194 protein-coding genes, 32 tRNA genes and 4 pseudogenes (2 of these 230 running past the window's edge) are annotated in these 230,686 nt (G+C 40.1%); 112 read left to right on the forward strand and 118 right to left on the reverse strand.

Going from position 1 to position 230,686, the window contains the following annotated elements; all coding sequences use genetic code 11:
* A protein-coding gene (locus tag KG708_RS01270; RefSeq protein ID WP_213607763.1) for a translocation/assembly module TamB domain-containing protein crosses the window boundary here: on the forward strand, positions 1–3,036 show its 3' portion. It extends 651 nt beyond the left edge of the window; only the last 3,036 of its 3,687 coding nucleotides appear in the window; its start codon lies off the left edge, out of view; the stop codon is at positions 3,034–3,036.
* A 25-nt stretch (positions 3,037–3,061) separates the two neighbouring features.
* Entirely contained in the window at positions 3,062–3,946 is an 885-nt protein-coding gene (locus tag KG708_RS01275) for a peptidylprolyl isomerase (protein WP_213607764.1), read from the forward strand.
* A gap of 43 nt (positions 3,947–3,989) precedes the next feature.
* Here the strand turns inward: KG708_RS01275 and queF are convergent, their stop codons facing one another.
* The gene (queF, locus tag KG708_RS01280) at positions 3,990–4,835 is read right to left on the reverse strand and encodes an NADPH-dependent 7-cyano-7-deazaguanine reductase QueF (RefSeq protein ID WP_213607765.1); all 846 of its coding nucleotides are present in this window, start codon (positions 4,833–4,835) and stop codon (positions 3,990–3,992) included.
* Positions 4,836–4,894: 59 nt separating this feature from the next.
* On the opposite strand from queF, the gene syd reads away from it, so the two are divergent.
* Positions 4,895–5,434: a SecY-interacting protein gene (gene syd / locus KG708_RS01285; protein WP_213607766.1), complete on the forward strand. Its 540-nt coding sequence runs from the start codon at positions 4,895–4,897 to the stop codon at positions 5,432–5,434.
* 56 nt (positions 5,435–5,490) lie between these two features.
* Here syd and KG708_RS01290 read toward each other — a convergent pair whose 3' ends face one another.
* The 3 genes from KG708_RS01290 to KG708_RS01300 form a co-directional block, all read right to left on the reverse strand.
* Positions 5,491–6,264 (reverse strand): Zn-ribbon-containing protein, encoded by a 774-nt coding sequence (locus KG708_RS01290; protein WP_213607767.1) that lies wholly within the window; start codon positions 6,262–6,264, stop codon positions 5,491–5,493.
* Positions 6,265–6,277: 13 nt separating this feature from the next.
* Entirely contained in the window at positions 6,278–6,544 is a 267-nt protein-coding gene (locus KG708_RS01295) for a hypothetical protein (RefSeq protein ID WP_213607768.1), read from the reverse strand.
* A 97-nt stretch (positions 6,545–6,641) separates the two neighbouring features.
* Complete coding sequence (locus tag KG708_RS01300; protein WP_013465367.1) at positions 6,642–6,878, reverse strand: DUF2789 domain-containing protein; 237 nt, start codon at positions 6,876–6,878, stop codon at positions 6,642–6,644.
* A gap of 295 nt (positions 6,879–7,173) precedes the next feature.
* On the opposite strand from KG708_RS01300, the gene KG708_RS01305 reads away from it, so the two are divergent.
* Positions 7,174–7,824, forward strand: coding sequence for a GNAT family N-acetyltransferase (locus KG708_RS01305; RefSeq protein WP_213607769.1), 651 nt, complete (start codon positions 7,174–7,176; stop codon positions 7,822–7,824).
* A 576-nt stretch (positions 7,825–8,400) separates the two neighbouring features.
* On the opposite strand, the gene KG708_RS01310 is transcribed toward KG708_RS01305, so the two are convergent.
* Together KG708_RS01310 and KG708_RS01315 are read right to left on the reverse strand one after the other, a co-directional pair.
* Entirely contained in the window at positions 8,401–8,700 is a 300-nt protein-coding gene (locus tag KG708_RS01310) for a DUF3301 domain-containing protein (protein ID WP_213607770.1), read from the reverse strand.
* Positions 8,701–9,729: a DUF3549 family protein gene (locus KG708_RS01315; protein ID WP_213607771.1), complete on the reverse strand. Its 1,029-nt coding sequence runs from the start codon at positions 9,727–9,729 to the stop codon at positions 8,701–8,703.
* A 102-nt stretch (positions 9,730–9,831) separates the two neighbouring features.
* On the opposite strand from KG708_RS01315, the gene KG708_RS01320 reads away from it, so the two are divergent.
* The 5 genes from KG708_RS01320 to KG708_RS01340 all read left to right on the forward strand — a co-directional run bounded on the left by KG708_RS01320 (position 9,832) and on the right by KG708_RS01340 (position 13,519).
* A complete protein-coding gene (locus KG708_RS01320) occupies positions 9,832–10,152 on the forward strand; it encodes a YqcC family protein (protein ID WP_213607772.1) in 321 nt (106 codons plus the stop codon).
* Complete coding sequence (gene truC, locus KG708_RS01325; RefSeq protein WP_213607773.1) at positions 10,145–10,909, forward strand: tRNA pseudouridine(65) synthase TruC; 765 nt, start codon at positions 10,145–10,147, stop codon at positions 10,907–10,909. Before KG708_RS01320 ends, truC begins: the two co-directional genes overlap by 8 nt.
* Complete coding sequence (locus KG708_RS01330) at positions 10,910–11,359, forward strand: flavodoxin (protein ID WP_213607774.1); 450 nt, start codon at positions 10,910–10,912, stop codon at positions 11,357–11,359.
* 15 nt (positions 11,360–11,374) lie between these two features.
* Positions 11,375–12,250, forward strand: a complete 876-nt coding sequence (locus KG708_RS01335) for a hypothetical protein (RefSeq protein ID WP_213607775.1) — start codon at positions 11,375–11,377, stop codon at positions 12,248–12,250.
* 195 nt (positions 12,251–12,445) lie between these two features.
* Positions 12,446–13,519, forward strand: coding sequence for an aminoglycoside phosphotransferase family protein (locus KG708_RS01340; protein ID WP_128583216.1), 1,074 nt, complete (start codon positions 12,446–12,448; stop codon positions 13,517–13,519).
* Positions 13,520–13,624: 105 nt separating this feature from the next.
* Here the strand turns inward: KG708_RS01340 and KG708_RS01345 are convergent, their stop codons facing one another.
* The 14 genes from KG708_RS01345 to leuS form a co-directional block, all read right to left on the reverse strand.
* Complete coding sequence (locus KG708_RS01345) at positions 13,625–13,864, reverse strand: hypothetical protein (protein ID WP_008109433.1); 240 nt, start codon at positions 13,862–13,864, stop codon at positions 13,625–13,627.
* 139 nt (positions 13,865–14,003) lie between these two features.
* Positions 14,004–14,969, reverse strand: coding sequence for a lipoyl synthase (gene lipA, locus KG708_RS01350; protein WP_013465357.1), 966 nt, complete (start codon positions 14,967–14,969; stop codon positions 14,004–14,006).
* A complete protein-coding gene (gene lipB, locus KG708_RS01355; RefSeq protein WP_213607776.1) occupies positions 14,966–15,619 on the reverse strand; it encodes a lipoyl(octanoyl) transferase LipB in 654 nt (217 codons plus the stop codon). Before lipB ends, lipA begins: the two co-directional genes overlap by 4 nt.
* A gap of 19 nt (positions 15,620–15,638) precedes the next feature.
* On the reverse strand, positions 15,639–15,917 hold the full coding sequence (gene ybeD / locus KG708_RS01360; protein WP_016898950.1) for a DUF493 family protein YbeD: 279 nt from the start codon (positions 15,915–15,917) through the stop codon (positions 15,639–15,641).
* A 209-nt stretch (positions 15,918–16,126) separates the two neighbouring features.
* Entirely contained in the window at positions 16,127–17,287 is a 1,161-nt protein-coding gene (locus KG708_RS01365) for a serine hydrolase (protein WP_213607777.1), read from the reverse strand.
* A 53-nt stretch (positions 17,288–17,340) separates the two neighbouring features.
* Positions 17,341–18,102, reverse strand: a complete 762-nt coding sequence (locus KG708_RS01370; RefSeq protein WP_213607778.1) for a septal ring lytic transglycosylase RlpA family protein — start codon at positions 18,100–18,102, stop codon at positions 17,341–17,343.
* On the reverse strand, positions 18,102–19,208 hold the full coding sequence (gene rodA / locus KG708_RS01375) for a rod shape-determining protein RodA (RefSeq protein WP_213607779.1): 1,107 nt from the start codon (positions 19,206–19,208) through the stop codon (positions 18,102–18,104). Before rodA ends, KG708_RS01370 begins: the two co-directional genes overlap by 1 nt.
* A complete protein-coding gene (gene mrdA / locus KG708_RS01380; RefSeq protein ID WP_213607780.1) occupies positions 19,205–21,085 on the reverse strand; it encodes a penicillin-binding protein 2 in 1,881 nt (626 codons plus the stop codon). The genes rodA and mrdA overlap by 4 nt, the downstream gene beginning before the upstream one ends.
* 9 nt (positions 21,086–21,094) lie before the next feature.
* Positions 21,095–21,565 (reverse strand): 23S rRNA (pseudouridine(1915)-N(3))-methyltransferase RlmH, encoded by a 471-nt coding sequence (gene rlmH / locus KG708_RS01385; protein WP_213607781.1) that lies wholly within the window; start codon positions 21,563–21,565, stop codon positions 21,095–21,097.
* A 37-nt stretch (positions 21,566–21,602) separates the two neighbouring features.
* Positions 21,603–21,920, reverse strand: a complete 318-nt coding sequence (gene rsfS / locus KG708_RS01390; protein ID WP_013465348.1) for a ribosome silencing factor — start codon at positions 21,918–21,920, stop codon at positions 21,603–21,605.
* A 62-nt stretch (positions 21,921–21,982) separates the two neighbouring features.
* Entirely contained in the window at positions 21,983–22,612 is a 630-nt protein-coding gene (nadD, locus tag KG708_RS01395) for a nicotinate-nucleotide adenylyltransferase (RefSeq protein ID WP_213607782.1), read from the reverse strand.
* An 11-nt stretch (positions 22,613–22,623) separates the two neighbouring features.
* A complete protein-coding gene (gene holA / locus KG708_RS01400) occupies positions 22,624–23,664 on the reverse strand; it encodes a DNA polymerase III subunit delta (protein WP_213607783.1) in 1,041 nt (346 codons plus the stop codon).
* Positions 23,664–24,155: an LPS assembly lipoprotein LptE gene (gene lptE, locus KG708_RS01405; protein ID WP_016898943.1), complete on the reverse strand. Its 492-nt coding sequence runs from the start codon at positions 24,153–24,155 to the stop codon at positions 23,664–23,666. Before lptE ends, holA begins: the two co-directional genes overlap by 1 nt.
* Position 24,156: 1 nt before the next feature.
* A complete protein-coding gene (leuS, locus tag KG708_RS01410) occupies positions 24,157–26,745 on the reverse strand; it encodes a leucine--tRNA ligase (RefSeq protein ID WP_213607784.1) in 2,589 nt (862 codons plus the stop codon).
* Positions 26,746–26,929: 184 nt separating this feature from the next.
* On the opposite strand from leuS, the gene KG708_RS01415 reads away from it, so the two are divergent.
* The 4 genes from KG708_RS01415 to KG708_RS01430 all read left to right on the forward strand — a co-directional run bounded on the left by KG708_RS01415 (position 26,930) and on the right by KG708_RS01430 (position 31,019).
* The gene (locus tag KG708_RS01415) at positions 26,930–27,388 is read left to right on the forward strand and encodes a hypothetical protein (RefSeq protein ID WP_213607785.1); all 459 of its coding nucleotides are present in this window, start codon (positions 26,930–26,932) and stop codon (positions 27,386–27,388) included.
* A 78-nt stretch (positions 27,389–27,466) separates the two neighbouring features.
* On the forward strand, positions 27,467–29,893 hold the full coding sequence (locus tag KG708_RS01420) for an AAA family ATPase (RefSeq protein ID WP_213607786.1): 2,427 nt from the start codon (positions 27,467–27,469) through the stop codon (positions 29,891–29,893).
* Complete coding sequence (locus tag KG708_RS01425) at positions 29,890–30,366, forward strand: FKBP-type peptidyl-prolyl cis-trans isomerase (protein WP_213607787.1); 477 nt, start codon at positions 29,890–29,892, stop codon at positions 30,364–30,366. The genes KG708_RS01420 and KG708_RS01425 overlap by 4 nt, the downstream gene beginning before the upstream one ends.
* A 140-nt stretch (positions 30,367–30,506) precedes the next feature.
* Positions 30,507–31,019 carry a hypothetical protein gene (locus KG708_RS01430; protein WP_213607788.1) on the forward strand — a complete coding sequence of 171 codons (513 nt, stop codon included), beginning with the start codon at positions 30,507–30,509 and terminating at the stop codon, positions 31,017–31,019.
* Between the two features lie 22 nt (positions 31,020–31,041).
* On the opposite strand, the gene KG708_RS01435 is transcribed toward KG708_RS01430, so the two are convergent.
* Complete coding sequence (locus KG708_RS01435; protein WP_213607789.1) at positions 31,042–31,566, reverse strand: CIA30 family protein; 525 nt, start codon at positions 31,564–31,566, stop codon at positions 31,042–31,044.
* A gap of 171 nt (positions 31,567–31,737) precedes the next feature.
* Positions 31,738–32,706 (reverse strand): IS30 family transposase, encoded by a 969-nt coding sequence (locus tag KG708_RS01440; RefSeq protein WP_213607586.1) that lies wholly within the window; start codon positions 32,704–32,706, stop codon positions 31,738–31,740.
* Positions 32,707–32,800: 94 nt separating this feature from the next.
* Here KG708_RS01440 and KG708_RS01445 point away from each other — a divergent pair, with 94 nt between their 5' ends.
* Genes KG708_RS01445 through KG708_RS01455 form a run of 3 tightly spaced genes read left to right on the forward strand, consistent with a single transcriptional unit; the run spans position 32,801 to position 34,225 of the window.
* A complete protein-coding gene (locus tag KG708_RS01445; RefSeq protein ID WP_213607790.1) occupies positions 32,801–33,376 on the forward strand; it encodes a hypothetical protein in 576 nt (191 codons plus the stop codon).
* Between the two features lie 17 nt (positions 33,377–33,393).
* On the forward strand, positions 33,394–33,846 hold the full coding sequence (locus tag KG708_RS01450; protein ID WP_213607791.1) for an ATPase: 453 nt from the start codon (positions 33,394–33,396) through the stop codon (positions 33,844–33,846).
* 34 nt (positions 33,847–33,880) lie between these two features.
* Complete coding sequence (locus tag KG708_RS01455; RefSeq protein ID WP_213607792.1) at positions 33,881–34,225, forward strand: 2OG-Fe(II) oxygenase; 345 nt, start codon at positions 33,881–33,883, stop codon at positions 34,223–34,225.
* A gap of 77 nt (positions 34,226–34,302) precedes the next feature.
* Here KG708_RS01455 and lnt read toward each other — a convergent pair whose 3' ends face one another.
* From lnt to miaB, 5 genes are read right to left on the reverse strand one after another with little or no spacing between them, the layout of a single operon-like run.
* Positions 34,303–35,853: an apolipoprotein N-acyltransferase gene (lnt, locus tag KG708_RS01460; RefSeq protein WP_213607793.1), complete on the reverse strand. Its 1,551-nt coding sequence runs from the start codon at positions 35,851–35,853 to the stop codon at positions 34,303–34,305.
* Positions 35,834–36,718: a CNNM family magnesium/cobalt transport protein CorC gene (gene corC / locus KG708_RS01465; protein WP_213607794.1), complete on the reverse strand. Its 885-nt coding sequence runs from the start codon at positions 36,716–36,718 to the stop codon at positions 35,834–35,836. The genes lnt and corC overlap by 20 nt, the downstream gene beginning before the upstream one ends.
* A gap of 22 nt (positions 36,719–36,740) precedes the next feature.
* Complete coding sequence (ybeY, locus tag KG708_RS01470; protein ID WP_213607795.1) at positions 36,741–37,199, reverse strand: rRNA maturation RNase YbeY; 459 nt, start codon at positions 37,197–37,199, stop codon at positions 36,741–36,743.
* Positions 37,200–37,203: 4 nt separating this feature from the next.
* Positions 37,204–38,262 (reverse strand): PhoH family protein, encoded by a 1,059-nt coding sequence (locus KG708_RS01475; RefSeq protein ID WP_213607796.1) that lies wholly within the window; start codon positions 38,260–38,262, stop codon positions 37,204–37,206.
* Between the two features lie 54 nt (positions 38,263–38,316).
* Positions 38,317–39,762 carry a tRNA (N6-isopentenyl adenosine(37)-C2)-methylthiotransferase MiaB gene (gene miaB / locus KG708_RS01480; protein ID WP_213607797.1) on the reverse strand — a complete coding sequence of 482 codons (1,446 nt, stop codon included), beginning with the start codon at positions 39,760–39,762 and terminating at the stop codon, positions 38,317–38,319.
* A gap of 256 nt (positions 39,763–40,018) precedes the next feature.
* Here miaB and KG708_RS01485 point away from each other — a divergent pair, with 256 nt between their 5' ends.
* A complete protein-coding gene (locus KG708_RS01485) occupies positions 40,019–41,200 on the forward strand; it encodes an FAD-dependent monooxygenase (protein ID WP_213607798.1) in 1,182 nt (393 codons plus the stop codon).
* Positions 41,201–41,341: 141 nt separating this feature from the next.
* Here KG708_RS01485 and KG708_RS01490 read toward each other — a convergent pair.
* From KG708_RS01490 to lolB, 16 genes are all read right to left on the reverse strand, one after another.
* Positions 41,342–41,416: transfer RNA gene (locus KG708_RS01490), tRNA-Gln, on the reverse strand.
* A gap of 39 nt (positions 41,417–41,455) precedes the next feature.
* Positions 41,456–41,540, reverse strand: a tRNA-Leu gene (locus KG708_RS01495).
* 39 nt (positions 41,541–41,579) lie between these two features.
* Positions 41,580–41,654: transfer RNA gene (locus tag KG708_RS01500), tRNA-Gln, on the reverse strand.
* A 41-nt stretch (positions 41,655–41,695) separates the two neighbouring features.
* Positions 41,696–41,780 (reverse strand) — tRNA-Leu (locus KG708_RS01505).
* 146 nt (positions 41,781–41,926) lie between these two features.
* Positions 41,927–42,001: transfer RNA gene (locus KG708_RS01510), tRNA-Gln, on the reverse strand.
* Between the two features lie 41 nt (positions 42,002–42,042).
* Positions 42,043–42,127, reverse strand: a tRNA-Leu gene (locus KG708_RS01515).
* A 176-nt stretch (positions 42,128–42,303) separates the two neighbouring features.
* A tRNA-Met gene (locus tag KG708_RS01520) sits at positions 42,304–42,380 on the reverse strand.
* A 5-nt stretch (positions 42,381–42,385) separates the two neighbouring features.
* A tRNA-Gln gene (locus tag KG708_RS01525) sits at positions 42,386–42,460 on the reverse strand.
* A gap of 39 nt (positions 42,461–42,499) precedes the next feature.
* Positions 42,500–42,584 (reverse strand) — tRNA-Leu (locus tag KG708_RS01530).
* 69 nt (positions 42,585–42,653) lie between these two features.
* Positions 42,654–42,730: transfer RNA gene (locus tag KG708_RS01535), tRNA-Met, on the reverse strand.
* Between the two features lie 319 nt (positions 42,731–43,049).
* A complete protein-coding gene (gene ychF / locus KG708_RS01540; protein WP_008467970.1) occupies positions 43,050–44,141 on the reverse strand; it encodes a redox-regulated ATPase YchF in 1,092 nt (363 codons plus the stop codon).
* Positions 44,142–44,195: 54 nt separating this feature from the next.
* The gene (gene pth, locus KG708_RS01545) at positions 44,196–44,780 is read right to left on the reverse strand and encodes an aminoacyl-tRNA hydrolase (protein ID WP_366513539.1); all 585 of its coding nucleotides are present in this window, start codon (positions 44,778–44,780) and stop codon (positions 44,196–44,198) included.
* 18 nt (positions 44,781–44,798) lie between these two features.
* A complete protein-coding gene (locus KG708_RS01550) occupies positions 44,799–45,413 on the reverse strand; it encodes a 50S ribosomal protein L25/general stress protein Ctc (protein WP_213607799.1) in 615 nt (204 codons plus the stop codon).
* A 150-nt stretch (positions 45,414–45,563) separates the two neighbouring features.
* Positions 45,564–46,511 (reverse strand): ribose-phosphate diphosphokinase, encoded by a 948-nt coding sequence (locus KG708_RS01555; RefSeq protein WP_213607800.1) that lies wholly within the window; start codon positions 46,509–46,511, stop codon positions 45,564–45,566.
* 86 nt (positions 46,512–46,597) lie between these two features.
* Positions 46,598–47,455, reverse strand: coding sequence for a 4-(cytidine 5'-diphospho)-2-C-methyl-D-erythritol kinase (gene ispE, locus KG708_RS01560; RefSeq protein WP_213607801.1), 858 nt, complete (start codon positions 47,453–47,455; stop codon positions 46,598–46,600).
* 2 nt (positions 47,456–47,457) lie between these two features.
* Positions 47,458–48,045: a lipoprotein insertase outer membrane protein LolB gene (lolB, locus tag KG708_RS01565; protein ID WP_213607802.1), complete on the reverse strand. Its 588-nt coding sequence runs from the start codon at positions 48,043–48,045 to the stop codon at positions 47,458–47,460.
* Positions 48,046–48,128: 83 nt separating this feature from the next.
* Here lolB and hemA point away from each other — a divergent pair, with 83 nt between their 5' ends.
* From hemA to rlmM, 12 genes are all read left to right on the forward strand, one after another.
* Positions 48,129–49,385, forward strand: coding sequence for a glutamyl-tRNA reductase (gene hemA / locus KG708_RS01570; RefSeq protein WP_213607803.1), 1,257 nt, complete (start codon positions 48,129–48,131; stop codon positions 49,383–49,385).
* Between the two features lie 7 nt (positions 49,386–49,392).
* Entirely contained in the window at positions 49,393–50,478 is a 1,086-nt protein-coding gene (gene prfA / locus KG708_RS01575) for a peptide chain release factor 1 (protein ID WP_213607804.1), read from the forward strand.
* A 2-nt stretch (positions 50,479–50,480) separates the two neighbouring features.
* On the forward strand, positions 50,481–51,320 hold the full coding sequence (gene prmC / locus KG708_RS01580; protein ID WP_213607805.1) for a peptide chain release factor N(5)-glutamine methyltransferase: 840 nt from the start codon (positions 50,481–50,483) through the stop codon (positions 51,318–51,320).
* Positions 51,321–51,375: 55 nt separating this feature from the next.
* A complete protein-coding gene (locus KG708_RS01585) occupies positions 51,376–52,929 on the forward strand; it encodes a DUF3369 domain-containing protein (RefSeq protein ID WP_213607806.1) in 1,554 nt (517 codons plus the stop codon).
* Positions 52,930–52,947: 18 nt separating this feature from the next.
* Positions 52,948–53,322, forward strand: a complete 375-nt coding sequence (locus KG708_RS01590; protein WP_213607807.1) for a SirB2 family protein — start codon at positions 52,948–52,950, stop codon at positions 53,320–53,322.
* Between the two features lie 131 nt (positions 53,323–53,453).
* Positions 53,454–54,281, forward strand: a complete 828-nt coding sequence (locus KG708_RS01595; RefSeq protein WP_213607808.1) for a tetratricopeptide repeat protein — start codon at positions 53,454–53,456, stop codon at positions 54,279–54,281.
* Between the two features lie 21 nt (positions 54,282–54,302).
* On the forward strand, positions 54,303–55,556 hold the full coding sequence (locus tag KG708_RS01600; protein WP_213607809.1) for a DUF819 family protein: 1,254 nt from the start codon (positions 54,303–54,305) through the stop codon (positions 55,554–55,556).
* Between the two features lie 9 nt (positions 55,557–55,565).
* Entirely contained in the window at positions 55,566–56,420 is an 855-nt protein-coding gene (kdsA, locus tag KG708_RS01605) for a 3-deoxy-8-phosphooctulonate synthase (protein WP_213607810.1), read from the forward strand.
* Between the two features lie 119 nt (positions 56,421–56,539).
* Positions 56,540–57,436 (forward strand): transcriptional regulator GcvA, encoded by an 897-nt coding sequence (locus tag KG708_RS01610; protein ID WP_008115185.1) that lies wholly within the window; start codon positions 56,540–56,542, stop codon positions 57,434–57,436.
* Positions 57,436–58,092, forward strand: coding sequence for an alpha/beta family hydrolase (locus KG708_RS01615; protein ID WP_213607811.1), 657 nt, complete (start codon positions 57,436–57,438; stop codon positions 58,090–58,092). The genes KG708_RS01610 and KG708_RS01615 overlap by 1 nt, the downstream gene beginning before the upstream one ends.
* Entirely contained in the window at positions 58,085–58,453 is a 369-nt protein-coding gene (locus KG708_RS01620; RefSeq protein ID WP_213607812.1) for a DUF423 domain-containing protein, read from the forward strand. The genes KG708_RS01615 and KG708_RS01620 overlap by 8 nt, the downstream gene beginning before the upstream one ends.
* 17 nt (positions 58,454–58,470) lie before the next feature.
* Positions 58,471–59,556 (forward strand): 23S rRNA (cytidine(2498)-2'-O)-methyltransferase RlmM, encoded by a 1,086-nt coding sequence (gene rlmM / locus KG708_RS01625; protein ID WP_213607813.1) that lies wholly within the window; start codon positions 58,471–58,473, stop codon positions 59,554–59,556.
* Between the two features lie 39 nt (positions 59,557–59,595).
* On the opposite strand, the gene cysZ is transcribed toward rlmM, so the two are convergent.
* Entirely contained in the window at positions 59,596–60,324 is a 729-nt protein-coding gene (cysZ, locus tag KG708_RS01630; RefSeq protein ID WP_213607814.1) for a sulfate transporter CysZ, read from the reverse strand.
* A gap of 299 nt (positions 60,325–60,623) precedes the next feature.
* On the opposite strand from cysZ, the gene KG708_RS01635 reads away from it, so the two are divergent.
* Entirely contained in the window at positions 60,624–62,879 is a 2,256-nt protein-coding gene (locus KG708_RS01635; RefSeq protein WP_213607815.1) for an EAL domain-containing protein, read from the forward strand.
* 390 nt (positions 62,880–63,269) lie between these two features.
* Entirely contained in the window at positions 63,270–64,829 is a 1,560-nt protein-coding gene (locus KG708_RS01640; RefSeq protein ID WP_213607816.1) for a BCCT family transporter, read from the forward strand.
* A 179-nt stretch (positions 64,830–65,008) separates the two neighbouring features.
* Here KG708_RS01640 and KG708_RS01645 read toward each other — a convergent pair whose 3' ends face one another.
* On the reverse strand, positions 65,009–66,613 hold the full coding sequence (locus KG708_RS01645) for a methyl-accepting chemotaxis protein (protein WP_213607817.1): 1,605 nt from the start codon (positions 66,611–66,613) through the stop codon (positions 65,009–65,011).
* Between the two features lie 202 nt (positions 66,614–66,815).
* On the opposite strand from KG708_RS01645, the gene KG708_RS01650 reads away from it, so the two are divergent.
* The 3 genes from KG708_RS01650 (at position 66,816) to speB (ending at position 70,258) form a co-directional block, all read left to right on the forward strand.
* Positions 66,816–67,274, forward strand: a complete 459-nt coding sequence (locus tag KG708_RS01650) for a GNAT family N-acetyltransferase (RefSeq protein WP_213607818.1) — start codon at positions 66,816–66,818, stop codon at positions 67,272–67,274.
* Between the two features lie 143 nt (positions 67,275–67,417).
* Entirely contained in the window at positions 67,418–69,331 is a 1,914-nt protein-coding gene (speA, locus tag KG708_RS01655) for a biosynthetic arginine decarboxylase (RefSeq protein WP_036954001.1), read from the forward strand.
* Between the two features lie 3 nt (positions 69,332–69,334).
* The gene (gene speB / locus KG708_RS01660; RefSeq protein WP_213607819.1) at positions 69,335–70,258 is read left to right on the forward strand and encodes an agmatinase; all 924 of its coding nucleotides are present in this window, start codon (positions 69,335–69,337) and stop codon (positions 70,256–70,258) included.
* Positions 70,259–70,321: 63 nt separating this feature from the next.
* On the opposite strand, the gene KG708_RS01665 is transcribed toward speB, so the two are convergent.
* Genes KG708_RS01665 through KG708_RS01675 form a run of 3 tightly spaced genes read right to left on the reverse strand, consistent with a single transcriptional unit; the run spans position 70,322 to position 72,740 of the window.
* Positions 70,322–70,615: a hypothetical protein gene (locus tag KG708_RS01665; protein WP_213607820.1), complete on the reverse strand. Its 294-nt coding sequence runs from the start codon at positions 70,613–70,615 to the stop codon at positions 70,322–70,324.
* Positions 70,612–71,652: a M48 family metallopeptidase gene (locus KG708_RS01670; RefSeq protein ID WP_213607821.1), complete on the reverse strand. Its 1,041-nt coding sequence runs from the start codon at positions 71,650–71,652 to the stop codon at positions 70,612–70,614. The genes KG708_RS01665 and KG708_RS01670 overlap by 4 nt, the downstream gene beginning before the upstream one ends.
* Positions 71,652–72,740 (reverse strand): YjgN family protein, encoded by a 1,089-nt coding sequence (locus KG708_RS01675; RefSeq protein WP_213607822.1) that lies wholly within the window; start codon positions 72,738–72,740, stop codon positions 71,652–71,654. Before KG708_RS01675 ends, KG708_RS01670 begins: the two co-directional genes overlap by 1 nt.
* A gap of 172 nt (positions 72,741–72,912) precedes the next feature.
* Between KG708_RS01675 and KG708_RS01680 the strand changes: the two genes are divergently transcribed.
* From KG708_RS01680 to msrB, 8 genes are all read left to right on the forward strand, one after another.
* Positions 72,913–73,644, forward strand: coding sequence for an RNA methyltransferase (locus KG708_RS01680; protein WP_213607823.1), 732 nt, complete (start codon positions 72,913–72,915; stop codon positions 73,642–73,644).
* A gap of 68 nt (positions 73,645–73,712) precedes the next feature.
* A complete protein-coding gene (locus tag KG708_RS01685; RefSeq protein WP_213607824.1) occupies positions 73,713–77,114 on the forward strand; it encodes an AAA family ATPase in 3,402 nt (1,133 codons plus the stop codon).
* 73 nt (positions 77,115–77,187) lie between these two features.
* Positions 77,188–77,934 (forward strand): cell division protein ZipA, encoded by a 747-nt coding sequence (zipA, locus tag KG708_RS01690; RefSeq protein WP_213607825.1) that lies wholly within the window; start codon positions 77,188–77,190, stop codon positions 77,932–77,934.
* A gap of 78 nt (positions 77,935–78,012) precedes the next feature.
* Complete coding sequence (ligA, locus tag KG708_RS01695) at positions 78,013–80,034, forward strand: NAD-dependent DNA ligase LigA (protein ID WP_213607826.1); 2,022 nt, start codon at positions 78,013–78,015, stop codon at positions 80,032–80,034.
* The gene (locus KG708_RS01700) at positions 80,027–80,371 is read left to right on the forward strand and encodes a DUF3392 domain-containing protein (RefSeq protein ID WP_213607827.1); all 345 of its coding nucleotides are present in this window, start codon (positions 80,027–80,029) and stop codon (positions 80,369–80,371) included. Before ligA ends, KG708_RS01700 begins: the two co-directional genes overlap by 8 nt.
* Complete coding sequence (locus tag KG708_RS01705) at positions 80,368–80,868, forward strand: DUF2919 domain-containing protein (protein ID WP_024602644.1); 501 nt, start codon at positions 80,368–80,370, stop codon at positions 80,866–80,868. The genes KG708_RS01700 and KG708_RS01705 overlap by 4 nt, the downstream gene beginning before the upstream one ends.
* A 6-nt stretch (positions 80,869–80,874) precedes the next feature.
* Complete coding sequence (locus KG708_RS01710) at positions 80,875–81,321, forward strand: hypothetical protein (protein ID WP_213607828.1); 447 nt, start codon at positions 80,875–80,877, stop codon at positions 81,319–81,321.
* Between the two features lie 91 nt (positions 81,322–81,412).
* The gene (gene msrB / locus KG708_RS01715) at positions 81,413–81,853 is read left to right on the forward strand and encodes a peptide-methionine (R)-S-oxide reductase MsrB (protein ID WP_213607829.1); all 441 of its coding nucleotides are present in this window, start codon (positions 81,413–81,415) and stop codon (positions 81,851–81,853) included.
* On the opposite strand, the gene KG708_RS01720 is transcribed toward msrB, so the two are convergent.
* The 8 genes from KG708_RS01720 to KG708_RS01755 all read right to left on the reverse strand — a co-directional run bounded on the left by KG708_RS01720 (position 81,850) and on the right by KG708_RS01755 (position 85,312).
* Positions 81,850–83,478 (reverse strand): tetratricopeptide repeat-containing response regulator, encoded by a 1,629-nt coding sequence (locus tag KG708_RS01720; protein ID WP_213607830.1) that lies wholly within the window; start codon positions 83,476–83,478, stop codon positions 81,850–81,852. The two genes, msrB and KG708_RS01720, sit on opposite strands and share 4 nt — an antisense overlap.
* Positions 83,479–83,818: 340 nt before the next feature.
* A tRNA-Val gene (locus tag KG708_RS01725) sits at positions 83,819–83,894 on the reverse strand.
* Positions 83,895–84,063: 169 nt separating this feature from the next.
* Positions 84,064–84,139, reverse strand: a tRNA-Val gene (locus KG708_RS01730).
* A 143-nt stretch (positions 84,140–84,282) separates the two neighbouring features.
* Positions 84,283–84,358: transfer RNA gene (locus KG708_RS01735), tRNA-Val, on the reverse strand.
* A gap of 168 nt (positions 84,359–84,526) precedes the next feature.
* Positions 84,527–84,602, reverse strand: a tRNA-Val gene (locus tag KG708_RS01740).
* 167 nt (positions 84,603–84,769) lie between these two features.
* A tRNA-Val gene (locus tag KG708_RS01745) sits at positions 84,770–84,845 on the reverse strand.
* A gap of 168 nt (positions 84,846–85,013) precedes the next feature.
* Positions 85,014–85,089, reverse strand: a tRNA-Val gene (locus tag KG708_RS01750).
* A gap of 147 nt (positions 85,090–85,236) precedes the next feature.
* Positions 85,237–85,312 (reverse strand) — tRNA-Val (locus KG708_RS01755).
* Positions 85,313–85,974: 662 nt separating this feature from the next.
* Here KG708_RS01755 and KG708_RS01760 point away from each other — a divergent pair.
* The 9 genes from KG708_RS01760 (at position 85,975) to KG708_RS01800 (ending at position 88,221) form a co-directional block, all read left to right on the forward strand.
* A tRNA-Ala gene (locus KG708_RS01760) sits at positions 85,975–86,050 on the forward strand.
* A gap of 36 nt (positions 86,051–86,086) precedes the next feature.
* A tRNA-Glu gene (locus tag KG708_RS01765) sits at positions 86,087–86,162 on the forward strand.
* Between the two features lie 143 nt (positions 86,163–86,305).
* Positions 86,306–86,381, forward strand: a tRNA-Glu gene (locus KG708_RS01770).
* Positions 86,382–86,560: 179 nt separating this feature from the next.
* Positions 86,561–86,636 (forward strand) — tRNA-Glu (locus tag KG708_RS01775).
* A gap of 90 nt (positions 86,637–86,726) precedes the next feature.
* Positions 86,727–86,802: transfer RNA gene (locus KG708_RS01780), tRNA-Glu, on the forward strand.
* Positions 86,803–86,892: 90 nt separating this feature from the next.
* A tRNA-Glu gene (locus tag KG708_RS01785) sits at positions 86,893–86,968 on the forward strand.
* A gap of 179 nt (positions 86,969–87,147) precedes the next feature.
* Positions 87,148–87,223 (forward strand) — tRNA-Glu (locus KG708_RS01790).
* A gap of 176 nt (positions 87,224–87,399) precedes the next feature.
* Positions 87,400–87,475: transfer RNA gene (locus KG708_RS01795), tRNA-Glu, on the forward strand.
* 479 nt (positions 87,476–87,954) lie between these two features.
* Positions 87,955–88,221: a DksA/TraR family C4-type zinc finger protein gene (locus tag KG708_RS01800; protein ID WP_213607831.1), complete on the forward strand. Its 267-nt coding sequence runs from the start codon at positions 87,955–87,957 to the stop codon at positions 88,219–88,221.
* A gap of 88 nt (positions 88,222–88,309) precedes the next feature.
* Here KG708_RS01800 and gloA read toward each other — a convergent pair whose 3' ends face one another.
* Complete coding sequence (gene gloA, locus KG708_RS01805) at positions 88,310–88,711, reverse strand: lactoylglutathione lyase (protein ID WP_213607832.1); 402 nt, start codon at positions 88,709–88,711, stop codon at positions 88,310–88,312.
* A 170-nt stretch (positions 88,712–88,881) separates the two neighbouring features.
* On the reverse strand, positions 88,882–90,792 hold the full coding sequence (locus tag KG708_RS01810) for an aminotransferase class V-fold PLP-dependent enzyme (RefSeq protein WP_213607833.1): 1,911 nt from the start codon (positions 90,790–90,792) through the stop codon (positions 88,882–88,884).
* A gap of 464 nt (positions 90,793–91,256) precedes the next feature.
* Here KG708_RS01810 and KG708_RS01815 point away from each other — a divergent pair, with 464 nt between their 5' ends.
* Together KG708_RS01815 and KG708_RS01820 are read left to right on the forward strand one after the other, a co-directional pair.
* Positions 91,257–91,430, forward strand: a complete 174-nt coding sequence (locus tag KG708_RS01815; protein WP_213607834.1) for a hypothetical protein — start codon at positions 91,257–91,259, stop codon at positions 91,428–91,430.
* Entirely contained in the window at positions 91,427–91,981 is a 555-nt protein-coding gene (locus KG708_RS01820) for a GNAT family N-acetyltransferase (protein ID WP_213607835.1), read from the forward strand. Before KG708_RS01815 ends, KG708_RS01820 begins: the two co-directional genes overlap by 4 nt.
* 45 nt (positions 91,982–92,026) lie before the next feature.
* Here the strand turns inward: KG708_RS01820 and KG708_RS01825 are convergent.
* The 13 genes and pseudogenes from KG708_RS01825 to KG708_RS01885 form a co-directional block, all read right to left on the reverse strand.
* Positions 92,027–92,996: pseudogene (locus KG708_RS01825) on the reverse strand (IS30 family transposase).
* 182 nt (positions 92,997–93,178) lie between these two features.
* On the reverse strand, positions 93,179–93,811 hold the full coding sequence (gene nth, locus KG708_RS01830) for an endonuclease III (RefSeq protein WP_213607836.1): 633 nt from the start codon (positions 93,809–93,811) through the stop codon (positions 93,179–93,181).
* Positions 93,812–93,856: 45 nt separating this feature from the next.
* Positions 93,857–94,555 carry an electron transport complex subunit E gene (locus KG708_RS01835; protein ID WP_213607837.1) on the reverse strand — a complete coding sequence of 233 codons (699 nt, stop codon included), beginning with the start codon at positions 94,553–94,555 and terminating at the stop codon, positions 93,857–93,859.
* Positions 94,552–95,190 carry an electron transport complex subunit RsxG gene (gene rsxG, locus KG708_RS01840; RefSeq protein ID WP_213607838.1) on the reverse strand — a complete coding sequence of 213 codons (639 nt, stop codon included), beginning with the start codon at positions 95,188–95,190 and terminating at the stop codon, positions 94,552–94,554. The genes KG708_RS01835 and rsxG overlap by 4 nt, the downstream gene beginning before the upstream one ends.
* Positions 95,187–96,245 (reverse strand): electron transport complex subunit RsxD, encoded by a 1,059-nt coding sequence (gene rsxD / locus KG708_RS01845; RefSeq protein ID WP_213607839.1) that lies wholly within the window; start codon positions 96,243–96,245, stop codon positions 95,187–95,189. Before rsxD ends, rsxG begins: the two co-directional genes overlap by 4 nt.
* Complete coding sequence (gene rsxC / locus KG708_RS01850) at positions 96,242–98,635, reverse strand: electron transport complex subunit RsxC (RefSeq protein ID WP_213607840.1); 2,394 nt, start codon at positions 98,633–98,635, stop codon at positions 96,242–96,244. The genes rsxD and rsxC overlap by 4 nt, the downstream gene beginning before the upstream one ends.
* Positions 98,636–98,643: 8 nt before the next feature.
* On the reverse strand, positions 98,644–99,198 hold the full coding sequence (gene rsxB / locus KG708_RS01855) for an electron transport complex subunit RsxB (protein ID WP_036982152.1): 555 nt from the start codon (positions 99,196–99,198) through the stop codon (positions 98,644–98,646).
* Position 99,199: 1 nt separating this feature from the next.
* Positions 99,200–99,781 (reverse strand): electron transport complex subunit RsxA, encoded by a 582-nt coding sequence (rsxA, locus tag KG708_RS01860; RefSeq protein ID WP_008115244.1) that lies wholly within the window; start codon positions 99,779–99,781, stop codon positions 99,200–99,202.
* A gap of 239 nt (positions 99,782–100,020) precedes the next feature.
* Positions 100,021–101,964 carry a GGDEF domain-containing protein gene (locus tag KG708_RS01865; protein ID WP_213607841.1) on the reverse strand — a complete coding sequence of 648 codons (1,944 nt, stop codon included), beginning with the start codon at positions 101,962–101,964 and terminating at the stop codon, positions 100,021–100,023.
* A 169-nt stretch (positions 101,965–102,133) separates the two neighbouring features.
* A tRNA-Asn gene (locus KG708_RS01870) sits at positions 102,134–102,210 on the reverse strand.
* 23 nt (positions 102,211–102,233) lie between these two features.
* Positions 102,234–102,310 (reverse strand) — tRNA-Asn (locus tag KG708_RS01875).
* Positions 102,311–102,331: 21 nt separating this feature from the next.
* A tRNA-Asn gene (locus KG708_RS01880) sits at positions 102,332–102,408 on the reverse strand.
* 21 nt (positions 102,409–102,429) lie between these two features.
* Positions 102,430–102,506 (reverse strand) — tRNA-Asn (locus KG708_RS01885).
* A 1,038-nt stretch (positions 102,507–103,544) separates the two neighbouring features.
* On the opposite strand from KG708_RS01885, the gene KG708_RS01890 reads away from it, so the two are divergent.
* The 5 genes from KG708_RS01890 to KG708_RS01910 all read left to right on the forward strand — a co-directional run bounded on the left by KG708_RS01890 (position 103,545) and on the right by KG708_RS01910 (position 109,627).
* On the forward strand, positions 103,545–104,924 hold the full coding sequence (locus KG708_RS01890; RefSeq protein WP_213607842.1) for an MATE family efflux transporter: 1,380 nt from the start codon (positions 103,545–103,547) through the stop codon (positions 104,922–104,924).
* Positions 104,921–106,915 carry an excinuclease ABC subunit UvrB gene (uvrB, locus tag KG708_RS01895; protein WP_213607843.1) on the forward strand — a complete coding sequence of 665 codons (1,995 nt, stop codon included), beginning with the start codon at positions 104,921–104,923 and terminating at the stop codon, positions 106,913–106,915. Before KG708_RS01890 ends, uvrB begins: the two co-directional genes overlap by 4 nt.
* On the forward strand, positions 106,916–107,845 hold the full coding sequence (locus KG708_RS01900) for a class I SAM-dependent methyltransferase (RefSeq protein ID WP_213607844.1): 930 nt from the start codon (positions 106,916–106,918) through the stop codon (positions 107,843–107,845). It begins immediately after the preceding gene.
* An 8-nt stretch (positions 107,846–107,853) separates the two neighbouring features.
* The gene (locus KG708_RS01905) at positions 107,854–108,519 is read left to right on the forward strand and encodes a tRNA (adenine(22)-N(1))-methyltransferase TrmK (protein ID WP_213607845.1); all 666 of its coding nucleotides are present in this window, start codon (positions 107,854–107,856) and stop codon (positions 108,517–108,519) included.
* A gap of 94 nt (positions 108,520–108,613) precedes the next feature.
* The gene (locus KG708_RS01910; protein WP_213607846.1) at positions 108,614–109,627 is read left to right on the forward strand and encodes a hypothetical protein; all 1,014 of its coding nucleotides are present in this window, start codon (positions 108,614–108,616) and stop codon (positions 109,625–109,627) included.
* Between the two features lie 11 nt (positions 109,628–109,638).
* On the opposite strand, the gene KG708_RS01915 is transcribed toward KG708_RS01910, so the two are convergent.
* The gene (locus KG708_RS01915) at positions 109,639–109,881 is read right to left on the reverse strand and encodes a hypothetical protein (RefSeq protein ID WP_013465274.1); all 243 of its coding nucleotides are present in this window, start codon (positions 109,879–109,881) and stop codon (positions 109,639–109,641) included.
* A gap of 167 nt (positions 109,882–110,048) precedes the next feature.
* Here KG708_RS01915 and KG708_RS01920 point away from each other — a divergent pair, with 167 nt between their 5' ends.
* Entirely contained in the window at positions 110,049–110,498 is a 450-nt protein-coding gene (locus tag KG708_RS01920) for an isoprenylcysteine carboxylmethyltransferase family protein (RefSeq protein WP_013465273.1), read from the forward strand.
* Between the two features lie 59 nt (positions 110,499–110,557).
* Here the strand turns inward: KG708_RS01920 and queC are convergent, their stop codons facing one another.
* Positions 110,558–111,214 carry a 7-cyano-7-deazaguanine synthase QueC gene (gene queC / locus KG708_RS01925; RefSeq protein ID WP_013465272.1) on the reverse strand — a complete coding sequence of 219 codons (657 nt, stop codon included), beginning with the start codon at positions 111,212–111,214 and terminating at the stop codon, positions 110,558–110,560.
* 145 nt (positions 111,215–111,359) lie between these two features.
* On the opposite strand from queC, the gene queE reads away from it, so the two are divergent.
* A complete protein-coding gene (gene queE / locus KG708_RS01930) occupies positions 111,360–112,025 on the forward strand; it encodes a 7-carboxy-7-deazaguanine synthase QueE (RefSeq protein WP_213608462.1) in 666 nt (221 codons plus the stop codon).
* Between the two features lie 108 nt (positions 112,026–112,133).
* On the opposite strand, the gene KG708_RS01935 is transcribed toward queE, so the two are convergent.
* Positions 112,134–112,394: a hypothetical protein gene (locus KG708_RS01935; RefSeq protein ID WP_213607847.1), complete on the reverse strand. Its 261-nt coding sequence runs from the start codon at positions 112,392–112,394 to the stop codon at positions 112,134–112,136.
* Positions 112,395–113,417: 1,023 nt separating this feature from the next.
* On the opposite strand from KG708_RS01935, the gene KG708_RS01940 reads away from it, so the two are divergent.
* Entirely contained in the window at positions 113,418–114,812 is a 1,395-nt protein-coding gene (locus tag KG708_RS01940; protein WP_366513544.1) for a hypothetical protein, read from the forward strand.
* A gap of 133 nt (positions 114,813–114,945) precedes the next feature.
* Here KG708_RS01940 and KG708_RS01945 read toward each other — a convergent pair whose 3' ends face one another.
* From KG708_RS01945 to KG708_RS01955, 3 genes are all read right to left on the reverse strand, one after another.
* Positions 114,946–115,392 (reverse strand): hypothetical protein, encoded by a 447-nt coding sequence (locus KG708_RS01945; protein WP_213607849.1) that lies wholly within the window; start codon positions 115,390–115,392, stop codon positions 114,946–114,948.
* A gap of 115 nt (positions 115,393–115,507) precedes the next feature.
* Positions 115,508–115,966: a DMT family transporter gene (locus KG708_RS01950; RefSeq protein ID WP_213607850.1), complete on the reverse strand. Its 459-nt coding sequence runs from the start codon at positions 115,964–115,966 to the stop codon at positions 115,508–115,510.
* Between the two features lie 7 nt (positions 115,967–115,973).
* Positions 115,974–116,408: a DMT family transporter gene (locus KG708_RS01955; protein WP_213607851.1), complete on the reverse strand. Its 435-nt coding sequence runs from the start codon at positions 116,406–116,408 to the stop codon at positions 115,974–115,976.
* A gap of 96 nt (positions 116,409–116,504) precedes the next feature.
* On the opposite strand from KG708_RS01955, the gene KG708_RS17420 reads away from it, so the two are divergent.
* Positions 116,505–116,744, forward strand: coding sequence for a LysR family transcriptional regulator (locus KG708_RS17420; protein ID WP_301002933.1), 240 nt, complete (start codon positions 116,505–116,507; stop codon positions 116,742–116,744).
* Positions 116,745–117,437 (forward strand): substrate binding domain-containing protein, encoded by a 693-nt coding sequence (locus KG708_RS01960; RefSeq protein ID WP_301002934.1) that lies wholly within the window; start codon positions 116,745–116,747, stop codon positions 117,435–117,437.
* A gap of 140 nt (positions 117,438–117,577) precedes the next feature.
* Here the strand turns inward: KG708_RS01960 and bcp are convergent, their stop codons facing one another.
* A complete protein-coding gene (gene bcp, locus KG708_RS01965) occupies positions 117,578–118,057 on the reverse strand; it encodes a thioredoxin-dependent thiol peroxidase (protein WP_024601114.1) in 480 nt (159 codons plus the stop codon).
* A gap of 10 nt (positions 118,058–118,067) precedes the next feature.
* The gene (locus KG708_RS01970; RefSeq protein WP_013465263.1) at positions 118,068–118,601 is read right to left on the reverse strand and encodes an ACT domain-containing protein; all 534 of its coding nucleotides are present in this window, start codon (positions 118,599–118,601) and stop codon (positions 118,068–118,070) included.
* Between the two features lie 355 nt (positions 118,602–118,956).
* On the opposite strand from KG708_RS01970, the gene bamC reads away from it, so the two are divergent.
* Both bamC and KG708_RS01980 read left to right on the forward strand, forming a co-directional pair.
* Positions 118,957–120,015, forward strand: coding sequence for an outer membrane protein assembly factor BamC (gene bamC, locus KG708_RS01975; RefSeq protein WP_213607852.1), 1,059 nt, complete (start codon positions 118,957–118,959; stop codon positions 120,013–120,015).
* Between the two features lie 65 nt (positions 120,016–120,080).
* Entirely contained in the window at positions 120,081–121,469 is a 1,389-nt protein-coding gene (locus KG708_RS01980) for a YjiH family protein (protein WP_213607853.1), read from the forward strand.
* 23 nt (positions 121,470–121,492) lie between these two features.
* Here the strand turns inward: KG708_RS01980 and KG708_RS01985 are convergent, their stop codons facing one another.
* Together KG708_RS01985 and KG708_RS01990 are read right to left on the reverse strand one after the other, a co-directional pair.
* Positions 121,493–121,645 (reverse strand): DUF2897 family protein, encoded by a 153-nt coding sequence (locus tag KG708_RS01985; protein ID WP_213607854.1) that lies wholly within the window; start codon positions 121,643–121,645, stop codon positions 121,493–121,495.
* Between the two features lie 76 nt (positions 121,646–121,721).
* Positions 121,722–122,259: pseudogene (locus tag KG708_RS01990) on the reverse strand (acyloxyacyl hydrolase).
* Between the two features lie 246 nt (positions 122,260–122,505).
* Between KG708_RS01990 and KG708_RS01995 the strand changes: the two are divergent.
* Together KG708_RS01995 and KG708_RS02000 are read left to right on the forward strand one after the other, a co-directional pair.
* Positions 122,506–123,099 (forward strand): phospholipid-binding protein MlaC, encoded by a 594-nt coding sequence (locus KG708_RS01995; protein ID WP_213607855.1) that lies wholly within the window; start codon positions 122,506–122,508, stop codon positions 123,097–123,099.
* A 210-nt stretch (positions 123,100–123,309) separates the two neighbouring features.
* Positions 123,310–124,647, forward strand: a complete 1,338-nt coding sequence (locus KG708_RS02000; protein WP_213607856.1) for an ankyrin repeat domain-containing protein — start codon at positions 123,310–123,312, stop codon at positions 124,645–124,647.
* Positions 124,648–124,705: 58 nt separating this feature from the next.
* Here KG708_RS02000 and KG708_RS02005 read toward each other — a convergent pair whose 3' ends face one another.
* From KG708_RS02005 to KG708_RS02025, 5 genes are read right to left on the reverse strand one after another with little or no spacing between them, the layout of a single operon-like run.
* On the reverse strand, positions 124,706–125,161 hold the full coding sequence (locus KG708_RS02005; protein WP_213607857.1) for a DUF2069 domain-containing protein: 456 nt from the start codon (positions 125,159–125,161) through the stop codon (positions 124,706–124,708).
* Positions 125,158–125,712 (reverse strand): NAD(P)H:quinone oxidoreductase, encoded by a 555-nt coding sequence (gene wrbA / locus KG708_RS02010; protein ID WP_213607858.1) that lies wholly within the window; start codon positions 125,710–125,712, stop codon positions 125,158–125,160. The genes KG708_RS02005 and wrbA overlap by 4 nt, the downstream gene beginning before the upstream one ends.
* Entirely contained in the window at positions 125,712–126,059 is a 348-nt protein-coding gene (gene arsC / locus KG708_RS02015) for an arsenate reductase (glutaredoxin) (protein ID WP_213608463.1), read from the reverse strand. Before arsC ends, wrbA begins: the two co-directional genes overlap by 1 nt.
* 52 nt (positions 126,060–126,111) lie before the next feature.
* Complete coding sequence (locus KG708_RS02020) at positions 126,112–127,569, reverse strand: M48 family metalloprotease (RefSeq protein ID WP_213607859.1); 1,458 nt, start codon at positions 127,567–127,569, stop codon at positions 126,112–126,114.
* 12 nt (positions 127,570–127,581) lie between these two features.
* Positions 127,582–128,226, reverse strand: a complete 645-nt coding sequence (locus KG708_RS02025; RefSeq protein ID WP_213607860.1) for a hypothetical protein — start codon at positions 128,224–128,226, stop codon at positions 127,582–127,584.
* Positions 128,227–128,368: 142 nt separating this feature from the next.
* Between KG708_RS02025 and KG708_RS02030 the strand changes: the two genes are divergently transcribed.
* From KG708_RS02030 to KG708_RS02065, 8 genes and pseudogenes are all read left to right on the forward strand, one after another.
* Positions 128,369–128,587, forward strand: coding sequence for a hypothetical protein (locus KG708_RS02030; RefSeq protein ID WP_213607861.1), 219 nt, complete (start codon positions 128,369–128,371; stop codon positions 128,585–128,587).
* The gene (locus KG708_RS02035; RefSeq protein ID WP_213607862.1) at positions 128,580–129,656 is read left to right on the forward strand and encodes an AI-2E family transporter; all 1,077 of its coding nucleotides are present in this window, start codon (positions 128,580–128,582) and stop codon (positions 129,654–129,656) included. Before KG708_RS02030 ends, KG708_RS02035 begins: the two co-directional genes overlap by 8 nt.
* A 111-nt stretch (positions 129,657–129,767) precedes the next feature.
* The gene (locus KG708_RS02040; protein WP_213607863.1) at positions 129,768–132,023 is read left to right on the forward strand and encodes an aminotransferase class V-fold PLP-dependent enzyme; all 2,256 of its coding nucleotides are present in this window, start codon (positions 129,768–129,770) and stop codon (positions 132,021–132,023) included.
* A 319-nt stretch (positions 132,024–132,342) separates the two neighbouring features.
* Positions 132,343–133,989, forward strand: a complete 1,647-nt coding sequence (gene pgi / locus KG708_RS02045) for a glucose-6-phosphate isomerase (RefSeq protein ID WP_213607864.1) — start codon at positions 132,343–132,345, stop codon at positions 133,987–133,989.
* Positions 133,990–134,224: 235 nt separating this feature from the next.
* The gene (zwf, locus tag KG708_RS02050) at positions 134,225–135,697 is read left to right on the forward strand and encodes a glucose-6-phosphate dehydrogenase (protein ID WP_213607865.1); all 1,473 of its coding nucleotides are present in this window, start codon (positions 134,225–134,227) and stop codon (positions 135,695–135,697) included.
* Positions 135,698–135,700: 3 nt separating this feature from the next.
* A complete protein-coding gene (gene pgl, locus KG708_RS02055; protein ID WP_213607866.1) occupies positions 135,701–136,411 on the forward strand; it encodes a 6-phosphogluconolactonase in 711 nt (236 codons plus the stop codon).
* 579 nt (positions 136,412–136,990) lie between these two features.
* Positions 136,991–139,588: pseudogene (locus KG708_RS02060) on the forward strand (TonB-dependent receptor).
* 91 nt (positions 139,589–139,679) lie between these two features.
* Positions 139,680–141,182, forward strand: coding sequence for a tryptophan halogenase family protein (locus KG708_RS02065; RefSeq protein WP_366513569.1), 1,503 nt, complete (start codon positions 139,680–139,682; stop codon positions 141,180–141,182).
* Positions 141,183–141,217: 35 nt separating this feature from the next.
* Here the strand turns inward: KG708_RS02065 and KG708_RS02070 are convergent, their stop codons facing one another.
* Positions 141,218–141,928, reverse strand: coding sequence for a DUF6445 family protein (locus tag KG708_RS02070; protein WP_213607867.1), 711 nt, complete (start codon positions 141,926–141,928; stop codon positions 141,218–141,220).
* 229 nt (positions 141,929–142,157) lie between these two features.
* Here KG708_RS02070 and KG708_RS02075 point away from each other — a divergent pair, with 229 nt between their 5' ends.
* The 5 genes and pseudogenes from KG708_RS02075 (at position 142,158) to KG708_RS02095 (ending at position 148,785) form a co-directional block, all read left to right on the forward strand.
* Positions 142,158–142,862, forward strand: a complete 705-nt coding sequence (locus tag KG708_RS02075) for a SapC family protein (RefSeq protein ID WP_013465241.1) — start codon at positions 142,158–142,160, stop codon at positions 142,860–142,862.
* A gap of 124 nt (positions 142,863–142,986) precedes the next feature.
* Positions 142,987–144,021 (forward strand): isoaspartyl peptidase/L-asparaginase family protein, encoded by a 1,035-nt coding sequence (locus tag KG708_RS02080; protein WP_213607868.1) that lies wholly within the window; start codon positions 142,987–142,989, stop codon positions 144,019–144,021.
* Positions 144,022–144,149: 128 nt separating this feature from the next.
* The gene (gene hrpA / locus KG708_RS02085) at positions 144,150–148,037 is read left to right on the forward strand and encodes an ATP-dependent RNA helicase HrpA (RefSeq protein WP_213607869.1); all 3,888 of its coding nucleotides are present in this window, start codon (positions 144,150–144,152) and stop codon (positions 148,035–148,037) included.
* A 64-nt stretch (positions 148,038–148,101) separates the two neighbouring features.
* A pseudogene (locus KG708_RS02090) lies at positions 148,102–148,479 on the forward strand (response regulator); the annotation flags it as partial.
* A 9-nt stretch (positions 148,480–148,488) separates the two neighbouring features.
* Positions 148,489–148,785, forward strand: a complete 297-nt coding sequence (locus KG708_RS02095; protein ID WP_213608465.1) for a PilZ domain-containing protein — start codon at positions 148,489–148,491, stop codon at positions 148,783–148,785.
* 2 nt (positions 148,786–148,787) lie between these two features.
* On the opposite strand, the gene KG708_RS02100 is transcribed toward KG708_RS02095, so the two are convergent.
* On the reverse strand, positions 148,788–149,978 hold the full coding sequence (locus KG708_RS02100; protein ID WP_213607870.1) for a class I SAM-dependent methyltransferase: 1,191 nt from the start codon (positions 149,976–149,978) through the stop codon (positions 148,788–148,790).
* Between the two features lie 139 nt (positions 149,979–150,117).
* Here KG708_RS02100 and KG708_RS02105 point away from each other — a divergent pair, with 139 nt between their 5' ends.
* Positions 150,118–150,774 carry an HD domain-containing protein gene (locus tag KG708_RS02105; protein WP_213607871.1) on the forward strand — a complete coding sequence of 219 codons (657 nt, stop codon included), beginning with the start codon at positions 150,118–150,120 and terminating at the stop codon, positions 150,772–150,774.
* A 4-nt stretch (positions 150,775–150,778) separates the two neighbouring features.
* A complete protein-coding gene (locus tag KG708_RS02110; protein WP_213607872.1) occupies positions 150,779–151,207 on the forward strand; it encodes a VOC family protein in 429 nt (142 codons plus the stop codon).
* A 47-nt stretch (positions 151,208–151,254) separates the two neighbouring features.
* On the opposite strand, the gene KG708_RS02115 is transcribed toward KG708_RS02110, so the two are convergent.
* A complete protein-coding gene (locus KG708_RS02115; RefSeq protein ID WP_213607873.1) occupies positions 151,255–152,250 on the reverse strand; it encodes a two-component system response regulator in 996 nt (331 codons plus the stop codon).
* A 9-nt stretch (positions 152,251–152,259) separates the two neighbouring features.
* A complete protein-coding gene (locus KG708_RS02120) occupies positions 152,260–155,592 on the reverse strand; it encodes a PAS domain S-box protein (protein WP_213607874.1) in 3,333 nt (1,110 codons plus the stop codon).
* A gap of 245 nt (positions 155,593–155,837) precedes the next feature.
* Here KG708_RS02120 and KG708_RS02125 point away from each other — a divergent pair, with 245 nt between their 5' ends.
* Positions 155,838–156,530: a SprT family zinc-dependent metalloprotease gene (locus tag KG708_RS02125; protein ID WP_213608466.1), complete on the forward strand. Its 693-nt coding sequence runs from the start codon at positions 155,838–155,840 to the stop codon at positions 156,528–156,530.
* A 23-nt stretch (positions 156,531–156,553) separates the two neighbouring features.
* On the opposite strand, the gene KG708_RS02130 is transcribed toward KG708_RS02125, so the two are convergent.
* Positions 156,554–156,638, reverse strand: a tRNA-Tyr gene (locus KG708_RS02130).
* A gap of 49 nt (positions 156,639–156,687) precedes the next feature.
* Positions 156,688–156,772: transfer RNA gene (locus KG708_RS02135), tRNA-Tyr, on the reverse strand.
* Between the two features lie 112 nt (positions 156,773–156,884).
* Here KG708_RS02135 and KG708_RS02140 point away from each other — a divergent pair.
* A complete protein-coding gene (locus KG708_RS02140; RefSeq protein ID WP_213607875.1) occupies positions 156,885–157,412 on the forward strand; it encodes a VC2046/SO_2500 family protein in 528 nt (175 codons plus the stop codon).
* Positions 157,413–157,810: 398 nt separating this feature from the next.
* Positions 157,811–158,113 carry a DUF6172 family protein gene (locus tag KG708_RS02145; protein WP_008113037.1) on the forward strand — a complete coding sequence of 101 codons (303 nt, stop codon included), beginning with the start codon at positions 157,811–157,813 and terminating at the stop codon, positions 158,111–158,113.
* 67 nt (positions 158,114–158,180) lie between these two features.
* Here KG708_RS02145 and KG708_RS02150 read toward each other — a convergent pair whose 3' ends face one another.
* The 3 genes from KG708_RS02150 to KG708_RS02160 all read right to left on the reverse strand — a co-directional run bounded on the left by KG708_RS02150 (position 158,181) and on the right by KG708_RS02160 (position 159,917).
* Complete coding sequence (locus tag KG708_RS02150; protein WP_213607876.1) at positions 158,181–158,657, reverse strand: YchJ family protein; 477 nt, start codon at positions 158,655–158,657, stop codon at positions 158,181–158,183.
* A 39-nt stretch (positions 158,658–158,696) separates the two neighbouring features.
* The gene (locus KG708_RS02155) at positions 158,697–159,131 is read right to left on the reverse strand and encodes a SulA-like leucine-rich domain-containing protein (RefSeq protein WP_213607877.1); all 435 of its coding nucleotides are present in this window, start codon (positions 159,129–159,131) and stop codon (positions 158,697–158,699) included.
* Between the two features lie 324 nt (positions 159,132–159,455).
* Complete coding sequence (locus tag KG708_RS02160) at positions 159,456–159,917, reverse strand: SEL1-like repeat protein (protein ID WP_213607878.1); 462 nt, start codon at positions 159,915–159,917, stop codon at positions 159,456–159,458.
* 118 nt (positions 159,918–160,035) lie between these two features.
* Between KG708_RS02160 and KG708_RS02165 the strand changes: the two genes are divergently transcribed.
* Positions 160,036–161,328: an NCS2 family permease gene (locus KG708_RS02165; protein WP_213607879.1), complete on the forward strand. Its 1,293-nt coding sequence runs from the start codon at positions 160,036–160,038 to the stop codon at positions 161,326–161,328.
* Between the two features lie 115 nt (positions 161,329–161,443).
* Here KG708_RS02165 and KG708_RS02170 read toward each other — a convergent pair whose 3' ends face one another.
* Positions 161,444–162,199, reverse strand: coding sequence for a hypothetical protein (locus KG708_RS02170; protein ID WP_213607880.1), 756 nt, complete (start codon positions 162,197–162,199; stop codon positions 161,444–161,446).
* Between the two features lie 298 nt (positions 162,200–162,497).
* Between KG708_RS02170 and cysB the strand changes: the two genes are divergently transcribed.
* Positions 162,498–163,475 carry an HTH-type transcriptional regulator CysB gene (gene cysB, locus KG708_RS02175; protein WP_213607881.1) on the forward strand — a complete coding sequence of 326 codons (978 nt, stop codon included), beginning with the start codon at positions 162,498–162,500 and terminating at the stop codon, positions 163,473–163,475.
* 791 nt (positions 163,476–164,266) lie between these two features.
* Positions 164,267–165,541 carry a group II intron reverse transcriptase/maturase gene (ltrA, locus tag KG708_RS02180; protein ID WP_213607882.1) on the forward strand — a complete coding sequence of 425 codons (1,275 nt, stop codon included), beginning with the start codon at positions 164,267–164,269 and terminating at the stop codon, positions 165,539–165,541.
* Between the two features lie 302 nt (positions 165,542–165,843).
* Here ltrA and KG708_RS02185 read toward each other — a convergent pair whose 3' ends face one another.
* From KG708_RS02185 to pabB, 3 genes are all read right to left on the reverse strand, one after another.
* Entirely contained in the window at positions 165,844–167,220 is a 1,377-nt protein-coding gene (locus KG708_RS02185) for an L-serine ammonia-lyase (protein WP_213607883.1), read from the reverse strand.
* A gap of 101 nt (positions 167,221–167,321) precedes the next feature.
* Positions 167,322–167,897 (reverse strand): CoA pyrophosphatase, encoded by a 576-nt coding sequence (locus KG708_RS02190; RefSeq protein ID WP_213607884.1) that lies wholly within the window; start codon positions 167,895–167,897, stop codon positions 167,322–167,324.
* A complete protein-coding gene (pabB, locus tag KG708_RS02195) occupies positions 167,890–169,248 on the reverse strand; it encodes an aminodeoxychorismate synthase component I (protein WP_213607885.1) in 1,359 nt (452 codons plus the stop codon). The genes KG708_RS02190 and pabB overlap by 8 nt, the downstream gene beginning before the upstream one ends.
* 166 nt (positions 169,249–169,414) lie before the next feature.
* On the opposite strand from pabB, the gene KG708_RS02200 reads away from it, so the two are divergent.
* From KG708_RS02200 to KG708_RS02260, 13 genes are all read left to right on the forward strand, one after another.
* The gene (locus tag KG708_RS02200; RefSeq protein ID WP_213607886.1) at positions 169,415–170,941 is read left to right on the forward strand and encodes a fumarate hydratase; all 1,527 of its coding nucleotides are present in this window, start codon (positions 169,415–169,417) and stop codon (positions 170,939–170,941) included.
* 333 nt (positions 170,942–171,274) lie between these two features.
* Positions 171,275–171,709: an IS200/IS605 family transposase gene (gene tnpA / locus KG708_RS02205; RefSeq protein WP_087532237.1), complete on the forward strand. Its 435-nt coding sequence runs from the start codon at positions 171,275–171,277 to the stop codon at positions 171,707–171,709.
* Between the two features lie 175 nt (positions 171,710–171,884).
* Positions 171,885–171,974 (forward strand) — tRNA-Ser (locus tag KG708_RS02210).
* A gap of 253 nt (positions 171,975–172,227) precedes the next feature.
* Complete coding sequence (gene csm6 / locus KG708_RS02215; protein ID WP_213607888.1) at positions 172,228–173,364, forward strand: CRISPR-associated ring nuclease Csm6; 1,137 nt, start codon at positions 172,228–172,230, stop codon at positions 173,362–173,364.
* A 70-nt stretch (positions 173,365–173,434) separates the two neighbouring features.
* Positions 173,435–176,878 carry a DEAD/DEAH box helicase family protein gene (locus KG708_RS02220; protein WP_213607889.1) on the forward strand — a complete coding sequence of 1,148 codons (3,444 nt, stop codon included), beginning with the start codon at positions 173,435–173,437 and terminating at the stop codon, positions 176,876–176,878.
* Positions 176,879–177,667, forward strand: coding sequence for a virulence protein RhuM/Fic/DOC family protein (locus tag KG708_RS02225; RefSeq protein WP_301002946.1), 789 nt, complete (start codon positions 176,879–176,881; stop codon positions 177,665–177,667). It abuts the gene before it with no gap.
* 334 nt (positions 177,668–178,001) lie between these two features.
* A complete protein-coding gene (locus KG708_RS02230; protein WP_213607891.1) occupies positions 178,002–179,672 on the forward strand; it encodes a class I SAM-dependent DNA methyltransferase in 1,671 nt (556 codons plus the stop codon).
* Positions 179,669–180,763: a restriction endonuclease subunit S gene (locus tag KG708_RS17775; protein ID WP_213607893.1), complete on the forward strand. Its 1,095-nt coding sequence runs from the start codon at positions 179,669–179,671 to the stop codon at positions 180,761–180,763. Before KG708_RS02230 ends, KG708_RS17775 begins: the two co-directional genes overlap by 4 nt.
* 33 nt (positions 180,764–180,796) lie before the next feature.
* Positions 180,797–182,758 (forward strand): hypothetical protein, encoded by a 1,962-nt coding sequence (locus tag KG708_RS02240; protein ID WP_213607895.1) that lies wholly within the window; start codon positions 180,797–180,799, stop codon positions 182,756–182,758.
* On the forward strand, positions 182,751–185,567 hold the full coding sequence (locus KG708_RS02245) for a helicase-related protein (protein ID WP_213607897.1): 2,817 nt from the start codon (positions 182,751–182,753) through the stop codon (positions 185,565–185,567). Before KG708_RS02240 ends, KG708_RS02245 begins: the two co-directional genes overlap by 8 nt.
* A gap of 4 nt (positions 185,568–185,571) precedes the next feature.
* Positions 185,572–185,820, forward strand: coding sequence for a hypothetical protein (locus KG708_RS02250; protein WP_301002947.1), 249 nt, complete (start codon positions 185,572–185,574; stop codon positions 185,818–185,820).
* A gap of 14 nt (positions 185,821–185,834) precedes the next feature.
* Positions 185,835–188,030 carry a hypothetical protein gene (locus KG708_RS02255; protein ID WP_213607898.1) on the forward strand — a complete coding sequence of 732 codons (2,196 nt, stop codon included), beginning with the start codon at positions 185,835–185,837 and terminating at the stop codon, positions 188,028–188,030.
* Complete coding sequence (locus KG708_RS02260) at positions 188,030–189,730, forward strand: LeoA/HP0731 family dynamin-like GTPase (RefSeq protein ID WP_213607900.1); 1,701 nt, start codon at positions 188,030–188,032, stop codon at positions 189,728–189,730. Before KG708_RS02255 ends, KG708_RS02260 begins: the two co-directional genes overlap by 1 nt.
* A 270-nt stretch (positions 189,731–190,000) precedes the next feature.
* Here the strand turns inward: KG708_RS02260 and KG708_RS02265 are convergent, their stop codons facing one another.
* From KG708_RS02265 to KG708_RS02280, 4 genes are all read right to left on the reverse strand, one after another.
* The gene (locus tag KG708_RS02265) at positions 190,001–192,172 is read right to left on the reverse strand and encodes a M3 family metallopeptidase (RefSeq protein WP_213607901.1); all 2,172 of its coding nucleotides are present in this window, start codon (positions 192,170–192,172) and stop codon (positions 190,001–190,003) included.
* Positions 192,173–192,379: 207 nt separating this feature from the next.
* A complete protein-coding gene (locus tag KG708_RS02270; protein WP_213607903.1) occupies positions 192,380–193,483 on the reverse strand; it encodes a methyl-accepting chemotaxis protein in 1,104 nt (367 codons plus the stop codon).
* 274 nt (positions 193,484–193,757) lie between these two features.
* Entirely contained in the window at positions 193,758–194,147 is a 390-nt protein-coding gene (locus KG708_RS02275; RefSeq protein WP_213607905.1) for a DUF2750 domain-containing protein, read from the reverse strand.
* 64 nt (positions 194,148–194,211) lie between these two features.
* Positions 194,212–194,790 (reverse strand): TetR/AcrR family transcriptional regulator, encoded by a 579-nt coding sequence (locus tag KG708_RS02280; RefSeq protein ID WP_213607906.1) that lies wholly within the window; start codon positions 194,788–194,790, stop codon positions 194,212–194,214.
* Between the two features lie 173 nt (positions 194,791–194,963).
* Between KG708_RS02280 and KG708_RS02285 the strand changes: the two genes are divergently transcribed.
* Positions 194,964–196,007, forward strand: a complete 1,044-nt coding sequence (locus KG708_RS02285) for an alkene reductase (protein ID WP_213607908.1) — start codon at positions 194,964–194,966, stop codon at positions 196,005–196,007.
* A gap of 58 nt (positions 196,008–196,065) precedes the next feature.
* Here the strand turns inward: KG708_RS02285 and KG708_RS02290 are convergent, their stop codons facing one another.
* Positions 196,066–197,808, reverse strand: coding sequence for a PAS domain S-box protein (locus KG708_RS02290; RefSeq protein WP_213607909.1), 1,743 nt, complete (start codon positions 197,806–197,808; stop codon positions 196,066–196,068).
* Positions 197,809–198,086: 278 nt separating this feature from the next.
* Between KG708_RS02290 and KG708_RS02295 the strand changes: the two genes are divergently transcribed.
* From KG708_RS02295 to recD, 6 genes are all read left to right on the forward strand, one after another.
* Complete coding sequence (locus KG708_RS02295; RefSeq protein ID WP_213607911.1) at positions 198,087–200,456, forward strand: TonB-dependent receptor; 2,370 nt, start codon at positions 198,087–198,089, stop codon at positions 200,454–200,456.
* Positions 200,457–200,517: 61 nt separating this feature from the next.
* The gene (locus KG708_RS02300; protein ID WP_213607912.1) at positions 200,518–201,645 is read left to right on the forward strand and encodes an alkaline phosphatase family protein; all 1,128 of its coding nucleotides are present in this window, start codon (positions 200,518–200,520) and stop codon (positions 201,643–201,645) included.
* Complete coding sequence (locus KG708_RS02305) at positions 201,642–202,700, forward strand: alkaline phosphatase D family protein (protein ID WP_213607914.1); 1,059 nt, start codon at positions 201,642–201,644, stop codon at positions 202,698–202,700. The genes KG708_RS02300 and KG708_RS02305 overlap by 4 nt, the downstream gene beginning before the upstream one ends.
* Positions 202,701–202,867: 167 nt before the next feature.
* Positions 202,868–206,170 (forward strand): exodeoxyribonuclease V subunit gamma, encoded by a 3,303-nt coding sequence (gene recC, locus KG708_RS02310; protein WP_213607916.1) that lies wholly within the window; start codon positions 202,868–202,870, stop codon positions 206,168–206,170.
* Positions 206,157–209,723: an exodeoxyribonuclease V subunit beta gene (recB, locus tag KG708_RS02315; RefSeq protein ID WP_213607917.1), complete on the forward strand. Its 3,567-nt coding sequence runs from the start codon at positions 206,157–206,159 to the stop codon at positions 209,721–209,723. Before recC ends, recB begins: the two co-directional genes overlap by 14 nt.
* Positions 209,720–211,738 (forward strand): exodeoxyribonuclease V subunit alpha, encoded by a 2,019-nt coding sequence (gene recD / locus KG708_RS02320; protein WP_213607919.1) that lies wholly within the window; start codon positions 209,720–209,722, stop codon positions 211,736–211,738. Before recB ends, recD begins: the two co-directional genes overlap by 4 nt.
* Before the next feature lie 70 nt (positions 211,739–211,808).
* Here recD and KG708_RS02325 read toward each other — a convergent pair whose 3' ends face one another.
* The 3 genes from KG708_RS02325 to KG708_RS02335 all read right to left on the reverse strand — a co-directional run bounded on the left by KG708_RS02325 (position 211,809) and on the right by KG708_RS02335 (position 214,896).
* Positions 211,809–212,777, reverse strand: a complete 969-nt coding sequence (locus KG708_RS02325; RefSeq protein ID WP_213607586.1) for an IS30 family transposase — start codon at positions 212,775–212,777, stop codon at positions 211,809–211,811.
* 73 nt (positions 212,778–212,850) lie between these two features.
* On the reverse strand, positions 212,851–213,471 hold the full coding sequence (locus KG708_RS02330; protein ID WP_213607920.1) for a TRIC cation channel family protein: 621 nt from the start codon (positions 213,469–213,471) through the stop codon (positions 212,851–212,853).
* Between the two features lie 135 nt (positions 213,472–213,606).
* Positions 213,607–214,896 carry an amidohydrolase gene (locus KG708_RS02335; RefSeq protein WP_213607922.1) on the reverse strand — a complete coding sequence of 430 codons (1,290 nt, stop codon included), beginning with the start codon at positions 214,894–214,896 and terminating at the stop codon, positions 213,607–213,609.
* A 324-nt stretch (positions 214,897–215,220) separates the two neighbouring features.
* Between KG708_RS02335 and KG708_RS02340 the strand changes: the two genes are divergently transcribed.
* Both KG708_RS02340 and KG708_RS02345 read left to right on the forward strand, forming a co-directional pair.
* On the forward strand, positions 215,221–216,279 hold the full coding sequence (locus KG708_RS02340; protein WP_213607924.1) for a hypothetical protein: 1,059 nt from the start codon (positions 215,221–215,223) through the stop codon (positions 216,277–216,279).
* 154 nt (positions 216,280–216,433) lie between these two features.
* The gene (locus KG708_RS02345) at positions 216,434–217,498 is read left to right on the forward strand and encodes a hypothetical protein (protein WP_213607925.1); all 1,065 of its coding nucleotides are present in this window, start codon (positions 216,434–216,436) and stop codon (positions 217,496–217,498) included.
* A 48-nt stretch (positions 217,499–217,546) separates the two neighbouring features.
* Here KG708_RS02345 and ttcA read toward each other — a convergent pair whose 3' ends face one another.
* The 11 genes from ttcA to ccoN form a co-directional block, all read right to left on the reverse strand.
* Positions 217,547–218,461: a tRNA 2-thiocytidine(32) synthetase TtcA gene (ttcA, locus tag KG708_RS02350; protein WP_213607927.1), complete on the reverse strand. Its 915-nt coding sequence runs from the start codon at positions 218,459–218,461 to the stop codon at positions 217,547–217,549.
* Between the two features lie 85 nt (positions 218,462–218,546).
* Positions 218,547–219,473, reverse strand: coding sequence for a universal stress protein UspE (gene uspE / locus KG708_RS02355; protein WP_213607929.1), 927 nt, complete (start codon positions 219,471–219,473; stop codon positions 218,547–218,549).
* Between the two features lie 107 nt (positions 219,474–219,580).
* Positions 219,581–220,318 (reverse strand): FNR family transcription factor, encoded by a 738-nt coding sequence (locus KG708_RS02360; RefSeq protein WP_213607931.1) that lies wholly within the window; start codon positions 220,316–220,318, stop codon positions 219,581–219,583.
* 42 nt (positions 220,319–220,360) lie between these two features.
* On the reverse strand, positions 220,361–221,032 hold the full coding sequence (locus tag KG708_RS02365) for a sulfite exporter TauE/SafE family protein (protein WP_213607933.1): 672 nt from the start codon (positions 221,030–221,032) through the stop codon (positions 220,361–220,363).
* Positions 221,025–221,192 carry a cbb3-type cytochrome oxidase assembly protein CcoS gene (gene ccoS / locus KG708_RS02370; RefSeq protein ID WP_213607935.1) on the reverse strand — a complete coding sequence of 56 codons (168 nt, stop codon included), beginning with the start codon at positions 221,190–221,192 and terminating at the stop codon, positions 221,025–221,027. The genes KG708_RS02365 and ccoS overlap by 8 nt, the downstream gene beginning before the upstream one ends.
* Entirely contained in the window at positions 221,189–223,561 is a 2,373-nt protein-coding gene (locus KG708_RS02375; protein ID WP_213607937.1) for a heavy metal translocating P-type ATPase, read from the reverse strand. Before KG708_RS02375 ends, ccoS begins: the two co-directional genes overlap by 4 nt.
* Before the next feature lie 8 nt (positions 223,562–223,569).
* Positions 223,570–224,061: a FixH family protein gene (locus KG708_RS02380; protein WP_213607938.1), complete on the reverse strand. Its 492-nt coding sequence runs from the start codon at positions 224,059–224,061 to the stop codon at positions 223,570–223,572.
* A gap of 150 nt (positions 224,062–224,211) precedes the next feature.
* Positions 224,212–225,246, reverse strand: coding sequence for a cytochrome-c oxidase, cbb3-type subunit III (gene ccoP / locus KG708_RS02385; protein ID WP_213607940.1), 1,035 nt, complete (start codon positions 225,244–225,246; stop codon positions 224,212–224,214).
* Positions 225,243–225,428, reverse strand: coding sequence for a cbb3-type cytochrome c oxidase subunit 3 (locus KG708_RS02390; protein WP_213607942.1), 186 nt, complete (start codon positions 225,426–225,428; stop codon positions 225,243–225,245). The genes ccoP and KG708_RS02390 overlap by 4 nt, the downstream gene beginning before the upstream one ends.
* A 6-nt stretch (positions 225,429–225,434) precedes the next feature.
* The gene (gene ccoO / locus KG708_RS02395; protein ID WP_213607944.1) at positions 225,435–226,109 is read right to left on the reverse strand and encodes a cytochrome-c oxidase, cbb3-type subunit II; all 675 of its coding nucleotides are present in this window, start codon (positions 226,107–226,109) and stop codon (positions 225,435–225,437) included.
* Between the two features lie 12 nt (positions 226,110–226,121).
* Entirely contained in the window at positions 226,122–227,555 is a 1,434-nt protein-coding gene (ccoN, locus tag KG708_RS02400) for a cytochrome-c oxidase, cbb3-type subunit I (protein ID WP_213607946.1), read from the reverse strand.
* A gap of 338 nt (positions 227,556–227,893) precedes the next feature.
* Here ccoN and KG708_RS02405 point away from each other — a divergent pair, with 338 nt between their 5' ends.
* The gene (locus KG708_RS02405; RefSeq protein ID WP_213607947.1) at positions 227,894–228,322 is read left to right on the forward strand and encodes a hypothetical protein; all 429 of its coding nucleotides are present in this window, start codon (positions 227,894–227,896) and stop codon (positions 228,320–228,322) included.
* A gap of 582 nt (positions 228,323–228,904) precedes the next feature.
* Positions 228,905–230,686, forward strand: the 5' portion of a protein-coding gene (locus KG708_RS02410; RefSeq protein ID WP_213607949.1) for a TonB-dependent receptor. 666 nt of this gene lie beyond the right edge of the window; only the first 1,782 of its 2,448 coding nucleotides appear in the window; it begins with the start codon at positions 228,905–228,907; the stop codon falls past the right edge of the window.

The raw sequence follows: 230,686 nt of genomic DNA on the forward strand, positions 1-230,686 counted from the left end.
AATATCACCAACGTAACAATAAATCAGGGCGAGCAACACTATTCAATTGATGATATTGCCCTGCAAATGAGCGTAGAAGATGCCACTGTTAAGGTACAGTCACTATCGGCAGGTTATCAGCAGTGGCAGTTAAAAACTCAGCTTGATGCAACACTTGAAGGGGCTATGCCTATTAACGGCAACATTAGCTTAAAAGGGAATGAACATGGAGCTGCGCTTAATATAAATGGTGATCTAGCCAAGCTTAACATTGCGCTTGATACCACAGGGTTGTTTCCTTTAAATTTAAAAGCAACAGCCAACCTCAAACAGAAAAACTATCCCTTTAGTGTTAATGGCAAAATTAATCAATGGCTTATTAATACACAAAATAAAGAGCTAAAGGTTAAAAACGTCAATTTAAACGCCCAAGGTAATGCAAACGACTATCAACTAAGTTTAATGGGTAATACTCAGTTAGATGCTTACCCAAGTGTAGATTTAAATGCTCAGCTAAAGGGCACACTAACAAAAGCCACACTTGAAACGCTTGCTTTAAAAGCCAACGATAGCGCTGCGAATATTCAGGCACAGCTTGATTGGCAACAGGGAATCAAAGCAGACTTTAGCGGCGTATTATCAAATTTGAAAGCGCAATACTTAACCGATGCACTAACTAGTGATGTTTCAGGGACGTTTAAAGGCGTATTTAACGCCCAAGCCGATACCTGGCAGCTACAAATGAACAAGACTAAGTTAGCCGGCTTATTAAACAACGTCCCCTTAGCGTTTGCTGCAAACTTTAAGTTAGATAATCAATTAAAAGCGGATATCGATAGTTTTTATTTAAGCAGTGGTGCTAACAAGTTAACTTTGAATGGGCAGGTAGATGATACATGGCAAGTTGACGGTGATATTACGCTTAATAGTGATGAGCAGGCTAATCTGCCTTTTATTGCTAACGGTAAAGCGGACTTAAAAGTACGCGGCAACAGATTAACTCCTTCGGTTGACTTAGTTGTTATGCTAGAGCGCTTTATTTTTAATGAGATAAACATTAATAAACTCGCTATAAAATCTCAACTAGATACGGCCGCTGATTGGCAAACTGATCTCAGTGTTAATGTTGCATCTGCACTGGTCGCTGGGCAGCAAATTAATAATATAAACATAGCGGCCACTGGTGATAAAACAGATCATCAACTGAGTGCGTCGATTGATGCCGAAAAAGGCGCGGTAGAACTTGAGCTTACTGGCAAAATGAAAAATGCCATTTGGAATGGTGAGCTAAGTGACATAACCCTTAGTGATAAAAAGCTGAGTTTTAATAATACTAAAAAAATATCCGTTATGGTGAATACACAAAACGGGGATTTTGATGTAAGCGCTCATTGTTGGCAGTCAGCTCAAAGCAAGCTGTGTATAGATACCTTGTCACAAGTAAAAGCACTCGGGAAGTTTAATGCACAGCTTACTAACCTCTCGCTTGCAGAGCTTAACCATTTATTACCTGATAATATTCGCACACGTGGAGAGTTAACCGGTGATTTTGCTGCTAATTGGCAGTCGGGTGCACTTAAAACGCTCAGAGCGAATGTCAATTCTAATGGGCTCAATGCGATACTCACCTCTGAAGAAGCGCGACTTAAACTTCCTATAGAAACACTCAGTATAAGTGCTTTTTCAGATGCGCAGGTTGGTATGATTGAAGCTAACTTAGCATCCAGTGTGCTAGGCAAAATAGCAACCGAAATAAATATTGACGACATTCAAAATACGCAAACGCTCTCTGGTAATGTCACTATAGATAAAATTTTACTCTCAGATATTCAGCCTTTTTTAGACACGCTTGAGCAACTAAAAGGCACAATTAGCGGCCAGATTGCATTAGCTGGAACGCTTGAAGACCCTCAGTTAGACGGAGATCTCAATATTGCAGACATTAATTTAGAGGGCGAGCGATTACCTATTGCACTTAAAAATTCTAATCTTAATGTATTGTTTAATAAAACAACGGCAACAATTAAGGGGGATTTAAACGATCCTCAAGGTGGGCAAATAAAACTTGTCGGCGATATTGATTGGCAAGGCGAGCAACCGTTAATTAATGTTGATGTTGTTGGTAATGACTTTTTTGTTAAAGCACAGCAAGACGTTGTATTTAAAATATCGCCCGAACTCAAAATTGGTTTGTCAGGTAACGTACTTAATGTTGAAGGAGAGGTTGTTGTACCTTATGGGCGTATTGAAGTTGAAGAGTTACCTGAGGGGGCGGTGCAAGTTAGTGATGACGAAATTATTGTTGATCAAAAAACGCAAGCATCCAAAAAAGTCCCTTTTGATTACGACATAAATTTAAAAGTAATAGCAAAAAATGATGTAAAAGTGGAATCGTTTGGGCTTAAGTCTAAAGTAGTTGGTGACTTAGCACTTAAAATGAACTCAGGTACGCCGATAATTGCCACCGGAGAGCTTAATTTAATTGAAGGAACCTATTTAGCCTTCGGGCAAGACTTAATTATTAGAACAGGGCAAATTGGTTTTAGTGGTGCTATAGATAAACCATATTTAAATATTAAAGCTATTCGTAACCCAGAGAATACGGCCGACGGGGTTATTGCAGGGGTTACTTTAACAGGTAATGTTGATCAACCTAAATTAAAAATATTCTCTGAGCCGGCGATGGATCAAGCCCAAGCATTGGCGTATTTATTAAACGGTCAACCACTCGGTGAAGGAGATAGTTCTACCGATGCGATGTTAACGCAACTTTTACTTTCGCAAGGCGTAAGCCGTAGCGAAGGGATTGTGTCTAAGTTAGGTGAAACCTTTGGGTTGTCTGATGTTAGCTTGAGCTCTAAAGGCAGTGGTGATCAAACAAAAGTAGAAATATCAGGTTATTTAGCGCCAAGTTTACAAGTAAAATACAGCGTGGGTGTGTTTAATTCTTTGAGTGAAGTGGCAGTGCGTTATCAGTTACTCTCAAAGTTATACATAGAAATAACCAGTGGTTTGTATCAAAACGTAGATGTACTGTACAAGTTTAATTGGGATTAATTATATCTATTAAAAAAGGAATGGTATGAAAAAGTGCGTGGTTACACTATTAGCGGCAACTTTATTAGGTGGCTGCGCCCAGCAAAGTGCCCAATCACCAGCCGAACTGACAACAGGTTTAACAAGCAGTGAGATTATTGCCGCGGCAAAAGATGAGCAATGGCGGTGGGTAAATCCAGAGAATATTTTAAAGTTAACCCTGCCCACAGGCGCTGCATATATTGAGCTTAACCCACAGCTTGCGCCTGAGCATAGTAAGAATATTAAAAAACTGGCAAGACAAGGCTTTTATCAAGGTACCCACATTTACCGTTTTGTTGAAGGGTTTGTAGCTCAAGGTGGCGATAGTACGGGTAAAAAGTTAGCCAAAACTAAAGATAACACGGTGCCAGCGGAATTTTATTTAACCACCACTGAGCCACTTTCAATAACCGAGATGGGCAGTGATGGTTATGCACCGGTAACGGGATTCTTAAATGGCTTTGCTGTTGCACAAAACCAAGCGCACACACAAACGTGGCAAATTCATTGCCACGGCATATTTGCAATGGCGCGCAATAACGGTATAAACAGTGCTAGCAGTGAGTTTTTTGTCACTATAGGTCAAGGGCCGCGTTATTTAGACAAAAACATTACCGTGTTTGGGCGGGTGCTAACAGGCATGGCACATTTTCATCAGCTAGCGCGAACGCCAACTGAGAACACCGAATTTAACCCCATTACGGATCTACAAGTATTAGCTGATGTAACAGACGATAGTAGTCGATTTAAAGTAATGAAAACAGACTCTGATGCATTCAAACAATTGATTGCTGCTCGGGGGAACCGCAGTGAAGAATGGTTTGTGCATAGCCCCAATTATATTGATGTGTGTGGCATGGCGGTGCCAACTAAGCAACTTAATGACTAAAAAAGGAGCCTCAGGCTCCTTTTTTGTTAAGGTAACGCGACACTTATTGACGGTTTATTTTTACCGAAAATGGGGTTTCGTTATAATGAGTTGAGCGATATGGGTTTATATCTAGCCCGCCACGGCGCGTATAACGCGCATACACTTCAAGCTCTTTCATATTAAGCTGCGTGGTTAAGTCACTATAAATACGCTCCACACACTGCTCATGAAACTCATTATGGGTACGAAACGAAATTAAATAGCGTAATAATGACTCACGACACACCTGCTCACCTGTGTAGCGAATAATAATACTCGCCCAATCCGGTTGCGACGTGATTAAACAATTAGATTTAAGCAGGTGGCTATGCAGAGTTTCGGTGACGAGCTTTTCACTTTGCGATTTTAGCGAGTGCGCATCAAGGTGATAGTTATCAATTTCAATATCTAAATCATCAATACACTCACCTGGAAGCGGTGTGCAAGGAATACAATCGTAGTCATCAGCGTTGTATAAGGTTACCTTTACAGGGCTGTTTACCGCATTGGATAAGTCGTCAATTAAATGTTGTTTAACAATGTCAATACTCCCAAAACGGCTTTGATTAAAGCTGTTTAAATAAAGCTTAAACGACTTTGATTCAATAATATGACTACTTTGACAGTCGAAAGTGAACAACGCCACCGCAACTTGAGGCTTACCTTTAGTATTTAACCAAGACAGTTCGTAACCTGTCCATATATCTTGGCCTTTAAACGGCAGCGCAGTTTCATCAATACTTAATGCATCGCGATTAAGCTTGCGAGCAATAGGAAAAAGCAAGCTGGGCATGTATTGATCGACATACTCAGTAGATTGACCAAGTACGCTGCCTTTAAGATCGGGAGAATTGCTGTAATCTGTCATGTTTGCTCTTAAATAGTTACAATGGGGACATTATATATAAATTAAATGAGTTTCATAGTATGTCTGTTGCAACGCAATTAGCTCAACTTCACGAAAAATTTAGTGAAAAAACCATTGCTAATACACAAAAGCGCCCACTTATTGCTCACGATGAGCAATGGCCAAGCCCATGTGAAATAGGTAGCGCCGATGAACATGGCATGATCCAATGGCAAGCGATAGTTAGAGAGCCTACAGGTTCATTAACCGATCTCGCTAACGCATTGGAGCTTGAGTTTCCAGAGGCGTTGAGTCAATTTTATGGTCATATGTTTGCTGGCAGTGTTGTAGCCAATATTGACGGACACCAAGTGGAATTATTACAAGCATGGAATGAAGATGATTTTGACCTACTGCAACAAAATATCACCGGTCATGTTTTAATGAAACGTAAACTCAAACAAGCGCCAAGTGTATTTATTGGGTTAACCGACCAAGACGATTTGCTTGTTACCGTATTAGTAGAAACAGGTGAGGTGTGCCTAGAGTATGTAGGTAAAAAGCCACATCATGTACTTGCCAAAAACCTCAGTGAATTTATAGCATCGTTGACAGTATAATTATAAGGTAGTTTTAAGGTGTGATGTTTTTAGACATAGCACCTTAAGTGTGGGATTTATTGAAAATCCCACGAAATATTAGAGACTAAACCACACGGTTCACACCTAAAATCAAACAAGCCAAACCAAGGCTCGGGTAATTTCCATTCACTATGGCAACTCGGACATTTGCGTTCAAGTTCAGAGGCTTTATCAACACCCCCTACACGGTATAAATAATAGTAAACAGGCTTTTTAGTTAAAAAACTAATCCGTTTAGTTATATCTTTACCACGGCGGTATAAATCACTTTGCGTGCTGGCTATTTCTTCAAGGGCTGGAAATTCACAGCGAGTTGCACCATTAATTTGAATTTGATCGCACGCTTGCCAATCTTCTTGCCATTTTATTAGTGTTTTATAGTCGCCATTTGCAATTGCTGGAATATTAAATAATGGCACAGGCAAAAAATCATCCCCGCAATACAGCGGGCTACAGGTATGTACATAGGTGGTATATAAAATATAGCTCGAGGGCGCTTTACAGCTATCGGCACCATTAGAATGTATGTCTTGGCCTATTATTTTTACTTTAGGAGCAAGCAAACCAGCATCATGAAGTTTTTCAATACTGTGTTTAACAAACGCACTATTATTAAGTGGGTGCATGGCATCTTCGGTTGGGCACATTACACGAGTAATAAAATAGCCATCTTTTAAAACCGTTGGAAATTCCTCTCCAATGATTTGGCCATTAAAGCGTAATGCATTCACTAAGCGGTTTATTGCTTGCTCAGCTTGCTCTAGGGTTGTGTCTTGGTAGCAATCAAATGTTAAATCAACAACAAACATTTATAGTCTCAAATTATTTTTGCTCTAGCAAAGCAAGTAATCGATCAAGTTTTTGCTCAATTCTATCTAACTGAGTTTTTTTAGGATCTGAGTTACTTGCTTGCTCGGGTGTTTTCATTAAATTATAAATTGAATCGGGATTATTTTTATATTGACTCACTGCTGCAATAATAACCGGCATAGGAAGTGGTTTTACTAAACGGCTTTTAGTTAGTGCAACAGTGGGGACTTTGCCTTCATCAAGAAGGACTTTAATAGCTTCAAATACAGCAGCATTCATTCGATTTATAACTCTTTAATAAAGTAAGCTCGCAACATGGAAGTTGCGAGCAGGTATGGTAACAATAAAGTGGCTCAGACACATTAAAATGCGCGATTTAATTATTTTGACGAAGGCGAGAGTCGAGTTCGTCAATTACCTCACTCCAATCGCCATCAACCGCCAGCGATTCAGCAATAAAGTGTTGTTGGGCTTCATCCCAAAAGGGAGCATCTTGCAATAATGTGGTATCCGAAATGGCATGCGATGCAATAAATGCATCTATTTCTGCTTCTGTATTAGGTAACCCTAATTGTGCGAACAATGTATTTATGTCGTGCTTAGTCGTATCCATAATCGTGCTCCTTAATGAATTAATACTTAATACTTATTAACTCTAGGGGGGAATGATATATCTAGCCAGTTTAACCCTTACTGAATTTACGCTTTATTTATTGTTCGGCAAGTCGTTAAAGCATGATCTGACTCAACGCAGCAGATTAGAGTACTCACTAAAATGTAAATTCGCTTATTTGTTCCACTTAGGTATATAGTTATATGAGCATTTGGTCATCGTTGTAGTTCAAAATTAATCCCAAACAAGTTACGCGGCGTAATGACAAAGGGTATAAAATAATAAAGGAAATAAAATGACAGCCACAGCAGAATCAACAGACACATATAGCGTGCAACATATTGCGCCTGAAGATATCAGCACTGCAGCAAGCTTAATATATCAGGCTTATCAACACGATCCCATTTTACAAAGTTTGCTTGGGTATAAAGAGCAGAACCCTTTGGAGTATGAGAAAAAACTTCGAGCGCTTATTCGCGAAGAGCTCAGTAGCTTTTGGCAAGAAAAACAGCCTTTAATTGGCCTTTATCGTAACGATAAGTTAAAAGCGGTTGCCTGTGTATTTGAGTCAAGTAGTCAATTACACGCTGAGCGTTATTGGCACTGGCGATTAAAGCTGATGTTAAGTGCGGGTTATTTGCAAACCAATCAGTTAATTGAAAAAGAAAAAACTATTCGTGATGCACTAAAGCCGCAAGGCAATTACTACTTTTTAGCGTTTATCGCCGTTGACCCACATTTTCATGGTCAAGGCTTTGGTCGCAAACTACTTAAAGGCTTAGATGGTTTATTACATGACAATCCTGAGTCCTCTGGTATAGCGGTATTTGTGACTCGTGACGAACATACGCAATTTTTTAAATCACAAGGTTTTGAGCATTTTAAGCAGCTCACATTTAACCGAGTTGAAGGTGAAATACTATTTAAAACTGCAACGCCAGAATAAATGTCAGGATTTAGCGAATCACTTTCCCAAGCAAACATTCCAAATAGGGCGTACCTACGTAAGATATATCTTACATTAGCGTGCGCCTTATCAGTTTAAACACTAATTTTATCTCCTTTAAAATATTAAGCGACTGTTATGTATAGCTATTTTTATTTTTCAATTTTATGACAGCCACTTTTTTTGTTTTTCTTACTATCATAGTAACGCGTTTGCTTTAAACTTTACTTTGTCAAGACGACATAGCCCAACGACTGAGCTACTGCCACGGATAAGGAATCAGGCAACTAAGTAGTTACTAGCAGGAAGCACAAAGGACAAGTTAACACGGATGCAGGGATGAAACAGGAAGTACACGGAGTACTAAAATAGCTGGGAGCTATTTAAAGGACACCAAGGATGATGCGCGCAGGATAGCCAAGGAGGCAAGTGGATATTGCAGGCTGCAATGGAGAGTAAACACGGTAGTTTGCTCGTTCAGAGGATGATAAACAGGGAACAGGTAAAGGATACCTTACAGGATGTTTGCAATTGGGGCGTAACTGAGGTTACGCCTTAGTTTTTTGTGCTAAGAAATTATATTTTATGTGGCGGCACAACCACACTTTTTAGTTTTTCATCTTCCATGATCAATACCCCTTGGTAGGCGCTTTCACCATCACTTGAAAATTCAAATATAAATTCGCTTTTCATTCCGGGTTTACCACTTTTTAAAATGCCAAACCGGCGCTTGCTGCAAGCTACGCTCATAAGTTGCACTTGCAATTGCTCGCTTTGGCGTTTGGCATGGACGTTCGCTGCTTCGGCTATTTTGCGATTAAGCCAAAAAAAATAAATAACAACACCAATAAGTATGAACGTCCATAAACTAGCCATTTAAGAGAATAACCTTCCAATTGCGCGAGCCAATGTCTCGCTTCTGTTTTCTTCACGTAATAAAGCTAATAAGTGTGGGCGAATAGTCGCAATTGCAACTAAATCCGCAAAAACGCTAGGAAATAGCTCAGCTATTTTTTCATGATGGGCGCAGTTTTCCATAAATATATGTAAGCGTTTTGGCTCTTCTAACTGTTTAAAGCAGCGACCCGCAATAGTTAATAATACATCGGAATCGTGTTTTAAAGGTGAGTTTAGCGCGCAGTCAACAAGTTGCGCACTTAGCCCTTTAGCTTGTGCTGATGATATTGCCCGCAGTGCAGCTGTCGCCGCTATAGCATCCTTATTATTAAGCGCCGTTTGCCCATAACTTAATAATAGTTCGCTTAAAGTGGGGGGGATCTCAATGTGTTCAAGCATTGCGCTTAATGGTTGTAATACTTCAACAGGTAACTGAGGCCACGCTGCTTGTAGGTGCTTTAAGTTATCAGCACTGTTAAGACGATACGCAAAATCGGCAATGCCTTGTAATGCCACACTTTGCCAATTATCAAAGCCAATTTTGCCACTAAAGTAAAGCTGGGCGTGTTCGTAGTATTGCGATGCGGGTTGTTTTAGCAACACTTTAATTTGTGCATTAAATGCCGCTAATTTATTCGCGTTCGGAGTAAATACATAAGGGTTGTTATCGAGTGTGCCATCGGCTTGCTCGCCGGTAATTTCTGTTCCTAGTGCCTGAATAACCATATCTGCAAAGTGATCACGGCTCGCGCTTACTAATTTACTTTGCTCATCAAGTGGGAATTTTAAGAACCAAACATAAGGTTCTTTACTGGCTTTGCTATCCCAAAACTGAATCGCTAACCATGCATGACCTGCTAATGGGTAAGGGTAAGGAATTTGCGCTTGTTCAACGGCTAAAAATTGTTGTTTATCAAGCTTGGTGATGTGCCTGCCAATATCAAAAGCACGCCATTGAGTGCCTGCACCATCTAAAAGCTGGCCTAACGTAGCTATATGTTCACTCATGGATTTCCAACTGTTTTTACTACAAAATTACCTAATTATACGCCATAGCGACTGTTGTGGGAACAGGGTATAATTGCATAATACAACGATAAAAGGGTGATTATGTACCAGCAAACCCACATATATTTACAGCAATTAGCGGCGCTACTTAAAAAGTATCAACTGTGGCAGGTTGAGCCTATAAACCCCGACTTATTAAGTTCCAGTGTACCATTTTGCCACGATACACTGGCATTTGAGCAATGGTTGCAGTTTGTATTTATTGAAAAGTTACAGCAGTTAATTGACAACAAGCAACCGTTACCGCGCAATTTTGCAGTTGCCCCGATGGCGCAAATGACACTCACTGATAAATCAGGCAGTGAAGAGATTATCGCTTTACTGACCCAATTAGATTCATTGCTAGGAGAGTCAGATGGCTGAACGTCCGGCGCCAATTGAATACGGTGAATTGAACATTCTCTATCAAGATGAGAACTATGTAGCGATTGATAAACCATCGGGCTTACTTGTTCATCGCTCATTTTTAGATAAACACGAAACCCAATTTGCAATGCAAATGCTGCGCGATCAAATCGGTCAGCATGTGTTTCCTGTGCATCGCCTTGATAGGCCAACATCCGGCGTGCTGCTATTTGCGTTAAGTTCAGAAGCGGCCCGAGATATGAACCAATTATTTATTGATGGCACTATTACAAAGCGTTACTTAGCATTGGTACGTGGCTTTGCCCCTGAATCTGTTTTTTTAGATAAACCATTAAAAGAAGAGCTCGACAAAATAGCCGATAAGTTTGCAGATCAAGATAAAGCCGCACAAGAAGCGCAAACTCAGTTTAATTGTTTGTACCAAGCAACGCTGCCTATCCCAATAGGAAAATACCCAACTGTTCGTTATTCTTTGGTAGAGTGTTTTCCTAAAACGGGTCGCAAACATCAAATACGTCGGCATTTAAAGCACTTGTCTTTGCCTATTATTGGTGATGTAAATCATGGCGATAACCAGCATAATCAGTTTTTTAGGGAGCATTTTTCGCTTCGCCGTCTAATGTTGTTTGCATCAGCGCTTAGCTTTGTGCACCCTTATAATAATGAACTCATAACAATTAAAGCGCCGCTGGGTGATGCAATGTTAAACATTTGCAAACAGCTGGGTTGGCCAGAACAAGAAGAGGATTATTAAATGGCACATATTAGTATTTTTGTTGGCAGCGTGTATGGCGGTGCAGAGCGATTAAGTGAGCAGGTTAGCGACACGCTAGATCAAGCTGGCCATCAAGTTAGTGTGTTCGAGCAACCTACTTTAGAAGATATAAAAAATGCTTCGCATATTTTAATTGTTACCTCGACCACTGGGCAAGGCGATATTCCTGATAATTTAGCCGACCTTTATCATCAATTAAATAGTACTTTTCCAATGCTAACAGACAAGCCTTTTGGTATTGTTGCCATGGGTGATAGAAGTTACGGTGATACGTTTTGTGGGGCAGGGCGCAGCTTTGATGAGTTATTGCGCGATTTGCAAGCTAAACCTGTTGGTAACCGACTCGAAATCGATGCCTGTGAAGACTTTGAGCCATGGCCGGTCACTGAGCCTTGGTTGCAAGCTTGGCTTGCTAAATTACCCGCTTAAACGTGTAGATTATAAATGAAAAAACATAAACTGAGTTTGATTGTGCTTGCGGGTGGCTTAGGTAGTCGCTTTGGCGGCAATAAACAAATAGCAGAAATACCTGGGCTAAATTGCACGATTATGGAGTTAAGCATTATTGATGCGTATCGCGCCGGTGTGACACAGGTTGTGTTGATCATTAATCAAGCCGTTCGCAGTGAGATAGAACACACTATTTTACCTCGCTTACCTAAAGCCCTTGACGTGGTATTAGTAGAGCAACATAACGCGCTTGTTCCTGATGCATACAAAGCACCATCACAGCAACGTATAAAACCATGGGGCACAGGGCATGCGTTACTGTGTGCCAAAGCATATATTAACAACCCTGCAATTGTTATTACCGCAGATGACTATTATGGTGCGTCTTCATTTTTATTGCTTAGTGAGCATTTTAAAAATAGCCCCGAATGGGCAATGGTGGGGTACCCGATTATCAACACCCTCTCTGAGCACGGTGGGGTTAATCGCGGAGTATGTAGTATTGCTGATGGAATGCTTGTTGCAGTGACGGAATATTTAAATATTCAAAAAGAGTCTGCACATATTGTTGGAAATAATCCGCAGGGCTTGCGTGAAAAAATTAGCCGAGATGCGCTAGGATCTATGAGTTTTTGGGGGATCACGCCGTGCTTTTTTGATTATTTGCAACAAGGTTTTGAGACGTTTTTACAGCAATATAACGCTAATACTCAGCAAGAATATTACTTACCTGATCAAATCCAGCAAGCGATTAATGACAAAGCTCAGCCTGTATTTGTATACACTGCAAAAGAGCCTTGGTTTGGTGTTACCTATAAATCAGAACTGACAAGCATTGCGGCTACTTTGTGCGCATTGCGTCAAGCGTAAAGGTGTTAATACCAATTTTATTAAAAATATGATCAATCTAGCGTATTAAATAACCCGCTTCCTGCGTTAAAAATTATTTATATAGAACAACTATGTATCATAATTTTCGCCTTGCTATCGCGTTATTTCCTTGTCGCTATTTAATGCAATTGATATAAATTATTGTCGCCTTGGGCGAAAAGAGTGAAGTAGAAAATGAATTCAATTCCTATAGAAGTTTACTTATCTGAGAATTTTGGCCTTGACGATAAGCATGCGAGTATAAAACCCATTGGTAGTGGGCATATCAATACTACCATGTTATTGAGCACACCTAAGCGGTCATTGGTTGTACAAAAGCTCAATACGGTGGTATTCCCAAAACCACAGTTACTTGTTGATAATGCAAGATTAATAGAACGACACTTAAGCAAAAAGCAGCAAGTCGGTGAGTTCAACTTAGCCATTGTGCGGCATGTAGCAACAACTCAGCATGACTATTTAGTAAATAATAATAACGATACTTGGCGAGCCCTTGAGTTTATTGGTGGCAGTTACAGCGAAGATGTGGTTAATACTGTTAGCCAAGCGCAAACCGCGGCTAATGCATTTGGCCAATTTGCTGCAGCATTAGAGGATTTTGACGCTAACAAATTACATGCAGTTATCCCTAACTTTCATAATTTAGCCATGCGTGCAGAGGTTTTTAAGCAAGTTATTAACGCCGATCCTCATAAACGTGTAGCTCATTGTCAGGAGGAGGTTGATTTTTGCTTGTCGCAGTTCTCACTCATTGATGAGCTCAATGCATTAGCTGGAAAAGTCCCTATTCGCGTGTGTCATAACGATACTAAAATAAACAACATGCTATTTTGTTCAGATTCAAATGATGCAAAAGCGGTGATTGATTTAGACACCTGTATGCCAGGTTATTGGCTTAATGACTTTGGCGATATGGTCAGAACATTCTGCTCTGCAGAGCAAGAAGATTCAACAGCGCTTGAAAAAGTAGGTGTTCGTGAAGACATTTTTGCAGCAATTGTTAAAGGTTACGTTGAACCATTAAAGTCAGTATTAACGGCCGCAGAAAAACAAAGCTTTTGGTTAGGTGCTAAAGTAATGCCTTTTATGATTGGCTTACGCTTTTTAACCGACTATATAGACGGCGATAATTACTTTAGTGTTAAATATGAGAGACACAATTTAGATCGCGCAAAAAATCAATTTGCGTTGTACAGGGATATAGTAAGTAAGCAGCAGGTATTAAAGGCGATGTTAACTAAGATATAAGCCCAATCGGTTATATTGCTCAAAGTGTTAAAGTTAAGCTTTGAGCAATATAAAGCGAGGTTAAACGCTGAAAATACGTATAAACTTCCAACCCCTCAATCGTTATTAAGCATCGGCTAGTTTTACACGGATTTTGCTTTTATCAACGGTTGTTTGATTAAGGGCTTTAATAGCGCCTTTAACTTCAATGTCGTTTGGCATTTCTACAAAAGCAAAACCTTTTGATTGGCCAGTTTCTTTATCGAGTACTAAGTTACAGGTGGTCACTTTACCGTGCGCTGTAAATAAAGTACGAAGCTCATGCTCAGTGGTAGCACGAGATAAGTTGCGAACTAATAGTTTCATAATGAACCTAATTAAGGGTATCAGCAGTAATTATCTCAAGTAACCCCGCTTTAGCCTAACTTTATTTTACATTTGCTGAAAATAACGCCCATAAACAAAAAAAGCTGCTCGTTGGCAGCTTTTTGTTTATCAGCAAGGTTTATTTTACTTCTTTACCCGCTGCTTGTTGATCGGCGTGATAGCTTGAGCGTACAAACGGGCCAGAAGCCGCGTGTGTAAAGCCAATTTCATCAGCATACTCTTTTAGTGCATCAAACTCAGCAGGCGGCACGTAGCGTTTTACTGGTAAGTGATGCTTAGAGGGTTGTAGGTATTGGCCTACGGTTAGCATATCAACGTTGTGCTCACGTAAATCACGCAGCACTTCTTCAATTTCGCTAATTTCTTCACCTAAACCAACCATTAACCCCGATTTAGTTTTAACCTCAGGGTGCGCTTCTTTAAAGCGGCGTAATAATTCAAGTGACCATTTGTAATCAGCACCTGGACGCGCCAATTTGTACAAACGGGGGGCTGTTTCTAGGTTGTGGTTAAATACATCAGGCGGCGTTTCAATTAAAATTTCCAACGCTCTGTCCATACGACCACGAAAGTCGGGTACTAATATCTCAATCGTAATTTCTGGATTGTGCTTACGAATTTCACGGATACAATCGGCAAAATGTTGAGCGCCACCGTCACGTAAATCATCACGATCTACCGAAGTGATCACTACATAGCTTAGCTTCATGTCTTTAATGGTCAGTGCAAGCTTTTCAGGCTCTGCTGCATCGGGCTTTAATGGACGGCCATGTGCAACATCACAAAATGGGCAACGACGTGTACAAATAGCCCCTAAAATCATGAAAGTGGCGGTGCCGTGGTTAAAACATTCTGATAAGTTAGGGCACGACGCTTCTTCACATACCGAGTGAAGGCCATGTTTACGCATTGCTTGTTTTATGCCGTCAATCCGCTCAGTTGACTTGGGTAAGCGGATTTTAAGCCACTCTGGCTTACGGAGCATTTCAGTTTTTTCTGTGGGTAAAACTTTAACGGGGATCAACGCCATTTTTTCTGCGTCGCGTAGTTTTACACCTGGTTCCATTTTGACTGGTTTATTCATTCGTTTTCAAACCCTTCAGTATGCTTAACCTGTGTTGCATTAAGCTTTTTGATCATGTGTTTTACCAGCCCTTGGCCTGCAGCTTCAAGGTTTTGAGGGCCATGTAATTCTTTAGTTTGCACCATATTCATGCCCGCATAGCCACAAGGATTAATACGTAAAAATGGACTAAGATCCATATTAACATTTAATGCTAAGCCATGAAATGAGCAGCCACGGCGAACCCTCAAGCCTAAAGAGGCAATTTTGCTGTCGTTCACGTAAACACCGGGTGCATCGGCTTTTGCGTATGCATCAATACCGTACTCAGCAAGGGATTCAATAATACATTCCTCAAGCCATGTTACTAGCTCTCGTACGCCAACTTTTAAACGGCGTAAGTTAAATAATACATACATCATTTGCTGACCAGGGCCGTGGTAAGTGACTTGTCCGCCACGATCCACTTTAATCACTTCAATGTCACCTGGGGCGAGCAAGTGCTCATCTTTACCGGCTTGGCCTTGGGTAAATACACTTTCATGCTCTACCAGCCAAATTTCATCTGGGGTATTTTCATCACGGGTGTCGGTAAAGTCTTGCATTTTTTGCCAAATCGGCATGTAACGCTGACGACCCAGTTGGCGTACGATTAGGGTGTTTTCGCTCACAAAAAATCTCAACTATGGATTAAAGCATATGGCGTACGTCATCGATGTTGCTGATCACGTTGTAAATTTCTTCAATGTGTTTGCCGCTTGTTACAGTAGCTACTAGCGTTACAGACTCGTAATTACCTTTACTGCTTGGTTTTACTTTTGGCGCATAATCACCTGGAGCAATAGGTTGTAATTTAGCTAAAATTTGATCAGTTAAGTTTACGTTAGCTAGACCCATAATTTTAAATGTAAATGGGCAAGGGTACTCTAAGTACTCATCAAATTTAGTGTCTTTAACAGGTTCAACCACGACGGGAACTCCTCAAACAAAAGTGTTGGCTTTGCTAAAACGCGAAGCTTAAAACTGACAGGCTAATGGCAATCTTGAAATGATGCTATTGTTGACCGCAGTCAATGATAGTCATTCAATACGATTGGTATATATGGGGCGCATTCTAGCACTTTTCAAGCAAAAAAAAACGCCTCACAGTGGAGGCGTTCATATTACTTTACTCGCGTTTACATAATCTGTAAGCGTAAGTAGTCATATATTTTACTAAAGAAACTACCTTCTTGTATTTCTTCAAGTGTAACTAGCGGATATTGTGCAATATCTTCGCCTTCAAGCTGTAAAAATAAAGTACCTACTTTAGTGCCTTTAGCTAAAGGTGCCTCAAGGGTATCGTCTAGCTCAAAGTTTGCTTTAAGGTTTTTATGCTGACCACGAGGAATAGTAATAGGTGTATCTTCTAAAATTCCTAAAGAAACGTTCTCTTTATTACCCATCCAAACACGTTGCTCAGCAAAGCTATCGCCGGCTTTATACGGGGTAATTGTTTCAAAAAAGCGAAAACCGTAGTTTAGTAGTTTTTTACTTTCTACTTTACGCGCGCGCTCACTTGAGGTGCCCATTACAACGGCAATTAAACGCATATCATTTTTAGTTGCAGAGGTAACAAGGCTGTATCCTGCTTCTGAGGTATGACCTGTTTTTATCCCATCTACATCTAGGCTTTCATCCCATAATAATGAATTGCGGTTGTACTGTTTAATACCATTAAAAGTAAATGACTTTTGTGCATAAAGTGCATATTCATCAGGGACATCACGGATAAGTGCAGTGCTTAGTGTTGCCATGTCTCGTGGTGTTGTAAATTGATCATCACTGTCTAAACCGTGGCTATTGGCAAAACGCGAATTATCCATACCTAATTTTTTTGCATGCGCGTTCATTAAATCGGTAAAGGCGCTTTCACTGCCTGCAATATGCTCAGCCATGGCGACACACGCATCATTACCTGATTGAATAATAATGCCATGGTTTAAGTCATCAACACTTATTTGTTTGCCAACTTCAATAAACATTTTTGATGATTCAGGGAAGTTTTTTGCCCACGCTTTTTCACTCACAGTCACCATGTCTGTAGGCGCAATATTACCGGATTTAATTTCTGTACCAATAACATAACTGGTCATCATTTTCGTTAAACTTGCAGGGGCTAATTTAGTGTCTGCTTCACCTTGCGCGATGACTTTTCCGGTTGTAAAGTCAACTAAAAAGTACCCTTTTGCGTTAATTTGTGGGGGCTCAGGAATAATTTGGGCAGTAGCTGAAAACACGGCGGCAGAACATAATATGCCGCAAACACCCGTAAGAATTTTATATTTAATAGATTTCATCATACTCATTTATGGTTAAAGTTAAAATTTATGCTGCACACATTCTAAGGTGCTTACTGAGTGTAAAGCAAGAACGCGTTCTGAAATTGATTTTGCTTCAATGTTTTTAATACCTGTTGCGCATGTAAGGCATCTTTTATTGGCCCTAAATGCAACCTATAAATAGCGTCTTTTTCAACGATATTGGTTGGTAAGTTATACTGATCTCGCAATGTGTTTGCTAACGCTTCTATGTTGGCTAAAGTACTGCCTGCGGCAACTTGAACGTAGGTTTTCCGTGCATGGCTGTCGGCAAGCGTAATAGCTTCTAGCTTAACCTCTGCTGTACCGTATTTGTGGTAACCAAGTTTGTATGCAGCAGCATAGGAAAGATCAATAATTCTGTCATCATGAAAGGGGCCACGATCATTAACTCGAACAATGACTGATTTACCATTTTTAATATTTGTAACACGCAAAAAACTAGGTAATGGTAAGGTTTTGTGAGCGGCCGTCATTGCGAACATGTCGTAAATTTCACCGTTAGATGTATGATAACCATGAAACTTTCGGCCATACCATGAGGCAATACCCGTTTCTGAATAACCTGTTTCATCGAGCATCGGGGTATAACGTTTGCCAAGCACTTCGTAGGGGCGCGTAGTACTCGCACTTTTAATAACTTGGATAACAATGGCATCTTGCATTTCTAATTCGGTCGGTGCACGAAGCGGCGCCGCATCATGGCGCATGCTGTAACGACTATTTGAACTGCTGCAAGCACTTAAAAAGAGGCTCACGAGAATAATAATTATAAGTTGTTTGTAAAGGCGCATTATTTTAAGAGCATCCTTTTATCTGTGGCAATCGACATAATAATGCCAAATGCAGCCATCAGGGTCACCATTGAGGTACCGCCATAACTAATTAATGGTAACGGTACACCTACAACAGGCAGCAAACCCGATACCATGCCAATATTTACAAAAATATAAACAAAAAATGTGAGCGTGAGTGAGCCGGCTAATAGTTTACCAAACGCGTCTTGTGCGTTAACCGCAATATACAGTCCACGGCCAATAATAAATAAATATAAACTAAGTAAAACACACACACCAAATAAGCCAAACTCTTCACTCAGTACTGAAAAAATAAAGTCAGTATGTCGTTCAGGTAAAAATTCTAGTTGCGATTGCGTACCTTGCAGCCATCCTTTGCCTTCAATTCCGCCTGAACCAATGGCAATTTTTGATTGAATAATATGATAGCCAGAACCCAGCGGATCGCTCTCAGGATCTAAAAAGGTCAGTACTCTTTGCTTTTGATAATCGTGCATACCGTAGTGCCAAAATGGCCATGCTGCCAAAGCAACAACCGAGCTTAAAAAGCCTATTAAACGCCAACTCAAGCCAGACAAGAACAATACAAACACACCCGAGCTGGCAATTAAAATTGAGGTACCTAAATCGGGCTGTTCTTTAATAAGTAGGGTTGGCAACATAACAACGGCAAAGCCAATAATTAAATGTAGCGGACGCGGTGGTAACTGGTTACGACCAATATACCAAGCGACCATCATAGGTACGGCTAGTTTCATTAATTCTGAGGGTTGAAAGCGGGTAATACCTAAATCTAACCAGCGTTGAGCCCCTTTAGAGCTTACACCAAATAGCAGTACTCCTACCAGCATAAGTAGTCCAAAGCAATACATGGGAATGACTAAGCGTTTTAACGTAGCGGGTGGGATTTGCGCTAACACAAACATGCCGATAATTGCGCCTGCCATACGGGTTACATGGCGGATCACCATAGCAGAGTCTTGGCCAGAGGCACTGTACACTATAGTGATACTGCCGGCCATCATCAGTAATAAAGCAATTAAAAGTGGCAAGTCGATATGCAGGCGCAGCCAAATAGAACGTTTATCATGTAAGGCCGTCATGGTGCTTTATCCCCTGTTGATTGAATGGGATTCGCTGCAAAATAATAATCCATTAATTGGCGCGCGATGGGAGCACCTACTGAGCTGCCCCCACCGGTATTCTCTACTACGATAGAGACGACAATTTGTGGGCTATCAAAAGGAGCAAAACCGACGTAAATTGCGTTATCACGTTGGCGCTCTTTAAGTGCATCGGCGTCGTAACGCTCGCCTTGAGCAATACTTACTACTTGAGCTGTCCCCGTTTTACCTGCTGGGTCGTAAGTCGCTCCTTTAAACGCACGATGTGCTGTACCTGTACTCTTTTTGACTGTGTTATGCATAGCATCAATAGCGATGCGCCAGTTATCCTCATTATTGAGAACAACAGGTGGCTTTTCTTCATTATTGAGTTGGGTGATCTGGTCTTCTTTTTTAGCTACTTGCACTAAGTGAGGAGGGTGATTTATTCCTCGGTTAACTAAAATATTAGTCGCATTAGCTATTTGAATGGGGGTGGCAGTCCAATAACCTTGGCCAATTCCTACAGAAATAGTATCGCCACGCCACCAGTTTTCTTTAAAGCGTGCTTCCTTCCATTCTTTTGAGGGTAAAATAGCGGTTGTTTCTTCATGTATATCAATACCGGATAGTTCACCAAAGCCAAAGCGGGCCATAAAGTTACTTATTTTGGTGATCCCCATGCGATACGCTACATCATAAAAATAGGTATCACATGACTCTTCAATTGCTTTGTAAACATCAACATGACCATGGCCCCAACGTCGCCAATCTCGCCACCTATGCTCTACGTTTGGTATTTGAAAAAAACCTGGATCCCACATGGTGGTTTCTTCTTGCACTATATTTTCCTCTAATGCCAAAATTGCCATATGGGGTTTAATAGTCGAGGCTGGAGCATAGCGTCCTTGAGTGGTACGATTTATAAGCGGGCGATCTGGATTAAGCAGGGCTTTGTAGTCTTTACTACTAATACCGTGCACAAATAAATTTGGGTCATAACTAGGGTTTGAATAAAGCGCTAAAACGCCGCCATCCTTTGCATCCAGAACCACAATAGCGCCGCGCATATCTTTAAGTGCATGTTGAGCTATTTGTTGTAAACCAATGTCGAGAGTAAGCACTAAATCGTCACCCGGTTGCGGTGGAACCATGCTTAAGGTACGAATAATTCGACCACGGTTATTTACTTCAACCCGTTGTGAGCCTACCTTACCATGCAACATAGGCTCGTAATATTTTTCGATACCCAGCTTGCCAATATCATGGGTCGCTCTGTAATTAGTAGCTTCATCTTGTTGCTCAAGCTTGTTTAACTCTTTTCTATTGAGCCTTGCAACATAGCCTAAAGCATGGGTTAAAGTATCACCAAACGGGTAATATCTCGCTAGGCGCGCCTCAATACTAAAGCCTGGGAACTTATGTTGGTTTACTGAAAACATCGCTACTTCGTTTTCATTTAAACGGGCTTTGAGGACTTGGCTTTTAAAACGTCGGGTATGTTTTATATCATCAAGAAAATCAGCTTGTTGTTGCTCGGTTATTTCAATAATTTCGCTGACAGACTTCAAAGAGGCAGTTAAATCATCAACCTCTTCGGGGATCACTTCAAGATTATAAACGGGTTTATTTTCGGCGAGTAAAACACCGTTACGGTCGTAAATTAAACCGCGATTGGGGGCTATGGGTATAACTTTTATACGGTTGTCGTTAGAACGAGTTTGATAATCTTGATGATCATCAACCTGGATTTTATATAAGTTAGACAGCAATATTGCTACAAGGGCTAATATAAAAATAAAACCCACGAATGCACGCCGAGCAAATAAATTAGCTTCTGCTGAGTGGTCGCGAATGGTGGGTCTTCGTTTTAGCATGGCAAGAAACTACTCGCGATGATAAGGGTGGTTGTTATTTAAGCTCCAGCCTCTGTAGAGGCTTTCAGCAACGATAATACGTACTAAAGGGTGCGGAAGCGTTAAATTAGACAACGACCACTTTTGCTCAGAGGCAGCAATGCACTCTGGAGCTAAGCCTTCAGGTCCGCCAATTAATAAACTGACATCGCGACCATCAAGCTGCCACTTTTCCATGTTTTTCGCTAGTTGATGAGTATCCAGTGCTTTACCGGTTACTTCTAGTGTGATAATACGATTGCCCTTAGGTATGGCGGCTAAGGTTTTTTCACCTTCAATGTGCAAAATACGCTTTATATCGGCATTTTTTCCACGTTTACCAGCAGGGATCTCAATGAGTTCCAATGCCATATCTTTGGGAAAGCGGCGTTGATACTCTGCAAAACCTGTCTCTACCCATGCTGGCATTTTTGTACCAACAGCAATCATTTGTATTTTCACGACGTTACTTCCAAGCGTTGTCTAAAATAGGGAGCAATTAGCCCCAAAGCTTTTCTAGATCGTAATAGCTACGTGCTTGATCTTGCATAACGTGAACAATCACATCACCTAAATCAACGAGTGCCCATTCGCCATCGCTTTGGCCTTCATACCCTAATGGCTCTTCACCAGCGTGGCGAGCTTCTTTTGCTAAGTTATCAGCAATTGACAATACATGACGTCTTGATGTGCCTGAACATACAATCATGTAATCGGTTACGTCTGAGCTGCCAGTTACGTCAAGTTGAATCACATCACGTGCTTTCATATCGTCAATTTTGTCTAGTGCAAAAGCGAGTAGTTGTTTCGAATCCAAGGTTTTGTCTCAATTTAAAATTTAATAGCGGTTATTTTAACACGCTGAGGGGTTTATACCAATCACTCTTGATAAAGCTGGTGCTGCTTAATATAGTGACTCACGGGGTCGGGTAATAGTTCACTCTTTTTAGTACTTTTTTTAAGGGTTTGACGGATCTCGCTGGATGCGGCGTCCAGCTGTTCTCCCTCTAAAAAGTAAAGGTGTCCGGCATTTTTTTTGTTGAGCAAAGAAATATCGTTGGTCACAGCCTGCTGTTTGTAGTCTTTAAGTTCCCCCTGTACATGGCAGCTTTGACCTGGGCGTTGATACACCACTATATGGCAAAGGCGAGTTATTGTTTGCCATTGATACCACTTATCAAGATTGTTAAATGAGTCCATGCCAATTAAAAATAAAATAGGGGTATCAGGGTTTTCAGCTTTTAACTCCTGCAAACTTAATAAAGAATACGACGGGCCGCTACGTTGCAGTTCTCGTAAATCAAGCTTGAACTGCGCATAAGGTGTAATTGCGGCTTTAAGCATTGCTATACGATGCTCGGTGCTGATCCCCGGTGCCGCTTTGTGTGCGGGTATTGCACAGGGCATAAAATAGAGTGAGTGTAATTTAAAGGTCGCAACGCATTGCTGTGCCATATTAAGGTGCCCCAAATGAACGGGGTCAAAAGTACCACCAAAAATTGCAATCATGTATTTTCCCTTTACTGACGGTTAGTATGGCACGGCAGTGGAATATCGAGCGGTTGGCAAAACTTAATACAAATATGTGCCAATGCTTGATAAGGGGCAATCAATGCGCCTTGTTTGTAGCTTACATCAAACAATGCCAGTTCACTGCTAATATTCTCTAGGGTATGAATGTTTAGCCTGTTAATGGCTGTTTGTACTGGCGCTTGTTGATTTTTCCAAATCGCTTTTTGCTTAAATAAGGCCGCTAATGACTCACCTTGCAATAACCCCTTCTGCACACTCAATAATGTATTTAGGTCTTTATTGATGGCCCATAAAATACTCACAATCTCAGTGTTATCACTGGCAAGTTTGTTAAGTACTTTTATAGCTTGAGCGGTGTGGCCGTTTAACAAGGCGTCGCTTAAATCAAAAATATCAAACTTGGCTTGGTTCAGCAGCCCCTGCATCACCAGTTGTTGCGTGATGAGTGCATTACCGTGTATTAACGCTAGTTTTTCGAGTTCTTGATAGCACGCAAGTAAGTTGCCTTCAGTGGCATTCATTAAACTGAGCTTGGCCTCGTTTTGAATATTTAGTGACAAACGTTGACACTGCTCATCGAGCCAGCGCTTTAAGTGATTTCCGCTAAGCGGGTAGCAGGGGACAAATAAACCACGCTTATCAAGTGCTTTAAACCACGCACCGCGCTGAACATCTTGACTGGCTTTGGCGCCTTTTACGATTAAGATCGTATCAGGGTTTTCAAGCTCTACTATTTTTTTAAAGGTATTTGCGCCGGGTGTCCCCGGTTTTTGCTGGTTTAAATCAAGCTCAATAATAGTGCGTGCGCTAAACAACGACATACTTTGGTATTGCGCTATTATTTCTTGCCAATCAAAGCCCTGAGCTAAAGTGAATTTAATTACTTCATCAAAACCTTGTGCCTTTGCAGTATCGCGAATGAGCTGTACACAGTGCGCTTCTTGAAAGGGCTCTTCACCAAAGACTAAGTAAAAAGGTTTTAAGCCTTTTTTTAATTCGCTCGGTAACTGATTTGCATAACAACGCATTATAGTTGCGACAACTCTCTAACAATACGACGACTCGCTTGTTGGCGAATTTCGCTAATTAGCAGCTCAAGCTCTTTTGCTTTTGCTAGTGCGTTATCTGGATCGTCTTGGTAGTTACGGTATAACTCAAAGCGTTTTTCGATGGCTTTTTGTTTCGGGCGTTTGACTACATAACTTACGCTGTATGCCAGTTCGTACTCAGCTACTTGTCCATTTTGGAACAACGATAAGGTTTGACGCTCTAATTGTTCTTTAAATAAATATAGCTGCGCTGATTGTTTACTTGCAGGCACTAAAGTGACATCGCTCATAGCCAGTTCGCTTTGCAAATAGCTAAATAAAGCAGATTTTTGATCATCCCCCACAAGCGTTAGCTGTTTTAAATCATCGGGTAGGCTTGATGCTTTTTTAAGATGAAAGCCACAGCTCGATAACAAAAAACAGACTAGCACTAAGGCTAGTCCGTTTTTAATGGCGTTTAAAGCAGCCATATTAGTTAGCTACCACGTTAAGTAATTTACCTGGTACATAAATGACTTTGCGTATCGTTGCACCCTCAGTAAATTTAGTCACGTTAGGCTCTGCAAATGCCAAAGCTTCTACTTGCTCTTGCGTAGCATCAGCAGCCACTGTTAGTTTTGCACGCAGCTTACCGTTTACTTGTACGATGATTAGTTTTTCATCTTCAACAAGAGCAGATTCGTCAACTTTTGGCCATGCCGCATCTAAAATATCACCTTCTTTACCTAGGTCTTGCCATAATTGATGCGATAAATGCGGTGTAATAGGTGCCAGCATAATGATTAATGCTTCCAGTGCCTCGTTAGCAATGGCAACATCTTGTGTGTCACTTAATGGCGCTTTTAATAGCTTGTTAGAAAGCTCCATAATTGCGGCAATAGCGGTGTTAAAGGTTTGACGACGTTCTACATCATCGCTCACTTTTGCGATTGCTTTGTGTAGCTCACGACGTAGTACTTTTTGTGGGTTAGTAAGCGACGATTTATCAAGTGCTTGGTAACCTACTGTTTTAACATCTACCGCATATTTCCACACACGCTTTAAGAAACGATGTGCGCCTTCAACGCCTGAATCTGACCATTCAAGTGTTTGCTCTGGTGGTGCAGTAAACATCATAAATAAACGCACTGTATCTGCACCGTATTGGGCAATAACTTCTTGTGGGTCTATACCGTTGTTTTTCGACTTAGACATTTTGCTCATGCCAGATGAGAACACCGGTTCACCATCTTTTTTATGCCATGCTTTAGTTACGCGACCTTTGTCGTCGGTTTCGGTGTTTACATCACTTGGCGAAATCCAAATGTCGCCACCTTTTTCATCTTTACGATAAAATGTTTCGGCCAGTACCATGCCTTGGCACAATAAGCGCTCGAATGGTTCATCTGAATTAACTAAACCAAAGTCACGTAATAATTTGTGGAAAAAGCGCGAGTATAACAAGTGCAGTATAGCGTGCTCAATACCGCCTATGTATTGGTTTACAGGTAACCAGTAGTTAGCCGCAGCAGGGTCTAACATGCCTTCATCATGGCGCGGGCTACAGTAGCGAGCGTAATACCATGATGATTCCATAAAGGTGTCAAAAGTATCAGTTTCATGAGTGGCAGGTACGCCGTTTATAGTGGTTTTAGCCCAATTTGGGTCGGCTTTAATTGGCGATGTAACCCCATTCATTACCACATCTTCTGGTAAACGCACTGGGAGCATATCTTCAGTGGCGGCAAGCTCGTTACCGTTTTCATCGCTCAGCATTGGGATTGGAGAGCCCCAGTAACGTTGGCGACTTACGCCCCAATCGCGAAGACGGAAGTTTACTTTACGCTCACCTACACCCAATGCTTCTAGTTTGTCGGCAACAGCGTTAAAGGCGTTTTCAAAGTCAAGGCCATCAAATTCACCTGAGTTGACCAGTACGCCTTTTTCGGTGAATGCTTCTTTGCTTAGGTTTACTTCAAGCTCAGAACCTTCAGCAGGGGCAATAACTTGTTTAATATCGAGGCCGTAAGCGGTGGCAAATTCAAAATCACGTTGGTCGTGCGCTGGTACTGCCATTACTGCGCCTGAGCCGTAATGCATCAATACAAAGTTTGCAACCCAAATAGGCACTTGCTCGCCCGTCAATGGATGAGTGGCGTAAAAGCCCGTTGCAATGCCTTTTTTCTCCATGGTTGCCATATCCGCTTCGGCAACTTTAGTGTTTTTACACTCTTCAACAAACATCGCAATCGCGTCGTTGTTTTTAGCCGCTTCTTGCGCGATTGGATGGCCACCGGCAACGGCTAAGTATGTTACACCCATAAACGTATCTGGACGAGTGGTGTATACACTAAACTTTTCGTTATTGTCGGTACGTGTAAACTCGATATCTAACCCTTCAGAGCGACCAATCCAGTTGCGCTGCATGGTTTTAACTTGCTCAGGCCAATCTTCTAGTTTGTCTAAGTCGTCCAATAGCTCTTGAGCATAGTCGGTAATTTTTATAAACCACTGTGGAATTTCTTTTTGTTCCACTACTGCGCCTGAACGCCAACCACGACCATCAATTACTTGTTCGTTAGCTAATACTGTTTGATCCACAGGATCCCAGTTAACCGTTGACATTTTTTTGTACACTAGGCCTTTTTCGTACAGCTTAGTAAAGAACCATTGTTCCCATTTATAATATTCTGGGTGGCACGTCGCAATTTCGCGATCCCAGTCGTAACCAAACCCTAATTGCTTAAGCTGGTTACGCATGTAGTCAATATTTTCGTAAGTCCACTTTGCAGGGGCTGTTTTATTTTTAATAGCCGCGTTTTCTGCAGGTAAACCAAACGCATCCCAACCCATAGGTTGCATTACGTTTTTGCCTTGCAAGCGCTGAAAGCGAGAAACCACATCACCAATGGTGTAGTTACGCACATGACCCATATGCAGTCGACCACTTGGGTAAGGAAACATTGAGAGGCAGTAGTATTTTTCTTTGTTCTCGTCTTCTGTGACTTTAAATACTTGGTTTTCTTCCCAGTAGCGTTGGACTTTTGACTCTATGTCTTGTGGGTTATATTGCTCTTGCATTTACGTTTCCAAACTTCTTGCATACTAATAAAAAATTGTCGATAGGATACCCCAAATAAAGCGTTATTCACAGCGCCAAAGCGGCGCTTTTTACAAATTTGCCGCTAAATTAGTTTTCAGTGCAGATTAACCTATAATCAAGTAGAGTAAACCTAGATTTATAATCGCTTTTAAGGAGTAAAAAATGGCAAATTACAAAACGTGGTTAAATGACTTTACCGATTGGTTAAAAGATGTAAAAGAGCATGAAGTTAAAGCAGCAGTAAAGCGATTTATTGAATCTGAGCAGGCACTTAAAGATTTAGGTGAAGAAAAATATTATCTTTATCGTAATTACCTAATGCGTGACATTTCTCATCTACAAGAAAATAACAACTACTATAATTCGCTTGCATGGCAGGAGCTTAAAGAGTCATTGTGGTTTGAACTTTCTCATATTGAAGACAAAACACAGCTTGAATGGCAGTCATTAAGTGAAGATTTTAAGCATAATGGTGTTTATCGCGCAGGTGAATGGATAGCCATGGGCACATTAGTATGTAAGAATTGCAACCATAGTTACGATGTTTATCATGCAACGCAAATTATTCCGTGTACACAGTGTGATGGCATCTATTTTAGCCGCCAGGCTTTACAACCTTAAATATGAATATTGAGTGGCTTACATAGCCACTCAATATGCCCAAATCTAGCAATTAAGCTGGTAAAAAAAGAAGTTAGAATGACGAAAAAATTGCTACCACTACCCGTATCAAATCTTGCACCGAGTATTTCATCGAGCCATGTACATACTTGCATGAGCAATCCATACCCTGAGCAACTTACCTTTATAGGCCAACAACGTGCGCAAAGTGCATTGGACTTTTCTTTAGGAATGGACCTACCCGGTTATAATGTTTATGTCATGGGAGAGGCGGCTCATGGGCGTTTTACCTTAGTAAAAGATAAACTTAAACAACATGCTAAAGCGCGCGCAACACCGCATGAATGGTTATATGTTAATAACTACGACGATCATCGTGAGCCTATTGCGTTATTTATGCATGCAGGGCAAAGCAAACAACTAGCCGATGATATTGACTCATTTATTGATGAAGTACTCGACACTTTTCCTGCTGCATTTGATAACCCAGCCTATCAGCGTAAGAAAAAATCGATAGACCGTGAATTTAACGATGCTTACGACGGTGCAATTACCGCAGTAGAAATAGCAGCACTTGAACAAAGCGTGGCATTAATCGAAGAAAAAGGCGTAGTCGGTTTTGCACCGCTGATTGATGGTAAACAACTTACCGATAATGAATTTTCTGATCTTGAAGATGACTTACGCGAGATGTTTTTTGAGCGCATAGAAAAATTAGAAGATGCCCTCATTGAGGCGCTTATTGAGTTACCGCGCTGGAAACGCGAGTCGAAAGAAAAGCTCCGTAATCTTAAAAAGTCTACTGCTGAGCAAGCCACTAAACCGTTATTAAAAGATTTAGAACATAAATATGCCAGCCATATTGGTGTACTGCGTTATTTAAAAGATATACGTGTAGAAATTATTGATGCCGTTCTTGAATGGCTTGATGATGAAGGTGAAAGCGAAGAAAACAAAGAAGACTTTGATCGTAAAGGCATGCTTACCGACTTTTTTGCGCCTAATATTTTGGTCGAATATAAAGAAGGCGATGCGGCACCGGTTGTTTACGAGCCGAACCCAACTTTTGGTAATATTTTTGGTAAAATTGAATACGCCACATCGCAAGGGTCGTTAATTACTAGCTACCGCTCAATTCAACCTGGTGCGCTGCACCGCGCGAATGGCGGCTATTTAATTATGGATGCTGAAAAAGTAATGGCTCAACCCCAAGTGTGGGATGGACTCAAACTGTCGTTAAAAACGCATCAAATTAAAAATGATTTACCTTATCAAGACAGTGTTGTTGGCAGTAGCTTTACGCTTCGCCCGCAGTTAATACCGCTTGATGTGAAAATTATTTTACTCGGCTCACGTGAACTCTATTACACCATCGGTGAATACGACGAAGAATTTGCCGAGTTATTTAGAGTACTTGCCGATTTTGATTATTACTTACCAAGCAGCGATAAGCTGCAGTATCAGTTTATTACTAAAGTAAGCGATTACTGCGAGCAAACATTAAAGTGCACGTTAAACGAATCAGCAATGGTGCGATTGCTTAAGTTTAGTTATCGCCAAGCTGAGCACCATAATAAACTCTCAGCCCGTTTTGCTGATGTACTAGAGCTTGTGGCTGAGGCCAGTTTTTACGCTAAGCAAGACAAACTGACGGTGATTGATGCTCGCCATATTGACGAAGCGATTGAAGGCAAACAATACCGTACGGGGCAAATTAGTGAAAATATGCTCAGCGATATAAAAGAAGGGCACACCTTAATTGCGACAGACGGGCAAGCCGTAGGTAAAGTAAACGGTTTAACGGTACTGCACATTGGTGACACCTCATTTGGTACACCTGCACGCATTACCGCCACTGTTTATGCGGGTGCTGATGGCGTTATTGATGTGGAACGCGAAGCTGAGCTGGGTAAAGCAATTCACTCAAAAGGGGTAATGCTGCTTACCGGTTATTTAGGTAACAAATATGCGCAACACTTTAGCTTAACACTCAGTGCGAATATCGCTATTGAACAAAGTTATGGCTACATAGATGGTGATAGCGCCTCTCTTGCTGAACTTTGTGCGCTAATTTCGGCGATCACCAGTTTACCAATAAGCCAATCTATTGCACTAACCGGCTCTATTAATCAGCATGGTGATGTGCAAGCAATCGGTGGCGTAAATGAAAAAATAGAAGGCTTCTTTAAGCTATGTAAAATGCGTGGTTTAACGGGCGAGCAAGGCGTTATTATTCCAAAATCAAACCAAGTTAACTTAGTACTTGATGATGAAATACTGAATGCGGTTGAACTGGGTAAATTTAATATTTTCGCCGTTGAAACAGTTGACCAAGCGCTAAACTTACTAATGGATATTGACGCGGGTGACATGATTGATGAGCAGTACCCAGAAGATTCAGTGAATGGCATTGCATTAGCACGATTAAAAGATATTGCTGATATTGTTAACGGCGATAACAGCGACGATAAAGACGACTCAGAAGATGAAAAAGGGGAGTTATGATCAATATTATTTTACTGATTGTTATCGCTATTTTTTGCGTTTTGATTTTTAAAAACAGTAAAAAAGCCAAGCAGCAAGCAATCGCTAACGCGCAAATTGAAAGTGATTACTTAATTGCCAATGCAAAGGTAGAAGGCGTTCAAGAAACTGCGTCTGGCTTGCAATATAAAATAATCCATAAAGGGGATAGCGAAAATACACCTAGCCCAAAGAGTATGGTGAAAGTGCATTATCACGGCACTTTAATCGACGGCACTGTATTTGACAGCTCAGTAGAGCGTAAAACCCCCATTAGCTTTGGCTTGCACCAAGTTATAAAAGGCTGGACTGAGGGTCTGCAACTGATGAGCCCGGGCGATAAATTTCAGTTTTATATACCGCACCAGCTTGCCTATGGTGAAAAGCGGGTAGGGAGTATACCTCCTGCGTCATTGCTTATTTTTGAGGTGGAATTACTGGCTATTGAGTCGTAATTTTAAGGTAAAAAACACTTTAAGCTCTACTTTAATCAAGTAGGGCTTTTTTATTTGCTCTTATCAGTCAATCCTACTCAAGAATTTAAAATATCAGTCGATACCTAAAATAGTGACAAATTTATTTTAGGGATAAAATAATGAAGATTTCAACCGCCTCAATTCAATATCAAGCATCTAATTATAACAATCAGCCTTTAATAGAATCAGAACAGCAACACATTGATGATAAATCAGAGGAAGAGCCTGACTATGTTTTATCAGAGTTTTTAGATGCAAAGGTTCAAAAATACAGCGAAGATAACGCAACATTTGCTGAGCAATATCAAAATTTAGAAAAGGCATATAAATATTTCACCCAGCAAGTGGTTGCATTACAAGAGCAAGTAAATAAGCTTAAGCAGAGCACGGTACAACGTAGTTTAACCATTGATAATAGCCAATATGGGCCAGCTGAAGAGGGCTATCAGTTGACTATGGATGCTGAGCATATCGGGGCTAAAAAATATAAAACCGAGCAACAACAAGAAGAGATGAATAGATTGCAGCTGCAACTTAGTGAGGTGAAGTCTCAGCAGGCAGCAATAAAACAACAAATTATTGAGCTAGTAATCAACGAAATGAAAAGGCGAGGCGACGACTTCACTGTTTAGCCTTGTAATGTAAGCAGAGAAGTTAGTTTTTAAACTCAATTTTTCCTATTTCAAGCCTAAATTCCCCCGCCTGCTTACCAGCAATCATAAAGCCAAGCTGCTTTATCTCTTTAAAGCTAATTGTAGGCTGTTGTTCAAGTAAGCGGCCGCGATAAGTAAGCTGAAAATCTTCAGGTAAAAACTCAATATTAAGCCACTCGCGCTTTGTGGTACTAAACGAGCGGGTATAAGCCGCACCATCCATGTACTCATTGGTTCTTAAACGTAATTGATAGGTTTGACCATCGCCTTTAATACGCAGTACTATTTTACTAATATTTTGGCTTTTTACATCTAACAGCGTTCGAATAGAAGCAAATCCGCCATTGTTTGCAAGTGATACGTTGCCTGTAAACACTAAATTGTCGTTTTCATACAAAACCTGACTATTAGAAATGCCACCCATCACCGAATCATTCACTACATACCAGCGAGCATTAGCGTTTGCCTCGGTTGTGGCAAGCAGTAAGTTAAAAACGAAAAGTGATGAGAGTTGTTTGGTGGTCATGAGTAATTCCTTAAAACCATTATTAACAATAATACGTTTTGATGTAATAATCGTTCACTTCATTATTTTAATACTGGGATAAGGTAATCCTTAATTAAAATATCAGCTAAATTAAAGATGTCATAGAGCATAAGGATATTAATTCTTGAATTCAAGTATTAAGTGCAATCATTATGCAGCCACCAGAACTTCTGATTGCCCGGTAAATAATTCATGAGGAGTTTTATACCCTCTTGTCTTTCTTGGCCGATGGTTGAGCTTATCAACTGCCGCCTGTATTTCTGACTCACTTAGCGCCATAAAGTCAGTTCCCTTGGGGAAGAAGCGCCTGAGTAAGCCGTTGGTATTCTCATTTATGCCCCTTTCCCATGATGAATATGGGTGAGCGAAATACACATCCGCTTCTAATTTTTGTGCAATATGCTCATGGTAAGCAAACTCTTTTCCATTATCTAAAGTCACGGTAATAACCTTATCTTTATATGGTGTCATACACTTTATCAGCGCATCGGCTGTTATTTGCGCATGTTTGCTTTCAATTCTGTGAACGATTGTATATAACGTTTTACGTTCAACCATTGTGACAAAGGCATTTTTACGCCCTTTGCCTATCACTGTGTCACCCTCCCAATCACCAATCCTAGACTTTGCATCCACAATACTTGGGCGTTCATCAATACTGACTCGATTAACTATCTGCCCACGTTTATCGTAGCTTCCATAGCGTTTTTTATACTTTTTACATGCACGAGTGAGTGTCTTATGTAGTTCACCACCACGCGCCTTGTCCCTGTAAATATATTGATAAATCGTTTCATGATGTAAAACGACCTTTTTCTCTAAAGCTAAGCGACCTGCCACCTGCTCTGGCGAAAGTCCGTTAAGCAACAATTTATTAATCCATTCAGTAACTTCATCTGTTAACTTACTTGCTTTGAAAGATGATTTGCGTCTTTGCTCTGCAAAATTATTGGCTTGGTTAGGCCGATAGCCTTTAAGCCCTTTATTGCGTTTTAACTCTCTGGAAATAGATGACGGTGAACGAGTTAGTTCATCAGCAATTTGTTTTTGGTTATTTCCTGCTTTTATTAACGCGTAAATCTGGTATCTTTCTTCTTGTGTCAGCTGTTTATATTTCATTAAAGCAATTTCCTTTGGCGAGAAAATGGCCGAATTATAACAGCTGGCCATCTAATCTGAGAAATTGCACTTATTATCCGAATTTAGGATTTATATGACAAAAAAGCCTGTGATTCTCATTATCCTAGCATTTATTGTTATGATGCTCGCGCCTGTTGGCCTATATGAGTGGTACACTTCAATCGACCCCTCCTTTATCCCTAACCGTTTTTATGACTTTTTAAGTTTTTGGATTTTAGGCTTTATTACTATTTCTTTAGTGTGTACCTTTCTATTTCATTTAATAAAAACGCCAAATGCAAAAGAACAGTTTAATACCCACTTTGATCAAGAAGGGGTTATCCTTAAATATTTAAGTATCATTATGATACCTATTTTGCTGTATGCATATCTTTGGGCTGTCATTTGTGCACCGATTCAACTATGGGCGCATTATCATTTAGGTGATTATTGGTCTGAAGAATATACCTTAGTTGAGTCTAAAGCTTGTTATAGCGATTATGAGCCGAATTGCGTTCGTTTACTCTTTGAAGATATATCTACAAACAAACAGCACACCATCAGGTGGTATTTAGATAAGCATAAGCTTTTAAAACTTAAAAATACAAAAGTGAACTTAGTTGGCGAAAAAAGTTACTTTGGCTATCTTGTTAACGAAATACAATGGTAAAACTAAAAGGGAATTAAATGAACAGTAATAACTTTAATGAGAGCATAAAAGGCTTTTTTTGGGGAGTTGGGTTTGTAATAGCAATGCTTGGTGGTATTAGTGTGTTCGCCCTAAGAATCGCCGCTGATGTTGACAGTGGATTCAAAATAATGGTTTCAAATAAAGCATTAGAAACAAGTGATGAATTTAATAATGACTATAAACTTACTCTTTCTGAAATATACAAAGAAAATGGTCAAGTAAGAATAGCGGCTGAATTAAAAAATATTACTGATGAGAGCATTTATACGGGAACCGTTATTGCTTCTACATTTGACGAAAGTGGCAAGTTTATTGGTAACTGTGTAGGCAAAGGCACAGACAGCTTTCTAGAGCCTAACCAAATTAGCTATGTTGATATTAAATGCAATTTATTTAGATCACAAGCAAGTAAAGTCCACTCGACAAAGCTTAAAATTAAGTGGTTTTAGAGGATGTATTCGAGCTTTTTTAGAGTAATTATAGATGCCAAACAAGTTATTTAGTTGGGAACGTGGGCGACAAAAGTCAGGCTACGACAAAATGCTACTCTGCCGTATTTTCGCTCCTTTTAAGTTTGATGCCTACTTAATTAAATTTCCACAAGGGAGTGAAATAAAATCGCATACCGATAAAGTGAGAACTGGTAAGCACTTCAGACTTAACATTGTGCTAAAACATGCGGAAGAAGGCGGTGAATTTATTTGTGAAAATCTGATAATAAATTACAGTCGTATTAAACTTTTTAGGCCTGATGTAGAACAGCACCAAGTATTAAAAATAAATAAAGGGACTCGTTATATTTTAAGCATAGGCTGGATTAAAAAATAGATTTGCGTAGGTTGGTTAGATACCAGAGCAACTTTTCTCTTACTGATAGCTGACCACAAATAGCTATCAGCTATAATTTACTTCCTAAACCTAATCCCAAACCCAGCAACACCCAGCAGCAACACAAATCCCCATACAAACTTATTGCCGTATTGGCTGTATACGCTGTCTCCTTGTATGAGTTTTATATTGGCTTTAAGTGTTGTTGCTTCAAACTGTGGCATAGTTTGGCGTGTTTGGCTTATGGGGTCATATACACCGCTTATACCGTTGTTGGTAACACGTACTAGTGGACGTTGTAGTTCTAGGGCGCGCATGCGTGCAATTTGCATATGCTGGTGGGGGCCAATAGAATCACCAAACCAAGCATCGTTGCTTACGGTAAATAGTAAATCAGAGTCGCTTTTGTAGTTACCCCGCACTAAATCGGCAAAGACTATTTCATAGCAAATGGCGGGCAGTAGATTAAAGCCATTCGCGCGTAAATTATTTTGTACTTTATCACCGCGAGAGAACGATGACATGGGTAAATCAAATAACGGAGCTATAGGGCGTAATATATCTTCAAAGGGAACAAATTCACCAATAGGCAATAACTGATGCTTTTGATAGCGGTTACTATCTAAATAACGGTAGTGGCCGTGTTCATCATTTTTCTCTTTATTACCGACCACAATAAGTGTATTAAAAATGGTTCTTGTATCGCGTTGATAATCGACAATACCCGTTACTAGCGCGGTTTTATTAAATGAGGCGGCACTGTCTAAGCCTGCTAAATATGAATCGGCAAGCGCTTCTATTTCCGGCACTGCGGCTTCAGGCCACACAATTAAATCGGCATTCCAATGTGGGCGTGTCATATCCTGATACGTGCTCATGGTGGTCCAAAACTCACTGGGGTCAAAGCGCAAGTGTTGTTTTATATTACCTTGTACAAGCAGCACAGAGAGGTCTTTGTTGGAGTAATGGGGTGCCTTTGTAAAATGTGCACCCGCAAAGGCTAAAACAACCACAGCAGCGGTAATAGCAGGCACTTTATATTGTTTTTGAGTTAAACAGTAAAGTGCAAAACCAATGGCTATACATAATAGTGTCAATCCAAACTCGCCAATAAGGGGAGCCAGAGCATTAAGCGGGCTGTCTGTTTGTGTGTAACCAAAGCTAAGCCAAGGAAAACCGGTTAACAGGTTGGCTCGCAAATACTCACTAATCGCAAAACAAGGGAGTAGTAGCGCTGCAAAGCTTTTGGAACCGCTTGAAAAACGAGTGGTCGCCCACAGCGCTAGCGCAGGAAATAAGGCAAGATAACTACACAGTAGCACCATTAATGCAATAGAGGCTATCAGTGGTAAACCACCAAAAGTGGCAATGGAGACATGCACCCAGCTTATACCTGCACCAAACCAGCCTAAACCAAATATAAAGCCATATTTAGCAGCCGTTTTAGCAGGTGGTTTTCCATTAAGTTTTGCAGGGATACAAAAAAATAGTGAGCCTATGCTAAAAAATACAATTGGCCAAATACCAAAAGGGGCGTAGCTAAAAGTCAAAACAAGGCCCGCAACCAGTGCGAGCCATGCTTTTTTATCTTTTGCTAGTAAGGTGAGACTAGTTAGCAGTTTCTTCACTGTCTGTATCATCAGCCTTAGGAATAGTGACTTGCAGTTGCAAAATACGACGGTTATCTGAGTTGGTCACTTTAAATTGAAGTCCGTCTATATCAATAGTTTCTCCACGACTTGGCATATGGCCAAATGCGTGCAACACAGTCCCTCCAATAGTATCTGCATCTTGTGAACTATATCCTGTTTTAAAATACTCGTTAAAGTCATCTACAGGGGTAAGTGCTTGCACTACGTATACATGTTTAGCGAGTTGACGAATATCTTGTTGTTCTTCTTCTTCATCGTGTTCATCTTCAATTTCACCAACGATAATTTCAAGAATATCTTCAATAGTCACTAAACCAGATACACCGCCATATTCATCTATAACTATTGCCATATGATAACGCTGTTGGCGAAATTCATTTAGCAAAGTATCTACTCGTTTACTCTCAGGGACTACCATAGCGGGGCGTAAATAGTCACGAAGAGAAGGCAGATGATCATCTTTATTAAGGATTAACGGTAATAAATCTTTTGCCAGTAAAATACCCTCTACATGGTCTTTATCTTCACATACCACCGGAAAACGAGAGTGGGTAGAGTCAACCATCATAGGTATTAGTTTTTCAAGGGGGCTATCAATCTCCAAAGTAACCATCTGTGAGCGCGGGATCATAATATCACGCACTTTAAGCTCAGACACACCAAGCACACCTTCGATCATTTCTTTGGTTTCAGGATCAATGACATCCCGTTCTTGGGCATCGGCAATTACCTCAACCAGCTCTTCTCTATTCTGGGGTTCCCCTTGCAACATCTGGGTTATACGGCCCAGCCAAGTTTTGCCAGAAGAACCCTGGCTAGATTGCGAGTTATCGTCGCTCATTACGTCTAAATGCTCCGTTTATTTAAATATCGTCCCGATATGGGTCTGCTATGTTTAGTTCGAAAAGTATTTTTTTCTCTATACTTTCCATTTCTAACGCATCATCACTCTTTATATGGTCAAATCCAAGTAAATGCAAGCATCCATGAATAACCATGTGTGCAAAATGGTCATGAAATGACTTTTCTTGCTCTTGCGCCTCAGCCAAAACAATGGCTGGACAAATAATTAAGTCACCCACAAGTGGGATATCAATACCCGGTGGCGCTTCAAATTCAAACGATAACACGTTGGTTGGCTTATTTTTACCACGATAATCGTTATTAAGCTGTTGTGATTGTGCTTCATCACAAATAACAATGCTTAGCTCAGATTCATCACGGTATTGACTAAGCACTTTATCCGCCCACATAGCAAACTGCTCAAGGCTGGGTAAGTTGTCAAACTCACACGCTATTTGTAAATCAAGTTCTGTTTTCACGATATTACTCTTTAGTTGCAAGTTGCTCTTGAGCAACGAGCGCTTCTTTGGCTTGTTGTTTTTCTAATCGCCTGAGGCGTTCACGCTCATCGTTGCGCTCATAGGCTTCTACTATACGTGCTACTACAGGGTGGCGAACTACATCGTGCGATTTAAAAAAGTTGAAGCTAATTTCCTCTACGCCATCTAATACCTCAATAGCATGACGAAGGCCAGAGCGCGCGCCTCGAGGTAAATCAACTTGAGTGATGTCGCCGGTGATCACCGCTTTAGAGTTAAAACCAATACGGGTTAAGAACATTTTCATTTGCTCAGTGGTGGTATTTTGGCTTTCATCTAAAATAATAAACGCATCATTAAGTGTGCGTCCACGCATGTAAGCAAGCGGGGCGACTTCGATGATGTTTTTTTCAATCAACTTTTCAACGCGTTCAAAACCCAACATTTCAAATAAAGCATCGTAAAGTGGGCGTAGGTAGGGATCTATTTTTTGGCTTAAATCACCGGGTAAAAAGCCGAGTTTTTCACCCGCTTCAACCGCAGGGCGAGTGAGCAATATACGACGTATTTCTTGGCGCTCTAGCGCATCAACAGCGGCTGCAACAGCAAGGTAAGTTTTACCCGTACCTGCAGGGCCAATACCAAAAGTAATATCGTGATGTAAAATATTAGCAACATACAAGCCTTGATTATCGTTACGCGGTTTAATAACGCCACGACGGGTTTTAATCATCATTTCTTTGCCGTATGAACTACTTGAGGTGTCTTGTTCTAGCGCTTTAGACTCAGTGATGGCTAAATGGACGTTGTCAGGTTCAATTTCCCCAATTTCCCCACGTACAGGCTGAGTATCAATGTAAAGGTTTTTTAAGATCTCTACCGCGGCGGCGCTACTTTGCAGCTTTCCGGTAACTTTAAAGAAGTTATCACGATGAATAATTTCAACACCTAGTCGGCGTTCAATTTGTTTGATGTTTTCGTCAAACGGGCCACATAATGAAGAAAGGCGTTTATTGTCGGCAGGTTCTAAATAAATCTCTAATGTTTTTAACTGATTACTCAAAATTACTTCCTATTACAGTGCGCCAACGTTAGCTGGCGCAATGAATTTTTGCAACTAAGGTACGAAAGTAGCAACGCCAATTTCGTTAGCTGTCTCGGTTTTTTGCTCACTCGCTGCTTTGGTTAAAATAGCAGAAGGCGCAATGTCGCGGCGTAAGTTCATTTCTGATTCTGTACGAATTAAATCGCCACGTAAAGAGTTAGGTAATGCTTCAGTAATACGTACGTCAACAAATTGGCCGATCACTGTATGTGGGCCAACAAAATTAACGACACGGTTGTTTTCAGTACGGCCACGTAATTCCATTGGGTTCTTCTTAGAAGGACCTTCAACTAAAATACGTTGTTCGGTATCAAACATTTGACGACTAATTTGCTGCGCCATTTGTGTAATACGGTTTTGTAATAAGTATAGGCGCTCTTTTTTCTCTTGCTCACTGACGTCATCTGGTAAATCGGCCGCCGGCGTACCTGGTCGAGCACTGTAAATAAAGCTAAAGCTCATATCAAAACCAATATCGTTAATCAGGTTCATTGTGGCTTCAAAGTCCGCCTTGCTTTCACCTGGGAATCCGATAATGAAATCTGACGACATACTCAAGTTAGGACGAATTTTACGCAGCTTACGAATTGTTGATTTGTACTCAAGGGCAGTATGGCCGCGTTTCATTAAGTTTAAAATACGGTCTGAGCCACTTTGAACTGGTAGGTGTAAATGATCAACCAGCTCAGGTACATCGGCGTATGCATCAATAATGTCAGGTGTAAACTCAACGGGATGCGAGGTGGTGTAACGAATACGGTCAATGCCGTCAATCGCAGCCACCAAACGAAGCAGATCTGAAAAATAACAAATATCCCCATCGTGTGTATCACCACGGTACGCATTTACGTTTTGACCTAGTAGGTTAACTTCACGAACGCCTTGCTCAGCTAACTGTGCAATTTCCAATAACACGTCATCAACAGGGCGACTTACTTCTTCACCGCGCGTGTAAGGTACAACACAGAAGGTACAGTATTTAGAACATCCTTCCATAATCGACACAAACGCAGAAGGGCCCTCAGCTTTTGGCTCTGGTAAGCGGTCAAATTTTTCAATCTCTGGGAATGAAATATCAACTACTGATGACCCTTTGTTACCTTGCACTTGTTTAATCATTTCAGGTAAACGGTGCAATGTTTGTGGGCCAAAAATAACATCGACAAACGGAGCACGTTGACGAATTGAATCGCCTTCTTGCGATGCAACACAGCCGCCAACGCCAATAATCAGGTCTGGTTTGTCATCTTTTAATAACTTCCAACGACCTAGTTGGTGAAATACTTTTTCTTGCGCTTTTTCACGAATTGAACAGGTGTTAAGTAATATAACATCAGCATCAGCAGCTTCTTCAGTTAGCTGATAGCCGTTGGTCGCATCTAGAAGATCAGCCATTTTCTGTGAGTCGTATTCGTTCATCTGACAACCCCAGGTTTTAATATGCAGCTTTTTGCTCATTGAAATATAGCCTCGTGTTCAATTCGATAGTCGCACAAACATGTGCTAGAAACAGGTATAAGTGGCGCAATTATTAAATTTTGCTCGACTTAAAGGACGCGTATTTTAGCTGGATACACGCGCAAAACCAAGTATAGATTTCATGTTTGTGATCTGAAATCAATATAGTGTGGGTTTAATAAGAGAATTAAGCGAAGCGCTCACACAGAGCAAACTAATTACGATACAATTAAAACAGAGTTAAGTCAGAATTTAAATGATGAAAAACATGGCTAAAAATAATGTAATAATAGTAGGCGGCGGCATGGTTGGTGCCGCTATGGCGATTAAATTAGCGCAACAAGGCAAAGCCGTACGTGTGATAGAAAAACACCCAATAAACGCGCCGCAAGTTCTCAGTAATAATGAAGTTGCTATACGTGTATCAGCCATTAATCGTTTTTCTGAAAAACTGCTTGATCAGCTCGGTGCGATGACACTATTGCGAGCAAATAGATTGGCTCCCTATGAACAATTAGAAGCTTTTGAGCGTGGTAACGATCATTTATTATTTGATTGCCATGCTATTAATACCACTCATTTAGGTCATTTAATTGAAAATAAGCTAATTCAAGCAAGCTTATGGCAGCAATTTGAACAGCATCATATTGAAATAATTAATCCGTCATCGGCTTTAACTGCGATTGAGCAAAACCTTGATAGCATAACCTTACATTACAACGAACAAAGCTATACGGCCGATTTAGTAATTGCAGCCGATGGTGGGCAATCACAATTACGCAGCAAAGCTAATATTGGTATAACTGGGTGGCAATATCAGCAGCATTGTATGGGCGTGTTAATAAAACTCGATGCACCACAACAAGTAAAAACATGGCAGCAGTTTACCCCTTCGGGGCCGGTTGCGTTTTTACCTATGCAGGCACCTTACGCTAATTTAATTTGGTATGACGATGCAAATACCCTCAAGGCATTTAAAGACCTGTCATCGAGTGCACTAAAAGCACACATTGTTGAAAAGTTTCCTAAGCTTGCTGGTGATTTTGAAGTACAAAGCCATGCTATATTTCCTTTAGCAAGGCAGCATGCTAATACTTATTCACAGGGAAGACTCGTTTTAGTGGGTGACGCGGCGCACACCATTAACCCACTGGCAGGGCAGGGCGTTAATTTAGGCTTTCAAGATGTGGCTGCCTTAGCTGAAGTGTTGCGTACAGCTGATGATGTAGGTTGCCCGCTAATGCTTAAAGAGTACGAGCGTAGTCGCCGTAAAGCTAATTTATTAATGATGAGTATGATGGATGCTTGCTACTTTGGTTTCTCAAACCAAATAGCCCCATTAAAATGGGCGCGCAGCACATTTTTAAAGTTAGCTAATAATACAGGGCCGGTAAAAAACTGGGTCTTAAAATACGCAATCAGTGGTGAGTTTAGTTAGTTGTTGAAAAGGCTCAAATTTGGGTCTTTTTTTATGTCTATGAAAAACGCTATTAGTTTATAAAGATGAAGAAAACAATAAAATATATAAATTAAGGTGTTTTTAGATAGTAGGAGAGTGTAATTAAACAAGTGTGTAAATTGGCTGGGATACCAGGATTTGAACCTGGGAATGCCAGGATCAAAACCTGGTGCCTTACCGCTTGGCGATATCCCAACGCTAAATTTGGATGAGTTTTAGTTCTAATTAAGAACATGGTGCGGAAGGAGAGACTTGAACTCTCACATCCTAAGATACTGGAACCTAAATCCAGCGCGTCTACCAATTCCGCCACTCCCGCAGTGCTTATTCTTATACAACATTCTTTGGTAGAAGAAGTTGGCTGGGATACCAGGATTTGAACCTGGGAATGCCAGGATCAAAACCTGGTGCCTTACCGCTTGGCGATATCCCAACTAAGAAATTGCTGATAATTTTAATTCTTATCAAAGAATATGGTGCGGAAGGAGAGACTTGAACTCTCACATCCTAAGATACTGGAACCTAAATCCAGCGCGTCTACCAATTCCGCCACTCCCGCATCGCATATACAGGTATTAACATCTTAGAATCTAAATCCAGCGTCTAATACAAAACACCTGCCAATTCTAACATTCCCGCATACAAATTTATATTTATACTCCTAACAGAGTATTTCTTAATTCAACATTCTTTGGTAGAAGAAGTTGGCTGGGATACCAGGATTTGAACCTGGGAATGCCAGGATCAAAACCTGGTGCCTTACCGCTTGGCGATATCCCAACTAAGAAATTGCTGATAATTTTAATTCTTATCAAAGAATATGGTGCGGAAGGAGAGACTTGAACTCTCACATCCTAAGATACTGGAACCTAAATCCAGCGCGTCTACCAATTCCGCCACTCCCGCATTGCTTTAAACGCAGATTTTATTGTCTTGGAACTAAATCTAGCGCCTGTTTAAGACACCGGCTAATTCCGCCACTCCTGCATTATTACTTTGAATTAATCAAAGAAATGGTAGTTATTTTAAACTCTTCATTGAGTTGCAATTTAACTCTTGCAGAGCCACTTCTAGAAAAGAAATGGTGGCTAAGACGGGATTTGAACCTGTGACCCCATCATTATGAGTGATGTGCTCTAACCAGCTGAGCTACTTAGCCATTGTTGGCTGGGATACCAGGATTTGAACCTGGGAATGCCAGGATCAAAACCTGGTGCCTTACCGCTTGGCGATATCCCAACAATAAACAATTGATAGTTTTAATTCTTATCAAGAATATGGTGCGGAAGGAGAGACTTGAACTCTCACATCCTAAGATACTGGAACCTAAATCCAGCGCGTCTACCAATTCCGCCACTCCCGCATTATCGCTTTGAATTAATCAAAGGAATGGTAGTTATTTTAAACTCTTCATTGAGCAACAAAAAATAAATGGTGGCTAAGACGGGATTTGAACCTGTGACCCCATCATTATGAGTGATGTGCTCTAACCAGCTGAGCTACTTAGCCATCTTTTCTGTTAACACTTCATCGCTGAGTGCGGGGCGTATTATGCTGATATGCCCCAAATTCGTCAACATATTTTTTGCAAAAAAACACTTAAGTTGGTTTGTTTGCAGGAAAAATAGCCTAACCGGCTACTTTTTAATTAAAACGTTGCTTTTTTAACACTCTTTATAAGCGTAGCATTGTAATTTTGGCTTTGCCTTACAATTCTAAGTCTATAGTAAGGGTAGACTAATTATTACTTTTTTCGGCTGAAAATAAAAAAGCTCGTACAAACGAGCCTTTAAAAACAATTAGCCACTTAACGTGGTGCAATGTTTGATTATACGTTGAACAAGAAGTTCATTACATCGCCATCTTTAACAATGTACTCTTTCCCTTCTTGGCGCATTTTACCTGCTTCTTTTGCACCGCTTTCACCTTTAAATGCAATAAAGTCATCAAAAGCAATTGTTTGTGCGCGGATAAAGCCACGTTCAAAGTCGGTATGGATTTTACCCGCTGCTTGTGGCGCTGTTGCACCCACAGGGATAGTCCATGCACGTACTTCTTTTACACCGGCGGTAAAGTAGGTTTGCAAATGTAGTAGCTCATAGCCACCACGTATAACAAGGTTAAGTCCAGGCTCTTCAAGACCGAGATCCGCCATAAACTCTAACTTGTCCTCTTCGTCAAGCTCAGAAAGCTCAGATTCGATAGCTGCACACACAGGTACAACAACCGCATCTTCAGCGGCGGCTATTTCACGGACACGATCAAGTAGTGGGTTATTTTCAAATCCGTCTTCAGCCACGTTAGCAATATACATAGTTGGCTTAATAGTTAAGAAGTTAATAGGCGCAATGGCTGCTTTTTCTTCTTTTGTTAGCGCTAAAGAACGTAAAGTTAAGCCTTCATCAAGATGCACTTTTACTTTTTCAAGTACCGCATTTTGCTCTTTAGCGTCTTTATCGCCACCTTTTGCTTTTTTTGCATTACGGAACATTGCTTTATCAGCACTGTCCATATCAGCAAGAACTAGCTCGGTGTTGATCACGTCAATATCGTCAGCAGGGTCGATAGTACCAGCAACGTGAATAACGTTTTCATCTTCAAAACAACGAACTACATGGCCAATCGCATCTGTTTCACGAATATTTGCTAAAAACTGATTGCCTAGGCCTTCACCTTTCGATGCACCTTTAACTAAACCTGCAATATCCACAAATTCCATACTGGTTGTAAGAATACGTTGCGGGTTAACAATTTTAGCAAGTTCGTCTAGGCGAGGATCTGGCACCGGTACCACACCTGTATTAGGTTCAATGGTACAAAAAGGAAAGTTAGCGGCTTCAATACCCGCTTTAGTCAATGCATTGAAAAGTGTTGATTTACCAACATTAGGCAAGCCAACAATGCCACATTTAAAACCCATAGTAAGATACCTTGTATAGTGTCGTTTAATACGTGCTTACGTATACCCTAAAAATTAGGGCTTAAACGAATGTAGTCTGTTTTGTGCTTTTAACACACCATCTTTGGCAAGTATTTCCATACAACGAACTGCTTCATCAACTGCGGCATCCATTTTTTCTTGATCGTCCTTGGCTGCTTTACCAAGCACCCAGCCGGTGACCATTGCACGATGTCCTGGATGACCAACTCCTATGCGTAAGCGCATAAAGTCTTTTTGATTTGCCATTTTTGCAATAATGTCTTTTAAGCCATTATGACCGCCATGTCCGCCGCCTTTTTTTAATTTAGCAACGCCTGGGTCTAAATCCAATTCATCATGGGCAACAAGTATGTCTTCCACGGGGATTTTAAAAAAATTGGCTAAACTACTCACCGCTTTGCCACTTAAGTTCATGTAAGTGGTGGGGATCAGTAATTTGAATTCTTTGCCTTGAATAATCACTTTACCAGTAAGGCCGTGATATTTAGGGTCGTGTTTTAGCGTGCAGTTGTAGCGTGCAGCGAGCTCTTGAATGAACCAAGCACCTGCGTTGTGGCGTGTATTTGCGTATTCGGGGCCTGGATTAGCCAGGCCCACAAGCATTTGAATAGAATTCAAGGTGCGAGACCTTAAATATTATTCTGCAGCGTCTGAAGCGTCGTCTTCAGTTGGAGCTGCTTTGTTAGCTTTGATAGTAACGATAGACTGATCGTGGCCTTCGCCTTTACCAAGCTCAACAGATTGAACACCTTTAGGGTACGCAAGATCTGTAAGGTGGATTGAATCACCAACTACAAGATTAGACACGTCTACTTCGATGAATTCTGGTAATGACTTAGGAAGACAAGTAATCTCAACTTCAGTTAACTGATGAACAACAGTTGCACCTAACTTAGTTACTTTCTCTTCACCGATGAAGTGTAGAGGAACCTTAGTTACTATTTTATGAGTTGCGTCTACACGTTGGAAATCAAGGTGAGTAAGCTTAGGCTTGAAAGGGTGACGTTGGATATCTTTTAAGATAGCTTCAACTTTCTCGCCACCTACATTTAATGTAAGAATGTGAGTGTAAAAACCTTCGTCTTCTTGTGCTTTGATCATATCTTTATGAGCAAGAGTAATCGATAAAGCATCTTTGTTTGCTCCGTAAAGGATCGCCGGCACTTTGTCTTCGCGACGTAGGCGGCGGCTCGCACCAGTACCAGTTTCTACGCGAAGTTCAGCGTCATAAGTATAAGTTGTGTTAGACATAATGTCTCCAATAATTAAAAAGTGTTAGGGCCTTTGCGACCAAGGTCCCTAGCCAAAAGGCGCGCTATCATACCACTGCGACTGTATAAAATAAACATCGCTTACAAAAAAAGCGCCAAAAGGCGCTTTTATACCCATTAATGTTTAACTTTAGTGTTCAAACATTGCCGAGATAGATTCTTCGTTGCTGATTCGACGAATAGTCTCTGCTAACATATCTGCAAGCGTTAATACTTTAACAATATCAAGTGCTTTTAGTTCGTCAGACAGTGGAATTGAGTCAGTTACAATCACTTCGTCAATCACAGAGTTACGTAAGTTTTCTGCAGCTGTACCAGAAAGAATAGGGTGAGTAGCGTAAGCAAATACACGTTTAGCACCATGCTCTTTAAGAGCTTCAGCAGCTTTACACAATGTACCACCGGTATCAATCATGTCATCAACAATAATACAATCGCGGCCTTCAACGTCACCAATAATGTGCATTACTTGAGAAACGTTAGCTTGGGGGCGACGTTTATCGATAATTGCTAAGTCGGTATCGTTTAATAGTTTTGCAATTGCACGGGCACGCACAACGCCACCAATATCAGGTGATACAACAACCACGTCATCAAAGTCGCGAGTTTTCATATCCTCTAATAATACAGGGCTACCAAATACGTTATCCACTGGTACATCAAAGAAGCCTTGGATTTGCTCAGCATGTAAATCAACCGTAAGAACGCGGTCAACACCTACACTTGATAAGAAATCCGCAACCACTTTAGCTGTAATTGGTACGCGGGCAGAACGTACGCGACGATCTTGACGAGCATAACCAAAATAAGGGATAACAGCAGTGATACGACCGGCTGATGCACGGCGTAGTGCATCAACCATAACGATAAGTTCCATTAGGTTATCGTTAGTAGGGGCACAGGTTGATTGCAAGATAAAAACATCCGAGCCACGAACATTTTCATTAATTTGAACACTGATCTCACCGTCACTAAAACGGCCAACAACAGCATCGCCTAATTCAATATATAAACGTTTTGCAACTTTTTGAGCTAGGTCAGGTGTTGCGTTACCAGCGAAGAGCTTCATGTCAGGCACGGTAGGGTTCCTCAGGCACTGAATTTTTGGACTAACTTACATTGAGTGAACAAAGTAAGTTAACTTATGATTACTTGTACGTTACTTCATTTATCAATGATGGCGGCTAACTCCGTATGAGCAGGAGAAGTACTAACGCTGGATGCGATAAAACCCTGCCAATTATGGGGGAGGTTAGCAAGTACATCTTGTGCTTGAACTTGGCTAGCAAATTCAACAAAACAACATGAACCTGTTCCGGTCATCTTTGATGGAGCGTATTTTAGCAACCACTGCAGGGTTTTTTCAACCTCGGGGCATAGCTTTTTCACTAAAGGCTCACAATCGTTGGTTAAAATTTGCTGTTGCCAGTCGCCAGAAAGTTTTGGCGTATCACGTTTTAAATCTGGGTGAGTAAATATTTGTGCTGTGCTGACATGTTGATTTGGAAAAACAACACAATACCACTTCGGCGGCAGTTCTAGGTACTCTAATTGCTCGCCAATGCCATGTGCTATGGCACTTTTACCTTTAATGAATACAGGCACATCAGCACCGAGTTTCAGGCCTAAATCAGCCAGTTCATCTAAAGATAGGGCTGTATTCCAAAGCGTATTAAGGGCTAAAAGCGTTGATGCAGCATCGGATGAACCGCCTCCAACACCTCCCCCCATGGGTAAGCGTTTAGTTAAATTTATTTTTGCACCCATATCCACTTTACAGTGGGTTTGTAATAATAACGCCGCTTTGTAAATCAAATTGTCGGTTAGCGCAATGCCATTGGTGTCGCCGCTAATACTTATAAGAGTATCCGTGCTTAGTTTAAAATGGAGCTCGTCACCATAATTTAAAAACGTAAATAAAGTTTCTAATTCATGGTAACCATCATCACGGCGACCATTTATGTGTAAAAATAAATTCAATTTAGCGGGGGCAATAAGCGAAAATTCACAGAGAGTATTCATAGTTAGTTAAACTGCCAGTCATAGAGTTTGATTTTAATTTTAATCTTTTCATGGGTTAAGGTTAAAGCATTCGGTAACCAAAAACCGTGTTTTTGTTCGTAACTTGTATAGTTTATTTGCCATTTTTTACCGTTATTATCAAACCACAGTACGCTTTTAGCACGTTCTAGTTGGTCAACTTTTAAGGTGTGATCATCAATGGTGGCTTTTAACCACTGATCGGCATTATTAACCGGTAAGGCAAACCCCGTTAAACGCTGTAAAAGTGCACTGGCGTTAGTGTCAAAATACTGTTGGTCATCAAATGTTAATTCAGCGCCGACAGCAGTTTGTTTGAGCGATAAAATGCGTGTGCCAATAAACGTGGTTAACACTAAATGATTATTATTTTGTGTTTGTTGCCAATTTAAGTTGGCAGATTGGCGCTCATCTGGGCTAATAAACGCAAGTTTACCGTTCACTTGCCAAGTTTTTTGTTCGCTAAGGCGTAACTTCCAATTCTCATAAGGTTCTGTTTTATAGTTATTTTTACTTGCGCAGCCGGTTAAAAAAGCAAATAGCAGTGTTAAAATCAGATATTGTCGAGTCAAATGTTGTTCCTTACTTTCCATATTCCTGAGATTTTTGATAAAATTGCCGCCTATGTAGTAGGGCTCAGCAATATTTGGCAGATATGACCATAATAGCACTTGGTATTAATCACAAAACCGCTTCCGTAGAATTACGAGAAAAAGTGGCCTTTTCGCCTGAGCAAATTTCAGAGGCGCTACAACAATTAAGTGGCCATGCCGACTTTAATGAAGCGGTTATTGTCTCTACCTGTAATCGCACTGAAGTGTATTGTAGCCTTGCGCAGCAAAATTCCCAAACATTGTTGCAATGGTTGGCCAGTTTCCATGGTTTAGATGAACATGAACTGAGTAAAAATATCTACTGTCATGAAGACAGCGCTGCAATAAACCATTTGATGCGTGTAGCCTGTGGGCTTGACTCGCTGGTGTTAGGCGAACCACAAATTTTAGGGCAAATAAAACAAGCCTATAATAGTGCCAAAACTCATGATGCGGTGGGCGTTACGTTTGATCGTTTGTTTCAAAAAACGTTTTCGGTGGCAAAAGAAGTTCGGACCGAAACCAACATTGGTGCCAGTGCAGTATCGGTCGCCTTTGCGGCAGTTAATTTAGCAAAGCATATTTATGGAAAGCTGGATAAAACCAAGGTGTTACTCATTGGTGCCGGTGAAACTATAGAGCTGGTAGCAAAACATTTATACCAAAATGAGCCGCAAAAAATTACTGTTGCCAACAGAACAATAGAAAGAGCGCGCAGTTTAGCCGATGAAGTATCAGCCGATGTTATTGCGTTGGCACAATTGCCTGAACGTTTGCATCAAGCTGATATTGTGATTAGCTCCACCGCCAGCACTTTGCCCATTATTGGTAAAGGTATAGTTGAGCAAGCACTTAAACAACGCCGCTATAAGCCGATGCTGTTTATTGATATAGCTGTACCACGCGATATTGAAAGCCAAGTCGGTGAACTCGACGACGCCTACTTGTACTCGGTCGATGACTTACAAGCCATTGTTAGTGAAAACATGGCTGCTCGTGAGCAAGCGGCAGAGCAAGCACAAATTATTATTAGTGAGCGCACCAAAGAGTTTTTTATGTGGTTGCGCTCGCTTGATTCAGTGGATTTAATTCGCCACTACCGTAATGATGTACAAACAACAAAAGCAAAACTTGTAGATAGGGCGCTTAGTCAGCTAAATACAGGTAAAGATGCAGAAAAAGTAATTTTAGAGCTGGCCAATAAATTAACCAATCGCTTAATGCACGCGCCTACCCGTGCCATCCAAGATGCAGCGAAAAAAGGTGAAGTGGCTCAGTTAAACCAATTGAAAAAAATGTTAGGTATAGATCAGGAATAACAGTTAAATGAAAGAGTCCGTTTATCGTAAATTAGAAACCTTAGTTGAGCGTTACGAAGAAGTTCAAGCGCTACTAAGTGACCCATCGGTCATTAGTGATCAAAACCGCTTTCGTACTCTTTCAAAAGAATACTCTGAGCTTGAAGAAGTTGTGAAAACGTTTTTAGCATACCAACAAGCACAAGAAGACTTGAGTAGCGCTGAAGAAATGCTAAAAGATTCAGATCCTGAAATGCGCGAAATGGCACAAGAAGAATATAAAGAAGCAAAAGCACAAATTTCGACTTTAGAAGACGACATTCAAGTGCTTATGTTGCCTAAAGATCCGAAAGACAATAACAACGTGTTTTTAGAAGTTCGCGCCGGAACAGGGGGCGACGAGGCCGCTATTTTTGCTGGCGACTTATTTAGAATGTACAGTCGCTACGCAGAAACAAAAAAATGGAAAGTAGAAGTTGTGACGACCAACGAAGGTGAACATGGCGGCTACAAAGAAGTCATTGCTAACATCAGCGGTGAAGGTGTGTATGGGCAATTAAAATTTGAATCAGGCGTGCACCGTGTACAGCGCGTCCCAGAAACTGAGTCACAAGGGCGCGTACATACCTCAGCATGTACTGTTGCTGTAATGGCTGAAGTGCCAGAAGCAGAGGCCATAGAAATTAATACCGCCGATATTAAAGTTGATACCTTTAGAGCATCGGGCGCGGGTGGTCAGCACGTTAATAAAACCGACTCTGCCATTCGTATTACCCATTTACCAACCGGTGTTGTGGTTGAATGTCAGGATGAGCGTTCTCAACATAAAAACCGTGCAAAAGCGATGTCGGTATTGGCGGCGCGTTTGCAACAGGCTGAAGATGAAAAACGTCATGCTGCTGAGGCGTCTGAACGTCGTAATTTAGTGGGCAGTGGCGATCGTTCTGAGCGTATTCGCACATACAACTATCCGCAGGGGCGTATTACCGATCACCGTATTAACTTAACGCTTTATCGTTTAAACGAAGTGGTAGCTGGTGATTTAGGGGCTGTTATTGAACCGCTTATGCAAGAGCATCAGGCTGACTTATTAGCTGCGATGGGCGACGATTAATCGTGAGCCTTACTGTTGAAAGCGCCATTATTACAGGTGCTAATTTATTAGCATCAAGTAGTGATAGCGCAAAGTTAGATGCGCAAGTGCTACTGCTTAATATTTTACAAAAGCCACGCAGTTACTTATTTACTTGGCCAGAAAAACAATTAACGGATGAGCAAGCTCAGGCATTTGAACATGCATGCGAACGTCGTTTAAATGGCGAACCGGTATCACATATTACAGGGTATCGTGAGTTTTGGAGTTTGCAGCTTGAAGTAAATCCAACAACGCTCATTCCTCGCCCTGATACCGAAACCTTAGTTGAGCTTGCGCTTGCATGTGATGTGCCTAATGGCGCAAAAGTACTTGATTTAGGAACTGGTACAGGCGCAATTGCACTGGCGCTGGGTAGCGAAATGCCAGGATGGGATATTATTGCCGTTGATCGTATTGATGATGCAGTGGCACTGGCCAAGCGAAACCAAGAACGATTAGCCATAAACAATGTAAGTGTTGAACAAAGTGACTGGTTTAGCGCGTTAAAAAATAAAAAGTTTGATCTAATTGTAACTAATCCTCCCTATATAGAATGTGACGATGAACACTTACAGCAAGGCGATGTGCGTTTTGAACCTTTGTCTGCATTAGTTGCAGGTGATTCAGGACTTGCTGATATTAAACAAATAATTACACAATCGCGTGACTATTTGCATTCTAATGGCTATCTTTTAATTGAACACGGATTTGATCAAAGTGCAGCTGTTCGCCATATGTTTACCGAAATGGCGTTTATAAATGTAAGCACAGTGAAAGATCTTGGTAATAATGACCGCGTAACTTTCGGACAATGGCCCTAAATAAACTTAAATAGCTCCGTTGTTTGTTTGCATAAGGTTTAAGGAATTCTATGTGATGGAAGATTTTTTATTTTCAAATGAACAACCAGCTGAAGTAGCAACCGAAGAGCAAGGGACATGGAAAGTGCTCATCGTTGATGATGAACCTGAGGTTCATGCCGTTACTCGCCTTGCGTTAAGTGATTTTAAGTTTCAAGATAAACGTTTGGAATTTATAAGTGCCTATTCAGGCGCAGAAGCGAAAAAGTTGATTGATGCTCACCCCGATGCCGCGATCATTCTACTCGATGTTGTTATGGAAACAGACGACGCCGGTCTACAAGTTGCAAAGTACATTCGTGATTCAGTAAAAAATAACTTCATCCGTATTATTTTACGAACTGGACAGCCGGGCCAAGCACCCGAGCGCCAAGTTATCGTAAATTACGATATTAACGATTACAAATCAAAAACAGAACTCACCGCGCAAAAATTATTTACAGTGATGATGGCAAGCCTTCGCTCATATCGCGATATCATTTCGATTGAGCAATCACGTGAAGGGCTAGAAAAAATAATCACCGCCTCGCGCAATATTTTTGCAACTCATTCAATGGATAATTTTATTGAAGGAGTAATGCAGCAGCTTACTTCTTTACTCAACGTTGCCGATGAGGCTATGTATGCCACAACACTGGTTGCACAAAATCCACCAGAAGAGGTAAATAAAAAACTTATTGTTTGCTCTGGCACAGGTGAGTTTGCTAAAAGTGAAGGTAAAGAGCTAGAAACAGTACTTGCAAAAGATCAGCTTTTGGCATGCCAAGAAGCGCTTACAAACAAAACTATTGTTTACAAAGATAATTATTTATTTGCCTATTGCAGTAGTAAGTTTAACCATAATTCAATGCTGTTTGTCTCAGGCGTACCATCAAAGTTGACGGATACACAGCGTAATTTAATCGAAATCTTTTCTCAAAATGCCCAGTTAGCATTTGAAAATGTACAATTACACACTGAAGTTGAAGCCACACAACAAGAGCTTGTTTATCGTTTAAGTGAAGCGGTTGAACAGCGCTCGTGCGAAACGGGTAATCACGTAAAACGGGTTGCTCATATTTGTTATGAGTTGGCATTAGCGTATGGGTTATCTGAAGAGCAAGCTAATTTGATTCGCTTTGCATCGCCATTGCATGATGTGGGTAAAATAGGTATTCCTGATGCAATTTTAAATAAGCCAGGTAAGCTAGACAGCAGAGAGTGGGAGGTGATGAAAACTCACGCAGGTAAAGGGTACGCTATTTTGAAAGATTCACCGCGTAAAATAGTCAGTGTAGGCGCATTAATTGCGCAGCAGCACCACGAAAAGTGGGATGGCTCTGGTTACCCTGGTGGATTAAAAGGTGAGCGAATTGATATTTTTGCCAGAATAGTTGCATTGGCTGATGTGTATGATGCGCTACGCCATAAGCGTTGTTACAAAGATGCATGGTCAGTTGAAGACGCGGTTGCAGAAATCAATGCCAACAAAGGAACGCATTTTGATCCTAAACTTGTTGATGTATTTAATGATAAACTTGAAGAACTTGAGGCGGTACTTTTGCGCTTTCCTGATAAAACAAATAACTAAGAGAAGTAACTTTACATTATGGATTATTTAGCATTAAAACATTCACACATGGCTATTGCGCTGGTGAGTATTATTTTATTTTACGTACGTTCTTTTTCTCGTATGGGCAATGGCAGCCTTGCCAAAAATAAAGTGGTGTTTATTGGCAGCCACAGCATAGACACTTTACTGATCATCTCAGCTATTGCTTTAATGGCGATGGCTAAAATTAACCCGTTAGAGCAACTTTGGTTATTAGAAAAAATTATTCTAGTTATCGTCTATATTGCTGTGGGTATTATTAGTGCTAAACAAACGACAAATGTACCAAAAGTCGTATTTTTAGTGCTTAACACCGCCGTTATTTTAGCGATTGGTTATTTAGCAACGGCTAAAGCCCCGCTGTTGTTATAATTAACAATGCCTATTTAAGCTTTGCACACCAAAGGTGTAAAGCTTATCTTCTTAATTCATTTCTGATTATTGGTATCTAGCTTTAAAATTAGGTAAACTACGTCTTCGTTTTCTAGAATGTTGTAGTATGAATGACCACCCTCGGGTTTGATGAACACGATGAATCTTATATAGAAGATGCTTACGATGATTTTTTGCCGCCGGCTATATATCGTTGTATCAAAGCGGAAGCTAAATGGGACCCTCAAATAGACTTAACACCAAGTCTTGAAATACTCACCACGTTTGAGCAGCAAATAGAGTCTATTTGTCAGCAGATGCCGGACGAACATGATCGCCTAGATAAACTACTTGATAGCTTTTATAGCGAGTGGTTATTTAGTGCATCAAGTTTGAAAGTCCCTGAATACAAGTTAAATAACATCAGCTATACCTTGTCTATGCGCAGTGGCACACCGACGACTTTAGCTATTTTATTATGCCACTTTTTACAGCATGCTAAACTTGATGCCAGTGTAAGCATAACTCAAGGCGAAGTGGGCATTCACGTCGCAATGAGTGATGAAGAGGGCTATCTTGTTGACCCTAGCAGTGGCCAACAAAGCTGGTACATCATTCCTGAAAATATTGATGAAGAAAATCCTCAAGAACAAGAGCCTTTAGAGCTTATTTTTGAAGACGAAGTGTATAAGTTATTTTTAGCGCAGCAAAAATGGTCTTTTATTAGTGAAAATAAATTTGGTCATGCGCTAACCTGCGTCGATTTATTAATGGAAATGTTAGGGGATGACCCTTATGAGCGACGCGACAGAGGTTATTTACTAAATCAGCTTGGCTGTCCTAAAATGGCACGAGATGATTTACAGTTTTTTGTTGATGAATGTCCTGATGATCCAGCGATTGAAATCATTCTACATCAAATTGAAGAACTTGAAGACAATCATAAAACTCACCATTAAAAATAAAAAATAGGAAATATTATGGCTGTTCCTCAAACAGCACTCATTACGAATGATGCCGTTGTACTTGGCTTGTTGGCGGTTATTTTAGGGTTTATTTTTAAAACCTCAAATAGTCAACGTCCGGGCCTTGTGGCATTTTATAAATATGTACCAGCGTTATTATTATGCTATTTTTTACCGTCGTTGTTAAATACCTTTGGTGTTGTTGATGGCTCTCAATCGAGTGTGTATTACGTTGCTTCGCGATACTTATTGCCAGCGTGTTTAGTTTTATTGACCATTAGCATTGATTTAAAAGCGATTATTAATTTAGGTCCCAAAGCTTTAATTATGTTTTTAACCGGGACCATAGGTATTGTAATTGGTGGCCCACTCGCTATTTTAATTATGAGTGCTGTGTACCCTGAAGCCGTTGGTGGACATGGCCCAGATGCTGTTTGGCGAGGCATGACAACCATTGCAGGTAGCTGGATTGGGGGCGGTGCAAATCAAGCGTCAATGAAAGAAATGTTTGAAGTGGGTGGTGATATTTTCTCAGCCATGGTGACTGTTGATGTGATTGTGGCTAATTTATGGATGGCGGTATTATTATTAATGGCGGCTAATCATAAAGCCATTGATGCTAAAGCGGGGGCCGATACCACTGCGATTGAAGATTTAAAGCAGCGTGTTGAAAAATACCATGCAGAGCATGCGCGTATGCTAACGTTGAATGATTACATGATGATTATTGCGATTGCTTTTGGTATTACCGGTTTGGCGCACTTTTTTGCTGATATTTTAGGGCCTTTCTTTGCTAATAATTATGCCTGGGCAAAAGAGTATAGTTTAAATAGTAAGTTCTTTTGGCTAATTGTTATATCGACCACTATAGGGATCAGTTTATCATTCACTAAGGTGCGTCATATTGAGGCGTTTGGTTCGTCTAAAGTGGCGTCAGCATTTTTATATATTTTAGTAGCATCGATTGGCCTGCATATGAATGTGATGGCGATTTTTGATTCACCACTGTACTTTGTTATTGGTGCAATTTGGATGCTAACCCACGCCAGTTTAATGCTGATTGTTGCTAAACTAATTAAAGCGCCGTTGTTTTATATGGCTGTGGGCTCACAGGCCAATGTGGGGGGCGCAGCGTCTGCCCCTGTCGTTGCTGCTGCATTTCACCCACCACTGGCACCGGTCGGTGTGTTATTAGCAGTGCTTGGCTATGGTGTAGGTACATATATGGCGTATATTTGTGGATTAATGATGCAAGCAGTTGCACCATAAGGAATTAAAATGAACAACCAAGTTATTAATATTAATGAAATAGAGCTGGCAAATAATAAACCTTTTGTGTTATTTGGTGGCATGAACGTGCTGGAATCACGTGATTTAGCAATGCGTATTGCCGAGCATTATGTTGAAGTGACCACTAAATTAAATATTCCTTATGTATTTAAGGCGTCATTTGATAAAGCAAATCGCTCATCAATTAATTCTTATCGTGGTCCTGGCATGGAAGAAGGTTTAAAAATATTTGAAGAGATTAAAAACACCTTTAATATTCCTTTGATCACCGATGTGCATGAACCGCACCAAGCAGCACCGGTTGCAGAGATTGTTGATGTTATTCAGCTGCCGGCATTTTTGGCTCGTCAAACAGACTTAGTGGTGGCAATGGCTAAAACAGGCGCGATTATTAATGTGAAAAAGCCTCAGTTTTTAGCCCCGCATGAAATGCGTCATATCATTACTAAATTTAATGAAGCTGGAAACAACAATGTGGCTTTATGTGAACGCGGTTCAAGCTTTGGCTACAACAACCTAGTGGTTGATATGCTAGGTATGGATGACATGAAAACCATGGCACCAGTTATATTTGATGCAACCCATGCATTGCAGCGTCCAGGCGGTCGAGCCGATTCAGCCGATGGTCGTCGTGCTCAGGCAGCCGAACTTGCTCGTAGCGGTATGGCGCTGGGTATTGCTGGCTTATTTATAGAAGCGCACCCTAATCCAAACGAAGCAAAATGTGATGGCCCGTGTGCATTAGCGTTGAGTAAGTTAGAAGGGTACTTATCGCAAATGAAAGCGGTTGACGATTTAGTTAAAAGTTTTGCGCCACTTGATACCAGTGCTAGCGACTTATAAAGTTAATTAGCACTTTAAAAAGCGACTTAGGTCGCTTTTTTTATGGCTTGAATATACTCTTTCCCAGCATAGGTATATAATTCACCGCATAAGAAAAACTAATTCTAAGCTTGGTTGCCATGTCAAGACGAGTTCCTCCATTAAACGCGCTGAAAGCTTTTGAAGCTGCAGCACGTCATTTAAGCTTTACTAAAGCCGCAGAAGAATTGTATGTAACGCAAGCTGCGGTAAGTCATCAAATAAAAACACTCGAAGAACACTTAGGTTTAAAGTTGTTTTTACGTAAAAATCGCTCGTTACTTTTGACCGAGGAAGGCCAAGGTTACTTTTTAGATATTAAAGAGATTTTTACTCAGCTTATAGATGCAACCGAAAAGCTATTAGCCCGTGGTGCCAAAGGCTCGTTAACTGTGAGTTTAACCCCTAGCTTTGCGATTCAGTGGCTTATTCCTCGATTAAGCTTATTTAATGAATTGCACCCAGAAATTGATGTGCGAATTAAAGCCCAAGATCAGGATGAAAACTCGTTAACAGACGATGTTGATATCTCAATTTATTATGGTCGCGGTCATTGGAGTGGGGTGCAAGCCTATAAACTGCATACTGAGTATTTAGTGCCGTTATGTAGCCCGTTACTGTTAAGTGGCCCCAGAGCGCTTAACCAACCGAGTGACTTGGCAAACCATACCTTGCTGCATGACACCACCCGTAAAAACTGGAAAACCTGGATGAAAACCGCGGGTGTACGTAATGTACAAGTTAACCAAGGGCCTATTTTTAGTCATTCTTCTATGGTGCTGCAAGCTGCAGTTCATGGTCAAGGGGTTGCAATTGGTAACAGCGTACTAGCAAAACCCGATATTGATGCCGGACGTTTAGTGATCCCGTTTAATCACAGCTTAGAAAGTAAAAACGCCTATTATTTAGTGATCCGTGAGTCGCAAAATGAATTAGGCAAAATTGTATCGTTTAAAGACTGGATGTTAAGTTTAGTTGAGCAGGAGCAAGAATATTAATGAGTATTGAATGGGTTAGAAGTTGCCATCAACCTGCAATCGCACAGTTTATATTTGCTCATGGAGCAGGAGCGGGTAGTGACTCTGAGTTTATGCAAATAATGGCGAAACAGCTCAGTGAGTACAGTATTGATGTTGGACTGTTTGATTTTGAATATATGCAAATTGCTAAACAATCCAATAAACGCCGCCCACCAGAACGCGCACCAAAGCTTCTTACTTATTTTGAGCATATTCTTACCCAAGCTGATACGAGTTTACCGCTATTTATAGGGGGTAAATCAATGGGTGGGCGCATGGCATCGATGCTTGCCTGCTCGACTTGTCATCCTGTTTTAGGCGTGCTTGCGTTTGGTTATCCGTTTCATCCTCCAGGCAAGCCGGAAAAGCTCCGTACAGATCATTTTGCAGACATACCCTGTCCTTTTTTGGTACTACAAGGGGAAAGAGATACATTTGGTACTCGCGAAGAACTTGCAACAATAACAATGCCAAAGCAGCCAGAATATATATGGCTGACTGATGGGGATCATTCATTAAAACCGCGTAAAAAAAGTGGTGTGACTGAGCAACAAAACTTAGATGTTGCTGCAATGCAAGCCGCTTGTTTTATAAAAAACACCATCGAGAATTTAAAGCAGGATAAACATGGTTAAACTATTTTTACTCGCAGGCAGCTTTTTTTGTTTATTTTCAGTGATATTGGGCGCATTTGCTGCTCATGGCTTAAAAAGCCGTTTATCTGAGTACGCTATTGGTATTTTTAAAACCGCCGCCGAATACCAAATGGTGCATGGGCTGGCACTGATTGCCGTGGCAATTTTAATAAAGTGGGGTATTAACTTAAGCGCGGCGGGTGGTTTTTTTGTAGCGGGTACGTTGTTATTTAGCGGCAGCTTATACTTATTGGCCTTAACAGGGTTAAAATGGCTGGGCCCAATTACCCCGTTGGGTGGGCTGTGCTTTATTATTGGTTGGATAGTTATTTTAGTGCAAGTTGCACGATTTAAGTTTTAAAGAGTTTAAGGGTTAATATGTCTAGTGTTGTGATTTACTGTCGTAGTGGTTTTGAAAACGATGCCGCTGCTGAAATAACGTTTCACGCCGCCGAGCAAGGATTTGCTGGGTATGTAAAAGCAAAACCAAATACCGGTTATGTTATTTATGAGTGTTTTGAAGCGCAGCACAGCGACGAAATAATCAAAAAAGTTGATTTTAAAAATATGGTATTTGCACGCCAATGGTTTGCAGGTAACTTAATTGAAAATATGCCCGTAGAAGACAGAGTAGGCGCCATTGTAGATGCGGCTAAAGATTTTACTCTGTGTTCTCAATTGCGAGTAGAAACACCCGATACCAACGAGGGCAAAGAGCTACTGACTTTTTGTAAAAAAATATCAACCCCACTTAAAAAAGCCCTTGAGAAAAAAAATACCCTCTCGCGTGAGCCAAAAGCAAATCGTCCAGTCATGCATGTATTGTTTTTAGCAAACAACACGGCTTATGTTGGTTATTCCTATAGTTTTAATAATTCACCTTTTTTTATGGGTATTTTACGCTTACGTATGCCAAGCGATGGCCCAAGTCGTTCAACGCTTAAGTTAGATGAAGCGTTTAATGTGTTTATTCCTGAGCAACAGCGTGAGTCGCGGGTACAAGCTGGGATGCGCAGTGTCGATTTAGGGGCTTGCCCAGGTGGCTGGACGTATCAGTTAGTGCGCCGCGGTATGTTTGTAAGTGCAATAGATAATGGCCCAATGAACGAAAGTTTAATGGAAACGGGGCAGGTAAAGCATTTTAGAGAAGATGGTTTTAAATACCGCCCAGAAAAAAGAAATATTACTTGGTTGGTGTGCGATATGGTAGAAAAGCCGACTAAAGTGACTAACTTGATGATTGACTGGGCGGTAAATGCCTATGCAAAAGAGCTTATTTTTAATCTAAAATTACCGATGAAAAAGCGCTTTGATAGTGTGTATGAATGTTTAAAAATGATTAAAGAAGAAATGGCGAAGTACGGCATAAGCTACGAGTTACAAGCCAAGCATTTATACCATGACCGTGAAGAAATAACAGTGCACTTGAATGTCATTAAAGTACCACAGAGTTTATATAGCTAAAACGCATAATAACAATGGGCCAACTGGCCCATTGTAATTTTAACTACGATATTGTGGACGGTAATGTTCAACCCATAACCGTGTGGCACCACATACCGCCACAGGCATAACAATTAAATTTACAAATGGGATAGCGGTTAGCAACATCACGGCAAAGCCAAACCCATAAGATAACCCTTGTTTGCTTTTTAAGTCATTTTTCATTTGTGTAAAGCTGATTTTATGATTATCAAAAGCATAATCTTTATATTGCACCGCATACATCCAGCAGGTAAATAGCACCCATAGCACTTGGCCTATTACCGGTAACACCCATAATAAAATAAAAAATCCAATAGCGCGCGGAAGATAGTAACAAAGCTTGGTCCACTCCCGGCCCAGCATTCGAGGTACATCTTTTACTAAGTCTGCTAATCCGTCGTCGTTAATTTTTTGACCCGTTAAATAGAGTTCAACTTTTTCGCTTAAAAGACCATTAAAAGGCGCGGCGATAAAATTAGTAATAACGGTAAATAACATGCTGTAGGTAAATAAGACGACGAGTATGGCTATAGGCCACATTAGCCATTCTAGCCAGCTTAGCCACTGTGGGAGCATAGCATTTAATGCATTAAAGCCATCACTGAGCCAACCGAATAAAAAGAATAACGAGCTACCAAAAAGTAAAATATTCATAAGCAAGGGGATAAGCACAAAACGCTTAAGTCCTTTTTGGCTAATAAGTTTAAATCCGGAAAAAAAATATTCCATACCTTGTGTTATTTGCACACTAACCTCACAGATTATTTATATTGCCCTTAGTATAAATAGCTTGATGATTTAAAACAGTACTTTTAAGTAACAAAGTGTTTAATAAAAGGTATTCACAGGCTGTATGCGAAGACGTTATTCGTGAGTGGAAATATTTCAAACCACCAATTTGTGTTTAACATCAAAACATGGGCGAAAATAGCATGGATGGTAATTTTAATATTATGTATAGTCGTGTCTATAATAAAATATTATAAACAGCAAGCTATGAGAAAGTGATGATGTATTTCTCATAAGTGATTGTTGAGGAATATAATTTGATTGAAACAATAAGAGTACGGAAGCTTCTATCTCACCAACAAAGTATATTATCGAAAATAGCGCTAGGTGCTGCACTCGATGAAGTGCTTGAAAATATTTGCATATCAATAGAAGAGATTATTGAAGATACCTCTGCAAAATGCTCTATTTTAACGCTCAAAGAAGATCAGTTGTTCCATAGCGCAGCCCCTAATATTTCTGAAGGTTATTGCCAAGCAATCAATGGCGTTAAAATAGGACCAACTGTTGGCTCATGCGGGACAGCCGCCTATGAACAAAAACGCATTATTGCTGCTGATATTGCGACATCACCATTGTGGGATGACTATAAAGAATTAGCCTTAAGTTACGGCTTAAGGTCATGTTGGTCAACCCCTATTATTTCAACAAAATCAGAGATACTCGGTACGTTTGCGATTTATCATGGCTGTGTAAAATCGCCCTCATTAGATGATTTAGAGCTCATAGACTATTTTGTCGACTTTTCAAGCATTGCTTTAGAAAAACATCGTGAGTCACTTAAATTGAAACAGCTGTTTTCTGAGTTACAGCAAAGTAATGAAAAGTTTAAAGCCTTTACTAAAGTATTGCCCGACTTAACACTTATTTTGAGTGAAGAGGGCGAGTATACCAACATCTACGGCACTGCGAATGAAAGCTTGTACTTAGCCCAAGAGCACGTTATTAACAAGAATGTGCGAGATATCATGCCGCCTGTGGATGCTAATCCTATTATGGCGGTAATTGACAAAACCCTTCAAACCAATGAAGTCCAAGTGTTTGAATATGAGCTAAACATCGAAGGAAAAAATCTGACATTTGAAGGGCGCACAGCCCCACTTGAAAGTTACCAGCCTAACAACCCCTCGCTTCGTCATGTGGTATGGATGGCAAGAGATATTTCTAATCGAAAAGCCGCAGAAGAAGAGGTACAACGACTGGCATTTTTTGATCCACTCACTAACCTGCCTAATCGACGATTACTTAGTGATAGATTAAATATGTACGTGGAGCGAATTAAGCACTCTGAACACTATGGCGCATTATTATTTATAGATTTAGATAACTTCAAACGGATAAATGACTCCTTAGGACACAATGCAGGTGATGAGATATTAGTTGAGTTGTCGAAACGATTAACCGCTATTTTAAACTCTGCAGATACACTTGCACGCGTAGGGGGGGATGAATTTATCATACTCACTGAGTATGTGGGTGATAGTTATGGCCAAGCTAATGATCAATCTGAATTAATAGCTAAAAAAGTGCAAAGTGTATTTTATGAAAAATTTGAAGTGGGCTATTTGGCGTTTCAGGTCAGTTGTAGTATTGGTATTTGTTTAATTAACAATAGTAATGCCATTACTGCAAATATCCTAAAATTTGCAGATACCGCTATGTATCGCTCTAAAGTGAAAGGAGGTAATAGCTGCAGCTTTTACGATCCGGCACTGCAAACCTTGCTGGAAAATCAAACTGAGCTTGAAGCGGATATTACCAGAGCTATTGCGTGCGATGAGTTTTGTGCTTATTTTCAGCCACAATTAGCAATTGATGGAACCCTTGTTGGTGCGGAGGCGCTAATACGATGGAACCACCCAACTAAGGGGATAATTTCGCCTAATGCATTTATTCCAATTGCTGAGCAATTTGGCTTAATACAAAAACTACAAAATAACGTATTACGCGATATTTGCATTTTACTAGAAACGCTTCGCGATAATAACTTACTCGATGACAGCTTTAGTGTATCAATTAACATTAGCCAGTGTCAGTTTAATTCTTCTACTTTAAAAGGTGAACTATTTAAAGCGATTGAGGCGTTTGATGTATCGCCAACTCGAATTAAATTAGAGATCACCGAATCAATGTTAGCCGGTGACTTGATGGGGACCGTAAAGCAAATGGAAGAGTTAAAATCGCAGGGGTTTGTGTTTTCAATTGATGACTTTGGTACGGGCTATTCGTGTTTAAAACACTTAAGTGTTTTCCCAATTGATGAACTGAAAATAGATAAAAGCTTTATTGATAACTTGTTAGATGGTGCGTCGGGTCAGACTATTGTGCAGTCTATCATTGGCCTAGGTCATAGCTTAAATATTAACATTGTGGCTGAAGGCGTTGAAAATACCCAGCAACTAGACATATTAAAGTCTATGGGGGTGAACGCAGTGCAGGGTTATTTATTTGCAAAGCCATTAACGCGCAGTAATTACATACAATGGCATAAACAGCATAAACAGTATCTATAAGCGTGTGGGTTTCTATAATTAGCGGTGATTGGTTTCGCTACCCTAGTCAATGAGCTATTTTGGCGCTAACGTTTATAACATTAAGCGCTCTAGCTACGAACACAAGTGTATATTTTTTTGTGTGTTTGCTAGCTAAATGTAATGTGTTTTTTATTATTGTGTAACTGTTGCATAAATCCCCCCTGTGGCATTGGTTTAGGATTTTTAACGCGTTAAACTAGTCAGGAATTGGCAATAAGTCTACTTGTTGTGACATTATTTAAACGTGAACACAACAGGTACTTAAAACTCGCTTTTGAGTTGCTTTATTGTTTGTTGAAACTAAGGTTTAGAGTAATGTCATGGTACGTCGCTATGTCGGTAACTTTAAAGAACCATTAGGAGCGATAAATGAATACCACGAAAGCAACTTTAAAGTCGGGTGAAACCCATGCTTCCCGGGTAAAGTTTCTGCATGGGGTTGATATACCCGTATTTTTAATCAGTGGCGGTATATTAGTTTTATTTGCCGCGCTGGCCCTTTACGACATTAAACTTATGTCGAACTGGATAAATACTGCCTTTGCCTTGTCTACCCAAATATTTGGCGCCTTTTGGCAAGTCCTGCTGTTATTAACTTTTATGATTGGCATTTTCTTAGCTATCGGCCGCACCGGCTCAGTGGTACTGGGTGGCTTAAAAACCCCTGAAATTTCTACCTTTAAGTGGATAAGTATTATTATGTGTACTTTGCTTGCTGGTGGCGGCGTATTTTGGGCCGCAGCAGAGCCAATGGCACATTTTATTTCTCCGCCACCGCTATTTGGTGGTGAAACAGGCACTAACGATGCCGCCTATAACGCCCTTGCACAAAGCTTTATGCACTGGGGTTTTTTAGCCTGGGCTATTTTAGGCAGTTTGACCGGCATTGTTTATATGCATCTCCATTACGAAAAAGGCTTACCACTTAAACCTCGTACTTTGCTTTATCCCGTATTTGGCGATCGTGTTATGAAAGGGGCGCTTGGTACAATTGTTGATGCATGTTGTGTACTCGCTGTGGTTGCTGGCACTGTGGGTCCAATTGGTTTTTTAGGCTTACAGGTGAGTTTTGGCCTAGATAAATTGTTTGGCATTCCTGACACCTACACCACACAAGTGGTTATTTTATTCAGTTTAATTGGTATTTATACACTTTCAGCGGTAAGTGGCGTTACTAAAGGTATTCAGCTGTTAAGTCGTTTTAATATTGTATTGGCTGTAGTGCTGATGTTGTTTATATTATTAATGGGGCCCACTGCGTTTATTATTGATAGCTACATCCAATCGTTTGGCTTGTACTTAGATAACTTTATACCTATGGCTACGTTTCGTGCCGATAAACCATGGTTAGACTGGTGGACTGTGTTTTTTTGGGGTTGGTTTTTAGGTTATGGCCCTTTAATGGCGATGTTTGTTGCGCGTATATCGCGTGGCCGAACTATTCGTGAAATGATTTTACTCATCTCTGTAGTTGCGCCAGTGATCACCTGTTTTTGGTTCACCATTGTGGGTGGCTCAGGCATATTTTTTGAGTTAAATAATCCAGGTGTTATATCAGAACCTTTCGCAGGGCTTAATTTACCAGCAGCATTGTTAGCCATTACTGAGCAGTTACCCATGGGGTTTGTTGTGTCTGTATTATTTTTAGTGCTGACCACCATTTTTGTGGCAACAACCGGTGACTCAATGACGTACTCGGTGTCTATGGTGATGACCGGTACCGATCACCCACAAACGTCAATTCGTGTTTTTTGGGGAATTATAATGGGGGTGATGGCTGCATTACTGATTTCTATAGGTGAGGGGGGAATTTCAGCGCTACAGTCGTTTATAGTGGTAACAGCAGTCCCTGTATCATTCGTGTTATTGCCATCATTGTGGACAGCCCCTCGTATTGTAAAACAAATGGCAGATGAGCAAGGGCTCTGATAGCAGATAAAAAAGGCGCTCGTTAGCGCCTTTTTCTATTTTATACATCACTTAAATTTTAACAAAAAACAGCCACATTTCTTCAGGCCACACAGACTCTACCGGATTAAAATAATTCACTAACAAGCAGTTTAATTTGTTGATTGAGCAAGTTTGTTAAGTTTTTTCAAACTATTTAATTATTTTAAAAATGAAGCAAGCTCGTCAACGTGCGTTTGAGTTTCATTTATTAAAAGTCCAATTTGTGCCGCTGCTTCGTTTGACGTTTTGGCAAGGTTACGTACTTCGTCAGCAACCACGGCAAAACCTCGTCCAGCTTCACCGGCTCTCGCAGCTTCAATGGCCGCATTAAGAGCAAGTAAATTAGTTTGATCTGCCACGGCATTAATGGTGGTGACCGTAGTTTGAATTTTCCCTAATACGGTTGACATTGATTGATGCGTTCCAGTAACTAATTTGTTTCTAGAAGAGACATTACTACCAAATACAACGTATTTAGAAACCTTACCGTTAAAATCGGTAATAGAAGAAATAATGCAATCTAGCGTTACGTCTTCATTTTGATGCGTCAATGACATCATTACTTCAGTCGGCTTGCCTTGGTTGAGTATTTGAATACGTGAAGCGTCTAAATGATCCCTTAAATTACCAAACACACTCGCTATGTTTGAGCTCTCAGATATGTTTAATTGCTTTTTGGTATACTCATTGGCAGATAGGAACTGGCCATCTTCATTAAACTCAATGACAGCCGAGTGGCTACTTATTGCATCTTTTTGGTTTATTTGTTCAAGTACTTGGCGCTTAATTTCGCGAATATCTGAACTGACGCCCACAAACCCTGTGTGCTGGCCATTATCATCAAATGTTGGGTTTACCGACAGAACAATCCAATATGGCACACCATTTTTATCAAAATTTAGTATTTCTTCATAAAATGGTTGTTTGTTTTTAAGGTTTTTTGAAATCCGCTTAACGGTTTCTTTGTCTGTTTGTTCTCCCTGCAAGAAATTGCCTGGTTTTTTGCCTTTTACTTCTGCAAGTGTATAACCTGAAAGTACTTCAAAGCCAGGGTTAACATATTCTACTAAGCCATCTTTATTGGTAATAAGTACACTAGTACTGGTATTGCTGACCACTTTAGATAACAGTTCAAATTGCTTATAGTCTTCAACTTGTGATTGTTTTGATAATACAAATGCAGACAACAAGGTATTATTGAAGTTAAAAGTAGTGTGGGCAACATTATAATAAATATTGTCTTTTACAGATAAGCACAGTGAACCGTGTTCGCTATTTAAAGCATCTTGTAAAACGTTTAGCAATTTAGTGTTTTCTTTGGGCAGTAGTGCAGCGTCGGCACTGTTCGACGTATCTAAATTATTCGCAACAAGCTTTGAATTATCATCAAAGACTGCGTAGATATCTTCACCTAAGCTCAGCAGTGTTTGCCAAGCTTGCTCATCTAACACTCTTATCGGCTCAGGCTTAAATACATGAAGCGAGCATGTATCAAGCTCTTTTAATGTAAGTGGGCTAATATGTTGGGTTAAAAACAAGTTATTTCCACAAGCAATGGTTTTGCTTATTGGATTAGAACGTTTATTTAAATAAGTTAATGTATTAGTGTCATTAGTTTGGTTAAGTGTCTTACTTAGCGATGTAAACTCGTCATTCACTGCAATAACAGTGTTGTCGTTGTTAACGATAATCGCAGCTGCTTCGTGTGTACTAACTAGCTGTTTTGCAAACGCCTGTTTTCTTTTTTTTGGGCTAAACCACATTATTTATTCCTAATTTACACTCTAATTGATTGCATTATACGCCCGTCATAGTACATCTAGGTCAAACTATTGTTTTTTATTTTGCAATAATAATTTTGTGTCGGTATTTTTTAAAAGTAATGACATAAAACATAGTTATTGTTCATTTGTTACAATGCGTTATAGTTTGCTAACAAATAAGAAAATAAATTAGAGATAACCTATGCAGTTAATAGATTTAACCCCTGATGATCCCGATGTGATTAATGTTTTTTCTGATATCGACAGACTTATTAATTCTTTATATCCAGTAGCGACAGCACAGTCATTGTCTGTTAGTCAATTGGGTCAACCCAATGTCTATGCAATAGGCTTGAAAAATGAAGAGGGGATTATTGCTTGCGGGGCGATTGTTATGCAGTTTGATACCAAGCCCTATGGCGAGATACGCCGTTTATATGTCAAACCTAGTTATCGCGGAAAAGGCTTATCGCGCCGTATTATGCAAATATTATTACACCATGCTGGCGAAGAAGAAATCCCAATCATAAAGCTAGAAACAGGGCCAAAGCAAAGACAATCAATCCATCTTTACGAGAATTTAGGGTTTGTACAATGTGAACCTTTTGGTGAATACACAGAAAACCCGAACAGCCTATTTATGGAGCTTGCGCTCAGCTAATAATACGCTATTTACTGTTTTTCTTTATCAATTTTAATCCTCACTCGTTACGAGTAGAAATACTTGTTGGACATGAATCGCTATTTTTCTTTTAATGCGCGCAACTAGCCGGTTTGGCATTCATAAATAAAAGAGAAAGATAAATGAAAGAGACAACATCACTTGAACAAGCTCGTACGAGCTACAACGTTCGTCATTGGAGCCAAGGTTTTTTTGGTATTAATGATCAAGGTGATGTGTATGTTGCGCCCAAGGCTGATGCCCCACAGCAAACCATTGCATTAACAGACATTGCTAAGCAACTTGAAGAAAAAGGCTTAAGTTTGCCAGCGTTAGTTCGCTTTCCACAAATTTTACACCATCGCGTGCATAGCTTATGTGGTGCATTTAATACTGCTATAGAAAGCTATGGTTATCCAAAAGACTATTTATTAGTTTACCCAATTAAAGTTAACCAACAACGCGAAGTAGTTGAAGAAATTGTTGCCAGCCAAGCACAAGTAGAAAAAAAACAGCTGGGTTTAGAAGCAGGCAGCAAGCCAGAGTTATTAACCGTATTAGCGCTGGCTGAAAAAACCAGTGCGGTGATTGTGTGTAATGGCTACAAAGATAAAGAATATGTGCGCTTAGCGTTGATTGGCGAAAAGCTGGGCCATAAAGTGTATATCGTACTTGAGAAACTGTCTGAGCTGGATATGGTACTTAGCCAAGCTAAAGAATTAAATGTAAAACCACGCATTGGTATTCGTGTGCGTTTAGCATCGCAGGGCAAAGGTAAATGGCAAGCCAGTGGCGGAGAAAAATCTAAGTTTGGTTTATCTGCTTCTCAAGTGCTGTATGTAGTAAACCGTTTAAAAGCAACAGATCAGCTGGATTTAGTTCAACTGGTGCATTTTCACTTAGGTTCGCAAATGGCCAACATTCGTGATGTGCGCTTAGGTGTAAGCGAGGCTGCGCGTTTTTATTGTGAATTACGTAAGTTGGGTGCACACATAGAGTGCCTTGATGTGGGCGGCGGTTTAGCGGTTGATTACGACGGCACGCGCAGTCAATCACACAACTCAATGAATTACAGTTTAGCTGAATACGCAAATAATATTGTGTACACCATCGGTGATATTTGTAAGCAGTATGAGCAGCCTTTCCCTACCATTATTTCAGAGTCGGGAAGAGCATTAACGGCGCATCATGCGGTCCTTATTTCCAATGTAATTGGCACCGAAACGTATACACCAGAAGAAATAGAAGCACCAGCTGACGAAGCTCCGCAGCTACTTAAAAACATGTGGACGTCATGGCAACAACTGCATGTGCTTACTGATGACCGTGCATTAATTGAAATTTTTCACGACAGCCAAGGTGATTTAGCCGAAGCGCATAGTCAGTTTGCGATGGGATTATTAGATTTAACCCAGCGTGCATGGGCAGAGCAAATAAACTTACGCGTTTGTTATGAACTCAATAAATTAATGGATAACAAAAACCGTTTTCATCGACCGATTATAGATGACCTAAATGCGCGTTTAGCGGACAAGTTTTTTGTAAATTTCTCATTGTTTCAGTCATTGCCTGACGCGTGGGGAATTGATCAAGTGTTTCCAGTATTGCCATTAAGTGGTTTAACGCAAGCACCGCAAAAGCGCGCGGTGTTATTGGATATTACTTGTGACTCAGATGGCGCTTTAGAGCATTATGTAGATGGCCAAGGTATTGAAAGTACGTTACCAGTACCTGAATACTCAGCCGATAAACCGTATTTAATGGGATTTTTCTTGGTGGGTGCCTATCAAGAGATTCTAGGCGATATGCATAACTTATTTGGTGATACGCACAGTGCTATTGTCAATATGGATGAGCAAGGTGTTGCCAGCATTACAGAAATTAACCTCGGTGATACTGTTGCTGACATGATGCGTTATGTACATTTAGATGTTGAAGGTTTTCAGCAGTCTTACGCGCAGTTAGTCAGCGCAAAAATTGCAGTAGATGAACAGCAAAGCGTCCTCGACGAGTTGCAAAGCGGCCTTGATGGCTACACTTATTTAGAAGAGTTATAAGCAATGTCTAGCTTGTTTGGTCATGTTGACCACTCATTATACTCAAATGGGATGACGTTTTTACGCCGTCCTATGGTACAAAACATTAACGCCATAGACGCTGATGTAGTGGTACTAGGTTTACCGTTTGATTTAGCCACCTCAGGGCGCCCTGGTGCCCGCTTGGGGCCAGATGCAATCCGCAGAGCGTCGGTGCATTTAGCATGGGAAGATACTAAATACCCGTGGACGTTTCCTTTGTTTGAACGGCTAAAAGTAGCGGATGCTGGCGATTTTACCTATCCGGTAGGCGATCCTGAATATTTTACTGCGCAGCTAGAAATGGCGGCAGAGCAAATACTTCGCCAAGGTAAAACATTATTAGGACTAGGGGGCGATCACTTTGTTACGCTACCACTATTGCGCGCGCATGCAAAAATTCATGGCAAAATGGCGTTAGTGCATTTCGATGCGCACACCGACACCTACAGTAATGGGTCGCGTTTTGATCACGGTACTATGTTTTACCATGCGCCAATGGAAGGGTTGATTGATGTTAATCACAGTATTCAGCTCGGCATTCGTACCGACTTTGATCAAAGCAATCATGAGTTTGCAGTGATTGATGCCATGCAAGCCAATGATCTTCATGCGAATGATATTGCAGCGCAAATTATTGAGCGAGTGGGTGATTTACCGGTTTACTTAACCTTTGATATAGATTGTTTAGACCCTGCCTTTGCGCCAGGTACAGGTACACCAGTATGTGGTGGTTTAACTTCTGATAAAGTGCTGAAAATTTTACGTGCACTCAAAGGCATTAATATGGTGGGTATGGATGTAGTTGAAGTATCGCCTTCGTACGACCAAAGTGAGCTTACCGCCATTGCCGCAGCAACGATTGCCAGTGAATTACTGCATTTGTGGGCACTTAAGCATAAATATTAATATGTTTTAATTCAGCTCAAAAAAGCGCCAATTTGGCGCTTTTTTTGTATAAAAATAAGAGTACTATGAAAACTGCATATTGTGCTTTTTAGCATAAATAAAAAACACCGGAATTTCGATTATTACATAAGTTAACAAAGTAAACCAAAACCAATTAACTTCAAATAGTAACCAGCTAAATTGTACGCCCGAGTTGTAATAAAGGCGAGATGCAATTAATAGCGTAATGCCTGTTGCAAATAAATCTTGTACCGATACCTTTTTAAAGCTGCTGCCTGCAAAGCGCGGATAAATAAACCCGTAGCCAAGCGTTATCATAATGATGACTAATAACAATAAATTCAGTTCAGGGGTCATAGTGGTTTATATTGCCTCGCATATTCTATTCGCTTTTGAGAGCTTGGGTGCGTTGATAAATACTTTAACCAAGTATCATCAAGGGTCGCCTCTTGTGCTTTTAAATTATTTTCCAGTGCTTCAATTGCATCAGCAAAGTCGTGGTTAGAATATCCTAATTTTAAAAGATTTTTAATCGCATATTCATCGGCCTCTTGTTCCATATCTCGTGAAAACGCTTGTTGTAAAAAAGATGAACCAGAGCCAAGCACGACCTCTAATATCCCTTCTAAATCACCAAAAATAACTGCAAATACAACGGTGCTCGCTGCAGCTTGTGCTGCAAGGCGAATGCTGTGATGGTGCTGAACATGACCAATTTCATGAAGTAAAATAGCACGCAGGGCATCAGGTTCATTCTTTAATAGTTCAACAAGTTCGTCAGTCACAACAACCCGCCCATTAGGAAGAGCAAACGCATTAGCTGAAAAATAATCTGACTGATAAAAAGAGAGTCTAAATTTTGCACTGTCTAAATTGAGTGAGTTAAGCATTAAACGCCATTGCTGCTGTATTTGTGTTTGCTTTTTAGTAGAAAGTTGAGAAGGTTCTAATGCGACTTTTTCTATCACACTGAGGGTGTGTTCCCCCATCGTTTCAATTGTCGAGGTAGGTGCTAAATTAACGCTATAAACGGCTGCTGACGGTATTAAGCGGTATAAAATTAACCAAAGCAATAGGGGAATTAGCAGCACAGATGCAACAATAAGGACTTTATTTTTTTCTAAGCGTTCACTCAGTCCATGCTTTTTAAGCGACAATGGCCACCTAAATTCTACATCTTGAGGAATAAATCGACCACCGTTAGCAAAAATTAACTCAGACGCCATGCCCGGTAGCGGGCTATCAAGTTGGCAATCGTCTATTGTTGATGCAAGTAACGCCGTATTCTCAGAGTCAACAAGCGTTATTTGCTCATGGGAAAGGTGTGCGTAGCTTTTAATATGTTGGCTGCTATTAGGGTAATAATAACAGCCAAAAATAGGATAATTACTCATTAGGTGAGTGAAATATCAATATCAAACACATTGGCAGCTTCTTCAGCAAATGATGACTGCTCATTTTGTGCAACATCAATCAACGAAAGTACGCCGCTATAAATAGTGACTTCTGTAACTGATGCTAATAGCTTTGCTCTGCGTACTTTAGCCCAAGGGTAGGCAAGTCCTAAGGTAAATATAATTGCCAGTACATTGGTAAATAGTAAGATGGCATAGTCAATGGCTTTTAAGTTCGAATCAAAGGTAGCGACTTCTGTAAATTCACTGTTATTAAAAATATGATTTCGAATAAGCGAATGATAAACAGCGCCTACCAGTGTTAAAAACGCAATATACAACGCAGCAATTAATAGCGGCACTACAATTGTCGAAAGGCTAAAGTTTTGTGTGTTTAAGTTATCGATCGTTAAGGCACTTGCACCAGCAAAGAAGCCAAAAATAACTAAGCCACCTATTGCAACTCCTAGGGTAATAAGTGCTGCGATGTAATAGCGTTCGCCCTGAAGATTTACTGTAAGTGGTTTATTTCCATAGCTGATGTTTTCATGCATATATTGATCAATTCGCTTTAATACATACGGCAGTAATAGGTGTAATGTGAATACACTTGCAATAGGCAATAAAACAAAGTTAATAAATGCATCGCCGTAATTACCTGAAAAAGCAAAGCGTACATTACGATGGCGGGTCATACGCATGTTAAAGCGCAAACCTTGGTTAATGATCCATGGCAACAAAAATAAAAAACCAATAGCAAATAAAAGGCCTATCGCCGGTGCGAGGCTGCTTAGTATGGTGTAAATTAAAAACACGATTACCGCTAAAATGCGGCCTTTTAGAATTTGTATAGGAGTGGCTAGGTAGTCAAAGCTATGGCCGTCGATACGCGTATGACCGTAAAAATAACGGTAGGTGCGTACTTTTGCCCATGCAGAATAAATTCCTAAAGTAATAATACTTAGCAGTATATTGACACTCCATATGCCAAAAAATTCGCCGCTTTTGCCGCTAAATTGTACTTTACCGCTAAAAATAGAGGAGAGTGTGTGGTTTGACTTAGGTGAAGTTGGGTGTATTGATTCCATTTAAAAAAAGTCCTTGTAATTTTTTGTAAATTTACCCTTTTTAGAGAATAAAAACAATCTTTATGATTAGCTAGCTTATTGTAAGTAGGCTAATTTTATTGCTTTTGCTGTTTATAGGGCTGCACTTTAAGTCACCTCTGGTATACTGTGCAGATAATTTAACGGGGCTGACATGATTTCAAAAAACCAACTTAAACTAATTCGCCAGCTTGGCCAAAAGAAGTACCGCAAGCAACTTAATCAATACCTTGTACAAGGCGAAAAAAATGTACTGGAGTTATTAAATAGCCCATTAAAAGTAACCGATGTGTTTGCAACGCAAAACTTTATTGATAATAACCAAAGCGCATACCCTCAAACGCATTTTATTACAGCAGATGAAGAGCAATTAACAAAGGTAAGTACTTTGGTCAGTAATAATGCGGCTATTGCCATTGTTGATATGCCAAGCACCACATTACCCGATGAAAGCAGCTTAATATTGGCCTTAGATGGAGTATCTGATCCGGGTAATTTAGGTACCATCATTCGCGTGGCTGATTGGTACGGTATAAAACACATTGTTGCCAGCACCGACAGTGCCGATCCGTATAACCCAAAAACAATTAGCGCCACTATGGGGTCATTTGTTCGTGTATCGGTAAGCCAAGTTGATTTACCTAGCTATTTAACATCTTTGGATGTGCCTATTTATGGTGCATTTTTAGAGGGCGAGAATGTTCATCACTGTCAGTTTGCTGGGAAAGGGGTTTTATTAATGGGCAGCGAGTCACATGGCATACGCCAGCAGTGTGCCGCGCTTGTGAGTAATAAAATTACTATTCCCGCCTTTGGCGGTGCTGAATCGCTTAACGTGGCAATGGCAACGGGCATTATTTTAGATAACTTTAAACGCCAAGCTTAACCTTTTGCCTAAAAATAGGTTAAATTGTAAAAACTAACAAAAATAATAAAAATTGGTAAAACAAACAGATGCGCTTAAGCACTATAAAATTAGCGGGCTTTAAATCCTTTGTAGAGCCCACTAAAATTCCATTTCCGGATCAAATGACGTGTGTTGTCGGCCCTAATGGCTGTGGCAAATCGAACGTGATTGATGCGGTGCGATGGGTGCTTGGTGAAAGCTCAGCTAAAAATTTACGTGGCGATGCCATGACAGATGTTATTTTTAATGGCTCCACTAACCGCAAGCCCATCTCACAAGCTTCTGTTGAACTCATATTTGATAATATCCAAGGTAAATTACCCAATACCTTTGCTGATCGTAACCAAGTGGCTATTAAACGCTTGGTAACCCGCGATGGGCAATCACTGTACTTTTTAAATGGAAGCAAATGCCGCAAACGTGACATTACCGATATATTTTTAGGTACTGGGCTTGGGCCGCGTAGTTATGCCATTATTGAACAAGGGATGATCTCGCGTTTAATTGAGAGCAAACCACAAGAGTTGCGTGTTTTTTTAGAAGAGGCGGCGGGGGTTTCTAAATACAAAGAGCGCCGTCGCGAAACACAAACACGCATAAAAAGTACCCGTGAAAACTTAGAGCGACTACTTGATGTGCGCCAGGAATTGCAAAACCAGCTTGATAAACTGGCGGTACAATCGGTCGAGGCTAAAAAATACCGTGAATTAAAAACCCAAGAGCGCACCTTAAAGGGGCAAATAGCGGTATTAAAATGGCAAAAGCTGCATCAGCAACAAGTTGATAAAAACGCACAGATAAAAAAACTGGATGAACAAATCAACTTTTTTAAAATTGCACACTCAGGCCATGATGACATACTGGCAAGTCTGGAAACTCAAGTGCAAGCTCAGCAGGATAAACTCAATGATGCGCAACAACAACAACACCATACCCATACCGAATTGACTCGCAGTGAACAGCAGCAAATTAGTATTAAACAACAAACGCTTTCACTTAAACAAAATTTAGCCAAGTTAGCACAACAAAAACAACAAAGCGAAGAAGTAAAAACGCAGCAACAAAGTCTCTGCCAAGAGTTAGATGACAGCTTACAACAGGCTGTAGAGCATAACTTAATGTGTAGCGAGCAGGTTATAGAGCTTACCGATGAGGTTAATCGGCTGCTGGAGATTAAAAATGCCGACACATCACACTGGCAATCGCTAAAAGAAGATTATCAACAATTGCATAATCAGCAGTTAGCGCATACCAACGCAGTAAAACACACAGAACAGAAAATCAGTTATGTTAAGCAACAACTAACGCAGCTTGATGAGCAAATAGATGAGTTAAAACGCAGTGAGATAGAGCAGCTATTAACTCAGCAACAACAGCACAGACAAGCCCTGACTGAGCAGCTAGCGAAAGCGCAAACGGCTCACAGTAAAGGCCAAACTGCGCAAACTACTCAGCAGCAACAGCTAGATGATGCACAGCAAGATTGGCAGCATTTATCTCAGCAAGTAAATGAATTAAAGGCTGGTATAGCGGGACTTAAAACAACGCTAGGGTTTGAAAAAAACACTGATGAAAGTGTAACCTTGTTTAAGCAATTAACTGTAAAGTCGGGGTATGAATACTTAGTAGAGCAGGCGCTCAAATCACTTGAGCATATATATGTTTCACAAGATAAAGCAGAAAATAGTACGTGGAAGATTGCATCGCAGTCAGCAGCTAAGCACAGTATTGCCGCGTTTATTACCTCAGGCGTGTATCCTGAGTTATTAAATCATATTGCCTATAATGAAACAGGTGACACACACCTGCTCAATGATGTTAGATATATTGCAGTTATAGACAAGCAAGGGGCATTACATGGCCGAAATTGGCATGTCAGTGGCAATAAAAATGTAGAAAATTCTTTATTGTTGATGCATAAAAAGCTCAAGCAGCAAGAAACCTTACTTGAGCAACAACAACAGGCATTGACGAGCGCACACTCCACGCTTGAAGACCATAAAGCGCAGGCTGCATTGTTAACTGGCAAGCAAAATGAGCGCAAAGAAACCATTCATCAATTAGCGCAGCAATTAGCCGTAGCCACTACCCGCGGCGATATGCTTAAAGCGCAAGCCAGTCAGCATCAGCAACAAGTAACTAAATTACAGCAGCAACGTCAGCCATTGGATGAGCGACTTACACAGTTAAGCGAATTATTGAGCGAAGAGCTCGATAAAAATGAACAGCTTGCACAGCAATTACAGGTATTAGCTGAAGAGCTTAACCAAGCCGATAGCACACGAATAAATAGTGATGAGCGTTACAAACAAGCTTTGAATAATGCTGAACAATATAAAACGCAAGCACATCAGGCAAATCTTAATGAGCAAAAAGCGCGAAGTGAATGGCAACTTAGTCAAACAAAATTGAGTCATGCTGAGCAGGCGCTTGCAACTGCGACAGAGGGCGCGCAAGCGCTATTAGAACAAATTGAAGCGTTACTGATCCCTGAGCAAGAACTTGCAGAGAGTATTGAGCAATTATTAGTACAGCACCAACAAGGTGAACAAACGCTTATCGCTTTACAACAACAGCTGGCTCAAGCAAAACAAGAATTACAAACCAAACAAGCGAGTTTAAAAACGTCACAAACTGAGCTGGTGGCATTGCAAGAGCAGCATCAAACGTTGAGTATTGAAGAACAAAGCCTGTTAATAAAGGCGCAAGCGGTGCTTGAACCACTTGAAGAGCTAAATCAAAACTTAAAACAGGTATTAGCAGAGCTTCCTGCAGAGTTGTCATTAAATGCAGCGCAAAATCAACTCGCAGGAGTCAGTAATCAGTTAGATAAACTAGGCGCTGTAAACCTTGCAGCCATTGATGAATTTGAACAAGCGAAGCAAAGAAGAGATTATTTAAATAATCAGCTGGACGATTTAACCCAAGCATTAACAGCTTTAGAAGGCGCTATTCATAAAATAGATCGTGAAACAAAAACGCGCTTTAAGTCTACGTTTGATCAGGTAAATCACGATTTTGGCCAGCTTTTCCCCAAAGTGTTTGGCGGCGGCAGTGCTTACTTAGAATTAACCAGTGACGATTTACTCGAAAGTGGTGTTAGTATAATGGCAAGGCCACCAGGTAAAAAAAATTCGACAATTCATTTGTTAAGTGGTGGAGAAAAAGCGCTGAGCGCATTATCATTGGTGTTTTCTATATTCAGGCTCAATCCAGCTCCATTCTGTATGCTGGACGAGGTAGATGCTCCATTAGATGATGCCAATGTGGTTCGTTTTTGCCGTTTGGTTGAAGAAATGTCACAATCTGTGCAGTTTATTTATATAAGCCATAATAAAATTGCAATGGAAATGGCAGGTAGATTAACGGGTGTAACCATGGCAGAGCCCGGCGTGTCACGCATGGTTGCTGTGGATATTGAACAAGCAGTGCAACTTGCACATGCATAATTTTATAGTCATTTGCTAGTTATTTTAGGTAAAATGATGGCTGTTAGGCATATTAATAATAAAAGGTGAGGGGATGGCCGAAGAATTAAGATGGGTTTTAATTGTGATCAGTGTGTTTGTCATTGGTGGCTTATTAATACACGGTTTATGGTCAGTAAGAAAAAAAGAGAATGCTGAACTCCCTGCAAGCGAGCGAGTTGAACCTGTTCAAGAACAGCAGCCTTCATCTTTACATACTGAGCCGCAAGAGCCTATGTTAGCGCAACGAGAAGAGCCACAAATGAGTGAGTTAAACTTCAGCGCTGATGAGCCACAAATAGACGTTAGCCCAGCTGATACAGCTATTGAGGATGACCTTGAAGCAGCAACAGAAGAGGCCGCAGACACACAACAAGATACCCCTAAAGACATTGCTGACTTTGTTATTGTGCATATTCAAATGCCAGAAGGGCTCACTATGCAAGGCAGTAAATTACTGTCTGCTGTTAACACGCTAGGTTTTAAATATTCAGAAGAAGGCTTTTTTAATCGCCACCTAGACCCAGCAGGTCAAGGGCCGGTGTTATTTAGGCTGGTAAATATGTATAACCCTGGCACGTTCGATATTGATAATATGGAACAGTTCAGCACCGCAGGCGTTAGTTTATTTATGACTCTGCCATGTGATGGCGATGGCCTTGCTGCGTTTAATATGCTGCATAGCGCCGCTAAAAAGCTAGCCGATGAATTTGGTGCCGATATTCTGGATGCAGAGCGCAACGAAATGACGGTAGAGCGTATTCGTCAATATGTTGAACAGGTTCGCGCATTTTCAGCGTAACATGTATAAGTTAAATTTAGTAAGCCACTGGGCGTTCACTCGTCAAAGTGGCTTTTTTTATGTTTTTTTGAGGTCTACATGACAAGCAGCATTAGTGAGCAAATTAATCATCTTCGTACCACGCTTGAGCAACACAATTATAATTATTATGTACTTGATACACCAAGCATACCTGATGCCGAATATGATCGCTTGTTACGGACACTGAGTGAATTAGAGACTCAGCACCCTGAGTTTTTAACTGCCGACTCGCCTACGCAAAAAGTGGGGGGGGCTGCGCTTGCCAAATTTGAGCAAGTAGCGCACCAAGTGCCTATGTTATCCCTTGATAATGCTTTTGGTGAGAATGAATTTAGCGGTTTTAATCGTCGTATTAAAGAGCGCTTAATGAGCACCGACGAGCTTACATTTTGTTGTGAGCCTAAACTGGATGGTTTAGCGGTATCGATTATTTATCGCGATGGAGTACTGGTTCAAGCGGCGACCCGTGGCGATGGCTTTACTGGCGAAAACATTACTCAAAATGTAAAAACAATCCGTAATGTGCCATTAAAATTGCGCGGTGATGATTACCCTCGTGAACTTGAAGTGCGCGGTGAGGTATTTATGGATAGCGCGGGCTTTGAAAAATTAAATTCAGAGGCACAAAAGCGTGGCGATAAAGTCTTTGTCAATCCACGAAATGCGGCGGCGGGCAGTTTACGCCAACTCGATTCTAAAATTACCGCAAAACGCCCATTGATGTTTTATGCCTACAGCACTGGATTAGTTGCCGATGGCACCTTACCTGAAGATCACTACCAACAACTTGCTAAACTGACAGACTGGGGTTTGCCGCTGTGCCCAGAAACCAAATTAGTTGAAGGCCCAAAAGCCGCGCTTGCTTATTACAATGACATTTTAACGCGCCGTAGCGAGCTAAAGTACGAAATAGATGGCGTGGTAATAAAGGTAAATAAAAAAGCCTTACAAGAGCGTTTAGGCTTTGTAGCTCGCGCACCGCGTTGGGCAATTGCTTATAAATTTCCGGCGCAAGAAGAAATAACGCAATTATTAGATGTTGAATTTCAAGTAGGGCGCACTGGGGCAATTACTCCCGTAGCACGACTAGAGCCGGTATTTGTTGGGGGTGTTACGGTATCAAATGCAACGCTGCATAATGCCGACGAAATAGCTCGTTTAGGCGTTAAAGTGGGCGATACTGTGATTATTCGCCGCGCAGGGGATGTTATCCCGCAAATTACTCAAGTGGTACTTGAGCAACGCCCAAGCGATGCAAAAGAGATTGTATTTCCAACTATGTGCCCCATTTGTGACTCGCACATTGAACGGGTTGAAGGTGAAGCCGTTGCACGTTGTACCGGTGGTTTAGTGTGTCAGGCACAGCGCAAACAAGCAATTAAACACTTTGCATCGCGTAAGGCATTAGATATTGACGGTTTGGGCGATAAAATTGTTGATCAATTAGTTGATCGCGAGCTGATAAAAACTCCCGCCGATTTATTTATTTTAAAGCAGGGACATTTTGAATCTTTGGAGCGCATGGGGCCTAAGTCAGCTAAAAATTTAGTTGCCGCGCTTGATGATGCAAAAACGACCACGCTAGCAAAGTTTTTATATTCACTGGGTATTCGTGAAGTTGGTGAGGCCACCGCTCAAAACTTAGCTAATCATTTTTTAACACTTGAAAACGTTATTGAGGCCAGCATCGAACAATTGATTGAAGTAAGCGATGTAGGTGAAATAGTGGCAAAGCACGTGCGCGGCTTTTTTACTGAAGAGCATAATTTAACCGTGGTGAATGAATTAATAGCCCAAGGCATTAATTGGCCACAGTTGACTGCGCCATCAGAGCAACAACAACCACTAGCGGGTTTAACTTATGTGCTAACAGGGACGCTTAATACGCTTAATCGCAATGATGCTAAGGCGCGCCTGCAACAATTAGGTGCCAAGGTTTCTGGTAGTGTTTCGGCAAAAACGTATGCGCTGGTGGCGGGGGAAAAAGCTGGCTCTAAGCTCACCAAAGCGCAAGAACTCGGTATAGAAATACTGACAGAGGATGATTTAATTACTTTGTTAGAGACTCATAATGGTTAGTTTTACAAATATACTTAATACGCTGTTAATTGATCTGGGCCAGTGGCTGCAAGGTTATTTATCGCATTTATCATTGCTTTTAATGGTGTGTCTAATATCGCTTTATGCAGGCGATATTTTAAAAATAACTAAAAGAGTGGTTGCTAGGCGTCACTTTATTATTAGGGTAACGTGTTTTGTGTTGATCACCGCGTTTGGGTTTGGTTTATTAGTGGTGTGGTTAAGCCCACTGCTAACTAAAGCCTTACTCTTTTTTGGTGCTAAGTGGTTAGGGCTCACATTATTAGCTGCATTTTTTATTTTGGGCACTATTGCCGATAGGAAAAACCAGTTGTGAGCCGTTATGGACCTGAATACTGGGATAAATATGGTAGCTATCGTACGCCAATAGCGTTTCATTTGAGTATTTTAGTGTTACTGCGGGCCTATTTCATTTGGGTGATTGCCGCGCTGAGCCGTCGTCCCGAACTTGATTTAATGTCATTGTTTTTTAAATCAAAAAATGATTTTTTTATTGCCATAGCAATTGGTGCCGTGGCAATTGTACCCACTATTTTGTTTTGTTTACGCAGACCCAGAGACTCGCATCAAGCTACGAAACGGTTAGCGCGTATTTGGCGATACATGCGTTGGCCGCTTATTGCTTGCGCGCTAATAGACTTGTCGTGGTTAAGTATCCAGGCGGCCCATAGTCATTATCGCTTTTCACTGTTTTTAGCCATACAAATGGTGATTGTATTGTGGGTATTGTGGTATTTGGCAAAAAGTCGTTATTTAAGTGTTTTTTTTAGTGATTGGCCCGAGCCGACAGAAAAAGCAACCGATAAAAAGTAAGAGATTATGCACACTATTAATAAAAAAATAGCGCAAGTAGTGGCCTTTATAGGGCTGATTATTATCTGCGTTGGCTATTTTTTATCATTAGGCGAACATATTTGGTTTAAAGGGATATTGCTATTGTGGATAGTGGTATTTTGTTCGTGCTGCTACCGATTAACGCCGTTATTTAAAATGCGTAATCCACTACATAACTTTATTCAGCGTGACGCGCAGCATTTGTTTGTTTTTAGTTTAACCGGGTTGTTTGATAAAAAGAATGGCCCACATTGGTTAGTCATCAGCAATATTGAGTCAATAGAGATAAAAGACGATGAGCTAATAGTGCATAGTAATAATGACAGGCAATTAAGCGTCAGTATTCCTGGTAGTCAAGCTCAATTACACGCTTATGTAAGCCGTATACTTACAGCATCGGAGAGGCAGAGTATCGTATTTAGGTATTGCTGATCGTGACATTGGTCACTGACGTAACAGAGATTAGCTAAAAGAAATGCCTACCAATTGAAATAAAATAGGCCAATAACGCAATGAGGTTGTTATGTTGAAGTGGAACGATATTGTTAATTTTGCCAACCATAGTAATCCAACACCGGTTCGAAAACTGGTTAAAACAGACCAGCAATGGCGCGAACTGTTAAACGAAGAGCAATATTATGTGACCCGTAAAAAGGGGACTGAACGACCAAATAGTTCAACTAGTTGCACACTATTAGAACCGGGAAAGTACGTATGTGTGTGTTGTGACAACCTACTGTTTGATGCGGATGAAAAGTTTGATAGCGGCACCGGCTGGCCCTCATTTACCCAACCGGCGACTGAGGAAGCAATTAGTTATGTAATAGATAACAGCCATGGCATGGAGCGAGTTGAAGTTGTTTGTAATGTGTGTGATGCGCATTTAGGGCATATTTTTCCAGATGGCCCATCTCCTTCCGGATTGCGCTACTGTGTAAACGCGCTTGCGATGAAAAAGCGCTAAAGCTCTAATTTCATTTCTTTAGCAGTTTGGAGTAGTATGTCAAATCGGGCTGACTGCTCTTCTGGTAAGGCTGATTTTTTTAATAGCTTAAGGCACTTTTGAGCCAATAAACTATTGAAAGAGCCACCCTGTTTTTTTGATTTATCCACTAAACACTGTAATAAATTAAGTGCAATACTTGGATTGTGCGGCATGACTCTAAAGGCTTGGCTAAATGCCTCTAAAGCTACATTTAACTGGCCACGCTCAAACTGTTTAACCGCATGGTTGTTAAGTTCTTTCGGCCCCATTTTTATATCACGTCTTTCACTTTGTTGTTGCTGTATATAACGCAAGTAAGTCGCATCACTTCTACTTGGATGGCGCTCACAATGATCGATAATGTGTGAGAATAGCACTTGCGCCTTTTGGTGAAAACCTAATTCATGCAGCGCTTTTGCTTTATCTAGGGCACCATCAATGGAGCGTATTTGGTTATCGCTGTCATCAAGTTGCTCAATCAGCTGTTTCGCTTTTTTATGTTCATCTTTTAAATAATAAAGGCGCGCATTGAGCACATCAATTTGAGTTTGCGCGGTATTGGATGGAAATTGTGTTTTTAGCTCGTTGATATATTTATTTGTTTGACGGGAGATTCTGTTTATTTGGTCTGTTTGATCTGTGGTTAATGCAAAATCAATCCCAGCACGAGCGGCATTTAAATAAATATCAGGGCTATCATGCATAGAGTACTTAGCATAGTTCGCAATATCTTTTTGAGTTAAGTAGCTAGTTTCGTAGTCTCTGTTAATAAGCGATACGCTGTTCAATGATTTTTGACGGTCTATATTACGCGGAGCAATATGGGCTGCTTGACTTAAAAATTCTTGAGCTAACTCAAACTGGTTTAGTTTTATCTCTAAACGCCCTAATAAGTCTAATGCAATTAGTCGTGTTTCATTACGTTCAAGCATCGTTTTAAGCATGCGTTGAGCCAAAATATGCTCATTGTTAGCAATTAAGGCTTCTACTAATCCTACTTTTGCCCAAGCAAATTTTTGAATATTCAAAACTGATTTAAAAAAGTCTTTCGCTTCTTGGTTTTGTTTTAATGCCAGTAAAATATTTCCTTTTAGCCTAAGCAGAATAGGGCTGTATTTATTACTTTTATCAAGCTGAGCATTAATTTGTTTTAATGCTTTAGATTGATTATCGTCATCGATTAATGTGTAGATAGCACTAAGATCATTTTTGCGCTTTAGAATGCGTTCTATGCGCACTCTTAGGTCTTGTACGGTAAAAGGCTTTACTAAAAAATCATCAGGCTGAAGTTCGAGTACACTGTGAACTAACTCTCCGCTAGTCTCTGCAGAAGTAAATATAAACCCAGTAGAGTGTTTAATTAACGCTTTAGCACGCAATTCTTCATAGAGTTGGTAGCCATCTTGGTGTTTACTTAAATTAAAAGAGCATATAACCAAGTCAAATTGTTCATGAAGGCATTGTTCTTTCGCAGCAAGCGCATGATCAGCAAAACGCAAATGTCCAAAGCCAATCTTTTCGAGCGACTGTTTCATGTAGCTTTGAGCTAGTGGCTGCTCTTCTACAATCAGTATTTTGGCTTCTGAGAAAATATTTTTAGACATTGGCTTAAGCGTTATTAAATTTAACACAGACTATAATCAACAGTTTAGACGCTTACAAGGTAATTTAAAGATTAGCCTTAAAGATGAAGGGTTATTAAGCTTATTAATTTAAAAGGATTATATTTTATCTTAAAAGAGCTAAATAGCCATTCAAAGTGAATGAATCGCACGCTTCATAAAGTAAGTTTAAACAAAATGATTTTGAAGGTTATTAGATTCGGAATATATAAGGTTTTAATATCTGATGGGTAAAAAACACAGAAGTTGTTTAATTAGTAATATAAGAATGGTGTGTAATAATGGAGTATTTAGATTTTTGTAATATGCACCATTCTAAGAATGGTGGGTCGTACTGGACTTGAACCAGTGACCCTCGCCTTGTAAGGGCGATGCTCTCCCAACTGAGCTAACGACCCATATTACAAATTTAAAACATGACTATTAAATTAATAGCACTGGACTTTAACCAGTGAATCTCGCCGTTACTTGTAAATAGCGGTGATGCTCTCTTTTCTTGTAACTGAGCTAACGACCCATATTACAAATTTAAAACATGACTATTAACATAGTAATAGGTTTTATATGTGGTGGGTGATACTGGACTTGAACCAGTGACCCTCGCCTTGTAAGGGCGATGCTCTCCCAACTGAGCTAATCACCCACATATAAATCAAACTATTATAAAAATAGTACTGGACTTTAACCAGTGAACTTCGCCGTTACTTGTAAATAGCGGTGACGCTCTCTTTTTCTAACTGAGCTAATCACCCATTTAGATTTTTGCAATATGCACCATTTTAAAAATGGTGGGTCGTACTGGACTTGAACCAGTGACCCTCGCCTTGTAAGGGCGATGCTCTCCCAACTGAGCTAACGACCCATATTACAAATTTAAAACATGACTATTAAATTAATAGCACTGGACTTTAACCAGTGAACCTCGCCGTTACTTGTAAATAGCGGTGATGCTCTCTTTTCTTGTAACTGAGCTAACGACCCATATTACAAATTTACACATGACTACTAACATAATAATAGATTTTATATGTGGTGGGTGATACTGGACTTGAACCAGTGACCCTCGCCTTGTAAGGGCGATGCTCTCCCAACTGAGCTAATCACCCACATATAAATTAAAACGCTACTATTAAAATAAATAGTACTGGACTTTAACCAGTGAACTTCGCCGTTACTTGTAAATAGCGGTGATGCTCTCTTTTCTTGTAACTGAGCTAACGACCCATATTACAAATTTACACATGACTATTAACATAATAATAGATTTTATATGTGGTGGGTGATACTGGACTTGAACCAGTGACCCTCGCCTTGTAAGGGCGATGCTCTCCCAACTGAGCTAATCACCCACATATAAATTAAAACGCTACTATTAAAATAAACAGCACTGGACTTTAACCAGTGAACTTCGCCGTTACTTGTAAATAGCGGTGATGCTCTCATTTCTTGTAACTGAGCTAACGACCCATATTACAACTTTAAAACATGACTATTAACATGATAATAGGTTTTATATGTGGTGGGTGATACTGGACTTGAACCAGTGACCCTCGCCTTGTAAGGGCGATGCTCTCCCAACTGAGCTAATCACCCACATATAAATTAAACGCTACTATTAAAATAAATAGTACTGGACTTTAACCAGTGAACCTCGCCGTTACTTGTAAATAGCAGTGGGCCCTCTTTTTTCTAACTGAGCTAACGCCCCATGTAGAATATTAGATACGACACATTAACATGTGGTGGGTGATACTGGACTTGAACCAGTGACCCTCGCCTTGTAAGGGCGATGCTCTCCCAACTGAGCTAATCACCCGTATCTAAATAACAACACATTGCTGCGTTGTTGTGGGGCGCTATTATAGATAGAGTTGCAAATGTGTCAACACTTGAATGATAAAAATGTGCTGAATGAAGCTTTTATAAACAATACAGTGCGAGCGGTGTTCACTTTATCAACAAAGTAATATTAAACGAACAATTGTTAAGCTTAATGTTTATTTAAAGTCGGCGGTGTAGACTAAATAGATGTCATTAGTGGTCGGATAAACAATAAAATATTTATGTAATAAAAGGCTAACTTTCAATAATTGTATTGCGTGATACAAATTAGCGGGTAATAAAAGTTATTTAAAGTTTAACATGCCAATGAACAGCGCTTTTTTAGTAGTAAAACAGCATCAAGCTAATTTGCATATAAATGTATACCCTTTAAATCATATTCAAACTCATATTATCGGTTGAATAGGGTACTCAGTCGTATACATGTGGCGAGTACAACAACGTAAAGCGCAACGTGACATCTAAATTAGTATGAAAATCTGTTTTTTAGCACGTATGATAGCCAGTTTGTTGAAATTTAAACCATTTAAATAATGTCGCATAAAAAACTGTTGACTTTATTTTGGGGGGTGCATAGAATGCGCCCCGCACTAAGCGATACACGACGTGATTATCACCGAGCGTATTGAATAAGTTGGGGCTATAGCTCAGCTGGGAGAGCGCTTCGCTGGCAGCGAAGAGGTCTGCGGTTCGATCCCGCATAGCTCCACCAATTTTTAGTGTTTGTCCTAGGGTAACAGTTTTCTGTGTCCCCATCGTCTAGAGGCCTAGGACACCGCCCTTTCACGGCGGTAACAGGGGTTCGAATCCCCTTGGGGACGCCACTTAACTTTTTAGTTAAAGGCGGTTTTACCGAGAAAATAGCGTAACACATAAAGCTCGAGTCTTTATTTGTACTATACGCCATTACCTTAAAAGCTCAGGATGTGAGTAAAACTAATCGATTGTCCTAGTGATACATTTATGTGTCCCCATCGTCTAGAGGCCTAGGACACCGCCCTTTCACGGCGGTAACAGGGGTTCGAATCCCCTTGGGGACGCCACTTGCTTATTTTAAAATAGGGAAGTGCAGTGTTATTAAGCAGCTCGCCTGAAACGAGTCAAACCATTCAGTTGTCCTAGTGACACAGAAAATGTTTCTGAGAAGATAAGCCACTGCCTCGCAGGCTCGGCTCATCTTAAGCAGAAATAGCAAATCAGTGATTTGCAAACCAATTTCTGCGTCCCCATCGTCTAGAGGCCTAGGACACCGCCCTTTCACGGCGGTAACAGGGGTTCGAATCCCCTTGGGGACGCCACTTACTATTTTCATAGTCAGTGCAGTGTTATTAAGCAGCTCGCCTGAAACGAGTCAAACCATTCAGTTGTCCTAGTGACACATATTCTGTGTCCCCATCGTCTAGAGGCCTAGGACACCGCCCTTTCACGGCGGTAACAGGGGTTCGAATCCCCTTGGGGACGCCACTTACTATTTTCATAGTCAGTGCAGTGTTATTAAGCAGCTCGCCTGAAACGAGTCAAACTATTCAGTTGTCCTAGTGACACATATTCTGTGTCCCCATCGTCTAGAGGCCTAGGACACCGCCCTTTCACGGCGGTAACAGGGGTTCGAATCCCCTTGGGGACGCCACTTGCTTATTTTAAAATAGGGAAGTGCAGTGTTATTAAGCAGCTCGCCTGAAACGAGTCAAACCATTCAGTTGTCCTAGTGACACAGAAAATGTTTCTGAGAAGATAAGCCACTGCCTCGCAGGCTCGGCTCATCTTAAGCAGAAATAGCAAATCAGTGATTTGCAAATCAATTTCTGCGTCCCCATCGTCTAGAGGCCTAGGACACCGCCCTTTCACGGCGGTAACAGGGGTTCGAATCCCCTTGGGGACGCCACTTACTATTTTCATAGTCAGTGCAGTGTTATGAAGCAGCTCGCCTGAAACGAGTTAAACTATTCAGTTGTCCTAGTGACACAGAAAATGTTTCTGAGAAGATAATGCCACTGCCTCGCAGGCTCGGCTCATCTTACGCAGAAATAGCAAATCAGTGATTTGCAAACCAATTTCTGCGTCCCCATCGTCTAGAGGCCTAGGACACCGCCCTTTCACGGCGGTAACAGGGGTTCGAATCCCCTTGGGGACGCCATTTACTTTTTTAAGTAATGTGTAAAGAAGTGTTACATCACACTCTCTATACATAACGTTAACAAAAGACTAATATCTTTCGTACGCCACTTACTATTTATTAGTAATATAGCTTTTAATAAAAAGTATCTAGAATCAGTTTACCTGCATTTCCATCACTATTTCAAAATTATCCAGTGTAGTTAAAATCTAAAAATTAAGTATTTTATATAATAACTCCTAAATATTATTAGTTTTTTTCCTTTCTTTATATTCAGCTTAAATATACTTCGCCTATGTTAGGTTATACCAATTCGCTTAATTAAGCGGTCTATTTTGAGGCAGGAAAAACGGGGTGATAGCTAGGCAAAAAATTCGCTATTTAGTTGTTCTAAATGAGAATTTTTTAACACAGATAGCGACACGTTTAGCCCCGCAAAATGATTGAGTATTATTGCGGATTGGTATTACATATAAACGTCCAAATAAATAGGAGGTTATATGGCAAGTGGATGGGCACGCGATGGTGCAATTCAAGATCAAATCGACGCCAGCGTTAATGATGCTGTGCAATATGCTAGAAGTAATTTAGTTTCTGGAGCCAGTGCCGAGCTATGTGAAGAATGTGATGAACCAATACCACAGGCACGAAGACTTGCGTTACTAGGTGTTAAATATTGTGTAAGCTGTCAAGTTGAACTAGAAGGTAAAGGCGCGCTTTTTAAAGGGCTTAATCGGCGTGGCAGTAAAGATAGTCAATTACGATAAAAAAGGTGCATACAGCACCTTTTTTAATATCGTATCAGAGTGGAGCTTAAATAATTAAAAGGGTTAGTAAACCTATTAAATATATTTACTAAAATTTATTCATATTTTCTTTTTTCTGAATAAGTTCAATTGAGTAGCCATCTGGATCTTTTACAAACGCTATTTCTGTCGTGCCGCCTTTAACAGGTCCAGGCTCACGGCTAACATTGCCGCCAGCGGCCTTGATATCAGCACAGGCTTTATAGATATCATCAAACTCAATCGCGATATGACCATAGGCATTGCCTAAATCGTAGCTGTCGGTATCCCAGTTATAGGTCAGCTCTAGTACTGCTGTCTCTTTTTCATCGCCATAGCCTACGAAGGCTAGGGTATAGCGATACTCTTCGTTATCAGCACGGCGTAACTCTTTCATACCAAGTACTTGAGTATAAAACGCAATTGATTTATCTAGATCAGCAACCCGTAACATGGTGTGTAGTAAACGCATTTAAATCCTCTTTAAAATTCATATAAATTTTTATAACGCAGCTAGTTTTAACTACTACTGCTGCGCTGTTAAAATATCAATAATCCGATTATAAATTATTTCTGTGAGCATCACAGTATCATCGCCATTAGTATTTATAAACTGCACAACGACTTTATTAAAGTATATTTTTACTTTTGAACTTTGCCCTTAAGAACATAGATTTCACCATCAAAACTCCCTTGAATAGTCAAACCTTGTCCTGCTAGCTCTTTAAGGTACTCTATATGTTCCTCTGTAATATGCTGCCCAGGCACTAAAAGCGGAATACCTGGCGGGTAAGGCGTCACTAAACCTGCACAAATGCGATTATTACTTTTGCTAATAGGCACAGATTCTCGCTCACCATAAAAGGCGTCGCTTGGAATACAAGCAAGATCGATAGCGGGTAAATTCTCGGGTAAGCGAGAGCGTCTCATCGATGTGGCTAGTTTAACTCTACCACTGTCGAGTTTTTTGAGCGCATTGTAAAGACGAATTATTTTTGAGCGCGTACCACCAAGCGTCAGTAACACTAAAATAGTGCTGTGAGTGTACTTCTCTATTTCTAGGCCAATTTCATCCAGCAGGTATTTATGAATATCCTTTAATGAATAAGGTAATTCGCTAATATCGATGAGAATTTTTAGCGGATCGTGACCCATGTTATCACCACTAAAGTGCGGAAATATTTCCATAAAGTCTTGCTTACCTAGTACTTTAATTTGTTTGAGTGAAGCCATCTGTTGTTTAAATTCTTCCACATGGTTCAACAAAGCATTGAGTAACTTATAGCCTTCCATCTCTAATTGCTTTTGGCACACATCAAGCGACGCTATAAGCTGATATTTTGGCGATGTACTGGCGTAAATACTGTAAATCTCACGAAAGAAATCAGCATCGAAATCAGGGTCGTTAACATGAATATAAGACGCTTGAGAAAACGCCGATACCACTTTATGCGCCGAATGAGTGACGTAGTCAGCGCCAGCATGAATGGCGGAATAGTATCGTAGGCTTGGATGAAACAGCGAGTAAGCAAACCATGCCTCGTCAATAAATACTTTAATACCATGTTGATGGGCAAAATCGACCACCTGTTTCAGATCGCTCAGTAGGCCATCGTAAGTACAACCGGTGAGAACCAGCAATTTTGCATCGGTATTTTGTTCTATCGCTTGTTTTATATCGGCCAACGACGGCGGCGCAAAAATGCCATATTTAGGATTTAAAATACTCGACAAATAAACAGGTAAACTCGCTGATTGCAAAATGCCATAGTGCACAGATTTATGACAATTGCGGTCGATGATCACTTTATCGCCCTTACGCAGCAATGTCTGCAAGATGATTTTATTTGAGGTAGACGACCCATTGGTAACGAAATAGGTATGCTTGACTTCAAACGTCGCCGCTGCTGACTCTTGCGCACGGCCAATGGTATTGGTGCTATCTGATAATGATCCTAACGAATCAACAGAAACCGACAGATCGCCCACGAACACATTACGACCATAAAACTGATAAAAATCTTTAATATAAGGAGAATTTCTAAAGCTCGAGCCGCCACTGTGACCTGGTGTATGCCAAGAATCGTTTGCTTCGCCAACATAACGGCGATACGCAGTCCAAAATGGGGTTTCTGAGCGGTCATCGAAATCGTTGATCATATAGCCTAAAATTGCTTCAGGATCAGAAATTACCTCATCTTTAAAAAAGAAAGACTCAATCTCCTCCGACTCATTAACGATTTCTAGCCCCTTCGTATCATCGCCAATAACATAAACAGGCAGCTCAAGGCGGATCCCTTTTAACTGCTCGATAAAGCGACTATAAGTGCGTTCGCCAACCTTATTTTGCAAATCCCAGCTAAGCACTACAGCCTGAATATCACCATCTTCCTCTACAATGTCCAACGCTTGTTTTAGCTCAAGACGCTCAATAATATCGATATGAATATCATCTCGCTCAAAATTGACAATGGTCTTCGATAGATTCGTTGAAAGCTCTTGTAAGGTGACTGGATCTTGCTCAATTAACAAGATACGAAGTATTGGTAGCATAGGAATTCTCGTAATAAAATTTCATAATGCTCAACAGCATAACTAAAGGACTGACGCTTGTGAAATTAATACGTTGAAAATGTTCCAATAATTACGCCAAATCTCGAATAAACAAGAAATAATATTGAAATGCGAATTAATCATAGAGCTTATTTTTATAGGCCTAATAATGGCAAATTTATCATTAATAACTATCCAAAATGAACGTACTTTATCTACAGAGTCTAATCTGCTTTATCTTTAAACTCACATAAGTTTTCAATAATACAACTGCCACGCTAAGGTTTACATGCTACGTAGGTTTAACGGTCATGCAAAATGTTGGTAGTTACAACCCTAAATATCAAAGATAGAATGCTTGTATTAGGCTTCAGCGTAGCTTTTAGTTACAAAGTTAATCTGGTAACTCATATTACCTTGTGTTGTAGTCGCTATTAATTACAACACAAGATGGCGAATTATGTATGAAAGAAGATATTGCTGAGTTTAAAAATGAACTCCATGTAAAACTTTTACTCTGGAATAATCTAAAAAGTAAAAAAATTAAAGTCCTATTTATATTAATAATTTCCGCCTTAATCGGATTAAAGGTTTTTACCACTATGTTAACTTTTGATTGGCTTGCAGGGTTAATATGACCATTACTTTTCGCCCACTTAACAAACATGATTTTAACTATTCAAAAGTTATAGACCTTTTTTTCGAAGCTTTTCCAAAAGTTCAAAAACTACCAGAATGGGTTGTTAAATATAGGATGAGGAATGGAAAAAATGGCTTTGATGTTATTTATGATCATAATAAATGGGTTGGTTTTCTCTATACTAAAGAATATAAAAACATTGTCTGTGTAAAGTTTTTTGCGATATCTGAATTGCTCCGCTCAAGTGGTTACGGAAGCAAAGTAATGGATGCTATGAACGAAAAGTATTCGGACAAAAGAATTGTTCTAACTATTGAAGAGCTTGATGAAAAGAAAGAAAACTATCAACAAAGAGTCAAGCGCAAAGCGTTTTATGAAAAAAATGGGTTCAGATCTACCGGGTTTATTACAAAAGAGCCAGCTGAGCGGCAAGAAGTGCTTATACGTGGTGGCACTATCTCTCAAAAGGAAATAGAAGCTATGTACAAGCATTTTTTAGGAAGCTTATTGTTTTCTTTACTTAAAATCGAAGTATTAAAAATTGAATAGGAATACCGTCATTGGAATCTTGAATTCAAGTATTAAGTGCAATCATTATGCAGCCACCAGAACTTCTGATTGCCCGGTAAATAATTCATGAGGAGTTTTATACCCTCTTGTCTTTCTTGGCCGATGGTTGAGCTTATCAACTGCCGCCTGTATTTCTGACTCACTTAGCGCCATAAAGTCAGTTCCCTTGGGGAAGAAGCGCCTGAGTAAGCCGTTGGTATTCTCATTTATGCCCCTTTCCCATGATGAATATGGGTGAGCGAAATACACATCCGCTTCTAATTTTTGTGCAATATGCTCATGGTAAGCAAACTCTTTTCCATTATCTAAAGTCACGGTAATAACCTTATCTTTATATGGTGTCATACACTTTATCAGCGCATCAGCTGTTATTTGCGCATGTTTGCTTTCAATTCTGTGAACGATTGTATATAACGTTTTACGTTCAACCATTGTGACAAAGGCATTTTTACGCCCTTTGCCTATCACTGTGTCCCCCTCCCAATCACCAATCCTAGACTTTGCATCCACAATACTTGGGCGTTCATCAATACTGACTCGATTAACTATCTGCCCACGTTTATCGTAGCTTCCATAGCGTTTTTTATACTTTTTACATGCACGAGTGAGTGTCTTATGTAGTTCACCACCACGCGCCTTGTCCCTGTAAATATATTGATAAATCGTTTCATGATGTAAAACGACCTTTTTCTCTAAAGCTAAGCGACCTGCCACCTGCTCTGGCGAAAGTCCGTTAAGCAACAATTTATTAATCCATTCAGTAACTTCATCTGTTAACTTACTTGCTTTGAAAGATGATTTGCGTCTTTGCTCTGCAAAATTATTGGCTTAGTTAGGCCGATAGCCTTTAAGCCCTTTATTGCGTTTTAACTCTCTGGAAATGAGATGACGGTGAACGAGTTAGTTCATCAGCAATTTGTTTTTGGTTATTTCCTGCTTTTATTAACGCGTAAATCTGGTATCTTTCTTCTTGTGTCAGCTGTTTATATTTCATTAAAGCAATTTCCTTTGGCGAGAAAATGGCCGAATTATAACAGCTGGCCATCTAATCTGAGAAATTGCACTTATTATCCGAATTTAGGAATGTAATGATTAGTCATTAGCAGTTAAATAATGCATACAAACAACAAAGATAAAAACTTAAAGTTTACTTATTGGCTCAAAAAAGAATAAACATTACTCAGTCTTATCTTTAAACTCGCACAAGTCTTCAATAATACAGCTGCCACACTTAGGTTTTCGGGCAACACAGGTATAGCGACCATGTAAAATAAGCCAGTGATGTACGTCTACTTTAAATTCTTTAGGGACTACTTTTTCGAGCTTTTGCTCAACCGCGACTACGTCTTTACCCATGGCAAGCTTAGTACGATTAGAAACACGGAAAATATGGGTATCTACAGCTATTGTTGGCCAGCCGAAGGCGGTATTGAGCACTACGTTAGCGGTTTTACGGCCAACGCCAGGGAGCGCTTCTAGGGCTTCGCGGTTTTCAGGCACGATGCCGTTATGCTGATCAACCAATATTTGGCACATTTTGTATACATTGGCGGCTTTGGAATTAAATAAACCGATGGTTTTAATGTAATCACGCAGTGTATCGTGGCCAATATCTAAAATAGCTTGCGGTGTGTTAGCCACTGGAAAGAGTTTTCGGGTGGCTTTATTTACGCCTACATCGGTGGCTTGTGCAGACAATGTAACAGCAACTAGCAACTCAAACGGGCTTGAATATTCAAGCTCCGTTTCAGGATGTGGGTTGTCATCGCGCAAGCGCGTGAGTATTTGGTGACGTTTTTCTTTATTCATCTAACTTAAAACGCATTAGCTTTATTAAGTTAATGCGTTTTCCCCTTAAGTTAAGCTAGTAACACGCGCTCGCGGGCCTTTTTCAGCTTCTGGCGGCGTTACTTGTTTTGATTTTATTTGTGCATCAATGACGTTTTTAGCGGCGATCAACAGCCCAAGTCCTAAAAAGGCGCCGGGTGGTAATATGGCGAGTAAAAACTGGCTATCAAAGCTAAACACTTCGATACGTAAAACACTAGCCCAAGGGCCGAGTAATAAATCAGCGCCATCAAATAAGGTGCCTTGGCCAATCAACTCGCGCATTGCGCCAAGTACAACCAGTACCAGCATAAATCCTAAGCCCATCATTAAGCCGTCAAAAGCAGATAAATGTACTGGATTTTTAGATGCATACGCCTCAGCACGGCCAATAATGGCACAGTTGGTCACAATTAATGGAATGAAAATTCCTAGAGATTGATAAAGGCCAAAAGTGTAGGCGTTCATTAACAGCTGCACAATTGTTACAAAACCTGCAATAATCATCACAAACACAGGTATTCTAATATCTTTAGGTACCCAGTTACGCACAATTGATACGGTAATATTAGAGCCCACTAACACTAATAAGGTTGCTAATCCTAAACCGAGCGCATTAGTAATTGTGGAGGTAACAGCGAGTAAAGGACATAAACCTAGTAACTGTACTAAAGCGGGGTTATTTCCCCATAAGCCTTCTTTATAAAGGGTTTTTAATTCACTCATGGTGTTACCTCAGGGCAAGCATTCGCTGCTGCAAAAAGATCATCAAAGTTACTTTGTGCATACACTACCGCATTTTTAACTGAGCCAACTACAGCGCGAGGCGTAATGGTTGCGCCAGTAAACTGATCAAACTGACCGCCATCTTTTTTAACGGCCCAACGCGCGTCACTTTCGCTTTGTACTGTTTTTGAATTAAATGAGGTGATCCAGTCTGACTTTTTAATTTCTACTTTATCGCCCAAACCTGGGGTTTCTTCATGCTTAGTAACCCTTACACCAGCAACGCTGCCATCGCGATATACCGCGCTAAGTAAGTTTATATCGCCACTGTAGCCGCTAGGAGTGACATGACGAATGACTAATGCAACGGGTTCGTCATCTTTACGTGCACGGTAAATTACTTGGTTGTCGTATGGCCCCAGTAAAGGGTCTGATATGATCACACAATCTTGAGAAAGTTCATTAGTGTACTTACTGTGCGGTAATACTTCTTGTAACTGGTTAGTTAATTGCAGTTGCTCTTGCTCTGCAATTTTATCGGCCGTTAACGAGTTTATAGTGGCCACTAATCCTGTTGTAAGGAGTGCGAAACCGCATAATATTGCGCCATTTTTTACCATTGAAGAAATAATCATTTTACTGCTCCATGGCCATAAGTTCTTGGTTGTGTGTAGTAGTCGATAAGCGGTACTGCAATGTTGATCAGTAATACCCCAAATGCTATGGCATCTGGGAAGCCGCCAAAAGTACGAATTAAATACACAATTAAACCAATTGCGGCACCATAAATAAGGCGGCCTCGATTAGTGGTTGCAGCTGATACAGGGTCTGTGGCGATAAAAAAGGCCCCCAGCATAGTCGCACCACTAAATAAGTGAAACACTACACCCGGCTCTGTACCTGGCGAGGCAATATAACCAATTGCAGCGCATAGGCTTAAACTGGCAATAAAACTCACCGGTATATGCCAGTTAATCACTTTTGTTTTTAATAAATAAAGTCCACCGAGTAAAAAGGCTAAATTTACCCACCCCCAACCTAGGCCTACCCATTGATCAAATACAGGTTTTTGCATACTTTCAGAAACGGTTAGGCTATGAGCAATATCTGTTTTTAATGTATCAAGTGGGGTAGCCATGGTGCTGCCATCAATGCCCACCCTGAGTTGATCTAAGCTGTAACCTAATGCTGTAAAATCGCTAAATATTAGGCTTAGTTGCTGGCTAAAGGTGATATTTGTATCAAGTAACTCTGTAACTGGTAACCAGGCCGTCATTTGCACAGGGAACGACACTAATAAAAGTACATAGGCCGCCATTGCAGGGTTAAATAAATTAAAGCCCAAACCACCGTAAAGTTGCTTAACAATAACAATGGCAAATAAACACCCTATAACAATAATCCACCAAGGCGCTAAAGGCGGAATACTAATAGCTAGTAGCACGCCCGTTAGCCACGCACTACCATCGCTTAATGAAGGCCAAATAGAGCGCTTACGCATTAGCATAATGGCTGCTTCAAATGCGCTCACACACACTAATGCTAATAATAATTGGATAAGTACACCGGTACCAAAAAATATAACTTGTGCAATAACACCAGGAATACAGGCCGCAATCACAGTTAACATTAACCGTGTCACAGACTTGTGACTATGATTGTGGGGTGAACTGGCCATGGTTAGTTTCATGACTGATCGTTTCCTTCTTTTTGTTGCTTTTTAGCTTTAGCACGGGCAATCGCGGCAGCGACGGCAGCCTTTTTCTTTTCTTGAGCGGTTTGCTGTGAACCTTCTGAAGATTCATCGTTACCTTGTGGTTCAGCGTTTTCATTCTGTTGTGCTAATTCACTCGCTTGGGCGGCTTTTTTAGCTTTAGCACGGGCAATGGCGACAGCTACGGCCGTTTTTTTATCATCTGTAGTGACTGGCGATTCACTTACTGTGTCATCACTTGGCGCTTGCTCACTCGCTTGGGCGGCTTTTTTAGCTTTAGCACGGGCAATGGCGGCAGCTACGGCGGCTTTTTTATCATCGGCAGCCGGTGCTGGTGATTCACTTTCTGTGTCATCACTTTGTGCTTGCTCATTGGCTTGTGCTGCTTTTTTGGCTTTAGCACGAGCAATAGCAGCAGCTACCGCGGCTTTTTTATCATTGGCAGCGACTGGCGATTCACTTACTGTGTCATCACTTTGTGCTTGCTCATTGGCTTGTGCTGCTTTTTTAGCTTTAGCGCGGGCGATAGCAGCAGCTACCGCGGCTTTTTTATCATTGGCAGCAACTGGCGATTCACTTACTGTGTCATCACTTGGTGCTTGTTCATTGGCTTGTGCTGCTTTTTTGGCTTTAGCACGGGCAATAGCTGCAGCAACGGCTGATTTTTTATTATCTACAGGCTCGTCATCACCATTATTTTGTGCCTTTTGCTCTTTGTAAAGGCGAGCTTGTTCTTTACGTGCTGCGCGTTCTTTTGCAACTTCACTGTTATCTGGCTCGAGTTCGCCGCCTTGTTTTTTAGCTTTGGCGCGAGCAATTGCCGCTGCAACGGCTGATTTATTATCACTGTTACCGGCTTTGTCTTTAACCCGAGCAAGCGCATCAGCTACTTTTTGCTGTTCATCTGCGGTTTTTGCAGCAGGTTTGCGTTTGTGACGATTTTTTCGCTCTGCCTGTTCTTGCTCTAAACGGGCTTTACGTGCATCAAAGCGCTCTTTAGCGCGATCAGATTTTATCTTCTCGGCAATTTGCTCTTTAATCTCAACTTTTGCAACGCGATAATACTGCACGAGTGGAATTTCACTTGGACAAACATAGGCACACGCACCGCATTCAATACAGTCAAATAAGTTGTGTTCCTGAAGTTTGTCGTATTCTTTTGATTTAGCAAACCATTGTAATTGCTGGGGCAATAACGAGGCAGGGCAGGCATCTGCACAGGCACTACAGCGAATACAGGCTTTTTCTGGGCCAGGCTCTGCTAATTCATTGTGATCTGGGGCAAGTATGCAGTTTGTTGTTTTAACAACTCCAATACGAACCGTAGGTAAGGTAAAGCCCATCATAGGGCCGCCCATAACCACGCGCTGTTGTGGCACAGGTGAAAAACCTTGGTAATCAAGTAAGTGCTTAATTTCAGTACCTAGTAAAGCCCATACGTTGCCTGGATTATGTATAGTATTGCCCGTTACGGTAACAACACGTTCAATTAATGGTTTACCTTCGTATACGGCTTGCGCAATGGCGTACAAAGTACCTGTGTTATGCACTAAAATACCGATATCCGCGGGAATGCCCCCATTAGGAACTTCACGATTGGTGAGTAGTTTTATCAGCTGTTTTTCACCGCCAGAAGGGTAAACAGTAGGCACGGTTTGTATTAAAATATGCTCGTTATGCTTCGCCGCTTCTGTCATGGCTGTGATAGCCTCGGGCTTATTGTCTTCAATGCCAATAATACACAGCGTCGGATTGAGTAACTGCTGCATTAGCTCAATACCTTTGACTATTTCAGCGGCGTGCTCACGCATTAAGGTATCGTCAGCCGTGATATAAGGTTCACACTCAACCGCATTAACAATCAAAAATTCAATAGGTTGTTTAATATCAGCTTTTACATAGGTTGGGAAGCCTGCGCCGCCCATGCCAGAGATCCCCGCATTATGTATAACATCAACCAGTTCATCATGTGATGCTGTTGCTGGATTTGTAACAGGCGATAACTCACACCAGGTATCGTTGCCATCGGGTTCAATAATAATGCTTAATTCAGGTAATGCCGAAGGATGCGCTGATGGCATAGGCGTAATATCAATAATAGTACCTGATGTAGGTGCATGTATTGGCACCGACCAATTAGCTGATGGCTTTGTTAACGCTTGGCCTTTTAACACGTGCTGGTTTTTTTCAACTATTAATTTACCACTAGCGCCAATGTGCTGCTTTAAAGGCAGAACAAGTTTTTCAGGCAAAGGGAGTCTGGCTATAGGCGCACTATTAGATAATGATTTCTGCTGAGGAGGATGTACGCCGCCAGGAAATGCCCAAACGGTGCCTTTTTTTATTTGTTCAAGTAACTTTTCCACTCAAACCTCTAATCTATTTGGGTAACAGGAATAGCGTCTAATTGCCATTTCCAGGTTTGTTTTGTTGGTGCAACAGGTAGCATGTCAATACAATCGACCGGACAAGGTTCAACGCACAAATCGCAGCCAGTGCATTCGTCAATTAGAACGGTATGCATTTGACGTGTTGCACCCACAATGGCATCAACAGGGCAGGCTTGAATACATTTGGTACAGCCAATACATTCGTCTTCGCGGATATACGCCACTGTTTTAACCGGATCTGCTTGTTCGCCGCCGGCTAACGGTTTCGCTTCAACACCCATCAAATCGGCCAATTTTTTAACTGTGGCATCACCACCGGGTGGGCATTTATTTATTTCATCGCCATTGGCAATGGCTTCTGCATAAGGACGACAGCCAGGGTAACCACATTGGCCGCATTGTGTTTGCGGTAAAATGGTGTCGATTTGTTCTACAACAGGATTACCTTCAACTCGAAAGCGTACTGCTGCAAACCCTAAAATTAATCCGAAAATTAACGCCAGCAAACCCAGCGCTATTAAAGCGTACAACAAGGTCATATTAAAACTTCACTAATCCAGTAAAACCCATGAAGGCCATTGACATTAAACCTGCCGTTATCATTGCGATTGAGGCACCTTTAAATGGGGTTGGTACGTCTGCTGCGGCTAAACGCTCGCGCAATGCAGCAAATAAAACCAATACTAATGAAAACCCCACCGCAGCACCAAAGCCATAAACGGCCGATTGTAAAAACGTGTGATCTTCTTTGATATTTAATAAAGCAACACCCAATACCGCACAGTTAGTAGTTATTAAAGGTAAAAATATTCCCAGTAACCGGTAAAGCGTTGGACTGGTTTTTCTGACAACCATTTCAGTAAATTGTACAACAACAGCTATTACTAAAATAAAGCTCATTGTTTTGAGATAGGTAATATCCAATGGTAATAAAATATACTCATTTACTAAATAGCTGGTCACAGAGGCAAGCGTTAGCACAAAGGTAGTTGCCAAAGACATACCTATGGCTGTGTCAAGTTTCCCAGACACACCCATAAACGGGCAAAGGCCTAAAAATTGTACTAATACAAAGTTGTTGACTAACACTGTTCCAATTAATAACAAGACGTATTCTGTCATGTGTGCCTCACGCTAATAAAATCCCGTGTATTATCCTTTTTTCTACTGTGATTAACAACACGTTGAGTGATTATCAGTTAAATAAACAACGTTAAATAATGGGCTAATTGTAAAGGGTTAAAATCAAGGGACATTGCAATTAAAAAACTGTCAGCATTTTAACGGCTGATGGCTGATAAAAGCACAGTTTAGAATGTAAAAAAGAGCATTTATGCTCTTTTTTACATTCATAGGGGAGGTTAGATATCTTTGGGTTTTTCAATGTAGTAGCCTTGAACACCGTCAAGGCATAACGTTTCGACAATATGTTTTTCTTCTTGGCTTTCGACGCCCTCAGCAAAAACACTCACGCCAATTCGGTGAGCAAGGTCAACCATTAAACGCATAAAGTACTGGTTATTTTTATCGTCTTCTAAACCTCGGGTGTAACTTGCATCCATTTTAATAAAGTCTGGTTTTAAGTCCCTGAAAAACTTAAATGAGGTGAGTCCAACGCCAAAGCGCTCAACAGTGACTCTGGCGCCTACGCGATGCACCATATCAATAAAACGTTTACTCGCTTTAATATTTTGTTGCAGACCAAATTCACTTACTTCAAAAATTAATTTTGAAGTGATGTGGGTGTCTTTGAGTAAACGGCGCTCCAACCAGATCATAAACTGATCACTGTGTGCACTTGAAGGGGTAATATTTAGGCCAAAATATTTTTCAGATAAATTACTCGATTTTATTTTTTCTAAAGACGAGTCTATGATCAACTTGTCAATTTCTATCGCCATATCAAGCTTTTCAGCCATTGCTAAAAATGAAGCTGTTGGTAGAGCTTGCTTTTCTTCTGTTTTGAAACGAGCTTGAATTTCAGCGTAGGCTTTAATGCTTTTGCCTAATGGCATAATGTTTTGAATTACTAAATGAACGCTTTTAGATTCAATGACTTCATTAATCACTTTTCGCCAGTTTTGATTACCAAACCCTGCGCTTACATTATTAACAAGATCAGTATCACGTTGTACATGCCACGCATTAACTTGTTTTGATTGGGCCATACTCATCGCGTTATCCACAATAGAAAGTAACTCTCCTAGTGGTTTAGCTTTTTCGTAACCCACAATACCTGTGTTAGCAACTGAGGTAAGTTCTTGGTTTTGCATGTGTTGGGTAAAGCGAGATTGTAAGTTTTCACCAAACCTTTCAGCTTCTTTTAGCGGTGTGTTAGGTAAAATTATAATAAAATCAGAACTGTTAACCCTAAAAACTTGACTGTTTGAATAGGTCCCACTGATATGTTTTATTATATCTGCCACTGCTTTGATGTACTCGTCGCCTTTTTGATAGCCTCGGCTTTGATTAATTGATTGTAATTCACTACAGCGAACCAATGCTAAAGAACCAAACGTACTTACTTCGGCGTTTTCAATATTTTTTTCGTAGTAATCAACAAACATATTGCGATTACCCAAACTCGTGACACCATCTTTGTAAGCCTCACGTTTAATACTGTGTGCTGCATTTTTCATATCGTCGTTTTTATTTTTTAAAAAATACGACAAACGGTTAAAACTAGGAACTAAATTTTTCCCTAATTTTTCTAATTGGCTTGGATCAAATTGGGTTGCAAAATCATCGTCAAGTTGATTTTGGTTTATATATATATCAATTGCATCAGCAACTGCCATGTACACATTGTCGTTAATGTTTTTAACAATAGTTTTCATTAATAAAATAGGTATTAATGTAAGTAAAGTGCTAATTGTAAAAAGGATAAAAAAGTAGGTTTGAAACTGCTCGCCCAAATGAGTCATATTTAATTTAAACGCAACTTTTATATCAGCATTATTATTAGTTGCGTACTGCAGACGGACAGAGTTTAAATTAGACTGGACAAACTGAGCTAGGAAAGGGAGCTCGTGTGTATTGCTAACTGAAAACACTTCAGTACCTTGGTAGTCACTTAAGGTAAAACTTGAAAATGTTTCACTAACGTTAAGGGTACTTTTTAGGTTTTCTATTGGGATATCTGTTGCCGAAAGGTTTTTTATATACTGCTCAACAGTTGCTTGTGCATTTTTTTGAGCATTGCCAATGGCATTATCAAAATTTTGGCTAATAAAATAACTGCCGGCGGCCATGAGTGCCAACCAAGCAAGCAGTTGTATAAAAATAAGTTTTTTGAAAGCTGCCATTATTTAATCTTTTTATTTCAAATGGGGGAGGACAGAACCTCATGATTAATAAAACTAATTATAACCCGATATAAACAGTTATAAAATGGTTAGTTTTTTAAGCAATAAGTTTTTTATTATAAGGATGGTAGAGTAAATTAAAGGGTATGTCTATGGGGTTACAGTAAATTGGCTCCCCCTCCCCGACTCGAACGGGGGACCTGCGGATTAACAGTCCGTCGCTCTAACCAACTGAGCTAAGGGGGAACTAAAATAAACTTATTACGACTTGGCTCCCCCTCCCCGACTCGAACGGGGGACCTGCGGATTAACAGTCCGTCGCTCTAACCAACTGAGCTAAGGGGGAACTACATCGTAAACATAAACTTGGCTCCCCCTCCCCGACTCGAACGGGGGACCTGCGGATTAACAGTCCGTCGCTCTAACCAACTGAGCTAAGGGGGAATCGTTTATGGCTGAAAAACTTGGCTCCCCCTCCCCGACTCGAACGGGGGACCTGCGGATTAACAGTCCGTCGCTCTAACCAACTGAGCTAAGGGGGAAGCGTCTTGCCTTTCAACGGGGCGAAATATTAATGACCGCATAGCAAAGTGTCAACATATAAAAGATCATAAATTCAAAAAAGGGGGCTATTCGTTGTTTTTATGTGCAATCTGCGCGTTTTGTAACACTATTTAAGTAAAGCGCAGTGATATTGTTTTATAAAAACAGGGTAATATTTGAATGAAGTTTGTAATTTGAGCTAATAAGGAGATGAGTAAAATTTAAGAAAACGGCTTTTAATAGCAAAAATGCGTTCTATTTCCTGTATTTTTATAAAGCGATAATTAAGTTCTTTAAAAAAAGGGCTCCTTTTTATTTGTGGTACTCTAAAACGGTTGAACTAAATATGTATTAGTTACGTAAACTAAAGTTAGCGCTAAAACATAATACAAATGTTGACTGCAGTAGCAATGCTTTGTACAAAAATAAAACAATCAATGAGTTACCTACCTGTTTGAGTGTGTTACTTACTGATATTTGCCTAAGAAAATATTACCTTCATACACATAACAGGGGCATACAATGCTGTTTGCATCTTGGTAACAGAAAAAACCAAATAATCTGATAATTTAACACCCCGTTGTAGCCCTTTATAAACGTGGGGTTGATTGAGTTATCCACGGTTTCTGTGGATAACTCTGTTTATGAAACTTTAAGAACATCAGCACCCCCAGCATTGTAGGGCGCTACAACGATTTCAAGTATTTAAAAGCTTTTTTTTTATATATTTAAAAACAATAGCTTACGATTCAGCTAAGTTACTCACTTAATCGATAAATAAAATTTTTCGTGACGATAAATCACAGTCTCTGACTGTGTGATAAATCAACAAAACCTAAAAAATAAATGTTGCAAAAGTTGCATAAATGTATTCTATTTGGTTTTTAGTGTGTTAGCGCGAAATTTGTTTACAAAGGCATAAAAATAACAGTTTGTAGATTAAACGTTTAATTAATTGTTTAGATTTAATAAAGCATGGCTTGAACAGCTAGGATGCTTTAAAATATGCCGTTCAGTAAAAGAGGCTTATTTATTTTATGCGCGCACATTCTCAATCACATACTCGCCCTGATTTACTCACCGCTCCAATCTTGCCTACACTAAAGAAAATGACCATTCCGATGATCTTTGGGATGATAACCCTAATGATGTTCAACATAGTTGATACTTTTTTCATTAGCTTATTGGGTACAGAGCCGCTTGCTGCAGTGAGCTTTACATTTCCCGTCACTTTTACCGTTATTAGTTTAGCGATTGGTTTAGGTATAGGTACCTCAGCGGTAATAGCAAAAGCATTAGGCAGTAACAATATTGAAGAAGCGCGTTTTGATGCCAGTATATCGTTGTTGATTGCGGTGGTATTAGTGTTGGTTTTATCTACGTGTGGCTATTTATTAATTGATCCTATTTTTACTTTACTCGGAGCTGGGGAGCAAGTATTACCGCTCATTCATGAATATATCAGTATTTGGTTTTTAGGCAGTGTATTTTTAATTACCCCGATGATTGGTAATTCTGTACTGCGTGCCAGTGGCGATACTAAAACACCGAGTATTATTATGGGTGGAGCGGGGCTTATTAATGCGGTACTCGATCCTGTACTTATTTTTGGTTTTGGCCCCATTCCTGCGTTTGGCATTAAAGGAGCCGCCATCGCCAGTGTTATAGCATGGGCAGTTGCTGTGGCAATTATTTTATACTTATTAATTGTTAAAAAGCGCTTACTGAGTTTAAAAGCAGGGTCGCAAACGGTTATTGGAGCGATCCGTAAAATATTAAAAATAGGCTTACCCGCAGCAGGTGCTAACATGCTAACACCGGTTGCTATGGCAGTAATGACGGCATTGGTTGCACATCATGGTCCAGAGGCTGTGGCTGCTTTTGGAGTAGGGAGCCGAATAGAATCAATAGCGAGTTTGGTGGTGTTAGCGCTTTCTATGACTTTGCCGCCATTTATTAGTCAAAACTTTGGAGCCAGTCATTTTTCTCGCGTAAAGGATGCCTACCTAGGAACCTTAAAATTTGTGATGTTATGGCAGTTTGTTATTTATATTTTATTAATTATGTTATCTGGCGTCATTAGTGAAATATTTGGTAAAGAGCAAGCCGTTGTTGATGTCATAAAACTGTTTATTTATACCATTCCATTAAGTTATGGCTTGCAAGGAGTGATCATTTTATCCAACTCCTCGTTTAACGCTTTACACAAACCCATGAACGCCTTAGTTTTGAGCGTCATTCGGTTATTTATTTTTTATGTTCCCTTTGCGTATATCGGGAATGAACTGGCAGGCTTAATTGGCTTGTTTATTGGCGCGGCCATTGGTAATTTATTCACAGCCCTTGTAGCTTACAGGTGGTTTATGAAAGAAATTGAAGCGTTAAGTAGTCAGGCATTACAGGAGTGTAGTCATTGAGCGATCATTTTCAGTTAGTATCAAAATTTAAACCCGCTGGGGATCAGCCTACCGCTATTGCTCAGTTGTGCGAAGGTTTAGAGGCAGGGCTTGCTCAGCAAACCTTATTGGGCGCAACAGGGACCGGTAAAACCTTCACTATGGCTAATATCATCAGTGATTTAAATCGTCCTACTATTATTATGGCGCATAACAAAACCTTAGCAGCACAGCTATATGGTGAGATGAAAGAGTTTTTCCCACACAATGCGGTTGAATACTTTGTATCTTACTACGATTACTACCAACCTGAGGCTTATGTGGTAGCCAGCGATACGTTTATTGAAAAAGACGCATCCATTAATGAGCATATTGAGCAAATGCGACTCAGTGCCACTAAAGCGCTTTTAGAGCGACGCGATACCATCATTGTTGCCTCAGTATCGGCGATTTATGGTTTGGGCGATCCTGATTCATATATGAAAATGATGCTGCTTTTAAAAGTAGGTGAAAAGGTTGATCAACGTGACATGTTGCGTCGCCTAGCTGAGTTGCAATATACACGCAACGATATTGATTTTAGTCGCGGTACGTATCGTGTTCGCGGCGAAGTGGTTGATATATTCCCTGCTGAATCAGATACCTATGCAGTTCGTGTAGAAATGTTTGATGATGAAGTTGAACGCCTAAGTATTTTTGACCCGCTAACCGGTGCAGTAGAAAAGCACATAGTGCGTGCGACCATTTACCCTAAAACTCACTATGTAACACCACGAGAAAAAATTCTCGAAGCCATCGAAAAAATAAAAGTTGAGCTTAAAGAGCGCAGAGCACAACTACTCAGTGCTAACAAATTAGTTGAAGAGCAACGTATTGCCCAGCGTACCCAATACGATATAGAAATGATGACCGAGCTCGGTTATTGCTCAGGCATTGAAAACTACAGCCGTTACTTATCGGGGCGCACGCCAGGCGATCCACCGCCAACATTGCTTGATTATTTACCTGACGACGCATTAATGATTATTGATGAATCGCACGTAACCGTATCGCAAATTGGTGCAATGTATAAAGGCGACAGAAGCCGTAAAGAAAATCTTGTTGAGTATGGTTTTAGAATGCCCTCGGCAATGGATAACCGTCCACTGCGTTTTGAAGAATTTGAGGCCATTGCACCGCAAACTATATATGTATCGGCCACACCAGGTGATTTTGAATTAGAGCGCAGCAATGGCGAGGTTGCTGAACAAGTTATTCGTCCAACCGGCTTACTTGACCCATTAATAGAAGTGCGCCCGGTTGGCGATCAGGTTGATGACTTACTCTCAGAAATTTATAAATGTGTTGAAAAAGGCGAGCGCGTGTTAGTAACAACACTGACCAAACGCATGGCTGAGGATTTAACTGATTATTTAAGCGAACATAATGTAAAAGTACGCTACTTACACTCTGACATAGACACCGTAGAGCGGGTCGAAATTATTCGTGATTTACGTGCCGGTGTATTTGATGTGTTAGTAGGCATTAACTTACTACGTGAAGGCTTAGATATGCCAGAAGTGGCACTAGTTGCTATTTTAGATGCCGATAAAGAAGGCTTTTTACGCTCAGCTCGCTCGCTTATTCAAACCATAGGCCGTGCTGCGCGCCACCTTGATGGTCGTGCTATTTTATACGGCGATAGAATTACTAAGTCGATGGCTAAAGCCATTGATGAAACCCAGCGCCGCCGCGATATACAACATGCTTATAATGTTAAGCACGGAATTGAGCCTAAAGCGCTGATCAAAAAGATACTCGATGTGATGGACGTAGGCCAAGATGCTTCAGCACAAGATAACTTACAGCTTATTCGTAAAGAGTCTAAAAAAATGCTTAGTGCGAAAGAAATTGCTACGCAAATTAAGCAGCTAGAAACCAAAATGCATGCCTACGCCAGTGATTTAGAATTTGAAAAAGCCGCCTCTGTACGCGACGAAATACATGAGCTACAACAACAGTTGATTAATTAAATGACAATCGATTTTACTCCTCTTATTAATGCATTAGCAGACACGCCTTTTGCAGATAACGAATTATGCCGCGTATTTCATGGTCGCGGCCACAGCGTAGAAGCGCTAAGCCATCTTAACTTAGACTTTTATCCACCGAGTTTGTTTTTGGTGTCATACAGTGAAATTGATGAGTTAACACTCACTACGCTCACCGATACGTTATGGCAGTGGGCACAACAACATCATCCAGAGCTAATTACTGCATTGGTGTATCAGCAGCGAGCGGGGCTACAAAGTCATAACACCCTAGTGCATGGGCAATTGCCCGCGCGCCATAGCGTAGCCGAAAATGGTGTGCGTTTTTTGGTTGATTTAATGAGTAAGCAAAACACCGGTATTTTTCCTGATATGCGAAAAGGCCGTGAGTTTGTCATGCACAATAGTAAACATGCCAAAGTACTTAATCTGTTTTCTTATACTTGTGGTTTTTCGGTAGCGGCTATGCACGGCGGTGCCGATCATGTGATGAACATGGATATGAGCAAAGGCGTGTTAAAAGTCGGTAAGCAAAACCATCAACTAAACAATGTTGATAGGGGCGTCAGTTTTTTACCGCATGATATTTTAAAGTCGTTTGGTAAGCTAAAAAAAGCCGCACCGTTTGATTTAATCATTGTTGATCCACCCAGCTTTCAAAAAGGCAGTTTTATATTAACTAAAGACTACCAAAAAGTGTTGCGCAGACTTCCTGAGCTTTTAAACGATACTACACAGCTGTTGTTATGTGCTAATAGCCCAGAGCTTTCAGAAAACGACTTTAAAGCACTTATTCAAGAACATACTCAAGGTGCTATAGAGTTTGTTAAACGCCTAGAACCGACTGATCGCTTTATTGAAATTGATAGCGATAAAAGCTTAAAAGCATTTGTGTACAAAACAAAAACATAGTGAGTTAAATGAAACTGAGTAAACGTTTAAACGCCATCAATTCATTAATTACAGAGCCTTACGATATTGTTTGGGATTGTTGCTGCGATCATGGCTTTTTAGGGATGGCGTTACTTGAGCGCGGTATAGCAAAACATATAAATTTTGTGGATATTATTCCAACGTTAATGGAAGCGCTCGAACAGTCGCTGCAACACTTTGAGCAAGGTAAATTTTTACCTTCATGGCAAGTGCGCTGCGAAGATGTTGCGCAAATTAAATTGCCAACAGCTGCAAAGCAAGTGGTGGTTATTGCTGGTGTGGGGGGCGATTTATGTTTAAAGCTTATTGAACAAATTATTGCCAACAACCCGCAAAGCTTGCACCAACTCAGTTTTATTATTTGCCCCATTCAGCATCTTTACAAAGTGCGCGCAGGTTTAAAAGCCTGTAATTTAAAGCTCGAAAACGAGCAAATTATTGTTGAAAACAAACGTTTTTACGAAGTATTACACGTTAGTGTAAATGCCAGCCAAACACTCACTCAAACCGGTGCTCAAATGTGGGATAAACACAATCCACAACATCATCAATATCAGCAGCAATTGCTTAACCATTATACTCGAATGCTCAATAAAGATAGACTTTACTATCAAAAAGTTATAACAGAGTATCAACGAGTATTTGAATGCTAAATACTCCTGTCAGTGTGATCGGTTTTTGTGATTAACTACGTAAAGTGCTTCATAGTTAATATCTTGCCATCAGGCGGATTTATTTGGTTTAAATATGTCAGATAAAAATATAAAAATTGAGCCATTACTAGGCGATGGGCAAAAGTGGCAACACAGTTACGAGCAACCGATTTCGTATGCGCCGTTAGTACAACTGGCCAATAATAATTGGATTGTTCCCCAGCATTTTTTACGTTACAAACATACGCTAGCCAGCGTTAATGAAGTGCTTAACGACATTAGTTTTTCTACTCACTTTAGTGTGTTAGCTGCAGAAAAAAACAGTGATATTTATCTGCAAGTGGCGGTACTTAGTCCAGATAATTACCGTGCTGAGAACAAAGCAAAAAAGTTACTGTTTGGTCGTCGCTGGCCGGTAGAGCAAAATTTGCCAACCTCAGAGCTTATTCAAACAGCATTTTTAGCTCTTAAAGTGGCACGTGAGCATGAAGTAAGAGAGCTTTTTCAGCTGCAACACCAAGAGGCAACTAGCACGCCGTTTAACAATCATCATGATTTACCCGTTATGGCGCAAAACCCTGAACTTGTTAAAAGCACATCGTTTAAAAATATTCCATTGAACGACCTGATAGAGCGCCTGGTGTTTGCGGATAATAAAATTGCGCTAATTAACTGCCAAGCCATAATCACCGGCGAGCAGGTGTATACGGTTAAACTGCATTGCGATAGTTGTCAGCTAAGCGAATTTAATAATAAAACCTTGTCATTTTTAGCACCTGATGCAACAACCAACAGCTTTTTACATAGCTTTATTGCCGCACTGGTTGCTGTAAGTAACGAGTATGTGAGTGAGCATTTTAAATACCAAGGCTTTGCGCGCTTTAGTAAACATGTTCAAGCTGAGCTGGTAGGGGAGCTGAGTATTGCCATGCGTTCACCTAGTTCAGTTAGTTTGTGTTCTATGGGTAAGCAAGAAGCGAATCAGTTAAACTTTGAAATAGACAGTGGCAGAGCACCTCAAGGGTGTGGTCAAGCCATTGGCGGGTTTTTAGCTGCTCATGGTATAGAACAGCCAGAAAACGCCCATTTATACCCTAATTATTTATAACTAAGGTATGGCTATAGTTTGTTTATTTCTTGTTTTACGCTATAGCTTGAGTCGGTAACAATCGCTTCAAGTGTTTGTACTCGCTGTTTGAGTTCAGTCACTTGCGCGGTTACTTCTGCTAATTGCTTATGAGCATCTTGATTGTTGTCTTGAACTTTATGTTTAAATTCAAGGTGCTTTTTGTACATATCGTAAATAACCCCTGAGCCCACAGAAATAAGCACAATAAGTACAATCATTGTAGTGCCAGACATAATCACTTCCTTTATTTTGTATTAAGGCTAAATTATAACCATAATTAAGCGCCAATAAAGCTAATTAATTGTAACTTTATTTGTATTTATAATGATAAACCATTGTTATTGTTTGTGCCGCCACCATATACTAGGTAGTTATTTTGTAATCGTTCCAAAGGATAGGTATGTTAAATAATAAAATTCCACCGGTTGTCGTTGTGGTATTTTTCGCTGCTGTTATGGCACTGATTGCGCATTACACGGTAATAGACTTTACCGCCTTCATAACTTACCTAGCATTAGGATTAGTCGCCATCGGCTGTTTTTTTTGTATTGCTGGGGTCGTCAGTTTTCGTTTAGCTAAAACCACGGTATTACCCAATAAACCTGAGCAAGCAACAAGCTTAGTTACCTCAGGGGTATATAAACTCTCACGTAACCCTATGTATTTAGGCTTTGCTTTTATACTGGCGGGGTGGGGCGTGTGGCTAAGCTCTATTTGGGCTTTTTTAGGTATTGTGGGCTACGTTGGTTATTTAACGCTGTTTCAAATCATTCCCGAAGAGCGGGCGTTACATCAGTTATTTGGTGAGCAATTTGAGGATTACAAATCGCGGGTAAAACGCTGGCTTTAATGTTTTTTTCATACTATAAGGCTACCCTTGGTAGCCTTATAGTGTGCTTATTTTAAACTTTACTCGTATTCAAGCGGGTCGGTTACGTTGTTCAGCTCAAAGGCTTCTAAACGTTCTTGGCAAGCGCCACATTTGCCACAGGCCTTATCACGACCGTTATAACAGGTCCATGTTTGGCTGTAGTCTAATCCCATTTTAATACCATCGGTTAAAATATCGATTTTAGTATTATTTAAATACGGACTAAAAATTTCTACCGCATCGTAATTAGCAATACGACACACATCATCCATCTTTTTAACAAACTCAGGGCGGCAATCTGGGTAAATAGCATGATCGCCCGAATGCGCACCGTAATATACTTTGCTTGCTTTAAGCGACACCGCATAACCTACCGCTAATGAAAGTAAAATCATGTTGCGATTAGGCACAATGGTGCTTTTCATGCTTTCTTCTTCGTAATGGCCTTCTGGCACATCAATATCGTCCGTTAACGACGAGCCACCAATAAGCTGATTAATTGCCGATATATCAACAATTTTGTGCGGTACATTTAGCTTTTCACATACGCTGGCGGCTACTTTAAGTTCTTTAACATGACGCTGACCATAATCAAACGAGAGGGCATAAACATCATGGCCTTGCTGCAGGGCTTTATTTAATACAGTAAATGAGTCCATACCGCCGGAATAAATAACAACTACTTTTTGCGTCATACGTGGTTTGCTCTTTAGTTTTGATAGAGGTTTATATCAGGGCGCGATATACTACACGGCCAAGGCATAAATGACAATTTTTGCACCGTGCTTTGCGTTTTCTAATAGTAACAATTTTGCCGTCAGGTTGTAAGTGAGATTTCTTTTGTACAAAATTAATGAAGTGTTTGAAACCATTCAAGGTGAAGCGAGTTTTACTGGTACGCCGTCTATTTTTCTACGCCTGCAAGGTTGCCCTGTGGGATGTTCATGGTGCGACACAAAGCAAACCTGGGATGTTGATAACGTATATAAAGTATCACTTGATGACACGGTAGAAAAAAAAGCCGACTCAGATCATTGGGCCGAGGCCAGTGCTGCGCAGGTACTTGAGTTATTTAAATCCCGTGGCTATACCGCCAAGCATGTTGTTATAACTGGTGGCGAACCCTGCATGTACGACCTAAATCCTGTGTGTAATTTATTGCATGATCATGGTTTTAGCACACAAATAGAAACCAGTGGCACCTTTGAAATACTCGCCCCTGCACAAACCTGGGTCACGGTATCGCCAAAAATCAATATGCGCGGTGGCTACAAAGTACTCAGTAGTGCCATGCAACGCGCCGATGAGATTAAACACCCAGTTGCTATGCAAAAACACGTAGAAGAACTGGAAGAGCTATTTGCCGCCACCAGTGTAAACCCAAAACTGGTATATTTGCAGCCAATCAGCCAAAAAGCCTCAGCGACTAAATTAGCCATTGATACTTGTATCGCCAAAAACTGGCGCTTATCAATTCAAGTACATAAGTATTTGGGGATTAGTTAAAGAGCAGCTGTAAGCTGCTCTGCGTTAAGTTATATTACGTAGATACAAGGTTGGGTGAGTAAACCCAACCTAACTAAACACATGTCAACTCATAAAGTTAAGCTGGCTTTAAATATAATTATCATCAATAAATTGACACCACTGTTGTGTATTTAATTCTGGTACATTTGGCTTATCTCTAATACCGAGTTTAAACATGATCACAGAGCGCCATTCTAAAGAGCCAATGTCTGGCCCATGTCCATAACCGTCACCGGTATTAACTTGCTGTTCAACATAGTTAAACCACGCCTCAGAGCACGGCGAATATTGTTCATCTTTTTGTGCAACACTACTGCATCCAGCAATGATGAGTAATAAAGGAGCCATTAGGGTCTGTTGACCTTTCAAGGTTAAATTTGCAGCCGTCTGTTTGGTATTTAGGCAAGGCAAAGCCTATGTGGTGTGGTTATTCCCCATAAATAGGCGATAACGCAGCATCAATGCCAAACAGGCGCTGCCCGAAGGGTTCTGCCTAGGGGCGATTTACTCTTTGTTGCTCGGTTTTTACTTAGCCCACTAGGTTACAAACCTCGCGCCGCGATTAAACCGCCCCTAGTTTGAGCAAATTCTAATCCGCAAAGGTCAACAGACCCTAAAGTTTCATATTTTACCTATGTGTTTATTTTGCTAATAGCTGCTGTGTTAAGTTTAAACGCTTATGTGAGCTGTATACTTGCAACTTTTAAAAACGCATCCATTTCTACAGATATTAAAGCAGATATGGGGAAAACCTCTAAAACACCAAGGCCAGCAAGTTTAGCTGAAAGAAGTGCCGTTTTGCCATTAGCAATACTTATACTCTTGTTTATTTAATACTTGCCCTTAGTGAGCGATTTAATAATTTTATAGTGCGCGCGTCGTGCAAATCTCTACCTACGACGCTACGCTCACTTATCTAGTTTTAACAAATTACCTAAGATATTACTATCACTAACTTTTCTATGACTTTTAAGCAAAGCTAATATTTAAAAGCGTTGTTACTAAGCAGCGCTTTTGTTTTTATTTTGTTGAACCTTGAACCTTGAACCTTGAACCTTGAACCTTGAACCTTGAACCTTGAACCTTGAACCTTGAACCTTGAACCTTGAACCTTGAACCTTGAACCTTGAACCTTGAACCTTGAACCTTGAACCTTGAACCTTGAACCTTGAACCTTGAACCTTGAACCTTGAACCTTGAACCTTGAGCCTTTTCAAAGTACCAAACTAAAACCCAAGTTTGCAAAGTACACTGGTGGTGCATATATTAAACTAAGTGATTGGGAGAATGCGCTTGGCTAAATACCTACTACTGTTGTTTGTTTTTTCTTATGTTTTAATAAGCTCGGCTTTCGCTAGTGTAAAAGTTGGCGTGACTCACTGGGTTGATTACACCAATCCGGATGAAACAGGCGTTTATATTGAATTATTAAAAGAAGTTTATGTGGATGAGCAGCTCGAGTTTGATTTTAGTACTTACAAACGAATTACCAATTTATTTGAACAAAAACAATATGATATTGTTGTTGGTGTTGCTAAAGAGGATATTCCTTTAGCTTATTATCCTAATTGGTATTTAGACTACGATTACCCAATTAATGCGTATTTTGTAGATTCTGCTCATAAGTTTAATAAACTGTCTGATTTAAACAACAAAGTATTAAGCTGGCTCGATGGCTACAATTTCGATAAGTTTATTGAATACCCACACGATTATTACCCGGCTTCTACTATTGAAAACGCAGTGGCACTGCTACTCAATAAACGCATAGATGCTTTCGTTGATTTTGACTACAACATTCCCAAAGAGTATAAATCAAAGCTTAATTATGTAGAGGTTGTGCCAGCAAGGCCTATTTATTTAGCCTTTTCGAATAATGAAAAAGGGAAAGCCTTGGCGAGAAAATTTGACCAAACAATGCCAAAATTAAAATCATCGGGACGGTTGCAGGCATTATATAAATCAGATTATGAAAATACGCGTTTTGCAGAATTTGACGCAAATAAAACAAAAATCGTATTAAGTAGTAACGATGAGTCTTTGCTACGAATGAACTCAGTTACCGCAGGAAAATCGCTCGACGCGCAGCTTTATAAGTTAATTTTGGCTGAAATGCGAGACTACAGAATTGAGTTTGTAAAAGCGCCAGATACCAATGCTGAGGTGCAATTTGGCATTAATCATTGTTTCGCCAATAAAATTAACACGGCAGAACGAGCAAGCCGCTATTTAATATCAAAGCCGTTCTCTTTGTATCTCGCACCGCGACTTTATTCTCCAAATAGCTTGGCTCAATTTAAACATATAAAAAATTTAGACGAGTTGGTGTCACAAAGTGAATTAAGGTTAGGGTTATCAAAATTCAGAATATTCTCCGAAGACATTATGTCTCTACTTGAAGAGGTAGATAAAACTAAAATAAAACCAGCTCCCACTAATATATTCTCTAGATTACAACAATTAGCGCAGTTGCAAGAGTTTGATGCGTCTATTGAATACCCCAGCGATGTAGCCACGTATTGGCACGATATAACAGACGCTGATATTCACTCCTTTGATTTGAAATTAAAAATATCGTTTACTGTTGGGCATTTAATGTGTGAGCGCAGTGAAGAAAATATAAAATTTATGCAGGACTTTAATAATACACTCTCAAAATTAATTCAAAGCGATGAATACAAAGCGCTTATCTACCACTTTGCGGCTGACTTACCTGCTGAACAGTTTAATAAAATTTATCAGCAAGCACTGTTGGATGAAGAGTGAGAACGCAAGCATAACGTGGTTTTTTAACCGCTAGTGTAGGCATATTTATCATTGAAATAATAAGCCGATGATAAAAATAAAGCCGCCTTTGTAAGGTAGATTTGTATAACGCTGAATACTTGGCTCTGAAAATTCAAACAATGGCACTAACAAGTGCACCTGCGTCAGTAATACCTGCGTCTTTCATAGCTTGGCTAATCATTTGTACCAGCGCGACTACTTGAGATTGTGTTGATGAAACGATATTTGCCTGTGCTTCAATTTGTGCTTGTATGACCTCGTCTTCTTGGTCGGATTGAGTTTTTAATTGAGATAGTTGTTCTTTTTGTTCTTCAAGCTGCTGTTTGAGCTCTTTAAGTTGCTCTATCATTTTTGCAATATATTCAGGCATTTCTGAATTTGCTGTTTTTTCAGCGTTTTGCTCAGCCTCTTTTCCTGAGAGTTTATTGCGTTCTTTGTCTGATAATTGATAATCAGTGTTGTCCTGATTTTTTGTTGTGTCTTTTGTTTGTAGTGCAATATTTGTTTTTTCGGCTGTAATTTTAACGTCAAAGGCTGAGTGTTTATTTAGCTGTATCACGGTTTATTATCCATAATATTATGTTTATTGATGTTGTTATCGGCCGCGATGCCAAAGTTTAAAGTGCTAAAGCAATAAAAAACGTTGCCTTTTAGCGTCGTTTTTTAGGTTTATACTACGATTTTTTGTCTTCAACTTTACCGCTTGAATAAATAAAAAATAATGCAATGGCTAAACACACTAACGCCGCTAGTCGACTGGGTGACAATGCAATAGCCTCATTACCAAGCCAGCCAAAATTATCAATTAATACACTCATGGTTAGTTGACCAAAAATAACCGCGACGGTTGCCACCGCTGTGCCTATTTTTTGCACCGCAAGCACCATAATAACAATGTATGGTACGCCACACATGGCACCAAGTAGCTGCCATTTTGGTACATCCATTAAGGTTACAGCATGATTTGGTTCAAAATAAAATATGAGCAGTGCGGTTACTAGTGCACCAACAGAAAAGGTTAAAAAAGCACTTTTAAAAACACCGACGTTACCGCCTAGTCGTCCGTTTAAGGCTGCTTGAATGCTTAATGTTGCGCCACCAATTACAGCTAGAAAAATCATAATAATAGTCATAGTGAGTTTATCCTTGTGCCATAAAAACCAGAGAGATAATAATAAACGCCAAAGCAATAATGCGTTTAACATCGATTTTGCGTTCAGTGGTGCCAAACAAACCGTAATGGTCAATAATTAAGCTTTTGAAAATTTGCCCTGCGAGTATGCCGATCATTGTCATGGCTATACCGATGTTAGGCGTTGCAATTGTTAAAATAACCACGTAAACAGGACCAAGCACGCCACCTAATAATAAAGAAGGGGGCTGGCTAAAAAATGAAGGAATATTACGAGGGCTAAAAAACAGCATTAACAAAAATGTTAAGGCGGCACCAACCGCAAATATACTAAATGTGGCCCACAGTTCACCCACTTCACTACCCAAAGGCCCTAATAACCCAGCTTCTACGGACAAACCCATACCGCCCATAAAGGTCAGTAATATTAATAGAAATTGCATTTATATCCTCCAAATAGTAATTAATACCATTTTAACCCAGCTAATAAGCCAGAAAAACGCTACAATCCAGAAATGACTTTTGCAGGAATTGCACAAATGAATGACATAAATACAGTGAGCATTAAAACACTCGTTACGTTTATAGGTGTTTTTAATACCCATAGTTTTTCAGAGGTGGCTAGGCGGGAGGGGGTGTCTGCGTCAAATATTTCACGCACTATTCAACAATTAGAAGATGCACTAGGGCAGCAACTTTTTTATCGAAATACCCGTGCTGTTGTGCCAACAGAAGCGGGTCGGTTGTTTTTAGATTATGCACAAACAATCACCGAGTAAATGAATGACGCGAGAAAAGAGCTGCAAGACAGAACGCTCGAACCAACCGGGTTAATTAGAATTAATGCGCCTGTATTTTTTGGCCAAAGGCACATTGCTCCTTGGTTGCCTGAGTTAAGTATTCGCTACCCAAACTTACAAATAGAGTTAACACTTACTGATGACTTTATTGACCCGCATCGAGATGCCACCGATGTTATATTTCGTATCGGTGCGTTAACCGACTCTTCGTTACATGCGCGCGTATTTGGTACTCAAGTGTATCATTTAGCAGCCTCACCAGCGTATTTGAAAAACAACCCTAAAATTACTAACCCATCTGCACTTAAAAATCATCAATGCTTAATTTACAAAGGTTCTTCAGGCGCGAATCGTTGGCTGTTTAAAGCTAAAAATGCATCATGGGCTCATTACTCTGTTGCACCATTACTTGTCTCAAATAACGCTGATACATTATTAACTTGTGCATTAAAAGGCATGGGTTTAGTGCTGTTTCCTGATTGGCTTATTGGTGAGCATTTAAAGGCGGGTACTTTAGTAAAGGTGTTACCTAATTATGATGCAGCAATTAAAACAGAGCCTCAGCAAATAGCGGCTATTTATCCACACACACGCTATGCCCCTTTAAATGTTAGGGCGCTTATTGATTACTTTGCCGATGTTTTCGGTGAACCGCTTTATTGGCAACAATAGCTTAATTGATTTGGTACTTTAAAAACCAAAAAAGCGTTGCCCTTGAGCAACGCTTTTATTTTCATCTTGTTTAGCGTTTAGCGTTTAGCGTTTAGCGTTTAGCGTTTAGCGTTTAGCGTTTAGCGTTTAGCTTTTAGCCTTTATTCAGCTGCTAAATAATCTAATACCACTTGGTGGTGATCTTTGGTTTTGAATTTATCAAACAAGTGTTTAATTTTACCGTCTTGGCCTACTAAGAAAGTGAGGCGGTGGATACCGTCGTACTCTTTGCCCATAAACTTTTTATAGCCCCACACCCCAAATGCCTCAGCAATGGCATGATCTTCATCTGAGAGTAGGTCAAAGTTAAGCTCTTTTTTAGTTTCAAAGTTTTTAAGACGCTTAATCGGATCTGGGCTTATGCCAACTACGTGAGTGTTAAATTTAGCAAGCTCAGCTTGTTGGTCACGTAGGTTTTCGGCTTGTACGGTACAGCCAGGTGTTGACGCTTTAGGGTAAAAGTATACCAGCACTTGTTTTTCTTTTAATAGCTCGCTGAGCACGACGGTTTCGTCATTTTGGTTTTGTAAGCTAAAAGCCGGTGCTGTGTCGCCACTTTGTAATGGGGTAATTTTGTTCATGCTAAACTCCTTAGCGAATACGTCGAAAGATGTAATCTACGTTTAAAACGTGCGAAAGGTTTTCAAAACTAATTTTAAATTGGTCAATATCAACGTCAACGGGAATATTAAATTCAAGTTCACAGCGCATTTTTAGCTCAGTTTCTTCTTCGTAGGTGTCTGATTTTAATGAGCAAATATTAATATTATTATCTGCAAAAAAACGCGTTACTTTACTTAATGTGCCAGGGGTGTCTATGCCGGTATATTCTAAGGTATAGCCTGCACAAAATTCGCTTTGATTATGGCTTGAAGTACGCTTCATCATAGTGAGCAGTCCAAGCTCCATTCCTTTGGTCGGTAATGTATGCTCTATGCGGCTAATGGCTGACATATCACCGCTAAGTAGCATAATAAAGGTGAATTCGTTGCCTAAAATTGCAATACGGCTATCTATAATATTACAGTGGCAATCGCTTACGAGTTGCGTAAGTTCACTGACGATGCCCGATCTATCCTCGCCAATTGCGGTTAAAACAATTTGATGATTTGAAAATGCAGTCATGGGTTTTAAAGTACCTAAGTTACTTGGATGAAAACAACCGACTTGGCAACAAAAAAATAAACACGTAGCGTTGCACGGCGGCAAAGTTTAACACAAAACCCGCGTTAAACTATAGCAGCGGTTAATTTTAGGCGGTTAATAGTGCAGTGTTTCTTGTTTTTACAAGCTTGTGAAAGTACCATAGCAAAAATGTGTCTATTTGTAGCCTAGTCCGTTTGTTATCTCATAGGCTGAATGCAGTTAGGCAAGCAAATTATAAATGTAAAGTTAATATTGATTTTACACTGAACCAAATCGGCATTACCCACTCATATATTTGTTAAAACAATTAAGGGTATGCTAAGGAGAATTATCTGTGCAGTATTGGATCCCAAAAGCACTAGCAGTAAGTGTATTGGTAAGTTTGTCAGGGTGTAGTGTATTTACAAGTGATGCTCATAATGAGCGTAATTACCGCGCCCATGAGCCGGTTAAAGCGCCTGCATCGTTATCTCAACCCGCTCAAGATCCTGTTTATAAAATGGATGTGGGTCAATATGATAATAATCCGGAGGCAACAAACTATCGTCCGCCGGCGCAAGTTTTAACCATTGCTAAAGGCAGTTGGGTTGAGGAAGCAGATAAACAAGCGCGTATTTATTTTGATAAAAATGACGGCATTGAAGATTTAGATGTGTTTATTTGGGATTCGATTCAAGCGGTGCTTGCTGATAATAACATTAGTGCAACACAGCAAGATAAAACGCAAGGAACACTCGTAACCGATTGGTACGCTATTGTAAAGCCTGAAGAAAGCTGGTTATGGGGCAATGATGAAAACGTTGATTTAGAGCGTTTTAAATTTACTATTGAAGAAAAAGATCACCAACGCACAGCATCATTGACTGCTGAACTTATTGACTTTAAAGGAGATAAGCCTCTTACTGATTTATTAAAACAGCAGCTTGAAGTACGCGCACTTAATCAAGTAGTGAGCGAGTTTGATTACCGCTACCGTCAGCTTGAAGTTGATATGCGTAAGCGCCAAGGGATCATCTCGTTAGAACTCGGGTTTGATAACAAAGGCAATGCCGCACTTGTTACTGAGCAGGCTTACGATACGGTATTCGATCGCTTTTCTGGATTCTTAGAGCGTTTATCTTTTACTATTGTTGAAATAAACCAAGAGACAGGTTTAATAACAGCAGATTACGCGAAAGTAGAAACCAGTGTATGGGATTCAATTTGGGGCGATGAACCAACAGCGCTTCCAATTGATGAAGGTCAATACCAAATTTTGGTTAGTAAAACAGAACAAGGTGGTACCAGTCTAACGTGGATGGATGATCAAGGTGAAATACTTGAACCAGGTACGATGAATGGGTTACAGCAAGCATTAGAAGCGGCGTTAATTAAGCGCGGTATTAAAATTTAATAACTATAATAAGTTACCACAAAAAGAGCGCTTTGCTCTTTTTGTGGTTTTTACAGGTTGAAAATATGTCTCAGAAAGATCCATCACGCCCAGCACCCGTCCAAAAAAGTTATGATTTGAAAGTGTGGTTAGTGTTTTTAATTCCTTCTTTAATCGGTGTGTTTTTGTTTATGACGCCAGTCCCATCTGGCGATATAATGACCATTCCTATCGCGGTAATGGCAAAAGCTATTCAAGCTTTACTTAGTAATATAGCGCTTGGGCTAATAGCCACGATAATTTGCATTACTGGCTTAGCGTCGTTGGTATTTAGTGTGTTTAAACCGAAAAGCTTAACCAAATTTCGCTTATTAAATCATTTATTTAATGTGAGTTGGATTTGGTTAGTAACACGGTTATTTGGAATGGCGTTTGTGCTTTTAACTTATTTTCAAGTGGGGCCACATGCTATTACCTCCGAAAATACCGGTTTATTAGTATTAAAAGATTTACTACCGGTGTTGTTTTCGGTATTTATTTTAGCGGGGTTATTACTGCCATTATTACTTAATTTTGGTTTACTTGAGCTGGTGGGTACCTTGCTAACAAAAGTAATGCGCCCGTTATTTGGCGTGCCCGGACGCAGCGCAGTTAACTGTGTTGCCTCATGGTTAGGCGATGGTAGTGTCGGTATTTTGATGACTGCGCGCCAGTATGAAGATAAATACTATACTCAACGTGAAGCTGCGATTATTGGTACCACTTTCTCTGCTGTTTCAATTACGTTTTGTTTGGTGGTGATTGGCCAAGTTAAGCTTGAATACTTATTTGCTCCTTTTTATTTAACCGTATGTTTAGCGGGTATTGTAGCGGCTATTATTGTGCCAAGATTACCGCCATTGCGTTTTAAAAAGGATGTTCTCATTGATGGTGAAAAGCCTGATGAAAACGCTGAGTTAGTGCCTGAAGGTAAAACATTATTTAAGCATTCTTTAGATGTTGCACTCACTAAAGCAGAAAAAGCACCTGGGCTCAAGGGCACTTTAGAAGAGGGAATACATAACGCATTTGATATGGTGTTTGCGGTATTACCAGTGGTAATGGCTGTGGGTACATTTGCGTTAATTATTGCCGAATACACGCCAATATTTCAATATTTAGGTATGCCGTTTATTCCATTTTTAGAATTGCTACAAATACCTGAAGCCGAAATGGCGGCACAAACGATTATGGTGGGGTTTGCAGATATGTTTATTCCATCTATTCTAGCCGCAGGCTCAATTGAAAGCGATGTAACACGCTTTATTATTGCTGCCATGAGTGTAACGCAACTAATTTACATGTCTGAAGTGGGCGCACTTTTATTAGGTAGTAAAATACCTGTTAATGTTTTTGAGTTGTTTGTTATTTTTATTCTCAGAACTTTAGTAACTTTACCGGTTATTGCTTTAATGGCACATTGGTTAGTTGGCTAATGTATTTAACTAAAAAGCCTTGATTATTCAGGGCTTTTTTTTGCCTTTTTTCCAGTAGATAAACTCGGTTTTGAGGGTTTAAATTCGCTTTTTGCACTCAACCGTAGTAGTGCCAAATTACCAATAACAATAGCCAGTACAATTACAATAATTAGTACGATTTGCCAAATTTGCATTTTGCTACTCCGATGATTAATTAAGCCGTGATTATGACCAGTTTAAGTTAACGCTGCAATGTTCGAATATAAGTAATTAAAATCCTTGTGCCATCGATAACGTTAAAAAGTTGATACCTGGGTTTGGCGCTTTAAACCCGGCGTTTGAATAGTGAATAATTCGCAGCGCTAGATTGATTGTTCCAAAATCGGAAACTAGGCCTATTTTATCCTCAAACTGATAATGAGTACTTAGGTTTTTACCAGCAAAATAGCGCTCATCAAGTAATGAAAAACCAATACCTGCCTCTACATAAAAGGGGGGTGTTGTACACACTAAATGCTGGAAATTGCACTACCGGTGACATAGCTAATACGATGTTGGATTGCGATTGTTGATTATAGCGGTATTGCCATACGTTAACGCTGGTCTCTAAATAAAAACGAGCATCGCCGACAAAGTTTTGCATCCCTTGGGGGTGATATTGATACGCAAGCTTTGCCCCAGTTACATTGTCTTCTCCTTTTAATAAATCGACGGCATAACCATGGTTAGAGGATGCATAAGCGGCTTTGGTAGCCAATATAAACAGTGTAAAAACAAGAACTAAAAGTCTGCTGTATGAGGTTTTCATAACGGCCAACTAGGGTTTAAGTCAAAATAGTAAAGGGATAATAAGGACGGTGAATTAGTGTTTTCAATGAGGACAAAAAGCCGCTTGTATATGGCTTGTTAACTGATTTATTTAACCAATTGAATTTATTTAATTAATTCAATTGGTGCCGATATGGCATTAATAAGGTGCTTATTTATGCCTTTTTTGTTGCCTGTTATTTGCGTAAATTGCGCTTAAATTAATTATTTAAACTATGCATTTATTATGAAACTTATAAAGCTTTTAGTGGTTATTGCTGTTTTTTTCAGTAGTACCTTATATGCACAAACACAGCCATCACCTAAACAGTTATTGCAAACTGTCGCTGAATCATTATTCAACGATATTGGACAAGTAAATGCGAAAGGCGATGCCAGTAAAGAGACTATGTCTTTAATTGTTCAGCAGCGTTTGATGCCGCATATTGATATTAAATTTGTGGCGTTTAAATTATTAGGTAAGCATATTAAAGGCATTAACCGTGAACAGGGTGTTGCGTTTATTAGTGCTGTAGAGCATTACTTGACAGGCACTTATGCTGGTGCGCTCATTAAGTACACAGGGCAAGATGTAATATTTGAGCAAGACTCTGCTGCAAGCGACTCTAAGTTTGCTACGGTGAAAACGCAAATTATTGAACCTAATAAGCCAACCATTGATTTGCATTTTAAACTGCGTTTAGGTAACGATCAGCAATGGAAAGTATACGACATAGTTGCTGAGGGAATTTCGTTACTCAGTGCTAAGCAAAAAGAGATCATTCAACGTATTTCTGATGTAGGATTAGAGCAAGTTACAGCAGAACTTCAGCAAAGTTAGCACTTTTACAATTAACAGCTCCAACCTTAAAAGCAGCTAATGACGTATGTCGTTGGCTGCTTTTGTATTTTGGCCTATATTGCATGAGTTTACGCTAGCTTGGCTACCTAGCTGTGTTAGAATATCGGCTTCTTTGATTAAGCGTGGTGTCAGCTAAATACTGTTATAACTGACTACTCACCCGAGCTACACTGGAGTTGTGTTGTTTTAATGGAAAATGTACTAATTTGGCCAAAGGAATACCCGTTACTGGTCAAAGGGCTGGTTGAACAAAACGGTGCCTTCATTTTAGATGCTTTAGAAGCTTGGCCTGCCTGTCGCTCTACTGAGGAAGATAATGGTGTATGTACCACTGTTTTACCCCCCATTTATTATCTAACGTGGTTAACCCCTTTAGAGCCGTTTGAAGAATGTTATTTTCAACATATTTGCGAATATGATGAAGACGCGCAAGCGTACATTGCTGCACTTAAGGCGCATTACTTTGCCAATGACTACAGCATAGAAAATATTGTGCTAATGCTGTGTCAGCGACTTGAAAAGTACGCAAGTGTGTCGGCGCAAAATAACATTGAAACGCCACTTTCTTTAATTAGCTTATTCTTTAGTAAACGTTTTTTTACCTTGATAGAGTATGCACTAGAACAAGGTGCAAAGCTCTCAGCTGCAGATACCTTATCTGTTTGGAAAGAGGTCGATTTTAGAGAGCGTTTAAGTGCACATATCCCTCAGTCTATTGCTGATATTGAACACTTAGCAGAGCTTGCTAGCGAAAAAGTGGCTGCTGGCAAAGACTACTTTACTTTGTTAACTCAGGTGTCTCCTGATGTTGACTCTATTGTGCTTTTGGAAAATGCCTTACTTGCGCATTTAAACAAGAAAAAAGCCAAGCAAACCATGGCAATGCGTTTTATTGAGCAAGGCGCTACTGGCACCTTGACCGATGCAGATAATAAAACAGCATTTATGTGGGCGGCAGAAAAAGGCTATGTAAATGTAGTAGAAATACTGCTGCAGTACCAAGATAAAAAAGCGCTAGACGCGAACGGTAATACGGCGCTACATTACGCAGTGATGAGTAAAAACGAATCGTTGATGATTTTACTGCTCAAAGCAGGGTATGACTTTAGAGCGCGAAATAACGAGGGGTTAAGTTGTTACCGGTTAGCGGTTAGTATAAAAGCCAGTAACTTAGTTAAGTGCCTAGAGCGCGACTTTGGTATTAAAGAGTTATCACCAGAAGGGCAGCTAGAGCGAATTAAAAAGGTGCATGTGTTACATGCGGTTGTGGCTTTATTATTACCGCTACAGTTATTTTTCTTTTTTGATGAAAACATCACTATAAAAAGTGAGCTTACCCTTTTTATGACTATGACGGCGGTGGTGTGTTTTTTCTTTGCAACCAATTTAAAGCGCTGCTCATTGTACCCGGATGTAAAGCACCCTTGGGGATTGTTTTTAGTAAGAATGATGTCGGTTTTTAGTCTTGTTGCACAACTAGGTTTAGCCTGTATTGTTGGGCTGGCAGCTTTAAGCGAGTTAGTTTAAAACTTATGCCTTACTACAAAAAACGCGCTAATTAGCGCGTTTTTGTATTGTTGGACATTTATTGCGAATTATTTTTATCATGCTCGTGGGCGGCTTTCTCTTCAGCGAGTTCATCTTTAAGTTTACGAATTTTAAGCCCTAGTTCTTGGCCTCTATGGCGTGCATAATAAGTACAGCCAATAAACATAGATGAAGCAAATAATAACTCTAGCAATACCCATATTAGCTCATCTTGTGCGACCCATAGTAATGTAAAGCCATGCAAAAAATAAAGCATGACAATAAAATTGGCCCACGCATAGGTGTAAGTTTTATCTTGAATTATGCCTTTTAAAGGCAGTAATAATGGCAACACATACACCAAAAAAAGAAAGGCGTTGCTGTGGCCGTCTCTGGGCGCTAATACAAACATCCATAATGGCATTAAAATAAGCAGGCCAATATAACCAAATAAGGCTAGGCGCTGAAATTTAATGGTAATTGGCTTTTTAGCAGGCTCGCTTGCTTGAATCATTTAAGTTTACTCGCAACTTGAGTCAGGCGTTTTCCAACACTCTGACATATTTTAATTTCATCTTTACTTAGAGTTGAGCTGTTATTGCTACCGGCAACATGTGAGGCGCCATAAGGTGTACCGCCTGTTTCGGTGCCTAGCAATTCGGGTACATCGTAGGGTACGCCCATCAACATCATCCCATGATGCAATAAGGGTAATGATAAGTTGAGTAGAGTTGCTTCATTGCCCCCATGCATACTGCTTGATGATGAAAAAACACAAGCAGGTTTATCTATAAGTTGGCCTTTGAGCCAAAGATCGCTGGTGGTTTCCCAAAACGTTTTTGCTTGTGAGGCCATCATGCCAAAGCGGGTCGGGGTACCAAAAGCCAGTCCATCACAGGCGACTAAATCGTTTTTGTTTATCACTATATCATGCGGATTTTTAGCCACAAAAGTACGCAATAATGCGGTTGCACCTTGTTGCTCTATGGATTCTGCAATCTCATGTGCCATCGCTTCTACAGAGCCATGGCTTGAGTGATACAGCACCACGATGGTTGTGCTCATTATAGAACGCTTAATACGTTTTCAGGCGGGCGACCTAGGGCGGCTTTATTGTTGTTTACTACAATAGGGCGCTCAATTAGTTTTGGGTGATTGACCATGGCATCAATAAGCACTGACTCGCTGTTTTCATCTTTTAAATTAAGCGCTTTGTATTGCTCTTCTTTGGTACGCATTAGACTTCGTACCGAATCAAACCCCAGCTGAGAAACTAAAGTACTAATTTGCTCATGAGAAAGCGGTGTTTTTAAGTATTCAACAACATATGGTTCAATGTTTTTACTTTGTAATAGGTTAAGGGTTTCGCGAGATTTTGAACAACGCGGATTATGATAAATAGTAACTGACATAAAATCATCCAAAGTATAAATTGTGGCTATTTTAGGTGAACTCATCCCAGACTTAAAGCCTAGCAAGTTCTTTTTGTAATAACCGATACTGTGTGAGTAACGCTTTTAGGCGTTGTTGCTTTACATTTTCATTTGGCTCTACAAAATTAAGCGCTTTTTGTATCTCGTCGGCTGCTTTTAAATACGCACCATACTGAGATAATACATCTGCATTGGCTTCATGGTAGGCCGCCAATTTTTCTTGTTTTTTGTAGGCGTCAGTTAAAAGCTGTTTGCCTAAATTGTGATCGGGTTTTTCTAGTAAAAACGACTTTAGTACATTTTCAGCTAATTCATATTGCTTAGCCTCTAGTGCTGCATTTGCGTAATTTAAGGTGATCACTTGGTTATTTGGCCGATAATTATTTAGCTCGCTCAAGTAAGTCACAGCCTCTGCGGCTTTTTTTTGTGCAATGAGTAAATCTGTTTTTGTATCAATATAAAATAAGTTTTTAGGATCCTCTGCCAGTAACTCATCGAGAATAGGCTGAGCTTCATCTGTCTTTTTTTGATCAAGCAAACTAATAGCTAAACCGTACTGTAATGCTACGTTGTTATAGGTGTTTTCGCGCATTAATTTTCTAAATAAGGCTTCTGCGGTCTCGGGGGTATTATTGTAACGCGCCAACACACGACTTTTAGCTAAGTTAAAGTCAAGGCTTGAGCCTATCTGGCGTTTAGGGTACTGCTCGGCGCGAAGGCGAACATCTGACACACGACTTTCAGGAAGAGGGTGAGTGAGTAAAAACGCCGGTGGCTTATATTTATAACGAATTTGTGCGGCAAGTTTGGTTAAAAATTCGCTTGAGGCTCTGGCATCAAACCCTGCATTGTTGAGAGTTTGCATGCCCATTCTGTCTGCTTCTTGTTCGGCAGAGCGGCTATGCCTAAGTTGACTGAACGCTGATTGTGATTGGCTTGCTGAGATAATAGCCATACCAGCGTCAGGAGCTACAACCGCGGCTAAAATACCAGCAATCATGCCGGCAATGGTAAGCCCGCTATTATCTTGTTGCTGCTGAATGCGCCTTGCTAAGTGGCGCTGTGTTACGTGTGCAATTTCGTGGCCAAGAACCGATGCAAATTGGCTCTCGTTATCGGCTTGGGCTATTAATCCTGTGTGTACACCTACATGGCCGCCATAAAATGCAAACGCATTGATTTCGGGATTATTTAACCAAAAGAATGAAAATCCAAAACGCACATCATTGGCGTTAGCAACTAACTTTCGGCCTAAGGTTGTAAGGTATTCATCAAGCACCGGATCGTTAATTAATGGCGATGAGCCTCTGATCTGCATCATCATCACTTCACCAATTGCTTTTTCTTTTTCGAGCGGCAAAGCTTGCAGTGCAGACGTGCCTAGGTCAGGCAGTTGGAGATTTGTTTGTGCCTTTAACGGCTCACTTATTAGTAGGCTAAATGTAAGCACTGCACTGCATAAAATGATAAAGGCTGATTTTAGCTGCATTATATTCCTTGTTTATTTTTTATCAGGGGCACTAACGGTATCATCTGTGTATAAACGGCTGTCTTTTTCACATAATTGATAAAAAGCCTTAATTGAGACCCCATCAACCTTAACAATGTTCAATTGAGTTTGTAAAAAAGCAATAATCTCATGAACCACTTTATGTGAATGTAATATAAGCGCTTTGTCTGCTTCATCCCCTTGGTCTAAGTAAAAGCCAATAAATTTATGTAACTGATTAATGCGAATAACGGTTTTCATGGTCAATGGATCCCACAGCATAAATTCCATTGACTCATCATGTCGTGCGTATCTATCAATGGCAGTATCTTGAGAAAAAGGAAAAGCTTGCAATTCAAAACCACGTTCAGTAAATACCTGATGCAGTGCAATTCGTGGCTTGTTATTGCTCTCTTTCTCAAAAAGCTCATTAGGGTCTATTCCCAACGCTTTTAGGTTCCAATTGCGTTTGTCGGTAATACGCTTTATGGCATTATCAAATCCATGATCAAAAATGCTTTCACTCTCGCTTACTGACGAAGCCACTAAATGATAAAAATGCGGCAGCTCCCCCCAATTAATTTGTTTTTTAAACCAATTAATTTCTTTGAGAGTTGGATTGCTGGGCAATTGCGCTTTATTATGCGAATCAGGCATTAACGTATCCTTATAGCTAACGATACTATAAGCATAAACCATTGTGGAGGTTGTTTTAAGAAAAAGTTAAACTTAACTCGGTTAATCTCAATTTCCCCTGTTACAGGACTGATTATTAATGTGAATAGGTAGCAAAACGAGTATGCTAGAGCTAAATTTACGCATTTATAAATGCCCACAGCAATTTATTCAGTTTAAATTAGGGCTGCGTGATGCAATATCGTTAAAACAAGCAATTACCTTTAATATCTCACAAGAACAAAACACTGATGATATTGAACGATACTTGCAAAAAAAAGCGTATTATTACAAGTTAAATAAACAACAAGGGTTGTTACTAGTGGAGCCGTTACGTGTTTGAATATGTAAAAGCATGGTATGAAAAAAAGTTTTCTGATCCCGATTCAGTCACTTTACTTTTTTTATTGTTGGCACTGGTTGCCATGTTGTATTTTTTTGGCCCATTAATTGTGCCTGTGTTAGTGGCACTAATCATTGCTTATTTATTAGATTGGCCAGTGGTTCATCTTGAGCGGATTGGTTTTAAACGGTTTACGGCTACAACCATAGTGATGCTGATATTTATTGGCATTATGCTCACTTTAATTTTAGTTATAGGGCCTGTGCTTTGGCAGCAAAGCAGTAACTTAGTGCAAGAAACACCTCATATGATTGAACAGGGTAAATCATTCCTACTCGATCTTCCTGCTAAGTACCCCAGCCTTATTAGCGCAGATCAAGTGCAGTCGATTGTAGCAAGCGTTGAAACAAAATTACTCGACTTTGGCCAAGTGGTATTGTCTGCTTCGCTTAATTCATTAAAAGACGCTGTTGCGTGGTTAATATACCTTATTTTGGTACCTTTACTGGTGTTTTTTATGCTCAAAGATAAAGCAGAGTTGAGCACAAGTATTGCTAGAATGATCCCTAGCCAACGTCGCTTAATTTTACAGGTGTGGCATGAAATGAATCAGCAAATAATGAATTATATTCGTGGCAAAGTATTCGAAATTTTAATTATTGGCTCTGTGTCTTTTATTGCATTTACCGTGCTGGACTTACGCTACGCGGCGCTTTTAGGCGTACTCGTAGGCTTTTCGGTGCTTATTCCGTTTGTGGGCGCAGCGTTAGTAACTATACCAGTGGCCGCGGTGGCGTTATTTCAGTTTGGTTTAGACACCCAATTTTGGACCATTTTAATTATATACGGCATTATTCAAGCCCTTGATGGCAACGTATTGGTGCCTTTATTGTTCTCTGAAGCGGTTGATTTAAATCCGGTATTTATTATTGTTGCGGTGTTGTTTTTTGGTGGGCTATGGGGTTTTTGGGGAGTATTTTTTGCCATTCCACTCGCGTCATTAGTTAAGGCATTGATTAATGCATGGTCATCCACACACGAAGAACTCGCGCAAGAGCTCGACAACTAGTTTAAAAGCATAGTAAACGCATTTTTAACACGAAAGATTATTACTCATTCTCGCTAAAGTTATGTATTATTGGGAATAAGATATATTTTTTAGTAATAAGGTGCGTTTTTAATGTCAGATTTCTTATTGCACGATGAGGCCAAACCCCAAGTTTATTTAGATGCCAATGCGACCACCCCTGTATTGCCATGTATTGCAGAGGTGGTTTGTCATGCCATGCAAATATGTTTTGGTAACCCGTCAAGTCCTCATATAACCGGTATTCAAGCCAAGCACTTATTAGAACAAACTAGGCAAAAAGCCCGTACCGTCATTGGCGCGCAGCAGGGCGATATTTTGTTCACCTCGGGTGCTACTGAGGGGATTCAAACCGCTATTGTATCGACGTTAATTAACGCAAAACACCATACTAAGCCAAACCCCGTTTTATTGTATGGGGCAACCGAACATAAAGCGGTGCCTAATACGCTAAAGCATTGGAATACAGTGCTTGAAATTAACGCTGACATAATTGCTATTCCGGTTAATCGTGATGGTATTTTAGATTTAGATTTTATTGCTCAGCATATTGATAACGCTTTGATGATTTGCACGATGGCCGTTAATAACGAAACCGGTGTTTACCAAGATCTAAGCGCCATAGAAAATGTGATCCGTAGTCGCAATAGCCAAGTCACTTGGATGGTTGATTGTGTACAAGCGCTTGGTAAGCAGCAACTCAACCTAAGTGAAACAACGATTGACTATGCGCCTTTTTCAGGGCATAAACTTTATGCACCTAAAGGCATAGGCTTATTGTATATTCGTCAAGGCAGCCCATACACTCCGTTTATAGCCGGTGGCGGCCAAGAAAGTGGCATGCGATCGGGTACAGAAAACCTGCCTGGTATAGCTGGGCTCAATAAGCTATTTAGTTTGCTGCTTGATAAACAAGACGAGACATTTAAATCAATAGATGTACTTAACTTGTATCGAGATAAGCTGCATAGCGCCTTAGTTGATACTTTTGGAAGTATTACCTTTAATCATGACTTTGCCTGCTCAGTGCCCACAACGCTTAATTTTGCGGTTAACGATTTAACCAGTAAAGAAGTTATCGATTTATTTGACGCTGCAGGTATTAGGGTCAGCGGTGGCTCTGCATGCAGCACGGGAGCTACTCAGAGCTTTGTGCTTGATGCGATGGGAGCCTCACAGTGGCAAAGTGAAAACGCTATTCGTTTGTCATTTGGCCCTGCTGCCACTATGGCGCAAATAGATGATGCATGTGAACAAATTAGAGCGCTTAAAACGGTATTACAAGCTAACTGTTTAGTGATTTCTGATAGCAGTTTTCCTGTGCAAGAAGTATGTGCTTTAGGGCTTACCCAATTTAGACACCAAGGTGCATGTAGTTGGTTGTATGTAACAGATGATCAACATGCATTTATTATCGATCCGATTATTGAACTGATCCCTCGCTTTGAAAAAATAGTAACTACGCAAAATTTAACTATTACCGCTATTTTAAATACGCACGAGCATCAAGAACGTCAATGCGCACTTGATTTAACGCGCAGCGCACTTAACGAAAACCTAGTAGCTGGAGAGGTTGATAAATTAGGCTGGCCAACTAAGAGCGACAAATTGCAATTAACCACTCATGTACTCGAAAAGCTAGCCACACCAGGGCATAGCCAAGATAGCGTGAGTTATTTATTAAAAGCGAATAATGGAGATGTTCAGTACTGTTTTTGCGGTGATTTAATTTTACCTGCAGGGCTTGGAAATACCGCGCTTGATGGCGGGGATGCAATGCAAATGGCGTATTCCTTGACGAGGTTAGCAGCAGAGCTTAATCCGCAAAGTGTTGTGTGTTCAGGACATGATTACCAACAGTGCTTTGCAATGAACTGGGCTGTTCAACAGCAGCAAACGCCATTGTTACAAGCCTTACTTAAAGGTGATATTGATGACGCTGAATTTGCCGCACAAAAACAACAAGCAGATTTACAACAGCACACACAAGCTAACACGATCTGTGGTTTTGTTAATGCCAAGCCTGCTGAAGAAACTTCGCAATTAAGTTTTAACCAAGCAAAAGAAATACTGGTAAAGGGCAATGCGTATTTAATTGATACCCGAGAACCTTATGAACACGGCGCTAATAATTTAAGCGCATTGCTGAACGTACCCATGGCTAAAACCTTAAATATTCCTTTAAGTCGAATGGCTCATGCACTTACACAAGGCCAATTGGACAAAAACAACCAGTATATTTTAGTGTGTCGCAGTGGTAACCGTTCAAAAATTGCGGCAGCAAATTTGACTGAGCTTGGTTACAGCGGTGTTTATAACTTATCGGGTGGTTTAGCGTTAACCGGTTAATTGTATATTCAGAGGGCAGGCCGACATTTGTCGGCCTTTTTTTTGCTCGCTTTAATTTGAATCAGTTAGAAATTAATAAAATCTTCATTAAAGAGAGAGGCTGATCAGTTGTTAAATTCAATTTTTAATTTTATGATACCGGTGTCAAAAGCAAAAAATTGCGCTATTATCTGCATCAAAGCTTATAAAAATAACGCAAATTAGACTTTTTAAGCTATAATATTGGGCTTTGTTTTTTACAAAAATCGGTTATTTTGCGTCGTAAAAAATTAAATAAAGCGCTTTAAATCAATAGATTAATAAATTAGGGGATGTTTACATGGCGAGCCGTTCTGAGTTAGCAAGTTGGCAAGCACTAGAAAATAGTGCACAAAAGATGGCACAAACACATCTGAAAACTTTATTTGCACAAGACGATTCTCGTTTTTCTCAGTTTTCAACGTGCATTCCCGGTGTATTGTTTGATTATTCAAAACAACGTATTGATGAAAAAGTATTTGCCCAATTAATCTCATTAGCTAAAGAGTGTGACATTGAAGCATGGCGTGAAAAAATGTTTGCCGGTGAAAAAATAAATATCACCGAAGACCGTGCAGTATTGCATACCGCACTTAGAAATCGCGACCATACACCGCTTATTGTTGACGGTGAAAATATTACTGAGGCGGTCGATAGCGAACTTGCTAAAATTAAAACCTTTGTTGAAAAAGTACGTAGCGGGCAGTGGTTAGGTTACACCGGTAAAGCGGTGAAAGATGTAGTGAGTATTGGAGTAGGGGGATCAAACCTAGGCCCTCAAATGGCAACTGAAGCTCTTAAAGCAGTGGTTGATAAGCCGTTAAACGTTCATTATGTTTCTAATGCTGATGGCGTACAAATCGCATCGGTATTGAATAAAGTTGACCCTGAAACAACGTTATTTGTTGTTTCGTCAAAAACGTTTACTACATCAGAAACCATGACTAACTCAAAAACAGCGGTTGATTGGTTTTTAAATAGCGCCAAAGATAAAAGCGCCATAGCAAAGCATTTTGTGGCAGTAAGCACTAATTTAGAAAAAACCGCGGCATTTGGTATTAGTGACGAAAACGTATTTACCATGTGGGATTGGGTTGGCGGTCGTTTTTCACTTTGGAGTGCAATCGGTTTACCTATTGCTCTTTATGCCGGCTTTGAGGCGTTTGAAGCTATTTTAGAAGGGGCGTTTGAAGTTGACGAGCACTTTAAATCGGCGCCTCTTGAACAGAATATTCCTTTAATTATGGCGCTGTTGAGCGTATGGAATACCAGCTTTTTAGGCTTTAAATCGCAAGCTATTTTACCCTATGACCAAGCATTGCATATGTTGCCTGCGTATTTACAACAAGGGGAAATGGAAAGTAATGGTAAGCATGTCAGTTTTGATGGGCAAACCGTACCATATACTACCGCACCTATTATTTGGGGTATGACGGGAATAAATGGCCAGCATGCGTTTTATCAATGTTTGCACCAAGGCAATGTAATTGTCCCTGCGGACTTTATTGGCTCTGTAAAACCACAGGTTAACGTTGATAAGCATCACAATATTTTATTATCGAACTTTTTTGCACAAACCGAAGCATTAATGAACGGGGTAGATGCACAGCAGATAACCGCTGATTTAGCAGCCAAAGGCAAAACGCCTGCGCAAATTGAAATGCTGCTTAATCATAAAATTCATCAAGGAAACCGCCCAACAACGTCTATATTATTAGACACGGTTGATGCAAAAGCGGTGGGTCGTTTAATTGCACTGTATGAACATAAGATTTTTTGCCACGGTATTCTTTTACAAATATGTTCCTTTGATCAGTGGGGCGTTGAGCTTGGTAAAGGTTTAGCCTCTAAAATTGAAGCTGAATTAACCGACGATAACGTGGTTAATGAGCACGACAGCTCAACACAGGGCTTGATGGCGTACTACAAACAACACCGTACGCAGTAACACATTCACTTATTACACAATAAGTAACCAAATACCTTTGAACGGGTAGCGCTGGAGTCCTAGGGCCTGTATTTTTGTGAGAGGAATTACAGTGTCCCTAGACCCATTTTTTTATGGCGCATATAACGAACAACATTTGTAGGCTTTGTGCTAAGGCCTGCATATCCAGATAATAAACCGCTATAACTGATTACCAATATGGTAGTGGCAGGTAGCATAAACGTAGAGAGTAACTATGCTTAATCCTTTTGATATTATAATTTTTGGGGGCGGTGGTGATCTTGCGTTACGCAAATTACTTCCTGCAATGTATCGAGCATATCAAGAAGGTAACTTACCGCAAGGCTCACGTATTTTGCCTACCGTGCGCGAACAGAGTAAATGTGATGAATATATCGATACTGCGCACAAAGCATTACAAGAATTTTTAAGCGAAGGCGAGTATAACGCTAAGGATTGGAAATCGTTCTCAGCGTTTTTAGTGCCTGTAGTGAGTAATGTTACCGAAGCGGATGATAACTGGGATGTACTGAAAAAGATTCTTGATGAAGACGACAGCGATAAATCTCGTGTGTTTTACTTATCTCTTCCGCCAGCTGTGTATGGCACTTGTTGTGAAATTCTATCTACTAAAAAATTAATAACAGCCAATTCACGTGTTGTTGTAGAAAAGCCAATTGGTTATTGTGGCGAGTCTGCAGAAGTTATTAATGCGAAAATTGCACAGTACTTCGACGAAGATCAAATCTTCCGTATTGACCACTACCTAGGTAAAGAAACCGTTCAAAACTTAATGGCATTGCGTTTTTCAAATTCATTATTTGAAAACATGTGGGATGCTAAATCGATTGATAACATCCAAATTAGCTTATCAGAAACGGTAGGGCTTGAGAGCCGCGCTGGTTTTTATGATAAAGCCGGTGCCTTGCGTGATATGGTGCAAAACCACTTGTTACAGCTACTTTGCTTAGTCGCAATGGAGTCACCGCATAAACTTAAAGCCAATAGTATTCGCAATGAAAAGTTAAAAGTATTAGAGGCATTGCGTCCATTAGAAGGCGAAGATGTTGATGACAATATTATTCGTGGGCAATACGTACCGGGTGATTTAAACGGTAAAATAGTCCCAGGTTACCTAGAAGAGCTAAACGAAGGGGCAAGTAAAACTGAAACCTTCGTGGCTATTCGTGCGCACATTGATAATTGGCGTTGGGCGGGTGTGCCTTTTTACCTGCGTACCGGTAAACGTATGGCAAAGCGCTGCGCTGAAATTGTGGTTGAATATAAAAAAGTATCTCATAACGTGTATGAGGACAGCGTAGGTAATATCGAGCCAAACCGTTTAGTGATCCGTTTACAACCACAAGAAAGCATTCAATTAACGCTGATGTCGAAGCGTTTAGATAATTTAGACATGCAACTTGAACCTGTAACGATGAATATTGAGTTGTCGCAAGCATATAGTAATGGCTTTCACTCAGATGCTTACAAACGCTTAATGCTTGATGCTGCAGCGAATAATCCATCATTGTTTATTCACCGCGACGAAGTACGCCAAGCGTGGAAATGGATTGATCCAATAATTGAACGTTGGCAAGAGAAAGGTAAACCAGCACTTTATAGAGCCGGTAGTTGGGGCCCTGAAGATGCGGATGAATTATTAGCAGAGAATAATCATTTTTGGTTTAACACTGGCGATAAGGCATAAGTGATGGCAACAATAGTAGAAAAGTTTTTTGACGATAAAGCTGCGCTGACTGATGAATTATCTCAGTCACTAGAGCATGTTTTACGTGATGGCATTGAACGTGATGGCCGTGCAGTATTAATGGTTTCAGGCGGTTCTTCACCTGAGCCGGCTTATAAACATTTATCGACCCTTGATTTAAACTGGGAAAACATTGATGTTGCTATGGTTGATGAGCGCTGGGTTGAGGCAAGTCATGAAAAGAGTAATGAAGCATTTATCAAGCGTACTTTGTTACAAAACCATGGTGCAGCGGCTAATTTTATTAGCATGAAAAATACAGCAGCCACTGCAGAGCAAGGGGTTGATGCCTGTGAAGCGCAGTTTCAAGCATTAAAACGTCCTTTTGATGTGACTATTTTAGGCATGGGCCCAGATGGCCACACCGCGTCATTATTCCCACATGCACAAGGCCTGAAAAACGGCTTAGATTCAAGCCAACTTGTGTGCGCTATCAACGCGATACAAAGTGACGTAACAGGCAGTATTACTGAGCGCATGAGCTTAACGTTAAATGCGATTGCACAATCTAAAGTGGTTAAATTGCTAATTAGTGGCGATGAAAAGTTGGCTGTTTATAAACAAGCTTTAGCGGGGGGCGATGTGAATGACATGCCGTTACGTGCGGTATTAAATCACCCAGAGATCAACATTGAAGTGTATTGGGCGCCCTAATTTTAATATAAATTAGATGTGCGCTAAACCTCTTTGTATTGATGGTTTAATGAAAGGTCAGTCGCTTTTGCTACTGACCTTTTTTATTGCTGCTATGTTTTACTCTTTGCTGAATTAAACAAAGCAGCGCAGAGATAAAGATGAAATGCTGAGTATTGCCTCCACAATTAGCAGTATAAAATAGGCTTTTACACCGGTTGTAAATACTGAATAAATTTTACTTATAGCCAAAAAATCAAATGGTTAAATTTATTAAACACTAACTCACAAGCATGTTTTACGGTTTGAAAATTCCTACTCACCACGTCGTTTTAAACAAAATCAATTTAAAAATGCTTCAAGTACATGCTGGAAATGTGAACGAATTAAACAAATTTAATTCGGCTTTTTCATGCAATAATTAATTTCTTTAAAATCATTTGCTTAATGTTGAATTAGCTATTTTTCATACAAAAAGAGCGGGAAAATGTAGCAAAATTGTAATTTTGCATGTATGGTTTGTTACTACTATGACAGCGCTGTCATGGCGGTAGGCAAAATGATAAACAAAAACCAACAAAATGATTCAAGGGGAATCCTGTGTTAGCTAAAAATTTTAAAAAAAGCTTATTAGCAGTAAATATCGGCTTAGTAATGGGAGCCGGGTTCACTGGTGCTGCATTCGCAGCCGATGAAACTAAAGTTCAAGAAGATGTTGAAGTTATTGAAGTACGTGGTATTCGTCGCTCTTTAGAGGCATCTTTAAATACTAAACGTTTTGCAGATTCAGTAGTAGATGCCGTATCTGCTGAAGATGTAGGTAAGTTTCCAGATAGTGATGTAGGTGAAGCATTAGGGCGAATTTCAGGTGTTGCGGTGAATCGCGCATTTGGTCAAGGTTAACAAGTGTCTATTCGTGGTGCATCAGCGCAGTTAACTCGTACTTTACTTAATGGCCACTCAGTTGCTTCAACAGGTTGGTATGATCAGCAAAATATTGATCGTAGCTTTAATTACACATTACTTCCGCCAGAAATGGTTGGCAGTATTGAAGTATATAAATCATCACAGGCTGATATTGTAGAATGTGGTGTTGGCGGTACTGTCATTGTAAAAACGCGAAAGCCATTGGATTTAGACGCAAACACTGTTTTTGGTAGTGTTAAAGCGGATTATGGCTCAATTTCAGAAGAAGTAGATCCAGAAATATCTGGTTTATATAGCTGGAAAAATAACGATGAGACCTTTGGTGCGCTGGTATCAGCAGCATTTTCAGAAACAAACTATCAACGTAATGGCATTGAATCGTTAGTTGGCTGGGGTGACATAGTCCCTTCAACATTCCAACAACAGCGCGAGCGTACTGCGTTAAACGCCACATTCCAATACAGACCGAGTGATGAGCTAGAGCTGGGTTTGAACATTATGAGCTTAGATTTATCAGCGGATAATGCAAATACTTCACTTTTTACTATATTCCCTGATGATAAAAGTGTGGCGTGTGAGCAGGTAAATGTAGATGGTACATGTACTTTTTATCGTCGTTCAGGTGATGGCGCTAATCCAGGTTGGGCACAAACGTGGGCGCGTGCTGGTTCTATGACATCGGATACGGTTGATCTTGATTTCAAATATATAGGCGAAAATTTTGAAGTTAAGGGTCGAGTTGGTAATACCCAATCAGATGGGGGGACTGACTTAACCGCTAATTATGGTTTTTGGCTAGGAACTGCTGCAGATTATGCGGGTATATATGATGCCACTGGTGACGAAATTAAAATTGATGTGGCAAACAAATCATTTACCCCTGATGATTTTCAAGGTCAATTATCATCTGCGGGTTGGGCGCTTAAAAAGCAGCCAAATACAGATGAAGAGACCTATGCACAGCTTGATTTTACTTTCCCTGTAGACCTTGGCGCTATTACATCAATAAAAACAGGCTTGCGTTGGGCAGACCATGAAGTCAAGCAAGAAACCTATACAGCTAATGTAGTTGATACAATTTCAGCTTATGATGCCTCACGGTATTACTCTGGTACGGTCACATCAGGTGCAGGCTATGTACTACCTGAACCAAATCTAGATCAAATGATAAGCGATGGTTACGCCGCGATCACAAGTTTTGACAACACATCAATTGCTTATAAGTCGGGCTATGGCACCATTAAAGAAGAAAACTTATCGTTATATGCAATGGCTGATTTTTCCGCGGAGGGTATGCGTGGTAACTTCGGTATTCGTTATGTTTCGACCGATGCTGAGTCAGATTATTATGCGCTTGATCCAACAGGAAATTACGGTAATGGCTTAAGCACCGAAAAAGCCGATTACAGTGAGGTCTTGCCAAGTGTAAATGTGGCCTTTGACTTAACTGAAGATGTTATTTTACGCTTTTCAGCGGCGCAAGTAATTTCACGAGCAAACTACACTGATATGTTCGCGGCATCTTCGCTTTCAGGTTATGAAGACGGCACCGTAGGTAACGAAGTTATTAGTACAGGTAATATTGGGCTTGAACCATTTAAAGCGACACAGGTTGACTTAGGTGTGGAGTATTATTTTGATGGCGACGGTATGATAAGTGCTACCTTTTTCATAAAAGATATTTCATCGTTTACCAAAGTTGACCAAATTTTGAATCAAAGTATTGGTATTGTTGATCCAGATTCAGGTGTAGATAACTGGACGGTAGCGACTAAAGGTACTGGCTCAGGTGGAGAAATCAAAGGGATAGAGCTGCAAGTTCAAGATGGGTTCGATAATGGCTTTGGTTATCAAGCAAACTATACATGGGTTGATTCAGAAGCACCCGCAGAAAACTTCCCAGACCGTATCGAGTTATTCTCAGATTCATCTGAGCACACTGTAAACTTAGTTGGTTACTACGAAGCAGATGACTACAGTGTTCGTCTTGCATACAATTGGCGTTCAGAATATATGGTTCGTGAAGCACCTTATTTTTACGGTAACCGTGAGCATCAAGATTATGGAACACTTGATTTAACTGCGAACTACGCCGTAACTGACTATTTAGATCTAACATTTGAAGCGGTCAATTTAACAGAAGAAGATAGCATTCAAGTAGGTACAGCCACAGGCGCCGCTGAAGTTAAGCCAGAGCTTCGTAACGGCTATCCTGCATGGAGTTTTGAAGGTGAAGCACGCTACAGAGTAGGTATCGCTTTGCGTTTTTGATAAAAAATAAATAGCACAATGAAAGCCCAGAGATGACTGGGCTTTTTTTAGCGAATGAATAAAGTGGTTTTATTATGATAAAAAAATAGCCATTGTTGGTGGGGGGACGGCGGGTTGGTTAACCGCTAATCATTTAGGTCAAGCCTTACTGGGCAAAAATACAGAAATAACCTTGATTGAATCCCCGACAATTCCCACTATTGGTGTAGGTGAGGGAACGGTTCCTTCAATTCGTCATTCGCTTGAAAAGTTTGGTATTCGTGAAACTGATTTTATTCGAGCGTGTGATGTTACCTTTAAACAATCAATAAAGTTTGTAAACTGGTTAGATAAAACGAAGCATGGTGAGAATTACTATCATCATCTGTTTGATCATCCCTACATATTTGGTGAAGAAGTGACCCAGCAATGGCTAGCAAACGGGTCTCAACATCGCTATGCCGCTGCTGTGTCTAAACAAGAAATTTGTTGTGAAGAAAACTATGCGCCAAAAACGATAGCGACCCCAGAGTATGTAGGAGTTAACGGCTATGCTTATCATTTTGACGCAAGAAAGTTTGCCACCTTTTTAATGAAGCATGCACAAACTACTTTTGCAGTTAAACACCTTTATGCTGATATTTTAGATGTTTCGCTTGATGATAACGGCTTTATTACTCATTTAATAGATAGTAATAATAACCAGTTACCTTATGATTTTATTATTGACTGTTCCGGGTTTAGTGCTGCAATTATTGGGAAAAAGTTAAATATTGGGTTTATCGACCGTTCAGAGGAATTACTCACAGATACGGCAATCACATTACAAGTACCTACATCATCAGAGGAAGAAATTCCTCCCTATACTATTGCGACTGCGCATCAAGCAGGTTGGATTTGGGATATCGCATTAACACAGCGCCGTGGAGTAGGTTTTGTTTATTCATCTAAACATATGGACGAAGCATGCGCGGTAAAAAAATTACACCATTATCTTGGTAATAAATTTACCGATTTAAAGCCACGTAAAATTCCGATAAAAGTAGGGCGCAGAGAGGTTTTTTGGCATAAAAACTGTGTTGCTATCGGTTTATCTCAAGGGTTTGTTGAGCCACTTGAAGCAACGGCTATTTTATTAACGGATTTTTCAGCGGGGTTATTATCAAAGCGATTTCCTCTACTAAAAGCGGATATGGAATATTTAGCCCCTGATTTTAATCAACGGGTGACGCATGTCTGGGAAAGTACGTTTGACTTTATTAAAATGCACTACTGTATTTCAGATAGAAATGACTCTTCTTTTTGGCAAGATAATCGTCAATTGGCAGGCATATCAAAGAGACTTAAAAGTAATTTAGCGCGTTGGCAACACTTTGCACCACTGCGAGAAGACTTCGATAGTAAGTTTGATTTGTTTGATTTAGAAAATTACCTCTACGTACTTTATGGTATGAATTATTTGCCTCGTAAAGACGCTATAACCGAACCGGTGGCAGCCATTGCTGACAAGCAATATGCGTTTAAGGCTAATCGTATAACACAGCTATTGGCTGAACTGCCAAAGCATAGAGATCTAATAAATAAAATACATCAGTTTGGTTTGCAAAAAAACTAAGGGCTAAACAATCTAAAAACAATCATGGCCATCAGTTAATCGATTCTGAAAAAAGAAGAGATAGATAAGCGGCCATTTTTAATATTACTTGTATAGTTATCGTTATTATCTAAGTTAGCGCAATGCAGTAAGTTACTTTTGTATAAAACAATGCGATTTGGTTTGGCTTTAATATTGATAACTTGTTCGAACAGTACGGTATTGCTATTTAAAAACCCTTGATGTTGGGATTCATTACTTTTGGTTTGTTTAATAATATCTCTAAAAAGGTGTTGATTTTTTTCAGTGATTTTAATTAAGTTTTCTGGGATGTAGCGATAAATTGAGGTCCCATTAGACGCTTTTCCTGATATATAGTGGACAGCTGCAAAGGTATTGTCATCAGTTGAATCTATGTGTGGTATACGTTGTAGTAGGCTCAGTTCAGTTGCATTTTGGGTCACTAAAGATAATTTGCAGCGATGTAAATAAAGCGCTTTTTGTCCATGATTAAATAAATTACTCGCTTGTAAAGACGCTATTAGCTGCTTAAAAACGCGATAATAGGGCTCAGGCATTATGTCCCGTTTTCCAGGAAACAAAGTACCATCACTGCCAACGGACTCTAAATAAGCAACATGGTTGGCAAAATGAACGATAGGTTCAATACTTTTCAAAAAGTTATCAACGACAATAACATCTTCGTTTTCAGATTCAAGGTGAACTATTTCAACTTTAAAATCAGGGTTTAATTCGTAATTTTTCATTATAGATTTAAATAACTCACGGTAAAGATTATTAAATATATTAACAAAATTCTATTATTAAGAAATAAAAAACAAAAAAGTGTTCAGCGTACTTTTTATACATGCTCAGCATGTTAATTAATAATGTACAAACTGCCACAAAATTTTCACTTTCTTTTTGTTGGCAAAACCTTTAGCCTTAGCCCACTAATAGTAAAAAATCAAATTTATAAAATAACGGAGCAGTAACATGGCGGAGCAACAAGTACAGCCTTTACATAACGAAAAACATGCCAACACTAAAATTAAAAATGGCATCAATATCGAATTTATGAAAACTCAACACTTAGTGCCAGTTGTAGCACACGAGTTTGCGCGTATCGCCAATGAGTTTCCAATGTCTTTTGTTAAAAATAACGAAACAGGTACTTTTCAAGCGGTTGCTATGTTTGGCCTAGAGCCAGGTGAAAACTTATTTGTTGATGGCGACAAATGGACAGCTGCGTTTGCACCTATGGCAACGACTCGTTACCCATTAGGTTTAGTAAAGCACCCTGAGCAAGATCAATTTGGTATTGTAATTGACGAAGCGAGCTCATTAGTTGGTGAAGAAGAGGGTAATGCATTATTCGAAAACGGTGAAGAAACTGATTACCTTAAGCGTCGTAAAGAAGCGTTAGTATCGTTCATTGAGTTTTCACAAGTCACTGATGCGTTCACTAAATTCCTTGCTGATAAAGAATTACTAGTAGCACAAACGCTAACGGTTGATATTAAAGGCGAGAAAAAAGACATTAACGGTATTTACCTTATCGATGAGAAAAAACTAAATGAGCTAAGCGATGCAGACTTTCTAGAGCTTCGTAAACGCGGTTATTTAGCACCTATCTATTCTTTCTTAACGTCTACTCACCAAGTAGCACGTTTAGCACGTTTAAAAGCGCAACAAGCGTAATTTTTAAACAGAATTTTAAAAGCGCCTCAGGGCGCTTTTTTTATGCCATTAAACTCAGTTCACTTGAAAAACCCCACGTAACCATTCACATTAGTTTTAATCTTAACTAACAAAAGAACGCACAATGAAAAAATCACTATTACTAGGACTGCTTTGCGGTAGTTTAATGAGTGTGAGCTCATCTGCATTGAGTGCGAGCACGCCGTTTGCCATTGCGATTCATGGCGGGGCAGGCACCATAGAAAAAAGTAAATTTACACCTGCTCAAGAGCAAGCTTACCGCGATAAATTAGCTCAAGCTGTTGAGACTGGGTATAAGGTACTTGAACAAGGCGGAGAAAGCCTTGATGCAGTCACAGCAGCCATTGAAGTGTTAGAGCAATCGCCTTATTTTAACGCCGGACGCGGCGCGGTATACACCTATGATGGTAGCCATGAGTTAGATGCTTCTATTATGGATGGTCGTAACCGCCAAGCTGGAGCGGTTTCGGGCATTAAGCACATAGAAAGTCCAATTAAACTTGCCCGTTTAGTGATGGAAAAATCGGTGCATGTGATGTTAAGTGGCCAAGGTGCAGAAGAGTTTGCTAAAGAGCAAGGCGTTAGCTTAGTAGAGAATAATATATTTGATACAAAGCATCGCTATGAAGCTTTATTAAAAGCAAAGGAAAAACTAGAGGCGAGCAAAAACACCAATAAAGATTATCAAGCAGCGCACAAGGCGTTACCCGCTAATTATAAAATGGGGACTGTGGGGGCGGTGGCACTGGATAAACAAGGTAATTTAGCCGCGGGTACGTCAACTGGCGGAATGACCGCAAAACGTTTTGGCCGTATTGGTGATGCACCAGTTATTGGCGCGGGTACCTTTGCAGAAAACGCCTCGTGTGCGGTATCGGCAACCGGCCATGGCGAATATTTTATTCGTTATAATGTGGCAAGCGATATTTGCGCACGAGTAAAATATCAAGGTAAAACCATTGCCCAAGCGGGGGATGAAGTAATAAATGGGGTGCTTAAACCGATTGGTGGCACAGGCGGTGTTATTATTGTTGATACAAAAGGCAATATTAGCCTGCCGTTTAACACCACAGGCATGTACCGTGCGAGTAAATCGAATACGCAAGCGACTTATGTAGGTATTTTTAGCGACGAATAAGCGTTTTTCTTTAGTGGCTGGAGGTTTATATAATAATTCCCTGATTGTTATGTCCTTTACAGGATTAACCCCAGCCATTTAATTTGCTACAATCGAGGCTCTTTGACTAATTTTTATAAGGTATGCAGGTGGTAAACCTAGGTCAGTTGTTTGGCGAGCTTAAAACGTGCTTAAAAAAAGATCAATTCAGTTTTAAAAAGCGCCTTCATGGTGTTAAAAAAATTACCGACGAGAAAAAACTTGCCAATGCGCTTGAAAAAATTGCAGCCGATATCACTCACAGTCAATCGCTTCGCGAGCAACGCTTAGCTGGTTTGCCTAACGTTACTTATCCTGAACAATTACCGGTCAGTCAGAAAAAAGACACCATTAAAGAGGCGATTGCGAATAATCAAGTGGTGATCATTGCTGGTGAAACCGGCTCAGGTAAAACCACACAAATTCCTAAAATGTGTTTAGAGTTAGGACGTGGGGTTGATGGGTATATAGGCCATACTCAACCTAGACGTTTAGCTGCACGTAGCGTTGCCAATCGTATAGCAGAAGAAATGCAATGCGAGCTTGGTCAGCAAGTGGGTTTTAAAATTCGTTTTAGCGATCAGGTTTCTAATAACAGTTATATAAAACTGATGACCGACGGTATTTTATTAGCTGAAATACAACAAGACCGTTTTTTGAATCAATACGACACCATTATTATTGATGAGGCGCATGAGCGCAGTTTAAACATTGATTTTATTTTAGGTTACCTTAAAAATTTACTTCCTAAACGTCCTGACTTAAAAGTTATTATTACCTCAGCGACCATTGATCCAGAACGTTTTTCTAAGCACTTTGATGATGCGCCAATTATTGAAGTGTCAGGTCGGACATTCCCTGTGGATGTACGCTATAACCCCATCAGTGATATCCAAAAAGAAGACATGGAAGCCGAAGGCGACCAGTTACAGGGGATTTTTGATGCGGTCGATGAACTTTGCGCTGAAGGCCCCGGTGATATTCTGATCTTTTTAAACGGTGAGCGAGAAATACGCGATACCGCCGATGCGCTAAGTAAGCGTAATTTAAAACACACCGATATATTACCTTTGTATTCAAGGCTATCGAACGCTGAGCAAAATCGTATTTTTGCGCCGCATTCGCGCCGCCATATTATTCTCTCAACCAACGTGGCTGAAACATCGCTAACAGTGCCAGGTATTCGTTATGTTATTGACCCGGGTACGGCGCGTATTAGTCGTTACAGTTACCGTACAAAGGTTCAACGTTTACCCATAGAGCCTATTTCGCAAGCTAGTGCTAATCAGCGAATGGGGCGTTGTGGACGTGTTGAAGCGGGTATTTGTATTCGCTTGTATTCAGAGGACGATTTTTTATCACGTCCTGAATTTACCGATCCTGAAATATTGCGTACTAACTTAGCGTCAGTTATTTTACAAATGCTGGCATTAGGATTGGGTGATATGGCGCAATTTCCTTTTGTGCAAGCCCCAGATAGCCGCAACATTAACGATGGTTTAACACTGCTTGAAGAGTTACAAGCGGTAAAAGAAGCTAAACGTCATCAAAAAACCAGTTTAACGCAATCTGGTCGAGAGCTGAGTCGTTTGCCAGTGGATCCGCGTTTAGCAAAAATGGTGCTGACTGCGCATAAGCTGGGTGCATTGCGTGAGGTGATTATTATTGTTGCTGCGCTCTCAATTCAAGACCCACGAGAACGACCACAAGAAAAACGCCAGGCAGCGAATGAAAAACACGGTCGCTTTGACGATCCAGACTCTGACTTTATCGCCTTTTTAAACTTGTGGAATTACCTCGAAGAGCAGCAAAGTGAGCTGACTAACAGCCAGTTTAGAAAGCTATGTCAAAAAGATTTTTTAGCGTATATGCGCATTCGTGAATGGCAAGATATCGTTTATCAAATCAGCACTGTGTGCAATGAAATGAAAATGAAAGCCACCACGAATGTTGCAGACAGCGAGCTTATTCACAAAGCACTGTTAAGTGGCATGCTTAGTCATATCGGTTTTAAAGACGAAAAGCAGCTGTATAAAGGCGCACGCAATAGCCAATTTCATATTTTCCCAGGCTCGGGATTATTTAAAAAGAGCCCTAAGTGGATGATGTCGGCTGAGCTGGTGGAAACCAGTAAACTCTATGCACGTATTAATGCCAAAATTGATGTGAACTGGGTAGAGCCGTTTGCTCAGCATTTAGTAAAACGCAGCTACACTGAACCACACTGGGAGAAAAAGCCCGGTGCAGTTATTGCCTTTGAGCAACAAACACTTTACGGCCTGCCTATTGTTAATAAACGCCGGTGTGTGTACAGCAAGATTGACCCTAAAGTAAGCCGTGAGTTGTTTATTCGCTCGGCGCTGGTTGAACAAGAGCTCGGGCTCAATGAAGGGTTTTTAGCGTATAACCGCGAATTAATTGAAGATATTCAAGTACTCGAGAACAAGTCTCGTAGACGCGATATTTTAGTTGATGAGCAAACCTTGTTTGAGTTTTACGAGAAGAAAATACCCAGCGATATTAACAACCGTGCTGCGTTTATCAAATGGTATAAAACACAAAAACAACAAGACAAACACTACCTGCATATGACGCGCGAAGAGCTCATGCAGCATGGCGCCAGCAGCATTACCGAATTTGACTACCCTGATACTTGGCAGCAAGATAATTTGATGCTGCCGCTTACCTATCACTTTGATCCAGGCCAAGCGGTTGATGGCGTTGCCGTACAAATACCCGTTGCACTGTTAAACCAAGTGCAAGAAAGTGGCTTTGATTGGCATATACCGGCATTTCGTCATGAGCTAATTTGTGGGTTAATTAAGTCATTACCTAAGTCATTGCGTCGTAACTTTGTTCCTGCGCCTAATTATGCCGATGCGGTGTTAGCGGCTATAGAGCCATTACAAGGCTCGCTAATCGACTCGCTAAGTAATCGGTTACTACGCATGACTGGCGTCCGTGTAGACCCTGAGGCGTGGGATTTAACTGCGCTTGCTCCGCATTTAAGGCTACAATTTGAAGTGCGCGATGAACACGACAAGCTACTAGCACGTGGACTCGATTTAGCTAAACTTAAAGCGCAGCTTCAAGGCAAGGTCACCGACACCTTATCTAAAGTGGCTGACAAAGGCATAGAAAAAACCGACTTAACGCAGTGGGATTTTGGAGAGTTACCAACATCTTATGTGAAAAAGCAAGGTCAGTACGAAATTAAAGCGTACCCTGCGCTGGTGGATAAAAAATCAACGGCGGCAGTGGAGTTATTCGATAACGAAATTAAAGCGCAATTAGCGCACCAGCAGGGGTTGCGTCGATTGGTATTGTTAAACGTGCCATCACCCATTAAATACCTGCAGCAAAATTTACCAAACAAAGCGAAGTTAGGGTTGTATTTTAATCCTTTTGGTAAAATTGCAGACTTAATTGATGACTGTATAGCCTCAGGCGTTGATAGCCTATTAGTTAAATATGGTGATATTCGCACAAGTGATGCATTTGAAACGGTTAAAGAGCATATTCGCGGCGAATTAGGCGACACTGTGGTGGCTATTGCCACGCAAGTAGAGCAAGTACTGAGCATTGCCCATGCGCTGCATAAAAAAATGAAAGGGCGCGTTGATTTAACCATGATCACTGCCCATGGCGATATTAAATCTCAGTTAGAGTCGCTTATTTTTAAAGGCTTTGTGAGCCAGCATGGGGCGGATAAACTCGGCGATTTAATTCGTTACTTAAAAGCGATTCAAAAACGACTAGAAAAGCTACCTGTTGACCCAAATCGTGATAGATTATGTGTGCTCGAGCTTGAAAAAGTGGCGCAAGAATATAAAAAGCTAATTAATAAAGTACCTAAAGGAATGCCGTTACCTGATGATGTTGAAGCAATTTTTTGGATGCAGCAAGAATTACGCGTATCCTTGTTTGCACAAACATTAGGAACGCCTTATCCAATTTCAGCAAAACGTGTGTTAAATGCGATAAAAGAAATTGAATAATTTTTGTATTCTCTATTAAAGTAAGTTATCAGCGGGATTGACTTGAGAAGGAAATGACATCGTTATGTCCTCATTACTGAAACACACCACGCGGCAATTGTTAGTGGTTGATGATGAGTATTTTAATTTTGAAATACTCAAAGCAGGATTAGCATCAACATTTAATTTAAGCTATGCTGATTCAGGAAAAAGTTGTTTAGCATCTGCCATTGCTGATCAACCTGATATTATTTTGCTTGATGTGTGTATGCCAGGGCTTGATGGTTATGATACCTGTCGTATTCTCAAGCATACACCAGAGACAAAACACATACCGGTGGTGATGCTATCAGGACTTGAGTCAGTGCTTGAGCAACAGGCAGGCTTTGACGCAGGGTGTGATGCTTACGTTGTGAAACCTTTTTCTATGGCTGTACTACGAGAAAAAATTAATAATATTGTAGAGGGAATTATGTATACCGAAGATAAACGAAACTATAGACGTATGCAGGTTAATACACCAGCTAAATTAACGTCAATAGAACCTATTGCTGGGCTAAGTTATAACGCAACCTGTGTAGATTTAAGTGCAACAGGCCTTTCTTTGCAGCTTGATGACTTGTTGGAGCTTAACTCAATTTTATCGGTTGATATTGCATCAACACATCCGAGTATTGCGCCTTTAAAAGCCACAGCTAAGGTAATACGTGCCAGCAAAGAAGAAGATGGCACGATAACCGCAGGGCTAGAAATTATTGAGCTTAACTAACCTTAGTAAACCTTACAAATTAGGCCTTTAAGATAAAAGCCTTCAGGGTAGCTGCCTGCAATAGGGTGGTCAGCTGCTTGATTTAAGCGCTCCATGATCAGCAGGTCTTTACCTGCATCAAGTGCTGCATCTGCCACCACTTTTTGAAACAAATTTTGTTCCATTAAACCAGAGCACGAAAACGTAAGTAAGGTGCCGCCTGGTTTTAAAATTTGCATTGCTATCATATTAATATCTTTGTAACCCCGACACGCCCCAGTTAACTGCGCTTTATTATCAGCAAATTTAGGCGGATCCATCACAATGGTATCAAACATCACGCCGTCTTCACGGTATTGGCGCAATAACTTAAATACATCTTGTTTTACAAAGTCGACTTTATTTAAATCAAGGTTGTTATGTTCAACATTGCGCTTTGCTGTATCAAGAGCCGGTTGTGAAACATCGACATTGGTTACATGCTTACAGCCTCCGCGAAGGGCATAAAGAGAAAATGTCCCCGTATAACTAAAGCAATTTAATACGGTTTTATCTTTTGAAAAACGCTCCAGCGCAGCACGGCTATCACGTTGATCTAAATAAAAGCCGGTTTTATGGCCTTCAAGAATATCAACTTCAATTTTTAAACCATTTTCTTCAATGATAACTGGCGCTGTGGGTTCATTACCCCAAAGCACGCCTTTAATTGGCTCCAAGCCTTCTTTAGTGCGTACATCTACATCAGAGCGCTCATAAATATTAGAGCCTGGGAAAATAGCCATTAAGGCGCCAACAATGTCACCTTTGTGGCGCTCAGCACCGGCACTGAGTAACTGACAAACCAAAGTGTTATCAAATTTATCTATGGTAACACCCGGTAAATAATCTGATTCAGCGGCGCAAAGCCTAAAACCGGTCAGTCCACCTTCTTCAATCGCATGGCTTCGAGCTTCTAAAGCACGACGTAGGCGACGCTCGAAAAAATGCTGATCTATGACTTCTTTTTCATCAAAGCTCCATACACGCGCGCGAATTTGTGAATGCGGGCTGTAAGCCGCGGTGGCTAAAAACTTACCTTCACTGTCGTGTATGGTTACCGTGTCACCTAATCCAGGTTTACCTTTAATTTTTTTGATGGCTTTAGAAAATAACCAAGGGTGTTTTCTTTTTAATGATTTATCGCGACCAGCTTGCAGGTAAACGGTAGATGACATAGGGCTTCTCTGTAGTAATAAATAAGCGCTGTATTTTAGTCAAGGCACGCGCAACATACAATGAATGTTTTGCAAGGGCCTTATAAATCGCGTTAAAGTAATGCTTATTCACTCTTATTAATAGATTTTTGGAAATTAGGTGTACAATTCAACTCTTAGCCCTTCATTAAAGCAACTTGATCAGCAATGCAGAGAATTTATAACAGCGCTTATCCACGCTGATGTAGCCCATGATATTACCCATATTGAACGCGTTGTCCGTGTCGCAGTTAAATTGTGCAATGCTGAAAAAGCCAATATGCATGTTGTTTTACCTGCTGCGTGGTTACATGATTGTGTGGCCGTAGCAAAAAATCACCCCGATAGGGCAAAAGCTTCAACGATGGCTGCCGATAAAGCGATTAGTTTTTTGGCGTCTATTGGCTATGATGAAACACTATTTGATGAAATTCACCATGCCATTGCCGCGCATAGTTTTAGCGCCAATATTGCTATTAAAACCGTTGAAGCACAGATTGTACAAGATGCTGACAGAATGGATGCCTTAGGGGCTATTGGTGTTAGTCGTTGTATGAAAGTGGGGGGCTCAATAAGCCGACTTTTATACAATCCTAATGATCCATTTTGTTTAGAGCGTGAACCTGATGATAAACAGTACACCTTAGATCATTTTTTTATAAAGTTGCTGCATATTGCAAAAAGTATGAATACACCTTCAGCTAAAGCTGAAGCACTTAGAAGAACAGATTATATGTATGACTTTTTAGAGCAGTTAAAATCTGAAATTGGAGGGTAAGACAGTGAGGCCAAAATTGAACGGTATTGATCATTGTCATTTAAATGTTCAAAGCCTCAGCCAAGCCATTGATTGGTATGAAAAGGTGCTTGGTTTTACCGTAGTAGAGGAATTAGCATTTTTCAATGAAGAAGGCAAAGGCCCTTTAACGCTTGAAGATGAGAACGCATCGACACGTTTAGCTTTATTTGAGGCACCAGGGCCAAGCAAAGGAATCGCTTTTGCTGCAACCGGTGAGCAATTTATAGCGTGGTTAGCACATTTTGAGCAGCTTGAAATTAAAACGATACTGGCTGATCATGGGGTGACTTTTTCTATGTATTTTAAAGATAACAGTGGGAATAGCCATGAGATCACTTCCCATGACTACCGCATTATAAAACAGCATTTTCCGGCTGTAGCGTTAGGCTCTCACAATGCCAAAAGAAGCTAGGCCCTGTTGAACTTTGCACAGTAATATTTGTTCAAAAAAGAGGTGATTTAATCGCGTTCTTGATGAGCCTTTTTTATTGCTAAAATAGCGTCTATTTTGCTAATAAAAAGCTCAACCAGCTGAGGGTCAAAATGTTTTCCTGCTTGTTGTTGCATATGCTCTAGTGTTTGCTCAATGCTCCAAGGCTCTTTATATGGACGTTTTGATGTAAGTGCATCAAATACATCAGCAATCGCCACAATCCGTCCCTCAATAGAGATTTCCTCGCCTTTCAATCCATTAGGATAACCTGTGCCATCCCATTTTTCATGATGTTCAATAGCCAACACATGGGCAAGTTGTAGTAAGGGGGAAGGTGAGTTAGCCAATATTTTAGCCCCTATAGCGGCATGCTCTTTCATGTGTGCAAATTCGTTGGGGGTCAATTTGCCAGGTTTTAACAGTATCGAATCAGGAATACCTATTTTTCCGACATCGTGCATTGGCGCAGCTTGGCGTAATAATTCTGCGTGTTGTTCGTTCATTCCCAGTGCCAGAGCAAGTACTTTGCTGTATTGGCTCATTCGTGCAATATGCTCACCCGTATCGGTATCTTTATACTCTGCGGCACGACCCAATCGCTCAACTAAGTCTACATGTGCTTGTTTTAGCTGCTCGGCTTGTACTAAAGAGAGGTGAGTTTTAACACGCGCTCTCACTATAGCTGGGCTTATAGGTTTGGTAATGTAATCAACGGCACCTAGTTCAAACCCATTAAACTCATCGTTTTCATCATCAAGAGCTGTCACAAAAATAATAGGAATGTGTGAAAGGGCGGGTGTACTTTTTACTATTTTACACACTTCGAAGCCATTCATATCGGGCATCATAATGTCGAGTAAAATAAGCTTAGGATATTCTTTTTCTAGTAAAGAAAGTGCTGCAACACCAGATTTGGCAAAAGACATGCGATATTGTTCGCCTAAAACTTTACGCATGACTTTTAAGTTTGCAGGTTCATCATCCACGATGAGAATACGTGGTTTTTCGTTGCTAAATTCCATTGAATATCCTCATTGTTGACTAAGCTTTTTAATTAAATTCTCTAAAATATGTTGAGCATGATCAAAATCAAACTCATCAAAAGCGCATACAATTTCATTTATCTCATCATACAAGTGCGGGGGGGCATTATTTTCAAGCTTAGCAAGTTGGTCGTCATTAAGCTCGGCGCTTTGTGCTTGAAGGTAAAGGGTTTCACATAGTGATTTTAATTCATCTAGCCCCAATGTTTTCTGCTCGGTTGTTACTTCTTTAGGGCAACTTATTTGTGCACACTCATCGCCTGATATTAAGTGAGCGATTGTAGCTAATTCTTCCTTTATCTGTTTTACTAAAGTTCCAAATTGTTCATTGGTTTTAGCGGCATCTAGGCTTGTTAACAGTCCCATTAATGTTGTTAAGCCTAGATTGCCTGACACTCCTTTTAAGGTATGTATTAGGCCATAAACTTCTTCAGTTTCAAATAAATTATTATTAAACAACGCATCAAACCGTTTATTACTGTCATTAATAAATTTTGCTATTTCAGTTAATTGTTTGCATTTATTTCCCCAAAGTATAACCCCTTTTTTAAAATCTATATGTTTTGACTCTGGGTCTGATTGGCTAATAATCATTTCTTTTGCTGCGCTGAGTCCAAGGACTTGTGAAATCTCTTGGTTCAGTTGATTAATATCTATAGGTTTATTAACAAAACCGTTCATTCCTGCGCGTTTTGCGATGAGTTTATCTTGCTGTAGTACACTAGCGGTAAGCGCGATAATAGGAGTATATTTTAGCTGTCTTTGCTTTTCTATTTGCCTGATTTTAGTGGTTGCTTCTATACCATCACATTCAGGCATATGAATATCCATTAAAATTACGTCAAAGTCTTGCTGCCCAAATATTTTGATGGCTTCTATGCCATTGCCAGCCTTACTCACTAAATGTTGATCTCTAGATAGTAATAAAGCAAGTAGTTCGGTATTTTGTTCAATATCATCAACCACTAGTATTTTTAATGACGGAAGCTGAGTGTGCAGCCCGTCAAAATGATCTATTTTCTCGGCATCGCCCTGTTGTAGAGGCAAAGAGAAATAAAAACAGGTTCCCTTTTTTTCTTCACTTACTAAGTTTATTTTGCCCCCCATAAGCTCAACTAATTGCTTACTAATAGTTGTACCCAAACCAGTTCCGCCAAAGCGGCGCGTAGTTGTTCCATCTGCTTGAACAAATGGCTGAAATATAGCTTTAACCCGATCTTTGGCAATACCTATACCGGTATCCTGTACTTCAAAGAATAGTTGACCTGTTTGAGTGGTACTCACGGTAAGTTCAACATAGCCTTGCTCGGTAAACTTTATCGCGTTGCCAATTAAATTGGTTAAAATTTGTCTTAACCTATCAGGGTCGCCATAGTAAGTTGTTGCAACAGAGTCTTTTATAGTTAGCTTTAAGTGCAGATCTTTCTTTTTTGCCTCTAGCCAAAATGTTGAAATAATAGTGTCTAATACCTGTTTTAAACTAAAGTGTATTGGCTCTATTATTAGTTTACCTCGTTCGAGTTTGGCAGTATCTAGTACTTCGTTCAGCAGTCTTAGGAGTGAGCGCGCAGCATTATTGACAGTAACAAGGTGTTTTTGTTGTTCTTGATTAAGTGGAGTATCCATAAGTAGATCACTGAAACCAATAATTGCATTCATGGGAGTGCGTATTTCATGGCTCATATTTGCCATAAAAGACTGTTTGGCTTGTGCCGCTGCTTCGGCTTCATATTTAGCTTGTTTTAAGCTTTGCTCGTATTCATGACGTTTTGTTATATCAACCAGTACGCCATCAATCCAGCGAGTATTATCTTTTGATTTGGTTACAATGCTTGCTTGGTCTAGTAGCCAAATAATATTGCCGTTGCGATGACGAATACGATACTCAACTGAATATTGACTCGTAGATGCAACTGCTTGCTCAATTGCTAAAGAAATAGCTGCCTGATCTTCTTTGACAATCAGATCGGCAAAGGTAATACGCTGCTCAGTATATTCTTCAGCGCGGTAACCGGTTAGTTCATATATGCTAGGGCTGACAAACAGCATACTCCAGTGTTCATCTAGCAAGCAGCGAAATACGACCCCAGGCATATTGTTCATTAAGGTGCGGTATTGTCGCTCTTTTTCAATTAAGCTTTGTTGTAATGCTCTTTGCTCAGTTAAATCGGTAATAAAGCCCACAAACAATGTTTCAGTTTGTAATTGCTTTACTTCACCAATCCCCAAGCGAATTGGAAATTGATGGCCATCTTTATGTTTTGCCCACACATCGCGATTAATACCAATAACACGTTTTACTTCATGGTTTGTTGTATTTTTTAAAAAAGCATCGTGTTGATTAGCAATTTCATCAGCCATTAATATTTTTACATTCTGGCCAATGACCTCATTATCTTGCCAGCCAAAAATTGTTTCTGCGGCTTTATTAAAAGTTAAAATAGTGCCTTTGATATTTATAGTGATAATACCGTCAATGGCAGTTGATAAAATGGCATCAAGGCGAGACTCTTCCGCTGATTTTTTATCAAGCAGCATACGATATCGAACCATGCCATTGATGATAAATATGATAGCGCTCAATAGTAGCGTGACAAAAGAGATACAAATAGCAATGAATGTTAAGTGAGATTGTGACGTAGGTTCACTAATTATTGGGGTGGTTGCAATAAATCGCGCAGCGGCCATGCCCATATAGTGCATTCCCGCAACAGCTAGACCAAGAATAAAAGCAGAAATAATTCGGTTGTGAAAATCGGTTAATTTTTTAAAGTGTTTGGGCAAATGAAAACGTGCATAGAGGCTTATAAAAGACAGCAGCACTGCAAAAACAATTGAAGCACTAAACCATATTAGATCATAACGAAGTAACGGACTTAACTGCATTGCGGCCATACCGCTGTAATGCATAGTGCCAACTCCAGCCCCAAGCAATATAGAGCTTAGGATTAAGTTTAAGATACTAGGATTAGCGTTGTATGTTCTTAAACAATAAAAAGCAACAGTACAGGCTAATAAAGCAGGTATAAATGATAAAAAGGTGAGCGCCGGATCATACTCAATGTTTGTACATAAAGAAAATGCTAGCATAGCAATAAAATGCATGCTCCATATACCCCCAGCAAGCACTACAGCTGCGGTTATATTAGCTAACTTACGATAAGATTTAAAATGAGTACGGTTTGCTACATCGATAATATGTAATGAAAAGTAGGCTGCAAAAATTGCAGTTAATATTGATAGTGTGACTAAACCAGGGTCGTATACGCCATTTATAACTAGACTTGGATCTACTTGGTTTATAAAAAAATTATCTAGCATAAATCGTCCACTCAACTACTCTTGAACTTAGTTTAATATAAAATAAAATAATAATCACAAGGTATTGAGTTATAAATTACAAGAGCAACGTAAGTGTTTTAAGCTCTAAACCATACTATTTATTGAGTAGCACTAAATGCATTGTTATTAAAATGGCATTTAGTAGGGATTATTTATAGAACAGCCGTTATGGTACAAGGTAAAATAAAGCTCAGTGGTTAATTATAAATAGGCAGCATTCATTGTTGGATTACACTTTAAAGCGTAGTAAGCGCAGAAAAACAGTGGCTATCAAAGTCGCACAACGTGAGCTTACGGTATATGCGCCCCATTTTGTTACGAAAACACAAATTAATGAATGGCTGTTAAGTAAACAGGACTGGATTGATGCTCAGTTACATAAGCAACAAATTCAAGCCGATACACGACAGTTTCCACTCAAAACCCATAGCATTAAATTATTTAATGAAGCTGTTAATGTGCAATTTGAAAACGCAGCACGCACTCAATGGCAGCAGCACAATGAAAGCCAAACACTGTTACTGAGTATTTCTTCACGTGTGAAGCATCAAACGCAAATGTATCAAAGTTTGCTAGAACAGTTTTTGCATGAGAAATTAGAAAGCTATATTGAAATGCGAGTTAACTACTATTGTCAGCTGATGGGTGAAAAGCTACCGAGTAATATTCGTATTCAATTGTATAAACGTCGCTGGGGTAGTTGTAATCGCAGGCGTGAACTGACCTTCAATTTGCACTTGGCAAGCGCACCGACATGGGTAATTGACTACGTGATTGTTCATGAATTAGCACATTTAAAATATTTAAATCACAGCGCTCAATTTTGGCAACGTGTGGGATTATTTTATTCAGATCATAAACAAGCAAGTAACTGGTTAAACAATCATGGTTTGAGTTTACAATGGGTATTTGAATAAAAAAATAAGGTAGAGAAGAGAAGTGGTGGAGGGAGCTGGATTCGAACCAGCGAAGGCTGAGCCGTCAGATTTACAGTCTGATCCCTTTGGCCGCTCGGGAACCCCTCCACACTAATTGTTATTGCATTTGGCCCCACTTAACTTAGCCTAAGAAAAGTGGTGGAGGGAGCTGGATTCGAACCAGCGAAGGCTGAGCCGTCAGATTTACAGTCTGATCCCTTTGGCCGCTCGGGAACCCCTCCAATGCAACGCGGCAGATAATAGCAAACTTCTTATTTAAGTAAAGAAAAAAGCTAAAGAAAATGCAAATTTAGCCGATAAATACTTATTAATTAATTAAATAGGCTAAAGTCTATGCAGGTTGGTGATTTGTTAATCACGGAGAGCCAGTTAAAAACGAGGCTCAATGAAAGTGTTCACGAAAACCGCCGAGGCGAGTTTGCACTATTATTAGCAATGCTCTCTCACGATGCACTCGATTTTAGTGAATTCCACCTACCCAAAAGTGACACTAAGCATTATCAAGCTGATGAAGATGCCCTGCGTAAACAATTTGGCGCAGGTCCAAAGCAGCCATTAGCGCCAGATACCTTTAATATGTTAGTTGGCAAAAATAACACAGAGCTTTTAGCAAAAATGGGAAGCGCGGTAGGGATGAGTGATATAAAGTTAACTCAGTGCTTAAAGCCTGAGCCATTTAATATTCGTGATGATAAAAACCATATTCCGCTTAACGTAATTGATAACTGTGAATTAGCGGTACGTCGACGAATTCAAAATACCAACACCGAGCTATCAAGCCCTCAAATGGATGCGGTGGCATTTTATGATGATTTACAAAATGAAGCCATCCACCAGCCATTACACTTGTTTAGTGCCTAATTAAATACTGTTTCATACATGCCATTGAGTTGCCCAGAAAAGTGCAATACAAATTCGCAATAACGCTTAATAATTGTTAGGGGCAGATTCGGCGTTAACTGCGTTAAAGCATCTCGTTTACAAGTGCGTTGATGCAGGCGTTAGGGCAACGTAGGAGCGATTACTGAAAACAGCTAAATAACAATATTTTTTCCTTGCTATCGACATTATTTTCATCTCTCAAACTAGCCATTTAATTAAGCGAATGAGTATAGGTAACTATGAGTTTATAGGTGCTTTATTTTAATAACTAATTTAATATAAAAAAAGCATCCAAAATTTAAATGCAATTGCTATAATGGCGCAAATGGTATGACATTAAATGCCATTATCATTAAACCAAGGTAATTAGGAACGTAATGAAGAAAACATTCACGCTGAATCACGAGAAAATCAAATACCCTCGTATGGTTGATGCTGCAAAGCATGAAGTGAAAAAATATTTGAAAAGAGAACGTAATAAAACTTTACCTGTTGATGCCGATTATTGGGCATTCGATTGTAAGTTTGGTAACACAGCAGAAGAAGCCCAAGTGGTTCACGTTGCTGAAATTAACAATCACATCAGTGAAATTGAAAAGCAAGGTTTAACTTCTTTTTACTTAGAGATTTTAGCAAGACCTGCACAGCGTCAAGATTTCGATGAAGATGATGGCGAGTAAAACGCTAATTTGCGTTTAGTGTAGTTTTTGAAAATGGGCCTTGTGGCCCATTTTTTGTAGCCGAAGCTTATACACTATGACATTTTTTGTATTTTTTATTACTGCCACAAGGGCAGGTGTCATTACGTTTTACTTTAATATCGGCAACCGGTGTAATCTCACCATCAAGGTATCGCCATTGTCCATCTTCTTTAATAAATCTTGAATTTTCTGCCAGCTCGCAATACAAGTCTTGATAAAAGTAATGGGCTTTAAATGTTACAAACCCTGCTTTATCATCATAACCAGAATCTAATACGGTTAAGTTTATAAAGCGGCAACTATTTGCAAAGTCTTTAATTTCTGAAATTGAATTTTCAGCTTGTTTTTCTTTTGCGTAACTTTCACGAACAAAAGCCGCGTTTTTAACAGCATAAGCACTGTAGCGCGCACGCATAAGTTGCTCTGGTGTTTGTGGCTGTTTGGTTTTTAAATGAAAAGGCTCGCAGCAATCAGCATAAAGTTGCTGACTGCCACAAAAGCATAGTAGGGCGTTAGAAGTCATGGTAAATGTACTGTGTATTAAAACGCTAGTTTATCAAGCTTATTGCGTAAGTGAAATCTCAGGGTGAGCGCTTTTTTTGCTAAAGCAATACAACTTAGTGCGCGTATGGCTCAAGTTTAATGATAACTGTGACAGTTGTTGGTTATTTATTATGTCAGTCCAGGTGATCACCGCTGCAAAATTACCATTGTGTAATGCAGAGCTTAAAACATATTCTAAATTAACTAAATGCTTTTGACGAATAACCAGTAATTTACAGGTATCAATTGAGCATGAATCAAGTAACGCTTTACTTGGAACGTTGTCGGGCGCAATTAAAAGCGTCCATGCATTTAAACTATTATATTGGTGTAATACTTTTAATAACTCAAATGTTGCGGAAATTTCATCTTCAATTTGTACAACGTTAACACAATCTGATTGGTCATCTTGTTGATAGCTTTTAACTGTTCTTATGGTAATTGGCTGTAGCATAGGTCTCTCACTCACTGGGTTTTTATACAGTACCCGTATACAGTAGTTTATACAGTTGTTTGGTGCAAGTGTTTTTTGCTATTTTTTTGTACAGTTATCCATCTTAAAACGCGATAGTTACTATAAATATATAAATAATCTATATATAACAATGGTTTAATTTTTATTGAAAGTTAATGCCCACAGAATTAATTTTAAGGCTGGGAGCAAATAAATACAGATGAACAGGGGGTATACAGTAGTTTAAATTAATTAAGCGAGCTTGTGTTGAGTGTATAAGCGCTTAATTAATTTACTGATGAAATGAGTTACGCAGTAGTGAGATTATTTTTCGTGACTTAAAGGGATTAAATGTGAAAATTGCAATTGATGAATTTGTTCATACAGGCTTGCGGCGTAGCATTGAGCGTCTTTAAGTCGTTTAGTACTAATATGTTTGCGTATGTCGTTCATTGCCTCTACTGCAGGCTCATACCCTTGGCTACTGGCGAGGCTAAGCCATGCGGCACCATGAAATATACTTTGTGGTACACCTTGTCCTTTGATAAAAAACAGCCCTAAATAAAACTGTGCACGGTGATTTCCTGCCATTGCAGCTAAACGCATCCATTTTGCTGCCAAAGATCCTTGTTCATTTTTAAGATAATAAAGTGCTTTGTTTAATGTGTCTTGCTCTGTGTTTTTAGAGCTTGCAGGGAGGTTTGCATCGCTTGGTTGCGTTACAAAAGAAAGAATATTGTCTAATTGTTGCTCTAAGTCTTGGCCACTGGGTGTCGTTTTGATCATGCTACTTCGTTTGTTATTTTAATCACTTAGCTAGTTTAGTATATAGCAAGGTAAAATGTCCTGTAAAAAGTTATTTTTATGCTAAAATCTCGCCACTTTTTACAACCACAAGTTTATTATGCTCGAAGCCTTATTCAAAATCCGTGCAAATGATTCTTCGGTTCGCCGTGAATGTATTGCTGGTATGACTACATTTATTACGATGGTTTATATCGTATTCGTTAACCCAGCCATGCTTGCAGAAGCGGGTATGGACCAAGGTGCTGCCTTTGTTGCAACGTGTATTGCAGCTGCAATAGGGTGTTTTATTATGGGTTTGTGGGCCAATTATCCACTGGCGTTGGCACCAGGTATGGGATTAAATGCCTTTTTTACTTATGGCGTTGTGTTAGGGATGGGCTATAGCTGGCAAGCCGCGCTGGGTGCGGTGTTTATGTCAGGGTGTATATTTTTAATATTAAGCTTGTTTAAGGTGCGAGAGTGGATCATCAATGCCATTCCTTTGGTGCTCAAACAAGCAATAGCTACTGGTATAGGCGCATTTTTAGCACTTATCGCGCTTAAAAGTGCCGGTATTATTATATCAAGTCCTGCAACACTGGTGCAGTTGGGGGATATCACGTCGCCTGGCCCATTATTGGCTATTTTTAGCTTTTTTATAATAGCTGCGCTGCTTTATCGTGATTTTAAAAGTGGCGTGCTTATTAGTATTTTACTCGTCACTACAATTGCTGTGTCTATGGGGTTAGTGGAGTATCATGGTGTTATTGCTATGCCTCCCTCTATCATGCCGACCTTTATGCAACTGGACTTTAGTGCCGCGTTTGAACTGTCGATGTTGAGTGTTATTTTTGCGTTTTTATTTGTTGATTTGTTTGATACCTCAGGCACGTTAGTTGCGGTAACTCAGAAGGCTGGTTTAGCAGATAAAAACGGTAATATGCCACGCCTTGGAAGAGCATTAAGTGCTGATAGTACAGCAACCATTGCAGGTTCAATGCTCGGTACTTCAACAACTACATCATATATTGAGTCTGTTGCCGGGGTATCTGTTGGTGGTCGAACTGGTTTAACGGCTGTGGTTGTAGGTTGTTGCTTTTTACTGATGATGTTTTTTGCGCCTTTAGCTCAAATGGTACCGGCATACGCAACCGCGGGAGCTATTTTATATGTATCTGTATTGATGCTACAAAACTTAAAGTTTGTAAATTGGGATGACATGACCGATGCAATTCCGGTGAGTGTTGTATTATTAATGACACCGCTGACTTTCTCAATTGCACACGGTATTGCACTTGGTTTTATTTCTTATACGGCGGTAAAAGTGCTGTGTGGCAAAAAAGATCAGGTAAGCATTAGTGTTTGGATTTTAACTGCCTTGTTTATTGTTAAGTTCGCATTTTTATCTTAATGCAGGCAGCTTGTTAGAATATGTATATGTCCTAGTATGTAAACACAAAGTGGGGCAAAATCCTATTCAAAAAAAAGCCCATGCAACTGCATGGGCTTTTTTATTTAGAAAGGAGTTACCATTTCTTTTTAGGTGCAAAGAGTACATCTAAATCGTCTTGTTCTTGTTCGTTCTTCTTCTTCAAGGCACTGGCATTAGATGCTCTCAGTTCTGTACTAATAGCTTCAAGATAACCTTCAACTTCAGCACGTTTTTCACTGATATAATCATCATTAAAAGAAACACTGCTAAGCGTCGCTAGTGCTTTTTCAAAGTACTGTCTTGCAGAGCCAACCATACCCGCAGTTTGTGCCGATAACCCGCGTTTTATTTGACTTTCTATGTTGATCCTTAACTGTAGCTTTTCAAGACGTTTGTCTTCTGCAATAAATACTTGGCTGTCTACTTTCCCTTTATTATGCTCAGAGCGAATGATATTACGAAGTTTTTTAATCCCTTGTATTAAGGATATAAGCTGTTTGTCATTGTTTGGTAAAGCAAAACTTTCAGAGCCATCTTGAATCGGCTGTTCTAATCGTTCTTTTGCTTCTTTTTGGCGGTTTTTTAGTCCATTGTTACCGTTTGAAATTGGTACCATATTACTGATTGCATCATGAATTCGTCGTTGCAATACGCGTTGAACTGCCTCTGAAAGTGGAATGTTAGCACTATTCATTAATGCTTCTTCGGTTTCTTCGATTATCGCTTTATGTTTAGCTAACTCTTTGCGTCGCTCAGCTTCTTGTTTTTCTTTGTGCTGTTGAACAGCACTTACCCACAATGCAATGATGATAAGCGCAACAATTAATATAATTATAATGGAAACTATCATGTTATAATTCTCAAATTCTTAACCTTCTTGTCTAATCTTACATTAAATATACAAGGGTAGGGAAACTTTGGGCTGATTATCTAAAAAAACTATTACTACAAAGCATTTAAATCTTAATATGTTATGCTTCAGTTGCTGATAATCATTGCTACCTCAACCTTATTTAATATGCTAACCTAAAATTTCAATAAATTAATTGTTACATTGTGTAACTTTAATCAGCCTTTTATATAATTGCCTGTTAATTATAGGGTGCGCTTTTATCTGTCAATGTGAATTATAACGAAACTACATAGCCATGAAATTACAACAACTTAGATATATCGTAGAAGTTCAAAATCATAAATTAAATGTTTCAGCTACGGCTGAGAGTCTATTTACCTCCCAACCTGGTATTTCTAAGCAAGTACGTATGTTAGAAGATGAGCTCGGTGTACAAATTTTTGGCCGCAGTGGTAAGCATTTAACTCATGTTACAAGCGCTGGTGAGGAGATCATTAATATATCGCGAGAAATACTCTCAAAGGTAGAAGGTATTAAAGCGGTCGCCAATGAACATACTTTACCAGATCAAGGTAAGCTTAATATTGCCACTACGCATACCCAAGCACGGTATGCGTTGCCGAGCGTCATTAAAGGATTTACTCAAAAATACCCTGCGGTATCATTGCATATGCACCAAGGCACGCCTCAGCAAATATCGGATGCAGCCGCCCGCGGTGATGCTGACTTTGCCATTGCCACAGAGGCGCTTCATTTATATTCAGATTTAGTGATGCTGCCTTGTTACCACTGGAATCGCAGTATTGTGGTTGCTAAAGACCATCCGCTTGCGGAAAAAATAGATAATTTAACCGTGGCTGACATAGCTCAATATCCACTGATCACTTATGTGTTTGGTTTTACAGGCCGTTCAGAGCTCGATAAGGCATTTAATGCTTACGGTCTTGAGCCGCATATTGTATTTACTGCTACCGATGCCGATGTCATCAAAACATATGTGCGCTTGGGGTTAGGTGTCGGTGTGGTTGCATCTATGGCAATTGATCAGGTAAACGACAGCGACTTAGTGTGTATAGATGCTAGCCATTTATTTGAGGCGAGCACGACTAAAATTGGCTTTAGAAAGGGTAGTTTTTTACGTACCTACATGTATGACTTTATCGAACGTTTTGCACCGCATTTAACTAAAGAGCGAGTAGAGCGAGCAAGTTTGCTGCGTAATCAAGAAGATGTTGATAAGTTATTTGCTGATATTGAACTTCCAGTAAAATAACGGCCATAAACAGCAATGAAAAAGCCGCTTAGTTTTGCAACTAAGCGGCTTTTTTTGTTTGCCCAGCGAAGCTGGCAAACCCGATAGGCTGAAAGATGCCTTATCACCCTGACTAAGGGGAAGATAATCTGAATGGCAAGGGCGTCACTGGCCAACGGTGGGGTCTGAAGGAAGCCATAAGAAGTTAGAGGTACACAACTAACCGTAACCTGTTTCGGCAGTATTGGTGGGTCAGCGTGCAAAATAGCGCAACGCCCTATACTTAGTCAGACCAATGCTGTGTTTGAGGGTGGGATTTCTAACAGGGAGCCAGAGCAGTAACTGGGGAAGCCTGGCATCTAAACTTAGTGTAAATAAGTGGCCTAAACTCAAGGGGAAACCCAAGGTTTAACGTCGGTGTGAGGTGGCAGATGAACCCGTAGTAGTGAATAAGGCTAGGCCGATGAAAGCCAGTAATGGTGTGGAGGACAAAACCAAGCCGACTATCAGCAGAATGTCTGATAGGGTCAATTTCAATCAAAAGTTTTAATTGATTGCGAAGGGGGGAAGTATTCTTTAAGTGTATGAAAATCAGGAATATCGGCGTATAGGCTCACATGTATTTCGACGGAAATAGGCAAAAGATGACGGCTAAGCAGGAATGTGGACGCTGAGAATTGAAGGCCGAGCACGGGAGTAATGACTGACCACTTAGGCAGATTGCCATTCGGCTAGCACACCTAATGTCATCATGAAGAACCCGACTATACATCAATGTGAAACGACAGACATACCGCAAGCAAAGGCAATTGATGACAGTTTACTACAGCTTGTATGGGCAATTATTAGATATTAATAACCTGTACAAGGGATTCAAAAAAGTGAAAGCAGCGAAAGGAGCAGCCGGAATCGATGGGCAGTCCATAGCCGCGTTCACCTTGAATTTAGAAGAAAACTTGAAACAACTGCAACGTGAACTGCACACCAAGCAGTATCGCGCGCAGCCAGTCAAACGGATAGAAATACCGAAAGACGATGGCGGCGTGAGATTGCTGGGTATACCAACAGTTCGCGACCGCATAGTACAACAGACACTATTGAACATTCTCCAGCCGATCTTCGACATCGACTTTCACCCATCAAGCTATGGGTACAGGCCGACACGAAGCTGCCATGATGCCATCAGTAAAGCGACGGTATTTATTCGTAAATATCACCGTGAGTGGGTGGTTGATATGGATCTGTCGAAGTGCTTTGACCTACTTGATCACGATTTGATTATTAGCAGCGTCAAACGCAAAGTGACAGACGGTAGCATTTTAAAGCTGCTCAATCAGTTCTTAAAAAGTGGGGTAATGATAGGCAATAACTGGGAAGCGAGTGAGCAAGGAAGTCCACAAGGTGGGGTTATCAGTCCATTGTTGGCGAATATCTACCTAGATGCGTTTGATCAAGAAATGAAAAAGCGACATCACAGAATAGTGAGGTACGCCGACGACATTTTGATCTTATGCTGCACAGAAAAAGCAGCCAAGAATGCACTCACTGTAGCAACCCATCTACTTGAAAAAGACTTGAAGTTAACAGTCAACCAAAAGAAAACCCATATAGCGCATAGCAGTGAAGGGGTAAAGTTTTTGGGAGTGGAGATAGGCAGTAATTGGACGCGGATCCAAGGGTCAAAACTCAAAGGCTTCAAACAAAAAGTTAAACGATTAACAAAACGAAATAGCGGCATGAACTTAGTTGAAGTAATAAAAAGACTAAACCCAGTGGTGCGTGGTTTTGTAAATTATTTCAGTATAGCCAATTGTAAACGGGTGCTAGAGGTGTTGGCGAGGTGGGTGAGACGACGATTAAGGGCAATTCAGTTAAGGTTGTGGAAAAATCCAGCGAGGTTGCATAAACGACTAAAACAATTAGGGAAAAAGCCGCCATTTAAGTTCATCAAAATGAACTCATGGCGAAACTCTCTAAGTCCATTATCGAGTGTAGCGATGCCAAACCAATGGTTTGAAGAGCAAGGTTTATATTCAATGGAAAAAGTAAGTACAGGGTGGCTTGCTCAATCGGCGTTTAGAAAATAAGCCGAAGGGATAAAAGAATACAGGAGCCGTATACGAGGCCCGTACGTACGGTTCTGTGAGAGGGATGAGGCAAAAGCCTCACCCTACTCGATGTGCTATGTAATTAACCTGAACTGTGGATAATAAATCCATCTCAAGCAGCTATTTTCAGCGCTAATAACGTTGAATTTACTTGCAATAGGCTAGCTATTGACGCGTAATTTCGCCTTGTTTTCACTACAAATCTCTAGCTAGAGAAAATAAACATAAATATCATTTTGATTCAATATGTTAGTAAATCTCTTAACCAGAGTTCAGGTTAATTAACACTCGATAATATTTACGGCTAGTCCACCGCGAGCGGTTTCTTTGTATTTTGTTTTCATATCGTTACCCGTATCGAGCATGGTTTTTATTACTTTATCCAGCGATACTTTTTGCTCACCACTACCGCGAATAGCAAGGCGCGACGCATTAATTGCTTTAATAGCGCCCATTGCATTACGTTCAATACATGGCACTTGCACTAAGCCGCCAACAGGGTCACAGGTTAACCCTAAGTTATGTTCCATACCAATTTCAGCGGCATTTTCTACGTGTACAACGTTACCACCAACAATTTCTGTTAGTGCGCCTGCAGCCATTGAGCAGGCAACCCCCACTTCCCCTTGGCAACCTACTTCGGCACCAGAAATAGAGGCATTCTTTTTATATAAAATACCTATTGCAGCGGCAGTTAATAAGTAGCGGGTAGCAATATCGCGGTCAACTTCTTTAATAAAAGTATGATAATACATTAATACTGCAGGTAAAATTCCGGCTGCGCCATTTGTGGGTGCAGTTACCACACGTCCTCCTGCTGCATTTTCTTCGTTTACAGCTAATGCGAATAAATCAACCCAGTCCATGGCGCGCAGCGGATCGTTACTAACTTCTACGCTCAGCTTTAAATATAAGCTTGGCGCACGGCGTTTTACTTTTAATCCGCCAGGTAAAATACCTTCGGTGCGCATACCTCGTTCAATACAGGCTTTCATTACTTGCCAAATATTAAATAGCTCATCTTTAATGGCTTCTTCACTGCGTAGCGTTTTTTCGTTTTTCATCATTAACGTTGATACGCTGTAACCCGATTCTTTACACATTTCGAGTAATTCTTTAGCCGACCCAAATGGGAACGGGGCAGGGTTTTCTTCACGTATATCTAAAGCGGCTTGTTTTTCTTTTTCAAACTCTTCATCAGTAACAATAAATCCGCCACCAATAGAGTAGTAAACTTTGCTATATACTTTTTCGCCGTTGTTATAAGCAATAATTTCCATTGCGTTAGAATGTTTAGGCAATGTTTTTCTGCGGTGAAAAACAATCGCGCCTTGTTTGGGGAATTTAGCTTTATGAGTTTGGTTTAGGTAAATAACCTGTTCTTTTTCAATTTTAGCGAGTATGTCATCCACTAAATCGGCATCAATGGTTTCAGGATCATACCCTGCTAAGCCAAGTATCACTGCTTTACCAGAGCCGTGGCCAACACCTGTTTGGCCAAGCGAGCCGTAAAGCTCTACTTTTACATCGGTCACATTTGCTAATAGTTGTTGCTCTTTTAGGTCATTAACAAATAAGCGTGATGCACGCATTGGGCCAACGGTATGTGACGATGAAGGGCCAATACCAATGCTAAACATATCAAATGCACTGATCATAATGTGTGTCTCTACTTAGTTTTCTCAGCAATAAGCTGCTGTTTGAACGGTCGGCTATAATAACGCGGAAACGCAGGTGTGTAACCCTTATTAGTAAAGATTTAAACTGGTATGGCGAGTTGTTTTGTAAAGTTTTTAATAATGCTGGCTGTGGCTCCCCACAAAAGCCCATGCGGGGTGATAAAGCCATTTAAGGTAATGATTTTTCCACCTCGTTCAAAGGGCAAAGGTTGCCAGTTAGCCTCGTTATTCAGCGCTTTTATAGAGAGTAAAAAGCTAGCTTGCACTTCGTTGTGGTCGTTTTCCCACACTGTTTCTTTTTTAATTAAGCCTACAAAAGGGCGTATAGTGAAGCCAGTGAGGGTAGAATATTCAGGTAACTGACCTAACACTTGGACATTTTGCGGGGCAATATTAAGCTCTTCATGTAATTCACGCAGTGCGGTGTTGCGCAGGTTAACATCATCAATTTCAAACTTACCACCCGGTAAACAAATCTCCCCTGGATGGTGATGTAAATAAGTTGGTCGCTTACACAATAAAATATGTGCTTTGTTGTCTATATCAATCAATGGCAGCATTACTGCGCTTGCGCGCTTTTTTTTATTATCTTTGAGTTGATCAACGGCTAAACTGCGGTTTAATTGAAAACGAGCCGAAATGGTTTCACTATTCAAAGCGACCTTCATTTAATATAGGAAGTATTTTATTTACTTTATCGTAAGTTTCTTGATATTCCAATTCGACTTTTGAATCAGCAACGATGCCACCGCCAGCCCAACAATGTATTTGTTGTTTATGTGTGATTAAAGTTCGAATGGTTATACTGGTGTCCATATTACCGCAACCGCTAATGTAACCAATAGAGCCACAATAAATGCTGCGCCTATGTGGTTCTAGCTCCTCTATTATTTCCATGGCACGTACTTTTGGTGCACCTGTAATTGAACCACCAGGAAACGCAGCTTCCAGTTGATCAACCGCTGTTTTTCCCTCATCAAGGATTGAGGTGACCGTACTTACTAAATGGTGTACTGCCGGAAAACTTTCAATTGCAAATAACGAGGGCACTATAACGGAGCCTGGTTTAGCAACTTTTCCTAAATCATTTCTAAGCAGATCAACAATCATCACATTTTCAGCGCGGTCTTTGCTGGAATTTGCCAGTAAGGTCGCTTGTTTTGTATCCTCAAGCGCATCTGCTTTGCGAGGTAAAGTGCCTTTAATCGGTTTTGTTTCTACTTTGTTGTTGTGTACTGCAATAAAACGCTCGGGTGAAATTGATAAAATAGCGCCCTGAGGATGATTAATAAAACTAGAAAAAGGCGCTTTATTAGCCTGAGTTAACTTTACATAGGCCATCCAAGGAGAGCCTTGGTAATGCGCGCTAAAACGCTGCGCTAAGTTAATTTGGTAACAATCACCGCTTTTTAAGTACGCTTCAATGGCGGCAAACTTTTCGCTATAGCTAGTCTGACTCATATTTGACTGCCACGGCGAGGTAAGCGAAAAGCTTTCGTGTTTAGTTGGTTGCGCTAAATATTGCTCATACAGCCAAAGGCGATCTACATTGGGCTGTGAAACATAAAACCACGTGCGAAGTTGTTTATCGTAAATCAGTGCATCGAGGTAAAGTCCAACCGCCATTTGCGGTAAATCAATGTCGTGTAAAGCGCTGCTTGGTAGTTGCTCTATAGTACGGCCTAAATCATAGCCAAAATAACCCAGCCAGCCACCATTAAAAGGTAAGTTGTTGGCGGCTTTAGTGCTGTCTAACTTTGCCAGTTCATTATTCATTATTTCAAAGCAGCTTTTTATGTTGGGCTGGTCATTAAAAACGCTTTGATTATTGTCGACTTCAAGGGTGCTCTGGGGGTCAATCGCAATAATGTCAAAACGACTGTTTATATGATCACTATCACCCGAATCCAATAAAATGGCGTAAGGTAAATGAGCAAAATGCGAAAATACCTCAATACAATTTTGCGATATGGCTAATTCAACACAATTTTTTTTATTGTTTAGCATTTACTACCCCTATAAGAACTGGCTCCAAAACGGCTGGGAGGGTATCATAAGTCAAATTTATTTGGCAGCGTTTAGTGAGCGCTGTAGTTGAAAACAGTTCGAACCACCGTCACGGGTTTGATATCGCTTACGTGCTGCGTGAGTAACAACAACTTAAGGAACCACTATGAGTACAATTCGTCAGCAAGACTTTATTGATAGCATTGAAGATGCCTTGCAATACATCTCGTTTTACCATCCTCTTGATTTTGTTCAAGCACTAGAGAAAGCGTATAACAAAGAACAAAGTAAAGCTGCTAAAGATGCGATTGCGCAAATTTTAATTAACTCGCGTATGTCGGCAGAAGGTAAGCGTCCACTGTGTCAAGATACCGGGATCATCACTTGTTTCGTAAAAGTAGGTATGGATGTTAATTGGGATAAAACCGACTTAACAGTACAACAAATGGTTGATGAGGGAACGCGTCGTGCGTACTTAAATCCAGATAACCCTTTACGTGCATCGATTGTTGCAGATCCTGCGGGAACACGTAAAAACACTAAAGATAATACGCCATCAGTGGTTCACATTGACTTAGTTGCAGGCGATAAAGTCGAAGTGATGGTCGCTGCTAAGGGCGGCGGCTCAGAAAACAAAAGTAAAATGGTGATGTTAAACCCATCTGACGATGTAGCTGAGTGGGTAGAAAAAACGCTACCGACTATGGGTGCCGGTTGGTGTCCACCAGGCATGCTAGGTATAGGTATTGGCGGCACAGCAGAAAAAGCAGCGGTAATGGCTAAAGAGTCATTAATGGATCCGGTTGATATTCATGAACTTATTGAGCGCGGTGCAGAAACAACAGAAGAAAAACTGCGTTTAGAAATTTTTGAACGTGCGAATAAATTAGGTATTGGTGCGCAAGGCCTTGGTGGTTTAACCACGGTTGTTGATATTAAAATTAAAACAGCGCCTACTCACGCAGCGTCAAAGCCAGTGGTTATGATCCCAAATTGTGCTGCTACGCGCCACGTTCACTTTACCCTTGACGGTTCAGGCCCAGCGAATTTAAAAGCCCCTAAACTAGAAGATTGGCCAGAAGTAACCTTCGAAGTCGGTGAGGGTACGCGCCGTGTTAATTTAGATACCCTTACCAAAGAAGACACTAAAGAATGGAAAATGGGTGAAACCGTTTTACTCTCAGGTACTATTTTAACAGGGCGAGATGCTGCTCATAAACGTCTTCAGGATATGATCAATTCAGGGGAAGGTTTACCTGAAGGTGTTGATTTTGATAACAAGTTTATTTATTACGTTGGCCCTGTGGATGCAGTAGGCGATGAAGCGGTAGGCCCAGCGGGTCCAACAACGGCAACACGCATGGATAAATTTACCGACATGATGTTAGAAAAAACCGGCATTGTGGGAATGATTGGTAAAGCTGAACGCGGCCCTGCAACGGTTGAGTCTATTAAAAAGCATCAATCAGTGTATTTAATGGCTGTAGGCGGTGCGGCTTACTTAGTCTCTAAAGCAATTAAAAAAGCACGTGTTGTTGCCTTTGAAGATTTAGGTATGGAAGCTATCTATGAATTTGAAGTAGAAGATATGCCAGTAACAGTTGCCGTAGACAGTGAAGGAGCAAATGCTCACACGCAAGGCCCTGCTATTTGGAAAGCAAAAATAGAAGAGCTAGACAGCAAATTGAAGTAATACCAGTCTGATTGGATATGGGATCTATTTTAACGATAGGAAAATTACTCTATAACTAGGCAAAATTTTTGATATCTATTTGTTCTAAATAAAAATTTTAACAACGTTATAGGGTGATTTAATTCGTTAAATTGTTCAATTATTTATGCAGGTTGGTATAAACCTTTTACTTAAAAAGCAATCATATTAGCGAGCACTGTGTGGTCGCTTTTTATTTTCAGCCCCTAAACCACCTACTTCAGTAGGTGGTTATCATCAAATAGGCTTTGCCTGTAAAAAGTACTCATGTTAATTCCTAGGTTGATTTTTAGCGAAGTCACAAAAGGAAAAAACATGAGTAGATACGAGAAAGCATCGCATGTGTATTGGCGATGTCAATATCATATAGTTTGGACACCGAAATATAGATTTAGGATCCTTAAAAACAAAGTAGGCAGGGATGTATACAGATGCATTCAGGTCTATTGTGAACAGCTTGGGTGCAAAGTTGTTGAGCTGAATGTACAAATAGATCACGTACACTTAGTAGTAAAAGTGCCACCAAAGCTGTCAATTTCAAAATTAATGGGGGCATTGAAAGGTAAAATAGCGTTAAAAATGTTTAGTAAATATCCGTACTTAAGAAAGAATAAGTTATGGGGTAATCATTTTTGGCAGCGAGGGTATTTTGTTGACACGGTAGGCATAAATGAAGAAGTAATACGGAGATATGTCAGGCATCAGCAGAAAGAAGAGAGACAAGAGCAAGCTCAGTTAACACTGGAGTAAACAACGCCCCCTTTTAGGGGGCTAATTCAAAGCCACCTTCTTTAGAAGGTGGATCTTTTACTTGTTTATGAGTGGTTAGTTTGATTATTAAGCAGTTAAAAGCGCAATGTTAAAAAGGCCTTGCACCAAGCAAGTGTATTTCATACTATAGCGCGCTGTTGCAACGCAACATTGTGGAGAGATGGCTGAGTGGCTGAAGGCGCACGCCTGGAAAGTGTGTTTAGGTTAATCCCTAACGAGGGTTCGAATCCCTCTCTCTCCACCATTATTCAATATTAAGACGCCTCAAGGCGTCTTTTTTGTGCCTGTAATAAATATAAATCACTATTGCCCACCCCCCGCCAATATCATTAACGTAGGTCGGATAAGCCAAAGCGCCATCCGACGATGTTGGATAAACTTAAAATAAAAACCATGAGATTTTTAATTTTTTATTAGCTAATTCATAGGGTTTAAACAAGTTTCATTAATTATGTAATTTATGTACTATAAGAAATTCTTCCATAAAGGGACAATTAATGAAGAATGTACTACTAATAGTTACCGGTGCAAGCCCGCAAGTGCTAACCGAAACGCTTTTTGCACTTCACCTGCAGGGTAAGCCTATGCCTGAAGATGTTTTTGTTATTACTACAAAAAGCACCAAGGCTATGCTTACTTATGGGCTATTTACGCAAGGTCACTTAGCTAAATTAATAGCAGACTATGAGCTGCCTGCTATAAGCCTTAAAGATGAAAACATATGGCTTATAGAAGACGATAAAGGCCAACCTATTAATGATGCTAAATCTGAAATAGAACAAACCTACATGGCCGACTTTATCACCCGCAAAGTATTTGAACTAACGAATCAACCCAATATTAGCATTCATGCATCAATTGCCGGTGGTCGTAAAACCATGGCATTTTATTTAGGTTATGCAATGTCGTTACTAGGTCGTGAGCAAGATTCACTTAGCCACGTATTTGTTAACGACGAATTTGAATTTGTAAAAGACTTTTACTATCCAACGCCTTACAGCCAAGTTATTAACGGTAAAAACGGCACTCAAGTAGATTGTATTAATGCAGAGGTAACGCTGGCTGAAATCCCATTTGTACGGATGCGCCAATCAATCGACGAAACCCTCATTGCTAATATGCAAAGTGCCTCGTTTAGCCAAACAGTGGCCAGTTTAAATGCTGCACATAAAAAAGAGTTAACCCTAGAGGTAAACGCAAAAGCAAAAACACTCACCTTTGCAGGTATCGACATTAAACTTACCGCCAAAGAATGCGCCTTTTATTTATGGCTAAACCAATACAGCCAAAGTGAACAAGCAGCATTGATAGTGGGCCGTGATTTTGAAGAAACATTGCGCTACAGCACAGAATATTTAACGCTTTTACAGCAAAATAGCAGCGATTTACGTGTTTTTCGTGATACATTTGCAATAGAGCCAGAAGATTTTAGAGATGGCCTACACAGCACGTTAAAATGTATGGAAAAAACCTTTGTGCAACAAACACGTAGTCGCATAAACAATAAAATAAACAAAGTGTTACCAAATGAACTGGCCTCTAAAATAGAGATCAGCTCTAATAAACAAGGCATTACAACGCACTATGCATTGAGTGCACAAAAACATAACATAAAAATAAATATAACGGCTTAAACTTCACAAGCTTGTAAACGCATAAAAATAAATAAGTTTGGTAAATTAGTTGATAAGGAAGTAACTGAGAATGAAGCAATCAATGAACTTTGAACACATAAAGCAACAATGGCCAGAGTTACACCAACTTGCCGCCTTTGCAGAAGGCTATGCTATTAGCGATCCACAAAGCTCATTGGTAAAATTACGTTGCTTTGCAGAAAAAGTAGTAGGGTATTTATATACCGAATTACGTTTACCTGTTTTACCCACTTCTAATATTTTCGATAAACTCACAGCCGACGACTTTACCAGTGCCGTTCCGCGTTTAATAACCGATAAGCTTCACGCCATACGTAAAAGTGGTAATCAAGCAGCCCACGAAGGCAAAGTTGATCAACAACAAGCTATTTGGATATTAAAAGAAAGCTACTTTGTAGCCTCGTACTTATTTATGGCTTATGCCAATGGCACACAACAAGAATGCCCCGAGTTTAAAGCGCCTGAGCAAACACAGCCCACTAATCAAAGTGATGCCGAGTTTGCAAAAAAGAACAAGCAACTCACCAAACAACTAGCCGAGAACCAAGCCCGTTTAAAACGCGCACTTGACGAACTAGAAGCCGCAGAGCTTGCGCAAAAACAAGCCCAGCAGCACGCTGCAAAACTAAAACAAACTATTGATGCTGAAAAGCTGACTCTGGTTAAAACTCGAAATGAGCAAATTGTTAACTCAAGTTTTAATTTTAACGAAGACGAAACCCGTAAACGCATTATCGATTTAGATTTACGTAATGCAGGTTGGAATGTAGCACTTGACGACGAATCAACAGAAGACGTAGGCAAAGAAGTAAAAGTAACAGATCAACCTACAACAACAGGTGTAGGTTATGTTGATTACGTTTTATGGGATGACGACGGCAAACCACTTGCGATAATAGAAGCAAAACGCGCCCGTGAAAACATCGAAAAAGGTCGCCAGCAAGCAACGCTTTATGCCAACGCGCTCGAAAAACAATATGACCAACGCCCCATTATTTTTTATTCAAATGGCTGGGATATAAAAATCTTAGATGATGCCCAAGGCTATAATAGCCGTGGCTTATACGGTTACTATTCAAAAGATTCTCTGCAGTACTTAATCAAGCAGCGCACGCTTAAAAAAGATCTAAACACTACGCCGATTGATACAAATGTAGCAGGGCGCTTGTATCAAATGGAAACCATAACCCGGGTGTGTGAGCGCTTTAGCGACAAACACCGCAAAGCCCTTATTGTACAAGCCACCGGTACAGGTAAAACGCGGGTATCAATTGCCCTTGCCAAGCGCCTGCTTGATGCCGGCTGGGCGAAGCGCGTACTGTTTTTATGTGACCGAAAAGAGCTGCGTAAACAAGCAGGTAACGCCTTTACCGAATTCACCAAAGAGCCCGTACACATTGTAGGCAAAAGCGCTAAAAACACCGCAGCCAGTGCGCGGGTCTTTATCGCCACTTACCCAGGCATGCTGCGCATAATGAACACGTACGACGTAGGCTACTTTGACCTAATAGTAGCTGATGAATCACATCGTTCAATTTACAATATTTATGGCGATATTTTTAAATACTTTGACGCACTCGAAGTCGGCTTAACCGCCACACCGGTTGAAATGGTATCGCGCTCAACCTGTGATTTATTTGGGTGTGACTACAAATTACCCACAGCCAACTACCCACTTGAAGACGCCATAGAGCAAGGCAACTTAGTGCCTTACAAAATTGTAAGTTACACCACACAGTTTTTACGCGAAGGCATTAAAAAAGACAACCTAACCGATGAGCAAATAGCCCAACTAGAAGAGCAAGGCATTGATCCGAACGAGCTCGACTTTGACGCAAAACAAATAGACGAAGCCATTAAAAATAAAGACACCAACAGGCTAATACTACGCAATTTAATGGAAAAAGGCCTGCGCGATAAAGACGGACAGCTCCCAGGTAAAACAATCATATTTGCTCGTAACATAGCCCACGCCGAATTAATGGCGCAGTTATTTAGCGAGCTATACCCGCAACACGGTGCTAATTTTTGTCGCGTTATTCACTCAAAGTACGAACGCGCTGAAGAGCTAATAGACGACTTTAAATCAAGCGACGAAAACAGCGTACGCATAGCCGTATCGGTCGATATGCTCGACACCGGCATCGACGTCCCCGAGTGCGTAAACCTGGTATTTGCCAAACCCATAAAATCAAAAGTAAAGTTTTGGCAAATGATTGGCCGAGGCACACGCCTATGCGAAAACCTCTATGGCCCAGGGCAGCACAAAACCCACTTTTTAATATTCGACCACTGGGCAAACTTTGAATACTTTGACGAAAACCCAGAAGAAGAAGACGTAAAACAAGCTAAATCATTACTGCAAAAACTATTTGAAGCGCGGGTAACCCTTGCACAAATCGCGCTTAAAAAAGCCAATTTGGATGTATTTGATCAAACAATTAAATTAATTCACGATGATATTTGCTTACTGCCAATGGAGTCAATATCGGTGCGCGACAACTGGCAAGTAGTCGAAACTTACAAAAATCTAAAACGTCTTGATAAATTTGCACTACAGGTCGTGAGCGATCTGCTCGAAAAAATCGCACCACTTATGCAATGGCGTAACATAATGGGGCAAAGTGAAGCGTATAAATTTGATTTTGAGCTAACCACCATTCAAACTTTGTTATTAACCGATTCGTCGCAAATCGATTTAGCCAAACAAAGCGTTATAAACAAAGTAGAATCGTTACAAATGCACTTAAACGAAGTGCGCGCAAAAGCGCCAGCAATAGCCGAAATACAAACACAGCAATATTGGCAGTACTTAACCCATGCAGCGCTTGAACAAAGCCGCACTAATTTACGCAGTATTATACACCTGCGTAATAAAGACATAACGCCGCCGCCAATACCGTTTGTGCTCGACATAAAAGAAGACGCAAACCAAATACGCGAAACCGACAGACCCACTAAAATAGTCTCTATTGATTATCAAATATATCGCCAAGAGGTAGAAAAAACACTCACCCCGTTATTTGAAACCGATAGCGTGCTGCAAAAAATTCGCAACGGCGAACAAGTAACCGAAGCCGATTTAGCGCAATTAAGCTCGTTAGTGCATACGCAAAACCCAAATGTAGATTTAAACACCTTAAAAGAGTTTTTTCCCGAATCAACCGCGAGCTTAGACAAAATATTGCGTACCATAGTCGGTATGGATAAAAACGCCATAGAGCAGAGCTTTACAACCTTTGTGCAGCAAATACACACCCATGTAAATGCCAAACAACAGCGCTTTATTGGTATGTTAAAAAACCACTTGATTCGCCACGGCGCAATCGAAATAGCCCAGCTTTACGAGGCACCTTTTACCCAAATACACGACATGGGGCTCGATGGCGTATTTAGCCAACAACAAGCCGACGTAATAGAGCAATTTATTAAACAGTTTGACGTAAAACTAGGCAATAAAAATCAATCTGTTGAAAAAGAGCTGAGGCTGTAAATGGCTAATCAAGTAGAAATTTATCAATCTGATGATGGTGCATTACAATTATCAGTTTCATTAAAGAACGAGTCAGTATGGCTTACTCAAGCAGATATGGCTGTACTGTTTGATAAAAACAAACGTACAGTGTCTGAACATATTCGTAATATTTTCAAAGATGAAGAGTTAATAGAAGAGGCAGTTGTCCGGAATTTCCGGACAACTGCCTCAGATGGTAAAAGTTATACAGTAAGCCATTATAATCTCGACGTTATTATTTCTGTGGGTTATCGCGTTAAATCTAAAAATGGGGTGCGCTTTCGCCAGTGGGCAACTAAAACATTAAAGCAGCACTTATTAAAAGGCTACACCTTAAATCAAGAGCGATTAGCGCAAAATGCAACAGAGTTAGATAACGCATTACAACTTGTTAAACGTATTGCTGTTTTGCCACAAAATAGTGAGTTTGGTGCAGGGCTTGTCGATATAATTGCCAGTTACACGCAAACCTTTTTATGGCTACAACAGTACGACGAGGGGCTACTTAATTCCCCTAAAGGTGAATTAGGCGGGTCACTTACACCACTTGATGATGCAAAAATCGATATTTGGGGGGCATTATATCAAACCGTATTCGGTGAACCTGCCTACCCAAGCATAGAAAGTAAAGCGGCTCATTTATTATATTTTGCTGTTAAAAACCAACCGTTTAGTGATGGTAATAAACGACACAGGCTTAGCGGCCATTACTTTATTAGTCGCAGAGTCAAACCCAAAAGAAAAAGACACCATTATTCGCTTAATTGAAAATTTATTAAGCCAAAATTAAATAGCACAAAACGTAGGTCGGATAAGCGAAGCGCCATCCGACGATGTCGGATAAGGCAAAGCGCCATCCGACGATGTCGGATAAGGCAAAGCGCCATCCGACGATGTCGGATAAGGCGAAGCGCTATCCGACGATGTTGGATAAGGCGAAGCGCCAGCCGACGATGTCGGATAAGGCAAAGCGTCATCCGAGGATGTTGGATAAGTGAAGCGCCATTCGACGATGTTGGATAAGGCAAAGCGTCATCCGACACCATGATATAAAATTTAACCAATACAACGAGCGTAATAAAGCGCTCATACTAGGAAAACTATGATCACCGGACCTTTAAAAAGTAAAATCGACAAACTATGGGAAGAATTTTGGACAGGCGGCATCACCAACCCGCTAACTGTAGTAGAACAAATTACCTTTTTAATGTACGCCCGTATGCTCGACATGAACGAGCAAGCCGACGAAAAACGCAGCGCTCGCACAAACAAGCCATTTAACCGCCGCTTTAACGACGCCGAACAACATATTCGTTGGCAAAACCTGCGCCATTTAGGGGCAGAAGAGTTATACAAACGGGTTAAAGACGAGCTGTTTCCGTATTTTTCAAAAACCTCAGACGACGTATCGCCAGAAGGCGCGATATTTAACGAGTTTATGAAAGACACACAATTGATGATCCAAAAGCAAAGCTTATTGGTAAAAGCGGTTGAAATGGTAAACGACCTCCCGCTTGAAAACGCCGACACCAAAGGCGATTTGTACGAATATTTATTAAGTAAACTCACCACCGCCGGCATTAACGGCCAATTTAGAACCCCGCGCCACATTATACGCGCCATGGTTGAAATGATGGATCCCGATGTCACCAGTCAAATTTGCGACCCATCAACCGGCACTGGCGGCTTTTTATCGGTAAGTTACGAATACCTGTTACAAAAATATACCTCACCTGAGGGCATCGACCGCGAGCCAATGCTCGATGTAAATGGCAATATACAGCTTGATGACAGCGGTAAACCGCTCGAAAACTTACTGTATTCAGGCGATTTAATTACCCCAGAGCAGCGCAGCCATATAGATACAAACATGTTCAACGGCTTTGACTTTGACGCCACCATGCTACGCGTAGCTGCCATGAACTTAGTAATGCACGGCATTAAACAACCGGGCATTCATTATCAAGATACCCTAAGCCAAAATTTTAAAGAGCACTACCCGCAAAAGGCCAAAGAAGGGTACGACATAATACTCGCCAACCCGCCATTTAAAGGCAGCCTAGACGAAGAAGACGTATGCCCCGAGTTATTACGTAAAGTAAAAACGAAGAAAACCGAGCTGCTGTTTGTCGCCCTGATTGAGCGCATGCTAAAAGTAGGCGGCCAATCGGCAACCATCGTGCCCGACGGCGTACTCTTTGGCTCATCAAAAGCGCACGTACAACTGCGCCAAATGCTGGTGGATAACAACCAGCTAGAGGCGGTTATATCCTTGCCAAGTGGTGTATTTAAACCCTACGCTGGCGTTTCAACCGCTATACTCATATTCACCAAAGGCGGCAGCACCGATAACGTATGGTTTTACGACGTGCAAGCCGACGGTTTTAGCTTAGATGACAAACGCACGCCAATAAAAGCCAACGACTTACCCGACCTAATAGCACAGTACAAACAATACGTAGGTCGGAAAAGCGCCGCAGGTGCGCCTTGCGACGAAAAGCCCGACGAAAAGCTTTCCGACAAAAAAGCGACCCAAACAAATGCGTCAGCCGAAAAAAACGCATTAAATACATGGCAAGACAAAACCCAAAAAGCGTTTCTCGTCAGTAAAGATGAAATCATCGCTAATAAGTATGATCTTTCAATCAACCGCTACAAAGAAGTGGTATACGAAGAAGAAACGTACGAACCGCCAAAAGAGATTTTAAGTAAATTAGTGGATTTGGAGAATGAAATCTTGGCTGATTTGAAAGAGCTGGAGGGCATGTTGTGAGTTGGCCTTTAGTTAAGTTGGGTGAAGTAGTCACGATAAAAGGTGGTGGAACACCAAGTAAAAAAATAGAGGGCTATTGGAATGGAAATATTCCATGGGCTTCTGTAAAAGATTTAAAAAGCAACAAAATATCTAAAACTGTAGATACAATCACTGAATTGGGTGTAAATAATTCTGCTACCAATATTATCCCTGCAGGAACTATTCTGACTGCAACAAGAATGGCTCTGGGTAAGTTTACAATTAACACTGTAGATATGGCGATTAACCAGGATCTTAAGGCATTATTTATTAATGATGAGGCGAAAGTTGATCGTGACTTTTTAATTCGTTTCTTAGAGTCTAAGTCTCAATTTATTGATTCAGAAGGTAAAGGGGCAACAGTAAAAGGAATCACATTAGATTTTTTGAAAAGTTTAGAAATCCCCTTACCACCACTGAACGAGCAAAAACGCATAGCCGCGATTTTAGATAAAGCCGACGCCATCCGCCGCAAACGCCAACAAGCCATCCAACTCGCCGACGACTTCCTCCGCAGCGTATTCCTAGACATGTTCGGTGATCCGGTTACAAATCCTAAGGGATGGGAAGTTAAATCGTGGAAAGATGTATTAAGTATTGTTAATGGAAAAAATCAAAAAGCAGTATTATCAAAAAATGGTGCATACCCAATCATGGGCTCCGGCGGAGAAATGGGACGAGCATCAGATTATTTAACACCGCAGAATAGTGTGATTATTGGACGTAAAGGTAATATAAACAAACCGATTCTAGTTAAAGAAAACTTTTGGAATGTGGATACAGCATTTGGTTTAGTACCTGAACCATCAATGCTATCATTTAATTATTTATATTGGTTTTGTAAGTTTTTCGATTTTGAACGATTAAATAAAGCAGTAACGATCCCGAGTTTAACTAAAGTCGATTTATTGCAAATCTCTATTCCACTGCCAGATATTTCTAAGCAAATTAGCTTCGATAAGATAGTAAATAAAATAGAGTTAATTATTAGTAAAAATATTCATTCATCGCAAAGCACTAATGATATTTTTAACTCACTAAGCCAAAAAGCCTTTGCTGGTGAACTATAACGCTATTTATAAAAATAAGAACAAGGATGTTAAATGGCCCAAGGTAAATTAAATAACAACCTAACCGAAAATGAAGTTTTAAAACAAGCCGCTGACTTAGTTGGAAAAGCTGATGTTAAAGGCGCGATTAAGTTATTAGAGCACTGGCAGAAGGAAATGCCATTTTCGCTTGAGGTACTTAATACACTTACCCTGCTTTATTATAAAGTGGGAGACTTTGACCGTGCTGGTAAAATATCGTTTAAAACACTTAGCAAAGAGCCCGAACAAGAAATAAAAAGTAACCTTGATGATTTCCCTGCATCAGCAGACTTAACCTTTTTGGAGGAACAAGAAACTAACTTAATGGAGGCCGAGTATTCGTTTGATGATGAAACGCCATTAGAGCCTGTTAAAAGAAAGGTATTGAGCTTAAAACGAGATAAGACAAAAGAACCTAAGAACAAAGTAACGTTTAAACATAAGTTAACTGATCAAGCACCTGCTAAAAATACAACAGTAAGTGATGTCATAGCAGCAGACCATATTGAGAAAAATAACAATCTAACTACCATCCACCAACTGAGTGGTCTCCAAAAAGTTGAATTAGTAAGGCCTGTATTGAGTTTAAATAAAAATACTGGAGAGCCTCCTAAACAAACATTTGGTGCAAATAACTCAGAGGCAGAAAATGTACAACCAATCGTAAAATCTGATCTTACTAACACTCAGCCTTCTATTGAGCACGCACCTGAAGAAAAACCTAAGCGAGCTGTTTTAACTTTAAAGGGTAAATACACATCGCAATCTGCAGATACTCAGCAAATACCTAAAATAGTTGTTAAATCAAAAATTAAAAGCCTTGATAATAATGGTACCTCAGCGCTGAATGAAGAAACTAAACGTGAGAGTTTAAGCGCTTTAAAAGAAGAGGCAGGTAAGCCATTACGACCTGATACTAGTGAGCTGCAAAGTAAATTACAACATGCCAAGCAGTCGGCTACTGATGAAGTGAGTAGTCAAAATAAAATAGTAGAGCAACCTGTTAAAGAACCTGTTTTTACTGAGGCCATGAGTACGGTTTTACTTACGAAAAGCAATGTTAATTTTATTAGTGATGAACCTAGTGAGCTTGAAGGTAAGGATCTAATTGAAGGTGACCTAGAGATTGAAGGCTTTGGTGATTTAGTTGACTTTGATGGAAGTGTTGAATTAGAACAAGATAGTTTTGATACATTTAATGATGACCTCTATGGGTTATGGGATGACTCATTTGCTGATGAAGTTGAAGATGTTTCTGATAGTGGCCCACTCGATAATACGCTTACTCAAGAAGATCGCGCTGTAGCGTTGGCTGCAGAGCTGATAACGTCTTTTGATTGGGAGCGCAGTGCTTTGCCTTTTTTAACCGAAGTACTTTGCATAAAAGGATGGGTTAATGCAAAAAGGGCATTAGAGCGAGAAGTTGCAGCAGGTGCAACGTTAGATGAGTTAATACTTGCATTCGAAGTTAAAAATTTATGGCTAGACTCTCCTCGATATTGGATTGCCTTTTCTAAAGCTTATGTATCTGGCGAGTCAACGGATGCAATATATCGTCACTTTAGCTGGAGACAGGCACTTCGTTTAATTAGAACTTTTAATGACTTACCAAGCTTTGAAGAAGTATATGATTTATTAGAACAGGAATTTGACTATTGGTACGACCATAAAATCCTTAGATTGTGTTTTCCTGCTTTTATAAAATATTTATTTAATTATCGGTTGAATGAAAGAAATATTACTTCCTCTATTGGTGGCTTTGGTAATGCACAAGATTATGATCATGTTGATGAGCTTTGGGCGAGTCAAACGCATTCTGAAGAGATGCAAAAATTAAATGAGTATGGTGTCGATTTATTAGCTAAAAATGCGCAACCAAGTTACTACACCTCTGATACATACACTCGAGAGTATTTACTCGAGTATTTTAGAAGCTTCTTGCCTGAAGATGAAAAGGATAAAAACTATGAATAAATATAATGGACTAAAGCCCGTAAAGCGTTGTTGGGTTAGGCATGAAAAGTTGGGTGATGGGTTAGTGCAGCAAGTTATGGAAGGTTTAGATGGGGTTACTTTAAAAATCCATTGGCCGGCGCTGGGTCGTCAAACATTAGAATTACTTTCATCAGTTGGTTCAGGTTTTAAGGTTGGTATGGAAGTGCAGCACGTCCCAGTTTCGAATAGTGAAAAATCACTAGGAGAAGGTGTTGTTCTTAAAACACAGGAAATTGCAGGCTTTCATCAAGTATTGGTTAGTTTTTCAAACACAGGCACAACTCTATGGCTACCTTTTGAAAGACTAGCCTGGATAAAAGGGGTTAAGCACCGCTTCTGCACACAAGATTTTGGTGATGAGACCTCACCTGAAAAGTTTAGATTAAAAGTATTGGCGCACGCTATTGAAAATTGGAATGAGAATACTGGTTCTTTATCCCGTATGCATATTGATCCTTTACCGCATCAGGTGCATTTAGTGCATCATATTTTAGCATCGGGCCACGCTAACTGGCTCATTGCTGATGACGTAGGCCTAGGTAAAACTATTGAAACAGGCATGCTAATTAATGCACTAAAGCAGCGCGGCCTAGCAAAGCGTGTCTTATTAATTACCCCTGCAGGCTTAACCACTCAATGGAAAGAAGAGCTATTTCATAAGTTCGAATTAAGCGATTTCAGAATATATGACACTGACTTTTCAATTGGAGAAGCCCGTGAATGGGGTATGTATAAATATGTTATTGGCTCAATAGATAAGTTTAAAGATGAGAGACATTTAGATAAATTACTCAGGGCTGATGACTGGGACTTGGTGATATTTGATGAAGCGCATAGGTTAAGTAGACGGCAGTATGGATTACAGTTTGATGTATCCCATAGGTTTCAATTAGCAAATTTTTTACGATCAAAAACAAGGGATATGCTGTTATTAAGTGCAACGCCTCACCAAGGTAAACCAGATAAGTTTCAAAGTTTATTAATGTTACTTAACCCAGATAAAAAAGAAGAAATACAGACTCTTTCATTAAACCCTGAAATTCTCTCAGAAATGATGATTAGAAATAATAAATCTGATGTAACTGACATTGAAGGGAATTTTATTTTTAAAGGTAAAACGACTAGAGCAATTAGAGTTCCTCATGATGATTCAATGAGGGCATTTGACGAGTCGCTTCAGTCATATTTAAGAAAGGGTTATTTAACTGCTAATGAAATGGGGCAAACCGGTTATGCGATTGGCTTTGTTATGACTGTTTATAGAAAACTTGCTGCTTCGAGTGCAAAGGCTATTAACAAAGCCCTTAGGAATCGAAAATTGCGCCTAATTGAAGCATCAAAGTCATTTTATGAAGATAGTGAGTTTTTTGAAGATGAACGCTATTTGGGCGAAGTAGAAGAAAATGAAGTTTTGAGTTTAAAAAATAAAGAGTTTTTTGCAGGTGAGCTTGAACAACTCGATGTATTAATTGCAGAAAGCGAAGAAGTACTGCAATGTGATCCTAAACTAAAAGAATTTACAGATACTTTAATACCTTCAATTTTAGCCAGTAATAGGGCTGAGAAAGTTTTAATCTTCACAGAGTATCGCTCAACCCAAGAATATTTAAAAAATGCTTTAGAGCAGAGTTTGGGAATGGGATGTGTCGACTTAATTAATGGATCTATGAAGCATAATGACCGGAGAAGTGCCATAGAAAGGTTTGAAGGTGAAGGTCAATTTTTAATATCGACTGAAGCGGGCGGTGAAGGTATTAACCTTCAAGAAAAATGCCACATTATGATCAATTACGATTTACCTTGGAACCCAATGCGGTTAGTGCAAAGAATAGGTCGGCTTTATCGATATGGACAAAAACATCGTGTTGTGGTTTTTAACTTGTATTCGCCTGAGTCTATGGATGACCAAATAATGGAATTAATGCAAGAAAGAATAGAGCAAGTGGTTGGCGACTTATCAACGTTGAGCGGAGAATATAACGAACGGTTGGGCGAAGATATAATGGGTGAAATTGCAGACCTTGTTGATGTTGAAAGTATTTTAGAGGATGCGATTGGAGATGGTATTACACGAACGCGTGGTCGTATTGAAGAGGCGTTGAATAAAGCAAAAAGTTCAGCATATAAACAGCGTGAATTATTTGAGCACGCTGCAGGGTATGACCCAAATGAGATGAAAGAGGAGCTAAATATAACCTCTGAACATGTGCAGTCTTTTACGGTGGGTATGTTTGAATATTTAGGTGTTGAAATAGTTGATACAACGCATAAAAACTTAATATGGAATATAAAGTTACCGGAAGAATACGCTGCGGAATTAGGGGTAAGAAAGACACGGTGGGAAATTACTTTTGATAGAGCCTTGTACGCAAGGCGTGGTAATTGTGAAATGATGGATTTAGATAATTTTATTTTTAAGTATTTATTAAAAAAGGCTAAATCATATGAATTTGGAGGCTTAACCGCAGCTGTAAAAGGTCTCGAAGATATTGATGGCGCAATACTTTGCTCATATTTGAAATGGCAAAATACAGTTGGTTCAAGACAAAGGCAGGAGCTAGTTGCTACTCATTTAAATGCTAATAATGATATTGAAATTAATCCACAAGCGTTTTGTGATTGGCTTAAAACACCAGCAAGTTATTCAGCACTACAGGTAAGCGATACCACTAGCAAAATGGCATATGCCAAACTTGAAAAAGTAGTGTTTAGTATTTTAGCTAAAAAAGCAAACAGACTACTGCATCCCGAAGGAGTTCAAGATTTAGCTGCTGGTAAGTTTGGTTAAATCTATGAAACTCCAACTTTGCGCTTCAAACGCACTTAATAAATACTCAAAGGCTGATTTACCTCGCTTGCCATATGACTCTGGTAAACAAGCGGGGGTAAATACCCTAATTAGTGACGGCGATAATTTTAACTGGCAATTGCAGATTATTGATGACAGCTATAAGTCCCGTGAAAAAACAATCATTGTTTGTGAGGCGAATAGCCGTTTTACGTTTATACCCATTAGTTTAAAGATGAATATTAAAAAATAAAATAAGGAATTTTTGTGATTTTTAAAGATATAAAACCGGATTTAATATATGTAGAGCTGCAAAGTGTGATTAGGGATTTGATTAACACAATTGATGCATCGGAAGTTGAAACTACAGATAAGGAAATAGCCACATTTAGCCGCAATTTACTTAATGAGTTAGATGCTAATATTGCGAGCGAATTAGATAATCTAAAAGCTAACTCAGAATGGGATACGTTTACAGTCGCATTTTATGGTGAAACAAATGCAGGTAAATCGACTATTATTGAAACGCTGCGCATTTTACTAGCAGAACCTCAAAAAGTTTCCTCACAAAATAAGTTTAAAGAGCTTGCTAAAGCATTAAATATCGATAGCGTGTCATTTGAACAAATTAACCAAGAAATAGCCGAACTTAAAGATAGGAAAATTGTATTAGAGCAAGGTTTAAATAGTGTTAAAGACAAAAGTGCTGAAAAACTTGCCTGTCTTAATAGCGAACTAACTAAGCTTAATAAAGCTATAGATTCTAAGCTTGCAGCGTTTAATATTTTTCAAAAGATTTGGCACTTTTTTAGTAAGCTCCCTGAAGAGGCACAACTAGTTACTAAACAAGAGCAGTTTGAAAGTACAAAGTTAATACTTGAGGATAATGTTGCCCGAGCAGAAAACGAAGTGTCTGATAATAACGAACGTTATGACGCTGCATGTTTGAAACTAGAGCATATGGAAGGCGAGTTAGAAAAGTTAGTGCCTTATGCTGACGGGGCTATTATTGGTGATGGCCGTTCTGATTTTACTTTAGACAGCCAATCTTACTTAATGCAGGGAGATGAAAGCCACTTTACTGTTTTAGATGTGCCAGGTATTGAAGGTAAAGAAGAAAAAGTAGGAGAAAGTATTTGGAGTGCAGTACACAAAGCGCATGCTGTATTTTATGTAACTTCTAAAGCGGCTGCACCTCAAACAGGTGATGATAAAAACAAAGGTACGTTAGAAAAAATAAAAGAGCACTTAGGTGACCAAACTGAAGTTTATAGTATTTACAATAAACGTATTACTAACCCTTTGCAGCTGCAAAAAAGTCAACTTGTTAGCGAAAGTGAACTAGCCAGTTTAGCTGAGCTTGACGTTAAAATGACGGAGCAATTGGGCGAAAACTACCAAGGTACTAAAAGTGTATGTGGTTTAGTGGGTTACCTTGCTGCTGCAAACTGCTTAGTAGCGGGCTCAGCAGATCATAAACGTCAAGAAAAATTTTTGAAGGATAATAGCGAACAGCATTTATTGGATTACTGCGGGTTTACTGACTTAAAACAGTTTTTAGTTAGCGATTTAATAAAAGACTATAAAGTTAAAATCATTAAAGCCAACTTTAACAAAGCAAACCAAGTTTTAAAGGGAGCAAGTAGTAGTATTTCGGCTTTACGTGATGAAAAATTTGAACCATTACACACTAAATTAAAGGAAGAAATAGGCTCTGCTTCAGAACAATTAGATATTGCTTTAAGTAGCTTAAAAAGTAGGTTACTCACTTCAGTTGGTACGAGTGTTGATAAATTTAAATCATCAGTGCGTAAATCTGTTTATTCAGAAATTGAAGATGATATAAGCAATGATGATTTTAAATATGAACTTAAAAGAGCTATTAGTCGATCGCAAAGTCAGTTCGATGAAAGCCTACCAGAGGCAATTAATATTCAACTTAATGAGTTTGGTGAAGAGGTTAAAGGCATTGTGGAGCGTTTTCAAAAGCATGCAGGTGAATTATTAGATGCTTATTCATCTTTTGAAACCAATACAATTGCAAGCAATTTTAGTATATCTGTAGATATTGATAAAGGATTTAACGTAGCTGGGATAATTGGGTCAGTTGTTGGTGCGGTTGCACTAGCCTTGTCTGGCGTTGGTATAGCTGCGCTTGCTATAGGAGCTGTTGGAGTAGTAATTTCATTCGCAAAATCAATAGGCAGCTTTTTTAGTTCAAGCTATAAAAAGTCTCAGCAGAAAAAGACAACGGATGACAATATTTACAAAATTGCGCGCGAGCTTGAAAGCACGGCAAAAACAAATATAGACGAAGCGTTTAAAGAGCTTGAGGAAAATATTGATACCATAAAGTTTTCTTTAAAAACTCCAATTAAACACACTGCATTAATTAATAAGATACTTTCAATTTCAATTGAAAAACTTCATAAAACATCAAGACAATTAGACAAGGAATTATAATGGAAGCAACATTAAAAACGTTTAATACTCAAAAAGAGAGCACGCTTAATATATTAAACCAGTTGCATGCTTTTTTACTTCAGGGTGAAGGGTTGGGTATAAATATTGACTCATCTTTAGTTAATAAATTAGATACGGCTATTAAGTCACTTTCTGATGATAATTTAAAAATAGCTTTAATAGGTGGCTTTTCAGAAGGCAAAACATCAATTGCTGCAGCATGGATGGAGCGCTTAGATCAATCAACAATGAATATTAGTCAGCAGGAGTCGTCTGATGCGGTGTCTGTTTACAATGTTAGTAATGGTCTTCAATTAATTGATACTCCTGGACTTTTTGGTTTTAAAGAAAAAATAAATGCAGATAGCTCCGCAATAGAAAAATACAAAGATATTACTAAAAAATATGTGAGCGAAGCGCATTTAGTTTTATATGTTATGAATTCGACTAACCCTATTAAAGACAGCCATCAAGAAGACTTACAGTGGTTATTTAGAACGCTTAATATATTACCGAGAACGGTATTTGTATTAAGTCGCTTTGATGAAGTGGCCGATGTTGAAGATATAAATGAATACAACGAAAACTTAAATGTAAAAAAAGAAAATGTTGTTAACCGTTTAAAAGACTTAATAAACCTTGATGAAAGCGAAGCTGATAGTTTGTCTGTTGTTGCAGTTGCTGCTAACCCTTTTGATATGGGAACTGAGTATTGGCTTGATAATCTTGAAAAGTTTAAACAGCTATCTCACATTGAGTCGCTGCAAGCTGCTACAAATGAAAAAGTAGCCAGTAATGGGGGCGTTGAAAGTATTGTTGTTGAGGCAAAAAATAGCATTGTTAGAGATGTACTCAATGAAGAGTTACCGCTGGCCATTGAAAACGACAAAAAGCTAGGCCAAGAGGTTGAAAAAATGCTTGATGTCGTAGATACAATGAAAACAAAGTTAACTAAAACACAAGGTTTAATTTCAGATTCTCGTGTAGGGTTGCGTGATTTTGTAACAAGCTATTTTGCAGACTTGATTTTGCAAGTTCAAGGTACTGACTTAGAGACATTTAATCAGTTTTTTCAACGAGAAGTAGGTGATGGTGGGGTTGTTATTTCATCAAGATTACAAAGTGAATTTGATCGCTATTTACGCTCTGCAAACTTAGAAGTAAAAAGTATGGCATCAAGCTTTACACAAGAGGTAAACCATTTTAATGATGCTGTGCTTGGGTACGGAAAGCAAGGTGTGGATTTACTTGTAAAAAGCAATGTAATTAACAATACGTCTATTATTGCAGCTAGAGATGGAATAAAAAGTATTGCTGGTTTGGTCGGTATGGATTTGTCTAATTTACTTAAATTTAAGCCTTGGGGTGCAGTTAAAGCAGCTAATGCTATGAATGGTGTATTTGCTGCTGTTGGTATCGCCTTTGAAGCTTGGGACAGTTACAAACAAGTTCAAAGAGAAGAAAAATTTCAAGCAGCAGTAAAAGAGATGGTTAATAACTTTAATAGCCAGCGTGCGGAGCTTTTAGAACTAATAAATGGCGATGAATTTGTTTCGAAGTTTTTTCAGTCGTTTATCGAGCTTGAAAAAGGTGTAACTGAGCTTGAAAATAATTTAGCTGGGCGTACCGAACAGCGTGATAACTTTCATAAATGGCGCATGACTGGTGAAAAGATTAAGCAAGAATTTGAAGCGGTATAATTGTAAAAAATTTAGCTGATTGCAAAAGCATATCAAAAGCGATGTATTATATGCATCGCTTTCTTTTTGTCTTTTGGATGAAAACACCTAACTTGGGTGTGTTTTTATTGGTTTTTTAGATTATGTAGATTCGCTATTAATGTCGGGTGGCGTGGCTTTGCCACTTAACCGACCTACGTTTGGTGGGTAATATGTTTTGTTTGGGTGTATGTATTGGGGGGTAAAAAAGCTTGATAACGATACGTTATCAAGCCTTTGTATAGCTGCTTGTTACTCAACAGTTGTTGTTAAGCCTCGGCGTTTTAATAGTGCAGAGGTGTCTGGCTCTTGGCCTCTAAATGCTTTATAGGATTCCATAAGGTCACGCGAGTTGCCAACTTCAAGTATTTCTTTACGGTATTTGTCGCCTAGTTCGCGTTTTAAGCCCCCTCGCTCTTGTACATAAGCAAATGCATCGGCCGCTAAAATTTCACTCCACATGTAAGCGTAGTAGCCTGCTGAGTATCCGCCGCCCATTGAATGAGAGAAGAACGCAGATTTATAACGAGGCGGTACAAATGGTACGTCAACACCATGTTTTTTTAGTACGTCTTGTTCAAATTTTTCGATGTCTTGCAATGGTGCGTCTGCTGGTAATGAGTGCCATTCCATATCTAATAGGGCAGCAGATACATATTCTAATGTATCAAAACCTTGGTTAAAGCTGCGCGATTTAATCACTTTTTCAAGCAGTTCATCAGGGATTGGCTCACTTGTTTGGTAATGTTTAGCATAGTTTGCAATGACCTCAGGGTGCATTGCCCAATCTTCTTCAAACGTTGATGGAAACTCTACAAAGTCTCTTGAAACCGATGTGCCAGATAAGGTTGGGTATTTAACTTTAGAAAGCATACCGTGCAAGCCATGACCAAGTTCATGGAAAATAGTGGTTGTTTCATCGTAACTAATGAGTGTTGCTTCACCCTTAGGGGCTTTTTGAATGTTCATTACATTCACGACAACCGGTTTTTGCTCATCCATGCCAGATTGCTTAACAAACGAGCTCATCCATGCGCCACCACGCTTGCCTTCACGAGCAAAGTAATCTGCAAAAAAGATCGCAAGGCTTTCACCATTTGCATCAAATACTTCATACGCTTTTACATCAGGGTGGTACACAGGTAAATCGGTACGTGGTTTAAATGTAATGCCATACAAGCGATTCATAGTAAAGAACACACCGTCTTCTAAAACACGGTTAAACTCAAAATATTCTTTAACTGCTTTTTCATCAAGGTTGTACTTATCTTGACGTACTTGCTCTGCGTAATATAGCCAATCCCACGGTTTAAGCTCAAATTGTTCGCCTGATTGGTTAATTTTTTCTTGAATATCGGCTGCTTCTAACGCTACATTTTGCGTTAGCCTTGGCACCATGCTTGCAAACATATCAAAAACAGCTTGTGGTTTTTTAGCCATTTGCGATTCTAAACCAAAATCAGCCCAGCTGTCGTAGCCTAATAGCTTTGCTTTTTGTGCTCTTAATTGAACCAGTTGTGCAACAATATCACGGTTACTGTATTCACCATCAAGTGCACGCTCTGCAGATGCTCGCCATATTTTTTCACGTAAATCACGATTTTTTAATGACGCTAAAACAGGCTGACGAGTTGTGTTGGTGATTTTTATTAAATATTGTCCATCGTGACCAGCTTCAGTGGCTGCATTGGCAAATTGCTCAATTTGACCTGCTGATAACCCGTCTAACTCACTTTTGTCTTTCACTATAACCACGTTACTTTTGCTCAATGCTAATAAGTTTTGTGAAAATTGTGTGGTTAGGCTTGATAATGACGCGTTTATATCACGTATTTGCTGTTTTTGATCGTCATTAAGCTTAGCGCCAGAGCGTACAAAACGTTTGTAGTAAACGTCTAACAGTCGTGCTTGTTGTGGGTTTAATTCAAGGGCGTCGGCTTTTTCATATAATGATGCGACTTTTTTAAATAATGCATCATTTAAAAAGATGTTATCGCTGTGCGCGGCTAATTTAGGCGCAAGTTCTTTTTGAAGTTCACGGCGCTCAGGGTTTGAACTAGAGCCTGCAAGGTTGTAAAAAATGCTGCTTGCTCGGGTTAATAATTCACCACTTTGCTCTAATGCTATAATTGTATTTTCAAAGGTTGCAGGAGCGATATTATCAATAATAGCCTTAACTTGGCTCATTTGCTGCGTCATGCCTTGATTAAAAGCAGGCAGAAAGTGCTCATCTTTAATCGCATTAAAATCAGGTGTTTGGTACTGTAATGTACTTTTTTCTAACAATGGGTTTGTAGCATGTTGAGCGTGTGTTGATACCGTTTGTTGTTTGTTTTGTTGTGTCGTATCAGTGTTTACATTTGGCTCTGAACACGCTGTTAGTAAAAGCGCAGAGCTGATCGCCGTAGCGAGTAAAGTTTTCATATGTACGTTCTCTTTTTGTTTACTTTTAATTTGTTGGCTAAAGAATACGTTGACTTAAAAGCAACTACACTTAGGTTGCGATAAACTTGAGGTTAGCTGCGATAAACAGGTTATTTACTTTTTTGATTCAACGATAGTAAGTTTTTAACGCCTCGGTGCAGTGCAATTATTTTTAGCGATGCATGGTAGGCTTTTACTTATTAAAAATTAACTTTTCATTATTTGGTGTGATAATGAGCTCAGTATATCGACGACTTTAAAGCTTGCTTGCTCCATCATTGATATTTTTTCTATGGCCGTGCTCAGATCTCCCGATTGATAAGCCGCTAGAGCAGCAAAGCCGTTTTTATGGACGTCTTCGTGGGGCGTTTCTAATGCTTTAAAGTCATTTATTTTTGAGTATTTTAATGCCCCTTCACCTTGGTAGTACCATTGTCCTAATCGGCACATTGTATGATCTGAGAAGTCGTCTGCGGTTTTAGTTGATTGCCCTAATATAACCTTGTAAATATCGTACTTCCATACGATATGATCCATCTTTACTGTTTGAATAAATGCATCTGCACTTGAGTTAATAATAACCTGATACATATTTTGTGATAGCTCAACCACTTTTTTAGCTGTCGTATCAATTTCTGAAGAACTGTTTGCAATGCCGTCGCTTTCTTCACTTACGTTTGTAATGCTAGTAACAACACTTTGCATTTGTTCGTTAACTTTATCTATTAAATTAGAAATTTCGTTAGATGCATCAGAAGAACGTTGAGCAAGTGTTCTTACTTCGTCGGCAACGACCGCAAAGCCTCGGCCTTGCTCTCCGGCTCTTGCGGCTTCAATAGCAGCATTGAGCGCGAGTAAATTTGTTTGATCAGAAATCCCTTTGATAATATTTACAAAATCATTAATTCCGGTGGTAACTGATTGTAATTCTTTAACAGACTCAGAAGCTGATTTTGTGTCTCGCGAAATATTATGCGTCGACGATGATGTAGTAGCTAGCATAGTTAAAATGGTATCAAGTAACTCTTGAGATGATTTAAATGACGCAATATCATTTATTAACTTATGCGAAGTAGATGCTAAACTTTCTCTTATTTCACCAATTAAATCAGATGATTGTAATGACAATGTGTTTAATTCACGCTGTTTTACATAGGCTGTATTATTTGTTACTTCACTGTCATGTAATTGTGTTTTTTCGGTATTTGCTGCTAATAATTGTGCTTCAAGCACTTGATTGGCTTTTTTTAATTGGTTTAACTCGTTATTTAAATCGTTAATTTTATCTTTATATTTTGAACTAAAGAGCATGAAAGCCTCACTTTAAACGCAGGGGATTAATTACAACTAATTATTTTGAGGGGACAAATATGAAAATGGCACACTCAATTAAGCGAATAAGTATAAAGTTGCATTTTTGTAATAATAAAATGTAGATTACTTAATTTTGTTTGTTAATGCGAGTGGAATTTATGCTCGTCGGTGATTAAATAGTAAGTTGTAGCATGTCTTAGTGGTTACTTTATACCTTTGGTAAATCAAACTTTTCGTCTTAATGTGGACGAAAAGTTTGCTCAGGGCGGCCTTAGTACTTTCTAATTGGTTTAGTTAATTGTGCTTGAAATTCATCTGGGAATAAAATAGTGCCGTCGTCGTCTTCGGTAGGGAACACGGCAATCAGCAAATCGTCCTCTTCAAGGCCGGGTGTCCAGCGGCTAAACCAATCGTTAGTTGGAATTGCTTTAGGTGTACAGCCTTGCCATTCGCCCGTTGCCCAGGCTTGTGCGAATTCTCGTGTTGGCCATACTGGCACGCAATCGTCGTCTTCGTTTGTGAGCATTACGCAGCCGTCGTCATCGTTTAAAATCCACACTTGCTTAAACTGCTGCACGGTTTCGTACATGTATGCGAGTCGTTTTTTTGCGCCAAGGCCTAAAATTACGTCGTCTTGCTTTGATAAATTGTCGGTGGTCATTTTTGGCTCTCTCTCACGGTGGAGTATACAAAGAGCAGCGAGCTGCTGCGCTTTAAAATTTAGTTTAGCTGATGGCTGCTAGTAGCTCATTGGCTAGTTGGTTTAGTGCGTCGGGGTCTTGGTTTGTTAATGCGTAGGTGCGTAATCCATATATACCCATAACACAAAATCGTGCCAGCTCTATGGCACTGCGGCCATTGGTAATTTCTTTATTATCAATTGCTTTTTGTAGCTGCTGCGCAAAGGCATGCTCGTATGCAGTTAAATTAGTACGCAGTACGTGGCAAATTTGGGGGTCATTACCCTCTACCTCGCTAATGCTTTTTGTGAGCAGGCACACTTTGGTTGCTTCACCGTCAATGCATTCTTGCACAATGATATTAAGGTATTGTTTCAGCGTCTCTAAAATACAACTGCTGTGCTCAAAAAGAGCAGTAAATTGAGTATTACGATCGGTTTGGTATTGCTCAGTAGCGGCTAAAAAAATGCCTTTTTTACTTCCAAATGCCGCGTATAACGAGCCCGGATGTAAATGGGTTGCTTGAGTCAGTTTTTGCATACTGGTTTTTGCATAGCCGTGAAGCATAAACATCGCCATTGCTTGGCGCAGTACAAACTCTGTATCAAATTCTGCAGTTCTCATAATGACTCTTTTGGTTGGCAGAGTAGGTAAAGCGAACTCTCAACAATAAGCCTACCTTGCGTTGAGCTCAAGTAAAGTAGTTTACGCAATCTTGAACAAAGTTTCAAAATTATACTTGAATATTCATTCAAGTGGCCCTATCTTGAATGTACATTCAACAAAGGATAAATATTATGTCGACCGACTTACTTTCACCTTTTAAATTAAATAACAGCATTGAACTTCAAAATCGCGTACTAATGGCACCACTAACTCGTTGTATGGCAGATGATAACTTAGTGCCAACACAAGCGATGGTTGATTACTACGCTCGCCGTGCTGATGTAGGATTAATTATTAGTGAAGCAATTATTATTCGTGCCGATGCGCAAGGTTACCCAAATACACCGGGGATCTTCACTAGTGAACAAATTCAAGGTTGGAAAAAAGTCACTGATGCCGTGCATGCCAATGGAGGTAAAATATTTGCGCAATTATGGCATGTTGGTCGTGTTGCACATCCTCACTTTTTTGGTGGTGATGTTCTGGCGCCATCGGCAATAGGGGTTGAAGGTTCAGTACCGCGTATGCGCGAGCTTACTTACGTTACACCTAAACCGGCAACTAAAGATGATATTAAAGGCTTAGTGGCTGACTACGCAAAAGCGGCCGAAAACGCGATGGAAGCCGGGTTTGATGGCGTGGAAATTCACGGTGCAAACGGTTACCTAATTGACCAATTTTTGCATTATGCAGCCAATGAGCGGGATGATGAATATGGGCAAACTCCAGAGAATATGTCGCGTTTTGCCCTTGAAGTTACCGATGCCATTATTAAAATAGTAGGCAATGAGCGTACTGCTATGCGCTTAACACCCGGTGCTTATTTTAATATGAGTGAAGACAGTCGCGATAAAGCGGTATTTGATTACTTACTGCCTGAGCTTGAAAACCGTAAATTAGCCTATTTACATGGCGGTATTTTTGATGACAGCATGCGTTTTGATTCACTTGATGGTAAATCAACGTCTGAATTTTTACGTGCAGGTTATAAAGGCACGTTAGTAGGCGTAGGGAGTTACAGCTTTGAAACCGCAAAGGAAGCGATTAACGATAATAAATTTGATTTAATTGCCATTGGCCGCCCACTTATTGCTAATCCAGATTACATTAGCAAAATTAAAAATGGCGAAGAAGTGATTGCTTATAATGATGAAATGCTGGCTAAGTTAGTTTAAGTTTTAAAGAGTTCTTAGTATAAGCCCACAAATGTGGGCTTATTACTTAAAAGCGGATTTATGAATCTATTTTTTTAGATAGCTCTGCTAGTTCTTGAATTTTAGTAACGGTTTCTTTTATATAGCCGTTTATTTCTTCAGAAGAGGCCTTTGAATTACCTGCTAGGGTCCTTACTTCGTCAGCAACAACGGCAAAACCGCGTCCCATTTCACCGGCTCGAGCGGCTTCAATAGCGGCATTGAGTGCAAGTAAGTTTGTTTGCTCTGAAATAGCATTAATTGTTTCTACTATTTTGCTGATGGTTTGGCTTATGTCTAATAATTCTTTCATTGATACTTGAGTTTGATTAACCGCTGTTTTTCTTTCTGTTATATTTAAGCCTATAAACATATAGCTGGTAGTTTCACCATTAACATTACGAAGAGCGCATATTCTTGCGTCAAAGGCAACATACTGCTGGTGTTTTTCAAGCTCATAGGTTTTTGAGATATGTTTGTTTTTATCTAAAAATGCTTTTTCTTCAACGCTAAGATCAGAAATCAAATTTTTAGCAAATTCCTCTACAGAAAAATTGGGTTTTAATGCTGTTTTTAATAATACGTTACAATCGAGCACTTCACCTTGAAGAGAAACTTGTAGCATAGCAATGGACTCGCCGATAGTTTCTAACTTGTTGGTGAAATCTAGCGCCATTTGCTTTACTTCAGTTATATCAGCTTGAACAGCAATGTAATTTTCTAATTCACCCTCTCTTATAACTGGGTTGATAGACAGCGAGGTCCAGTAAGCACGTCCAGATTTTGTATAGTTTAAGATTTCTCCGTAAAAGGCTGTCCGATTTTTAAGGTGTGTGCGAATAATGTCTATCATATTTTTATCTGAATCTTTACCTTGTAAAAAACTGCCTGGCTTTTTACCTTTTATTTCACTTAAAGCGTACCCAGTTAAACGCTCAAAACCATTGTTTACATACTGAATATAGCCGCTAGGGTCAGTAATTATTACAGCGTTGTCTGTTTCGTTTGCAACAAGTGATAGCATCCGCTGTTCTTCCCTTGTTATCACCTCTTGGGTTACGTTTTTAATAAACGCAGTGTAAATAACGCGATCAGCTAATTTTATTTTCGATAGCGATAATCTCCCCCATACAATTGTTCCATCTTTGCGTTCAATTTCAACTTCTCTACTGGTGCCCACTATTTTATCTACACCTGTTTTTCTGTTTGCGTTTACAAGCTCATCATGGTTATGTTGTATTGCATGAGGTACTAGCATTTTTACATTTTTTCCCATCACTTCTTGTTTAGTGTAACCCCACAGTGTTTCAGCAGCTTTGTTGTATAAGGTAATACAATTATTCTCATCAATGCATACAACGGCATCAAGAGCTTGCTCTAACGATTGCTCGTTAACCTCTTTTGCTTCACGCTCTGCTGTTATATCTCTAATGAAAGCGGTGTAATGTTTGCTGTTATTTACTTTTACCTGCGAAAGGGCTAGCTCGACCCAAATTCGATTCCCTGATTTAGTTTGTAATTCTACTTCTCGGTGGCTGCCAACAATTTTGTCTTGTCCGGTTTCTCTGTGGTGATTTACATAGTTGTCGTGGTTTTGTTTATGTTCGTCAGGTACTAGTTTACGTATATTTTGACCTAATACTTCATCTTCTGTGTAGCCCCATAATTTTTCTGCGGCTTTGTTATAAAAGACAATATTATTTTTTTCATCTATAGAAACAATTGCCGTAATAGACTGTTTTAATGCTTGCTCAGCGCTATTAGCGAAAAAATTAAACAACATAGTGCAACTACCTATAATTAAAGAGTTAATAAAAAAGATAGTCTAGAAAAACCTAATTGCAAAAGAAGCACTTAACTTTGTGTTAAACCGCGCTTTTAGGCTAAATATTGTTATTTTACGAATCTTTAATTATTTTTGCTTACTACTTTAACGTCATAATTAACTCATGTTTTTTTAATTATTCTGTCAATAAATTCCATTTTTTTTGTCATATTAAAAACCTAGACTGTGCCCGTTTTATTAATAACTTTTTATAATTAAAATCAAACGGGACAACAATGTACGCTTTAAAAAATAAATCGATTTTGAGCATGGCTATTGCCATGGCAGTATCAACATCTGCTTATGCCAGTGACAAAGAAATAGAAGAAGTCACAGTAACAGCAAAGCCAACAAGTTACGCAAGTAATGTTATTGAGCCTGCAATGATGGAACAACAAAGTGCAGTATCTAGCGTACTTTCGGTTATTGATAACTTACCAGGTATAAGCATAAACGAAGGCGATGCGTTTGGTGGCGATGACTGGTCTACCACTATTACTATGCGTGGTTTTAGTATTGATGGTAATCAACAGCAACTAGGTATGACAATTGATGGTATACCTAATGGCGGCTCTAATTATGGCGGTGGGGCAAAAGCCAACCGTTACCTAGACAGTGAAAACTTAGCCACCGTTGAAGTGGGTCAAGGCACCTCAAACATTGGCTCGGCATCACTTGAGGCGTTAGGCGGTACATTTAATTTTGTAAGTAAAGAGCCAAGCACAGAAAAAAGCACCACATTTGCTTACACAACGGGCGATCACAACGCGAGTCGTTTTTTTATCAAACAAGAAACGGGCACAATTTTTAATAACACCCAAGCGTATGTGAGCTATTCACAAACTGATACGAGTCGCTGGATTGGCGATGGCAGTAATGGGGGTAAAGATAACCAGCACATTGAAGCAAAGTTTGTGTCTGATTTTGACAAACTGACTGTTACGGGCCGTATTTCATACGATGACGTAAGTGAAACTAACTACAACAGTGTGAGTGTTGAGCAATTTGAGCAAAACCCAGACTGGGACCATTTAACATGGAACTGGACAGGTGTGCCGCATTTTGACCAAATGTTTGCAGAAGGCTGGGGTACACATCGTGAGAATACTTTAGGGTATATTAAATTTGAGTATGCACTCTCGCCTACTGCTTTATTAACAATTAATCCTTATTATCATAAAAACTCAGGCCGTGGTGATTGGATCCCACCTTATTTAGCCTCACCGGTTGATAGTAACGGTAACCCAACAAAAGAAGGCGGCAGTAACGCGGGCAGCTACGGTTTTACTGATGGCCAAGGTAACCCTCTTACACCTGATGCAAACTGTACTGAAACATTAAGCTGGCCGTGGGATTCAGGCACAGGGCTAAACCCAGCGTGTTATCCAGATTCAGCAACGCCGGTTATGTCTTATCGCCATACGCACTATAAAAAAGATCGCTTAGGTGTGTTGGCTAATTATGCTGCCACATTTGGTATGCATGATATAGAAGCAGGTTTTTGGTTTGAACGTTCTGATCGTGATAAGTCACGTGATTGGCACAAAGTAATTGATGCGCGTGTTTATCATCACTTTGATAGCACACCATACTGGGTGCAGTTTAACAATACATTCGAAATGGATACGTTTAAATGGTACGTGCAAGACTCGATTACATATAAAGACTTTACGTTAAACCTAGGTGCAAAGCAGTACTTAGTCGAGTTAGATAAAACGGATCATTTTGTAGCGAGCAATTCAAATAAAGTAAACAGTGACTCTGATGTATTGTTTAGCGTTGGTGGCTTATACCAGCTTAATAATGATACTGAATTGTTTGCTAGTTTTAGCGAAAACTTTTCAGCAATTAAAGATGGCATATTAGAAACTGGCGGTTCTGTGCTTGACAACATTGAGCCAGAAACAGCAGAAAATATTGACTTTGGTGTTCGATATAAAGCAGATCGTTTAAGCTTAACCGCCACCGCTTACTCGATAACATTTGATAACCGCATTACTTTTATTGCCCCAGGTAGTAGCACAGATGGCATTGATTACACCATAGGCACTGATGGCTCTTACATTAATGTGGGCGGGATTGAATCACAAGGTATTGAGTTGTCAGCAAGTTATATGTTGACCAATGAATGGAATATTTATACCTCGTATACGAATAACAGTTCAGAATATGCCTCTAACGATCCTGCATCATACGATTCAAAAGGCGTACTGCTAACTGATGAGCAAGGCAATAGTGCATCGCCAAGTTTTAAGAAGGGCGATACCGTTATTGACGCGCCAAGTGATATGTTTGTGGTATCGACAGACTACTACAGTGGTGATTTCCGTTTTGGTATTTCAGCTAAATACACAGGTGAGCGTGAAGGAGCATTTTTAGATGAGCAAACCCGAGCGCGTAGTAAAGCAGATGGTTACACCGTCATTGATATCAATGCCGGCTATGCTGCACAAGTAGATGCAGGGCCATTTAAGTCAATTGATATTGCCTTTGCAGTAACAAACGTCACCGACAAGCGATACTTAGCTGGGGGAACAGGAAACGGGAGCACCTATTATATTGGTGGGCCACGAACTGCGGCATTAACCTTTACAGCAAACTTCTAATAAATAAAAAAGCCCATTTTTATGGGCTTTTTTAATAAGGTAACTTTTTAATGAGGTAACCATGCAAAAAACAATACAAACAAGCCTACTCGTATTAACCTTGTGCGTAAGCTCAATGGCTGTGGCTGCTGAAAAAGTCGTATTAGTAACCCTTGATGGTGTGCGTTGGCAAGAGGTGTTTAATGGCGCCGACAAAAACCTAATTAATAACAAAGATTTTGTAAAGCAGCCAGCGCAATTAAAGCGCCAGTTTTGGGATGAAAACTCGCAAAAGCGTCAGCAATTATTAATGCCGTTTTTAACGCAAACGCTGGCTAGGCAAGGGGTAATTATTGGCGACAGAAACAAGGGATCAATGATGTCGGTGAGTAACCCGTGGTATTTTTCATACCCAGGTTACAATGAAATTCTTACAGGTGAAGTAGATGAAAGCATTAATAGTAACGATAAAGTATTTAATTCAAATAAAACCATTTTAGAGCGTTTAGATGCGCAGCCTGAATTTAAAAACAGCACCGCGCTATTTGGTAGCTGGGATGTGTTTCCTTACATTGTAAATACTAAGCGTAGCAGTGTGTATGTAAACGCGGGGTTTATGCCCATTGCCGAAGATTTATTTGCCGATGCGCCTCTGTTAAACGCATTACAAACAGAAATACCTAGCCCATGGCATAATGTGCGTTTAGATAGTTTTACCTATCGCTTTGCCAAAGCTTATATGTTGGCTAAACAGCCAAAATTACTGGTTATTAGCTTAGGAGAAACTGACGATTTTGCCCACGATGGCCATTATGATGCTTATTTAAAGTCGGCTAAGCAAAGTGATGCATTTTTAAAAGATTTATGGCAAACCATTCAAAGCACGCCCGGTTATAAAAATAATACTACGTTAATTGTTACTACCGATCATGGCCGTGGCAGCATCGCGAATGATTGGCAACATCACAGCTCTAAACGGGCATTAGCAAAGTCGGAGCAGGGTAAAAAGGCTTTTCCTGAGGGGATTATTGGCTCAGAGCATATTTGGCTTGCTGCCATTGGCCCTACAATTAAAGGTAATGGCTTAATAAAAACCGATAATGAGCTTAAACAAGCGCAAATTGCCGCCACCGTTTTAAAGGCACTTGGGCAAAACCCAGACACGATTAACCCTAATATGGCACCGGCTATTAGTGAGATTTTAAAATGAAAAAGTTATTACATGGGTTTAATTACTCAGCGTTGTTACTTGCGTTGGCACTAAGTGGTAGCGCAATGGCTGCGCCGTCTAAAATTTTATTTGGTTCATGTGGGCATCAAGATAAAGACATTGCGATTTTTAACGCGATCAATAAAGAACAGGCTGATTTATTTATATTTTTAGGTGATAACATTTACGGTGACACTAACGACATGGCTGTGCTTAAAAATAAATACCAACGATTAGGCGCAAAGCCCGGTTTTAAAACCTTAAAAGCAAATACACCAATCATAGCCATGTGGGACGATCACGACTATGGTCAAAACGATGCGGGTAAAGAGTATCCGCATAAAGAAGCATCACGGCAAATTATGCTCGATTTTTGGGGAGAGCCAAAAAACTCAGAACGTAGAACACGCCCCGACGGTATTTACACCTCGTACATGTATGGCGAAGGCGAGCAAACCGTACACGTGATCATGCCTGATTTACGCTTTAACCGCGATGCACTGAACCCCGTTAGTGAAACACAATACAAGACTGAGCGTACAGCCAATAATCAAGGGCCTTATAGCCCAAGTGAAGTAAAAGGCGCATCTATGCTAGGCCAGGCGCAGTGGCAATGGCTTGAACAAGAGCTTAAAAAGCCCGCGGCTATCAAGTTAATTGCATCAAGCTTGCAGTTGCTGCCTGATTTTACTGGCTGGGAATCGTGGGCAAATTTTCCAGAAGATCGAAACCGTTTATTGGCGCTAATTAAAAAATATAAAGTAAATGGTGTGGTGATCATTAGCGGCGATACCCATTGGGGCGAAATATCAAGGTATGAACAAAACCTTGATTATCCACTGATTGAAATGACCAGCTCTGGCCTGACTGAAAAGTGGAAAGACGTTAGCCCTAACAAGCACCGTGAGGGTGATTACACGCATAATGTAAACTATGGTGATTTAAGCATAGACTGGCAACAAACAGATCCAGCTATTTCACTTAAACTAAAAGGTATTGATGGCAAGGTTATTATGCAAAGCCAATTTAGCTTATCAAGTATTAGCCCATATTAATAATGACCGCTCTGAAAATAAAACGCACAGTAGTTATACTGTGCGTTAAAAAGTGAGTTAATTATTGTGCTAACGTGCTGATTTATTAACGCCAATTTCTCCTTAGCGCTACCCCTTAAATTGAAAATATCTTACACTGGCTTTATCTCAAGTAAGGCGGGTATCGTATGCTCAATATTATTCAATCAAACCGAATGGAAGCCCTGCAAGCGCAGTTTCATCAACTGTTAAAGGTAAACCCATTGCAAAGCCCCTTTGACAAAGAAGTGGTGTTAGTGCAATCGCCGGGTATGTCGCAGTGGCTAAAAATTGGTTTAAGTGAAAATTTAGGCGTGGCTGCGCAGGTAGACTTTCCGCTGCCGTCGAGCTTTATTTGGCAGTTGTACCAGCAACTATTGCCAAACGTGCCTAAAGAGTCGGCGTTTAATAAACCGAACCTTGCTTGGAAACTGTTTGCAATTTTACCTACTTGTATTGACGAGCCACTGTATTTACCCCTAAAAACCTATTTGGAGGGCGATATTGACGGCCAAAAAACGTTTGCCCTATGTGAAAAAATAGCCGATGTGTATGACCAATATTTAATGTACCGCCCCCATTGGATAGCGACGTGGGATAAGGGCATTGATGAGCTTGATGATGTTGATGTTAGTATTGCGCCTTGGCAACCGGATTTATGGCGCCGCCTTGTAAAATTAAGCAAAACACTTGGGCAAAGCCAATTTCACCGCGCCAACATGCAAGGGCAGTTACTCAGCGCCCTTGAGAATATGGATAGCAGCTTATTGCCAAAGCGTATTAGCCTGTTTGGTATATCGGCCATTGCCAGCTCGCAGCTTGAGGTGTTTGTCGCTTTAAGTAAAAAAACACAGGTGTTTTTATTCTTTTTTAATCCCAGCGAGCATTATTGGGGCGACATAATTGATGAAAAAACAGCGGCTAAAATAAACGCTAAATATGCCAAAATGCCGCTGGTGGAAGCGCAGCAAAAAAAGCACACTAATCCCGATGAAGAATACTATTTTATTGGTAATCCGTTGTTGTCGTCGTGGGGGAAGCTAGGCCGCGATTATTTTGAGCAACTGGTGCAGCTTGATGCCCGTTGGATTGATGGCTTTATTGATGCGTTTGACGACTCTTTGCTTGGTCAAATTCAAAGCGAAATTTATCAACTTGCCTTTAAAGGTGAATCGCTCACCGATAATAAAGCTTGGTTTATCAACGATGAAGGTAAGCTGCCTATTAGTGCAACCGATACCAGTATTACCTTAAGTGACTGCCATACGCCACTTCGAGAAGTAGAGCGCCTGCACGATTATTTACTTAATTTATTTAATCAAAACCCAGCGCTGACCCCCAAAGATATTATAGTGATGATGCCTGATGTAGGTACATACAGCCCTTACATAGAGGCTGTTTTTGGTGGTGCACAGGGCAGTCGATTTATACCGTATGCGCTAGCTGATTTAGCCATAGAGCAAGAAAAACCAGTACTGAGCTCGTTTGCCAGTTTAGCTAATTTACCGTTTTCGCGTTTTGGGGTGTCAGACATACTGGATTTATTACAAGTTACGCAAATAGCTGATAAATTTGGCCTAGAAGCTCACGAGTATGAGCAAATACACTATTGGCTAGAACGTGTTGGCGTAAAGTGGGGGATAAACGCTGAGCATAAAAGCAGTTTTGATTTACCCGCGATAGAATTAAACACCTGGCAACATGGTTTAAACCGCTTATTACTCGGTATTGCCCAGCGTGATGAGCAATGCCCATTTAACGGCATTTATAGCGCCGACGAAGTTGAGGGCATGGCGCTCGATACGCTCAATAAATTAGTACATTTTATTGATGTATTGCAAGACTTTAAAACGAAACTCACCCCAGATGACACACTAACCAATAAAGCCCATATTTTAAGTGAATTGCTTAATGCTATTTACGAGCGCGAAAGCGAAGACAGTTGGGATTTACTCGTGCTGCAAAACGTACTTGAAGACATTGCTAAGCACCATGATAACGGCGATTACAGCAAAGCGGTGTCGCAGCGCATAGTGAGTTATTTAATCAAGCAAGGCATACAAGAAAAAGGGGTAGGACAGCGTTTTTTAGTCGGGCAAGTGAACTTTTGTACATTAATGCCAATGCGCGCCGTTCCTTTTAAAGTAGTGTGTATGCTAGGTTTAAACGATGCTGATTACCCGCGCACGGTGCAACCGATTGGTTTTGACTTAGTACCGTACTCTAAAAAACAAAAAGGTGACCGTTCACGTAAACTCGATGACCGTTATTTATTTTTAGAGGCGCTCCTCAGTGCCCGAGAAAACCTGTATATGAGTTACATCGGTCGTTCGTGTTTTGACAATCAGCCGCGTATGCCATCAACGCTTGTGAGCGAGTTGCTTGAATATATTGGACGTAGTTTTACTCTGATTGAGCCCAGTAATAAAAGCCTGCCAGACTGCCTTATTAGCCAACAGCATTTGCAACCTTTTAATAGCTTATATTACTCACCAGCTAGCAATAATGAACAAGTGGGCGTAAATAATCACAGCTATAACCCTATTTGGCTGCCTAGTGAGGCTATTGAGCCAAAAGCAATGACGGCACTTAATATACCGGCTCCTGAGCTACTTGATCTTGATGTGTTTATTCGTAGTGTGTGCCATGCCCAAGAAAGTTTTTATCAGCAAAGCTTAGGGTTACGCTTGCCGCAATTTAACGATATAGCGAAAGATGAAGAACCGTTTAGCCTAGATGCACTGCGCCGCTATTTTTATCTTGACGAAATACTTGAGGCAAACATTAACAATACGCCGCTTAGCACCGAACAAATCCTGCAGCGCGGTGAGTTGCCGCAAGCTAATGTTGGCAGCCTAATTTATGAGAGTATGCAACACCGAGTTGATGCGCTTGCAGGGCAAGTGAAAGAGCAAGTAAAACATGGTAAAAGTGAGCCAGTAGAAGTGCTACTTAAAATTGCGGGTACCACAATAGAAGGCTGGCTAAATCATATTTACATACACAAGCAAGTGTTTTACCGCAGCGCCAGTATTAAAGCCAAAGACTTAATAAAAGGCTTTATTTATCACCTTGTAGCGCAAAGCATGCAGCAAAATGTTGAAACCTTATTGCTGGGTTTAGATAAACAAATTAGTTTTGCACCTATGAGTAAAGCCGATGCCGACGTATTGTTAGCCGACTGGTTTGAGTTATTTAAAGCGCTGCGTCAAGCCCCCGTTGCGTTTTTTCCGGTGAGCGGTTATGAATACGTTAAAACAGGTGGCGATATGACAAAAGCCAACAGTAAATTTAGCCCTCAATATATTGGCCGAGGCGAGGGAGAAAACCCCTATATTCGCTTAACGGTGCAATCGCTTAATGATTGCCAAGACGAATTTATACACTGGAGCGAAAAATTACTCGCCCCGTTATTTGAGCACGCCAAGGAGAGTGACTATGCAAGCGCTTAATCCACTCACTATGCCACTAACAGGGCAAAGCTTAATTGAAGCCAGTGCAGGCACAGGAAAAACCTACACCATTACTGGTTTGTATTTACGCTATTTATTGGGCATGCAAATACCGGATGAGCGCAATACCCCATTAAGTGTTGAGCAAATTTTAGTGGTGACCTTTACCGATGCCGCCACTCAAGAAATTAAAGACAGGGTGCGCAGCCGTATTATTGCCGCACGTGATGCCTTACTCGGGCAAGCGCCAAACGATGAACTTATAGAAGGCGTGATAGCCGCGGTTGATGATAAGCACCGCGCGTTTGATTTACTCGATGCCGCAGCCAAATCAATGGACGAAGCGGCTATTTTTACTATTCATGGTTTTTGTCAGCGAATGCTAAAACAGCACGCGTTTGAGTCGGGAGTGGCGTTTAACTTAGAATTTATTTTAGATGAACGCGATATTCTGCTTGAAACCATAAAAGATTTTTGGCGCGCGTTTGTATACCCGCTTAATAAAGAAAAAACCGATGCGATTTTAGCGGTATTTGCCGCGCCCGAATCACTATTTAGCCACGTAAGCAGTATTTTAAATAAAACCAATGCTGAAATCACACCGCAGGTTAATTTAGAGCATGTATGGCAAGCGAGAGATGAATACTTAGATCTTATTCCTGTCTTTAAAAAAGCCTGCTTGGAGCAAGAATTTATTGGTGCTGTGAAAGCATCAGATTTAAGTGGCTCAAAAACACCCGCTCGAAAAGGCAGTTTAGCGGCGCTTGAAGCGTTTTGTTTAGGTAATGATGACTTTTTTGAATTTGGCACCAACAAATATTCGTTTGAGGTTTGGAGCAGCGAAAATTTAAGTAATACGGCTAATTATAAAAAAAATGGCACATTACTGACTCATCCACTTATTAGCCAATTTGACACACTAGCCACACTTAACAACACCATTAATCAAGGGCTTAAAATAGCGGTTGTGCAGCATGCTGCGCGTTGGGTTAAAGCGGCGATAGTTAAACGCAAACAAGAGCAAAGTGTAATAACCCCAGATGACTTACTCACTAATTTATACAGTGCTTTAAATAGTGAACAAGGGGATGTGCTCGCGCAAAAAATAGCGCAGTTATTTCCGGTGGCAATGATTGATGAGTTTCAAGATACCGATCCGATTCAATACGGTATTTTTAGTAAAATTTATAGCCAAATCAATACTACGCTTGCCATGATAGGCGATCCAAAACAGGCTATTTATGGGTTTAGGGGCGCAGATATATTTACTTATATAGGTGCTAAAAAGGCTGTAGAGCAGTCGCAACAATTTACCCTAGGCACTAATTTTCGTTCCAGCAGCGATATTGTTCGCAGCGTAAATAGCTTATTTAGCAAATACGACAACAGCTTTATTTATAACGATGCCATCCCCTTTAATAAGGTAAAAGCCAAGGGTAAAAAAGCAGAACAGTCATTTTTAATTGATGGCAAACCGGCCACCGCCTTTGAATTTAATGTGTTTGTGGATGAAGCGGGCGATGAAAAAAATAAACCGACCAATAAAGGTGTTGGGCAAGCCCATTTAGCCACCCATTTTGCTAATAAAATAGTCACGTTACTTGAGCAAGCAAATCAAGGCATAGCCTGTATTGGTGCGACCCCTGTAAGCGCTGCCGATATTTGTATCTTGGTGCGTGACCGTGTTGAGGCGCAAATAATGAAGCAAGCGCTGAGTAAAGCCAATATTGCCAGCGTGTATTTGTCGCGCGACAGTGTCTTTAGCCAAGAGCTAAGTCACCATTTACTCAATTTTTTAACTGCGCTGCACGGCCAATACGATGAGTCGCTGCTTCGTGGTGTGCTCGCGGGGCCGTTATTTTGTTTAAGTTACAACGAAATTTTTGCCTTAGCCGAGGATGAAAATGCATGGCAAGAGCATTTAAACTTTTTTGCCCAACTTAGCCATATTTGGCACAAGCAAGGGGCTATGGCGATGCTCGAGCGCTTACTAAGCCATAATCAGCTCAGCGCTAAATGGCAAGGTTTAGGTTATAACGTAGAGCGTTGGCTCACCGATTTTAGGCACCTTGGCGAAATTCTGCAGCAAAAACAAATAGAGCTTGAAGGGACACTGCGCTTATTACGCTGGTTTGCGCAAAAGGTGAGCCAGCAAGAGGGTGAAACTGTGCAAGTTCGCTTAGAAAGCGACGCTAACTTAGTTAAAATTGTTACTATGCATGCTTCAAAAGGGCTTGAATACCCGCTGGTATTTATGCCATTTGCTAGTGGTTATCGTGAAACTAAAGAGGCACTTTATCATAATAACGGCAAGTTAATTTTTGATTTAAGTAAAGACGAAGCTGCCTTGCAAAAAGCAGAAAAAGAACGCCTAGCAGAAGACCTGCGTTTATTATATGTAGCGCTTACCCGCGCGGTGCATTTTTGTGCACTGGGTGTATATAACATTGGACAAGGGCAAAGTAGTCGTTTAGCGATTCAAAGTTGTGCGCTGGGGCATGTATTGTTCTCGAACTTAGACATAACCAGTAGCCAAACATGGCGCACTCATTTGAGCGAGTTTTGTGATGCCAATGATGCAATGGCGTACCTGCAATTTACCTCGAGTGAATTATTAGAGCAGGGTATACTTTGCCTAAATAGCAGTAACACTCAACAGCAAAGCTTGAGTATTAATACAGTAACTGCACACATTGAACGCGATTGGCGAGCAACCAGTTTTAGTGCGCTAAGCTTTAAAAAGCATACTGACCAACTAGCCCCCGGGCGTAGTGATGAAGATCATCAAAGAGATGAGTTTGCCGTGCAACAAGATGAACTTCCCTCACCGTATAGCTTTCCAAAAGGCGCAAAACCCGGTAGTTGTTTGCACGAAATATTTGAGCAACTTGATTTTACCAGCCCGGTTGTTCACCCCACTAATGCGGAGCAAAATCTTGCAGCTGTGGTTAAGCGTACCTTTGAAAAATACCATATTGATGAGCAATGGCAGCAAATTACCGAGCAATGGGTGCTTGATGCGCTGAGTTGCCCACTAAACAGCAAGAATAATTTAAGTTTGAACCAATTAGCGCCAAGCGATTGCCTCGTTGAAATGGAGTTTAACTTGCCTCTTAGTAGCCTAAGCGCTCCTAAACTTAATGAAATACTGGTGAAGCATTTTAGTTTTACACACAGCAACCTTGAATTTGCCCATGTTAAAGGCTTATTAAAAGGCTTTATTGATTTAATATTTTGCTACCAAGGTAAATATTATATTTTGGATTATAAATCGAATTATTTAGGCAGCACCTCCGCAGATTATGAGCCTGAGCAACTAGAGCAAGCGATGACGAGTCACCAATACCACTTACAGTATTTAATTTATACCGTAGCGCTGCATCGCCTGTTAAAACAGCGTATCCCCGATTACGCAATAGAGACGCATTTAGGCGGTGTGTACTATACCTTTTTGCGTGGTATGCCAGCAGGTGAGGGCGTGTACTTTAAACAATTAAGTGCAGAACAAGTGGTTATTTTAGATGGCTTATTTAGCCAAGGAGCGATGCTATGAGCGATTTAAATCAACAACCCGGTTTGTTTGATGAGCTTGACGATGCGCTTGAAGAAAAAACAGCACAGCGTAATCAACTGCAAGTTGAACCTGTAAATACAACCACGAAAGTTGTGCCGCTGATCACTTATTTAACTAATGAGCACCGAGTGCGTGTGGTTGATGTAAAATTAGCGGAATTACTCAGTGGCACAAACGCCCAGCAGGGGTATGACGAACTCTTTTATCTTATTTTAATGCTGTGTTTATCGCAGCAAAGCCAGCATAGCTGTTTAACCCTAACAGAGGTTGACTGGGCTAATCCGTTTAATTTACGTCAAAGCGACTTTACTCAATTAGAAAGCACCGCACCTGACACTCTTAGCCCATTTAATGACGGTTTTACTACCGAAACAGCAATAAGTTACTTACTCTCGCACCATAGTGTGGGGGATCAAAAGCCGTTGCAATTGTTTGATCAGCGGTTGTATTTTTCTCGTTTAGCCGAATATGAACATACCCTTGCCCAGCGGTTGCTGGCAATGAGTGAGCGACAACTTAATATTGATGATGAAATTCTTGCTCAATTACTAACGCGCTACTTTCCTGATGATCCGAGCATTGATATTGATTGGCAAAAAGTAGCCTGTGCCATTGCCGCCACAAAGGGCTTTAGTGTGATCACGGGCGGGCCAGGCACGGGTAAAACCACCACGGTGACCAAGCTATTAGCGATTTTACAGTCCTTGTATCAAGCAGCGCCATTGAGCATAAAATTGGTAGCACCAACAGGTAAAGCAGCGGCGCGACTAACAGAGTCAATTTTAGGGGCAAAAAATAAGCTTAGTATGATTCCTGCTGAAATTAAATTACTCATCCCAGATACGGCTCAAACAATCCATCGCTTGTTGGGGGTAAAGCCATTCACCAATAAATTTAGGCATGATAAGGCAAATCCGTTGCACTTAGATGTGTTAATTATTGATGAAGCGAGTATGGTTGATTTATCACTTATGGCTAAATTAATTGAGGCCCTGCCAGCGCATGCTCGATTGATTTTACTCGGTGATAAAGACCAGCTTGCTTCAGTCGATACCGGCAGTGTTATGAGTGATTTATGTCAAGGTTTAACTCTTGGTATTACGCCAAACTATTCGCAAGCACGATGTGATGAGTTAAATAGCGTGTGTTTTAATAATAAACCAAAATTACTGACGCAAAGTAATAGTAAATTCAAGCTTGCTGACTGCATTGCTTTTTTACAACATAGCTATCGGTTTGACTCACAAAGCGGTATTGGCCAACTAGCGCTTGCGGTTAACAGTAATAATAGTGGTATTTTAAAGTATGTAGAGCAACAAGCTAGTGAAGGGCATTTCAGCGATGTTATTTTAGATTATAATTTTGCCGCCCAACCAATTGAGAAACTCGTTAAACGTGCCGCCAGCCAGTATGCCCATTATCTTAATTTAATTGCCAAAGGTGAAGATGCGGCACAGGTACACGCTGCTTTTGCAAACTATCAATTACTTGCTGCGGTAAAAGAAGGGGATTATGGCGTAAATAGTTTGAATCAGCGAATTGAGCGGGTATTGCAACAGCAAGGGTTAATTAGCGTTAACCCTAATCAGCGACATTACACGGGTATGCCTATTATGATTAGCCAAAACGATTATCAACTTAAACTTTTTAACGGCGATATAGGTATTTTAATGCCTGATGACAGTGGCCAACTCAAAGCACTGTTTATTGATGAGCAGGGTAATGAACGTGCATTTTCACCTGCACGACTCCCAGCGCACGATAAAGTGTATGTTATGACCATCCATAAATCGCAAGGTTCAGAGTTTAGTTACACTGCTATGGTATTGCCACCACTTAAGCAAGCGAGCGTCGGTATTAACCGGCAATTAGTGTATACCGGTATTACCCGCGCAAAGCAGACCTTTGAGCTGGTAGCAGATAAAAAAGTACTGCAACTGGCGATGGGTAAAAGTGTGTCACGGGCATCAGGACTCTATGAGCGATTAGTGTAACCCAATGCTTATACTAATCGTTTATTTTTGGTGTTCTTTTTCTCTTGAATTCAAGTATTAAGTGCAATCATTATGCAGCCACCAGAACTTCTGATTGCCCGGTAAATAATTCATGAGGAGTTTTATACCCTCTTGTCTTTCTTGGCCGATGGTTGAGCTTATCAACTGCCGCCTGTATTTCTGACTCACTTAGCGCCATAAAGTCAGTTCCCTTGGGGAAGAAGCGCCTGAGTAAGCCGTTGGTATTCTCATTTATGCCCCTTTCCCATGATGAATATGGGTGAGCGAAATACACATCCGCTTCTAATTTTTGTGCAATATGCTCATGGTAAGCAAACTCTTTTCCATTATCTAAAGTCACGGTAATAACCTTATCTTTATATGGTGTCATACACTTTATCAGCGCATCGGCTGTTATTTGCGCATGTTTGCTTTCAATTCTGTGAACGATTGTATATAACGTTTTACGTTCAACCATTGTGACAAAGGCATTTTTACGCCCTTTGCCTATCACTGTGTCACCCTCCCAATCACCAATCCTAGACTTTGCATCCACAATACTTGGGCGTTCATCAATACTGACTCGATTAACTATCTGCCCACGTTTATCGTAGCTTCCATAGCGTTTTTTATACTTTTTACATGCACGAGTGAGTGTCTTATGTAGTTCACCACCACGCGCCTTGTCCCTGTAAATATATTGATAAATCGTTTCATGATGTAAAACGACCTTTTTCTCTAAAGCTAAGCGACCTGCCACCTGCTCTGGCGAAAGTCCGTTAAGCAACAATTTATTAATCCATTCAGTAACTTCATCTGTTAACTTACTTGCTTTGAAAGATGATTTGCGTCTTTGCTCTGCAAAATTATTGGCTTGGTTAGGCCGATAGCCTTTAAGCCCTTTATTGCGTTTTAACTCTCTGGAAATAGATGACGGTGAACGAGTTAGTTCATCAGCAATTTGTTTTTGGTTATTTCCTGCTTTTATTAACGCGTAAATCTGGTATCTTTCTTCTTGTGTCAGCTGTTTATATTTCATTAAAGCAATTTCCTTTGGCGAGAAAATGGCCGAATTATAACAGCTGGCCATCTAATCTGAGAAATTGCACTTATTATCCGAATTTAGGTCTAAATAGATTGGGTTGCCAGCCAAAATGCAGTGCGCCTAATCTTAAAAAAACACTGACCAACAGCGAACCAAGAATGCACCATAAATAAGGGGCTTCTAACAAAAATAGCGTGGCATAGGTTAAGCCTCCTGCAAAACAGGCGGTGGAATAGAGCTCTTCGCGCATCACCAACGGCACTTCTCGACAGATCACGTCGCGTATTAAGCCACCAAATATCCCCGTAGTCATGCCCATTGTAAGTGCAACCATCATGGTGGTGCCTTCAATTAATGCTTTTTCAATACCGACCACATTAAAAATAGCCATACCAATTGCATCAACTAACAACATGTAATAGTTAGACACATCGGGTAAGTGGCGAATAAACATAACAGTGACAAAAATAGCCACATAGGTGACATATAAAAAATCTGGGTTTGCTATCCAAAAAACGGGTTGGTTAAGAAGTATGTCTCTGAGCGTGCCACCGCCAAGCGCGGTGACTGAGCCAACCACCACCACTCCAAATCCGCCAATATCTTTATCATGGCCTAATAACGCACCTGAAATTGCAAAAAAAGCCACACCAATTAAGCTTAAAAAATTAAAATATTCTGCTGTCACTGAGGCGTCCTTTCCAATTTGAGAGTTTATACCGCTCATTAAAAGGTAAGCGAGAGGGGATTTATATTAGCTGAATAACACTCTCTAATAAAACAAGCACAGGGTTATTAGCCCTGTGCTTGTTATGTTGAGTTGTTATTGTAAGTAGTCAACAACCAGTTGAGATAATGATTCAACGCCGAGTTGTAAGGCGCTTTCGTCGACATAAAACTGAGGTGAATGATTACTTGGTGCCGTTTTAGCGTTTTGATCTTTTGGAGTGACGCCTAAAAAGTAAAATAGCCCGGGGGTTTCAAGCGCATAATAGCTAAAGTCTTCTGCACCGGTAATTAAATCGGTGGTAATAATGTTCTCAGCACCAGCAATACGGGCAAGCGTTGGGGTCATTTTTTGGGTGAGTGCTACATTGTTTACTGTGACAGGGTAGCCGTGATCTATATGCACATCGGCTTTTGCCCCCGCGGATTCGGCAACCAGCTCAGCGGTTTTAGCTAAACGTTTTTTAATATCGGCACGCATAGTTTGATCAAAGGTTCTAATGGTACCAATCAGCTCTACATTATCGGGGATAATATTTGAGCGTATGCCACCGTTAATCGCGCCAAACGAAATGACAGAAGGCGCTTTGGTTACATCAACTTGGCGAGAGGCGATAGTTTGGGTTGCCATTATAATTTGCGATGAAGCAACAATTGGGTCTACGCCATTCCATGGACGTGAACCATGTGTTTGACGCCCAGTTACGTTAATTGTGAAAGAATCTTCACTGGCCATTAGTGGCCCTTCACGAAAGCCAATTTGCCCTGTATTGAGTGAGCTGGTGACATGTAAACCAAACACGGCCTCAGGCTTTTGCTTAAATAAGCCTTCTTTTAACATCAGCTCAGCGCCACCTTCTTCGCCCTCGGGGGCACCTTCTTCAGCCGGTTGAAATACAAACAGTACTTCGCCCGCTAACTGATCTTTTATTTTTACCAGTGACTCTGCCACGGCCATTAAAATAGCAACATGGGTATCGTGACCACAGGCATGCATAACGCCTACTTCATTGCCACGATAGGTTGATGTTTGTTTTGAGGCAAAGGGTAAATCAACTTGTTCGGTAACCGGTAAAGCATCCATATCAGCACGCAATGCGATTAAAGGGCCTTTTTTACCGCCGCTTAATTTAGCCACAACACCGGTATGCGCAACGCCCGTTTGCACTTCAAGACCCAGTGATTTTAAATGGTTAGTAATGTACTTAGCGGTTTCAAATTCGCGATTACTCAGTTCTGGATATTGATGTAAGTGACGACGCCATGTAATGACTTTTTCACTCACACTTTGTGTTGCTTGTTCAAGTTGGGTGTTAACACTCGCGGCAAAACTAGGGGCGGAAATGGCGGTTAATAAAAAGCCACCACACATTATTTTTTTTATCATTATGATTCCTTGGTTGTTCGTATGTAACTAACTTACGCTATTACGCTGATAAAAAGTAGTGCCGTGCGATAGTTAACAAAGAAGTTCACGGTGTTTTTAATGGCGGTTTATAAAGCCCATAAACTGTTCCAAATAGCACAATAGTTTAGCGCTTTTGTCGTATTTTAACGCAGATATTTAGGCTTAACAGTGAAAATGATAACAAAATGTTGCATTTTTTAACTTTGTTCCCAATACTGGTCAATGCGTTGCTTTTACCATGCACCGACAACAGCGTGTAACAAGCTAAGCATAATAAAAATATTGAATCAGTTAAGGATTAATATGAACAACACACACATATTTAAACGCGTCTCTTTATTTGCAGCAGCATTAAGCCTGCTAATGAGTTTTTCTGCGCTCAGTAAAGAGTATAAAGTAATTTTAATTCATGGTTTGCAGGTATCACAACTTACCAATAGAGCAGTCAGTGATGTGGTAAACGATGGACAAAGCTATTGGCAGTCTTATTGGGTGAACCGCGCAGACGAGCGCATCGATTGGCCTGCATATGAACGAATAGAAGGAAAAATCACCACCGATTGGGTATGGCCTAAACTACAGCAAATTTCTCGCTCAAATCTATGCGAGCCAGGCTGTGTATTTGTGACTCATTCAACCGGTGACTTAGTTGCCCGATATATTATAGATAACCAAGAAAACTGGCTTGAAAATGCCGGATTACAGCCGCTTAATATTATTGCCACCTTTGATTTAGCCGGTGCTGGTGGCGGCAGTGAATTAGCCGACTTAGCGGTGAGTACATTAACAGGCGCATCGTGGAATTTTGCTGTAGATGCCGCACTAACGTGGTGGTTAGGCAGTGAAGTTAATGAGGCGGTAGGTGTATTACACGATTTAAAAGTAAATAATGCACGCAGAATTGCGCCATTACCTGATGCACGCACACCTCGTTTACGTTTTGTAGCCGATGGTAATGCTTACTTAGGTTTAACGGCTGGATTTTTACGCGGTAATGACGACTCGGTAGTGGCTACTCACTCATCATGTGGTGCAAGCTCGGTAAACTCATTTGGTAGCTGTAGCACCAATATTGACACTAATGGGCGTTTAAAATCGCAAGGTGATGCTGTTAATAGTTTTATGCCATATCATTATCCATTAATGATGACTAACAGTTACAGTCATAATGAGATTCAACAAGCGCAGCGACAAGGAAATGTAACGATTGCGATGAATAACATTACGGTAGCTGGCGACACGCTAGGGTTTGAAACCGTAGATGAAACCACAGGTAGTTGGTTTTGGAAGAAACAATATCGTTATGTAAAAGACTCAGATAATTTGAGTGCATCGGCACTTATATATAATGTGATCCCATAAATGTGATTGTGCGTGTGGCTTTTTATGTTGCACGCTTTGATACTAATTCGCTTTATGCAGTGACTTATTTTTAGCCAAAAAAAGCTTAATGCAAATTGCATCAGGTTTACGTTCTAAAAGTGATTAACTGCTTGATGTTATAGGATAAATAACAATGAAAAAATCCTACGTTATAGTTTTAGTGATTATAGTTGCTGGCTTGGTATGGTTTTTAGGACAAGGCAATGCCAGTTATTCTAATTTGCAACCAACACCGACTAGTAATAAAAACACACCTAAGCATCCTCCTTCGCCAGCTAATGTAACGACGTCGAGCGCTCAATTACCAGTGCAAAATACTTTACCCGCTGAGCAACATGAGTTTAATGAAGATATAGCCAAAGCGGCATCGGCGGTGGCACAACAGTATCAACAAAGTTTGGCGTTTCCGCCTTATTCACAACCATTAACGGTATATGATGAGGACAGACTTAAGCCAAATCAGTTCTTTCCTGTTAGCAGCCCAGTGGGTGAGCAAGGAGGGGCGTTAACAGTCAGCTTGTCTCAATATCGGTATGTGTATCCACAAGCTGTAGAGCTAACCGTAAGCGCCCCAAATTTAGGTAAGGCGGTAGTAACACTCAGTGATACAGACACCAAAAAGTCGCTAAAAACGCAAAGCGGTGTGGCTCGTCAAAACGAGCTGGCAATGACGTTTAAAGGTGAAGAAGACTATCCACGTAATTTACAATTATTAGTTGAAGCCGATATCGCGGGCAAAATAGTCCCTGTGGTGGCACAAATACACTATATGCCGCCTAGTGCAACCCTCACTGGTTTTGAAAACGCCTATCCACGTAATGAAAACATGATAGTACCGGCCAATCTAACGGTTATAAAAAGTGGGTTATATCGTTTAAGGGCTAACTTATACAGTGGCACCTCGCCATTGGCGCACTTAGTCGCTAAAGCGCGTTTAAATGAGGGCAGTCAGCAAATTGACTTTAAAGCGCATTGGTCTGTTTTGCCCAAGCAAACGAATGACTTACGGTTGAGGGACTTTGTTGTTGAGCGTATGTCGCCAAGCCCAGGTGAGCTTAACAGTTTTGGTGAAAGTGAAATTCGCGAGTTTACTATTGAAGATTTTGCTTACGACAGCTTACAGCAGTTGCCTTATCAGGCAAACAAACAAGAAATGCAGAGTTTAGAGTTTTTACAAGGATTAGCTGCTGGTCAGTAGCAGCATAGAACAAAGTGAAGGGTTTGCATTACTGCAAACCCTTAAAAATTAGCTTAAATTAATGGTAACCACGTCGGCTTGGTTTGTTTCATCTTGTTCATGATTAACTGGCACTTTTGGAATATCTGGTTTATCGAGCGCGATATCGCCCCCATCAATAACGTCACCCGTTTGCAAGTTGGTAAAATCAAATAATTGATTATCAGCTAAGTGTGAAGGCACAACGTTTTGCATGGCGGTGAAAATACTTTCTATACGTCCTGGGTGCTCTTTATTCCATTGTTCAAGCATATTTTTAGTGTGCTTACGTTGTAAGTTTTCTTGTGAGCCACATAAATTACACGGAATAATAGGGTAACCTTGGCTAAACGCATATTTACTTATATCGGCTTCTTTACAATAAGCCAGTGGGCGAATAACCATGTGCTCACCGTTATCGCTCATCAGTTTAGCTGGCATACTTTTTAGTTTGCCGCCATAAAACATGTTTAAAAATAAGGTTTCGATCATGTCATCACGGTGATGACCAAGAGCAATTTTGGTCGCCCCTAACTCTTTAGCCGTGCGATATAAAATACCACGGCGCAAGCGAGAGCAAAGTGAGCAGGTTGTTTTACCTTCGGGGATAATATCAGTAACAATACTGTAGGTATCTTCTTCTACAATTTTGTATTCAATATTTAAACTATCTAGATACTCAGGGAGTACATGCTCAGGGAACCCTGGCTGTTTTTGGTCTAAATTCACTGCAAATAAATCAAACTTGATAGGCGCAACACGCTGTAAATGTTGAAGCATGTCGAGCATAGTGTAACTGTCTTTGCCACCCGATAGGCAGACCATAATACGGTCACCTTCTTCAATCATGTTAAAGTCCATGACAGCCTGACCTGCAAGACGACGTAAACGCTTTTGAAGCTTATTAAAGTTGTACTGAGCTTTGGCTTGAGCAGAATGAGACACTACGCCCCCTATAAAACGGTTCGGCAAATTTAATTGCTAAAAATAAAGGGGCGTATTATATACCTAAAACGTTATGTAGCAAATGCTAACTTTCTGCTAGCGGGCTTACGTACCCATCGGGTTTAAGTGCAAGTACATCACAATCAAGGCTGTCAATAACATGCTCAGCAGTGTTGCCTACTAAGGCAGCGCTTAAGCCAGTCCGTCCCACAGTGCCAATAACCACTAATTCGCTATTTAGACGTTTTGCAACATCCGGTATTACATCTTCTGGCAATCCCTCTTCAATAAAGCACTGCTCAGAGGTTAAGTTAAACGTATTAGCCAGCTCATTTGTTGATTCAATATGATGTTTTTTAACTGATTCGTTATATAACCCTGGGTTAAACTCAGGGATCTCTATGGCTATATTAACCGGTGTAGCAGGGTATGCATTGACTAAGTTAAGTTTAGCATTAGCCAGTTCACATAAAAATTGTGCATCTTTAATTATGCGTTTATTCAGTGACAGGTGCTGTTCGTTTTCACTGACTGCATTCACGGCCGCTAAAATATTTCCATTTGCCGGCCACGCCATATCTTTTACAAATAATACAGGGGTTGGGCATTTTCTGACTAAGTGCCAGTCTGTTGGCGTGAAAATAACCGCTTTAAGAGCACCATGCTGATGAGTACCTTTGATCACTAGGTCATATTTATCATTAATAACGGTATTAATAATTGCCTCGTAAGGGCGGTTATGCCAAATAACTTGGGTATTAATATTGATATTTTCATAAGGAGAGACAAGATCTTTTAACCAGAGTTCGCGATCTTTTAACACCGCTTTACGCATTGCTTCACGTTCATCACCAGAAAGCATGGTGGTCATTTCGTAAGAGAAATCGTAAACCGTCATAAAGGCAGTAATACTCGCGCCTGACTTTTTAGCTAAATCTATTGAACGCGCTAAGGCATTTTGTTCATCTTTTGTTGGGTCAATAACCGCAATAATACGTTTAATCGTTTCCATTGTGCTGCTCCATTCACTTAACAGTTATGTACTAAGTGTAACGCAAATACACAACTGTTAAAGGGGTAGCACTAATATTCTTGTTCTATGTCAATTTATTAATTTAATTATCGGGGCTTTACAATTGCTGCTGTGCTAGCAAGTGCGTCATTGTCTAAAATGGTAATAAACTTACCTTCTACTTTGATCAAATCGGCTTTTTGAAAACGGCTTAATAAACGGCTAATGGTCTCAACGGTTAAACCTAGGTAGTTACCAATCTCACCACGCGTCATGGTAAAGCGAAACTCTTTACGAGAAAACCCACGCTCACCAAAGCGCTCTGATAAGTTATAAATAAAACTGGCAAGGCGTTCTTCTGCTGATTTTTTATTAAGTAATAAAAGCATTTCCTGATCGTAGGTTATTTCGCTACTCATCAAACGCATTATCTGTTGGCGTAATTTTGGTAGTTTACCAGCTAACTCGTCAAGGGTTTCAAAAGGGATTTCACATACCATTGAAGTTTCTAGTGCTTGAGAAAAACTTTGGTGCTGCATTTTGTTAATGGCGTCAAAACCAACAAGGTCTCCAGCTAAATGAAAACCTGTAATTTGCTCATCACCTTGTTCAGATAAAGTGTACGATTTAAACGATCCAGAACGCACTGCATAAATTGCATTTAAAGGTGCACCCGATTCGAATAAATAGTCACCTTTGTGTAATGGCTTTTTTCGCTCAATGATCTCATCAAGTTTATCCATTTCTTGGCCATTTAAAGAAAATGGTAAACATAACTGGCTAATACTGCAGTTATTACAACTAATGGCACAATTACCTTTAGCACGACTTTGAGAAAAATCCATAAGTTCAATCCGTTAAATTTTTATGCACGACATTTACCAATGTTAATGCACTAGCTTATCTGTTGCAATGATTAGGAGATAGATACCATACCAAATAAGCATACTGCCTAATATTATGCGTGTCCAAGGGTGATTAAATAAGGTATTTAGTTTTTGTGCGACAATACCCAGTGAGATCATGGCGGGAAATGTGCCTAAGGCAAATGCTAGCATAACGAAGGCTCCATCAATAGCGCTGCCACTGGTCATTGCCCAAGTTAAGGCTGAATAAACCAATCCGCATGGTAGCCAGCCCCATAAAGCACCATAACCAAGGGCTTTGAAAGGCGAGTCAATTGGCATTAAATATCTATTAAGTTTTATTAAATGTTGCCAAATGAGGTTTTTACCGAGTTTCTCAAGCCATTGTAAGCTTGCTGCTAAGCGCATAATATAAACACCTACCAGCAGCATAAAAATACCTGCTAAAAAAGATAAAAATACCGAAAAGGTTGTGTTTTGCGATGCAAATTGACCACTAATACCGGCAACAAGCGCGCCAGCTAGCATATAGCTTATTGCTCTACCGCTGTTGTAGGCAAACGAATACAACCAAGTTTGGCGTTTATTACTGGCTAATTGTAATGAGCTTGCAATACCGCCACACATAGCAATGCAATGTCCGCTGCCAATAAGCCCCATTAAAAAAGAACTAATAAAGAGAGGTTCAATCATTACTTTTATTATGTTGCTCTTTGTCGTCTTCAAACAAAATACTATGGCCTTGTTTGTTTAAATCGGAGAATTGCTCGCCTTTCACTGCCCAAAAAAATATGCCAATGGCAATTAATACAAACAAAATAGCAATAGGAACTAAAATATAAATTATGCTCATAATTTTAATAACCTTAGTGAATTACAAATCACTATAATTGAACTTGTGGTCATGCCAATGGCGGCCATCCAAGGTGCCACTAATCCCATAGCAGCAAGCGGTAATATAGACCCATTGTATAGCAAAGAGAGTGTTAAATTTTGCTTAATTATTCGCCGCGTTTGTTTGGCAATCGTTAATAAATGCTCGATAGAGGCTAAATCACTGTTAAGTAACACAACATCGGCGCTATTTTTAGAAATATCTGCACCGCTTTCCATGGCAATAGATAAATGCGCACTGGCAAACACTGGGCTGTCATTGACACCGTCTCCTACCATAGCCACTATTTCACCTTGCTCAGACCACCTATCTACCGCTTTTTGTTTGTCTTCAGGGCTACAACTGGCTTGTACTGAATCGAGTTTAAGTGTTTTAGCCAATTTTGCGCCAGCATCAGAAGCATCTCCAGTTAGCATATGGCAGCTAAGATTAGCTGCTTGCAAAGTGTTGATGAGTTTATCAGCACGTGTTTTCACTTTATCTACAAAGTAAAAACGTGCAATTGGTTGCTTGTTTACATAAAGCGTAGCTTGCGCATTGGTTTTTTTGGTATTGAACCAACCACTTTTACCTATGGCATAATGAGTATTATTGTGTTGAGCGCTGATCCCAACACCTGGGTGGAGTTGCACATCGTCAAATTTACGCTGACCTTTGAACTCGTTAAAGGCACTGGCAATTGGGTGCTCAGAGTAGCTTTCAAGCTGTGCGGCAATATCAAGCACTTGCTCTTTGGTATAATTTTCGCTGAGAACATCTACGGCATCGAGACTAAATTTACCTTGTGTGAGAGTCCCTGTTTTATCAAAGGCAAATAAAGTGAGTTTTGAGAGGGTTTCGAGCACATGGGCTTGTTTAATTAGTATTCCTTTACGGGTTAAAGTAGCCACAGCACAGGTTAATGCGGTTGGAATGGCTAAACTTAATGCGCATGGGCAAGTGGCTACCAATACAGAAATAGTGATCCAAAAAGCAACATCAGGGTCAATTTGATACCAGCCAAAAGCAGTGAGGGACGCAAATATGAGTAATACGGCAACAAACCACTGCGCTACTTTATCGGTAATTTCTACTAATCTTGGGCGCTTTGTAAGCGCATTATGCTGCAAGCGAATAATTTGGTTAAGCAGGGTATTTTGGCCTAGCTTATTTATTTTTATTTCAATAACACCGTCATGGTTAACGGTTCCAGCATAAACATTATGGTCAACATACTTACGTACGGGCTGATGCTCGCCGGTCATCATCGACTCATCAACACTGGTGCTGCCTTTTATTAATACGCCATCGGCAGGAATCGTTTCGCCTGCCTTTATTAGCACAACATCATTAAGTTTAAGTTTTTTAGCGGCAATTATGTGCTCTTTACCGTTTTCATCGAATGTTCGGGCAGTAAGTGGTAATAGCTTTTGTAAGTTAGCTGTAAATTCACTGGCTTTTAAACGTGCTCTAAATTCTAAATATTTACCCAACAAGAGTAAAAAGGTAAACATACAAATAGATTCAAAATACACCTCACCCACTTCCATGACCGTGGCATAACAGCTGGCACTATAGGCGCCAAAAATAGCCAGTGACACCGGTAAATCCATGTTCAGTTGCTTTGCTTTTAAACCATTAATCGCGTTACTTAAAAAGGGCAGGGCGCTGTATAAAATGACTGGAGTGGCAAGAATTAAGCTGATCCATCTAAAGTATTGCTCAAAATTGCTATCCATCCCAGAAAACATGCCAAAGTACATAGCAAAGGCAAACATCATTACTTGCATAGTCATTAAGCCTGCCACACCTAGGCGACGAATATAGGCTTTTGCTGTTTGTTGTTTTTGCTGGGCTTCTAAATCGGATTGGAATGGGTAGGCTTTATAACCTATTTCAGCCAGTGAAGTGATTAGTTCACTTAAAGGAGTCTCGCTTTTATCCCACTGGATCATAGCGCGATTTGTTGAGGTGTTTACATCAACACGCTGTACCGATTTTAGGTTGAGTAACTGCTTTTCAATAAGCCAAGCACAAGCGGCACAAGTAATGCCTTCAACACTGAGAAGAACTTCTGAGCTATTGTTATTTGTGCTAATAAACTCATCTTGAATATCTTCATTGTCATAGCTTTTAATAAACGCGAGCTGCTCAGGGACGAGTTGCTCTACTTTACCTGCACTCACAGTACGGTACTTGTAGTAGTCGGTCATCCCTTGGTCAATTATATTTTGTGCAACCGCTTGGCAGCCAATGCAGCACATTGGCTGCGCTATATTGTCTATAACAACATGTGCGCTAAATCCTGCTGGCACACTTTCAAGGCAATGAAAGCAATTTTCAGACATACTAATTACTACTTATAGTTAGGAGTCACTAAAACGGTGGTTGTGGTCGGTAAACTAACGTTTTCTTTCATTTTCCAGTTTTTATCGACGGGCTCAATAAATATCGAGTAAGCGCCTGGAGTATAGTTTTCTAATAGTGCTGTAAACTCTTGATTTGCATTAGGGGTAAGTGTTGCCTCAAAGTCATGCGCTTTAATAGTGCGATGATAAAACGATAACTTTAATGCATGGATATTACTGGTGTCACCTTTGGTAAATTTAAAGCTTACTCGTTCATCCGATACATTAAGGTCGCCATGTAAATACAACGCTTTTGCTTTATCAAACTTAACAAGCTCTAAGTTAATTGCTTTGCCATTTTTATAGTAGTCATCTACCACCATATCAGGGCCATTACCAATGGCTGTGATAAATAAAGAAATACAAAGGATAATTGTGATCAAAGGAAAAAAAACTAAAACCCAAGGCCAAAAATGTTTATACCATTGTGTCTGTTCCATAGTAACTCTTTAGTTAAAAAAATGAGCGCCCATAATATAATAAATAAAATAAAAAGACTAAAAAAAAGCCTCCAAGTGGAGGCTTTTTTGATCTAAATTAATCTGTTGAAATAAAAAGATTAAAACAGAAACGTTCTGTTAACTTTATCGTTATTTTTCTTGCGATAAGCTGTAAACGTAAGCAGTTAATAAGTGAATTTTATCTTCGCCTAAAACTTCTTTAAATGCAGGCATTACACCAGCACGACCGTGGTTTAGTGTTTCTTCAACAGCACGCTGAGAGCCACCGTATAACCAAATGTTATCAGTTAGGTTCGGCGCACCAAACGGTAGGTTATGTGCAACTGAACCTTTACCATCAGCACCGTGACACGCAGCACACATAGCAAATTTTGCTTTACCTGCCTCAGCATCTTTTTGGTTAACAGTACGACCAGACAAACTAAGTACATAAGCCGTCATTTCCTTTACACCTTGCTCACCTAATGCATCACCAAATGGAGGCATAGCTGCAACACGACCTAAAAGTAATGTTTCTTTAATTTTGTCAGGAGAACCACCGTATAACCAATCGTTATCTGTTAGGTTAGGAAAGCCAGTTCCACCACGAGCATCTGAACCATGGCATTGTGCACAGTTTTGAGCAAATAAACGCTGACCTATATCAATCGCTAATTGACCTTGCGTCTTTTCGTGCTTGGTACCATTTTCTAATGCAATTTGCTGTGCTGCCTCACCAGCAAACTTAGATTCTACTAAGTCTAAAACAGGTATTTTTGCCAATTCATTAAAGATTGGGCCAAAACGCTCTTCAGCTGCGCGGTATTCAGCATCTAGTTTTACAAAACGGCCATCTTCTTTAGCTTTGATAACTGCTTCTTTTGATTCAGATAAAGAGGTAACACCTTGGTTTGAGCTTGTCCATTTAGCTAAACCTTCCCAGTTACCTAAACCAGGGTAAGCTGCTAGGTAATAAACCGACCACACAAACGTCGCGAAGAACATGTAGGTCCACCATTTTGGTAGTGGATTGTTTAATTCTTCAATGCCGTCAAATTCATGCCCACAGCTTTCACCTTCTTTTACGCCTACGTAGTTTTTTAAGTTCCAAACTAGTAGGCCAAAGATAATGATTAAGCATGCAAGGGTTAATACAATAACCCATATACTCCAAAAGCTAGTCATTTCTCAGACCCCTTTTCCTCGTTAGAGAGTGTATTGTTGTGTTTTTTTTCATCATCAAAAATAACATTCGCGGCATCTTTAAAACGCTCTTTGCTACGTTTACTGTATGCCCATGCAACAATCACAATAAATAATACTAAAATAACCAGAGTTAAAATGCCTCTGTATGTTCCGTAGTCCATAATAATCTACTTCAAATGTGTGCCAAGTTGTTGCAAATAAGCAATAAGGGCTTGCATTTCTGTTGCACCTTTACCGTCATTCATTGCATCAACTTTGGCTATGTCAGCGATTAATTCTTCGTCATCCCCATATCCTAAACCTGGGTGGTTTGGGTTTTCAGGATTGATGCCGAAGGTGTCACGGAAAATTTTAAGTTTTTTCAGTGTTAAGCTGGTATCAACCGTATTCTCTGCTAACCAAGGGTAACCAGGCATATTTGACTCAGGTACTACTGAGCGTGGGTCAACTAAGTGTGCATAATGCCAATCATCAGAGTAGCGTTTACCTACACGTGCTAAGTCAGGACCCGTACGTTTAGAGCCCCATTGAAACGGGTGGTCCCATACTGACTCACCCGCGACAGAGTAGTGACCATAACGTTCAACTTCATCACGAAATGGACGGATCATTTGTGAGTGACAATTATAACAACCTTCACGTACATAAATATCGCGACCTTCCATTTCAAGAGCATTTAAAGGACGAAGACCATCGACAGGCTTAGTGGTATCGTCTTGGAACATTAGCGGGGTGATCTCCACTAATGCACCAAAGCTAATTGCGAAAACAGTCAAGATAGCCATAAGGCCAATGTTTTTCTCGATGATTTCGTGTTTATTTTGTGATTTTTTATTGCTCATTATCCGGCTCCGTTATGCTAACTGCGCTTGTTCATCAAGTTCGAGTGAGTTATTTTTCGCTGAAACTGTACGATAAACGTTATAAGCCATAACTAGCATACCTACAACGATGAATACACCACCAATGAAGCGCATAACATAGAAAGGGTAAGATGCTTCTAACGACTGAACAAAGCTGTACATCAATGTACCGTCAGAGTTTACTGCACGCCACATTAGGCCTTGCATTACACCTGAAATCCACATTGCAACAATGTATAAAACAACACCCACAGTATGTAACCAGAAGTGTGTATTGATTAGTTTAATGCTATACATACGACCTTGTGAGAATAACGCAGGAATAAGGTGGTAAATAGCACCAATAGAAATCATCGCAACCCAACCTAATGCACCTGAGTGAACGTGACCTACAGTCCAATCTGTGTAGTGCGATAATGCATTAACAGATTTAATTGCCATCATCGGGCCCTCAAAGGTAGACATACCATAGAAAGACAACGATACAACTAAGAAGCGTAAAATAGGATCGGTACGTAGTTTGTGCCATGCACCTGATAGAGTCATAATACCGTTAATCATACCACCCCAAGACGGTACAAATAAGATAATAGACATAACCATACCTAAACTCTGCGTCCAATCAGGAAGCGCCGTGTAGTGAAGGTGGTGAGGACCTGCCCAAATGTAAAGCGAAATAAGAGCCCAAAAATGAACAACCGATAAACGGTATGAATAAACAGGACGACCCGCTTGCTTTGGTACAAAGTAATACATCATACCTAAGAAACCTGCAGTTAGAAGGAAACCTACTGCGTTGTGACCATACCACCACTGAACCATAGCATCTACAGCACCTGCGTAAATCGAATATGATTTAGTCAGTGATACTGGTACAGCCATACTATTTACAATGTGCAATACTGCAACAGTAATAATGAAGCCAGCATAGAACCAGTTAGCTACATAGATATGAGACACTTTACGTTTTGCAATGGTGCCCATAAATACAATCGCGTAAGTGACCCAAACAACAGCAATTAAGATATCAATTGGCCATTCTAGCTCTGCATATTCTTTAGAGCTTGTAATACCTAATGGCAAAGTAATAACTGCTAGAACAATAACTAACTGCCAGCCCCAAAAAGTAAAGGCGGCTAATTTATCTGAAAGAAGGCGCGTTTGACATGTACGTTGTACGACGTAATAAGACGTCGCAAACAAAGCACTTGTACCAAATGCGAAAATTACTGCGTTCGTGTGTAACGGACGAAGTCGAGAGTAAGTTAACCATGGTGTGTCAAAGTTAAGTGCTGGCCAAGCTAACTGGGCAGCAATTAGAACCCCAATACCCATGCCAACGATGCCCCAAATCACTGTCATAATAGCGAATTGGCGTACAACTTTATAATTGTACTCAGTTTGTGATGCTACTGTTTGGCTCATTTTCTGGCTTCCGCTGCAATAAATGCGTTTAGAAATGAATTACCTACCTATAAAAGTAGGACCTACTATTATTCCAAAGTATACTATCTAAAACCCACAATATGTGGTTGTTAAAGATAATAATCTCAAGAAGTACTTGTTTTTTTTGCGGTTGAAATGATAAATTTTTTGGCCTTAAAAAGATAGGTCAATTGAGTAATAATATGACATCAATCAAACTTTATTAAATTGCTGTCTATTTTTTGAGATGATTTGTACCTTACTTGCCTATTAAAGCCGATAATCAACCAAGTTGCCCTAAACGTTGGGCGCATTCATTAGATACATTGAGAACCTGCATGTATATATATAAAATATGTTTACTTTCTTTCCTTCTATTTTTACTAGGTTGTGACTTTTCTGGATCAACGTCAACACCAAAAGTATCTCAATCGCAAACAGAGTGTGAAAATAACAAACCGTGTGTTTTTGCAAATCAGGTTAAAGTATGGCTAAGCGAAGAAACCCTATCACCAGAAACACCGTTTTCAATTTATACTCAGTTACCTGCCAACTTAACATCGATAAAGGCTAAATTAGAAGGAGTAAGTATGTACATGGGTTACATTCCTTTGCAGTTTAAGAGGCAAGGAAATACATGGGTAGCCAATACGATGGTGGGAATTTGTGCAGAAAAAAATATGGTATGGAAACTTGTTTTCACAACTACTGATAAAAGTACTTCAGCCAACCAAACGGTTGAATACTATTTTAATGTTACTTATTAAGGGTTTAAATCATTAAACCGAGTCTAACACACTCTTAAATACTTTCTCGAATTTGCTACGAGTCACGCCAAAGCCCTCAAGCTTAGTTTACGAGCCTATTTTTGATAAACGCTATATTATTTATCCCTGTAACGTAACCTACCTCATAACTTGCATTAATTATACAAAGGTCAACAGACCCTAATTAAATAAATTACTTACATAAAAATAGTTAGTAATTCACATCGAGTTTTACCGTTTTAATAACGCACTGTGATTAACATGTTAACCTACCTATTAAAGGTACATTATCCCGATAATTACATTTAATTACAAACTACACTCATTTGATTTCATCTGTGCTTTTTATGTGTCTATTGCTATTTTAGTAACTGATTATTATATGTTTTTATTAGTTAACAATGAAACAATGCGTAACGTTTGTCCCTTTAAGTAACCCAGTTAATTATTGCTGTATTTTTAATAAACCCACGTTAAGTTTTCGTTCAGTTAAAGGCGCCTAAGTTGCTTCCTCTCACTCAAAATTCTCATAAAAGTGAGCATTACCAATTTTGGTAAATTTTCAACAAGTAGGGTTCATCCATGAAAAAATCAACTCTTGGTTTAGCTGTAATCGCAGCGATCCCAATGTTCTCAAGTGTTCAGGTTTTAGCTGCAGACGAAGCAGCAAAGTCAATTGAAAAAATTCAAGTAACGGGTTCTCGTATTAACCGTACTGATATGGAAACGGCTAGCCCAATCACTGTAATTGGTGATGATTTTATTGCTAAAAGTGGCTACACCTCAGTTGCTGACGTGCTTTCAAACCAACCGTCAGCGGCAGGTATGAGCTTAGGTGGAACGAGTAACAATGGCTCTGGTGGTTCTGCTACAGTTAATCTTCGTGGTATGGGTGCACAACGTACTCTGGTTCTACTGAACGGCCGCCGTATGGTTTCATCAGGCACAGGTGCTGATTCTTCTGTTGATTTAAACACGATCCCTGTTGCCATGATTAAATCAATCGAAATCTTAAAAGATGGTGCATCAGCTGTTTACGGTTCAGACGCTATTGCTGGTGTTGTAAATATCATCACGAAAAAAGATTTTGAAGGCTCTGAAGTAAACGTTGAAGGTAGCCAAACTACCAAAGGCGATGGCACAAACTATGGTGTTAGTTTACTTCATGGTATGCAAGTGGCTGCCGGTAACCTAGTATTTGGTGCTCAGTACACAAACCGTGGCGATATCATACAGTCAGACCGTAAATTTGTTGAGCCAGGTTGTTCTTCTTATATTCCAGAGGGAACTTTAGGTGGCAAAGCGCCAAATGGTCAAGGTGGATTCAAAGACCGTGACACATGTTATGACTACACACCATCAAGCTACGCACAAACACCAAGTGACTTATACAGTGTATTCAGTAGCTTCAATAAAGAACTTGATTCAGATACAACGTTTAATGTTGATTTAATGTACACACGTCGTGATTCAAGCCAGCAGTTAGCGCCACAGCCTGCAAGTATTGATTTAGATACTACAATGCTAAGTAATACATACACTAATGCATTTATCAATGAAGATGGTGTATTAGCCGATTCATTAGAGTACCGTCGTAGAATGGTTGATGCGGGTCCTCGTATCTATGAGCAAAAAACAGATACATATAGAGCATCTGTTGCATTGCAAGGCTACTTAGATAACAACGCAAGCTGGGATGTTAGCGCAACTTATGGTCGTAATGACTCGAAAGATAAAGTTCAAAATTCAATCCATGCGGGTAACATGGAACAAAGCATTTACGGTGACCAAGCACTTTGGTTCAGTGGCGATGCGATTAATCGTGATCTTTTAGTATCAAGTAACTCCCTTTATACAGAGTCAAACGAAGGTGGTAATGAGCAGTTCATCCTATCTGCGGGATACAGTGCTGTTACAGAAAGTGACATTGGTTACGCAATTGGTGTAGAAAATAGATTTGAAAGTGGTTTTTATACGCCAGATCTAATTACTCAAAGAGGCGAAAGCACAGCGGCGCAGCAAGACCCGACAGACGGTGATTACTCTGTTCAATCTGTATACTTTGAAGCGTCTATGCCTGTGCTTGATTCAATTACTCTAGAAGGTGCTGCACGTTACGACAACTACTCAACATTTGGTGGTGAAACAACGTGGAAATTAGGTGCTACTTGGAATGTAACAGATAGCTTTATGGTTCGCTCTGTACTTGCTACTGGTTTTAGAGCCCCAAATGTTGCTGAACTATTTGGTGGTAATACAGGTTCATTCGATTACCTAGAAGATCCATGGGGTAACGAGCAAGATCCACAAATCGAAGTTAATTACACAAGCGATGATAATCTTCAAGCAGAAGAAAGCAGATCA

Origin of the sequence: Pseudoalteromonas sp. (assembly GCF_018402495.1) — a bacterium.
GTDB lineage: Bacteria > Pseudomonadota > Gammaproteobacteria > Enterobacterales > Alteromonadaceae > Pseudoalteromonas.

Excerpts from the sequence above, each read along its gene's own strand:
- KG708_RS01275 (WP_213607764.1), top strand. The coding sequence starts at position 3,062 with ATGAAAAAGTGCGTGGTTACACTATTAGCGGCAACTTTATTAGGTGGC.
- queF (WP_213607765.1), bottom strand. The coding sequence starts at position 4,835 with ATGACAGATTACAGCAATTCTCCCGATCTTAAAGGCAGCGTACTTGGT.
- syd (WP_213607766.1), top strand. The coding sequence starts at position 4,895 with ATGTCTGTTGCAACGCAATTAGCTCAACTTCACGAAAAATTTAGTGAA.
- KG708_RS01290 (WP_213607767.1), bottom strand. The coding sequence starts at position 6,264 with ATGTTTGTTGTTGATTTAACATTTGATTGCTACCAAGACACAACCCTA.
- KG708_RS01295 (WP_213607768.1), bottom strand. The coding sequence starts at position 6,544 with ATGAATGCTGCTGTATTTGAAGCTATTAAAGTCCTTCTTGATGAAGGC.
- KG708_RS01300 (WP_013465367.1), bottom strand. The coding sequence starts at position 6,878 with ATGGATACGACTAAGCACGACATAAATACATTGTTCGCACAATTAGGG.
- KG708_RS01305 (WP_213607769.1), top strand. The coding sequence starts at position 7,174 with ATGACAGCCACAGCAGAATCAACAGACACATATAGCGTGCAACATATT.
- KG708_RS01310 (WP_213607770.1), bottom strand. The coding sequence starts at position 8,700 with ATGGCTAGTTTATGGACGTTCATACTTATTGGTGTTGTTATTTATTTT.
- KG708_RS01315 (WP_213607771.1), bottom strand. The coding sequence starts at position 9,729 with ATGAGTGAACATATAGCTACGTTAGGCCAGCTTTTAGATGGTGCAGGC.
- KG708_RS01320 (WP_213607772.1), top strand. The coding sequence starts at position 9,832 with ATGTACCAGCAAACCCACATATATTTACAGCAATTAGCGGCGCTACTT.
- truC (WP_213607773.1), top strand. The coding sequence starts at position 10,145 with ATGGCTGAACGTCCGGCGCCAATTGAATACGGTGAATTGAACATTCTC.
- KG708_RS01330 (WP_213607774.1), top strand. The coding sequence starts at position 10,910 with ATGGCACATATTAGTATTTTTGTTGGCAGCGTGTATGGCGGTGCAGAG.
- KG708_RS01335 (WP_213607775.1), top strand. The coding sequence starts at position 11,375 with ATGAAAAAACATAAACTGAGTTTGATTGTGCTTGCGGGTGGCTTAGGT.
- KG708_RS01340 (WP_128583216.1), top strand. The coding sequence starts at position 12,446 with ATGAATTCAATTCCTATAGAAGTTTACTTATCTGAGAATTTTGGCCTT.
- KG708_RS01345 (WP_008109433.1), bottom strand. The coding sequence starts at position 13,864 with ATGAAACTATTAGTTCGCAACTTATCTCGTGCTACCACTGAGCATGAG.
- lipA (WP_013465357.1), bottom strand. The coding sequence starts at position 14,969 with ATGAATAAACCAGTCAAAATGGAACCAGGTGTAAAACTACGCGACGCA.
- KG708_RS01365 (WP_213607777.1), bottom strand. The coding sequence starts at position 17,287 with ATGAAATCTATTAAATATAAAATTCTTACGGGTGTTTGCGGCATATTA.
- KG708_RS01370 (WP_213607778.1), bottom strand. The coding sequence starts at position 18,102 with ATGCGCCTTTACAAACAACTTATAATTATTATTCTCGTGAGCCTCTTT.
- rodA (WP_213607779.1), bottom strand. The coding sequence starts at position 19,208 with ATGACGGCCTTACATGATAAACGTTCTATTTGGCTGCGCCTGCATATC.
- mrdA (WP_213607780.1), bottom strand. The coding sequence starts at position 21,085 with ATGCTAAAACGAAGACCCACCATTCGCGACCACTCAGCAGAAGCTAAT.
- nadD (WP_213607782.1), bottom strand. The coding sequence starts at position 22,612 with ATGATTGCAATTTTTGGTGGTACTTTTGACCCCGTTCATTTGGGGCAC.
- holA (WP_213607783.1), bottom strand. The coding sequence starts at position 23,664 with ATGCGTTGTTATGCAAATCAGTTACCGAGCGAATTAAAAAAAGGCTTA.
- lptE (WP_016898943.1), bottom strand. The coding sequence starts at position 24,155 with ATGGCTGCTTTAAACGCCATTAAAAACGGACTAGCCTTAGTGCTAGTC.
- leuS (WP_213607784.1), bottom strand. The coding sequence starts at position 26,745 with ATGCAAGAGCAATATAACCCACAAGACATAGAGTCAAAAGTCCAACGC.
- KG708_RS01415 (WP_213607785.1), top strand. The coding sequence starts at position 26,930 with ATGGCAAATTACAAAACGTGGTTAAATGACTTTACCGATTGGTTAAAA.
- KG708_RS01420 (WP_213607786.1), top strand. The coding sequence starts at position 27,467 with ATGACGAAAAAATTGCTACCACTACCCGTATCAAATCTTGCACCGAGT.
- KG708_RS01425 (WP_213607787.1), top strand. The coding sequence starts at position 29,890 with ATGATCAATATTATTTTACTGATTGTTATCGCTATTTTTTGCGTTTTG.
- KG708_RS01430 (WP_213607788.1), top strand. The coding sequence starts at position 30,507 with ATGAAGATTTCAACCGCCTCAATTCAATATCAAGCATCTAATTATAAC.
- KG708_RS01435 (WP_213607789.1), bottom strand. The coding sequence starts at position 31,566 with ATGACCACCAAACAACTCTCATCACTTTTCGTTTTTAACTTACTGCTT.
- KG708_RS01440 (WP_213607586.1), bottom strand. The coding sequence starts at position 32,706 with ATGAAATATAAACAGCTGACACAAGAAGAAAGATACCAGATTTACGCG.
- KG708_RS01445 (WP_213607790.1), top strand. The coding sequence starts at position 32,801 with ATGACAAAAAAGCCTGTGATTCTCATTATCCTAGCATTTATTGTTATG.
- KG708_RS01450 (WP_213607791.1), top strand. The coding sequence starts at position 33,394 with ATGAACAGTAATAACTTTAATGAGAGCATAAAAGGCTTTTTTTGGGGA.
- KG708_RS01455 (WP_213607792.1), top strand. The coding sequence starts at position 33,881 with ATGCCAAACAAGTTATTTAGTTGGGAACGTGGGCGACAAAAGTCAGGC.
- corC (WP_213607794.1), bottom strand. The coding sequence starts at position 36,718 with ATGAGCGACGATAACTCGCAATCTAGCCAGGGTTCTTCTGGCAAAACT.
- miaB (WP_213607797.1), bottom strand. The coding sequence starts at position 39,762 with ATGAGCAAAAAGCTGCATATTAAAACCTGGGGTTGTCAGATGAACGAA.
- KG708_RS01485 (WP_213607798.1), top strand. The coding sequence starts at position 40,019 with ATGATGAAAAACATGGCTAAAAATAATGTAATAATAGTAGGCGGCGGC.
- ychF (WP_008467970.1), bottom strand. The coding sequence starts at position 44,141 with ATGGGTTTTAAATGTGGCATTGTTGGCTTGCCTAATGTTGGTAAATCA.
- KG708_RS01550 (WP_213607799.1), bottom strand. The coding sequence starts at position 45,413 with ATGTCTAACACAACTTATACTTATGACGCTGAACTTCGCGTAGAAACT.
- ispE (WP_213607801.1), bottom strand. The coding sequence starts at position 47,455 with ATGAATACTCTCTGTGAATTTTCGCTTATTGCCCCCGCTAAATTGAAT.
- hemA (WP_213607803.1), top strand. The coding sequence starts at position 48,129 with ATGACCATAATAGCACTTGGTATTAATCACAAAACCGCTTCCGTAGAA.
- prfA (WP_213607804.1), top strand. The coding sequence starts at position 49,393 with ATGAAAGAGTCCGTTTATCGTAAATTAGAAACCTTAGTTGAGCGTTAC.
- KG708_RS01585 (WP_213607806.1), top strand. The coding sequence starts at position 51,376 with ATGGAAGATTTTTTATTTTCAAATGAACAACCAGCTGAAGTAGCAACC.
- KG708_RS01590 (WP_213607807.1), top strand. The coding sequence starts at position 52,948 with ATGGATTATTTAGCATTAAAACATTCACACATGGCTATTGCGCTGGTG.
- KG708_RS01595 (WP_213607808.1), top strand. The coding sequence starts at position 53,454 with ATGACCACCCTCGGGTTTGATGAACACGATGAATCTTATATAGAAGAT.
- KG708_RS01600 (WP_213607809.1), top strand. The coding sequence starts at position 54,303 with ATGGCTGTTCCTCAAACAGCACTCATTACGAATGATGCCGTTGTACTT.
- kdsA (WP_213607810.1), top strand. The coding sequence starts at position 55,566 with ATGAACAACCAAGTTATTAATATTAATGAAATAGAGCTGGCAAATAAT.
- KG708_RS01610 (WP_008115185.1), top strand. The coding sequence starts at position 56,540 with ATGTCAAGACGAGTTCCTCCATTAAACGCGCTGAAAGCTTTTGAAGCT.
- KG708_RS01615 (WP_213607811.1), top strand. The coding sequence starts at position 57,436 with ATGAGTATTGAATGGGTTAGAAGTTGCCATCAACCTGCAATCGCACAG.
- KG708_RS01620 (WP_213607812.1), top strand. The coding sequence starts at position 58,085 with ATGGTTAAACTATTTTTACTCGCAGGCAGCTTTTTTTGTTTATTTTCA.
- rlmM (WP_213607813.1), top strand. The coding sequence starts at position 58,471 with ATGTCTAGTGTTGTGATTTACTGTCGTAGTGGTTTTGAAAACGATGCC.
- KG708_RS01640 (WP_213607816.1), top strand. The coding sequence starts at position 63,270 with ATGAATACCACGAAAGCAACTTTAAAGTCGGGTGAAACCCATGCTTCC.
- KG708_RS01645 (WP_213607817.1), bottom strand. The coding sequence starts at position 66,613 with ATGTGGTTTAGCCCAAAAAAAAGAAAACAGGCGTTTGCAAAACAGCTA.
- KG708_RS01650 (WP_213607818.1), top strand. The coding sequence starts at position 66,816 with ATGCAGTTAATAGATTTAACCCCTGATGATCCCGATGTGATTAATGTT.
- speA (WP_036954001.1), top strand. The coding sequence starts at position 67,418 with ATGAAAGAGACAACATCACTTGAACAAGCTCGTACGAGCTACAACGTT.
- speB (WP_213607819.1), top strand. The coding sequence starts at position 69,335 with ATGTCTAGCTTGTTTGGTCATGTTGACCACTCATTATACTCAAATGGG.
- KG708_RS01665 (WP_213607820.1), bottom strand. The coding sequence starts at position 70,615 with ATGACCCCTGAACTGAATTTATTGTTATTAGTCATCATTATGATAACG.
- KG708_RS01670 (WP_213607821.1), bottom strand. The coding sequence starts at position 71,652 with ATGAGTAATTATCCTATTTTTGGCTGTTATTATTACCCTAATAGCAGC.
- KG708_RS01675 (WP_213607822.1), bottom strand. The coding sequence starts at position 72,740 with ATGGAATCAATACACCCAACTTCACCTAAGTCAAACCACACACTCTCC.
- KG708_RS01680 (WP_213607823.1), top strand. The coding sequence starts at position 72,913 with ATGATTTCAAAAAACCAACTTAAACTAATTCGCCAGCTTGGCCAAAAG.
- KG708_RS01685 (WP_213607824.1), top strand. The coding sequence starts at position 73,713 with ATGCGCTTAAGCACTATAAAATTAGCGGGCTTTAAATCCTTTGTAGAG.
- zipA (WP_213607825.1), top strand. The coding sequence starts at position 77,188 with ATGGCCGAAGAATTAAGATGGGTTTTAATTGTGATCAGTGTGTTTGTC.
- ligA (WP_213607826.1), top strand. The coding sequence starts at position 78,013 with ATGACAAGCAGCATTAGTGAGCAAATTAATCATCTTCGTACCACGCTT.
- KG708_RS01700 (WP_213607827.1), top strand. The coding sequence starts at position 80,027 with ATGGTTAGTTTTACAAATATACTTAATACGCTGTTAATTGATCTGGGC.
- KG708_RS01710 (WP_213607828.1), top strand. The coding sequence starts at position 80,875 with ATGCACACTATTAATAAAAAAATAGCGCAAGTAGTGGCCTTTATAGGG.
- msrB (WP_213607829.1), top strand. The coding sequence starts at position 81,413 with ATGTTGAAGTGGAACGATATTGTTAATTTTGCCAACCATAGTAATCCA.
- KG708_RS01720 (WP_213607830.1), bottom strand. The coding sequence starts at position 83,478 with ATGTCTAAAAATATTTTCTCAGAAGCCAAAATACTGATTGTAGAAGAG.
- KG708_RS01800 (WP_213607831.1), top strand. The coding sequence starts at position 87,955 with ATGGCAAGTGGATGGGCACGCGATGGTGCAATTCAAGATCAAATCGAC.
- gloA (WP_213607832.1), bottom strand. The coding sequence starts at position 88,711 with ATGCGTTTACTACACACCATGTTACGGGTTGCTGATCTAGATAAATCA.
- KG708_RS01810 (WP_213607833.1), bottom strand. The coding sequence starts at position 90,792 with ATGCTACCAATACTTCGTATCTTGTTAATTGAGCAAGATCCAGTCACC.
- KG708_RS01815 (WP_213607834.1), top strand. The coding sequence starts at position 91,257 with ATGAAAGAAGATATTGCTGAGTTTAAAAATGAACTCCATGTAAAACTT.
- KG708_RS01820 (WP_213607835.1), top strand. The coding sequence starts at position 91,427 with ATGACCATTACTTTTCGCCCACTTAACAAACATGATTTTAACTATTCA.
- nth (WP_213607836.1), bottom strand. The coding sequence starts at position 93,811 with ATGAATAAAGAAAAACGTCACCAAATACTCACGCGCTTGCGCGATGAC.
- KG708_RS01835 (WP_213607837.1), bottom strand. The coding sequence starts at position 94,555 with ATGAGTGAATTAAAAACCCTTTATAAAGAAGGCTTATGGGGAAATAAC.
- rsxG (WP_213607838.1), bottom strand. The coding sequence starts at position 95,190 with ATGATTATTTCTTCAATGGTAAAAAATGGCGCAATATTATGCGGTTTC.
- rsxD (WP_213607839.1), bottom strand. The coding sequence starts at position 96,245 with ATGAAACTAACCATGGCCAGTTCACCCCACAATCATAGTCACAAGTCT.
- rsxB (WP_036982152.1), bottom strand. The coding sequence starts at position 99,198 with ATGACCTTGTTGTACGCTTTAATAGCGCTGGGTTTGCTGGCGTTAATT.
- rsxA (WP_008115244.1), bottom strand. The coding sequence starts at position 99,781 with ATGACAGAATACGTCTTGTTATTAATTGGAACAGTGTTAGTCAACAAC.
- KG708_RS01865 (WP_213607841.1), bottom strand. The coding sequence starts at position 101,964 with ATGGCAGCTTTCAAAAAACTTATTTTTATACAACTGCTTGCTTGGTTG.
- KG708_RS01890 (WP_213607842.1), top strand. The coding sequence starts at position 103,545 with ATGCGCGCACATTCTCAATCACATACTCGCCCTGATTTACTCACCGCT.
- KG708_RS01900 (WP_213607844.1), top strand. The coding sequence starts at position 106,916 with ATGACAATCGATTTTACTCCTCTTATTAATGCATTAGCAGACACGCCT.
- KG708_RS01905 (WP_213607845.1), top strand. The coding sequence starts at position 107,854 with ATGAAACTGAGTAAACGTTTAAACGCCATCAATTCATTAATTACAGAG.
- KG708_RS01910 (WP_213607846.1), top strand. The coding sequence starts at position 108,614 with ATGTCAGATAAAAATATAAAAATTGAGCCATTACTAGGCGATGGGCAA.
- KG708_RS01915 (WP_013465274.1), bottom strand. The coding sequence starts at position 109,881 with ATGTCTGGCACTACAATGATTGTACTTATTGTGCTTATTTCTGTGGGC.
- KG708_RS01920 (WP_013465273.1), top strand. The coding sequence starts at position 110,049 with ATGTTAAATAATAAAATTCCACCGGTTGTCGTTGTGGTATTTTTCGCT.
- queC (WP_013465272.1), bottom strand. The coding sequence starts at position 111,214 with ATGACGCAAAAAGTAGTTGTTATTTATTCCGGCGGTATGGACTCATTT.
- KG708_RS01935 (WP_213607847.1), bottom strand. The coding sequence starts at position 112,394 with ATGGCTCCTTTATTACTCATCATTGCTGGATGCAGTAGTGTTGCACAA.
- KG708_RS01950 (WP_213607850.1), bottom strand. The coding sequence starts at position 115,966 with ATGACTATTATTATGATTTTTCTAGCTGTAATTGGTGGCGCAACATTA.
- KG708_RS01955 (WP_213607851.1), bottom strand. The coding sequence starts at position 116,408 with ATGCAATTTCTATTAATATTACTGACCTTTATGGGCGGTATGGGTTTG.
- KG708_RS17420 (WP_301002933.1), top strand. The coding sequence starts at position 116,505 with ATGAATGACATAAATACAGTGAGCATTAAAACACTCGTTACGTTTATA.
- KG708_RS01960 (WP_301002934.1), top strand. The coding sequence starts at position 116,745 with ATGAATGACGCGAGAAAAGAGCTGCAAGACAGAACGCTCGAACCAACC.
- bcp (WP_024601114.1), bottom strand. The coding sequence starts at position 118,057 with ATGAACAAAATTACCCCATTACAAAGTGGCGACACAGCACCGGCTTTT.
- KG708_RS01970 (WP_013465263.1), bottom strand. The coding sequence starts at position 118,601 with ATGACTGCATTTTCAAATCATCAAATTGTTTTAACCGCAATTGGCGAG.
- KG708_RS01980 (WP_213607853.1), top strand. The coding sequence starts at position 120,081 with ATGTCTCAGAAAGATCCATCACGCCCAGCACCCGTCCAAAAAAGTTAT.
- KG708_RS01985 (WP_213607854.1), bottom strand. The coding sequence starts at position 121,645 with ATGCAAATTTGGCAAATCGTACTAATTATTGTAATTGTACTGGCTATT.
- KG708_RS01995 (WP_213607855.1), top strand. The coding sequence starts at position 122,506 with ATGAAACTTATAAAGCTTTTAGTGGTTATTGCTGTTTTTTTCAGTAGT.
- KG708_RS02000 (WP_213607856.1), top strand. The coding sequence starts at position 123,310 with ATGGAAAATGTACTAATTTGGCCAAAGGAATACCCGTTACTGGTCAAA.
- KG708_RS02005 (WP_213607857.1), bottom strand. The coding sequence starts at position 125,161 with ATGATTCAAGCAAGCGAGCCTGCTAAAAAGCCAATTACCATTAAATTT.
- wrbA (WP_213607858.1), bottom strand. The coding sequence starts at position 125,712 with ATGAGCACAACCATCGTGGTGCTGTATCACTCAAGCCATGGCTCTGTA.
- arsC (WP_213608463.1), bottom strand. The coding sequence starts at position 126,059 with ATGTCAGTTACTATTTATCATAATCCGCGTTGTTCAAAATCTCGCGAA.
- KG708_RS02020 (WP_213607859.1), bottom strand. The coding sequence starts at position 127,569 with ATGCAGCTAAAATCAGCCTTTATCATTTTATGCAGTGCAGTGCTTACA.
- KG708_RS02025 (WP_213607860.1), bottom strand. The coding sequence starts at position 128,226 with ATGCCTGATTCGCATAATAAAGCGCAATTGCCCAGCAATCCAACTCTC.
- KG708_RS02030 (WP_213607861.1), top strand. The coding sequence starts at position 128,369 with ATGCTAGAGCTAAATTTACGCATTTATAAATGCCCACAGCAATTTATT.
- KG708_RS02040 (WP_213607863.1), top strand. The coding sequence starts at position 129,768 with ATGTCAGATTTCTTATTGCACGATGAGGCCAAACCCCAAGTTTATTTA.
- pgi (WP_213607864.1), top strand. The coding sequence starts at position 132,343 with ATGGCGAGCCGTTCTGAGTTAGCAAGTTGGCAAGCACTAGAAAATAGT.
- zwf (WP_213607865.1), top strand. The coding sequence starts at position 134,225 with ATGCTTAATCCTTTTGATATTATAATTTTTGGGGGCGGTGGTGATCTT.
- pgl (WP_213607866.1), top strand. The coding sequence starts at position 135,701 with ATGGCAACAATAGTAGAAAAGTTTTTTGACGATAAAGCTGCGCTGACT.
- KG708_RS02070 (WP_213607867.1), bottom strand. The coding sequence starts at position 141,928 with ATGAAAAATTACGAATTAAACCCTGATTTTAAAGTTGAAATAGTTCAC.
- KG708_RS02075 (WP_013465241.1), top strand. The coding sequence starts at position 142,158 with ATGGCGGAGCAACAAGTACAGCCTTTACATAACGAAAAACATGCCAAC.
- KG708_RS02080 (WP_213607868.1), top strand. The coding sequence starts at position 142,987 with ATGAAAAAATCACTATTACTAGGACTGCTTTGCGGTAGTTTAATGAGT.
- KG708_RS02095 (WP_213608465.1), top strand. The coding sequence starts at position 148,489 with ATGTATACCGAAGATAAACGAAACTATAGACGTATGCAGGTTAATACA.
- KG708_RS02100 (WP_213607870.1), bottom strand. The coding sequence starts at position 149,978 with ATGTCATCTACCGTTTACCTGCAAGCTGGTCGCGATAAATCATTAAAA.
- KG708_RS02115 (WP_213607873.1), bottom strand. The coding sequence starts at position 152,250 with ATGGAATTTAGCAACGAAAAACCACGTATTCTCATCGTGGATGATGAA.
- KG708_RS02120 (WP_213607874.1), bottom strand. The coding sequence starts at position 155,592 with ATGCTAGATAATTTTTTTATAAACCAAGTAGATCCAAGTCTAGTTATA.
- KG708_RS02140 (WP_213607875.1), top strand. The coding sequence starts at position 156,885 with ATGCAGGTTGGTGATTTGTTAATCACGGAGAGCCAGTTAAAAACGAGG.
- KG708_RS02145 (WP_008113037.1), top strand. The coding sequence starts at position 157,811 with ATGAAGAAAACATTCACGCTGAATCACGAGAAAATCAAATACCCTCGT.
- KG708_RS02150 (WP_213607876.1), bottom strand. The coding sequence starts at position 158,657 with ATGACTTCTAACGCCCTACTATGCTTTTGTGGCAGTCAGCAACTTTAT.
- KG708_RS02155 (WP_213607877.1), bottom strand. The coding sequence starts at position 159,131 with ATGCTACAGCCAATTACCATAAGAACAGTTAAAAGCTATCAACAAGAT.
- KG708_RS02160 (WP_213607878.1), bottom strand. The coding sequence starts at position 159,917 with ATGATCAAAACGACACCCAGTGGCCAAGACTTAGAGCAACAATTAGAC.
- KG708_RS02165 (WP_213607879.1), top strand. The coding sequence starts at position 160,036 with ATGCTCGAAGCCTTATTCAAAATCCGTGCAAATGATTCTTCGGTTCGC.
- KG708_RS02170 (WP_213607880.1), bottom strand. The coding sequence starts at position 162,199 with ATGATAGTTTCCATTATAATTATATTAATTGTTGCGCTTATCATCATT.
- cysB (WP_213607881.1), top strand. The coding sequence starts at position 162,498 with ATGAAATTACAACAACTTAGATATATCGTAGAAGTTCAAAATCATAAA.
- ltrA (WP_213607882.1), top strand. The coding sequence starts at position 164,267 with ATGACAGTTTACTACAGCTTGTATGGGCAATTATTAGATATTAATAAC.
- KG708_RS02185 (WP_213607883.1), bottom strand. The coding sequence starts at position 167,220 with ATGATCAGTGCATTTGATATGTTTAGCATTGGTATTGGCCCTTCATCG.
- pabB (WP_213607885.1), bottom strand. The coding sequence starts at position 169,248 with ATGCTAAACAATAAAAAAAATTGTGTTGAATTAGCCATATCGCAAAAT.
- KG708_RS02200 (WP_213607886.1), top strand. The coding sequence starts at position 169,415 with ATGAGTACAATTCGTCAGCAAGACTTTATTGATAGCATTGAAGATGCC.
- tnpA (WP_087532237.1), top strand. The coding sequence starts at position 171,275 with ATGAGTAGATACGAGAAAGCATCGCATGTGTATTGGCGATGTCAATAT.
- csm6 (WP_213607888.1), top strand. The coding sequence starts at position 172,228 with ATGAAGAATGTACTACTAATAGTTACCGGTGCAAGCCCGCAAGTGCTA.
- KG708_RS02220 (WP_213607889.1), top strand. The coding sequence starts at position 173,435 with ATGAAGCAATCAATGAACTTTGAACACATAAAGCAACAATGGCCAGAG.
- KG708_RS02225 (WP_301002946.1), top strand. The coding sequence starts at position 176,879 with ATGGCTAATCAAGTAGAAATTTATCAATCTGATGATGGTGCATTACAA.
- KG708_RS02230 (WP_213607891.1), top strand. The coding sequence starts at position 178,002 with ATGATCACCGGACCTTTAAAAAGTAAAATCGACAAACTATGGGAAGAA.
- KG708_RS02240 (WP_213607895.1), top strand. The coding sequence starts at position 180,797 with ATGGCCCAAGGTAAATTAAATAACAACCTAACCGAAAATGAAGTTTTA.
- KG708_RS02245 (WP_213607897.1), top strand. The coding sequence starts at position 182,751 with ATGAATAAATATAATGGACTAAAGCCCGTAAAGCGTTGTTGGGTTAGG.
- KG708_RS02250 (WP_301002947.1), top strand. The coding sequence starts at position 185,572 with ATGAAACTCCAACTTTGCGCTTCAAACGCACTTAATAAATACTCAAAG.
- KG708_RS02260 (WP_213607900.1), top strand. The coding sequence starts at position 188,030 with ATGGAAGCAACATTAAAAACGTTTAATACTCAAAAAGAGAGCACGCTT.
- KG708_RS02265 (WP_213607901.1), bottom strand. The coding sequence starts at position 192,172 with ATGAAAACTTTACTCGCTACGGCGATCAGCTCTGCGCTTTTACTAACA.
- KG708_RS02270 (WP_213607903.1), bottom strand. The coding sequence starts at position 193,483 with ATGCTCTTTAGTTCAAAATATAAAGATAAAATTAACGATTTAAATAAC.
- KG708_RS02275 (WP_213607905.1), bottom strand. The coding sequence starts at position 194,147 with ATGACCACCGACAATTTATCAAAGCAAGACGACGTAATTTTAGGCCTT.
- KG708_RS02280 (WP_213607906.1), bottom strand. The coding sequence starts at position 194,790 with ATGAGAACTGCAGAATTTGATACAGAGTTTGTACTGCGCCAAGCAATG.
- KG708_RS02285 (WP_213607908.1), top strand. The coding sequence starts at position 194,964 with ATGTCGACCGACTTACTTTCACCTTTTAAATTAAATAACAGCATTGAA.
- KG708_RS02290 (WP_213607909.1), bottom strand. The coding sequence starts at position 197,808 with ATGTTGTTTAATTTTTTCGCTAATAGCGCTGAGCAAGCATTAAAACAG.
- KG708_RS02295 (WP_213607911.1), top strand. The coding sequence starts at position 198,087 with ATGTACGCTTTAAAAAATAAATCGATTTTGAGCATGGCTATTGCCATG.
- KG708_RS02300 (WP_213607912.1), top strand. The coding sequence starts at position 200,518 with ATGCAAAAAACAATACAAACAAGCCTACTCGTATTAACCTTGTGCGTA.
- KG708_RS02305 (WP_213607914.1), top strand. The coding sequence starts at position 201,642 with ATGAAAAAGTTATTACATGGGTTTAATTACTCAGCGTTGTTACTTGCG.
- recC (WP_213607916.1), top strand. The coding sequence starts at position 202,868 with ATGCTCAATATTATTCAATCAAACCGAATGGAAGCCCTGCAAGCGCAG.
- recB (WP_213607917.1), top strand. The coding sequence starts at position 206,157 with ATGCAAGCGCTTAATCCACTCACTATGCCACTAACAGGGCAAAGCTTA.
- recD (WP_213607919.1), top strand. The coding sequence starts at position 209,720 with ATGAGCGATTTAAATCAACAACCCGGTTTGTTTGATGAGCTTGACGAT.
- KG708_RS02325 (WP_213607586.1), bottom strand. The coding sequence starts at position 212,777 with ATGAAATATAAACAGCTGACACAAGAAGAAAGATACCAGATTTACGCG.
- KG708_RS02335 (WP_213607922.1), bottom strand. The coding sequence starts at position 214,896 with ATGATAAAAAAAATAATGTGTGGTGGCTTTTTATTAACCGCCATTTCC.
- KG708_RS02340 (WP_213607924.1), top strand. The coding sequence starts at position 215,221 with ATGAACAACACACACATATTTAAACGCGTCTCTTTATTTGCAGCAGCA.
- KG708_RS02345 (WP_213607925.1), top strand. The coding sequence starts at position 216,434 with ATGAAAAAATCCTACGTTATAGTTTTAGTGATTATAGTTGCTGGCTTG.
- uspE (WP_213607929.1), bottom strand. The coding sequence starts at position 219,473 with ATGGAAACGATTAAACGTATTATTGCGGTTATTGACCCAACAAAAGAT.
- KG708_RS02360 (WP_213607931.1), bottom strand. The coding sequence starts at position 220,318 with ATGGATTTTTCTCAAAGTCGTGCTAAAGGTAATTGTGCCATTAGTTGT.
- KG708_RS02365 (WP_213607933.1), bottom strand. The coding sequence starts at position 221,032 with ATGATTGAACCTCTCTTTATTAGTTCTTTTTTAATGGGGCTTATTGGC.
- ccoS (WP_213607935.1), bottom strand. The coding sequence starts at position 221,192 with ATGAGCATAATTTATATTTTAGTTCCTATTGCTATTTTGTTTGTATTA.
- KG708_RS02375 (WP_213607937.1), bottom strand. The coding sequence starts at position 223,561 with ATGTCTGAAAATTGCTTTCATTGCCTTGAAAGTGTGCCAGCAGGATTT.
- KG708_RS02380 (WP_213607938.1), bottom strand. The coding sequence starts at position 224,061 with ATGGAACAGACACAATGGTATAAACATTTTTGGCCTTGGGTTTTAGTT.
- ccoP (WP_213607940.1), bottom strand. The coding sequence starts at position 225,246 with ATGACTAGCTTTTGGAGTATATGGGTTATTGTATTAACCCTTGCATGC.
- KG708_RS02390 (WP_213607942.1), bottom strand. The coding sequence starts at position 225,428 with ATGGACTACGGAACATACAGAGGCATTTTAACTCTGGTTATTTTAGTA.
- ccoO (WP_213607944.1), bottom strand. The coding sequence starts at position 226,109 with ATGAGCAATAAAAAATCACAAAATAAACACGAAATCATCGAGAAAAAC.
- ccoN (WP_213607946.1), bottom strand. The coding sequence starts at position 227,555 with ATGAGCCAAACAGTAGCATCACAAACTGAGTACAATTATAAAGTTGTA.
- KG708_RS02405 (WP_213607947.1), top strand. The coding sequence starts at position 227,894 with ATGTATATATATAAAATATGTTTACTTTCTTTCCTTCTATTTTTACTA.